Here is a 230,686-nt window from a genome sequence, read left to right as displayed (position 1 = left end):
CGATGGTCGAAGTAGGCCTGGCGGCGATCATAGAAGCCCTGAACGATCTCATGGAATCGGTCTTCTACTTCCTCTTTATATTCATCCTCAACGCTGCCGGTTTTTATCCAGCGCATTTTTAAGTCTTTATACTTCTCCCCTGCTTCTCTGAGGTCCTGGATCTCAGCATACTCTTTAGCCTCCTCAAGCAAGGCTCTCTTGATTTCAAGGTTTTTCTGGCGGTTTACATTAATGATCGCCCGGAGCTCCTCTTCTATTTTGTCCAGTTTTTCGAACAGCACAACAAAATCACCCAGCGCATCAAAATTGACCAGGTAATCGCGCATATGTATAAGCTTCATCAGGTATGAGCCTTTATTTTCAGCTTCCGTTACCTGCTTTTCTAGCTGCTCTACTTTTCCGCTGGCTATAGCATACCTGTCCTCAAAGTATTTGATGGTGGTCTCTTCGTCCTGTTTCACCTCACCTATCTGGCGGTCAGGAAATTCTAAAAAGCCTTTTCTGAATACTTTGCCGTCCTGTATGTACCCGAATTCGTGGTTAATAGCTGTCAAAGCTCCTCTGCATTTAAATGAAAACCAAGATTGTGAATGGCAAAATAATTAATTCGAAAGTAAGAATCACGACAGATTATAATTTTTACCATATTTGTAAGAGACAAAATGTAATCATGAGCAACGAAAAGATCATCTTTTCCATGTCGGGAGTGAGTAAAATATACCCTCCCAAGAAACAGGTTTTAAAAGACATTTACCTCTCATTTTTTTACGGTGCAAAGATCGGTGTCCTTGGCCTTAATGGCGCGGGTAAGTCCTCTTTGCTGCGCATAATAGCTGGTAAAGATAAAAATTACAACGGCGAAGTTGTATTCAGCCCCGGTTATTCCGTAGGTATGCTGGAGCAGGAGCCTGAACTGGATCCATCCAAGAGTGTGAAGGAAGTAGTGGAGGAAGGCGCCGGTGAGATTGTAGCTCTCCTTAAGGAGTTTGAGGAAATTAACGCTGCATTTGCCACCCCCGAGGTGATGGAGGATCCGGACAAAATGAACGACCTCATCGAAAAGCAGGCAAAGGTTCAGGATAAACTGGATGCATCTAATGCCTGGGAGCTGGAAACCCGGCTGGAGCGGGCCATGGACGCCCTGCGTACCCCTCCTGCGGATGCTAAGATTGAGAACCTCTCCGGAGGTGAAAAAAGACGAGTAGCACTTTGCCGCCTATTACTACAGGAGCCGGATGTACTGCTATTGGATGAGCCTACTAACCACCTTGACGCCGAGTCTGTACTATGGCTGGAGCAGCACCTGCAACAATATAAGGGTACGGTGATTGCCGTTACCCACGACCGTTATTTCCTTGATAATGTAGCTGGCTGGATACTTGAACTTGACCGTGGAGAGGGTATCCCATGGAAAGGCAACTACAGCAGCTGGCTGGAGCAAAAGCAGAAACGCCTGGCCCAGGAAGAAAAAACCGAAAGCAAGCGCCAGAAAACACTGGAGCGTGAGCTTGAGTGGATACGCATGAGCCCCAAAGCCCGTCAGGCTAAGTCAAAGGCCAGGATCAGTGCCTACGAGAAAATGGCCGGTGAGGAAGCTAAGGAGAAAGAATCAAAACTGGAGCTATACATCCCACCGGGACCTCGCCTCGGGTCAAAAGTTATCGAAGCCCAGGGTGTGTCCAAGTCCTTTGGTGAAAAGCTGCTTTTCGAAGACCTTACCTTTAGCCTGCCGCAAGGGGGCATAGTAGGTGTAATAGGACCTAATGGTGCTGGTAAGACTACGCTCTTCCGCCTTATCACCGGCCAGGCTGAGCCTGATGCCGGCACTTTTGACGTGGGTAGCACAGTAGAAATAGCTTATGTAGACCAGGAGCACCATCAACTTGACCCTGAAAAAACAGTATGGGAAAACATTTCCGAAGGGAACGAGCTGATGAGCCTTGGTGGCAAAGAAGTGAACAGCCGGGCATACGTAAGTAAGTTCAACTTCAGCGGGACAGACCAGAGCAAGAAAGTGGGCAACCTCTCCGGAGGAGAGCGTAACCGGGTGCATCTGGCAATGACCCTTAAGGAAAATGCCAACCTGCTGCTACTTGATGAACCTACCAATGACCTTGACGTGAATACGCTCCGTGCGCTGGAAGATGCTTTAGAAAACTTCGCTGGCTGTGCGGTAGTGATTTCTCACGACAGGTGGTTCCTTGACCGTATCGCCACGCACATTCTGGCATTTGAAGGCAACTCACAGGTATATTGGTTTGAAGGTAATTTCTCGGACTACGAAGAAAACCGCAAAGCCCGCCTGGGTGATTCCGAACCTACAAGGATTAAATACAAAAGCCTGGGATAACTGTTCACATACGAACACCATGCTGTGATATCCGAACAACTTAAATTAAGAAAAAGGCCCATACAGGGCCTTTTTTGGCTTATATTGTAAATGGAACACTATTTGCAACAGTGACTCCGTAACTATTAGAAATGAATTGAACCGAGATGAAACGTAAATTATTGCCCTACCTCCTTTCCCTGGTGGCCCTGTTTGGCTTCACAGGCTGCTTTGAACTGGAAGAAAAAGCGCACTTTAATCGCGATGGATCCGGAACCTACCAGTTTACTGTAGATCTAGGCCGCCTGAAATCCTTCATTGATATGATGGATGCCATGAGTGAAGAATCGGAAGATGCTAAAAGCAGCCCCAAAGAGGAGATTAAAGACGGATTTAACGAAACAAATGAGAAACTATCCAGGATCAGAGGCATCAGCAATATCAAGCCTATTGAAGATGAGGAAAACTTCCATTTCGGGTTGAGTTTTGACTTTAAAGACATTGATGCCTTGAATAAGGCAATGAATGCGACCTTTGATATCAAAAAAGATGGCGAACCTGTTGATCTGGACTTTTTCAGCTTTAAAAATGGCCGCCTGGAGAGGTTTGAATACCAGAACCTGGAAGAAGCCCTGAAGGACGCCAAGGATGGTGAGGAAATTGACCTTAGCGGAGGCTCATTTATGGATGACTTTACCTACACCACCATATACACGTTTGAAAAGCCTGTGCAAAATGTCAGTAATCAGACGGTCATGCTATCACCCGACAGAAAAACAGTCACCCACTCAATTCACCCCTTCAGGGAAGGCGATACCACCACCTTGCACAACATCATAGAATTCTAAAAAAATAAAGCCCGGTGAATAACCGGGCTTTATTTTAATGCTCATGTTCCCTACCAAAAATAACCGCCTCTAGCCAAGACTTTTTTCTCTCCTCTTCTTCATGCTTCTCCTTTTCCGAAAACTCGAAACCTGCTATTGCTCCCATATCAGGCTGGCCAGCATCCACCCAGCAAGTGTACCACATGTCAGCCACCAGCTTAATACTAGCCTGCATTTGTCTCTCTACCTGACCGGCCAGAGCCTCATGGTATCGTGTGCTAAAATTACGGTTGTAGGTTTTTACTATAGCACTACCTCTTTCCTCATAGCTATACTTTTCGTCACCATAAGTCATGGTTAGCTCCTTTTCGAATAAAAGAACTGAATCAAGCGCTTCATTGCCACTTATAACAGCCTGCCATGCGCTTTCCTGGGTATTCATCAGGTAATCTGCCTTACCCACAAAAAAATCATAATCCTCTGCAAAAAGCTCTGGCAGCCGGCTTTCCCAAAAGCCATGTATACCATGCTGTCCGGTTAGCTGCCCGTTGTAGTTACTAGTGGTGTGGAGAGGAACATGGGCATCTGCTATATAATGCCCGACGTCGGCAGAAAGCCTGAGGATGGCCCGGGCATCATTATTTTCAAAAGCTTCTTTCAATTGATAATACATCCTGTTGATATGCCAGGGGACAATTCCATGAGCATTGAGCGTATCCTCTCCATACAGCTCTGCGGCTTCTTTCCAGTACCGGGGCAACTTATGGGCCGCACTATCTCCATATTTGTCAAGATCAATGAAATGCCGGGGAGCCTCCCACTCCACTGCATACCTCCTTTGATCAGGGTTTACCGCATTCTCTGTTATGTAGCGGATGTGTCGTTTGTAAAACACAAATAATTCAGGAGGCAAGGAAAATACCGCCTGATGATTTATCTTGCGATGGGCCATAAACCCCCATCCCATGGCCGGGGCTGCCCCTATCATTACCAGAAGAATTGATAAGATTTTTTTCATTTTGCTGGTTTGAAATGGCGAATTAAAAGCGAAACCGCGTGATTGGCAAGCCATACCAGACAGTTAGGAGTAATTTTTTTTAGCCCGGGTTTGATAGGTTGAAATAAAATCCTAACTTTGCAGACCTAAAATTCTGAGATCAAGCGTACCTGAAAATATATAGAAATGGCAAATCATAAATCTGCTATTAAAAGGATCAGATCTAACAATGCGAAGCGTCTTAGGAACCGCTACCAGGCCAAGACAACTCGCACTTTTATTAAGCGTCTGAGAAACACAACCGACAAGTCTGAAGCACAAGACCTTTTCACTAAGGTTTCCAGAATGCTTGATAAGCTTGCTAAGAAGAACGTGATCCATCAGAATAAGGCTAACAACAACAAGTCGAAGCTGGCTAAGTATGTAAATAGCCTGTAATTCTTTTTGAATAAGACTTTAAGGAAAGCCTTACGGAAGTAGGGCTTTTTTTATGCTATGAAAGAAGAACAAAAAGGCCCTACCGGGATATATACCTGGGCAGAAGAAGACCGCCCGCGTGAAAAGCTATTACTGAAAGGCAAAGAGGCTCTTTCAGATGCTGAGCTGCTAACCATTCTTATAGGAAGCGGTTCAGCTGGAGTAAGCGCTCTGGATCTATCAAAAAACATTCTGAAAGGATCTGAAAACAGCCTTGACAAGCTTGGAAAGCTATCTGTCAGGGATCTGATGAAGTTCAAAGGTATTGGCGAAGCTAAGGCAATCTCTATCATTGCAGCTTTGGAACTGGGCAGACGACGAAGAGAAAACAGCCCTGAGAGTAAACCAAGAATCCGGTGCAGCCGTGATGCCTATGACATCATCTGGCCCCTGCTAGCCGATCAGTCCCAGGAACAGTTCTGGGTGATCATGATGAACCGGGCAGGCTTTGTAGTAAAAAAGTCTCTTATTAGTCAGGGGGGTGTCGATCAGACAAGCGTGGATCCGCGCGTTATTTTTAAAGAAGCTATAAGCGAGCTTTGCAGTACTATAATCTTAGTGCATAATCACCCCTCAGGAAACGTCAATCCGTCCAAGGAAGACATTGCTATAACCCGCAAGCTATCTCAGGCAGGTAACTTGTTGGATATTAAGGTAGCCGACCACATTATTTTTACCAATCACCGCTACTACAGTTTTCTGGACGAAGATATCATGCCGTGACCTGTCCCTTTTACTGCATCCTTGTATATTTGAAAAATAGTTTCGGAAAATATGAGGAACCGCAACGTACTACTGTTAACCCTACTGGGTGTCGCCGTACTGATCATTATCATTTACGGCTTCAATACCTCCCAGGACCCTCAGGCCTACGCTGAGACAATCAGTGAGGAGAGAAAAAAATCAGAACGGTTTTTACTATATAATGAGGACTCCCCACTGGATGAAGAGGATAAAAAAAACTTTAAGGGGCTGAACTACTATGAACCTGACCTTACCTATAAAGTACGGGCTAAGGTGACTCCTATCGGCGGAAATCAGGAAATTACCCTCCCTACCTCTGACGGCGCGGAGCAAACCTACCGTAAGTTTGGTTATGCGCGCTTTGAAATAGACGGCAAACCACAACAATTATTGCTGCTGGAAGTACAGGATGATCCTGATGAATTATTCCTGGCCTTTGCTGATGCCACCAGCGCCAGAGAAACTTACGGGGGAGGCCGGTACCTCGATCTGACAAGGCCGGCGGGCGAGTCAGTTACACTGGATTTTAATCTCGCGTATAATCCATACTGTGCCTACGTGGAAGGCTACAGTTGTCCTTTTCCTCCTCCTGAAAACACACTAAATATCCCTATCCGTGCCGGCGAAAAGGATTACTGATGAATAAAGTGTAATTTACCGGCTTAAACCGTACCATCTTCAAATTAGCATTCGACATACTCCATGAAAATATCACTTAATTGGCTCAAGGACCTCGTAGACATTCAAGAAACCAATGAAGAAATAGCCGACCAACTTACAGACACAGGTCTGGAGGTGGAAGGAGTGGAAGAAACTGACAGTGTGCCTGGAGGCCTCCGCGGAGTGGTCATAGGTGAAGTGCTTACCTGTAAGAGTCACCCCAATGCCGACCGACTGCGGGTGACAACGGTGGATGTAGGTGATTCTGAACCTAAACAGATTGTATGCGGAGCACCTAATGTAGCCGCTGGCCAGAAAGTAGCTGTGGCTACTGTAGGCGCAATGCTTTACCCTGCCGGAAGCGAGCCTTTTAAGATCAAGAAATCAAAGATCAGAGGTGAGGTATCCGAAGGTATGATATGTGCAGAAGATGAACTGAATCTCGGCACCGACCACGATGGCATTATGGTATTGGAAACAGATATGCCAAATGGTACACCTGCAGCAACATACTTCAATATTGAGAAGACCACGGTAATAGAAATAGGCCTTACACCAAACCGGGCAGACGCCGCATCTCACCTGGGTGTAGCCCGGGACATAAAGGCACTGCACCATCGTGACATTAAGCAACCTTCCGTAGAGGCTTTTAAGGTAGAAAACACAGACTACCCTATTGAGGTGGTGATAGACAATAAAGATGCCTGTCCTCGGTACACAGGCATTACTGTGTCTAATGTGGAGGTAAAAGAAAGCCCCGAATGGCTCCAGGAACGGCTTAGGTCAATCGGGCTTGCCCCGCTAAATAATATCGTCGATGTCACTAACTACATTCTCCACGAACTGGGCCAGCCTTTGCATGCGTTTGACGCTGATCAGATCAAGGGGAAAAAAATCGTAGTGAGAAACATGCCTGAAGGCACGAAGTTTACCACTCTTGATAGCGTGGAAAGAACGCTCAGCGGTGAAGACCTCATCATAAGCAATGCTGAGGAAGGAATGGCGATAGCGGGTGTTTTTGGCGGACTAGGCTCCGGGATAAAAAACACTACCCGTAACATTTTCATTGAGAGCGCCTACTTCTCTCCCGACCATATTCGAAGAACGGCCATGCGCCATGGGCTTAAAACGGACGCTAGCTTCCGCTATGAAAGAGGTACAGACCCTAATATTACAGTATATGCTTTAAAAAGAGCTGCCCTACTGGTAAAGGAGGTAGCTGGAGGCACGATCTCATCTGAAATTGTGGACGTGTACCCTGATCCGATCCAGGATTTTCGCGTACCGGTAACCTACAAGAATGTACACCGGTTGATCGGGCAGCAGCTACCCAATGAAAAAATCAAGTCTATCCTTGAGTGGCTCGATATTAAGGTGGAAGAAGAAACAGAAACTGGCTTTACTGCTATCGTGCCTCCTTATCGCGTGGATGTAACCCGGGAGGCTGACATTGTCGAAGAGATTATCAGAATATACGGCTTCAATAATATTGCTCTTCCCGAAACGGTGGGAAGCAACTTCCTAAGCGATTTTGAGACTTTTCCCAGTCATAAGGTCAAACAACAGATTCGCGAGATACTATCCGGCAGCGGCCTTAATGAGATTATAAACAACTCACTGACCAAGCCAGCCTATGCGGATAATAATCCTCAGCTTAACGGCGATGAGAGTGTGGCAATGCTTAATAAGCTGAGTGAAGACCTGGGAGTATTGCGTCAGAGCATGGTGTATGGCGGGCTCGAGTCCCTGGCCCGAAATATCAATCATCGCCAGCGCAATCTTGCTATGTTTGAGTTTGGTAAGGTTTATCGTAAAACCGAAGGAAAATACAAGGAAAAGGAGCAGTTGGCTATCTGGCTTACAGGTAAGAAGGCTCCGGAAAACTGGTTGTCCGGAAATGAAGAGGTTACCTTTCATGACCTTTCCGGTATAGTTAATAAGGTACTGGGCCGGTTTGGTATTCAGCCTGCTGACAGTGAGGCATTTCACGAAGGGCAGTTCGACTATGCCCTTAAGCACTCGCTAAATGGCAAAGAAATCGTTACATTAGGTAAGCTGAACAAGAAGACGACCAAGCAGGCTGAGGTATCTCAGACTGTGTTTTACGCCGAATTTGACTGGGGCTACCTGATGAAACAGACTGGTAAGCCACTGAAGTACAAAGAGGTAGCGCGATTCCCTGAAGTAAGACGCGACCTAAGCCTGGTGATAGACAAGTCTGTAAGCTTTGACCGGATTAGAAAGATTGCCGAGCAGTATGAGCGAAAGCTGCTTAGAAAGATCAGTGTTTTCGATGTATACGAAGGAGATAAAGTGGGGGAAAATAAGAAGGCTTATGCCCTGAGCTTTATCCTGCAGGACAATGAGAAAACACTGAATGACAAGGCGATAGATAAGACCATGAGCAAGCTGATGAAGGCATTCGAGAAAGAAATCGATGCACACATCAGAAAATAACGGAGCATGAAAGAAAAGTTAAATCAGGAGATTAACCTCCTGGAAAGAAAAATGGGACTGCTTATAAGCGAAATCAATAGCCTGAGGCAGGAAAACAAGCGTCTGAATGGAGAAAACAGCGATCTAAAAGAAAATTTAAGCCAAAAGGAGAAGCAGATTGCGCATTTTAAAAATCAAATGAAAATTAGTAAAATTGTGCAGCATGCGGCAGTGACAAATGATACAGCCGGGCTTAAAGATCAGATAGACGAATATATCAGGGAAATAGATAAATGCATCGCCCATATAAGCGATGAGGGAAGGTAATATAGTATGAGTGATCTTTCCATAAAGATAAAAATCTGCGACCGGGAATATCCTATGCGCGTGAGCGCAGAGAAGGAGGAAAAGGTACGACAGGCTGGAAAGGCACTTCACGAAAAAATCAAACATTATAGAGAACGTTTCGGAATAGACGATAAACAAGACCTTTTGGCCATGGTAGCATTTGATTGCTTAGTAGAAAAGCTTGAATGTGAAAGCGGCCAGACTGGCGATGTGGATTTCTTACTCAGAAAACTTAATCAACTGAATGGGTTGGCCTCTAAGGCTTTACCATGATTTTTTAATAACCCTCCACTACATCCCCTCTCGTTCGCCCTTCTGCCAGAGCCCGGTATGGCAACACACCTGTTAGTGCCGCCCATACATAATTACCGGTAAGATGAACGATATATCAATAGTACTTATCATAAGCCTGGCCACCCTGGCCATTGGGTTTGTGATCGGGCGATACCTGTTAAAGCAGGTTTACAAAAAAGAAGAGGAAGAAATAAAGGAAAAAGCCCGCCTCATTATCCAGGAGGCCGAAATGAAAGCCGAGTCTCTGAAAAAAGAAAAGGTGATCGAGGCCAAGGAAAAGTACCTTAAGCTCAAAAGTGAATTTGAAGAGGAAGTAACCAGAAAGAAAAACCAGATATTAAGCAACGAGCAAAAGCTTAAGCAGCGCGATAGCAACCTGTCCAAACAGATGGAACAGGTAAAACGAAAAGAAGCGGAAACCGAAAGTATGAAAGAGAATCTTTCTGCGCAGATTGAAATAATTAACAAGCGTAAGGAAGATCTTGAAAAAGTAAAATCCCAGCAGGTACGAGCCCTTGAAAAAGTAGCTAACCTGACAGCAGACGAAGCACGGGATCAACTTGTAGAAACCCTTAAAGAAGAAGCCGAAACGAAAGCCTCATCCTATATTAAGGAGATCATGGAGGAGGCTAAGCTTTCGGCTACCAAAATGGCTAAAAAGGTGGTATTGGACACCATCCAGCGGACAGCCACCGAGCATGCCATCGAAAACTGCGTCTCGGTATTCAATATTGAAAGTGACGACATTAAAGGGAAAATCATCGGCCGCGAAGGGCGAAACATCCGGGCGCTGGAGGCTGCCACAGGAGTTGAGATTATTGTAGATGATACCCCTGAGGCTATCATAATCTCTGGATTTGATCCCGTACGGAGAGAAATTGCCCGCCTGTCCCTGCATCGCCTGGTTCAGGATGGCCGGATACACCCTGCCCGTATAGAGGAGATTGTGGCTAAGACCCGCAAGAATATAGAAGAGGAGATCGTGGAGATAGGAGAACGTACAGTAATCGACCTTGGAATACACGGTTTACATCCGGAATTGATCAAAATGGTAGGCCGTATGCGATTCCGTTCCAGCTACGGACAAAACCTGCTACAACACTCGCGTGAAGTAGCCAGACTCGCCTCCACCATGGCTTCTGAATTGGGTCTTAACGCCAAGCTTGCAAAACGTGCTGGTCTGCTTCATGATATTGGTAAGGTATGGCCGGAGGAGCCGGAGAAGCCACATGCCATTCTCGGTATGGAACTGGCTAAAAAATACAAGGAACACCCTGAAGTATGTAATGCCATTGGTGCCCACCACGATGAGATAGAAATGACAACGCTTATTTCTCCCATCATACAGGCGTGCGATGCTGTCAGCGGATCACGCCCAGGGGCGCGCAGAGAAGTAATGGAAAGCTATATCAAGCGCCTTAAGGATCTGGAAGAGCTGGCTTTGGGCTTTGACGGGGTTAATAAATGTTATGCGATTCAGGCAGGCCGGGAGCTCCGCGTAATGGTGGATGCAGAATCGGTTTCAGACAACCGTGCAGGTCAACTTAGTTTCGATATCTCTAAAAAGATAGAGAATGACATGCAATATCCCGGGCAGATCAAGATTACAGTAATACGCGAAATGCGAGCTGTGAACTACGCCAGATAGGTTTAAAAATTTAAGATAGAAAAGGACTTCCGAAAGGCAGTCCTTTTATTTTAGGTGCTGTATTGAATAAGGGTTTGTATTTTGTGTTAAACATGAAGTATTGACCTGGTGTACGAGGCGTAAGGCAGCTAGATAAGCTATATGCTATATCGTAAAAAAGGACCGGCCCGTACACATTGTTTCTTTAGAGTCTGAACAGTACTTAATGCCGTGAAAAACGAGCAAGGATAAGACTAAAAGGATAGACGAAGAAGAATTAGTCAATACGATTAACCTCTTTTTCTATGACTATCATCAAACAATGTGTCGGTATCGACATCTCCCAGACAACCTTTGCAGTATGCATCTGCTTTTTAGAAGATACTCATGATCATCACTTCAGTGAGACAAGGCATTTCAAGAATGACAAAAGTGGCTTTAATCAACTGCTCCGCTGGGTGCGGAAGCAATGCAAAAGCTCAGTAGAAACAGTGTATTTGATGGAGGCTACAGGGGTTTATTACGAAAACCTTGCCTATCATTTGCATAAGCTAAAGCAGACAGTGCATGTAGTGCTTCCTAATACCTCTAAGCATTACTTTTCAAGCCTCAACATAAAGACTAAAACCGATGCTTTGGATGCAAAGATTCTTAGCCGTTTTGGTGTGGAAAGGAAACATAAGATCTGGGCTCCGCCTTCACCAGTATTGCTGGAACTAAGGAACCTGACTCGTTATTATGTACAGCTCCAGGAAACAAAGACAGCACTCAACAATATCAAACACAGTAAGGAGGCCGCTTATGAGGTACAGTCTATCATATTAAAGAGCAACCGTAGCCTGATCAAGACTATAGATAAGCAAATACAGGTGTGTAAAACGAGTATTGAAAAACTTATCGCCAATGAGCCTCAGCTTAACGAAAAAGTTAGAAAGGTTTTGACTATCAAAGGGGTAGGCCTCATCACAGTTGCAACCATTATTACCGAAACCCTGGGTTTTGAGCATTTTAAAAGCATCAGGCAAGTGGTAAGCTATGCAGGGTATGATGTGGTAGAAAGGCAGTCAGGGAGCTCTATCAAGGGTAAGACTAGAATATCTAAAAAGGGCAACCGCTATATCAGAAATGCGCTCTACTTCCCTGCTATGGTTAGCTGTAGATTCAACCCAAGCCTAAAATCTACTTACCTGAGAATCATTCAGAAAAAACCATCCAAAATGATTGGCCAGGTAGCCATACAAAGAAAGCTCTTGGCTTTGATCTACACACTTTGGAAGAATGACTCTGAATACATTGAAGGGTACAAAAAAGAAGTAGCTTCAGCCATAAAGACCGAAGCTACACTGGATAGTTCTAACTAGAGAACTTCCTTCAGACTTAAAAATACTTTTTTCCAATTAAACTTGGAATCTATAACAGTACCTTTTTTTATGTTCAGTGACACCCCGTATCGATAGTCAATTTCCACTTTATAAGCCCGAAACTTTCAGCTCTACCTGAAATAAGGTATATTATATAAGAACTAAACCTCAACCACCTATGAAAAAAACTTCAATTTTTGCCTCTCTAACATTGCTCTTTTCGCCGGATTGTTATTTCCCGGAGAAGAGGCCGTGGCCAACCGAAATAATACCTTACTTATCTCCGCCACATACAATGAGGCAGACGGAGACCCTGAATGTGCTGCTTCAGTAACTTTTTGTGCTGCAGCGCTTGCCAATCTGACTAGTTTCTACTGGCGTGTATCCGGCTCCGGATATATCAATGGTCAATCCAATATTAATTGTGTGAGTGTCACGTCTCAGCGTAGTTATTACTCAAGTTCATCCTATACGGTTAGCGTTACTGCGTACGATGGTCAGGGCCAGGCCTGGTACGGTAGCCGTAGCTGGGATGTTCAGGCAGAATATCTTTGTGATTAATCAGTTAACGAAAGGCAGTGTCGGCAAACACTGCCTTCTTTTTTTACCAATAAGGGAACATTTGAGAGAAAAAAAGTTATAGCATTATTCAGGTACAATTTTTTTATACCTGTCTTTTTATTAGGCTGTCCGCATTAAAGGCTATCAACCAGGGCAGGCGAAATAAAAAAAACAACCTAACCTTTAAGAAATGAACGCTTTCTTTAATTCAGAGTCTGTAGTCTTTCTGCAGGCTGTAATGCCGAACTATGAATACCTGATGTTCGGAATTATATACATACTTATTCCCCTGGTCGCGGTCATAGACATTTTTAAAAGCAGGTTCAAATGGGTATTGCAGAAGCCCGTTTGGCTCTTTGTAGTGATCACCATGCCTGTAGTGGGTGTAGTACTTTATGCAATGGCCGGGCGTAACTCCCGCAGTCTTCATACCAGCAGGACTGCTGCTGTAGGATAGAGTAGGTCAACCTTTTCGTTTTTCGTACGGACAAATATCTATATACTCATCTTTAAGGTGACGTTTACGTAGGTTTTCCCAATATAACGGGTCATACAGGTGGCTATGTGTCTCTTCAAAAACCTCCCTCTTGGCAGGATCAGGCACTAAAAAATTCCGGAATTGCTCGGGAAACACATCATTTTCCCCCACTGCAAACCACGGTTCGGCTGATTGGTAATTTCCCATTCCCCCCTCCTGCTGGGGAATAGACCTGAAGTTCATTTCTCCGAGAGGCATGATCTCATCATAATCATAAAAGATCACCCGTTCTTCAGGGGTAATTCCAAAGTTCTTCATAAAGAGGTCACCAGGGAAAATGTTCGCCATCGCCAGGTCTGATATTGCCTCCCCATATTCGAATAATGCCTTACGCAATTTATGACCTCGGGCAGTTTTAACGAACTCACTCAGTGGCATCATCCACCGCTCTGTGTAAACAAGCGAAAAAATAACACTTTCACCCTCTACTCTCACCGTCTCACTACATTCGCTGAGTAACTCCTCCAGAACAGGAAGGGCAAACCTATCCTTCGGAAGGATGAGATTACGAAACTCCTGGGTATCGGCTAGCCTGCCACCACGGTCATGCTCAGCCACATAACGGTATTTGGCCATCACTTCGTATCGTGTCACTTTTTTGGGAGGCTTGGCCTTATTTCTTATAACCTTAAACACCTGCGTATACCCCTGCAGCATAAACACCGCCATGACCATGCCTTTAATTCCCGGAGGGTAAGCAAAAACAGCCCCTGGCATATTGAGGCGATCCTTCAGGGATTGGTACAATAATGACTTGCCATGCTTATGAAAGCCCAGATTAATGAAAAGCTGGTCTCGTTGCTTATTAGGCATAAGTGTCATGAGGAAGTTCACAAGATGGGTAGGGTCATAGGCTATTACCTGGAAATAAGACCGGGTAAATGAAAATATGACGCGACAATCGATCTCTGAGGTAATGAGGGCATCAACTTTCAAACCCTTTTCACCATGCACAATGGGAATTAATATCGGGATAAAATGTCCTTTTTGCCTTAGCCTCCCAACCAGATAGGCTCTTACGTTTCTGTAAAACACATGAGGACACATTTCTAACCGGTCACCGGCACCGCTGGCGACTTCATTCATTAGAAATCTGATGTCCCTCTCCCTATCCTCAAAGCTCAAGGTAAATCCGGCTAAATCCAGAACACTGGAAAAAGTAGCCTCTTTATCCCGCATGTCATAGGAGTAAAAGGCTAGTTGATCATCACTCTCTTCTTCAAAAGTAAAAACCAACTCATGTTCGGCTATCTGGCCACCAAGTAGCCTTCGGATAAATGAATTATAAAATGTCCGGCAAATATCTGGACCACTGTCCGCAGTACATAATCCGGCAAATTTCTCTTTTACCATCTTCCAATGCAAAGGCCGTTCATCATAGCCCGCTACCACATCAATCCACCTTCGTTTAAGTTTCAATACATGATTTTCGTGTAGTTGCTGTCGCTTAGCCGTTGCATGCCTCTGCCCCTTCCAGTCCCGATTTTCAAAACGATCTTTAGCCAGAGAAGTCTCAACCATAAATTCACGATGAAACTCAACAAATGCATCAAGAATTACCCTTGCCTGCCTTTCACATTCTCTTTCGGAAATGTCCGCCTTACTTCGTTCCAGAGCTCTGTCCATTGACAAAAATTAACCATAATCTGAATACTGTAAAACCATACGGAGATATTTGGTTACCATTCGGAGCAATATTTTGACTAGTGGGTATGAATTAGTAGAATAAAAGCACTGGGAATAGGACCTTCACCTGAAATACCAAGGATATGGACACATTCTCATCAATTCTACTAACTCTGCACATTGCAGGCGGCACTATAGCGCTGGTAGCTGGCTGTGGCGCAATAATCACTACAAAAAATGTCAGGATACACAGGCGCTTCGGACGCTGGTACTTCTATGGAATGACCTTAGTATTCTTATCTGCTGTGGTTCTTGCTTTTCTAAGGGAGCTTTCTTTCCTGTTCATGATCGCCTTTTTCAGTTACTTCCTTGTGATAACAGGTTACAGATCGCTTAGACATAAGCGTATTCCTCACACTCACCCTGACAAATGGCTGGATGAGTTGATCGCCGTCATTGCACTAGTCTTTAATATCAGTCTTATCGGCTGGGGAGCTTATCAATACTACAATGGCGCCTCATTTGGTATCGTAGCAATAGTATTCGGATTAGTGGGTCTCAGCGTGCTGTATTCCTTTTCTAAAAAGCTCCGTCCGGGTACCTTGGATAAAAAGCATTGGCTATACAGTCACATTTCCGGAATGGGCGGAGGGTATATCAGTACCTGGACGGCCTTTCTGGTTGTAAATGTTGATTGGCTGCCTTCTATTGTAATCTGGTTGCTTCCCACAATCATAGGTACTCCCCTTATCTCTTACGCTATACGCCGGCAAAAGCTAAAGTCGGCCAGGCGACAAAAAAACACCGGATAATTGTCCGCAGCATTACATAACATGGCCAAACACGCTGTAAACCACATATTTCCCCTATGCATTCCGTTGAAAAGGTAAAACAAAACTACGGACTGTATGAAAAGATATTTTTTAATTACCGCACTGTCACTAGGCATGCTCGCCTGTGACGATGATGATGATTCTGGAATGATACCAGGCAATGCTGAGGAAACCGAATTCAGGGTAACGATTACCAACATCGGTACAGCCTTTCCTATTTTCCAGTCAGGCATATTTGATACGCCGGTGGGGGAATCAGCAGCCGGACCGGCAACACCGGGACAACTGTACTCATTTGAGTTTTACGCTACTCCAGGCATGTACCTCTCCTTCGCCACCATGCTGGTACAAACGAATGATATTTTTATCGCCCCTGAAAGTGATACAGGTATTCCGTTATTTGACAACGGCACACCCATAGAAGGTGATATAACAAGCCTGTTTACCTTTTGGGATGCAGGAACGGAAGTCAATGAAGAGCCGGGAAGCGGCCCCAATCAGGCCCCCAGGCAGAACGGCCCTGATACTGGCATCGATGAAAATGGAGTTGTCGCAGAGCTTTCTGCTGTAAACGATGGCTTCACCTACCCTTCTATTGAAGGTGTTGTTACCATATCACTTCAGGCAGTTGATGATGGCAGCAACATGTTTGTGCTCACTATTGAGAATATCTCGGGTAATAGTACGCTTCCGGGTCCGGTTTCTCCTGGGGCTTACGCTATTCACTCTCCGGCAGTTCAGCTATTCACCACAGGTGAACCTGCCAGTGAAGGATTAGAGGATATCGCGGAGGATGGCAATCCTGCCGCATTAGGTGATTTCACGAGGGCAAACACAGGCCTGGTGACGCCATTTTCTCCAGGCGTATACGTTGTATACAACAGCAGTGCCACGCCACTATTCGAGGAGGGCCAGACCGATCAGGGAAATGGCCTGGAAGCTATTGCGGAAGATGGAAACCCTGCAATGCTCGCCATGGCGCTTGGCACAAACAACGATGTATCATCCTACGGAGTTTTTAACACACCAGTCTCAGCTTCATCACCAGGACCAGTTTTCGCAGGACAGTCTTACTCATTCACAATTATGGCATCCCCAGGTGATCGTTTAAACCTCGCCACCATGCTCATTCAATCAAATGACCTTTTCATTGCCTATGGTGAAGGTGGATTACCATTATTTAATGGCAGCAGTCCCGCAGAAGGAGATGTCACACCCGGTTTCCGGATTTGGGATGCAGGAACGGAGGTAAATGAGTTTCCAGGCGCCGGACCTAATCAGGCTCCAAGGCAAAGTGGCCCTGATACTGGTACCATTGAGTCGGAGCCAATTGAAGAGGTAAATGATGGCTTTACGTATCCGGGTGCTTCTGACCTCATTACTATCACTGTAAGGGTTATATAGCTGTATCATCACAAGCAATAAAAAAAGCGCCCTGCTTTATGCAGAGCGCTTTTTGTACCTGTCTACAGGTGGTGTTAATTCATCATAGACACCAGCAGGTCATGCTGAGTAATAATATGCACCCGGTTCATTTCGTCTCTGACGAGCAAAGCCTTTCTTTCCTTATCAATAAGGCTGCTCAGCACATCAATGGTGTTATCCAGAGCCACAAAAGTCATGGGCTGATCCATAATCTCACCGACAGACTTATCACGTAATTCCGGATTTTCGATCAGTTGGTGAAGGAGCTTTTGGTCATTGATACTACCGATAAAATTATCTCCATCCACAACAGGCATCTGACTGATACCTTCCCGGTTGAGAATATTGATGGCTTCACCTACTTTCATATCCTTTGAGATAGTATAAAGCTGGCTCTTACCATTTTTACTTGTTATGATATCCTTTGCTGTATGAAAGGACTTACTATCTGTAAAGCCGTGATCTTTCATCCAGTCATCATTATAAATCTTATTCAGATAGCGGGTGCCATGATCTGGCAGGATCACTACCATGATATCATCTTCCTTCAGGTTCTCACGGGCATACTCAAGAGCTCCGTGCACAGCAGATCCGCAGGACCAACCTACAAAAAGGCCTTCTTCTTTAGCCAGACGACGGGTCATGATAGCGCCGTCTTTATCAGTAACCTTTACAAAGGTGTCGATCACGTCGAAATCAACATTTTTAGGAAGAATATCTTCTCCTATACCTTCAGTCAGATAAGGGTAGACTTCTGTTTCATCGAAAACTCCCGTTTCCTTATATTTTTTAAAAACAGAACCATAGGTATCGATGCCTACTGAAACAATGTCAGAATTCTGCTCCTTCAAATATTTACTTACTCCACACATGGAACCGCCAGTACCTACACCAGCTGCCCAGTGAGTGATCTTTCCTTCGGTCTGCTCCCATATCTCAGGGCCAGTGGTTTCATAATGTGCTTTTCCGTTACTCAGGTTATCGTACTGGTTAGGGTAAAAACTATTGGGTATATCGTTATTCAGCTTTTTGGCCACACTGTAGTATGAGCGCGGGTCCTCAGGAGACACGTTAGTAGGGCAAACTATGACCTCTGCTCCCATGGCACGCAGGATATTAATCTTTTCCTGAGATTGCTTATCAGCAAGCGTAAAAATACACTTGTAGCCTTTGGCAATAGCGCCCAGGGCCAGGCCCATGCCCGTATTACCCGATGTACCCTCAATGATAGTGCCTCCTGGCTTTAAAACACCTTCCTTCTCAGCATCTTCTATCATTTTCAGAGCCATACGGTCTTTCATAGAGTTGCCGGGGTTGAAATATTCCACCTTAGCGAGAACCGTACCTTTGATGCCTTGGGTTACGTTGTTGAGCTTAATAAGAGGAGTATCTCCGATTGTCTCAATAATAGAATTATACCACATGCTTATGGATTTAGCTGTTTTTTTGGTGCTGCAAAATTAGAAATAATGCTTTCTATATCCTATTTAAGAAACTGTGAAATCACGCATATCATTCCCGACCTCCATTTTTCAGCGAACATAAAACCGTATTGGCTGTTTTAAAGAAAAATAAGACTACATGGAAAACACACAGGATCTTAAAAACTTTCGGACGCCTCTTTCTGAAAAGATGGACACTCTTAAATCCGAGGGGTATGATAAAAATTTCGTATTCAAAAAGGACACCCTCTACCTTCAGGATACCGAAAACAGCTTTGCAGCCAGCGATCTGAAGCAAATCCGTGAATTCAGGTTTGAAGGTGAATCCAACCCGGGCGATATGTCTATACTATATGCAATAGAAACCTCTGACGGCACTAAGGGCACTATCAGCAATGCTTATGGTACATATGCTGATAACGGCCTGGAGAACTATCTAAAACAGGCAGAGGAAAAAGGCGCAAAGACTCAGTTCAACTAACTGCCTCTTTTACCGGCCAGAAGGTACAGGACGGCCATACGCACTGCTACGCCGTTTTGTACCTGTTCCAGTATAATGCTGTGATCAGAATCAGCAACATCGCTGGTTAATTCCACTCCCCTGTTTATAGGGCCGGGATGCATGATTGTGATTTCCTTATCCAGGCTATCAAGTAGTTGCTTATTTATGCCATAATAAAGCGAATACTCTCTAAGACTGGGAAAATACTTTATCTGCTGCCTCTCTAACTGGATACGTAATACGTTAGCTACATCACACCACTGCAGAGCCTTCCTAATGTTATACTCCACCCTCACGCCAAGTTCACTTATATGTCTTGGCAACAGAGTAGCAGGGCCGCATACCATCACTTCAGCACCGAGCTTCTGAAGAGCGAAAATATTAGAGAGCGCAACCCTACTATGCAAAATATCTCCAACAACAGCCACTTTCAAGCCGCCAACTTCTCCATACTTTTCCCTGATGCTGAAGGTATCAAGTAAGGCCTGAGTGGGATGTTCATGCGTGCCGTCTCCCGCATTAACAATATTGGCATCGATATGTCTGCTCAGAAAGTGGGGGGCACCGGGACTGCTATGTCTCATGACTACCATATCCACCTTCATGGCAAGAATATTATTAACAGTATCCAGGAGGGTCTCCCCCTTTTTGACTGAGCTATTGGAAGATGAAAAATTGATTACATCTGCAGAGAGGCGTTTCTCTGCAAGTTCGAAGCTCAGTCGCGTCCTGGTACTATTTTCAAAAAAAACGTTGGCGATGGTAATATCGCGGAGGGATGGCACTTTCTTAATAGGTCGATTTATCACCTCTTTAAAACTATCTGCCGTGTGGAAGATCAGTTGTATGTCGCCTTCGGTCAGCTCTTTAATGCCAAGTAAGTGGTCGACGGTGAGATGCTCCTGCATTAATTAGTTTCCTTATTGATGATCCAGATATTATCCTCGTCAAATCCCTGTTCCTTTAACTGTACAAGGACTTTTTGTTTTGGAGTTGTATTAATTGACCTTCCGGAGTAATCAGCTGAAATGGGTAATTCCCGGCTGTATTTTCTCTTTATCAACACCAAAAGCTCGATGCTTCTGGACCTCCCGAATGCCCCCATTGCATCAAAGGCAGCCCTTACGCTGCGGCCAGTATATAGCACATCGTCTATTACCACCACCCTTTTATCTTCAATAATAAAAGGCACTTTGGTAGCATTAGCCCTAAGCGGGCTGTCACGTCTCCTAAAGTCATCCCGATGAAATGTGGTGTCTAGGTAACCAAGAGGCACATCAATATCTGTCAACTCTTTCAACCGGGATTTAATGCGCTCTGCCAGGTATATACCTCTGGGCTGCAGACCTAAAAAAACAGTATCCGAAAAATCATCATGCCTTTCTATCAGTTGATGACAGAGTCTGCTGATGGTAATTCGTAAAAGTGAACTGTCAAAAAGCTGTCTTTTTTCCATATTAGGGCTAGCAAATATACGATATTCCCAAGAGTTACGATGCCTGCTACATTAATTCCTGCAATTCGCGAAAGTAAGCCGGGGCATATTGTAATCTACTTCCATACCACGAAAACATTTCCCCGTCCACACCCACAATTTTACTTCTGGGACTGACCTTAGAAAGTTCTTCTGCATGCTGTTGCTTGAACGGATAGGGTTCAGTAGATAAGAAGATAAAGTCAGGAGCCAATTGCCTGATCTTATTTTCCGGAAGTTCAGGATATCTCAACTCATGACTCATGACATTATCCATCCCCATACGGTTCAGCATATCATGAATAAATGTATCAGCCCCTACAGACATGTAAGGGTTTTTCCATATCAGATACAGAGCCTTTCTGCGGCGTTTTCCCACCAACATCAGTTTGGAAAACTCTTTTTCTATATCCTCAGAAAGTCTTTCCGCCTCTTCCTCACGAAAGGTGATTTTGCCCACCTCCCGGATCATTACTAGAGCCTCATCAAGATTATTGATATCACTAACCCACACAGGGCACACCTCCGCAAGGTGATCTATGTCCGACCGGGTATTCTCCTCCTTATTAGCAATAATAAAGTCAGGCTGAAGTTCTTTAATTTTATCAATCCATAGCCTTTTGGTGCCACCAACTTTCTCCTTTCGCTCAATGAGCGTTGCCGGATGGACACAAAACTTTGTAACCCCGACTATCTCTTCTTCCAAGCCAAGGTGGAAAAGCAACTCTGTCAGACTGGGTACTACAGAAACGATGCGCAAAGGCCTACCACTAAGGCTAACCCTGCGCCCGGTCATATCTGTATATTCTTTCAGGCTATTTGAGGTAGCCAAAGTCATGCGCTTCCGGTAGTTGAACCAGGAATTCGTATATCAAACCGATAACATTTTCCACGTCCTGTTTATGCACCATTTCTACGGTAGTGTGCATATACTTCAATGGCAGACTCACCAGGGCTGATGCGACTCCTTCATTGCTATAGGCAAAAGCATCCGTGTCTGTTCCGGTCGAACGGGAGGCAGCTGCACGCTGAAAAGGAATATTCTTATTCTCTGCGGTATCGATGATCATGTTCAGCACATTGTTATGTACTGCAGGACCATAAGTAAGTACTGGCCCCTGCCCGCATTTCTGATCCCCTTGCGAAGTTTTATCATACATGGGTGAGTGAGTATCATGGCATACATCCGTGACTATAGCCAAATTAGGCTTAATCCGCTGAGCAATCATCCGTGCCCCATTCAAACCCACTTCTTCCTGAACGCTATTTACGATATACAGGCCAAACGGAAGAGAGTCTTTATTCTCATGAATACGCCTAACCACCTCAGCAATCATATAACCCCCAATACGGTTATCGAGCGCCCTTGAGACAAAATACTTATCGTTCAACTCCATGTAGGTGGCCTCAAAAGTTATCACACAACCTACGTGAACTCCCAGCTCAAGCACTTCCTCTTTTGAGCTACATCCAAGATCTATAAAAATATTCTTAAGAGTTGGTTTGTCCTCTTTGTCCTTATCCCGGACGTGGATGGCAGGCCAGCCGAATACTCCTTTTACCATCCCATTATTCGTATGGACATTAACCCGCTTGCCGGGGGCTATTTGATGGTCTGATCCACCATTGCGCCGGACATAAACATAACCATCATCAGATATATAATTTACAAACCAGCTTATCTCATCAGCATGAGCCTCAATCACAACTTTGTAAGGATGATCCGGGTTGATTACACCTACAGCCGTACCGTACGTGTCTGCAAACCAATCATCTACGAAAGGCTTAAGGTAGTCCAGCCATAATTGCTGCCCAGACTTTTCAAACCCAGTAGGTGAAGGGTTATTAAGGTAAGATTCAAGAAATTTTATATTGTCAGTATCAGACATATGAGGTCAATAGTTTTTTGAGATCAAAAATTAAAGGGAGCGTGTGAGTCCTCCATCTACCCGGATATTTTGTCCGGTGATATAGCCAGCCGAATCAGATAATAAAAAAGCTACAGTGTCAGCAATCTCCGTCTTTTTGCCGGCACGGTGCAAAGGTATCAGATTCAGGCGTTCATCAGAAACATCGAATGTGTCGATAAAACCAGGTAGCACATTATTTATGCGGATACCCTTTTCTCCATACTTATCAGCATAGAGTTTAGAAAAAGCACCTAATGCTGCCCTTACCACACTTGAAACGGGAAAATCGAGACTAGGTTCCACAGCACCAAAAGCAGAAATCGACACAACAGCTCCCCGGGATTTCTCAAGATAAGGAGTTGCCACCTTTACAAGATGGATCAAATGAAAAAGTGCAATGTCAAATCCCTCTTGCCATTGATCAATAGTGAGCTGCAATAGCTCCCCTTTCGGAGGATGTCCGGTATTGCATACAATACCATCAATACGACCGTATTTTTCAATAGTGATGGAAACCAGGCCTTCTATATCTGACTTTTCGGTTGTGGAACCAAAGTATATCAGGGCTCCCGTTTCTTTTGCTACCACTTCGAGATCCTCACTTCGTGACATTAGAGCCAGCTTATAGCCTTCGGCGTGGAGCTTTCTGGCAATCTCAGCACCCATACCGCGACTGGCAGCAGTGACAATGATTACCCGGTCAGCCATTACAGTGGAATATTTCCATGCTTCTTCTTAGGCAATTTATCGGCCTTATTTTCCAGCATCGAAAAAGCCCTGATAAGTTTTTTACGTGTCTCGCGCGGCAAAATCACCTCATCTACATATCCGCGATGTGCTGCACGGTAAGGGTTTGCAAATTTCTGGGTGTAGTCATCTACCTTTTCCTGCAGCTTGGCCTCTTTATCCTCTGCTGCTGCTATTTCCTTCCGGAAAATAATTTCTGAAGCACCTTTGGCTCCCATAACAGCAATTTCTGCAGTAGGCCATGCAAAATTCAGATCTGCACCAATGTGTTTACTATTCATCACATCATAAGCACCTCCATACGCCTTACGGGTAATAACAGTCACCCGTGGCACGGTCGCCTCACTAAAAGCAAAAAGCAACTTAGCTCCGTTACTAATGATGCCCCGCCATTCCTGGTCAGTACCGGGCAAAAAGCCAGGTACATCCTCTAATACCAATAAGGGTATATTAAAGCAATCGCAGAACCTGACAAAGCGGGCTGCTTTCTTACTGGCATCAATATCAAGCACTCCTGCCAAAGAAGAGGGTTGATTACCTACTATTCCAATGCTCCTACCCCCGAGACGGGCAAAGCCTACGACTATATTATCTGCATAATTTTTATGCACTTCAAAAAAATCGCCCCGATCAACAATCCCCTGAATTACCTCCCGCATGTCGTATGGCTGGTTCGGATTGTCAGGCACCAGGCTATCCAACGCCTCCCTGATCTCATCCCCTTCCGGCTCGTAAGGAAGTTTTGAGGTCTCTTCCTCACAATTCTGGGGTATGTAGCTTAAGAGTTTTTTGATGTGCTCAATACAGTCTAATTCGTTAACACAACTGAAATGGGTCACTCCACTTTTCGTACTATGCGTACTGGCGCCTCCCAGCTCCTCAGAGGTTACGTTTTCCTGAGTTACGGTTTTTACCACATTAGGACCGGTCACAAACATATAGCTGGTATTCTCTACCATCATGATAAAATCAGTGATAGCAGGAGAGTACACCGCTCCACCTGCGCACGGCCCCATAATAGCAGATATCTGTGGCACTACACCCGATGCCAGTGTATTACGGTAAAAGATATCAGCATATCCTCCCAACGATACTACCCCTTCCTGAATACGGGCTCCTCCGGAGTCATTTAACCCTATGACAGGAGCTCCGTTTTTCATGGCCAGATCCATAATACGGACGATCTTTTCTGCGTGGGTCTCTGACAATGATCCTCCAAAAACTGTAAAATCCTGGCTATATACATAAATAAGGCGGCCATTGACTGTACCATAGCCGGTAATAACGCCATCACCAAGATAGTGCTCTTTATCCAGGCCAAAGTCTTTTGCCCTGTGCATCACAAATGCTCCCGTTTCCTCAAAGGAACCTTCGTCCAGGAGCAAATTTATACGCTCACGGGCTGTGAGCTTTCCTTTATTATGCTGTGCCTCGACTCGTTTAGGTCCACCACCTTGCAAAGCTTCCTCACGCTTTGTCTCCAGTAGCTTAAACTTTTCTTCATTAGTAGGCAGAGTGTATATTCGGGAGTTCTTTTCCTCTTTCGACATGGAGAAAACGGGTTAGTTGATGTCCGGTCAAATATAGAAACAGGGGCTGTAAAAATGAATTTTTAGAGCCTTGAATATTGTTTTAGTCAATTTCCGGCACTTTTTTTGCAAAATTCTTGTCTGACTTTCAATAGCTGAATGATTAAGGCAGAACCTAATTGATAATCAGAAGAATGCAAAAGCGCATAGCGGTAATAGATATGGGAACCAATACCTTCCACCTGCTGATCGTACTCACGCAGGAGAAAGGATTTGTGGTCGAACGCCGCGAACGCGTGGCCGTCAAAATAGGAAAAGGCGGCATTAATGAAGGGTTTATCACCAAATCCGCATGGAAAAGAGCCATAGATGCATTGCTGGGATTCAAAGGTATTATTGAAAACAGCAAAGTTGATGAGGTTTTTGCTACGGCAACCAGTGCCATCCGTAACGCCCGCAATGGAAAGGACCTTGCCTCAGAAATAAGCGAACGGACTGGTATACCAGTTCGGATTATCAGTGGTGAACAGGAAGCCGAATATATCTATTTTGGGGTCAAACAAGCACTGCCGCTGGGAAAGGAAAATAGCCTGATTATGGATATTGGAGGGGGTAGCGTAGAGTTTATTATTGGAAATGAAACTGAAGTGTATTGGAAAAAGAGCTATGAAATAGGCGCGCAACGATTATTAGATTTATTTCATGCTCACGACCCTATTCTAGAAAAAGATATTAAAAGACTGGAAGAGTATCTTCAGGAAAAACTCTTCGGCCTATCTGATGCCATAGTCGCCTATTCTCCAAAAACCCTCATAGGATCAAGTGGCACTTTTGATACTTTAAGCGACATCTATTTGATAAAAAATAATCTGGAAAAAGAACCAGGCGCAACCGAATATCCGCTCCCGGTATCAGAGTATAAATCCATTCATGCAGATCTACTGACCAAGGATCGTAGTCAAAGACTACTCATTCCCGGCATGGCTGATATGAGAGTTGACATGATCGTTGTGGCAAGCTGTCTTATCAATCACATATTGCATACCTATGGGTTTAGCCAAATGCGGGCTTCAGCTTTTGCGCTTAAAGAGGGGGTTTTACACCACATTATTCATTCAATCCGTAAGAACCTCAATAGCCATTCTGACGTCAAGGCTAATTTATAGAACTGTGCCTCCTACCGCAAGCTAATTTTTTTAAATTTGCCATCCGTTACATCAGGAGGCATATGCATACTTATACCTACGAGAGGCTTTACCAGTTTACCTATAAAGTCCTTATTTCTCTTGGACATTCTAAAGAAAACGCTCGTGAAGCTACAAGGGTCCTGCTTTCTGCAGACCTCCGCGGAGTAGACTCTCATGGTGTTGCCCGTCTAATCGGCTACGTCAGGCTATTTGAAGCCGATAGGGTTAACCCCAAACCCAATATCCAGATTACTCATGAAACCCCCTCTACGGCTGTAATTGATGGTGATGAGGGACTAGGGTTAGTTGTAGCGCCGGAAGCAATGCGAGTGGCTATAAAGAAAGCCCATGAGGTTGGCACCGGGTGGGTCTCTGTAAAAAACTCTAATCATTACGGTATAGCCGGGTATCATGCCATGATGGCTTTGGATGAGGATATGATCGGCATATCTATGACAAATGCCTCCCCTTTGGTAGCCCCTACGTTCAGTATCGAAAGGCTACTGGGTACTAACCCTATCGCAGTAGCTATTCCAGCCGGAAATCAGCCTCCGTTCGTAGCTGATATGGCAACTACTACCGCTGCAAATGGAAAACTCGAAATACTTCAAAGAAAAAATCAGGCGGCACCAGAAGGATGGATACAGGACAAAGAAGGTATAGTTTCTACTAATCCTTACCAGCTTAAAGAGGGTGGTGCATTACTGCCATTAGGAGGAGACAGGGAGCATGGAAGTCATAAAGGGTATTGCCTGGGGTCAGTGGTTGATATTTTCTCCGCTATCCTTTCGGGAGCTAATTATGGCCCGTGGGTTCCTCCCTTTGTTAGCTTTCTTCCATTGTCCCCTAACCCAGTCGGGGAGGGTATCGGACACTTCTTTGGAGCTATGCGAGTTGACGCTTTCCGTCCTAAAGCAGAGTTTTTCAGTCATATGGACAAGTGGATCGAAACATTTAGAAACTCTCAAACCATAGCAGGCCAGGATAGGGTGATGATACCAGGGGACCCGGAAAGAGAAATGGAAAAGGAAAGAACAGAAAATGGCATCCCCCTTCTGGAGCCTGTAATTAATGATCTGAAAAGCCTAGCAGATAAATTCGGAATTGAATTATAGATTTATGCCTGCCCTCACTACTACCGGGCTATTGTATGGTGACCTTCGGTCATCATGCAGAAAGTTATACAGAACATAAAAAGATATAGATGCCCGCCTGCCTAATGGTTGGGTTAATCCTCCTCCGGCAAAGGCACCCGGAACCCATTCTCTTCTTGAAAATGGCTCACTATTTTCATCAAAAGCCAGCACCTCCAGATTAATAGCTTCGTATTCTGTATGTATGAAGAAGTTTCGGTAGAAGTTATACCTGCCAAAAGTTCTTCCACCATATATTGATGTGGATAAGTCTACACCTTGCTGTTCCGTTTTCAGGTATTGGTAGGTGATACCAAGTCCTGCTGAAAACCTGTCTGTAACTCTGTACCCGACAATAGGTGAGACATCCACAAAAATTCCATTGAAGAAATTCACCGAGAAATTACCTCCGAAGAAAACCCGGTCAGAAAAGGATGAATCATCCTGGTTTTGCGCCTGTACAGAAAAAGCTCTAAAAAAACAGAATGCAAAGATTAAAACCCCTTTATACATATGACTATTCTTCCACAAGGATATAAACGTCCTCGCTTTCTTTTTTCATATAGTACTTTTCCCTGGCAAATTTTTCAAGAAGCTTCTTATCCGTCATTAGCTCCTTTTGATCCTTCTTCACTTCTTCAATCTTTTGAAGATAAAATGCCTTCTCCCTTTCCAGGTCATTAAGTCGTGAAGTCATTTGCCACTGTGTGATCAGATCATTAGTATCAAAAAACAGCATCCATGCCAGAAAAATACTGCCAACGATCAAGTAAAAGTTCTTCGCTATGGGAGGTATACGATTCAGCATAAAGGATTTAGTATTAAAATAGTAAAAGCAAATCTAATAAAAAAGCCCCTTTCGGGGCCTTATCTCTTTATTAGAATTTCCTGCCGGGGAAATAGGCTGTTTCTCCCAGTTCCTCTTCAATTCTAAGCAACTGGTTATACTTTGCCATCCGGTCAGAGCGTGAAGCCGATCCGGTTTTTATTTGTCCGGTATTTAAAGCAACTGCCAAATCAGCTATGGTGGTATCCTCAGTCTCGCCACTTCTATGGGACATTACTGATTTAAATCTGTTTTTATGAGCAAGGTTGACAGCATCAATCGTTTCTGTCAAAGACCCTATCTGATTTACTTTAATAAGTATAGAGTTAGCAATATTCTCATCGATTCCCCTCTGAAGTCTATTGACGTTTGTAACGAACAGGTCATCACCTACAAGCTGAATTTTATTACCCACTGATGTAGTCATGAGCTTCCATCCATTCCAGTCATCCTCAGCCATTCCATCTTCGATGCTTAGGATGGGGTATTTGTTAACCCATTGGCTCCAATACTCCACCATTTCCTCAGGACTTACCTTCTTCCCTGAAGACTTCTTAAAATGGTACATATTGGTGGCTTCATCATAGAACTCCGTGCTTGCTGCATCCAAGGCTATGAACACGTCTTCTCCAGGTCTGTATCCGGCCTTTTCTATAGCCATAAGCACAACCTCAATAGCCTCCTCATTACTTGAAATGTTAGGAGCAAAACCACCTTCGTCACCAACATTAGTAGACAGACCCTTATCTTTTAGTACCTTCTTTAGGTGGTGAAAGATTTCAGTCCCCATTCTCAAAGATTCTGAGAAGGTATCAGCCCCAACAGGCATTACCATGAATTCCTGAAAATCAATTGAGTTATCTGCGTGACTACCTCCATTAAGAATGTTCATCATTGGGACCGGTAGTGTATTTGCATTTACGCCCCCTATGTAACGGAACAAGCTTTGTCCAGCCTCCAATGCTGCAGCTTTCGCTACTGCTAGGGATACACCTAAAATGGCATTCGCTCCCAGTTTATTTTTGTTATCGGATCCATCCAGCTCGATCATTACCTTGTCAATAAGGTTTTGTTCAAACACTGAGAAGCCTATAACCTCTTCAGCAATATCACCATTAACATTATCCACTGCCTTTGTTACGCCTTTACCCAAAAACAATTTATCATTTTGGTCTCTGAGCTCTACTGCTTCATGCTGCCCGGTAGAAGCACCAGAAGGGACCGCCGCACGGCCGACTATTCCATTGCTGGTTACGACATCAACTTCTACAGTAGGGTTACCTCTTGAATCCAGGATTTGTCTGGCGTGTATACTTTCTATCAGACTCATGGTTAAAAATTTAGTGATTACTCGAAACTAGATACAAATTTATCAAAAAGATACCGGCTATCATGCGGACCAGGTGATGACTCAGGGTGGTACTGTACACTAAAGGCTTTACGTCCATTAACTTTCAGCCCCTCTACTGTATCATCATTAAGATTCACATGAGTGATTGTTACTTTATCAGAAGAATCAATTTCTTCTCTCCTAACACCAAAGCCATGGTTTTGAGACGTAACTTCACAAAGACCTGTCTCAAGATTCTTAACCGGATGGTTAAGCCCTCTATGACCGTGATGCATTTTATATGTAGGAATATCGTTGGCAAGAGCCAAAATTTGATGACCAAGGCAAATACCAAACAGAGGATTATTATCTTCCTGAATTCTCCGGGTGGTTTCTACAGCATAAGGCATAGCTGCTGGATCACCAGGTCCGTTAGAAATAAAGTACCCGTTAGCACCCCACTCTTTCATTTCTTCATAGGATGTATGTCCAGGAAATATTTTACAGTAACAGTCTCTATCTGTAAGGTTTTTTAGAATACTGGTTTTAATACCAAGATCAAGCACAGCAACCTTATATTTTGCATCAGCAGACCCGAGAGTGAAATTCTCTTTAGTGCTTACGTCTGAGGACAATTCAAGACCTGACATGTCAGGCACTTTATCTAATTTCTTTTTCAGTTCATCAACATCCAGAATCTCGGAACTGATAATAGCATTCATAGCGCCTTTGCTACGTATATGACGAACAAGCTTCCGGGTATCAACCTCAGCAATACCTATCACATTCCCTTTTTCAAGGTATTCCTGAAGACTACCATCTGCCAAATTTCTGCTGTAAAGCTCTGAAAAGCTATTAACAATAAGCCCATTAATTTTAGGGTAATCTGATTCTTGTTCAAGGTCGAAAACACCGTAGTTACCAATATGAGAAGTTGTATTAACAATTATCTGACCATAATAAGAAGGGTCAGTATAAATCTCCTGATAACCAGTCATACCGGTATTAAAACAGATCTCGCCTCCTTTGGTCCCTTGTTTTCCTATGGATTTACCTCTGATTACAGTGCCATCTGCAAGAAGTAAGAGCGCTTCTTTATTAGGGGTGTGTTTCATATTATTGATCTTATTCCGGGGTATCGCAAAAATAAAAAAGGGATAAGACTTTACGCCCTATCCCTTTTTTAAATTTTAAGGAATCACAAGTATTAGTCCTTGTTTTCCTCATTATTTTCTTCTGACTTATTAGATGAGTCATCAGAAGCTGATTCTTTTTTCTCAGAATTATCAGCTTTAGCAGAAGTATCAGAACTTCCACCAGAACCTCTTCTACTACGACGAGTACGCTTAGAAGATTTTTTTGTAGAAGTTTCTTCAAGCAGAAGCTCGTTATAGTCGACCAGCTCCATCATGCACATTTCTGCGCTGTCACCAGCACGAGTGCCAAGCTTAATAATCCTGGTATAACCACCAGGCCTTCCAGCAATCTTACCAGCTACTTCGGTAAAAAGGTGATCTACTGATTCTTTATTCTGAAGATAAGAAAACACAACTCTTCTAGAATGTGTCGTATTATCTTTTGCTTTAGTAAGCAAAGGCTCGACAAATTTTCTAAGGGCTTTGGCCTTAGCTAATGTAGTCGTAATTCTTTTATGCAAGATCAAAGAAGTGGCCATATTAGACATCATCGCCTTTCTATGAGGGGCCTTTCTTCCTAAGTGATTAAATTTCTTTCCGTGTCTCATTGCCTTTAGTCTTCGTCGAGTTTATACTTGCTAAGGTCCATTCCGAAGGTAAGGTTTTTCTCTGCAACCAATTGCTCCAGCTCAGCGAGTGATTTTTTTCCGAAATTCCGGAACTTCATCATGTCACTGATTTCCAGCCTGACGAGGTCCCCCAGGGTCTTCACATCGGCTGCTTTTAAACAGTTATAAGCTCTGACAGAGAGGTCAAGATCGCTCAAAGGCGTCTTAAGCAATTTACGCATGTGCAGCATTTCCTCATCCACTGCATCAGGCTCACCTTGCTCATTGGCCTCCAGTATCATAGTCTGATCGGAGAAGAGCATAAAGTGTTGAATGAGTATATTCGCAGCACCTTTCAGCGCAGCCTCAGGGTGAATGGAACCATCGGTCTCTATATCAAGGATAAGTTTCTCGTAGTCAGTTTTCTGCTCAACACGAGTGTTCTCCACACTGTACTTTACGTTCTTTATAGGGGTAAAGATCGCATCGATAGGAATATAGCCAAAGACTTGTTCGTTGGGCTTATTTTCTTCCGCAGGCACATAACCACGTCCCTTATCTACCATTAGTTCAACTTCCATCTCTACAGACTGATCGAGATGGCAGATCACATGGTCAGGATTTAGCACTTCAAAGCCTGTAGTGAAGTTATTGATATCACCGGCTTTAAAAACACTCTGATTCTTTATACTAACCGTAATCTTATTATCAACTACGTCAGTAACTTTTCTGAACCGAACCCCTTTAAAATTAAGGATAACCTCTGCAACGTCTTCCACCACTCCCTCTATAGTAGAGAACTCATGCAATACACCTGGTATTTTAATACCGATAATAGCATAACCCTCAAGAGAAGAGAGAAGTATTCTCCTTAATGCATTACCAATTGTAACCCCATATCCCTTTTCAAGCGGCTTAAAAGTAAAAAGGCCATGAAAGTCATCAGCCTTTTCCATCACCACTTTCTCGGGCATCTGAAAAGCAAGTATGGACATATTATATTGGGATTTTTAGATAAAAAGTCGATTGATTACTTAGAGTAAAGCTCGACAATCAATTGCTCTTGAATATTCTCAGGAATTTCATCCCTCTGAGGAGGGGTAACGTATTTACCTGTCATTTCACTACCATCCCACTCAAGCCAGGAGAATTTTTTACTGGCAGTAGCAGAAAGGCTATCAGTGATAGACTCAAGAGACTTAGATTTTTCACGAACACCAACCACATCACCGGGACGCAGGCTGTAAGAAGGGATATTAACGATATCACCATTTACAGTAATGTGTTTGTGTGAAACCAATTGTCTGGCGGCCCTTCTTGTGGGAGCAATGCCAAGACGGAATACTGTGTTATCTAATCTGGCTTCTAGAAGCTGAAGAAGAATTTCACCGGTAATCCCTTTTTTACTCTGGGCTCTATGGAAGAGATTAGCAAATTGCTTTTCCAATACACCATAGGTATACTTAGCTTTTTGCTTTTCCATGAGCTGAATAGCATATTCAGAAGGTTTTCTGCGGCGACCACGACCGTGCTGACCGGGAGGGTAACTTTTCTTCTGAAGCGCTTTACTAGGGCCGAAGATCGGATCATTAAATCTTCTGGCAATTTTTGACTTGGGACCTCTATATCTAGCCATTATATTTCGCGATTCTCAGATTAATAATTAAACTCTCCTTCTTTTAGGAGGACGGCATCCATTATGAGGCAAAGGAGTTTGATCACGGATGGACATAACTTCTATACCCGTATTCTGGATAGTACGAATTGCGGATTCTCTTCCTGATCCAGGTCCTTTAACGAAAACGTCAACTTTGCGAAGTCCTAAATCGTAGGCCGCTTGTGCAGCATTTTGTGCAGCTACCTGAGCAGCATAAGGAGTGTTTTTCTTGGACCCCTTGAAACCCATCTTTCCAGCAGACGCCCAGGAGACTACCTGGCCGGTGGAATTGGTCATCGAAATGATAATATTGTTGAAAGAGGCTTTAATGTGGGCCTGTCCTACAGGTTCAACATTTACTACCCTCTTTTTACCTTTATCTTTTCTCTTCTGAGCCATAATCAAATGCTATTATTTAGTAGCTTTCTTTTTGTTAGCCACAGTTTTTCTTTTACCCTTCCTGGTTCTGGAGTTGTTTTTAGTTCTTTGCCCCCTCACCGGAAGTCCTTTCCTATGGCGCAAACCACGATAACAACCAATATCCATAAGACGTTTGATGTTCATCTGAATTTCACTCTTCAGAACACCTTCAGTCTTGAATTCTTCATTAATGATTGAACGAATATCGTTAGATTCGTCATCAGTCCAATCTTTAACCTTCTTACTGACGTCAACCCCGGCTTTTTCAAGGATTCTTTTGGATGAACTACGTCCAATACCAAAAATATAGGTAAGGCTTATCTCACCTCGCTTATTATCCGGAATATCAACTCCTGCAATTCTAGCCATAATTAACCTTGTCTTTGTTTGAATCGGGGATTCTTCTTGTTGATCACGTACAATTTACCTTTCCTACGGATCACTTTACAGTCAGCACTACGCTTTTTAATAGATGCCTTAACTTTCATCGCAGTTATTTATATCTATAAACAATTCGACCCTTGGTAAGATCATAAGGCGACATTTCAAGTTTGACCCTATCCCCAGGAAGAATCTTAATGTAATTCATTCTCATCTTTCCAGATATATGGGCAATCACCTGATGACCATTTTCTAATTCCACCCGAAACATTGCATTTGATAATGCTTCAACGATTGTACCGTCTTGTTCGATGGATGCTTGCTTTGCCATAAATACTAATTACTCAGTACTTCTTCTATATACTTGTGGGTCGTCAGAACTTCTGTCTTATCTCTGAAGATCGCCACTGTATGTTCATAATGAGCTGAAGGTTGTCTATCTTTTGTTCTAATAGTCCATCCATCAGCTTCTTGAACAACCGCTCTAGTACCTAAATTAACCATAGGTTCTATAGCAATTACAATTCCTTCTTTCAATTTAGGGCCATTGCCTCTTCTTCCAAAATTTGGAACTTCAGGGGATTCATGAAGGTCTCTTCCCAATCCATGTCCCACTAGCTCGCGAACAACTGTGTAGCCTTTACTCTCAACAAAGTGCTGAATGGCGTACCCAATATCTCCGATTCTATTTCCGAAGCGAGCCTGTTCAATGCCTAAATAAAGTGACTCTTTAGTTGTCTCTAAAAGGTCTTTTACCTCATTAGACACATTACCTACAGCATAAGTGTAAGCTGAATCACTATGGAATTTATTAAAATAAACTCCGCAATCTATGCTAACAATATCTCCATCTTTAAGTTCATAGTTGCTAGGAAATCCATGAACAACAGCCTCATTAACTGAGATGCATAAGGAAAATGGGAACCCATTGTAACCTTTAAAAGACGGAGAACTATTATGATCTCTAATAAACTCCTCAGCTATCTTATCTAGTTGAAGAGTTTTTACTCCAGGCTTAACATTTTTGGCCACTTCTGCATGTGCGCGACCCAAAATATCAGCACTCTCTTTAATAATTTGAATTTCCTCCCCTGACTTATATTTAATCATTAGGCCACAGCGACATTAGATGATCTTCCCTTCATCCTTCCAGACTTCATCATTCCCTCGTAATGTCTCATCAAAAGGTAGCTATTAATCTGTTGGAGGGTATCCAAAATAACACCAACCATAATAAGCAGAGACGTCCCACCGTAAAACTGAGCAAATTCTCTACCTACTCCTGCCATAGCTGCAAAAGCAGGTAGAATGGCGACTAAAGCTAGGAAAAGAGAACCAGGTAAAGTAATCTTAGTGAGAACACTATCAATATATTCCGAAGTTTGCTTACCTGGTTTAACACCAGGAATAAAGCCACCATTTCTTTTTAAATCATCAGCTATCTGATTAGGATTAATCGTAATAGCCGTGTAGAAAAAAGTAAACAAAATTATAAGTAATGCTGAAACAAGGTTGTACTGCCAGGTGGTATAGTCAGAAAACCATTGAGTGACATATGATGCATATTCACTATCATCGAAGAATCCAGCAATAATTGGTGGAATAAACATTAATGACTGAGCGAAAATAATAGGCATAACCCCAGCAGAATTAACCTTCAGAGGAATATACTGCCTTTGACCACCATAAACCTGCTTTCCAGCAACCTGTTTAGCATATTGCACAGGAACTTTTCTAACTGCCTGGGTAAGTGCCACAACTCCCATTACGATGAAGAAGAGGACCACTACCTCGATAATAAGGAATATTGCTCCTTCCAGTTGCCGTGTAGCCACCTCCGCAAGAATGGCCCCAGGGAATCGGCTAATGATACCTATCATGATAAGCATGGAGATCCCATTACCAATACCTTTATCCGTTATTTTCTCCCCTAACCACATACAGAAGATTGTACCGGCAGTGAGAATAATCATGGAGGATAATAGGAATACAAATGAATTGGGCAACATAATTGCCTCAGGGTTTATCGTACCCTTTATATATGCAACAGATTGTCCAAGGCATATAATTACAGTCAGAACCCTGGTGATCTGATTTATTTTCTTTCTCCCAGACTCTCCATCCTTTTGCATTTTTTGAAAATACGGAACAGCTACCGTAAGCAACTGCAAAACAATAGAGGCTGAAATATATGGCATAATGCCAAGACCAAAAATGGAGGCATTACTAAAGGCCCCACCAAGGAAAGTGTCAAGTAGTCCAAAGAAACCAGTTGAATTATCCGATAACTTATCAGGATCAATTCCCGGGAGGACTACAAAAGAACCTAAACGAAAAATTATAAGGAAGAATAAGGTATATAGAATTCTCGACCTAAGTTCTTCAATAGAGAAAATATTCCGTATGGTGGAGAAAAACTTTTTCATAATTAAAGTTTCGTGGCCTTACCGCCGGCTTTTTCAATTGCTTCAATGGCCGAAGCAGAAAAAGCATGAGCTTCTACTTCAACTTTACCCTTTAGCTCTCCGCGACCGAGGATTTTAATGAGATCATTTTTTCCTGCATAGCCGTGATTTCTCAAAAATTCAAAATCAACCTTTTCAACATTCTCGGAATCAAGGATCTGCTGAAGAGTATCTAAGTTAATAGCTTTATATTCAACCCTATTAGGATTGTTAAACCCAAATTTAGGGATTCTTCTCTGAAGGGGCATCTGACCACCTTCAAATCCGAGTTTTTGAGAGTAACCAGATCTGGATTTAGCACCTTTATGCCCGCGTGTCGATGTACCTCCACGACCAGATCCCTGTCCTCTACCAATACGCTTTTTGTTCTTTACTGAACCCTTGGCAGGTTTTAGTGAATGCAATTTCATCTTAAAGCTCAGTTACGGTGATCAAATGATTGACTTTCCTGACCATTCCTGCTACCTGAGGTGTATTTTCCACCTCAACAGATTTATTAATTCTACCCAAACCTAATGCCTGAATAGTTTTTTTCTGATCTGAAGGACGCTTAATGGTACTTTTGACCTGGGTTATTCTTACTTTACTCGCCATGCTATGAAAGGATTACCCGTTGAAAACTTTATTTAAAGTGATACCGCGGTGTTGAGCTACAGTATAGGCATCACGCATTCTAGAAAGCGCATTAATTGTTGCCTTAACAACGTTGTGGGGATTTGAAGAACCTTTAGACTTAGCCAAAACATCCTTAACACCGGCACTTTCAAATACGGCACGCATGGCACCACCAGCTATCACACCGGTACCAGGAGCAGCTGGTTTAACGAGGACAAAGCCGCCACCATACTTTCCGATAGCATCATGAGGAACTGTTCCGTTAAGTACAGGAACCTTCATGAGGTTTTTCTTAGCATCGTCAATACCTTTTGTAATAGCATCTGTAACCTCATTAGCTTTACCTAAGCCATAGCCTACGACACCGTTACCATCACCAACTACTACTATTGCTGAGAAGCTAAAACGACGACCACCTTTAACAACTTTCGCAACACGGTTAATGGTTACGACACGTTCCTTAAGGTCAATCTCACTTGCTTTAACAGACTTTATATTGTTCTGGGACATAACAACTTAAAATTTGAGGCCTCCTTCTCTTGCACCATCAGCAAGAGCCTTAATTTTACCGTGGAACTGATAGCCACTACGATCAAAAACTACGTTCTCGATACCATTTGAAGAGGCTCTCTCAGCCAAGGACTTGCCAACATTCTTGCAAATATCCAAATTAGCAGAATTCTGCTCTCCAAACTCTTTAGAAGAAGCCTGAGCAATAGTATGACCTTTTATATCATCTATTAGCTGGGCATAAATAGCCTTATTGGATTTAAACACGGAGAGACGAGGTTTATCTGCAGTACCACTGATCTTCCTTCTGATACCTCTTCTAATCCGAAGCCTTCTAGCAATTTTATCTGTAGCCATCTTTTAACCTTATTTAGAAGCAGTTTTACCAGCTTTCCTTCTAACCTGCTCACCAACGAAACGAATACCTTTACCTTTGTAAGGTTCAACTTTCCTCAGTGACTTGAGCTTAGCTGCTACCTGCCCTATTAACTGCTTATCAATGCCTTCAAGGGTCACGATAGGGTTTTTACCTTTAGGTGTTTCCGCTGAAACCTTAACCTCCTCAGGCACAGCAAAGAAAATGCTGTGGGAATACCCCAGGTTTAGTTCTAAAGTATTGCCTTGAGCCGTAGCTTTATAACCTACGCCAACAAGCTCTAATTCTTTTTTATACCCTTCATTCACACCTACAACCATATTGTTGATGAGGGACCTGTAAAGTCCATGAAGTGACTTATGCCGCTTTTGCTCAGTAGGGCGACTAACAGTTAGTTCACCCTCTTCCTGATTAATCTCAAATGAAGCGTCTATTTTCTCATTAAGTGTACCTTTAGGTCCTTTAACGGTTACAAGACCGTTATTAGACTCAATTGTTACACCACTGGGTATTTCTATGGATTTCTTACCTATTCGTGACATTGCAGCTTTAGCTTAATACACGTAACACAAAACCTCACCACCAATATTCTGCTCCCTAGCTTCCTTATCAGTTAAAACACCTTTAGAAGTGGAAAGGATTGCAATACCAAGACCGTTAAGCACCCTTGGGAGAGTATCAGCTTTAGTATATTTCCGCAACCCTGGCTTACTCACCCTTTCAAGGTTAGTAATGGCAGAAGCTTTCGTGACTGGATCATACTTCAAAGCAATCTTAATATTACCTTGAACAGAACCATCCTCAAACTTATAGTGAAGAATATATCCTTTGTCGTGAAGCACCTTTGTTAGCTCCTTCTTCATATTAGAAGCAGGTACTTCAACTACTCTATGATTGGCACGGATAGCATTCCGTACTCTTGTCAAATAATCCGCTATAGGATCCGTTATCATCGCTCTTTCTTATATTACAGACCGCAAACAGGCCTGCAAAGATACAGAAAAATTCCTATAAAAAAAACGCAACTGGTATAATTACCAACTTGCTTTTGTAACACCAGGAATACGACCTTCTGAAGCCATTTTCCGGAATGTAACCCTTGATATACCAAACTTCCGCATATAGCCTTTGGGTCTACCTGTAAGCTTACATCTATTGTGAAGACGTACAGGAGAACTATTTTTAGGAAGTTTATCAAGACCAACCCAGTCGCCTTCAGCTTTAAGCTTCGCACGCTTATCTGCGTATTTGGCAACTAGACGTTCTCTTTTTCTCTCTCTAGCTTTTAATGATTCTTTAGCCATAACTTAATTAGCATTTTTGTTAGAGAATGGCATGCCGAAGGCTTTAAGCAATTCATAACATTCCTCATCAGTCTTCGCAGTAGTGACAAATGTGATGTCCATACCGGAGATCCTGTTTACTTTATCTATACTGATTTCAGGAAAAATGATTTGCTCTTCAATGCCAAGGGTATAATTACCTCTGCCGTCAAAGCCCTTGTCTGAAACACCTCGAAAATCACGTACTCTGGGAAGAGCTATATTAATGAGGCGATCAAAAAACTCATACATTTTCTCACCACGTAGTGTTACGCGTGCGCCGATAGGCATGCCATCTCTAAGTTTAAAATTAGAGATAGAGTTTTTAGCCTTTGTAGGAACAGCCTTCTGACCTGTAATAGTAGAAAGTTCTTCTACTCCAACATCAACTAATTTTTTATCAGCTACAGCTGCACCTATACCTTTATTGATGGCGATTTTTACAATCTTAGGTACTTCCATAGAGGACTTGTACTCAAACTTCTCATGCAGAGAAGATACAATGTCCTTAAGATATTTTTCTTTAAGTCTGGGATTAGCCATTTTAGATAAAGTCTCCAGTTTTCTTAGAATACCTTTGAAGCTTGCCCTTATCATCATGTTTACGACCTACACGGGTAGGCTCACCATTTGAAGGATCGATCAGCATCAGGTTACTGATATGGATAGAAGCTTCTTGTTTTTCGATACCACCGTTAGGGTTTGTTGCTGAAGGTTTGGTATGCTTCGTAACAACATTAGCGCCTTCGACTATAGCTCTGTTCTTAGCAGGAAGAACTTTAAGTACTTCCCCTTCCTTGCCTTTAGAATTACCAGCAATAACTCGAACTTTATCGCCTTTCTTTATTCTAAGTTTATTCTGCATAGTCTTATGAATTAAAGGACTTCAGGAGCCAGTGAAACAATTTTCATAAACTGGCGCTCTCTTAGTTCACGAGCAACAGGTCCGAAGATACGGGTGCCACGGGGTTCGTCATTATTGTTGAGCAACACAGCTGCGTTGTCTTCAAAACGAATATATGAACCATCCTTACGCCTAACTTCTTTCTTGGTCCGAACAATAACCGCTTTAGAAACAGTTCCTTTTTTAAGGTTACTAGATGAAAGAGCTGATTTCACAGTTACGACTACTTTATCGCCAATACCTGCATATCTCTTTTTAGTACCACCCAGTACCCGAATAACAAGAACTTCTTTCGCGCCGCTATTATCGGCAACAGACAGTCTAGATTCTTGCTGTATCATGATTACTTGGCCCTTTCAATAATTTCTACTAATCTCCACCGCTTATTTTTGCTAAGTGGACGTGTTTCACTGATGCGCACAGTATCTCCGATACCAGCATCATTATTCTCATCATGGGCAGTAAACTTGGTAGTTTTACCAATAAACTTCCCATAAATAGGGTGCTTTACTTTACGGTTTACAGCAATTGTGATGGTCTTATCCATCTTATTGCTGACTACCTGCCCTACTCTTTCCTTCCTAAGATTTCTTGTCGTTGACATAGTCCTGCTACTTAATTTCCAGATTTAGATCTTAAGGCCGTCTGAAGTTTAGCTATATTCCTACGCGACTCTTTGATCTTCATCGGGTTTTCTATAGGCGAAATAGCATGAGCAAATTTAAGCTTACGAAGGGCCTCTTGCTCAGAGGCTATTTTTTCATTGAGCTCCTCACTAGAAAGAGACTGAATCTCGGAATATTTCATGGCTATATTATTCTACGTAATCTCTACGTACCACAAATTTTGTCTTAATAGGCAGCTTTTGAGCAGCCAACCGAAGTGATTCCTGGGCAAGTGCCAAGTTAACGCCTCCGGATTCAAACAGGATAGTTCCAGGCTTAACAACAGCGACCCAATATTCAGGAGCACCTTTACCCTTACCCATCCTTACTTCAGCAGGTTTCTTGGTTACAGGCTTATCAGGGAAAATCCTGATCCAAACCTGTCCCTCTCTTTTCATAGCTCTTGTCATTGCGATACGGGCGGCCTCTATCTGACGACTAGTGATCCACCCCGGCTCAAGAGATTTAATAGCAAAAGTACCAAAGGCGATTTGATGCCCACGCTGAGCGATACCTTTAACCCGGCCTTTCTGCTTTTTTCTAAACTTTGTTCTTTTAGGCTGTAACATCTTATATGAATTGAGCGCTAAAAATTATTTCTTTCTACGGCGAGGGTTACCATCACCTCTTTTGCGACGTCCTCCACCTTGCTGCCCACCAAGGCCAACATTAGGGGATAGGTCACGCTTTCCAAAGACCTCACCTTTAAATATCCAGACCTTAATACCGATCTTTCCATATACTGTATTAGCCTCAGAGAAAGCATAGTCGATATCAGCACGAAGAGTATGAAGGGGAATTCTACCTTCTTTATACTGTTCCGTACGTGCCATCTCAGCACCACCAAGGCGCCCACTTACTTTAATCTTAATACCCTGAGCGCCTACACGCATAGAAGAAGCGATAGCTTGCTTCATTGCTCTACGGTATGATATACGAGCCTCTAACTGTTGGGCGATTGAATCCCCTACCAGCTTAGCATCAAGCTCAGGTCGTTTAATTTCAAAGATATTAATCTGAACATCCTTACCTGTAAGCTTTTTCAGCTCTTCTTTGATCTTGTCAACCTCTGAACCACCCTTACCAATAACTACACCGGGACGGGCTGTATGAATTGTAAGTGTGATACGCTTAAGTGTTCGCTCGATTATAACTTTCGAAACTCCACCCTTAGGAATTCGTACTTCGATGTACTTACGAATGTTATGATCTTCTACAAGTTTATCAGAGAAAGACTTTCCGCCATACCAGTTGGAGTCCCAACCTTTAACGATACCAAGTCTAAACCCGATAGGATTTACTTTCTGTCCCATTCCTTAAGCGTTATCAGTGTTTTCAGTTTCTTTCTCCTCATTAGTTGTAACAGCAGGTTCAAATGTGTCCACTACTATAGTTACATGATTGGATCTTTTGCGTATTCTATGCGCACGACCCTGAGGAGCTGGTCTGAGTCTTTTTAGAATTCGACCACTATCAACAAATATTTCTTTGATGTAGAGATCAGATTCTTCTAATCTGGCATCCTCATTCTTAGCCTGCCAGTTTGAAATCGCTGAAAGAAGCAGTTTTTCTAAGCGAGTAGCACTTTCTCTCGGGTGGTATTTCAAAATACCTAGTGCCTTATTAACTCTTTCTCCTCGAATGATATCGGCTACCAACCTCATCTTCCTTGGAGAGGTGGGTACATTTTTCAATTTGGCTACTGCTTCCATTATCTTCTGCCTTTATCTTTCTTAGCAATATGTCCTTTGAAAGTACGGGTAGGAGCAAATTCTCCAAATTTATGACCTACCATGTTTTCAGTCACATACACAGGTATGAATTTATTACCATTATGTACTGCAAAGGTAAATCCGACGAAATCAGGGCTGATCATTGATCTTCTCGACCAAGTCTTAATTACAGACTTCTTCCCTGATTCACTCATGGCCTGAACTTTGTTATCAAGCCTAAAATCTATATAAGGTCCTTTTTTTAACGAACGTGCCATTACTTCTTCCGTTTACCGATGATCAAACGATTAGAGTACTTTTTGGGAGTACGGGTCTTTTTACCTTTAGAATAAAGACCAGTTCTCGAGCGAGGGTGTCCACCTGATGAACGACCTTCACCACCACCCATAGGGTGATCAACAGGGTTCATAGCCACACCACGAACTCGAGGTCTGCGACCCAACCAACGTTTACGACCGGCCTTGCCCAAGGAAACATTCATATGCTCCTGGTTTGAAACAGAACCCACGGTAGCATAGCATTTGCCAAGTACGAGGCGCATTTCACCGGAAGGAAGTTTAATAGTGGCATATTTACCTTCTCTTGCAAGAAGCTGAGCATAAGACCCGGCTCCTCTTACTAAGGCACCACCTTTTCCAGGCTGGATTTCAATATTATGAACAATAGTACCTAAAGGTATTTTATTCAGCGGGAGTGAATTACCGACCTCAGGAGCGATATCTTCGCCACTAAGTACAGTTTGTCCTACTTGAATACCTTCGGGAGCAATGATATATCTTTTCTCGCCATCAGCGTATACTATTAAAGCAATACGCGCTGAACGATTAGGATCATATTCAACGGTTTTTACGATACCGGGAACACCATGCTTATCTCTTCTGAAATCAATAAGACGAAGTTTCCTTTTATGACCACCCCCCATATAGCGCATGGTCATCTTACCGCTATTATTTCTACCGCCTGATTTACTCAGGGAACGGGTCAAAGACTTCTCTGGAGTGGAGGAAGTGATCTCCGAAAAAGAAGGTGCGTTTCTGAATCGTTGCCCCGGAGTAACAGGTCTTAATTTTTTAACTGCCATTTTTCCTCAATTCAAATCTTAAATACCACTATAAAAGTCAATGACCTCTCCTTCGGCAACCTTAACAATTGCCTTTTTGAAAGAAGGCTTTCTACCTTTAACAATAGCAGACTTTGTATACCGGGTTTTCATTTTGCCGAGATATCTCATAGTTCTAACACCATCGACTTTGACTCCGTACATTTCTTCTACGGCACGCTTTATCTCAACCTTATTAGCAGTTTTATCGACTATGAAGCCATAGACACCCTGCTCGTTTTGAGCTGAAACTTTTTCCGTAACCAGTGGCTGTTGTAAAACGCTCATCTTAATTCAGAAGGTTTTCAATTTTCGAAACTGAACTCTCGCTCAAAAGCAGGTTGTCAGCGTGCAACACATCATATGTGCATAGCTGCTCTGCAGTGATAACTTTCGCCGATTTAACATTTCGACTTGAAAGTAAAAGGTTGTTATCCTTATCGGCCACAACCAAAAGTGTCTTCTTATCTGCAACAGAAAGATCCTGAAGCATCTTCAAATACTTCTTCGTCTTAATTTCATCAAAAGAGAAATCTTCGATGACTGTAATATTATTATCCTGGGCTTTATAAGTCAGGGCTGACTTTCTAGCCAACACTTTGAGCTTTTTATTAAGCTTAAAGCTGTAGTTACGAGGGCGAGGACCAAAAACACGTCCTCCACCACGGAAGATGGGAGACTTGATGCTACCCGCTCTTGCAGTACCGGTGCCTTTCTGTTTTTTGAGTTTTTTAGTAGACCCTACTATTTCGGCACGTTCTTTTGACTTATGAGTTCCCTGCCTTTGATTAGCAAGAAACTGCTTAATGTCGAGGTAAATGGCATGATCACTGGGTTCTACAGTGAAAACACCCTCTGGAAGCGTAATCTTTCTCCCAGTCTCCTCTCCGTTGTATTTATATACACTAATTTCCATGGGATTACTTCTCTAAGATTACGAGGGAATTTTTAGGTCCTGGAACTGATCCACTAACAAGCACCAGATTATTCTCAGGGTATATTTTCAGAATCCGAAGGTTAAGCACCTTAACTCGCTCACCACCGGTTCTACCAGCCATACGAAGGCCTTTAAAAACGCGACTAGGGAAAGAACAAGCACCAATTGAACCAGGAGCACGTAGTCTATTATGTTGACCATGTGTCTGCTGGCCTACACCTCCAAAGCCATGTCTCTTGACAACACCCTGAAAACCCTTACCTTTAGATTTACCTACAGCATCCACGAAGTCTCCCTCAATGAATACATCCTCAAGAGTAATAGTGTTACCAAGAACAACCTTATCCTCAAATTCCTCGCGGAAATCACGAAACTCAACCATTTTCCTTTTTGGAGTGGTTTTAGCTTTCGCAAAATGACCTTTAAGAGCAGAAGGGGTATTCTTCTCCTTACGCTCACCATAAGCCAGCTGAACAGCCCTATAGCCGTCAACTTCAGGATTCTTTACTTGTGTTACCACACAAGGACCAGCCTCTATCAATGTGCATGCGACGTTACGTCCATCGGCACTGTAGATGCTAGTCATTCCGATCTTTTTACCAATTATACCAGGCATCTCAGACTTTATTTACATCTATGTCCATCTGCAATTTTCGCAAAGGACTGCAAAGTTATAAAAATCAATTGATCTTGCAAAACAGAAGACTAAATTTTCCCTATTCAAGAACAATAAAAAAGAACCAACTCCATAAAGGAATTGGTTCTGAAAATAATTATGTCCGATTATCAGACTTTAATTTCTACATCTACACCACTTGGAAGTTCAAGCTTCATGAGAGCATCAACTGTTTTAGTGCTGTTACTATAGATATCTACAAGCCTTTTGTAAGTACACAGTTGAAACTGTTCGCGACTTTTCTTATTAACGTGGGGGGACCTAAGAACTGTAAAAATCTCTTTTTCAGTAGGAAGTGGAATAGGACCACTTACTACAGCACCAGTCGTTTTAACTGCTCTTACTATTTTCTCAGAAGACTTATCGACCAAATTATGGTCATATGACTTCAGTTTAATTCTGATTTTCTGGTTCATCACAAATTACTTAACTACTTCGCCCTTTGATTTAGCAATGACCTGCTCCGAAATACTGGATGGCACAGGATCATAGTGAGAGAACGTCAGTGAAGCGGTAGCGCGACCAGACGTAATCGTACGCAAATCGGTTACGTAACCGAATAGTTCACTCAAAGGAACATCTGCTTTGATAACCTGAGAAACTCCTTTAGAATCCATGCCTTTCATGATACCTCTTCTTCTATTAAGGTCACCCGTAACAGGGCCGGTATATTCATCAGGAGTTACAATCTCGACAGACATTACAGGCTCGAGGATAATAGGTTTCGCCTTCCTTGTAGCTTCCTTAAAGCCGATTCTGGCAGCCATCTCGAAAGAAAGAGCGTCTGAATCCACATCGTGAAATGATCCATGGAAAAGCCGAACCTTCATGGTCTCGATGGGATATCCAGCAAGGGGGCCATTTGACATGGCAGAAGCAAAACCTTTCTGGATGGCAGGTATAAATTCTTTTGGAATTACCCCACCTACGATATTATTAACGAACTGAAGTCCATCTTTGACCTCTTTTGGATCAGGCTCCTCATCAATTGGTCCTAATTCAAAAACGATGTCGGCAAACTTACCTTTACCACCCGTTTGCTTTTTATATACTTCTTTGTGCTCTACCGTTGAAGTAATAGCTTCTTTATACGCAACTTGGGGTGCACCCTGGTTGATTTCAACCTTAAACTCTCTCCTAAGACGGTCAATAATGATATCCAAGTGAAGTTCACCCATGCCGCGAAGGATGGTCTGACCTGTTTCTTCATCGGTATTGACCTGAAGCGTAGGATCTTCTTCAACCAGTTTGGCTATTGCCATACCCAGCTTATCAACATCTGCCTGTTTCTTAGGCTCAATTGCGTAACCGATAACAGGATCAGGAAAAACCATTGATTCAAAAACGATCTTGGCATCCTGATTACAAAGCGTATCACCGGTTTTGATGTCTTTAAAACCTACTACCGCACCAATATCACCAGCACCTAACCTATCAATTTGGTTTTGCTTATTGGAATGCATCTGGAATATACGAGATATTCTTTCTTTATTTCCAGACCTGGTATTGTAGATATATGAACCTGACTCAAGAACTCCTGAGTAAGCACGGATAAAGCAAAGACGACCAACATAGGGGTCAGTAGCAATCTTGAAGGCAAGAGCACTGAACGGATCATCAAAGCTAGGCTTACGTGAGGTCTTTTCCTCAGTGTCAGGATTTGTACCGACGACGTTATCCTTATCCAGAGGTGAAGGAAGCAACTCCATCACATAGTCAAGCATGGTTTGAACACCTTTGTTCTTAAAGGAGCTGCCACAAGTCATAGGCACAATAGCCATATCAATCACGGCTGCTCTTAGAGCGGCAAGTATTTCTGCCTCAGTAATCGAGCTGGAATCCTCGAAGTACTTCTCCATCAAGGTCTCGTCATACTCGGCGACTGCTTCCAGAAGTTTCTCGCGATATTCAGCAGCCTCTTCGACCATGTCATCAGGAATAGGCACTTCTGTGAAAGTCATGCCCATGTCCTCGTCGTTCCAGATAATACCCCGGTTATTGATAAGATCAACAACACCTCTGAAATTATCTTCTCTGCCTATTGGCAACTGCAATGGAACAGCGTTGCTACCAAGCATTTCCTTCACCTGGTTACACACATTCAGAAAATCTGCTCCCTGACGGTCCATTTTATTTACAAAGCCAATCCTTGCAACATTATAGTTGTTGGCAAGACGCCAGTTAGTTTCAGACTGAGGTTCTACTCCATCAACTGCACTAAAAAGGAATACCAGACCATCGAGTACGCGGAGGGAACGGTTCACCTCGACTGTAAAGTCTACGTGACCGGGAGTATCAATAATATTGATGTGGTAATCATCTCCACGGTAAGGCCAGGAAACAGTCGTTGCAGCAGAGGTAATAGTTATACCACGTTCCTGCTCTTGCTCCATCCAGTCCATGGTAGCAGCACCATCATGCACCTCACCAATCTTATGACTCACACCAGCGTAATATAAAATTCGCTCGGTAGTAGTTGTTTTACCGGCATCGATATGAGCAGCGATACCAATATTTCTAGTGTATTTTAAGTCGCGCTTCATTGCTTAGAATCTAAAATGTGAGAATGCTTTATTAGCTTCTGCCATTCTGTGCGTATCATCTTTCTTCTTAACAGCCGCACCTTCGCCCTTTGCAGCAGCGATGATCTCTGCAGCCAGACGCTCTTTCATTGTCTTTTCACCTCTCGCACGAGAATATTGGATAAGCCATTTAATGCCAAGAGAGACTTTTCTTTCGGGCCTAACTTCCATAGGCACCTGAAAAGTAGCACCACCCACTCTACGGCTTTTAACCTCTACAGCAGGCATAACATTATTAAGTGCTTTTTTCCAGGATTCAAGACCATTCTCGCCTGTCTTTTCCTCAACCATTGCTACGGCATCGTAGAAGATTGAATAGGCAATACTCTTCTTCCCGTCTTTCATTAGGTAGTTCACGAACTTGGTAACAAGTGTATCGCTGAACTTAGGATCAGGAAGAATATATCTCTTCTTAGGTTTCGCTTTTCTCATCTTTAGCTATGCTTATTTTTTGTCCTTAGGACGCTTGGCTCCATATTTAGACCTTCTCTGAAGTCTACCATTTACACCAGCAGTATCAAGGGATCCACGCACGATGTGATATCTCACACCAGGAAGGTCCTTAACTCTACCTCCACGGATAAGCACAATACTGTGCTCCTGAAGGTTGTGACCTTCACCGGGTATATAGGCGTTTACCTCTTTACCATTGGTCAGTCTAACCCTCGCTACTTTTCTCATAGCTGAGTTAGGCTTCTTAGGAGTCGTGGTATACACCCTTGTGCATACACCCCTCCTTTGCGGGCATGCATCTAGTGCAGGTGACTTTGACTTAGACGTCAATGTCTTTCTGCCCTTGCGAACTAATTGTTGAATAGTAGGCATTTAAGCGCTATTTTAAAATACTACCTTCCGAATTTAGGAATGCAAAGGTACGATTAATAAATAATTAAACAAACCGGCATAAATATTTTGTATCCGGGTATCAAGCTTCCCCGACAGTTCCACCAAAATTCAGAGGAAATTTCGGGCCTTCCTCATTGTTCTTGATAGGCCCGAACGTATCCTCGTATTTTTTGATATTATCCTGCAGGGCAGTAAGTAATCTTTTGGCATGCTCAGGGGTAATAACAATCCGGCTTTTAACTTTGGCCTTAGGCACACCAGGCATTAGCCTGATAAAATCGATTACAAACTCGCTATTAGAGTGTGCAATCATTGCCAGGTTGGCATAAATTCCTTCCGCAACCTCTTCAGAAAGCTCAATGCTAATTTGGTTATTACTCCCTTTCTTATCTTCTGCCATAATTAAACTTACTTAGCTTGAAGTTCTTTTCTTCTAGTATGATTCTCTTTGCTGGCAACCAACTTGTCGTATTCTTCCTGTGAACCAACAATTATTTGCTCATAATCTCTGAAGCCTGTACCGGCAGGGATTAGATGACCAACAATAACATTTTCCTTAAGCCCTTTGAGTAAATCAGCTTTTCCTCTGATAGAGGCTTCACTAAGTACTTTGGTGGTCTCTTGGAATGATGCTGCAGAAATGAAACTTTCTGTTCCAAGGGATGCCTGAGTAATACCCTGCAGGGTAGGCTTTGAAACAGCGGCTTCTGCATCTCTGACTTCTGCCAGTTTCATGTCCTTTCTACGAAGACTAGAGTTTTCATCTCTCAGTCTGCGACTAGTAACGATCTGACCAGGTTTAAGGGTAGAAGAATCTCCAGCTTCGGTTACAACCTTCTTGTCAAGAATACTATCGTTTTCTTCGAAGAAGACAAATTTATCTACCACCTGTCCCGGAAGGAAATTGGTGTCTCCCGGATCAAGAATCTCAACTTTCTGCATCATCTGACGAACAATCGTCTCAATATGTTTATCGTTGATCTTCACACCCTGAAGCCTATATACCTCCTGGATTTCATTTACAAGATACTCCTGAACAGCGGTAGGTCCTTTTATGGATAGAATATCAGCTGGCGTAATGGCTCCATCTGAAAGCGGTTGACCTGCTTTGACATAGTCATTATCCTGCACTAAAATGTGTTTGGATAGAGGAACGAGGTAGCGCTTCTTCACACCGTCTTTAGACTCAATGAAGATTTCACGATTACCACGCTTAATACCACCATATGTAACACCACCATCAATTTCACTAACCACAGCAGGATTAGACGGGTTTCTTGCTTCGAACAACTCAGTCACCCTAGGAAGACCACCAGTAATGTCACGTGATTTACTCATCATCCTTGGAATCTTCGCAAGGATTTTACCAGCCTTAATTTCCTCTCCGTTCTCTACAGCAAGGTGGGCGCCTACCGGAATATTGTAGCTTTTAGTATCATCGTTTTTGGCATTTACAATGATTGCAGGGTTCTTTGTTTTATCCCTGGTATCTACAATTACCTTTTCGCGGTGACCTGTTTGTTCATCACTTTCTTCTTTGAAGGTGACACCTTCTTCGATTGATTCGAACTCAATCGTACCATCAAACTCCGAAAGAATTACTGCATTATAAGGATCCCAGAAACATATCTGATCTCCTTTTTTCACTTTGTCACCCTCCTGGACTTTAATAAAAGCACCATAGGGAACGTGATTACTGATGAGAACTTTCTTGGTTTTAGGATCAACGATTTTAATTTCACCGCTACGTCCCATTGCCACTGTTACATCATCACCTTCTTCGTTTTTAGTGTGAATTCTTCTTAGCTCTTCAAACTCAATCTCACCATCGAACTTGGCGATAACCGAGGCTTCCACTGCAATATTGGAAGCCGTACCACCTACGTGGAAAGTTCGTAGTGTAAGCTGGGTACCAGGCTCACCAATAGATTGAGCTGCAATAACACCCACGGATTCACCCCGCTGGACCATTCTTCCGGAAGCCAGGTTTCTGCCGTAGCACTTGCCACAAACCCCTTGCCTTGACTCACATGTCAATACAGAGCGAATTTCTACTTCTTCAAGCGCAGTATTATCTATTTTTCTGGCAAGTTCTTCAGTAATCTCCTCACCAGCTTCAAGAATTAATTCATCGCTAATTGGGTCATAAATATCGTGTACGGATACACGTCCAAGTATCCTTTCAGATAATGGCTCAACAATGTCTTCATTGTCCTTAAGTGCAGTCACTGCAAGACCTCGAAGTGTACCACAATCCTCCTCATTAACCACTACATCCTGGGCAACATCCACCAGACGACGAGTCAGATAACCAGCATCTGCCGTTTTAAGGGCTGTATCAGCAAGACCTTTACGAGCACCGTGGGTTGAGATAAAGTACTCAATTACGTCAAGACCTTCTTTAAAGTTAGAAAGGATGGGGTTTTCAATAATCTCACCAACCGAACCCTGAAGGTTTTTCTGAGGCTTGGCCATCAGACCACGCATACCTCCAAGCTGACGAATCTGCTCACGGGAACCCCTCGCACCGGAGTGCATCATCATATAGATGGAGTTGAATCCCTGATCATCTTCCTCAAGTTGCTTCATGAGGGTACTAGTCAGCTGTGAGTTAATTCTTGTCCAAATATCAATTACCTGGTTATAACGCTCATTATCAGTGATCAGACCCATGAGGTAGTTATTCCAAACTACATCAACCTCCTCTTTAGCCTGTTCAATAAGGCTATCTTTCTGAGAAGGTATCATTACATCACTAAGCCCGATAGAAAGACCTCCCTTATAGGCCATCTGGAAGCCAAGGGTCTTAATATCATCAAGGAACTGGGCGGTACGGGCCATACCAGTTACCTTAAAGACCATGGCAATTATCTGCTGAAGCTTTTTCTTAGTCAACAGTTCATTAACATACCCAACTTCTGTCGGAATATGCTGATTAAAGAGCACCCTACCGGCAACAGTTTCAATGAGTTGCTCTGTCAACTCATTATTTTCATCACGAACAGTAACTTTAACCTTAATGTAGGTGTGCTTTGTGATTACCTTCTCATTAAGAGCCACAATTACCTCTTCGGGGTTGGCAAAGTGCATCCCTTCCCCGGGCATTTTATGATCATCTGTAGACCGACGGCCTTTTGTTACATAATAAAGTCCGAGTACCATGTCCTGAGATGGTACGGTAATCGGGGCACCATTAGCAGGGTTAAGAATGTTATGGCTAGATAACATCAACATAGATGCCTCCAGGATAGCCTCATGTCCTAACGGTACATGGACAGCCATCTGGTCACCATCAAAGTCAGCGTTAAATGCGGTACAAACAAGGGGGTGAAGCTGAATGGCTTTACCTTCAATTAGTTTAGGCTGGAATGCCTGAATACCAAGCCGGTGAAGTGTAGGAGCTCTGTTAAGTAGTACGGGATGTCCTTTCAGTACATTTTCCAGGATATCCCAAACCACGGGATCCTTACGGTCAACGATCTTCTTGGCGGACTTAACTGTCTTAACAATACCTCTTTCTATCAGCTTCCTGATAATGAAAGGTTTGAAAAGTTCGGCAGCCATATTCTTCGGCAGACCACACTCATGAAGCTTTAGTTCAGGTCCAACTACAATCACAGAACGACCGGAGTAGTCAACCCTTTTACCAAGAAGGTTCTGACGGAAGCGACCTTGCTTACCTTTAAGCATATCACTCAAAGATTTCAGGGCTCTATTACCATCTGAGCGCACTGCATTTACTTTTCGACTATTGTCAAAAAGTGAATCAACTGCTTCCTGAAGCATTCTCTTTTCATTTCGGAGAATTACTTCAGGGGCTTTAATATCTATAAGTCTTTTAAGACGATTATTACGGATGATTACTCTACGATATAGGTCATTAAGATCCGAGGTAGCAAACCTACCACCATCCAGTGGCACAAGAGGTCTGAGCTCTGGTGGTATTACTGGCACCATCTTAATGATCATCCACTCGGGACGATTTTCTATCCGAGTTCTGGCTTCCCTGAATGCCTCAACAACTTTTAGCCTCTTTAAGGCTTCTGCTTTACGCTGCTGAGAGGTATCAGTAGCGGCCTGATGGCGAAGACTGTAAGACTGCTCATCCAGGTCAATCCTGCTAAGTAAGGCCTCAAGTGCATCGGCTCCCATTTTAGCAATGAACTTATCTGGATCATTATCGTCGAGCTTTTGATTCTCAACTGGAAGCTTGTCAATTATGTCAAGGTATTCGTCCTCTGTAAGGAAGTCGAGGTAGTTAATTCCATCCTCACCTTTGAGGCCAGGCTGAATAACCACATATCTTTCGTAGTAGATTATCTGGTCTAGCTTTTTAGTAGGTAAGCCAAGCAGATAACCTATTTTATTGGGAAGTGATCTAAAATACCAAATGTGAGCTACGGGAACAACAAGCTCGATGTGTCCCATACGCTCACGACGTACTTTCTTTTCTGTAACCTCTACACCGCAGCGGTCACAGATAATTCCCTTATATCTGATTCTTTTATATTTTCCGCAGTGACATTCCCAGTCCTTTACAGGTCCAAAGATCCTTTCACAGAAAAGACCTCCCATTTCGGGCTTATAGGTTCTGTAATTAATCGTCTCGGGCTGGGTAACCTCACCATGAGAACTTTCCAATATGGATTCGGGCGAAGCAAGACTGATAGTGACTTTAGTAAAGTCGTTATTGAGTTTTTTATTTTTTCTAAATGCCATAATGAATAATAGTCCTGTTATGAAACTGCTCTTGTGAAAGAGCGATTAAATTGCGGGTTGTGAAGGATCAGCCCCTCACAACCATCGCAATTGGCATTTCTGCATTAGTCAAGAGTGATCTCAAGAGCCAGACCACGGAGTTCATGAACGAGTACGTTAAATGATTCCGGAATGTTCGGCTTATTCATATTCTCACCCTTTACAATTGCTTCGTATGCTTTGGCCCTACCTATTACATCATCGGATTTAATGGTAAGTATTTCCTGAAGCACATGTGATGCACCGAAGGCTTCGAGTGCCCACACTTCCATCTCTCCAAAACGCTGACCACCAAACTGTGCTTTACCACCGAGAGGCTGCTGGGTAATGAGAGAGTATGGTCCGATAGAACGAGCGTGCATTTTATCGTCAACCAAGTGCCCCAGTTTAAGCATATAAATTACTCCGACAGTAACGGCCTGATCAAAGCGCTCTCCTGTGAGGCCATCATGCAAGAAGGCTCTACCATACGGAGGAAGACCGGCGGCATCAAGCTCGTGGTTAACTTCATCCAGAGAAGCCCCATCAAAGATTGGCGTAGCGTATTTTTTACCCAGTTTCAGACCTGCCCAACCTAGTACGGTCTCATAAATCTGACCAAGGTTCATACGGGAGGGTACACCAAGTGGGTTAAGCACTATATCTACAGGGGTACCATCTTCAAGGAAGGGCATATCTTCTTCCCTTACGATTTTAGCAACCACACCTTTGTTACCGTGGCGTCCGGCCATTTTGTCACCTACCTTAAGCTTACGCTTTTTAGCTACATAAACTTTGGCTAGTTGCACGATACCAGCTGGAAGCTCATCCCCTACTTCTAGTGTGAAGCGCTCCCTCTTAAATTGCCCGCTGAGCTCGTTTCTTTTACGGTTGTAATTTTTAACTAAATCAACAACCAGTTTATTAACACGCTCATCCTCAGTCCAGTTCTCAAGAATAAGATCTGAAATAAGATTTACTTCCTCAGCGACATTGTAACTACTTTCGTCTCGATAAATATTTTTCTGAGGGAAGAGGTTTGCTTCGATATTTTTACGAGAAAATTTAACCCCCTTACTCATAATCTCATCGCCGAACTTATGTCGAACACCCTGAGAGATTTTTCCTTCGAGAATATCGACCAGCTTTTCTATCATCTGGTTACGAAGATTCAGGAGGTCTTTGCTGTATTTCTGGCTAAGCATTTCAACTTCCTTCTTGGCCTTCGCACGAAGATCTTTGTCTTTTTTAGGGCGTGAGAAAAGCTTAGTGTCGATTACAACCCCGCGAAGTGAAGGTGACGCTTTAAGAGACGCATCTTTCACATCACCGGCTTTGTCACCGAAAATGGCCCTAAGGAGTTTCTCTTCCGGAGTAGGGTCAGTTTCACCCTTAGGTGTAATTTTACCAATCAGGATATCGCCTTCTTTGATTTCTGCACCTACACGGATAATACCGTTTTCATCAAGGTTTTTAACGGCATCTTCACTTACATTAGGAATTTCAGAGGTCAACTCTTCTTCACCACGCTTGGTATCCCGAACTTCAAGCTCAAACTCTTCAATATGTATTGAGGTAAAGATGTCATCCCGTACTACCTTTTCAGAGATTACGATAGCATCCTCAAAGTTATATCCTTGCCAGGGCATGAAGGCAACCTGCAGGTTTCTACCCAGTGCCAACTCACCGTCTTCGGTAGCATAACCTTCACAAAGTACCTGTCCTTTCGTAATTCTGTCGCCGTGTTTTACAACAGGCTTCAGGTTGATACAAGTATCCTGGTTAGTTCTCCGGAACTTGATCAGATTATATGTCTTTAATTCACCATGAAAGTTCACTAAACGCTGATCGTCTGTCATGTCATACTTCATGACAATTTTTGTAGCATCAACGAAATGAACCACACCGTCACCTTCTGCAATAACAAGCGCACGACTATCAAGTGCCACTCGTTTCTCCAGGCCAGTACCTACAATAGGTGCCTGAGGGCGTAGAAGGGGAACTGCCTGCCGCTGCATGTTTGATCCCATTAGCGCACGGTTGGCATCATCATGCTCAAGAAAAGGAATAAGAGAAGCAGCAACAGAAACAATTTGGTTTGGAGCAATGTCCATGTAGGTGAGCTGGTCCGGCTCGACTACCGGGAAGTCACCTTCGTATCTTGCCTTAACGCGTTCATTAACGAAATCGCCCTTATCAGTTAAAGGAGCATTTGCCTGGGCGATGTTATGAGTATCTTCCTCCTCGGCTGTGAGGTAAACAACGTTTCCAGACATGTCCACCTGACCTTCTTTCACGAAACGGTAAGGTGTTTCAATGAATCCCATCTTGTTCACCTTGGCATGAACGCAAAGGGAAGAGATTAGACCAATATTAGGTCCTTCAGGGGTTTCGATGGTACAAAGACGTCCATAGTGTGTGTAGTGAACGTCACGAACTTCAAAACCAGCTCTTTCACGGGAAAGACCACCAGGCCCCAGTGCTGACATCCTTCTTTTATGAGTGATTTCAGCCAGAGGGTTAGTCTGGTCCATAAATTGAGAGAGCTGATTTGTACCAAAGAACGAATTGATCACAGAAGATAGCGTCCTGGCATTAATGAGGTCAACAGGCTTGAAATCCTCATTATCACGTACATTCATTCTCTCTTTAATCGTACGTGCCATACGCGCAAGCCCAACACCGAACTGGCTGTACAACTGCTCTCCGACAGTTCTCACACGACGGTTACTGAGGTGATCAATATCATCTACAATAGCCTTTGAGTTGATCAGGCCAATCAGGTATTTTACAATATAGATGATATCCTGCTTGGTGAGTACGCGTATATCCCGCTCAATCTCGAGGTTAAGTTTCTTATTAATCCTATATCGACCTACCTCACCAAGATCATACCTCTTATCGCTGAAGAAGAGGTTTTGAATAATATCACGAGCCGTCTGCTCATCGGGTGCTTCTGTATTTCTAAGCTGACGGTAGATTTGTTCTACAGCTTCCTTCTCAGAGTTTGAGTTATCTTTCTGTAGGGTATTATATATAATGGTATAATCAGCAATATTGATGTCTTCACGATGAAGAATAATGCTCTTGCTACCGGAATCAAGGATAGTCTCGAGATCGTCATCTGTAATTACAGAGTCTCTCTCGAGAAGCACTTCATTTCTATCAATAGAAACAACCTCTCCAGTATCTTCATCTACGAAGTCTTCAGTCCAGGTACGAAGAACTCTGGCAGCGAGCTTACGCCCAACTACTTTCTTAATCTCTTTCTCAGTAGCCTGCACTTCTTCTGAAAGACCAAACAGGTCCAGTATATCTTTATCACTACCCCAGCCAATGGCACGAAGCAAGGTAGTAACAGGGAATTTTTTCTTACGATCGATATATGCGTACATAACGTTATTCACGTCTGTAGCAAATTCAATCCAGGATCCTTTGAATGGTATGATCCTAGCGGAGTAAAGTTTTGTGCCGTTAGTATGTTTGCTTTGGGCAAAGAAAACACCAGGTGAACGGTGAAGCTGGCTTACAATAACCCTTTCGGCACCGTTGATTACGAAAGAGCCCTTAGGTGTCATGTAGGGAATATTACCCAGGAACACCTCCTGCTCGATGGTTTCGAAATCTTCGTTATCCTCATCGTTACAGGAAAGTCTAAGCTTAGCCTTAAGGGGAACTGAATATGTGAGTCCTCGGTCTATACACTCGTCCACATTGTATTTTGGGGGGTCGACCACATAGTCCTGAAACTCCAGCAGGAAATTTTCCCTTGAGTCGGTAATGGGGAAATTCTCTGCAAAAACTTTATACAATCCTTCTTCCTGACGGTTTTCCGGATAGGTATCCAACTGAAAAAAATCAGCGAAAGACTGTAACTGCACATCTAGAAAATCCGGATAGTCAATTACGGTTTTAATAGATGAGAAGTTAACCCGATCGGATTGATGATTATTAGCCAAGGCTGTGAGAGTTTAAATGATTTTACCTATTTAAAGCAGGTAGACGTAAAAATTACCCGATTAAAGCCAAAAAAGGCTATGTGAGGTACAAACAGGAAAAGACCTGACTGTAAGCCAGGCCTATAATTCCAAGGCACCATTTACAAAAGTAATGGTCAAGCTATTTTATTTCAATTCAACTTCTGCTCCAGCTTCTTCAAGTTGTTTCTTAAGAGCTTCTGCTTCGTCTTTAGCTACACCTTCTTTTACGGGCTTAGGAGCACCGTCAACTAATTCTTTAGCATCCTTAAGGCCAAGACCTGTAAGTTCTTTTACAAGCTTAACAACAGCAAGCTTAGAACCACCAGCCGACTTAAGAATTACGTCGAACTCGCTTTTTTCTTCCTCAGCAGCACCACCGTCAGCACCACCACCGGCAACCATAACAGGAGCAGCCGCCGCAGCAGGCTCAATGCCATACTCATCCTTAAGGATATCCGCCAGTTCGTTTACTTCTTTAACGGTAAGATTTACTAACTGCTCAGCGAAAGCTTTTAAATCTGCCATTTTCCTCTTTTTTTACTTTGAAATACGATAAACCAAAATTAACGATCGGACAGGGTCTGAAGAATACCTGAAATCTTGTGACCACCACTCTGCAAAGCGCCGACAACGTTTTTGGCAGGGGATTGTAACAACGCCACAACATCTGCAATAAGTTCCTGCTTAGATTTGAGTGAACTTAATGTCTCAAGGTTTTCATCGCCTATAAAGAGATCGGAATCGATGGAAGCACCCTTTAGAAGCGGTTTTTTTCTGTCCTTGCCTTTGCTCCGGTAATCTTTGATTACTTTCGCGGGCAAATTTGCAGCTTCACCTGCAAAAATAATTCCTGAAAAGCCTTTAAGAACTTCTTCCTTGAAAGGAGTATAGTCAGTTTCAAGACTCTCAAGTGCTTTAGCAATAAGGGTGTTTTTTACCACCTGGTATTCAAGACCCTTATCAAAGCAAAGTTTTCTGAATTCATTAATCTGAGCTACAGAGAGTCCACCGGTATCAGTAATGTAAAAATGAACATTACTCTGCAACTTTTTCTGTAGTTCTTCAATGACTACGGCTTTTTCTTCTCTAGTCATGATTATATACCAACTATAGAGTTCTTATCAATCTTAATACCAGGGCTCATAGTACTGGAAAGGTGGATACTCTGGAAGTATGTTCCTTTAGATGAAGAGGGCTTCAGCTTAGAAATCGTCTGAATCATCTCTTTCACATTATCCATGATCTTATCGGGGTCGAAGGATGATTTTCCAACGCTAGCGTGGATAATCCCAAACTTATCAACCTTGAAATCGATCTTACCAGTTTTAACCTCCTGAACTGCTTTAGCCACATCCATGGTAACAGTACCGGACTTAGGGTTAGGCATCAGACCACGAGGTCCAAGCACACGACCAAGTTTACCAACTTTAGCCATAACGGTGGGCATGGTGATGATGACATCAACATCAGTCCATCCACCTTCAATTTTCTGAATGTAGTCATCAAGACCTACATAATCAGCGCCGGCTTCTTTGGCTTCTTCTTCTTTATCAGGGGTGCAAAGTACGAGTACCTTAACATCTTTACCTGTACCATGGGGAAGGGCCACTACACCTCTTACCATTTGGTCTGCTTTTCTTGGATCAACACCCAAACGGACGTCAATATCAATTGAAGCATCAAATTTGCTAAGAGATATTTCCTTTACAAGGCTACTCGCATCCTGAAGGGAGTATTCCTGCTCAGGGTTATATTTTGAAAGGGCTTCCTTTTTCTTTTTTGTCAACTTCGCCATTACCTAACGATTTTATGCTTCCCAAGGAGCTGTTCCAGTAATTTTGATACCCATGCTACGCGCAGTACCTGCTACCATTTTCATGGCAGACTCTACTTTGAAAGCGTTAAGGTCGGGCATTTTAGTTTCAGCAATCTCTTTTACCTGATCCCAAGTAACAGACCCAACTTTGCTACGGTTAGGCTCGGAAGAGGCCTTTTTAAGCTTAGCTGCTTCCATAAGGAGGACCGGTGCAGGAGGCGTTTTTACTACAAAGTCAAAAGACTTATCGGAGTATATAGTCACCAGCACTGGAAGCATCTGTCCTTGCTTCTCCTGAGTTCTGGCATTGAATTGCTTGCAAAACTCCATGATATTAAGACCCTTACTACCAAGAGCGGGACCTACGGGAGGCGAGGGATTAGCTTGTCCCCCACGAATTTGCAATTTTAAGTAACCGCTTATTTCCTTAGCCATCTTGCTAATCTTGTTTTTCTACCTGCATATAATTCAATTCTACAGGTGTATTTCTGCCAAAGATTTTCACCATTACGTTGAGTTTCTTCCTTTCTTCGAAGACCTCTTCGACAGTACCTGTAAATCCACTGAAAGGTCCGTCCATTACTTTGACGGTCTCCCCAACTATATAAGGAGTATCCAGTTTCTCTTCCATCTCGTCTACCTCATCAACCTTACCGAGAATTCTATTAATCTCAGACTGACGAAGCGGAACAGGTGTTTTGGACGTATTGCTACCGTTACCCAGGAAACCTATAACTCCGGGGATACTTGTAACTGTATGATGAGCTTCACCGTGACTAAGGTCAGCGGAAACAAGCACATAGCCGGGGAAAAAGTTTCTCTCACGAACCCGCTTCTTACCGTTGCGCATTTCGTAAACTTTTTCCGAGGGAATCAGTACTTGCGGAATATACTCATCAAGATTTTGCCTGGTTATTTCATTCTCCAGATACGACTTGACTTTCTTTTCCTGCCCACTAACTACCCGGACGACATACCATTTGTGCTGTTCGCTCATCAAAAAGTCTTTAACGTCTTAGCTGGCGTTGTAAATAAAAGTCATTATCTTTTCGAATCCGACATCGATCAGACCAATGACTAAGGCAAATATCAACGATGCTACCAACACCAGAATAGAGCTATTCTGCAATTCATTATAAGAAGGCCATGTCACCTTGTGCCTCAGCTCATTTATAGAATCTTTAATATACGATTGCAGCTTTGCCATTACCTAAACACATTATTAGCACGGGTGGAGAGACTCGAACTCCCAGCCAATGGTTTTGGAGACCACTACTCTACCAATTGAGCTACACCCGTATTGCACGCCCCTCAAAAAAGGGTTTGCAAAGATATGGAATATTATTTAATTAAACAAACGCGTCCCTGTGAGAAACGCGTTTGTCAATTTATCTATATCAGATAATTAGTCCAGAATTTCAGTTACCTGACCGGCACCTACTGTTCTACCACCTTCACGGATAGCAAAACGAAGACCTTTCTCGAGAGCGACCTTGTTGATCAGGTTAACTTCGATGGTAACGTTGTCACCAGGCATAACCATTTCAACATTCTCAGGAAGCATAATCTCACCAGTAACGTCTGTGGTTCTCAGGTAGAACTGAGGACGGTACTTGTTAAAGAAAGGAGTGTGACGTCCACCTTCTTCCTTAGACAGTACGTAAACCTCTGCCTTGAAGTGAGCGTGAGGGGTTACTGAACCAGGCTTACAGATGATCATACCACGCTTGATCTGAGACTTCTCAATACCACGGAGAAGAAGACCAACGTTATCACCAGCTTCACCTCTGTCAAGAATCTTGCGGAACATCTCAACACCCGTAACGGTAGACTTAAGGCCTTCAGCACCCATACCGATAATATCAACCGGGTCACCTGAGTTAATTACACCTCTCTCAATACGACCAGTAGCAACAGTACCACGACCAGTAATTGAGAATACGTCCTCTACAGGCATCAGGAAGTCTTTGTCTGTAAGACGCTCAGGAAGAGGAATGTAATCGTCAACAGCCTGCATAAGCTCGTCAACTTTCTCTACCCACTTACCTTCGCCATTAAGAGCGCCGAGAGCAGAACCCTGAATAACAGGAATGTCATCACCGGGAAACTCATAGAATGAAAGAAGCTCACGGATCTCCATCTCTACCAGCTCGAGTAGTTCAGGGTCATCCACAAGGTCAACTTTGTTCATGAATACCACGATTGCAGGTACACCAACCTGACGGGCGAGCAGGATGTGCTCACGGGTCTGTGGCATGGGACCGTCAGTAGCCGCTACAACAAGGATAGCACCATCCATCTGGGCAGCACCTGTAACCATGTTTTTCACGTAGTCAGCGTGACCAGGACAGTCAACGTGCGCATAGTGACGGTTATCAGTCTGGTACTCTACGTGAGAAGTATTAATAGTAATACCTCTTTCTTTCTCTTCAGGAGCGTTGTCGATAGAAGAGAAGTCACGGTTTTCAGCGTATCCTTTGTCGGCTAACACTTTTGTGATGGCCGCAGTAAGAGTAGTCTTACCGTGGTCAACGTGACCGATAGTACCAATGTTTACGTGCGGTTTTGAACGGTCAAAGGTTTCTTTAGCCATGTTTGAAAATCCTCAGTTTAGTTTGAAAAGAAAGTAGTTCACTAAAGATTATGAGAGCCAACGAGGGGATTTGAACCCCCGACCTCTTCCTTACCAAGGAAGCGCTCTACCCCTGAGCTACATCGGCTTTCAAAATATAGAGCGGGCGACGAGGCTCGAACCCGCGACCTACAGCTTGGAAGGCTGTCGCTCTACCAACTGAGCTACGCCCGCTTGAATTCCCGATCGGGAGAGTGGGGGGAGCAGGATTCGAACCTGCGAAGTCATAAGACAACGGATTTACAGTCCGTCCCAGTTGGCCGCTTTGGTATCCCCCCAAAGACTTTCACAATCTTACACGCGGGCCTTTTCGCCCTGTTTAGCCTCCGTTTGCTCGAAGGAAGTGCAAAATTAAATGCTTTTTACTCTTTATCAAATTTTCCGACTAAAAAAGGAAAGAATTTTTTTGTCCTTTCCTTTCCAAACGGACTGCAAAGATAGGAAAATATTCCTGATAACCTGAAAGGGTTGGCGAATAAAAATTCAGGAATTATTTTTTTCTGTATCCTCTGCCACACTTCCATGGGGTGTATGGTAAAACTCTGTGGTTTTTATCCAGCGCTTTCCATTGCTTAACACCCCAAAGACGGCTCCCGGCATACTGGCGAAAGCCTTGAGGGCTTTACTCCCACGTAGTTCAGATGGCAAACAAAAGAACATACTGGTGAAAATCCCAAGCATCACCCCTATCCATAGAATGATGTTTAACGGATTAAGGGTAATAAGAGCCAGGACAAAAGTTAGAAAGGCCAGTGCCATCAGAATACTACGCGGCACCATGGTAAGCTGTATGAATTTCATGAAGAAATCGAAATTACCCTTCAACAGTTGTCCGGGAGCTTTTTTTCCATACAACTTTAGGGCCTCCAAGTGTCCGGCAATCCATCTGCTCCGCTGGTTCTTCATAGAACTGACCTCAGTTACCTTTTCATCCAGCACCCGTGCATCATCTTCATAATGGGTTATTATCTTTCTTTCGAGTAAATGCATCTCCAGGTAACGATCTTCTACGGTACTTTCAACGCCTGACATTATCTCAGTGAAAAGGTCGAAATGAAAAGCCATTCCACTACCAGATAACGCGGAAGATAGTCCGGCGAAGCGATACCCTTTTCTGAAGATATGGTTATTGATCTCTTCGGTCATACCATCTAATGTAGCTGTACCGGTGGTAAGATTTTTAGGCACTCTGTGTCCCTGAACAGCCTGGTAGTAATGCAGTGCTCTATTAAACAGGGTGAGGCAACCCGGGGTAATCAGGTTATCGGCGTCAAGAATCACTACTGACTGAAACGCCTGGCCTTTAGCCTGGTTAAGAGCTACATTAAGGGATTTACTCTTAAGGCTTTTTTCAAATTTCACCTCAACTACCCTGACAGGTACTTCTCTTAACTTTTGAATGGTTTCCTGTTTCAGGCTGTCAGCGATGACCCATACTTCAAACTTATCTGAAGGATAATCCTGTTCGATTGCTTGGCGTGCAGTCTGAAGGATTACGACATCTTCTTTATAAGCCGGTACAAGTACAAGGGTCTTCCTTGCCTGTAGGTTTTCATTGCCAGCGGCAGGAACTCCTTTGTAGAATAATCCGCTAATCGTAAAAAATAATAAATGAGCGAAATAGTAGGCCAGGTAAAAAAAGCAGCAAAGAAATAGTATCTGCACAATAAGCATAGGGCTTTTATTAGTCCAAGTACAAAATTAAAAAAAATCTTGCTTAAATCCTGTTAATGAATCTTTATCTATTCACTATCCATATTTTGGTAGGACTCAAGCAGGGCTTGGTCTTTCTCATGACTTCTGATACGGCTTTTTATTTCATCGATGTTTTCAATGGACAAAAAGTCAAGCATACGATAGGCCATTAGGCGAACATAGTCATAGGTGTTATTCAAGGCGATACGTTCGAATGTGGCAGCACCCTGAATTTGTTGCTCTTCACTACCATTGAACAGTACTTGTCCATATAGATTAAGAAAAACCCACAGGTCCTGTCCATGCATGTAATTTATCTTATCTTCAAACCAGGGAATGAATGAGGTATCCTGATTCTGGGCCGCATAATCACCAATTGGTATGGTTACGCTTGAGGATCTGGCTTTCATAAATTTTTCAATGTGGGCCATTTTCTCTTCGCGACTGGCAGACGACTGGGAGATTCCAAACAGGGCGGACCCATTGACTGCGTATGAAGTGTCATTAAGAGACTGAATGAAGGTATCGAGGTACTTATCTGTACCAAAAGTTGTAAGACCATACAGGGCTTCGGATCTGACCAGGGAGCTACTATCGGTAGTGGCAAGTTGATATACTTTTTCTTCAAAATTCTGAGGCTGGGGTGGCAGGCTATCTAACAAACCTTGTAGTGCCAGTGCTCTGATAATATAAAAGGGGTCATCCAGCGCCTTCTGCAAAAGCTCATGGCTAGCGGCTTCTGCTGCTTGATTTACGGCTTGCCACCTTGGTACAAAGGATGCAGAACTTTCATAAAGAGCTGTCCACTCTTCAGGACTTCTATCTATGTTGATCTCACCCAGCAATTGTTGATCTCCATCAATAATCACTGCCTCTGGCTCAGCAGGGAGAGGAAAAATAAATTCCTCTAGTGATTGCTCAATAACTATGGGGTAGCGAAGAATTTGGTCTGAGACAACCAGATCGACATAAAGGGGGAGGCGATAAACAGGAAATCGGGTGGTGTCCTGCATCTGGGCTATTATTATAGAGAGCTTTCCATCCTGGTACTGCTTTTCAACATTAAGCACAGGATGTCCGGGTTTGAGGAACCACTGATCAAAAAACCAATTCAGATCTTCACCGGTAACATCTTCAAATGCCAATCTGAGATCATGTACTTCGACAGTATTAAAGGCATTCCTGTCTAAATACACCCGAAGGGCTTCGAAAAAGGCTTCATCTCCTACATAATTTCGCAACATATGAAGCACCCGGCTACCTTTATTATAGGAGTGGCTGTCGAATACGTCTTCTCTTTTTTCATAATGCCATCTTATAAGTGGGTGTGCATCGCTTTGGTAGAATTCCAGCAGGTATCCTTCCAGCTCCTCGAGCCCTTTGTACTCGGCTTCGTCTTCTCCGTATTTATATTCGTTCCAGAGGTACTCTGAATAACTGGCAAAGGCTTCATTTAATGTGATGTTGGCCCAGCTTTCTGTAGTGACATAATCACCAAACCATTGGTGAAACAGTTCATGGGCTATGATGTAGTCCCAGTTTTCATCTACCAGATCCTTAGGGTGCTGCTGCACTCTTTCCATAAAGGTACTGGCGGTGGTGTTTTCCATAGCTCCGCTTACAAAGTCCCTGACGACTACCTGACTGTACTTTGGCCAGGGGTATTCTGTACCTAACAGCCCTGAAAAAAAGGTGATCATTTCGGGCGTGTTACCGAAAATGTCTTTTGCGTAGGGCTCATAATATGGCTCTACGTAGTAACTGATGGGCAGGTCACCATTATCGTCATTCACGACTGCATAATCACCTATGGCTAACATGAATAAGTAAGGCGCATGTGGGAGGTTCATTTGCCAGTAATCGGTACGGGTACCGTCATCATTTTTCTGACTTGAAACAAGGAGGCCATTAGAGAGGGTCTTAAACTGATCATTTACAGTCACATAAGTTTCCTGGGTGGTGCGCTCGTTTGGTTTATCAATGGTAGGAAACCACTTACTATTTGATTCGGTCTCACCTTGGGTCCATACCTGCACGGGCTTTCCTTCTATTTCTCCATTGGGGTTAATAAAGTAAAGGCCTTTGTCTGAGCTGATTGCTTCACTCCCCCCCTCTTCGATAAGGTGTGGAATGGCTGTGTAGTCTATATAAACCCATATCGTATCATTACGAGTGGCTTCAAATGGCAGGTCAATGACCAGTTTCATTGAGTCTGAATAATCATAGGGTAAAGGTTCATATTCTCCATTAGAAAATAAGCTTACCTCATTGAGCTTGAAGCCTTTGGCATCAAGTTCCAGTTGGGACTGGGGGTAGAAGTATGGTGTAAGAGCGAGCCAGGCTTTCCCTATAACTTCCTGACGAGTGTAATCGAATGAGATATCAAGCCGTGTATGGAGCAGGTCAAAGTCGCGTGTTTCGGAGGCCCGGTAAGGCGGAAGTGTTTTTACCGGATCAATTTCTTGAACTTCGGGCACCAGGGTAATATCCTGTGTCTCATTTTCGGGTAGATTGTTGATTTGTGCCGGAGTGGCACAGGCACTTAAAGCAAGTATGGAGGAAAAAAGCAGGGGTTTAAGAAGGTATTGACTGAAAAAATCTCGCATAATACTGGGAATGGTCTTGTTGCCGCCTAAAATTCTTTAAATTTAGCCATCACAATTAAATTGTTCATGCTGAAAGTCAAAATCGGAGAAAAAGTTTTAGAGGTTGATGATCGCCGCGGGGACATAGAGGTCAACGGTAAGGCTGTGGAACTGGATCTTTTAGAAAACGGTCCGGGTAACTATCACATTGTATATGGCACCAAGTCATATAATGCTGAAATAGTATCTACAGACTGGCAGGAAAAAAAGATCATACTGAAAATCAATGGTCAGAAACTGGAAGCGGATCTTAAGGACGATACGGATCTGTTGCTGGAAAGGTTGGGTATGGATATGTCGGTAGCCAATTTGATCAATGACCTGAAGGCGCCCATGCCTGGTCTGATATTAGATATATTGGTAGAGCCAGGGCAGGAGATCAAGAAGGATGACCCTCTTATTGTATTGGAAGCCATGAAAATGGAAAATGTGATAAAGAGCCCCGGTGAGGCAGTAGTGTCTGCTATAAAAGTAAAAAAGGGGGAGAGCGTAGAGAAGAACCAGCTTCTCATCCAATTCTGATTTTTAAGAAATAGTTAAAAACTTACTTTTTATATTTGCCGGGATAAAAGGACGTTAGGTTATGAAATATAAACGCATTCTCCTGAAGCTAAGTGGCGAGGCGCTCATGGGAAATCAGCAGTACGGGATAGACCCTGAAAGGCTGGACCAATACTCGCAGGAGATCAAGAAGGTAAAGGACCTTGGAGTCGAGGTAGCGATAGTAATAGGGGGAGGCAATATTTACAGAGGCGTACAGGCAGAGCAATCGGGAATTGATCGGGTTCAAGGGGATTATATGGGCATGCTGGCCACGGTTATTAACGCGATGGCGCTGCAAAGCACGCTGGAAAAGACGGGTATGTTTACCCGACTTATGAGTGGCATTAAAATGGAGCAGGTTTGTGAGCCATTTATTCGCCGCCGTGCTGTGAGGCACCTTGAAAAGGGCCGCGTGATTATCTTCGGGGCTGGTATAGGTAATCCATATTTTACTACGGACTCGACAGCAAGTCTACGAGCCATAGAAATCGAAGCCGATGTGGTTTTGAAAGGTACTCGTGTAGATGGGGTATATACGGCTGACCCGGAAAAGGATCCGAATGCGACGCGCTACTCCAACATATCTTTTCAGGAAGTATACAGTCGTGGCTTGAATGTAATGGATATGACAGCCTTCACACTTTGCAAGGAAAACAATTTACCGATCATAGTTTTTGATATGAACAAACCCGGCAACCTGCTGAGTCTGGTTAAGGGCGAAGAGGTTGGCACGCTTATTACCTAAGCAAAAAATTTTCAGACAATGGAAGAGACACAACTATACCTGGACGAAGCCAAGAGTCTTATGGTAAAAGCCGTAGAGCATACGGCCTCTGAATTGACAAAAATTCGTGCAGGAAAGGCCATGCCTAATATGGTGGATGGCATAATGGTAGAGTATTACGGCAACTCTACCCCACTCCAGCAGGTAGCCTCTGTTAACACACCAGATGCCCGCACGCTGTTGATCAAACCCTGGGAGAAAAAAGTACTGAATGATATTGAGCGTGCTATTATTAATAGCGACCTTGGGTTAAACCCACAGAATGATGGTGAGACTATCAGGATTACTGTACCTCCCCTGACTGAGGAGCGCAGGGCTTCTCTGGTAAAGCAGGTCAAAGCAGAAGTGGAGAATGGCAAGGTGAGTATTCGTAATATCAGGAAGGACACGAACAACAGTCTGAAAAAACTGGACAAAGAGGGTGTCTCTGAGGATGAGATCAAAAGGGCTGAGGATAAGGTGCAGAAACTAACGGATAGTTATACTGCAGAACTTGACAAGCTTTCTGAAAAGAAGGAAAAGGACATCATGACTGTCTAAGTCTAAGGAATACACCTGGACTTAAAATTTAAAGCCTGCTCTAATCCGAGCAGGCTTTTTTATTGATAGTATTTTCTTGCCTGGATAAGTTCTATAACGGGGTCGGGCACGAGGTAACGGATACTTTTATTGCCTGCAATACTACTTCGAATAAAGGTGGCGGATATGTCAAGTAATGGTGCCTCGATTACGCTTACTGTGGGAAGTTCTGTAAGGCCGGACGGGCTTGCACCAGGTCTTGGATAGACAATAAGGCCATGTTGGTTTAAAATAACCTCATGATTTTTCCACCGGCTAAAGTTCTTCAGGTTATCCTGGCCAACTATTACTTTAAATTTATGGGTGGGATGTTTATCTGTAAGATAGGCGAGGGTGTCAGCGGTATAGCTGGGTTTGGGCATTCTGAACTCTACATCGCTGGCACGGAGGTCAAAATTATCTTCGATGGCTGCCTCTACCATTCTTAACCGGTCAATCTCATTCAGCAGATTACCTGATTTTTTGAATGGATTTTGGGGAGATATAATAAACCATACCTGATCGATATCATCGCACTGCACTACCGTATTGGCGATAATCAAGTGCCCGGTGTGAATGGGATTAAAGCTTCCAAAAAATAAGCCGATGTTCATCGGTTCGGTATAAGTTAATAAGCAGCGCCCACAGGCCTGGCAATAAAATCATCGATAAGGGCCTGGGCTTCCCTAAAAGACGTTTCAAGATACTGGTTTACCAGTGTAAGGTCAAAATGGTTCTCAAACTGCATTTCAAACTTAGCCTTGAAAAGGCGCTGGCTGATACTCTGGGGGGAATCTGTACCGCGGTCATTAAGACGAGAGGCCAAGGCATCCATAGAGGGAACCTTTACAAATACCGAAAGACCATTATTACCAAAATACTCTTTCAGGTTTATCCCTCCCTTGACATCCACATCAAAAATCACATGCTTTCCGGAATCCCATATACGCTGGATTTCGGATTTCAGCGTGCCATAAAAGTTTCCGGGGTAAACTTCTTCCCATTCGATAAACTCATCGGCATCAATTTTTTGCTTGAACTCGTCAGGTGTGAGGAAGTAATAATCTTTTCCGTTCTCTTCGGTCCTTCCTCTTTTATCTCTGGTGCAGGCAGAAATAGAAAACCCCAGGCGGGGGTCATTTTTAATCAGGTGTTGAACAATAGTTGTCTTACCGGATCCGGAGGGAGCCGAAAAAATGAACGCTTTACCTTGCTGCATTCTGTAAAATCAGGCCAGTTTTTTTACTTTGAATATGATATCTTCTGCGAGGCTCGAAGGTACGGATTTTTTGTCGATTTTACTGACGATTACGTCTTTCATGCTTTTTTCATACTGATACTGCTTAAAACAACTCATGCAGTTTTCAATTTTTCTCCCGAAGATTTCCTCCTCCCGGGAGCTTGCCTGACCGTCTATAACTCTGTAAAGCATCTCTTTACAAAGATCCTGATCAGTACAATCGCTTAGTTCGGTAGTGCGGTGAGTGGTTTTGTTAGTAGAAACTGCCATTCTTTAAAATTATCCTCTAGTTATAACCCATTGAACTTGCGTATTTAAAAAGCTTCTCTTTAAGAAGGTTTCTGGCTCTGTGTAATCTTGACCTTACGGTTCCTATGGGAATATCTAATATTTTCGCCATTTCTTCGTAGGTGAAGCCTTCCAGATCACAAAGAATAATAACGGTCCTGAAGTCAATAGCCAAACTGTTAAGCGCATTTGATACTTCGTCACCGATCATATCCTGCACGGTTTCTATGCGCAGGTCTGTTGTGATATTTTCATCAATGTCATCCGAGTTGTAAAAAGTTTCAACCTCCTGATAATCAACTTTTGAAGGTTCTTTACTTTTCTTACGGAAGTCATTTATGAAGCTGTTTTTCAGTATTCGGAACAGCCATGCCTTTGCGTTAGTTCCTTCCTGGAAGCTTTCTATAAAGCGAAATGCCTTTAAATATGTTTCCTGTACAAGGTCCTTTGCATCATCTTCATCGAATGTGAGGCGATAGGCAAAGTTGTACATTGAGTCTATGTGGGGCATAAACTCGCCTTCGAACACTTTTACCTTTTTTGCCTCAGAGTACCTTGGCTTTGTATCCTCCCTGCTTTCTACTTCTTTCGTTTTATTATCTTCAGCCATAATTTCGGATTTTGCCACTTATCTAATTCCCGGATTATCGTGGATTGGGTGAGGAACACACGCCCGGATGAAAGGCAACGTGATTTCTCTAGAATATTAACTTGTATATACCTCAAAAGTTATAAACCATCCATGTAAGAAAATATTGTGAATTGAAGTATTTACGTATTTTCTTTACATTCCGGATTGCATTTTTTAGGTGTAACTGTCTCATTTTCTGATTTTACCGGATCCAGATATCAATTTTGAAGCTGACGGCACGCTAATTTTATGAATATTCTTTTTCTCACATACCAGGGTGGTATTGCAGGCTCGACACAATCGATCTATTTTCTAGCAAATGGACTGGCTGAAAGAGGTCACACTATTCTGGTTGGCTGCCCGGAGTCGAGCATGCTGTATCGCCTGCTGGAGAATAGTGCTGCAAGACGGGTGCCTATGACCTTTAAGGGAAAACTGGATGGTGCCAATATGAGGCAGATTGCAGACCTGACCAAGAGGTACCGGATTGAGCTTATCAACGCGCAAAGCAGCCGAGACAGGTATACGAGCATGTTTGCAAAGTGGCGATACAAGCTGCCGGTCAGGGTGGTGCATACCAGGCGCCAGATTCCGAAAAGCGCGGGAGGCTACCTTCAGAATGTACTATATCATAAGGGCACTGATGCAGTGGTGGCCGTTAGCAATGGGGTGAAGAAGGCTCTGGCGGGTCCTGGTATGCCTGCGGACCATATAAAGGTGATCTACAATGGGACGCCCCGGGAAAAATACTCTCATTATGATACAGGCCTGACTCAGGAGCTGGCGGATACTTACGGGATTACAGCTGATACGCCTGTAATAGGCTGCGTAAGTAGAAAGAAACATCAGGATCAGCTATTGCGGGCTATAGGTATGTTGGAGAAGAAGGTGACGGCATTTTTTATTGGAGTGGATATAACTCCGGAATACCGTGAGATAATGAATCACTATAAGGTGCCACATACCATTCATTTTTGTGGCCGGGTGCCTGCGGATAAGGTATTGAGTTACTATCCACTTTTTAGGTTGAATGTATTGCCGAGTACGATTGAGGGACTCTCACAGTCTTTATTAGAGTCAATGGCTATGGGGGTGCCGGTAATTGCTACACGGGCAGCGGGTAACCCTGATCTGATTCGTCACGAAGAGAATGGACTGATGTTTGGCCATGGAAATATCAGGGAACTGTCGGAACAAATTAAGCAGGTACTGGAGGATGAAGGGCTTCGATCGAAGCTGATCGAAAATGGTTACAGGACTGCCCTGGAGGAATTTTCCATTGAAAACACTATCTCAAACTATGAGAACTTCTTCAAAACTCTGATAGAAGGAGGCTCAGTTTAAATTTTACTACTTTTGCCGGTCTACAGGCTTAGTATAGATAGTGATATGCAGAAGATTACGGCAATCATACCCACGTTTAATGAAGCGGTGCACATTGAGGAGGCTATTAAGTCGGTAAGATGGGCCGATGAAGTGATCGTTGTGGACAGTTTTTCTACAGATGGCACAGTAGACCTGGCCCGTCCCCTGGCAGACAGGGTGTTGGAGCACGAGTATGTGAACTCAGCGACGCAAAAGAACTGGACAATCCCTCAGGCGAAGCATGAATGGATCTTTTTACTGGATGCAGATGAGCGGGTACCGGAAAAGCTTCAGAAAGAGGTGCAGGGTATACTTGAAAGGGGTACTGATAAAAGTGCTTTCTGGATTGGTCGCCAAAACCATTTTATGGGTCGCCGGGTAAACTACAGTGGGTGGCAAAATGATGCGGTGATCAGGCTATTTCGCAGGGACAACTGCCGCTATCAGGATCTGCATGTGCATGCGGAGGTGGAAACTGAGGGAAAGGTAGGAAGGCTGAAAAATAAGCTGGATCATTTTACGTACACGACGCTGGAGCAGTACCTTTTCAAGTTTCATCGCTATACTTCCTGGTCTGCATATGATTATGTAAATCGTTCAGAAAAGATCACAGGGTATCATCTGTTTCTGAAGCCATTCTGGAGGTTCTTTAAGCACTATATTATGAAAAGGGGCTTTCTGGATGGAAAGGTAGGCTTTATCTTGTCGGTAATGGCTAGCTATACGGTTTTTGAACGGTATATGAAGGCCTGGAGGATCAAGGAGGGTGAGGAGCTGAGTCAGAAACCTAAGGGGAAGAGATAAGAATTTTTAAATTGAGCTATTAGAAAAAGCTGCCAGATGGCAGCTTTTATTTTTCCTGTAAGCGTTTCCGCTTACTGATAAACCTAGCACCAGTAAGTGGGTTCATCGCAAGCAGCGCATACTGAAATGTAATGGCAGTATGATTCTTTGGTTCCGCCTTTAACTGACTCTGCTTTGAGATCAGAAGTGGTAAAGCTTGTTAATTTAATGGCCTCTAAGTTTAGTCTCTTGTCTTTCATTATCTCTTGAAATTTTTTATAAAAATGAGTTTATAACTTAAAAATTAAACTAAGAAAATCAATTGATGATAGATAAATGATTTGATTACCCCTTTTACTTTCTGTTTGTCTACTTTGTTTTAGAAGCTATTCCAGGGCCCCATTGGCTAATTCTGAATGCATTTAAAGAATCTACTGAAGGTATAGCTCTTAAATGAAAAAAGCTGTCCGAGGACAGCTTTTGCATATCAAACTTTTAAATATCTGAGAGGATTAGCACCAGTAAGTGCGCTCATTACAAGCCTGACAGGTAGAGTTTTTGTAGCAAAAAGATCTTACGCTAGGGTCGATACCAGCTTTCACGCTATGAGCATCTTCTCTGCTAGTTTTAAAGCTTTTCACATTTAGTTCTTCCAGACTTAGTTTAGCCTTTTTCATAGTACAATTAATTATAAGTTAGTAATAGGTCTCTTCATATAGCTGAAAATTTACATGCGTAAAAACATAATCAAAACAGCTATTTGATAGACTCATATTGACACCAAGTATACTATTAATTGATGTAAATCACCTAATTAAATCCGTGCTTTTCTGGATGATCTAACCAAATTTACTATCAAAAGCCTGGTGATTTTTTAGCTACCCATTATTAGAAAAGCTCAAAAACTCCTATATGCCAAATATTCTTCCAGTAAGGTTCATACTAGCCTGAAAAGCAGCAATACTTTAAGATATTCTTATTTTTGCGGCTGCATGAAGAATGAAAGAAAATTTCTGTGGTTATTCCTGAGCCTGGTGCTTCTACTGTTTGCCGTAAGCTTATTTGAGCGTACACCTGATAACGATGAGGCTATATTGGCAGAACATAGCTATTGGTTAGTAAAGGAGGGTACTCCTAAGGGAGTTATGTATTCGGGAATGGGGGTAGGCTGGGAGGACAGGCTGTATGTATATCACAGACTTTTCGTTTTGACAGGGGCTGCACTTATCCACAGCGCGGGATTATCTCTGGGTCTGTTGAGGGCTTTTATGCTGGGTATCACGATAGCCTTTTGCCTGGTCTTACGGCAATACTGGCACAGGGAGCAAAATCAGAAATCACCTGAAGGGCTTATGTTGTCCCTGATTATTTTTTTTAGCTATTCATTATTCATCACTTTTAATTTTATGTGGCGCCCGGAGGTGATGGTTATGACTTTCGGCTTTCTGGGGTTTTACTTTATAAAGGCTCACCTCACCAACTCTTCAGTGTGGCACGTATTATCAGGTGGCTTTTTTGCTGGCCTGGGGGCCTTGACTCACCTCAACGGAGTCATTTTTATTGGAGCGGGAGGGCTCTTGCTTCTTGCACATAGACGGTGGGGGCATGCGTTATTATTTGGTCTTGCCGGTGGATTAGTCACGCTACTATACTTCTGGGATATACAGAGTACGGCGGATTGGGAGGGCTTGAGGTGGCAGTTTGGAAACGATCCGGTGCTTGAAAAAAAGGATTTCGTATGGTATGCGCCTTTGGTAAAGATTCTGAATGACCATAGACGCTATTTCCACTCGCCCAGGGAGGCTTCTTTTAGCCTGTTATTTATAGTTGCGCTGATAGCAGGAGGCAAATCAATCTTAAAAAAGCACCGTGACCTGATACTGTATGGAGGCTCGGCAGGGCTGGCACTAGCCGCTATCAGCCACGGACATACGAGCAAGTATGGGCTGTTGATCCTGCCCTATATGGTGCTGTTGCTGGTGCATATTTACCTGGAGACAGATAAAAGATGGGGGGTAAGGATAATGCAGGGAGCTTTTGTGGTGTTTGGTGTGATACAGCTATACTACATCACGGACATGATAAGGCAGCATGTGGATCTGTCGGCCCGAAACAGCCGTATAGCTGAAAGCATACCTGAAGGGTCTACGGTTTACGGCCCGGCTACGTTCTTTTTTAATGAGGTAGAGAATCACCGTCTATATACCACGCAGGCATATAACCTGCGGGTAAACAGGTATTATAATCTGACGTGGTCAAAGGAGGATTACTTCAGCTTTGCCCGTGAAATGGATGCGGACTACATAGTGATTGATTTTCAATTGCAAAATGATCTTATCTACAAGACTTTTACTGAAGATGAGGTGCAGGAGGGTAAAGAATGGTTTGGGTACAGGGTAATAAAAAGAGGCGGGGACTATGCGGTGTTGAAACGCTCATAGTCCCCGCCTGGTATTAGTTAGAATCAGTATCAGGCATATTTGAAGCCGGCGGCTTTAAGGGCCTGAATAATCACTACAGGGGCTAAGGCGGCACCCACAATGAGCAACCAGTGCCTTGCGTCAATATCTACAAAGTTAAGCACTTCTCTTAAGCCAGGAATAAAGTAGGCTGCGAGTAAGGCTGCCACGCAGAACACGAGGGCCATCCATATGAATTTATTCTTTACAACCTGATTATTGAAGATATGCTCTGACCTTTCGCGCATGTTGAATACATGAAGTAACTGAGAGAAGGCGAGGCTAAAGAAAGCCACATTATTAGCCACTTCTTCGCTATCACCCCATCCTTTGAGAGAGTATAGGTAGGCTCCTATTATAAATATTGCGAGCACGAGTCCGTGAAAAGCGATCATGAGCCAGTGACTTTTGGTAACGATAGGCTCCTGAGGGTCTTTTGGCGGATGCTTCATCACATCGGGGCTCCCCTCTCCTATTCCGAGTGCCAGCGCAGGGAATACATCTGAAAGCAGGTTCAGAAATAGTAACTGGAGGGGCTTAATAGGAAGGTTGAACAGTGTGAAACTTATGGATGCAATGAGAATGATCTCTGCAAAGTGATAACTTAACTGATAGAGAATAAACTTACGGATGTTACCAAAGATGATACGACCGTACCGAATGGCATTTACTATTGAGCTAAACCGATCATCCTTAAGCACCATATCGGCGACTTCTTTGGCTACCTGGGTTCCTTTATCTCCCATTGCGATACCAATATTGGCTTTTTTAAGGGCCGGTGCATCGTTTACGCCATCACCTGTCATGCCGACAATTTCTCCTTTGTCCTGAAACAGGGACACCATGTCCAGCTTTTGCCTGGGATCTACGCGGCTAAATACACGGGTGTTATACACGCTTTCCCGGCGGTCGTCACTGAGATTGGATTCAAGCTCGGAGCCATGCTCTACCTTGCTATCCTCTATCTCGTCGAGTAGCTTCACTCGTTTGGCGATATTACTGGCTGTACCCGGATGGTCACCAGTCACCATGACTACTGTGATACCTGCATCACGGCAGGTTTGTATAGCCTCGGCTGCATCTTCACGTGGTGGATCAAGGAAGCCGATATATCCGGCAAAAGTAAGCCCGTCCACAAATTTCTTGACGCCATCTGCTGACTCTGTGGAAGGGGCTTCGGGCTGCTCACGATAACCGAAGGCAAGGACACGCAGGCCATCGCCGGCGAGTTCGTCGTGATGTGTTGCCCACTTCTCACGCAATTCCTCGGTCATCTCCTTTTCTTCTCCGTTTTCCAGGAGTTTATCACAGCGATCAAGTACCGCCTCTACCGCGCCTTTGGCGGCTATGAAGTAGCCATCTCCCAGCTTATCCACGGTGCCCATGATCTTGGAATCAGAATCAAAGGGCTCCTCGTCTACTCTTTCTGAGGATAACAGGGTTTCGTAAATCTCTTTATCGGCCATACGGGCAAACCTGAGCAGGGCGAGCTCGAGGGGGTCTCCTCCTTGCTCTTCTTCATTTTCTATGAGTTCAGCATTATTACAGGCTACGCTGATCTGGGTGAGGCGACGAATATTCTCATTCTCCTCTGTGCTTACGTCCACAGTATCATTATGGTCGAGTTCTAGATGTACATCTGCTCCTGGTACGGCAAGGGTGTGAACTGAAAGTTTGTTTTCGGTAAGGGTACCGGTTTTATCCGTAAATATGACAGTAGTTTCTCCCAGGGTTTCTACCGCAGCAAGTTTTTTGACGATAACATTTTGCTTAGCTAACCGGAGCATACCCCGTGCAAGGGCTATACTGGCGACAATGGGCAGGCCTTCGGGAATGGCGGCAATAGCCCAGGCTATTGAGGTCTGTACAAGCTGATAGGTGTCTTCGCCTGAGAGTTTACCTATGAGGAAAAAAGCTGCGGACATACCCAGGGTGACATAAATCAGCTTATGGGTAAGTTTATTAAGTTTTGAATTCAGGGGGACTTCTTCATCGCCGGCATCTTCTACCATCTGGGAGATATTTCCTATCTCGGTTTCCATACCGGTGGCAACGACCACACCGAGGGCATGGCCGCTGGTAGCCGCAGTACCCTTATAGACCATATTGAGCCGGTCGGCGGTCTGGGTATTTTCTTCGAGTTTTTCGATGTTCTTTTCTACGGGTAAGGATTCGCCGGTGAGTGCGGCCTCATCCACAGCGAGTTCAGACTCTTCGATAAGGCGTGCATCTGCAGGAATAAGGGTTTCACCATCTATCACGAGGATATCACCTGGCACTATACGCTCAGCATCAATCTCCTGATCTTTACCATCGCGACGGACCCTACCTGTGATCTTATCCATTTCTTTCAGTGCCTGGACGGACTTTTGGGCCTGAAACTCCATCCAAAAACCTATGACTGCATTAACGACGATGACGACGACTATGGCTATGGCTTCGGCTGTATCTCCGAATATGAAGGCGATGGTAGTGGCTGCAACGAGGAGATAGACTACAGGATTATTGACCTGGTCAAGGAGAATTTTCCAGATGCTTTTGGTCTTACTCTCTTTGAGCTTATTGGGTCCGTACTTTTTAAGGCGCGATTCTGCCTCACTTTCGGAGAGGCCTTTTTCCTTATTTGCTTCAAGTTTTTGCAGAACTTCCTCGGCCTCAAGGGCATGCGTATCCTGCAGGGGAGAAGTGGTATTCATATATGCTAAAAAAATAAAACGGTATAACCTCTCAGGAGAGCGGCTATACCGTCTGTTCCTTCTCAGCAATTAACTGAAGCAGGATATACTTGTTTTGGATGAAGTATTAATATCGCCAAAGTGGGCGGGCTACTTCCATCCAGGGCCAGGGTATACGGGAAAGAATAAGTAGGAGCGCTATAAAGAAGAAAATAACGATGTACTTGTGTTTTTTGGCATCCTCGGCGGCTTTTTTGGCTTTTACTCTGCCTATGGTAACGAGTACAATAGCGATGAGCATGGTAAGGAAGTGCTCTACAAGCCAGAACCTTAAGGTGGCATCTTTCATAACGGCTCCCATACCTGCACTTTTCATGACCTCGAGTGCAGATTGAACGACGGGGCTAAGAAAATACAGCACGAGGCCTATCACTAGTTGGAGGTGGGCGCCTACAAGGCTATAAATACTAAGCTTGTTATCTACTACGCTCCACCGTTGTTTACCGGCCATGCCTATAAGGCTCTTAAGGAAGGCGGCAACAATGAAAAGAAGGGCCAGCCAGCGTAAGAGGCTGTGAAATTTTAGTAAAATCTCATACATATCAGGGCGATTTTCTGTTGAATCGGGGCAAATATAATCAGAAAGGATTACATAGCACCTTTACTCCTCAATCCACTGCATTTTCGGCCTCTTCCTCTTCTTTGACGCTTTTTGGCTTGTTGTATTCAAGAATTTGCCTGTCCACTTCATCCCAATAGTGGAGGGATATTTCGTCCACGGGGGTAATGGCCCGACCACTGGCTACCATGGCTACAGTCATGATCACGCTGGTAATGAGGATGACATAGAGCAGTACTGAATTATTGAAGACGGCGACCTCAAACTGGGCAGGTATGCTAAAAAAGAGCAGGATGGTAATAAGGCCGCGCGGGGCGATCCAAAGCTCAGGGGTGATATCCTTTCGCATGACTACCTTGAGTATAAATACTCTTACTAAAAAAATGATGGCCACTATGACGAGGCTTGTGTAAGCGGCATTGAGATCACCAAGTGAAGCTATCTCGATGGTAACGCCAAAAATCACAAAGAAAAAGGTGCGTACTACAAAGGCTGACTCAATCGTAATGAGGTGAAAGTTTTTCAGAATTTCTTTCAGGCTGGATTTCCGCAGGTACTTCTTAAGCCATCCTCTGAAAAAGAGTTTGTTATTATTGATGACCAGACCGAATATAAGAATGATCAGCAGGCTGCTAAGGTGGAATATTTTACCCAAAGAATAGAGCAAAAGAAGTACGGCAATAAGGAGAAAAAGCTTTACGGGTGTATTGAGGTTTTGAAAAAGGAGAACGAGCGCATAGCTAACTACGACGGACAATACTACTGTGAGGACAATATTGCTTACGATATCGAAAACGACCATCTGGGTGCTGCTCTCTGAGTTACCTATAAGGAAGTAGAAGAACATAATGCCGAGGATGTCGGAGAATGTGGCCTCGTATACCATAAACTCCTTTTTTTCGGTAATGAGGGCTCCTACGCTGGGAATGACTATCGCACTGCTCATAATAGAAAGGGGCACCGCATAGATGAGGGCGGTAAACATGTCTATTCCGAGTATGGTGTGAAAGAGATAGCCGCAGCCAAGGGATGTAAGAATAAGGGATACAAGGGCTACCACAAATGATTTCCAGATAATAGGCCATCGTTCGCGATGCAGCTCAAGGTCCAGGGCTGCCTCCAGTACGATCATGGTAAGCCCAACGATGCCTAGGAGCTCCAGTATATTGAAGATGAATTCACTGATACCGACACCATAATTTTCGAGCAAAACCCGTATGCCCATACCCAGCATAACAAGCAGTATTACGCTGGGAATATTGGTTTTCCGGCTAACAATATTGAATAGGTAGGAAAATATGATTGTAGCCGAGATGGCTATAATTATGATATACGGGTTGTTTGCTTCCATAAAATACGTTCTGAAATGATGCCAACGAATGATCTGGCATGTATGTTTTAATTCTCTCTGACCTGCCTTATTTCCTGGCCCTCTGGTTAAATAGGGAGTCTGGCTTCCGGTTTATGTTGTTTTCAGGGCGAAACCGGAGGGCGCTCCAGGTATGGTCAATGGCTACCTGTGATACGGGGCCGTACCCTGCTGCATGAACTGGCTCCCAGCCGGTATCACGATTTATATCTGATGCCAGTGGAGAGGACTTTTTCGGATATGCTATCCAAAAAACGGCCTCATCATCTAATGCGGTGGCTACCTGAGGGAAGAGTTTGTTGAGTTCGGCTTTGTTATGCACAAATAAAAGGACGAAGGGAAACTTACTCTTACCAGGTAGAGTATGCGCTTCTGAAAGTAGCTTCTGTATCTCTGCGGGGCCATTTACGATCAGGGCCCCGGAAAGGTGCTTAAGTCTAAGTTTTTTAAAAAGTGCGTCTCGCTCCATTTTATCAAAAATTCAAATCCATCTGGTAGGTTCCGGAGTGCCTGGCTTCCAGGTCGAGCAGGAACTTCTTCATTTTTATACCTCCTGCATACCCTGTGAGGCTACCGTCTGCCCCTATTACGCGGTGGCAGGGCACTATTATCCATAAGGGATTTTTACCATTTGCCCTGCCTACTGCTCTTATGGCCTTAACATCTCCCAGGCGCTGGGAGAGCTCCAGATAAGAACAGGTTTTACCGTAGGGTATCCGGGCCAGTTCTTTCCATACTTTTTGCTGGAAGGGAGTACCGGCGGGGGCAACTGCCAGGTCGAAGCATGTCCTCTTTGCCGCAAAATAATCAACTAACTGATTTTTTAAGGCAGTGACCCATTGAGGCAGCGTTTTTTCTTCATCAACTGCGGCATCATGTTCCACGCTACGAATTGCTGTGAGGGCTTCTTCATTGCCGGTGACACTAAGTGCACCTACAGGAGAGGCTATGAGATAGGTTTGGATATCAGTGGACTGTAGGGTTACAAATTTTATGTTTTTACACATTATCTTTACCTTTCGAAGCAGCGGAACGATTTACCCTATCGGGGCGTTTCAAATTAGCTGTTTTAGGTGATATGAAAAACACAGTAGAAGAAGTCAACGGAATTTTCTCTTCTTTTCTAGAAAGAAAGAACCTGCGGAAAACACCGGAGCGTTTTGCCATTCTGGAAGAAATATACGAAAACAGCGGACATTTTGATGTGGAGTCTCTCTACATCAATATGAAGAATAAAAACTACCGGGTAAGCCGTGCTACTGTTTATAATACGCTGGATCTGCTACTTGACTGCAATCTGGTAACGAAACATCAGTTTGGTAAAAACCTGGCTTTATATGAAAAGTCGCACGGATACCGGCAGCATGATCACCTTATCTGCCGTCACTGCAAGAAGATCCTGGAGTTTTGTGACCCACGCATACAGGATATACAGCAACTGGTGGAAAGTGTGTACAATTTTCATATTGATGAGCACAGCCTCAACTTCTATGGGACGTGCAACAATCCTGATTGCCAGACAGCAGCAGAAAAAGCACGCTAAGTCTTTTCACCTTCCCTCGTACTCAGCAAAGGTTTGACTGCTTTCATATAAGGTAACTTTCATATGGATGTGCTCTGCAATATGGGGCCTTAGTAGATTAAATATTTTGCAGGCCATCATCTCGGGCGTAGGCACTGTGTCCCGAAAGTCATCCACGTCTTCATACAGGTTTTTGTGATCGTATCGCTCTTCTACTTCTCTCTTGATAAGGTAGGCTAGCTTATCGGGATGAAACACCCGGCCGGTATTTTCATTAACCTCTCCTTCAAGCCTTACTACCAGTTCGTAATTATGCCCATGGAACTGGGCACCTCCGGACTGGGTCTTACCAAATACGGCGGTATTCTTTTCTACATTCCAGTGGGGATTGTTATTGGTGTAGGCTGCGTTAAAATGAGCCTTTCTGCAAAGTGATGCGATCATATAGGATTATCTGTCTTTGAGTTTTTACGAATAAAGGGCCATTCTGTTGCTTACTCGATTTCAATAAAGGTTCACATTGGTGAACCATGGGTGGGCTTAATATATAATAATGAGAGGAAAATATCCGGATCGGGAAAGAATGATCTGATAGTTGGTGGTTGGTAGCAAGGGGTATAATACGCCCCTAAAGTAATGGGACCCGTCAGCCTGGGGCCGTAAAATCAGGTGTTTTGACCTTAGAAAAATTGTGGGTTGCCAGTGGGGGATATGATGATTTTGCTCAGCCTGTAATCTTTAGATAATACAAATAATTGTTCCTTCAAGGATTGCTAATACGGACTATAAGGCAGGGACCTACTCATGGTATACTCATAGCGAAGGAGAAGCGAAGCAGAAGCGCAGGAAGAGCGAAGCAGAAACGAGGGAGGTAATACGCAGATGAGAGGAAGCAGAAGACAAACGAAGATGACTGACATTGTAAATGTACAAAAATGGATGGCATTCACATATGATTTTCGATCGATTGCCCTATAATAAACAGGCGGCCCTCGCAGGCAGCCTGTTCAACTTGTAATAAATTACACTTTATCAGGGACAAGATGATTTTGTAGCGGAGTCAATTTGGTAGAGAACGCAAGGAAAACCACTGTAGTAAAGCGATCTGTAAATGCGGTATGTCTGTCCGACTACAAGTACCATATCAGAAGGGACAGGGCCTACAGTAAATGTGTTACCAGTCTGACAATTTGTAAAATTCCTGCCGCAGGTGAATGAGCCATTATAGGTTACGTACTCAGGGGCGTAGTAACTTGCTTCTTCGATACACACTTCGTCTGCCTCATCTATTGCTTTCTCAGTGAAAGAGAACTGAACAGATGCCATTATCATGGTTACGAATAGAAATACGGTTTTCTTCATAGTTTTTTCTTAGTAAAAAATGGATAAATAAAATTGATGCAATTCAGCGGAAAAGCTGAAAGGTTCTTATGGGTACGGGAGGCCTTATAAAGGCTTTAGTAGTAATAGCCAGCAGTTGATCAGGAGGTTATCTCATAAGTAACACATGAACCGAATGTCATGAAGTACTGGCGGATGATGTAGTACTGACGTCCGGCAATGGGATTAAAATCCTGGGGAGATTTGGTCACATAGAACTGGTTCCAGGTATCAACAGGCCTGAAGAGTCTGCCGCATCCACTGTGGCCATCATAAACCACCCATTCTGCATTAGAGTAGCTGGCGTTTTTATTAAGGTATATTTCTTCATTCTTATTTTCATGAATGAATGAAAAACCTAAGACTGCCAACAGGATGGTCAGAAATACTAATAGGGTCTTTTTCATAGGGTTTACGTTGATCTAAAAAAAATTACACACTACGATTCCCGAGAAACGTAAAAGCTTTGGGTGATAAGCCAATATTTAAATTATGCAAAAATAAGGGGCTGACAAAATCTGCTAACCTACGGTGGAGGCTGCCTCACACTCACACTCTTAGGAGTAAAAAAACAGCAACCAGACCTTTTTAAACCGCTTTGAAGACTAAAAATGCAAGTGAATGCCATAGGGGTGGATACATGCACCATTGCTTAATGATACATCGTCCCCTGTTTTTTCTCACAAACAGGAAGCGAAAAATAATCCTAAAACAGGATGTGACTGGCGTAATAAGTCGATCTTAAAATTACCCTACCCAGCTATCGCGGTCCAGGCTACGATACTGGATGGCTTCTGCCAGATGCTCTATCTGAATGGCCTCCTCGCCTGCCAGGTCGGCAATGGTACGGCTCACTTTGAGAATACGATCATAGGCACGGGCAGATAGCCCAAGTTTTTCCATAGCGGCCTTGAGCAGGGTTTTACCGGCCTGATTAATCCGGCATATGTCCTTAACTTTCTGGCTTGGCATCATGGCATTGCAATAGACCTGTGGCATCTCTTCATAGCGGGCAAGCTGGATTTCCCTTGCGCGGATAACGCGTGCACGAATCTCTGCGCTGCTTTCGGTCTTTTGCTCGGAGGTCATCTGGTCAAAACTGACGGGGGTAACTTCCACATGCAGGTCGATACGGTCCAGGAGGGGTCCGCTGACTCGGCTCAGGTAACGCTTAACGGCCATCTCTGAATCGGGGTGACTGCCATCGGCTTTATAAAACTCACCGCTTGGGCTGGGGTTCATGCTGGCAATGAGCATGAAGTTGGCGGGAAAATCTACTGATATGCGTGCCCTGGAAATGGTGACTGTGCGCTCTTCCAGGGGCTGGCGCATTACTTCGAGTACTGACCGCTTAAACTCGGGGAGCTCATCAAGGAAAAGTACGCCATTATGGGCCAGTGATATTTCTCCGGGCTGGGGTATTCCGCCGCCTCCTACCAAAGCGACGTCGCTAACGGTGTGGTGCGGGGAGCGGAAGGGTCTGCGTGCTATGAGGGATGCATCTGTACCAAGCTTACCAGCCACGGAGTGTATCTTGGTGGTCTCTAATGCTTCATGCAGGGTAAGAGGGGGTAGTATACTGGGCAGGCGCTTGGCCAGCATGGTCTTGCCTGCACCGGGAGGGCCTATTAGGATGACGTTGTGCCCACCCGCCGCGGCTATTTCGAGGGAGCGCTTGATGTTCTCCTGGCCCTGTACATCGGCAAAATCGGCATCATAATCATTCTGCTCATGCTGAAAGATATCGCGGGTATCCGTAACAAGGGGGGCAATAGGCTTATCTCCAGAGAGGAATTCTACTGCTTCCTGCAGGGTTTGCACACCGATCACATCCAGGTTATTGACTATGGAGGCTTCTGAAGCATTTTCTTTGGGCAGGATAAAGCCTTTGAATTTTCTTTTCCTGGCCTCTATGGCTATAGGGAGTACTCCTTTGACAGGGCGAAGCACACCGTCAAGGGAAAGCTCTCCCATGATGACATATTCTTCAAGGGAACGGAGGTCACGCTGGCCACTGGCGTGTATTACGCTAAGGGCCATGGGCAGGTCATAGGCTGCTCCCTCCTTTTTAGTGTCGGCAGGCGCAAGGTTTACTACTACCTTTTGCCTGGGAAAGTGAAACTTACTGTGCTTAAATGCTGACTCTATCCGGTGTATACTCTCACGGACAGCATTATCCGGCAGTCCGACTATAAAGAATTTGGTGCCACTAACTATGGATGCTTCTATAGTGACAATACTTGCATCTACGCCATAAACGGCGCTAGCGTATGTTTTAGCCAGCATGAAATATCAGATATTTTCTTCTATTAAAAGAATGAGTATGTGGATGACCTTGATGTGTATCTCCTGGATACGATCGGCGTAACCACTATGGGGAACTCTGATCTCCACATCGCACAGGGGGGCGAGTTTACCTCCATCCTTGCCGGTAAGGCCTACTACCTTCACCCCTTGCTTGCTTGCTGTTTCAGCAGCACGCAGCACATTGGGGGAGTTTCCGCTGGTGCTAATGGCAAGCAGCACATCACCGGAACGTCCATGGGCCTCTACAAAACGGCTGAATATATACTCGAAGCCATAATCATTTCCTACACAGGAGATATGGGAGGGGTCGGAAGCACACAGGGCAGGCAGGGCAGGGCGCTCATTACGGTATCTACCGGTAAGCTCCTCGGCAAAGTGCATGGCATCGCAATGGCTGCCTCCGTTTCCGCAGGATATCATTTTTCCACCGTTGCTGATAGCCTCAGCCATCAGATGAGCGGCGGTTTCGATGCTTTTAATGTGTTCAGGATCACTCAGGAAGCGATCCAGCACGGAGGCTGCTTCCTTTAATTCTTTTTGGATGGTGTGTATGCTATCTGCCATGCTAGTCATTTAGGGGCGCTAAAATACAAAAGGGCGGAGTATTATCCGCCCTTTGACTATTCTTTAGGATTTGGCTTAGGCTTTCTCCTCTCCGGCGGTACTGTCACCGGAACCCAATTGCTTCTTCTTTTTTTCCTCGGCAGACATGGTGCGGCCAAAAGCCTCCAGATCCCGGTCTATTTCTTCTTCTTTCTTCTCGCGGTCATAGACGCGGGATTTGACCTCAAGTATCTCTTTCTCAAGCTTGCCGAGGCGCTTTTTATAACGGGAGACGAGGGTAATGACCATGCCAAGGTTTATCAGAAAGAGCAACATACCCAGTAAGGCACCGGGTACCATGTTATTCATTACAAACTGAAAGGAGTTATCTATTGTGAGTACCAGTATCACGAGCGCCAGGTGATAAAGGAAATAGATTGCTAGGAATATGAATTTAAAATTTTTCATGGGGCCGGTTAATGTCCTGACCAAAAATCAGAAAAACAACGGGTAAAAACAACGGAGTGTTTAGGGATGTGATTTTTTAAGGAAAAATATCAACTCTCAGGGTGGGCCATTTGCATCTGATTGAGCTTGCGATACATCCCCTGGTTTTCCATGAGTTGATCATGTGTACCTCTCTCTACTATTTCTCCATTCTGGATCACAATGATCTCATCAGCATGCTTAATGGTGCTGAGCCTATGGGCGATCACGATAGAGGTACGATTCTGCATAAGGCTTGTAAGGGCTTGCTGCACGAGCTTTTCGCTCTCTGTGTCCAGTGCGGATGTAGCCTCGTCGAGGATGAGGATGGGAGGGTTTTTAAGTACGGCTCTGGCAATACTGAGGCGCTGACGCTGTCCTCCGCTAAGCTTACTTCCCCTCTCTCCTATTACGGTCTGGTAGCCTTGTTCGGTAGCTGTAATAAAATCATGGGCATTGGCAATTTTGGCTGCATGTACCACTTCTTCTTCCGATGCTTCGGGTTTGCCGAAGGCGATATTACTGAAAATGGTGTCGTTAAACAGGATAGATTCCTGTGTGACGACTCCCATTTGGCGTCTGATGCTTTCCAGGGTAAGGTGACGCAGGTCATGCCCATCCAGGTAGACGCCTCCCTGCTTTGGATCATAAAAGCGAGGCACAAGATCGGCGAGGGTAGATTTACCCCCACCGGAAGGTCCTACAAGGGCTATCATTTTACCTTTGGAAACGGTGAGGTTAATGTTTTTGAGGACTGGCGTATCGCCATAGGCAAAGCTGACATTCCTGAACTCGATCTGCTGACTGAAATCATCGAGCTCTTTTGCCGAATTACTATCCTGTATGGCGGGTACGGTGTCCAGGGTCTGAAAAATACGATCACCGGCAGCAAGGCCGCGCTGTATATTACTGAGTGAGCGCGAAATAGCTTTGGAGGGATTAAGGACCTGGATAAAGATGGCGATGTAACCGATAAAGGCTGAGCCACTCAGGGTGGAGTCTCCGGTAAAGATGAGCTGGCCGCCGTAAAGAATGATACCGACTGCCACGCCTACACCAAGTAACTGGGAAATGGGGCTGGCGGCTTCGTTCTTTTGAGCCATGCTCACATTGAGGCGTGCATACCGACCTACTTCTTTGCCAAATTTACGGATAATGTGAGGCCGGGCATTAAAGGCTTTTACCACGCGCATGCCGCTGATTGTTTCGTCTATCATCTCTACTATTCTGCCAAGGCTCTCCTGGCTCTGCCTGGCTTTTTTCTTGAGCCTGCGTACTACTTCAGAGATGATAAGGCCGGTAACGGGCAGAAAAATAATGGTGAACAGGGTAAGTTTAACGGATATGTAAAAGAGGGCAATAAAGAATACGATGATCTGCACGGGATCGCGCAATACGGTCTTAAGGCTGTCCACTACGGTCTTTTCCACTTCCTGAATATCGTTCGTAACGCGTGACATAACGTCACCTTTTCGTTCATCTGAAAAGTAACCGAGGTGCAACATACTTACCTTATTAAAAAGGTCCATCCTGAGGTTTGTAATCACATTGGCCCGCACCTGGGAGAGGGTGACATTAGAGAGGTAGGTGAATATACCTCCAAGCAGGGTAATGACGATCACAATACCGCAGACGTACTGCAAGGCGCCCATATTGCCGTATTTATCGAGCTGCTGTACAAAATAGTAGTTAAACAGATCGATAAAATACTGGGGGTCGGCCCCGGTAAACTCAGGGGCTTGTCTCATGCGCTCCATTTCCTCCGGGGAGGGCTGCTTTACAAACAGGATGTTCAGCAAAGGAATGATCATGGTAAGCTGCACGGTGCCGAGTATGATGGCTATCAGGGTGGTTATGGCATACTTAGGTCCAAGCCAGCCCATGGGGCGCGCATATGATAAAATACGTAGGTAGGTCTTCATTTGTGGGGCAATTTACCCAATTTTAACCGTAAAAAGGCACGGCTAAGCCGCGGGGACTTTGCAGGTTTAATAATCGTATTGACGGGCCGGAAGGTTCCAGCGCACACCGGCCTGCACAAAATGCGTATCCTGTGGAGAGGCGATCAGGTCGCTCTCATGCCTGCGGAGTGTGTAGGAAGCTTCCAGAAAGAGGTTGTGCTTCCACATATAGCGCGCATCCAGCATGGCCTGAGTAACTGTATTACTTATGCCCTGCCCAATCTGATTGCCATATTCCTGCTCTCGGGTATTGTAATTTTTAAAGACATCCCCTCCGTAGTTGACTCCGGTGGTGTCTGTGCCATAGGTGGCACGAAGCAACCTGCCTGTGAGCCAGATACGTTCGTGGGGCTGATAACGGGCTATACCCACAAACTCTTTGAAGTTGGCTCCGAGCGGGTGAGCCAGGGGCTGCCGGTAGTGGGCATAGTTTGTAAAATCTGTAATGTGGGTGTAGGTGTAGGGCCTTACCAGGTTTGCTTCTGCCTGCAGATCGAGGTGAGGTATACCGAAGGCATCTATGTATTTGAGTCCGGCCTGTACACCAAATTTATTGCCCCACCAGCCTTCGCCTGAGCGTAGCTCGTCAAGCACTACTTCGTCTATGACGAGTTGTCCATACAGGCTGTAGCGCTTACGTATATCCCATCGTGCATCCAGACCAAGTATGGCATTGTCTACGCTGCCGTTCTGCTGCTCTATGGCACGGTAAAAGATAATGGGGTTGAGGTAGCTTAGCTCTATCCCGTTGTCATCTTCCTGACCGTACATAACTGCTTCAAAAATGCCTACCTGGAGGTTCTCCAGCAGCCTTACGCCCAGGTGGTGGAAGGCGAGGTATTTTTTAGGGTACCGCTCATTAGGCTTTGCGCCATTGAAAGTGGCCGGCACTCTGGCGACCATTTCGGCAAATAGGTTGGTGTAGTTTATGCGCCACACATTGGTCTGCACCTTGAGAAAAAGGTAGTCTTTAGGGAAATCACTGAGGATAAGGCTGCGGTAGCCATCTCCGAAGAAGAACCTGTCCTGACCAAACTGCAGATTAACGTGGTCACTTACGCGCAGGCTGAGATAGCCCCTGGCAGTAATAAAATCGAAAGCGGTGGTATCGTCCTTGTATACTTTCCAGAACCCTTCACCGGGCACTACATTCTGGCGACGGATATAGTGGCGGGTGAAGTCAGGAAAACGAATCTGGTTTTCCCCGATAAAGGTATACACTCCTATACGTTCGTCGATGGTGGCTCGCAATTGCAGCCCCCTGGTATTAATAAACCGCAGGTCTTCTGCGCCTGTCTCCCGGCCGGCAAACAGTCCTAATACAGGATTGAGGTGCAAATCAAAGTCTTTAGTACGGACTGAGTAAAGATCGGACTTACTGCGGAAAAAGGTATTCCACAAGGGCTTTTCACTTTGCCAGTGTATGGTGTCGGTATACTCCCAGTTATCCTGAAGCAGGTATGCCCGGTTGAACCGGCTCCGGTTATCATAATGCAGGGAAGAATCGGGGTAGGAGGCTGCAAAACCTGCAATATGCTGGCGCTGATAGGCTTTTACGGAGGTGTAAAAGGGCACATTTAGGGTACCTCCTTTAATCACGTTACGGTCTATTATGTGGTAGTAATCCGGATTAAGGGGTGCATTGGTACTTTGGGCCTGTACAAAGGGGGCCGACTGCAACAGGAGTACAAAAAGGAGAAGGTACCTGATCATCGATTGCGAACAGTTTTATATAAAACGCTGCAATTTAGGCTTTTTAGTGTCTTTGGAAGCCAAAATGTAATTTTAAGGCAGAGAAGGGAGTATTTTTCAAATCCAAGACTGATCACGCACGGTTTTTTGGTGATCCACCTCACCGGTGTGCTTGGTATCTTTTGGCTCAAAAAGGAGCACCCACACCTCTTCACCATTCTCAGTCCTGGGAAAGTGCTCCACACCACGGGGTACGATGATCATCTCGCCCTCCTCTATCCTTTCAGTACGGTCACGAAACTCCATGATCAGGGTGCCTTTCATGATCATGAACAGCTCATCCTCGTGCTTATGGCTGTGCCACACAAACTCATCTTTCAGGCGTGCGAGTTTTACATATTGACCATTCAGTTCTCCAATGATTTTTGGTGACCATTGGTCAGTGAATAGGGAAAACTTCTGCAGGATATTTACTGGATTTTTCATGTCACTCATAAAATGAATTTAGGGAGTACCCCCGGCCACATCATCACCAGCGGTCCGGGTTTTATTAAACAGGCCTGAGAGGGCGCGGAGAATCACGGTGATGGTAGCTGCTGATGCTCCTACGAATGCGGCAATCTCTTCTACGGTATCTTGCTGAGTAGCCAGCAAAAAGAGTACGATGGTGGTGACCATTATGATGGCCGGAATTTTGAATGTATTCCAGGTAGCATGGCCTTTCATCTTATCCTTAAGGTTTTTTTCTTCTTTTTCTGAAAGCTGGGTGAGGACAAAGTTCCGGAAGCTGTTATTCATCATTTCCAATATCTTGCGGTCTTCATCATACCGGAATATACCCTTATTGATCAGGATATTAATGATGGGTATATTTTTATCATTGACCAGTCCGTCACGGGCCATATCTATTACTACTACCTTTTCTTCCGTAGTGAGAAATTGCCAAAGGCTCTTATAGTAAAGGTGAGCCAGGCTTTGGATCTTGAGAAGCACTTCTTCTTCCAGGTGAGCCCCTCTTCCGGTGGTCAAAAGTCCCCGGAAATAGTTCATAAGGGGATCCCGCAGACCCTTCATGTAATACCCGAGTGCGGTTTCGTGCTTAATGGTATAGCATATCCGCTTCCAGTATTTGTGATTCTCAGCAATTTCTATGCAAGGGCATCCCTCTTTGGTATCCTTAAGGGGGTAGAAAAGCTTCACAAACCGGTTTAGCAATAACATAAAGCGATGCAGCTCAGGGGAATCTTCTACGTCAAAGAGACCCAAATGCCGGGGCACTAATGCTGAAGATATTATGATGTGCTGGTCATCCTGTTTATTAGAGATAATCCGGCATATGAACTTCATTTTAGCATCATTGAACTCTTTTTCATTCCAGTCATGCTCCAGGTGATCTAGAATAATCACCTTTTTACCATTTATTAACTCTACCGCATCTGTTTCGGTATCGGACCAGGTACGGAAATCCACGTAGAGACATTGGTGTTTGGAGTCTTTACGGAATTGGTTGATCATATGGGAGCGGCCTGAACGAGGCAATCCAACCAGAAAAATATCGTGTTGCTCAAGCAGGTGAATAAGTCGGTCCGTGGTGCAAAACAGGGCAGGACTCTGGAGCCGCTGATAGAGAAATATTTTTTGTATGCAAAAGCGAATAATGCTGTAGAGGAGGATAAAGCCAATAATCGAAGGCAGAAAAAACATCAGAAAAAACCGGGCGAGCCCATTTCTGTATAGTGCAAAGCTCTCATTATTTCCACTGCTGCTTGCGAGGTTAAAGGGTTTGATCCCGGAGCCTAACAGAAAGGCATAATCGGAGGGCCTATGTCCTTTGTATACTACTATAAGTGTATCCTTAAATTCATCACTCTGCTTGCCCATTTTGTCTGCGAGTTGTCTGAGGGATCTGAAACTGGCATCATTTCTTTTCTCCAGTTTGTCTATATCACTGGTGAAGAATTTATACCAGGAACTGTCTGCGGAAGCCCTCCAGATCATTTCATTATTCGCCCGGGCAAGGGTATTGAAAAATGGTCTGATGTGAGTGATTACCTCGTATATATCCTCATTTTCATTCAGATCTGGTGAGGTGACATCTATTTTAGCAGGCGGTATCTTACGATAGTTCACTCCTTTGAAATCTCCATAGGTACTAAGGGTAAGGAATCCATTCTCATAGGCTCTCAGCCCAGGCCTTTGTTCTGTCATGCTTTCAAATTCAGCCAGGTGCCTGTCCAGATGGCGCCCCATCTGGACAAGGTCGTAAGACTTGGAGATCAGTAGCTCCCTGTCATAGGTTACCTCATAGATTGATAAAACAGGGGCGATGGAAACGATGGTAATAAGGCTCAATAGAAACGCGTAATACCGGTTTCTACTTTTAATCTTAAAGAAGCGGTTTACCCAGACAGAAAGCCTCCCGATAGGTCTGTGTCTGTTAGCCTGGGAAGGTAGGGCAAGATAATACAACAGTGAAGCAGGCAGTATGTACAATAGAAGCAAAAATGCCCGGAGGTTCATGATGGCGATACTGAGAAGAAACACAAGCAGGATTGTACTGAGTACTGCGACATTCATCCCTTTTACCTCCCTGGCTGTACTCCGCCCGGTAAACACACCTAACTGCCTGAAGCTAAAAAATACGGCGATCGCAGGAGCTATCAGAAAGAGGGGTAAGACAACCTGGCCGTGACCACTCCTGATGTATAGAAAATGTACGATAGTAAGTAACACCAGATGCAGGACATGGGCGACGGTGAGCATTCCGTATTCTCTAACTAATTGTTCATTAGGTCGCAGCCAGCCAAACTGTGTGGTCTGGTACTCCATCATTGACTTGCGGTATGAGATCACTCTTTTTACCACAAACTGATAGCCATATAAAGAAAAAAGCAGAAGGGCCATCAAGCCTACTGATGTTAAAATCAGGGTATTGCTGGTCCGGAAATAATCTGAATCAGCCATCGTCACCAGGGAAAGAGGTGTGCCTTCTACGGGGTGTATATAAGCCCGGTGGAGTCTCCCCATGTAGGTCATGGTAAAGGTATTGTCGTGGCGGGCCTGAAGAGCTGATACGAGGTGGTCGTTATTTTGAGATTCGGTGATAAGGTTTTCATGATAGCTCTTTTCACTATCGGAATGGTATAGCACTTTTCCTTCGCTATCTATTATGGCAAATGAATACCCCGGGGCCACCACCGGATCCGACACGGAGACCATCTGCGTGGTAATTGCTGATGAGTAGGCCCCAATGCTACTTTTGCTCTTAATTCCCATCACGGTGAGGTACTCTCCTGTATTCCAGGAAATAATCTGTTCCAGCACAAACCCCTCTCCTTCCATACCAGGAAGTTTCCAGTACTTTTCGGGATCTTTGAGGTATCGGAAATAGCCCCTGTCTGAAACATCGATTTTAGGTGTTATTGTCCGGCTGGTAGAGTACTTGGGCATGCCTTTTTGGTTGCCTTCGGCATTCATCCATATCACCTGAAAGAAATAGGGGTATATCACATCGGTTGCTGTTACCCCTAACCATCCGGGCATATTCCATTCTCCATCTCTCCCCTTGTTTTTATCTATCGCCTGCAACTGACGATACATGCTATCCAGTTCTGCTGTAAAGTTGGTCCTGACCTTCTCATTCAGGTTTTTGAGATTGTTTTCGGTTTTAGCGCGTTCAGGAAAGCTGTAACTGTGAAAATCCAGGCTCAGAAGGGTTAGCAGCATGCTGCCGAGTATGAGTCCTGCTGTTACAAAGAGTATATCTCTTGTATCCAGTTGTTCCTTTCGGCTAAGCAGGGCGAGTTTGATGAAAGGCATGCCCATCGTAAATACCAGGAAAAGAATAGCCAGAACGGCAAGGAGGAAAGGGGATACGCGAAATTTCTCAGTGTTGAAGGCACTTTTGTCTCTAAGTCCTGTCAATGTCCATTCAGCATTGTCGCCCATCCGGAGAGGTTGCTCGTAATGGAGATAATTAAATCCGCCTATGGCTATTTCTGATACGCCATGAGCCACTGTATCATGTAAAAAGGTGGAATTATAGGCAGAAGGGAGGGTTGAGTATATGGCCTTTTCATTTCTGAACAGGACGTACTCGTCAAACTTTTGCCTGAGAAGCCCCTGCAGGAGGGTCTCAATGGGAAGGCGCACGAGCATGGAATCCTTCAAGCTCTCAGAGTAAAACAGGAGGCCTGGCCTGCCTTGGGTGTAGTGGACGAATAAACTGTCTTTGGATTTCTCTACGAGGAAAGTAGCACAGTCGGAATTGCCGCATGGCTCCAGTTCAGTTTTATCTATGAGTTCGAATACAGCAGAAAGGTTATCTTTACCCTGCCGGCTTGCGGACTTTTTGAGGCTGATGAATTTTTGCTCCAGATTGGAAGATATCTGTGAGAGTATCCGGTAGTTTTGACGATGGAGGAAAACCTCGCGATTTTGGGCGTATACAAAGAAATAGTATAGCAGGCCTGCGACCAGCGAAAGTGAAGTGATCAGCGATATCTTAGTCTGGCGAGTCATAGTGGCTTTATATTTCCCGGCTTAAGCTACAAAATATGAGGTCGATTACTGAAAAATACCTTAGTTTTGCCGTTATAACTCTTAATTTACTGGTTACTAAGCAGGTAACCCTATCCAAAAAATTAACAAGGCACGCTTGTAAATAAGGAAAGCGCACGTTATCTTTGTGCCTCTTTTAGAAAAGCTAGTGCGAAGAAAAATACGGCAACGATGAAAAAGGGCATCCATCCTGAATATAGAGAAGTAGTATTTCACGACACGACGAGCGATACAAAGTTCATCACTCGTTCTACTGTTGATACCAAAGATACCATCGACATGGACGGCACGACTTACCCCCTTGTTAAAGTCGAGGTAAGCTCTGAATCACATCCTTTCTACACTGGTAAGAAGGTATTCGTGGATACAGCCGGTCGCGTGGAGAAATTCAACAGACGCTACAAGAAGAAGTAATCTTCTCCCGCCCCAAGCCGATAAAAAATATTGCGATAAAGTCTTACGGTCTAGTGTGTCCGTAAGACTTTTTTATTTTTGCGGGTATGAATATCGTATTGTTCGATCAATCCCCGGCGAGGGAGCAATTGCTTCCCTTTACTTTTACCCGTCCTGTGGCATCTATACGCACAGGTATACTCACCATTGGTGAAAAATGGGAGAGGTGGCTTGCGCCGCATATCCAGGGTGCTATTTTCAGCCACAGTACTGCCCGCCACCTATCTGTCAGGTATCCGCTACTGCTACAGGATGACAACCTGCTTATCAGCGGGCACCTTTGCCCCGACGAAAAACTGGTGGAAACGATCCGAAACCTGAAGCCTGGCAGCCTATTACAGCAAGCGGGAAATGTGCTTGCCCTGCGCACCAGCCGATCTCAGGCTGAGACTTTCACTTCTGAAGGCCAGACAAACGACCTTGAAGCAGTTGAGTATGAAGGCTCATTCTCCCGGATTGACTATCCCTGGGATATTTTCAGCAAAAATGCCGAACAGATCCGGCTGGATTTCACGCTAATCACACGTGAAAGAGCGTCGGCCCCTCTGCGTGATGAATTTACCAAGGTGTATGGCATGGGCAACCTGTTTATCGAAGAGGGGGCCGAAATACGGGCCGCAATCATTGATGCGGAAAGCGGTCCTGTATACATAGGGAAGGACGCTCACGTACACGAAGGTGCCATCATTAAAGGCCCCTTTGCTTTGTGTGAAGGCTCTCATATTAATATGGGTGCTAAAATGCGCGGGGACTCAACTGTAGGCCCATTCTCTAAAGTAGGTGGTGAGGTGAGCAACAGCGTAATTTTTGGCTATAGCAATAAGGGGCACGAAGGGTTTCTAGGAAACTCGGTCATTGGTGAATGGTGCAACCTGGGAGCAGATACGAATACGAGTAACCTGAAAAATAACTATGCGCCGGTAAAGTTATGGAGCTATGCAAAGGGAGGTTTTGCCAACAGCGGCCTTCAGTTTTGCGGGCTCATGATGGGTGATCATAGCAAGTGCGGAATTAACACCATGTTTAACACTGGCACTGTGGTGGGGGTATCTGCTAATATATTCGGCTCGGGCTTTCCGCGAAACTTCATCCCTTCCTTTGCCTGGGGCGGGGCCAATGGCTTTACCACTTTCCAGCTTAAAAAGTCCTATGAGGTAGCCGAACTGGTGATGCAGAGGCGAGGTGTGGACCTGAGTGAGGCAGACAAGTCCATACTGGATTATGTATTTAATGAAACTGCCCAATATCGTAACTGGGAAAAAGCCTGAGCTTATGCGATTTGCGGACATACCCGGCTTGCCGGAGACAAAAAAATACCTGGTGAGCGCAGTGGACAAGGACCACCTGGCTCATGCCCTGCTGTTTAGCAGCCGGGAAGGAGGCGCCGGCCTGGCTACCGCACTGGCTTTTGCCACTTACCTAAACTGTACGGATAAGCAGGAACACGATAGCTGCGGACAGTGTGCGAGCTGTGTGAAAAATGATAAGTTTATTCATCCGGACCTGCACTTTGCATTTCCTGTAAGTTCTACAAAGAAGGTTTCCGGTAAGGATGTGGTAAGCGCGAGCTTTATGGCCGATTGGCGAAGTTTTTTACTGGACCGGCCCTACGGCACTGTCACTGACTGGAGCAGGCACTTTGGTGGTGAGGATAAGCAGCTAAACATTTCTAAAGAAGAAAGCCGGCAGATTATCCGCAGCCTGAGTCTGAAGAGTTTTGAGGGCAACTATAAGATTATGCTTATATGGCTTCCGGAGTTCATGCACCCCTCGGCAGCCAATGGCATACTGAAGATATTAGAAGAGCCTCCTGAGAACACGATCTTTATTCTGGTGAGCCAGGATCCGGAAAAGCTGCTTACTACTATCCTAAGCCGAACCCAGCAGTTTCGTATTCCTCCTTTTTCAGACGAAGACCTGGCGCGCTTGCTGGAAGAGCGGCACGGGGCTGAAGAGAGCAAGGCCAGGCAGATAGCCCACATGGCGGAAGGTAGCCTGGCTAAAGCGGTGGAGCTGCTAAAGGAAGTGGAGGATGACAGCCATGAGTTATTCAGGGTGTGGATGCGCCACTGCTATACGGTAGACCTCTCAGAAATGGTAGCCTGGAGCGACCACTTCCAGCGCATGAAAAAAATGGGGCAGAAAAACCTATTACAGTACGGGCTGGCTATGATGCGGGAAACACTTTTGCAGTGCACGCATGCGGAAACCTTATCAAGATTACACGGTGAGGAACAGCAATTTATCAAAAATTTTGTTAAGGTTATGGATGCAGATAAGGTATCTGCCGTAAGTAGCGAGCTAAATACAGCTTTTTATCACCTGGAGAGGAATGCTAATCCTAAGATACTGTTTCTGGATCTTTCCCTGCAGGTAGCCAGGATATTACGTGCGAAATGACTATCCCTAAGAAAAAAATGACCATAGGCAGGAAAGACACTATCGACTTTCCTGACTTCCAGATACATGACCTGGACGCAAAGGTAGACACCGGCGCCTATACCAGTTCACTCCATTGTTCACGCATTAAAAAGGAGCGGGAGGGCGCAAAGGAAGTTCTTACCTTTTATCTTTCGGGTCATTCTTTACATGAAAAGAAGGCACGAAAGTTTAGCACCACTGACTTTATCCAGAAAAACATTAAAAGCTCTAATGGTCAAATAGAAAACCGGTATGTAATCCGAACTCACGTAACACTGTTTGGCCGTACATTCAAAGCCGAATTCAGTCTTGCAGACCGAAGCTCTATGAAAAACCCTGTTTTGCTAGGGCGTAAATTACTGGCAGGCCGTTATATAGTTGATGTAACCAAAAAAGATCTTTCCAAAAAACTTAAAAACCAAACCTCATGAACATTGCTGTCCTTTCCCGAAACGCTAACCTTTACTCTACAACGCGGCTCCTGAAGGCAATTGAAGAAAGGGGCCACAAGGCTATCCTCATTGATCACCTTAAGTGTGACATTGTGATACATGAGAATAAGCCTGCTATTTTCTACAAAGGACAGCCTGTGGAAAATATCGATGCGGTCATACCTCGTATTGGTGCCTCTGTCACTTTCTATGGAACGGCTGTAGTGCGTCAGTTTGAAATGATGAAGGTATTTACGGCCGTGGACTCTCAGGCCATTGTGCGCTCACGCGATAAGCTGCGGAGCCTGCAGGTAATGGCCCGCGCTGGTGTGGGATTACCGAATACTGCTTTTACTAACTACTCAAAGGAAGAAAAAAATCTGATAAGCCAGGTAGGCGGGGCGCCGCTGATCATCAAACTGCTGGAAGGTACGCAGGGGCTTGGCGTGGTGCTGGCTGAAACACAGAAGGCGGCCCAGTCGGTAATAGAGGCTTTCCATGGCCTCAAAGCCCGTGTGATTGTGCAGGAGTTTATCAAAGAGGCAGGTGGCGCAGACCTACGTGCATTTGTCATTGATGGGGAAGTAGTGGGCGCCATTCGCCGTCAGGGTAAAGAGGGGGAATTCCGGAGTAACCTGCACAGGGGTGGTAGTGCTACCGTGGTTAAGCTAAAGCGATCTGAAAAAGCGGCGGCACTGAAGGCTGCTAAGGCGCTGAATCTTCCCGTAGCAGGTGTGGACATGCTGCAGTCTTCCAGAGGACCTTTGATACTTGAGGTGAACTCCTCTCCAGGGCTGGAAGGAATAGAAAAAGCTACGGAATTGGATATTGCGGGTAAGATCGTGGAATACTGTGAAAAGAACTATCAAAAGCCAAGAAGACGCAATACACCTACACAACTGAAGGAGTAATACATGAAAATTCGAATAGGAACACGAGGCAGTAAACTGGCTTTGTGGCAGGCCTACTATGTGCAGGATAGACTTGAGTCCGGCGGAGTGGACACAGAAATTGTGACTATTGAAACTAAGGGTGACAAGCAACTGAACGTGGCCATCAATAAGATTGGCAGTAAAGGGGTTTTCACTGAGGAGATTGAGGATCAGCTTCGTGCGGGCAGGATAGATATAGCCGTGCACAGTGCTAAAGACATGCAATCAGAACTGCCGAAAGGCTTTGAGCTTATAGCCTTTACCGAAAGGGAAGATGTGCACGATGTAGTGGTGAGTCACAATAAGGAGTTATCCTTTTCTGATAGTGACAGCCTCACGATAGGTACTTCCAGCACCCGGCGTATTGCTCTGCTTAAGCACTTTTACCCTAAGGTTAAAACAGTAGATATACGCGGAAACCTCCAAACGCGTATCCGTAAAATGGAGGAAGGACTCTGTGATGCTATTCTTCTGGCCTTTGCAGGTGTGCACCGGATGGAATATGATCATATGATACGGCATAAGCTCCCACTGAGCGAGTTTATTCCTGCTGTGGGGCAGGGGTCGGTAGCTATAGAGGTAAGTACAGCCCTGGACGTAAATAAGAAGGCTGTGCTGCGCAAATACCTGAACGATGAGCCTACTGAAAGAAGGCTTTTAGCAGAAAGAGCCTATCTTCGCAAGCTACAGGGGGGCTGTAGCATTCCTGTTTTCGGACTGGCGGACTATACTGCAGAAAACCTCCTGGCCCTGGAGGGAGGCATTGTCTCGCTTTCCGGTGAGGAACTGATCAGGCTTAAAGTAGAGGGACCTGCCGATGACCCGGAGGCACTGGGCAACGCACTGGGTGATAAGGTTATCGCTCAGGGTGGAGGCCGCATCCTTCAGGAGATCAAGCAGCAAATCTGAACATCCGTTATACTACAATAATTTTTGCAACCAACGATGAAAATGAGACTACGCAACATATGCCTCGCAGCCCTTATGGTACTGGCCGTAAGCTGTGGTGAGGAAAAGGAGAAACTTGTGCTTATTCACACTCCTTACGGAGACATGAAGGTGCTTTTATATGAAGAAACACCTCTGCATAAAGAAAACTTCCTTAACCTGGTACAGGAGGGTAAATATGACAGCACGACCTTTCACAGGGTGATAGAAAACTTCATGATCCAGGCAGGGGACATTACTGCCAAGGAGGGTATTACCCCTGAAGAAAAGAGGGCTGAGACTAACCGTACCATTCCTGCGGAATTTGTAGATAAGTTCGTACACGTAAAAGGTGCTCTGGCAGCAGCGCGCCAGGGTGATAATGTAAACCCTGAGAAGCGGTCTTCCGGCTCGCAGTTTTATATTGTGCAGGGGGATGAACTGGCTGATATAGAAAAGCAGCGTAACGATGGAATGCGTATCAGCATGCTTCAGCAAATACTGAGCATGCCGAAATATGCTTCGCTGAGAGACAGCCTCTTTACGTTACAGCGGGAAGGGGAAACCGCGGTGGTAGAGCGTTTTTTTAATAACGGAGATACGCTGATAGAAAAAGAAATGGGTGGCTATGAGAAGTTTGTGATGGCAGACAGCGTAAAAGAGCGCTATGGCAGCACACCGGGGGCCCCTCACCTTGACGGTACTTATACAGTTTTTGGCAAAGTAGTAGAAGGGTTGCCTGTTATTGACTCGGTAGCCCAGGTACAGACGGGGCCTTATGACAAACCTGAGGAGCCTATTTACATCACTATGGAAATAGTGGAGGAATCACGGAAAGAAGTAACTGAAAAATACGGTTACACCTACCCGGAAGAAAAGGAATAATGAACATACTGGTTACCGGTGCAAATGGCCTTTTGGGTCAGAAGCTGGTTTATTTGCTCTCAGGAACAGATGGCGTCACACTCCATGCGACCTCCCGGGGCCCAGCCCGCATGGGGACTGTGCCACCATCCTGTACGTATCATGCGCTGGACCTGACTGATGAAGGGGGGGTGAGCCAACTCATACAAAACCTGAAGCCGGACTGTGTGATCCATACGGCAAGCCTGACACTTGTAGATGAGTGTGAGCTGGACCGCGACAAATGCTATTTGCACAACGTGAAGGCTGTAGCGTATCTGCTGAAAGCCTGCAAGCCTCTGAATTGCCACTTTATCTATCTCTCCACTGACTTTATTTTTAGTGGAGAGGAGGAGCATTATAAAGAAACGGATGCTCCGGCACCGGTAAATTATTATGGTGAGTGCAAACTGCAGGCAGAAAACCTGGTGCAGGCCTCAGGTCTCAGGTGGGCCATATTACGCACGGTACTTGTATATGGTTATACCCAGGGCATGTCCCGCAGTAATATTGTTCTATGGGTAAAGAAGAGCTTGGAGGAGGGTATTAACATTAAGGTGGTCACTGACCAACTACGTACCCCGACGCTTGCAGAGGACCTGGCGGAAGGCTGTAAGCTGGCCGCATTAAAACGGGCACAGGGGGTCTACCACATAAGTGGTAGTGAACCTATGACTCCCTACGAGATTGCCGTGGCTACCGCAGACTACTTCGGACTGGACCGGGGACTCATTACGAAAGCTGACAGCAGCAATTTCACCCAGCCGGCAAAACGTCCCCCACGCACCGGGCTGGACATCTCAAAAGCCCGCAGTGAGCTCGGATACGAACCTAGACCATTCATGGAAGGGCTCTCCCTATTAAAGAAGCAATTAGACGCCTAATTGCTTCTTTTTTTGAATGCCACCCCAATTTGCTGTATATTCAGCATTTCGTAAAATCAAATTGTTGGATCAAGGCTATAAAATGAAACGATTTATTCTTGCTTTTTCATTCTTGTTACTTGCTTGTACGGGTGCCATGGCACAGGAAGAAAAAGGGATAGACCAATTAATTAATGAGAAAGTGGCCCCGGCCACTGAGGTTATTTCAAACATTGTATTTGTAAGTTTTGAAGTAGCTGAAGGAATTTCCATTCCCTTCATACTCGTGTGGCTCCTGTTCGGTGCGCTTTTCTTTACGCTTTATCTGAAGTTTATTAATATTCGCGGTTTTGGCAGGGCACTTCAGATCGTGAAAGGAAAATATTCATCTGAAGATGACCCGGGAGAGGTAACTCACTTTCAGGCACTTACTGCAGCCCTTTCGGGTACTGTAGGCCTGGGTAATATAGCGGGTGTAGCTATTGCCGTATCGCTGGGAGGCCCTGGTGCCACCTTCTGGATGATCATCGCCGGCCTACTGGGCATGAGCTCTAAATTTACGGAGTGTACGCTGGCGGTAAAGTTCCGTGATGTGCATGCAGACGGTTCTGTTTCCGGTGGTCCTATGCATTATCTGCGCAAGGGCTTCGCTAATAAAGGGTTTGGAGGAATAGGTATGTTCCTTGCCGGTTTCTTTGCTATCATGTGTATCGGGGGTTCCTTCGGTGGAGGTAACATGTTTCAGGTAAACCAGGCGGCTCAGCAGTTTGTAGCTGTTACGGGTGGTCCTGATACGTATATCGGTCAGAATACGTGGGTATTTGGTGTGATCATGGCTGTACTTGTGGCGATTGTGATCATAGGGGGTATCCAGAGTATTGCCAAGGTTACTGAGAAGATCGTACCTATCATGTGTGCCGTATATGTATTGGGTGCGCTGATTGTACTTGGTGCTAACTTCACGGCGATTCCTGCAGCTTTCGGAGCCATTATCGACGGGGCGTTTAACGGAAGCGCTGTTGCGGGTGGTATTGTGGGTACACTCATCCAGGGTATTCGTCGGGCCGCTTTCTCGAATGAGGCAGGTGTAGGGTCTGCTGCCATTGCACACTCAGCCGTAAAAACCAGAAAGCCGGTAACGGAAGGCTTTGTTGCCTCTCTGGAACCATTTGTAGATACGGTAGTAGTTTGTACCATTACGGCCCTGGTTATCATTATCAGCGGCACCTATACTATGGAAACCAGCGACGGTATCGCTATTACTTCAGCGGCCTTTGCTTCAGTTATTGAGTGGTTTCCTCTGGTACTGGCTGTAGCTGTAATGCTCTTCGCTTTCTCTACGATGATCTCATGGTCATATTATGGCCTCAAGTCATGGACTTTCCTCTTTGGTAAGAGTCACCTATCTGAACTGAGCTACAAATTTATCTTTTGCTGCTTTGTGGTGCTTGGGGCTGCCACCAACCTTCAGGCGATTGTAGACTTCTCGGATGCAATGATATTTGCCATGTCCTTTCCTAACCTTATAGGACTGTATGTACTGGCACCGCTGGTGAAAAAGGAACTGAACGAATTCGTAGCGGACATCAATAACAAGGAGACCAAAGAAAAAGTCAGTGCCTAACAGAAACGGGACACTAGAATACAAAAGAGGCTGCCTGCATTGATGCTGGCAGCCTCTTTTTATTAGTATGAAAATGGATCTTAGGTAACTGACCCGTAATTAAACTAATACGGGTTCTTCTATCTCAGCATAGCGTTCAGCCAGCCAGTTTTTCGCCTCGGCTTCAGTTTCACAGATTTTCATGTCTCTTCCTGAGAAACTAATTACCACTTTTACCAGTATCTTGGTGAAGCCTTCCAGGCCTACCACTGCTGTGGTCCTTACATAGGGACGATTGGTCTTAGTGGTATTCTTCACTATCTGGATCACATCCGAATTGAATCTCATGCCTGTGCAGTTGGCCAGGACGTGAGCAGAACCCTCGCCGAATTGTTTCATGATCTCAATGCTCCTTTCGCAGCAACTGATCACTTCTTCGGGCGAGGCATAAGACATATCGTTTATGACAAGCTTGGCACCATTGTGGTTAATTACATCTACGGAAGGCATAAGCAATAACTGATCTTTTTCAACACTGAATAAATACACTATGCTACCCTGATGGGGTATCAGTCGGTATTAATGATTCAATTTAGGAATTGTAACCTTCAATTTTTTCCTAAAAAATTTTAATTAGTACACACAGAAAAATAATCGGAGCAGCAACGAAAAATGACGTTAAAGCCTGAAATAAAGTGATTTGGGTATCCCCCCCCTCAGTCACCAGTCAAAAAGCGACAAAAAGCTCTCTCAACCACTCAGAAGCTTACATTACCTCTGAAAATTAGTCACAATAAATCAGCTCAAGCTCTTCGAGGGGATAGGTTTCCCTGATAAGGATTTTACCGGCTTCATCATACCAGACTACTACAGACACGCCTGCTTCTCTCACCTCTTTCTCTGCAAAGTAAACGGGGTGGGCCTCCGTTCCTACATTTACAATCTCATCAAACCCAGGCTGTAGTATCTCTCCCCGGTCGGTGCTAAGCACTCCATACTCCTTATCAACCATAACCAGGTATCTTTTATCGCTCTCTGTTTCGCCAAAGGGCCTTATCAAACTCATTTCGCGGTACCTTGGCTGTCCTCCTTCGGGAGTGTACAGGTTCCAGGTATTGCCATCCCTGGCGAGAAAAAGGCTATCGTTCCAATGCCGGATCTCATCAAATTCAAAGGAGGAAAGTTCTCCTCTGAGGGGGTCTACCAATCCGGTCTTTCCTTTCTTCCGGCCGAGCCAGAGGTAACCATCGTAGGGCTTGAGGAGGCGTTCATACTTTGCATCGATGGTCTGCCTCACACCGGGAAGGTAAATGCCAAAGCGATTGCCACGAAGGGTGGCTATGCCGGGGTAGGTCAGGGAAAAGCCATCATACCGAACGGGGAGTAACTCCTCTCCCGTGAATGAGATAAGACCGTATCGCCGACCGCGCCTGATGCTGATAACGGAATCTGTCAGAGCTTCCACATGGCTTAGGAGGCCCTCTGCAATACGCTTACCTGTGTTATTGTAAATCTGGCTGTAATCCCTGCTATTAATGAGCTGAATGAAAAAGCTTCCTTTATTTGTGATGCCCCGGGTAACTGTCTGAGGTATGAGCAAGCGTGCCTGCTGGCCTTCTTCTACCTCGATGCTATCGTTCTGAGTAATAAACAGGGCGGCCTTTTCCCCCTGGTAGGCAAGCACAGCCTCATCCCCCACCAGGGCTACACTATCGTAAGAACCTGTCAGGGCATTTTCTCCCAATTCGGATGGTGGCAGGTACAGGGTACTCCAGGAGCTATCGCTTTTCACAGCCAGCCATTTACCATTACTCAAAACCTCTTCTGCGGTTCCCCTAAGCCACAGAGACCCATCTGCCCGAACGAGGCGATAGGATTGGCTGTCAGTAGCCAGCCAGGCATCGCCTGCCTGTTTCAGGGCTTGACCGGAGGGGGCCAATACCTCATTGCCTATGCTATCGTACACAGCCTCATTCCCACCAGGTATTCTAACCCATAACTGATGATTGGTACCGGTTTTGGATGCCGTGATCACGGGTCTGCGAGGCAGGCGATTCTCTGCCAAAGCCAGAAGGTCACTTTTGAAGTAAAGGGTGGTCTTTCCATCAACCGTTGCAAAAATGTAATGATCATCGGCTTGTATGAGGTCGTACTCTTCGCCCAGTATTTTACGCCCCATCAAGCTATACAGTCCTTTTCTTCCGCGATTGTTGGTAATGAGGAGGGTGCCGGCCTGACGGATGTCATCATATATAGCAGGCAGTACTGCTCCACTGCGGGGGTGAACCACCCCGTAGTACTCTCCTTTCCTAATGATCATCGAGCCGCCCGCAAGCGGCTCGGTTTCACTTACGCCGACGGTGATCTTCTCTCCCAATCTACTATAGAGTACCGCTGCATTTCCCTCGTAGCCATTAAACGCGAAGCCTTTTATCGCTCCGCAAAGATAGTCTGCGGGGATAGAGTCCAATTGCACACCTTTCACATTACTGCCATCAGAAAAGTAAAAGGAAAAGGCTCCGCTCTGCCTCACGGGGAAGATGGGCAGGCTGTCCAGTCGGAGGAGGTATACCAATGAGTCATTTAGCGGGGAAGCTATATTTTGAGGTGTTTTTCCGGTAAGAAAAGTATAGTAGGTTGCTGCCAGGGGTGACCACTTGCTTTGTGGGTATTCATTCAAAAAGGTTTGAAAACTGTCGGGCTCACCGTTGAGTGTCTGCAGCATAAGTACATTCTGACGGGCATCTTCAAGGTATGGTGAGGATGGGTACTCCCGGATAAACTGCCGGTACTGGGTCAGGGTATTATCCGAGGTGGCATCTTCATACAGCCTGATCTCATATAGCTTTCCTGCTTCCTTTACCTGAGGTGCCTCAGGGTATTTTTCCATAAAATGACTGAAGCTCTCATAGGTATTAAGTCTGGATGCTTCATCAAAGGCGATCTCATTTCGCCTGCGTTCTGCTTCAGGCCTTTGGGCGGCATCTGCATGAGTGAGGTAATAATCCTGGTAGCTCTGCTCAGTATGCCGTGCAGCAGCCCGATAGAAGGCAGCGCTATCTACCTGGTCTTTTAAATAGGCGATATGTTGCGGTCCGGCAGGAATTTTCACCAGCTTGGCAATGTCCCTGTCATCCAGGTAGGTCAGCTGAGCTTCTGCTTTCAGAACATGGGAATAGGCACTGTCAATATTGACGTGGGTGTAGGCTGAGTCAAAGTAAAGGGTAGCATAGGCATAGTGTACTGCCGGGGCGAGGGTATCCTTTTCCAGGCCTTTATTAAGAACCTTTTCAGCTTTTTCAAACTTGTGTTTTTGAATCAGCCTAAGGGCTCTTTTGCCAGGACCTGCTAATACCAGGCCGGCGAGACATATGAAGGTCAGGACAAGAAGGTGTTTTCTCATGCTTTTGCTTCCTATAAAGGATGCTAAACTACGCTCCTTATGAGCTATAAATCAACTTTGAAGGGAGGATATAGTTCGAATAACACTAGAAACGCCCGCTTACCCCTAGTTTTACCAGCCCTTCGTATCCTACACCGAACTCGGCAAAAGCACCTATCCTGTTACCAAAACGCAGCCCGAGCAGATCTGCCTGAAAGGCGACGAGGGTGGTATTCGCGGATAAGGGGGTGCCTTCAACTATGGCTTTTTGCCTGCGGATGGTACCACCGAGGGAGAGGCCGGAATACATCTGAAAGTTAGGGTTATTGATATAATAAAAGTCTAATGCACCCATGAGTGTATAGTAGGTGGCCTTGCTGTCACCTGCGAGGCTACCTCCAAGTAGTACATCATGACGGGCCCGCTCATATCCGCCTGAAACTTCCCAGGTGATACGCTCATGCATATGATGTCTGTAGGCAATAAACACGCCCCCGGAGTATCTGCTATTATCCGAAACATAATTACCGCCGCTGAGCTCCTCTCCTATAAAATCCAGCGATACTTCTGCCAGGTAGGGCAGGGTAAGCCAGCCGTAGCTTACTCTTACTTCGTGCGGATTGGGCAGGGCTGCGTAGGGGTTGTTGGAATCGTAGTTGCGGGACTGCTGATGATACTGTGCCCTGGCAGCGGGGGCAACTGAGCCTAGCAGTATGCAAAGGAGAAAAACGGAAAGCAGGGGTCTTAAAGCCATATCTTAACTATTTTCCCAAAGTACGGCAAACCTTGTACCAAAAGCTATATCAACGTTTTACCTCGTTGGGCAGATCGCTTTTTTCATCGGCAAAATCCTGTAAGTTTTGGAGGGTGGTGTGAGCAATTTCTGTCAGTGCCTCCGCAGTGAAGAATGCCTGATGGGCGGTAACGAGGACATTAGGAAAGCTCATCAGCCGTGCAATCATATCATCAGGTATAATGGTTTCGGAAAGGTCTTTGAAGAAAAGTTGCTCTTCCTGTTCATACACATCAATACCCAAATAGCCAATGTGCCCGTCTTTAAGGCCCTTTATAACTGCCTTGGTATCAATAAGGGCTCCCCGGCTGGTATTAATGATCATGACGCCCTTTTTCATCAGAGATACCGCATGACTGTTGATGATGTGATGGGTCTTATCATTGAGAGGTGTGTGCAATGAAATAATATCTACTTCTCCAAAGAGCTCATCCAATTCCAGGTATTTTACTCCTTGCTTTTCAAGTTCATCATCCGGGTAGGGATCAAATGCCACCACCTCGCAGCCCAGGCCCTGCATATTCCGGGCGAAGATAGCGCCGATCTTACCGGTGCCTATTACGCCGACTTTCTTTCCGTACAGATCAAACCCGGTGAGACGCTCAAGGGAAAAGTTGTTCTCCCTGACACGGTTATAGGCCTTGTGGGTTTTCCGGTTCAGGGTCATTATAAGTGCTAATGCATGCTCGGCCACAGCATGAGGAGAGTAGGCAGGTACGCGTAGCAAGGTAACTTTATGCTTTTCTGCGGCTTCTATATCTATATGATTGAAGCCTGCACTTCTGAGCAGGATGACCTTGGTGCCCCCTTCAGCGAGCTTTTCGATAACTTCAGCATCTACTGTGTCATTCACAAAAACGCAAACTGCTTCATGCTCCCGGGCGAGGGTGGCTGTATCGGCATTAAGTGAGGTCTCGAAATAATTGATAGGAATATCAAACGCCTCATTGGCCTTATCGAAGTAGGCCTGGTCGTAGGACTTGGTATTGAAAAAAGCAATCTTCACGATAGTTGTAGTTATATTTTCTTACTTAACTATCTTACGGGCATTTCGCTTTTCATAAGATTGGATGTACCGCGGGCCACTAATCTTTCGTCTTCGTTATAAACGTTGACAAAGGCATTAATGAGTCTCCTGCCATCTCTGACCACCTCTCCTTTTACTCTGAGCACATCACCTGCCCGGGCCGGCAGAAAATAATCTACATTGAGGTTTACTGTTACCTGCACGTTTGGTTGATTGAGGGAATACACGGTCATACCGAGAACATCATCCATCATAGCGGCCGTTACCCCTCCATGCAGGGTCCCCAGGGGGTTCAGCATGTCGCTTCTCACGATAAACTCGCGCACTACCTCCCCTGCTTCAGCGGATATGATGGTGCCACCAAGCCAGTTTCCGAATGGTGAGGGACTCTTGGTAATTTCAGTCCCGATATGGGAGGTAAGAAAATCCAGTGCTTTATTCATAATTTTTTCAGTTCTCAAATGCTTTGAATAGGGCAATGGCATTATGTCCGCCAAAACCAAAGGTATTGCTCATAGCGACTTTTACAGGTTTCTGCACGCTTTTACCAAGGGTCAGATCAAGGCCCGCCGGAATTTCATCATCTGGCTGACTGGTATTGGCTGTAGGAGGAACGGCCCCATGGCGAATGGCCTGTATGCAGGTAATGGCCTCTATAGCTCCTGCGGCCCCAAGCAGGTGGCCGGTCATGCTTTTGGTGGCACTCACATTCAGCTTTTCATTGCCGGAGAATACGGACTGGATGGCTTTAAGTTCTCCAATATCTCCAAGTGGCGTAGAGGTGGCGTGGGCGTTGAGGTAATCGACATCAGATGCCTTCAGGCCTGCATCCTGCAGGGCAAGCTGCATGCCTCTTTTTGCGCCTTCGCCTTCGGGGTGGACGGCGGTCATGTGATAGGCATCTGATGTTTGAGCGCAGCCGACAACTTCTGCTATAATGTGAGCCCCGCGGGCACGGGCATGCTCCAGCTCCTCCAGCACCAAGGCGCCTCCCCCCTCTCCCATTACAAAACCATCGCGTGTGACATCGAAGGGTCTTGAGGCGGTTTGGGCCTCTTCATTCCGGGTGGACAGGGCTTTGAGGGCATTGAAGCCACCAATGGAGGCTTTGGTAATAGGGGCTTCAGAGCCACCGGCAAGCATAATATCTGCCTGACCCCACCGGATGTAATTAAAGGCATCCATAATGGCGGAGGTGCCGGTAGCACAGGCGGACACGGTGGTATAATTGATCCCTTTGAGCCCGAATTTGATGGAGATCATGCCTGACGCCATGTTCACCAGTATCTTAGGGATGAAAAATGGATTGAAGCGGGGTACGCCGGTACCTGTGGCAAACTCGCTTACCTGCTCTTCGAAAGTATGGATACCGCCATTTCCGCTACCCCAGATTACACCGGTGCGGTAGCGGTCTGTCTTGTCCAGATCAAGGCCTGCATTGGCTATGGCTTGTCCTGCCACAATGAGACCATACTGCACAAAGGGATCGTTTTTGCGTACCTCATTGCGGTCAAGGTAATCCTGTGCATCAAATTGCTTGAGCTCACAGGCAAACTTTGTTTTAAAGTGCTCGGGATCAAACCTGGTGATAGGGGCGGCTCCGCTTTTACCTTCCAGCAGGCTGGCCCAAAAATCTTCTACAGTTAACCCAATGGGGGTAATGGCTCCCATTCCTGTAATTACCACACGGCGTTGCATATACTTTATTGATTTGAATGTGTCAGATCGCTAATAATTTCACTGGCAATGGTATGGAAAAAGGCTTCTCCCTGTACCTGGGCGAGTTGTAGCCCCCCCGCCAGTGAGGCAGTGATAAGGGAAGCTCTGGCTCCGGTACTTCCTGAAAATTGGAACTCCCCGGTTTCCCGGCCTTCATCGAGTAGGGCTTTAAGATAGGACAGCAGCGCAGTGGCCAACTCTCTGGCCTTTTCTCTGAGGCGGGCGGGCAGTATAGAAAAAACCGTGGCGGAAGCTCCTACCAGGCAGGCAGCGCTACGATTGTTCAGGTGGTGTCTGTAGATACCAATAAACCCCTCCAGCCTTCCGGCGCAACTTACTTTGTGGTCTATCGCATCTTTCCATTTACGGAACCGCGATATCTCCCGTTCAATAACTGCCAGCTCTAAATCTTCTTTACCAGGAAAATAATAGTGGATGGCTGCATTCCGGATATTCAACTGGGTAGCAATATCACGATAGCTAAAGCCAAAATAGCCCTTGGTCTTGATAAGGGTTTCGGCCAGATCGAGTATCTGAATTTTGGTATCACGCTTATCTTCCATACTTACTTACTAGTAGGTAAGTACGGCGGATTATCCTTTAATGTTCTGAATGATAAGGGAAAAGATCAAAAAAAGCCATCCGCTGCATAGCGGACGGCCTTGAAACTGAGGATATTTCTTCCTTAATTATTTTCCGAGGGCTTTGACCATGGTCTCGCCAATATTGGCAGGAGAATCCACTACATGAAGTCCGCACTCGCGCATGATCTTCATTTTGGCTTCTGCCGTATCATCTGCACCACCAATGATGGCTCCGGCATGTCCCATACGGCGACCAGGAGGGGCTGTTTGCCCGGCGATGAATCCTACCACAGGTTTGGTACCATTTTCCTGGATCCAGCGGGCGGCTTCAGACTCCATGCTACCACCGATCTCACCAATCATGATGATCCCTTCCGTTTCCGGGTCGTTCATGAGTAGTTCAACGGCTTCTTTGGTAGTGGTACCGATAACAGGGTCACCGCCTATACCAATACATGTGCTCTGGCCAAGACCGGCTTTGGTGATCTGATCTACTGCTTCGTAAGTAAGCGTACCTGAGCGGCTAACGATGCCTATGGTGCCTTTCTTATGAATAAAGCCTGGCATAATACCTACTTTGGCTTCGCCTGGGGTGATTACGCCGGGGCAGTTAGGTCCAATGAGGGTTGCACCGCGTTTCTTCACGTACTGCTTGGCAGATACCATGTCCTGTACGGGAATACCTTCGGTAATGGCAATGATGACTTTAATACCGGCATCGGCGGCTTCCATTATAGCGTCCGCAGCAAAAGCAGGGGGAACAAAAATAACCGAAACGTCGGCGCCTGCCTTCTCAACAGCCTCTTTTACGGTATTGAATACCGGGCGGTCGAGGTGCGTCTGACCTCCTTTTCCGGGAGTTACCCCTCCGACTACGTTGGTACCATACTCGATCATCTGCTCCGAGTGGAAGGAACCTTCGGAACCGGTGAAGCCCTGGACGATTACTTTGGAATCTTTATTGACTAAAACACTCATTGTTTCCGGGTTAAAAATTTTGCCACAAAAATATAAAGTTTACCGGCTTACGCAAAGAAGAAAGCCGGACGTTAGTGCATCCGGCTTGCGATTTTCAGGTTTGCTGACTTGGCAATTTCTTATTCGAGCCCTTTTTCGGGCCTGTCTTCCAGTTCACTGGGGAAGTCTTCTTCGCGGTTTAACTTCTCGCTAACGGTATTAACCATCTCCCGGATACGGGGGAGGTCATTTTTAATAATGTTCCAAAGGGTATGATGGTCCCGCTCTACATAATAATTGTAGTCGGCATTGGTGAGTAACTCCATCACACGGACATCCATATCGGCCAGCCTGTTTTTGAGATCATCAGACAGAAGTTTTGTTGCACCGCCTATTTGCATAAGGTTGCGGGATACAACAGCCTTGGTTTCTTCCTCGCGGGTAAATTGGTTAAAGTCCTCGTACTGCGTGTAGCTTTCGATCTCCAAAATGGCATTGGATATATTTTGCAGGTGTACCTGATCTTCTTCTGTAATCATATGCGCTATTCAAGATTTCTTAGGTAACACCCCTATCACTAATATGTTTGCCGTTCACTATCGTCCGGCCGGTGTACGTTTTTGATACACATATTTCTACTCCGGATCACAAAAAGGTCATTTAAACCCTCAAATAGGTATTTTTGCTTTTCTGGCACAGCGGTTGCCAACTAATAATCAAGGTCATTTACTCAAATTTTTTTATACCAAAAACTCACTGACATTATGAAAACGCTCGACAAAAAAATAAGTAGTTTCCTTTTCATGTCCGCCCTGGTATTAGGCCTGAATACGGCCTATGCCTCCGGACATGATCGCACAGAAGAGAGCAGTAATGAAGTATATGAATTACTTGGAGACTATCTGAAAGCTCAGGGAGAGACTTCTGCTTTCACAACCTATACATTCTACAACACCAGCGCTGAAAAGGTGGCTGAGTACATTATTGAAAATAACGCCCTGAACCCTGAACTGAATAGCTTACTAAACGATAGTGATCTGCTGCTGGATGGCTCAGAAACAAAGTTATACCTGGTGGACTAAACCGCTTTCACCTAACACAATCATACCTACCACCATACATTTGCTGTACATCTGGTTTTTGGTTAAACAGAGAGAGGAGCGCTCGATTGGCGCTCCTTTTATTTTTTTGCTGATATGGAAAAAAGAAAGCCGGTCCCACAATCATAGGTCCGGCTTTCTATTATCTGTTTTTAAGAATCAGCAATTATCCCAGGTCTGCACACAGTAGGGAGAATCGGGAGTGACGCCCCAGACATCATTAATACCTGCTCTCAACTTTTCAGGATCGGCGATAAATGATTTCACCTTAAGCTCCCGGAGCTTTATTTTATTGTTTTTCATGAAAAATTGTGATTTGGTATTTAATATTCTTTACACCCCTCTGTCTCCATGCACAGGGGGGAGTTGTCAAACCTGTCACGAGCCAGGCCGGCTTTCAGTTTGGCAGTATCAGCCACAAATGAGCTGACTTTTAGTTCTGATAGTTTTAGTCTGTTCTTTTTCATAATCTAAATAAAGTATTTAGTCAATACTAAGGGTTACGATAAATGAATGAACTCACCCTGTTTTACTGTAAAGTGGCCGGGTGAGATCATATTAAGATTTACTGTACCTTCTCACATCCGTCCCATTCGGTAAGGGCACAGCGCGGAGAACAGGGCTCCGTATCTGCAAGTGCCCGACCACCAGCTTTAAGCCTTATAGGGTGAGATACAAATGAGCTGATCTTAAGATCTGATAACTGCAATCTTTTCTTTTTCATTGTTTTAAAATAGTTGAACTATTGATTAAAAGAGGCCGGTCAGCTATAACCTATACCGCCCATAACCACCATACATAAGCTTTTAGTGGGTTTGCTCGCACCCTTCCCAGTACGTGGGGCCGCATAAAGGTGAGTCATTCGCAATGTCGCGTTCAATTCCGCCCCGCAGGTTAGCGGGAACAGATATGAATGAGGATACTTTCAGTTCTGATAGTCTAAGACGATTTTTTTTCATAAATAATAATGATTTCAATGACATCGGGAGGTGCCGGTCATATAGTTAATAATACAAGAGGAAACAGGATATTTATCCCTCCTCACATCCTTCCCAGTAGGTAGGTGCACAAAGGCATGTATCGCCAGTGGCACGGTCGGGAGGGGTCATGATTGGTTCGTAGGCCTTGGCCCCGCCACGCAGTTTACTAGTGTCGGGGATAAATGAACTGACCCTGAGGTAAGAGAGGGTTAGTTTGGTCTTTTTCATAGTAGACGGTCTTTTTAGTTTAGTCCTCTTAAGTTACTAAAAAAACACGATTCCTTAAAGGATTTCTGGCTTGGCAGTTTATTGATCCATCCAATCCTTAAAAGGGCCGCTTTTTTCGCTACTTATTACGATTTCCTCTTCAGGGTCCGGCCTCAGGTATACCACCAGCCTGCCTTTAAAGTAGGGCTGCACTTCCGATACGGCGTCAATATGAGCTATATATTTCCTGTTGAGCCGGTAAAAGACATGAGGATCCACGCTGCGTGATACTTCGTCCAGGCTATTGTCCAGCGGAAACTTTCTGCCATCGTGGGTAACGAGGTAGGTCATCTTATCCTGGGTAAAGAAGTAGGCTATTTTTTCTACCGAGACTGCCTTGATGTGCTGACCTACCTTTACAAGGAACCGGCTCTTGTAATCTGCGGCCTTATCCATGAGGGCGCGCATGACTTTTTCATAATCCATCTCAGGTCTTTCCTCGGGCCGTTGTTCAGCAAAGGCTTTTTTCACCTGTCGGTATTTGTCCAGGGCCTTTTCCAGAACTTCTTTTTCCACCGGTTTAAGTAAATAGGCAATGCTGTTTACTTCAAAGGCACGGATGGCATATTGATCGTAGGCCGTGAGAAAGATTACGGGGCAGGTAACGGGACACTCGGTAAATATGGAAAAGCTTATGCCGTCCAGCAGTTGAATATCACTGATGATGAGGTCAGGCTCTGCATGAGTGGATAACCATGCAACGGTGTTTTTTACTGACCGGCAGGTGTGAAGAACATTTATGGAGGGATCTATTTCACTCAACAAACTTATGGTACGGTCGGCGGCGAGGGCTTCATCTTCTACCAGGAGGATATTCATATTTCTTCAACTTCAATTAAGGGTATGTCCACGATGTATTGCCCTTCATGGGTTTGGATATTGACGTTCCTATCGGTGAAATAGCTGTAGCGGTTACGGATATTTTCCAGTCCGGTACCTGTGCCGGGCAATTTGTGCTCTCTAGGTCTGAGGTTGTTACTTACACTGATATATCCGTCTTTCCTGGATATGATATTGATGTGGAGTGGGCTATCCTCATCGATCATATTGTGCTTCAGGCAGTTTTCGATAAGAATCTGGAGTGCCAGCGGCGGAAGGGACATATCCCTGTGTGCCTTGCAGACGTGCATGTGCACCTGTACATTATCATTAAACCGGGTCTGGATGAGGAACAGGTAGGCTTGGAGAAAATCAAGCTCTTCGGTAAGGGTAATGAGTTCGGCGTCCTTTTTTTTCAGCAGAAAGCGGTACACTTCTGAAAAGCGGGTAAGGAAATGCCGTGCGGCCTTGGGGTCCTTCTCAATCAGTGCGTCAAGAATATTGAGATTATTGAAAAGGAAATGAGGGTCGAGGTGGGTGCGGAGTGCCTGCAGTTCACTCTTTATGGTTTCTTTTTGCAGCCGCTCACCCTCGAGGGTGGACCTGCGCCAGGCTTTTAGGATGTATATGGAAAAATAGATGAGTATGACGGCCAGCACGAGCATAAGGCCAAAGCCATTCATTACGGTGATCTGGTAAGGCGTGGGGGGGTCTTCCGTAAAGGCTACTTTGAAGGTGTAGTAACTGATATTCAGGCACAGGAGGCTATACACCAGGCTTAACAGGACGTGAATGGCAAACCTGAGGCTGGTATATTTTTTCCAGGGAAGGACTTTGTCCAGAAAGCGGGAAATATACCTGTTGCCCGCCACCAGGAGCAGGATAAGAAGCACTATCCATCCTACAGCGATGTAGGTATTGGTGGATAAGTCTAGCCAGGCGCCGTAGGCAATCAGCCCTGAAATAATAGCCATTACTACAAGAGCCGTTACAGCATGCTTCTGAAAAGGCTTCATCGTTTTGTGGTTTGGGAGTAAAGATAAAGGGCCGGTGCTATAAAAACGACCCTTTACCGGCAGTTGTTGTTGGGGAGTCTACTTAGTCTATGAGTATTTCGTCTATATCGTCCCACACGACATATTTAGGGCTGCTGTCTCGAGAGGTGAACACGAGTACTCCATCGTGCTTATCGGTGACATCCTGTGAATCACCAAGCAAGAGCTTCTGACCATTTTTAAGTATGATCTCGGTGTACGCGTAGTTTTTAGGTTTAATGCGCTTTATGTTTCTGAAAGGTATGCTGTACTCGGTATCTTCATCTGAGCCATCAAGCATTTCGAGGTCCCAGGTTTCGTCCAGGTCATAGATAAGCTCTCCTCTGAGGGTCTGACCATTGGTAGTCCTGACTGTCCCGCTGATCTTCTCAGGTTTGGGGAAATCTTTGTAGCCCATCATATCTGAATTTCTACCCCAGATAAGCTCGAGGCTTACAAAGTCATCCCAGCCTACTTTTACTTTACCGAGGTCAGGCAGGTTTATCACCACGCCTCTATTCCCACTGTTTACATCGTTACTACCATAGAGGTACATGGTTCTGCCTGAACGCAGGGTAACTTCAGAACCTCGACCGTCTTTTTTGATGGCGGCAATGTTATTAAACTTGATTGACACATCGCCGTCGCGTGTATCGCCATCCAGTTTATCCTCGCCCACGCATTCGTCGTGGTCCCACTGTATGCGACCAGTGTATTCTCCTCTTTCGGTTTTTACTGTGCCTATGAGGGCTTCTCCAAAATGGGCTCTGAGATTATCGGGGGTTTCGGAAAAACTGATCACCTCGATGCGGTTCCAGGGGATACTGATCTCTCCTATCTCGCGGTCCCGGACCTGTATGTCGGCTCCTATATCGTTAGAGCCTCCTTCGAGTTCTATCTCTTCACCATTTTTGAGCACAAGGTTTATTTCCTCACGTCCCTTGAGTTCAATACGGGCAATGTCGCCAAAACGGCAGGCAAAGGAATGGGTGGTGGCATGGTATTCATCGTCCCAGATGAAACTGATGGAGTAGTTGTTCCACTTCCAGCCTTCTTCTTTTTCACCTTTCATTTTCTCATAGTCTGATTTTGAAAGGTATTTGACATTGGTATTACGAGTCTTTTGGGAGTTGAACATATCACTCCAGAAGGCTTCTTCTTTTCCCCAGCGAAGGGCTCCGGTGTAGCTGTTGCCATCGATGGTCTCTATGGTACCGTATATGGCCCCAGGGCTCTGACCATGGCAGAGGGTTTGAAATGAGATCATGAGGGCCATGATCAGGCCCAGCGCGAGCAGGAATGGTTTGGAAAAGTTATTTTTCATATCGATTTAGTGTTTTTGACCTGAAACAAAGGAACAAAATCACCTTAAGGATAGAAACGTGATGCTGACGAACCGGGAGATAAGCCTGCCGAACCGGGACATGGCGCTACTGAACCGGACGTACTATCTTGTAGAAACAGCCCTTCGGCCTACTCTCTCATGCTCTGAAGGGGTATATCGTGCTCCTTTTTGCCGGATGAGCATCAGGCCCAGAAAGGTATAAAGCCCGTTGACCACGAGCACAAAGAAGCCCAGATTTACACCAAACCACTTAAGCATGTACACACTGGTCTCATAGGCCAGCAGGGGAGAAATAAGGCACACGGCTATGACGTACTTATCCCGAATGATATAGCGGGTAAAGAGGCCAAATGCATATAACCCGAGAAGGGGGCCATAGGTGTATCCGGCGGCGGTGAATACCATCTTAATGACACTATCTTCATTTACTATTTTGAAAATAATGACTACCAGAAAAATGAGAAAGGAGAAGGTTATGTGGACGAGCAGCCTGGTGGTACGGCGCTTCTTTTCTGACAATGCCTCGCCTTTTTCCTCAAACCCCAGGAAGTCTACACAGAATGAGGTGGTGAGGGCAGTAAGGGCGGAATCGGCACTGCTGTAGGCGGCTGCAATGATTCCAAGGAGAAAGAGCACGCCTGCGGAGAGGGTAAAATGATTGAGTGCCAGCGTGGGGTATAGCAGGTCGGTACGATCGGGTATGGGAATGCCTTTTGCCTCGGCGTAGATAAACAGGAGAGCCCCCAGTGAAAGGAACATGAGGTTGACAAAAACGAGCACTACGCTAAACCAGAACATATTCTTTTGGGCATCGCCAAGGCTGCGGCAGGTAAGGTTTTTCTGCATCATATCCTGGTCAAGGCCTGTCATGACTATGGCTATGAAGGCACCGGAAATAAACTGCAGGGGGAAAAACTGGCCCTTACCTTCTGTTTCCCAGAAGAAAACCTTTGAATACCGGCTTTCTGAGATGGTATCGAATAACTCGCCGGGACTGAGCTCCAGCTCCTGCCCTATGATTACAATACTAAACCCCACGGCCAGTAGCATAAAGAGGGTTTGGAGGCTGTCTGTCCACACAATGGTTTTAATGCCTCCCCGGAATGTGTAAAGCCAGATAAGCAGAATGGTGATGGCTACTGTAAGTGCAAAAGTGAGCTCTTCGTTACCAGGACTGGCAAAATATTTAAACAGGGCTTCGTAAAGTACGATGGCTACCAGAAAAAGCCGGAAGGATGCACCTACCAGTCTGCTGAGAATGAAATAAAACGCTCCGGTTTTATAGGACCAGAATCCGAAGCGGGTTTGCAGGTAGGTATAAATACTGACGAGGTTGAGGCGGTAGTAGAGTGGCATAAGCACTGTGCCTATGACGAGGTAGCCTACAAGGTAGCCGAGCACTACCTGAAAATAGCCGAATGAATCTGTCCCCACCACACCTGGTACGGAGATAAAGGTAACACCGGAGAGGGAGGCGCCGATCATACCGAATGCTACGAGATACCAGGGACTCTGCCGGTTAGCGGTAAAAAACGTTTTGGTATCTGCCCCTCGGGAGGTAAACAGAGAAATAAGGATAAGAAATAAGAAGTAGCCGGCTATAACGCCGATAACCAAACCTGAATTCATACGTTACCTAAAATGAACCCTAAAGCTGATCATTTTTTATTATTTTTACCAAAAAATTACCAGAAGCCATGTCTCGCCATATTTTTGAAGAGGAGTTCGAGGAGTTAGCCATACTGGAGGAGGAAGTGGATACCGATGATCAGCGGGATCTGATGGTGTTCAATGACGACTTCAACACTTTCGAGCATGTAATTAATACGCTGGTCAAGGTGTGCAAACACTCCCTGATCCAGGCAGAACAATGTACTCATATTATCCACTATCGTGGCAAATGCTCGGTAAAGAAGGGTAGCCTTCCGGAGCTCAAACCATTGAAAGAGGGCATATGCGAAGCAGGTATAAACGCTGAAATAGTCTGAAATACCTGAATAGGCGTACTTATTGTTAAATTATTTAGATTATAGCCTGTTGCCATCAGTAGCAGGTTTTTTTCTGCAAAAAAAACGACATGGAGTTCCCTTCCAAGCTCATAGAAGACGCTGTAAACCAGATAGCTAAACTGCCGGGTATAGGCAAAAAGACGGCGCTACGACTGGCTCTTTTCCTGCTCAAGGAGGATGAGGTGGTGACTGAGGGGCTCACACAGGCACTAACTGACCTGCGTACGAAAATCAAATACTGCAGGCAGTGTCATGTAATAGCTGACGATGACCTGTGCCAGATTTGCCGGAGTCCGCGGCGGGATAAGGCGACAGTATGTGTGGTGCAGGACTCCCGTGATGTAATGGCTATAGAAAATACTGGTCAGTACCAGGGGCTTTATCATGTGCTGGGGGGCATTATCTCCCCTCTGGAGGGCATAGGCCCGGGGGATATCCGCATAGACTCTCTCATGGAAAGAATCTGTGAAGAGGGCAGTGAGGTAAAAGAGATAATTCTGGCCCTGAGTGCAACTATGGAAGGTGATACGACTGCTTTTTACCTGAGCAAAAAATTAAAGGATCAGGAGGTTAATATCTCTACTATTGCCCGAGGCATACCTGTTGGGGGTGAGCTGGAGTATGCTGATGAGGTTACGCTGGGCCGCAGTATCATCACGCGTACGCACTATGAGCGTTCATAGTCATTATTGGATGAGTAGTCCGGAATCTTTTAAAAAGGTCACTTTAACCCCCAGGCTATCGGCCAGATCACTCAGACGTTTTTTATCCTTTTCGTTCACATAGTTAGTCAGAATAATTTCCCGGAACCTGAACCGGCTGTTTAGCTCTGCCCACCCATCGGAATCACGGCCTTTGTATAATTTATCAATGGCGAGTACATCAAGGGGCAAGGCCTGCACGGGGTTGAACTTTCTGTAATCGCCGCGCAACAGCAGGTATTTTTGTCCCTGCCACTTCCATGCTGTTGCGAATGTACCCTTAGCCAGGGAAGTATCTGAAGCAGATGTAGTGAAATAACGGTGCATTGGCTCAACCTGAAAGGCAAGCAAATCGGAATCTGCGGTACCTGTAACTTTTTGGCTACCGTACCCTTTGACGGCTTCTACAAACACTCCCTCTTTAGCAGGGTACCACACGAGGACCTCTCTGCCGGCATGCTGATAATACCTGAATGTGATGGAAAGAATGAAGGCACTTATAAGTAGCGAACTCTGCCATATATATCGAAAGTGTCTGGTACGTAAGAGGGCTGTAAGCGTGAAAAACACCAGGAACATGAGGACAACGTCTCCTACGCTGAGATAAGGCAGGGACAGCTGGGCAGCCGGAAGGCTTTGAAATAGAGCAGTGAGATCATTCAGGGATTTTATCAGACCTTCAGAAAGGGGCTTAAGCAATTGGCTGGCAAGGGGTATATCCGAGAGTATCAGGGATAGTAATCCGGAAATGAGACTAAGGGTGGCTAGGGGTATGAGCAGGAGATTGCTGAAAAGAAAATAAATGGGAAACTGACCAAAGTAGTACCATGTGAGGGGCAGGGTGGCCACCTGGGCAGCCAGGGTGACAGCGCAAAGAGACCATATTTTATCAATAATACGTGTACTAGGTTCCCATAGGCGGTATATGCGGGGATGGAGGTAAACTATGCCGGTGACAGCGAGGTAGCTGAGTTGAAAGCCGGGAGCAAACAGCCAGTGGGGATCAATCATAAGGCTGATAAATGCAGCTACCGCCAGGCTATTATAGACGTAGGCTCTGCGGTGGAGTGTTTGGCCCACCGCGAGTAGCGCGAACATAATGACGGCGCGGGTAACTGAGGGGCTTAACCCGGTAAGGAGGGCGTAGGACACGAGAAACAGGAGTATAAGTGCCAGGCGAATGTACCGGCCATAGGGGAACCTGAGTAAAAAGGACATGCCGGCTAATAGCACGCCATATAAAATACCTACGTGCAGGCCTGAAACTGCAAGCACGTGCATGGCTCCGGCGGCGGCATAGGCATCACGGGTGTGGCGGTCCAGTTCATTTCGATGCCCAAGCACAAGGGCGGCAAGCACACCGCGAACTTCCGCGGATTCAATGCGGCTAACAAGGCGGTTTACCATCCTGGCCCTGAGTTGTGCCATCTGTATCTGGACTGAAAAATCTGTAGAATGGGTAATAAGGTAGTTTTCCTGCCTGACAAAGAAACGATACCTTATCTGTTGGTGGCGCAGATAATCAGCATAATCAAAGTATGCGGGGTGAACGGCCGGAGGTATGGTTCCTGGTGCCCCGTGTACAATTACTGTGGTGCCCGCCTCATGTATTGTTGAGTCTTCTGCTATGGCCCTGTAGAGCAATACTTTCTCACTGAGGCTTTTCCAGCCTCCCTTGCTTCCTGCGCTGACTATATGGGCCTCACTGCGAAAATACCTTCCCTTTACTACCTCTCTTTCGGCTGTGACTAACAGGTAATGATCTGAAGATCTGATGTGCTCTGCCGCTAGGTGCTCCCTTCGTATATCTGAGGACTGATAACGGACGTACCCGAAGGCTATCAGGCTAAAAAGAAGTAAAGCGGAAGCCACGACTCGCAGCCGGTCAATAGCAAAAAAGAAAATGGATAAGGCGGCAAATATTCCAGCCATCCAGATGGCTGTATCGAACCTGAACACGGAATAGTACTCAGCCAGGAGAATGCCGAGGGCAAAAAACAGGCTTATCCTCAGAAAAGGGAATCGGGACCATGCATTCATTTATGTAGCCAGTTGAGAGCCTGAAAATACTACCTGACACGCTTCCTGGCAAAGCAGAATTTGACCTTTTAAAGGTCAATAGAGACTATATTTTTGATTATCAATAGATTAATCAGTAAAAATATATCAAACCTTTCTTTACCCCCGGGGTTATTAAACAATTCTAAAATTGACGATATTCTATGATAGACGAGGTGCTTACGGCAGGGTTGATTCCTGTAATAAGACAAAACGGCCAAGGTGAAGCAGAGCAGTTTACCTTTAACCTAAGTAGAGGATATGATCTGATTCTGGAAAAACTGGAGGGATGGGCAGAGGGGCTTGTTTCTATGCTACCGAACTTCATTCTGGCTGCCTTAATCCTGGTAGTCTTTTGGGTGATTGCGCGGCTTGTCAAAAAGGGCCTTCATAGCCTTCTGATAAAACTCACCCACAATCATGTAATCACCAATCTGTTCTCCACTATCGGCTATATTGGTGTTCTGTTGGTTGGGGTATTTGTGGCGCTGGGGGTGCTGGACCTGCAAAAAACTGTCACCAGCTTACTTGCCGGCGCAGGTATCATAGGCCTGGCCCTGGGTTTTGCGTTTCAGGATATTGCGGCAAATTTTATTTCCGGTATTATTCTAAGTTTTAAGCAACCTTTTGGTGAAGGCGACGTCGTACTGTTAGACGGGCATATGGGTATCGTGAAGAATGTATCTTTAAGGACTACGCAAATGGATACGTTTCAGGGCCAGCGTGTACTGGTTCCAAATAAGATCGTGTTTCAGAATACTATTATAAACTACTCCCGAACGGGGCGTAGACGGATAGATTTACCCATAGGGGTTAGCTATGGTGATGACCTGAGCAAGGTGGAGGATGTAGCATTAAATGCTATAAGAAATTCGGAACTTATCGAACAAGATAGCGATGTTCAGGTTAGTTTTAAGGAATTCGGTTCCAGCAGTATAAACTTTGATCTGCTGGTTTGGATTGACTACAGACGACAGCCTGATTTTCTGAAGGCAAGAAGTGAAGTAGTCAAGTTAATTAAGAAAGCATTTGACGACAATAATATTACGATTCCATGGCCTATCCGTACTCTTGACTTTAATATCAAGGGTGGTGAAAAGCTTTCGGACATGGCGATAAATTTAAAGAATGCCACGAACGGAACAGGGGAATCAAAGATTTCAGACACAGAAAGCTGAAAATTTTTTGCACCAAATTAGAAACAAATGAAAACGACCAATTTTTTTAAGACTTCGATAAAAGGTGTGGCTGCCATGGCTATTTGTGGTGGTTTACTATTCACAGCGTGCGATGGTCAGCAAACAGAGCGGGCCGAAGAAAACCTGGAACAAGCAGGTGAAAACATCGAGCAGGCCTTTAAGCAAGAGCGCGATGAAATGAAAAACGAGTTGAATGCCAGTCTGAATGAGATTGACATGAGACTTGAGAACATCGAGCAAAAAATGGAGCAGGAAGGCGAAGAAGCAAGCGCCGAAATGCGTGAAGAGTGGAATGAAATGAAAACGAACCTCGAGGAGGAGCGTCAGGAACTGCAAGCTAATATGCAGCGTCTTGAAAATGCTACCGAAGAGGAGTGGGACGAGATTTCTGCTGACGTACAGAATGCGATAAACAACGCTACCCGTGAGCTTGAAGAAGAAACAGCAGAAATGAACGACGGCGAGGATATGTAATCCGACCCTTAGGTCAAGCAATAAATAACTGAAAAGCGGCAGATCACTCTGCCGCTTTTTTCTTTTAACAATTAGCCGGCTTGCCGGCTTTATATATCAGTAACCAAAGACGAAACCATGCACATACCACATTTCATCAGAAGAGGCTTAATCGTACTATTCCTGGGCTTAGGTATTATGGCCTGTGATAATAAAACGGACGGGGATGACGACGATGACGTGGAGCACATAGAGGAGGAAAACTTTGAAGCTGCGCGTGAAATCACTCTGGACAAACTGGACACTTACCTTGATAGCCTGATAGCAAGACAGCAAATACTTGAAGACAGGGTAGCGGACATCAAATTAGAAACTGAAGACAGCTCAGCATATGAACCTTATAATGAGGCAATCAGCAAACTAGAACGTACTCGTGTGAGTATCCGTGAGCAGTATGGCGTGATGCAAAATATAAAAGGTGAGGAGTGGGAGAAAATTGCGGACAGGGTTCGTAAAACGCTGGAAGAAACTGATGGCATGATCAATGGCTCTGCCATGGAGGCCCCTGATGAGGAGATGTAATGACTGAAAAGAATAAAAAAAGCCCGGTTTGCAGTTTAGCAAACCGGGCTTTTTTTATTAAGTCTGGCCTTAAGGCTTATACATAATTGTTAAGCATAACAGGCATTACCAGCATAAGGATATCTTCGTTATCGGTGGCTTCACCAGGCACTATAAGTCCGGCGCGATTAGGGGCAGACAGCTTCATGGTGACTCTGCCTCCGTCCAGGTTATTCAGCATCTCTATAAGGAAGCGGGCGTTGAAGCCGATCTCAATATCTTCGCCTTCGTGCTGACAGCTGAGGCGCTCGTTGGCTTCGTTAGAGAAGTCGAGGTCTTCAGCAGAGATTTGTAATTCACTGCCGGTGATTTTTAATCTTACCTGGTGAGTGGTTTTATTGGCGTAGATGGCAATACGACGCAGGGAGCTCAAAAGCTCCAGGCGATCAATGGTCATATTGTTCTCATTGTCTGCGGGAATGACGTTCTCATAATCAGGGAAACGCTCATCTATAAGACGGCAGATCATCTGTATATTATTGAAACGGAAGAAGGCGTTGCTGGCATTGAACTCCATAGCTACATGGGCGTTTTCGCTTGGCAGTGTGCTTTTCAGCAGGTTCAGCGCCTTGCGGGGAATGATGATGCTATTCTCTCCCTCACTGGCAACATCTACGCGGCGGTAACGAATAAGGCGGTGACCATCTGTGGCGACAAATGTGGTATTTGTATCGCTCAGGTTAATGTACACACCGGTCATGGCGGGGCGCAGCTCATCATTACTTGTCGCAAAAATGGTATTATTGATTGCGCTGCTGAGTACCTCGGAATTGAGGTCTACTGTGTAACCGTCAGAGATGGTAGGCACCTTGGGGAAGTCTGTTGCATTCTCCCCTGCCAGTTTGTACCGTCCGTTGTCTGAGCTGATCTCTATGCTATATGTCTCTTCGTCAATGCTAAAGGTAACCGGCTGCTCAGGCAGGTTCTTAAGGGTATCTATCAGGATACGGGCGGGAACGGCAATACTGCCACTTTCTTTGGCCTCCACTTCCAGCTCGGTGATCATGGAAGTCTGCAAATCGGAAGCAGTGATTTTCAACTTACCATCCTCTATCTCAAAAAGGAAATTCTCAAGTATGGGAACTACCGGATTAGTGGTGATTACCCCATTGATACTGGAGATCTGCTTTAATAAGGCGGACGAAGAAACTATAAATTTCATGCTAGCGACAATACAATGTTAGAGGCATTTAATAGCCTTTCTCTGGATATTTTTGAACTGGGTAAAGTTATAAATAAAAATCTAAAATATGCATGATGCAAGGCTTCGCGCATTAAATCTCCTCCACAGGGTCTTTTCGCTTGGTTTTTATTGTATCTGAAAGGGTAAACTGATCAGCGAAAGCCTCTGACCGGGTCTCTCTTACGCGCAGCACCATGCGGCATTCCATACCGAAATCCTGGCTCACTACTTCTGCATCGAAATCTTTCACTGCCCGCATCACCTCGTTCATATCCGGGTAGGTAAAGGATACTTGGTATGTATGCATGACGGTTACGGGGACTACCCTGGCGGCGGAGAGTGCTTCGGCGGCGGCTGTCTTATAGGCGGAGATCAGCCCTCCTACGCCGAGCTTAGTACCCCCGAAGTATCTTACTACTATTACGAGCACATCGGAGAGGTTAAAGCTCCTGATCTGCCCGAGTATGGGGTCACCGGCGGAATGGTTAGGTTCTCCGTCATCATTGGCGCGGTAGTGGGTGCCATCGCGGCCAAGTGCCCAGGCGTAGCAATGATGGCGGGCATCGTAATGCTTTTTTCGCAGGACTTCCTGGGCTTCTTTTATCTCTTCTTCAGAGGTTACAGGAAAGGCGTAGGCTAAAAACTTACTGCCTTTTTCCTTGTAAAACCCTTCGGACTGCCCTTCAATACTTAGATATGTGTCCTGTTCCAGTTCCAAAATACCTGATGTTTCGGGCTAAATAGCTAAAAAATCATAAGGCAGCCAAAATTTCCTGGTGGCTGAGGAGGATTATTGCGAGTACGGCAAGGGCTATACCGAGCTTATTGAGTGGCTTGAGGCGTTCGTCGAACAGGACAACAGCCAGTAAGGATGAGATAATGATAATGCCGATGTTAAGCATAGGGTAGAGGATGGCGCCGTTATTATCAAATGCGGAAAGGGCCTTAATGAGGAAGTATATGGAGAAGTAATTAGGCACTCCAAGGGTGATGCCTCCCACTATGCTCCTGAGTTGGATGGGCCGTCTGGTAAAAAATACGCCAACCATGCCTACGACGCCTGCTACTACGAAGATAACAATGGGAAAGACGGCCTCGCCGGGACCATCCAGGAAGTGAAGGTTTGTGTAATTAATGGTTGTATCAATAAGGCCGCTAAGTAAAAAGACGGACACGGGCATGATCATATTGCGGTAATTGAAGGCCTCACGGGGGGCGCCTCTCTCTCTTTTGATACTGGTCAGAAAAATGGCGGCCAGTGCCAGTATGATGCCTGTGTAGTTGAGGACATCCATTTCTTTCTTTTCTATTTGCATAAAGAAAAGACTGAAGACTACCGGTATGGTAAGGGACATTTTGCTGGCTACGGAGGCAACTGAGACGCCTACCTTCTGGGTGGTCCGGGCCATGAGATAAAAGGTGCCTATAAAGACGAGCCCTAGTATGCCTCCAATCCAGGTCCAGGTGCCTCCGTTGAGGAAGGTTTGTAAAGGATCCTGACCTGAAAGAAATAATAGACCGGTAATGACACAGGCAATGTAGTTAACGACTATGGCCTGGAGTGTATCTACTCCGAATCGGCTATAGGCTCTGAAGTTCAGGAAAATAAATACATTGACCAGTATGGTAAGCAATAGATAAATCATGCAGCAGAAAATTTCAGCCTGCAAAACTAAGATTTATAAAATAATTTCACCGGGTGTGAACGTCACCTTTGTTATAATTGTGTATGGCAGGGCTAATCCGACCACTATCTGGCTTCGAAACATTCACCTTAAGGCTGTATGAGGATGCTGAGAATGCCCCTGAGTCTCCGGGAGGGGTATTATTTCAGAGCATGGCCTTTATAAGTCATAAGGGCTATGATGAGGTGCGTATTTTTGACCTGACGGATGAATCGGGCATGATCCGTCTACGCCTTAGCTTTGCTATGGCGCACGGCAAATGGATAAGCCTGCCGGGGGCTCCTTTCAGCGGACCTTCCTGGGAGGAGCCTCTGCCTGTTGAGGGGGTGTTGGTGGCGTTCCTGCAGGCATGCCTCGCGGAGCTATCCGATGGGGTAGGAACGTTGATACACCTGATGCCCGAAGGGTATTATCTGCCAGGCTATGAACGCTTTCGCGGTGCCTGCCTGGCGGCTGGGTTTGAAGAAGAAACGGATAGCCTGAACCATCATCTGGCATTAGATAAGCGCTGCCGTGAAGATATGCACAGCATGCAGCGACGGAGGTTACGCCGGGCTACACAGGCAGGTCTGCAATTTGAAAAAAGGAACCGGGAATTTTTAGAAGAGGCCTTAACTCTGATTGCGGACTGGAGGGCAAAAAAGAGGCACAGTATGTCTATGACTCACCGGGAGCTGGCATCTGCATTTCATGATTTCCCAGACCATTACCATCTGTTCACTGTGCAAAAAGAGGAGAGGGTTCTGTCGATACTTATTGCTGTTACTGTCTCCAAAGACATCCTGTACTACTTCCTGCCTGCAAATAACCCTGAGGCAGGCACGCTGAGCCCATCGGTGTTTCTGATAGAGGAACTAAGCAGGTGGGCGTGTGGGCAGGGCTATTGGGTGCTTGACCTGGGTACAAGCATGTTGCCCGACGACACGGTAAATGAGCCACTTGCCGTATTTAAAAAAAGAATGGGGGGTATTCCATCAGTCCGCAAAACTTTCCACACGTAAGGTGGTAGTAATCTCAATGATGGGCTTTTTAAGACGTGCGGCATGGTCGGTGGTATCTGTATTTTCGAGGGCGGTAAGCTTCCTGCTCGTCAATAAGATGTTTGCTCTGTACCTGGGGCCGGCGGGCATTACGCTGCTGGCTCACTTTCAGAACCTTATCAGTCTGGTGACTCAAGTGCCTAATGACGGGATAAATCGGGGTGTGATACGCTACCTGGCGGGTGGTGATGTAATAAGCCCTGGCATGCCTGCGGAAAAATACCAGGCTAAAATACTGTGGACCGCACTAGGGATGAATGTGCTGGTGTTGCTTATCTCCTGCCTTGCCTTTTACTCCTTCTCCGGTTTCTTTCTGGATGAGTTTACGGTGTCTTTCAGCAGCAGGCGGTTTGTACTATGGTTACTGATATTTCTGGTATTACTTCTCTCTAACCTCCTTTTGCAGGCAATATTACTTAGCCAGCAAAGGCTACGCGGTTATGCAATTCTGAATTCGATGGTATCGCTGGCAACGGTAATAGCTGTGGCGATCGGTGTGCAGATGGCTAATCAGGAGACGGCGCTTCTGGCTTTTGCAGCGGGCCAGGCTTCGGGGGTGGTGTTTACGCTTTCTTACCTGATATGGAAAGGGCTACTACCTATCCGCAGGCCATCCTTTTCATCTAAAAAGTTTAGAAAGCTGAGCGACTTTCTGCTCATGGCTTTGGTAGCAATGGTGTTTGGGCGCTTACTGGACTTTTTTGTGAGGGAATACAGTATTGAGCGGTTTGGCTTAGGCACTACAGGTCTATGGCAGTCGGTTGTGAAATTATCTGATACGTATCTGGTGTTTTTTTCGGCGGTAATCAGTTCGGTGTACTACCCGTATATCAGCAGCATGGTATTTCATGTAGAAGTGCTTAAGAAGTTTGTCCGGCAGATACTGATAAGCCTGGCGATTATTACTCCGGTGCTCCTGATTATCATTTACTACTACCGTGAGTTCTGGCTCAGTCTGCTGTTTACATCAGGCTTTGCGGATGCGGCGTTTATGGTAGACTTTCAATTGTTGGGGGATTATTTTTACATGCTTTCTTTTCCGCTGACGTATTTGCTAATAGCTCAGACGCGGACCCGCACGTTTATATTCCTGGAGGTATTTGCAGCAGCAGCTTACCTGGGTTGTATCTGGTGGCTGGTACCAAGCTTCGGTATAGAAGCTCTGCCCGCTGCACACTTATATAAGAGCATGGCTGTATTTGCGCTGGCGCTTCTGCTAAATCGGCGCATTATTTTCTAAAGGACTGGACGATCCATTTTCTGGCCTTTTGAATGGTCTTTAAGATTTGCGGCAGGTTGTTTTGGTGAATAACGTGGTAGGTTTCCTTCCGGCCACCAAAGCGGCGGTAGTAGTCGAGTACACTCTGGGACGCTGGTGCCTCAAAATCAAACCACAAAGGCACATTGCTGCCTGCATGCTCCGCTACTACACGGTCTATTAGTAGGCTGAGGGCATCGAGCCGCTTGCCTTCCGGGGTACTGGCATTAAAAATATAGATAAGGCGGTTGTGCCACCTGAGTATGGCGGCACCTGCTAACCACTGGTCTTGAAGCACTGACTCATACACGGTAACAGCTTTCATCTGTTGCCATTTTTTAAATAGCGCGTGGAACATAGGGTACTCGGTGCCATCTATACCGTAAATGCCGGGCTCGATATATTTACGAAATACTTCCACCATCTTTTCAGGACCGTTGGTTTTCTGTACGACAATTCCGGCCTGGGCCGCGGCGCTTATTTCTCTACGGCGATTACCTGCATAGGCATTCAGGATTTGATTATAGGACTGGCGAAGGTCTATGAGATAATTATGCCTTATGAGGGTAGTGCCGGATAGTTCATATCGGCCTGTACCATGCAGGGCGAGTCCATCGATATATGGGAACGTGTGGCAAATAAGGTCTATCGCCCGGACCAGGCTTTCTTTATCGGGCTTTGCTTTGCCTTGTGCGAAGAGGCCCAGCTGGTGGCCGAAGACTGGCTGGCGCAAAAGTTGCTTTCCGAACTTACGGCGTACGGGGAGGGGAAATACGGCTGAGTAGCCTTCTGAGCTATATTGGACGAGGCCGCACCAGCCGGGGCTGACAATATCAAGCCACCAGGTGTATGGGTATGGCAGCCTGTATGTGCACTGATCAAGGCAACTGTCCCAATAATTATCGTCTATCTGATGACGTTGCAGTAGGGTATATCGTCCGTCTTTGTACATTTGCCTAATGGATCCTCGCGTCTCGGTCATATGCCTGTGTTATAACCACGCCAATTTTGTGGAAGAGGCATTGCTGTCGGTGATCTCACAAACATATGAAAATATAGAGATCATTGTAGTGGACGATGCCAGCACGGATGGCAGCAGAGAGGTGATAAAGAATGTGGCGCGCCGTCATCCCTGGCTTCAGCTACATTTGCTTGAAAGCAACAAGGGCAACTGTGGTGCGTTCAATACGGGCTTCAGGGCTTCGACTGGTGATTATATCATTGACTTTGCAACAGATGACCGTATGCTCCCGGGGCATGTGGACAGGCTGGTAGGCCATTTTAAAAAGCTCCCCCGAAATATGGGGGTGCTGTATACGGATGCCTGCTACATAAACAGGGAAGGGCAAATTACGCGGGCCTTTTACCGCCGGGACAAAGAGGGAAATATTACCCATCCGGTTATTGCTGAGGGGAATGTTTTTAAAGAGGTGGTCCGCCGGTATTTTATCTGCACACCGACGATGATGATTCGCAGGGAAGTACTGGAAAGGCTTGGGGGGTATGATGAATCGCTCGCCTTTGAGGATTTTGACTTTTGGGTGAGGTCTGCCCGCGACTGGGGGTACCGCTTTCTAGACTACCGGGGGATACATGTCCGCCGTACGTCAGGCAGCATGAGCCGGCAGCAATACAGACCGGGGGACCGGCAATTGGCTACTACCTGTAAGGTGCTTGATAAGGCCTGGGGGCTTTCAGAAAATGAGGAAGAGCGGGAGGCGGTAAGGAGTCGTATACGGTATGAATACATGCTGGCAGTAATGACTGACAATACGTATGAGGCTGCCCAACTGATGGAACTGCTTGAGACGACGGACGGACTGGGACTGAGGCAAAGGCTTTTGCGGCTGGTATCTCTGGTACCGGTACAAAAGGCCTGGATACGCCGTTCTTACCAAAAGGTATCACACACAATCAGAATGCTGAAGTAATATGAAAAATATAGCGTGGCTGGCGCTGATCCCACAGTTTTGTATTTTCCTGCTCCTTGCCTTTGCCTTTAACCTGGCAGGGGTAAATGACCCGGGTATATATGCCTTTTTCACTTTCCTGGCTTTATCTATTTTACTGAGACTGATCCCGGGAGAGCACCGCAAGGCGGTATCGGCTTATCATAAAGGGGCTTACCGGGAGGCGATAGCGCATTTTGAAAAGAGCTACGCTTTCTTTAGTCGCCACGCCTGGCTGGATCGCACGCGGTATATAAGCTTGCTGAGTGCTTCAAAAATGGCGTATCGTGAAATGGCGCTACTTAATATCGCCTACTCTCATGGCCAACTGGGTAACCTGTCTGAAATGCGCAAATACGTAGAGCGTACGGTAAAGGAGTTTCCTAAGAGCAAGCCTGCGCGGGGGGCCCTGGCGCTTATGGATGAGCATGAGAACGAGGAGGGGTATTAATCAGCGGTGGGAGTCTTCACCCTGCAGCATACTCAGGTAGCTATGGTAGCGACTTAGCGGAATCTCTGCAGCCTTAACGGCTTCTACAACAGCACAGCCGGGTTCATGGGTATGGGTGCAGTTATGATACTTGCATTCGCCGAGAAGGTCCCGCATTTCGGGAAAGTAGTGGCTGAGCTCTTCGGGCTCTACCTCCATGAGCCCAAGCTCTTTAATACCGGGGGTGTCTATAACGAAGCTGTCAGGCATGATCTCGAACATCTCGGCAAAGGTGGTGGTATGCTTTCCCTTATTGGCAAAGCCTGATATGGTATCTGTCTTTTGGTCAACTTCCGGCGAAATGCGATTTACGAGGGTAGACTTCCCTACGCCTGAGTGGCCGCTCAGCAGGCTCACTTTGTTGCGGAGCAGTTCTTTTACCTGCTCTACATCCTGGTCTTCTATGGCGGAGAGGCTGTAGCAGGGGTAGCCGAGGGCCTCATACATGTCCATTACTTCCTGTTGGGCGGCAATAGCTTCCTGATCCAGCAGGTCCTTTTTATTAAAAAGAAGGATGGCAGGGATACGGAAGGTTTCTGTAGTCACCAGAAAACGATCGATGAAGCCCATGGAGGTCCGGGGCATGACGATGGTGGCGATGAGTATGGCCTGGTCAATATTCGCCGCTATGATATGTCCATAGTTTGCCCGGCGGGTACTCTTCCTTATTATGTAGTTATCGCGAGGTAAGATATCGGTAATGACGGCGGTGCCTTCTTCCACATCTTCCAGCTCGACGACTACCCTGTCCCCTACCGCTATGGGGTTATTTACCTTGAGTCCCTTGTTCTTGAATTTACCCCGAAGCCTGCTGTTAAGCCGCTCCCCCTCGTCTGTACGTACTGAGTACCAGGAACCGGTACTCTTTATCACCATTCCTTCTATGCGGTCAGCCATGGTTCCAGGTAGTTCATGATGGTATGTGTGGCGCCTGTATTTTCTTCTACAAACTGGCGGGCTTTATCGGAAAGCCTCTCCAGTCTAAGATCATCATCCCATAGCTGCTCTGCCCGCTCTTTCAATTCGGTGCCGTCTGCTACGGGGAAGGCGATACAAGCTTCGGCCATTCTTATGGCCTCGTCAAATTTGCGGTAATTTTTATTACCAAAAAACACGGGCATGCCATAAGTGACGGGCTCAAGGGTATTATGTAGTCCTTTGCCGTAGGCGCCTCCTACATATGCGAGGCTACCGTAGCGATAAAGGGCACTTAGCATGCCAATATTATCAATAAGCAGCACTTTATGTTTTTGCAGGTCTGTGTTTTCGGCCTGGCTATATCTTACCAGGGGTACTGTGAGCTCTGCTTCCACGCCTGACAGGTGCTCTTCGTCTACCTCGTGAGTGGCCAGAATAAATGCTTTATCTGCCGAGCTGTTGTTAATAAGGTCTTTGAGTACGGCGACATCTTCCGGCCAGATACTGCCGGCCACCATAACCCGTCTGCCTTTTGCAAAGGCTTCAGCGACTGGTATTTCTCTGCTTTCAGCGAGTAAAGCAGCCACCCTGTCAAACCGTGTATCGCCTGCTACTGTGGCATTGGCGACACCGGACTTTCTGAGCAGGGCCATGGAGCGGTCGGTCTGTACAAATATGTGCTGAAAATGATGCAGTAACTTAAGGTAGGGTTTACCATATTTTTTGAAGAACAACTGGTCTTTCCTGAATATGGCCGATACTAATAGGGTGGGTACGTGCCTTTTGCTCAGTGCTCTGAGGTAAAAATACCAGAATTCGTATTTGACAAATAGTGCTAAGCGGGGCTTAACTATATCGAGGAAGGTCTCTGCATTAGAGGGACTATCGAAGGGAAGGTAAGATACATGGTCTGCTCCATCGTAATCTTTTCGGATCTGGTAGCCGGAGGGAGAAAAAAAGGTAAGGAGAATGAAGGTATGGGGGTACTGCTTTCTGACTTGCTCTATCAATGGCCTGCCTTGCTCAAACTCGCCCAGGCTGGCACAATGGACCCATACTATGTGGTCACCTGCTGCAGCTACGGCCTCCCTGAGGGAGGAGGTCCAGTTCTTGCGCCCTTCTACCATCTGACGGGCCTTCCCTACAAAGGGAGCTGCCGCTCTGACTGCCATCTGGTATGCACCGGATCCTATTCTGTAGACCAATCCCTTCATATTCTGCGTAAAAATAGGAAAAAGACCTTTGGAGGAAAGGGATTGCCTCCAAAATGCCTGGCTGGCAGCGATAGGCGAAAGTTTCATTTGCGGTGAGTAGGTTTGAGATATGAAGGAAACTCGCAGGGAATGAATTGGTTTTCGATGAATAAACTACGAATCCGGAGGCCTGGTAAGGGGCTATGACATAAAAAGGACCGGGTGGTGAGGAGGGGTCATTGAAGCTGCGCGGCGGAGGGTAATTATTGATGAAATCCAGGTAAAATGCAAAACAGAAAAGAAAGCGGGGTAACTATGCTATAGGTATTGAAAGGATAGACTCAAGGTATACTCATAGCGAAGGAGTAGCGAAGCAGAACCGAGGGATGAGCGAAGCAGAGGGAGTTGGATGGGGCTGAAGTTTCAGAAAAAGGCTTGTTGGTGGAGGTGGATTGGTATAGCAATAGTACAAAAAAAAACAGCCCGCGTATTACCGCGGGCTGTTTTTTTTTGTGAGGGTATCAGGGGAAGTAGCAAATATCGCTGGTGAGGGAGAGGACCTGGCCTCCGCAGCTGGTGGTTCCACCAACCTTCACCCGATAAAACTGATTAAGGGTAACTGAATAGCCTCTTTTATCAAGAAGCAGGATATTTCCGGTATTGCATACTTTGAGGCCGAAGGTGCAAGAGCCGATGGCGGTGACTTGGCCGGTGTAATAGGCGGAAATCTGCTTTTCAGCTTTTATACACTCTTCTTTAGCCACCTCCTTATTAGCAGCAGGGCGGGGGGCCACTGCAGAGGTGGCTATAAACAGGGTACATACGGCAAATAATGTGATTAGTTTTTTCATAATGATTGGGTTTGGTTGTTAATAAAATGGGCCCAACTCTATGGGCCTCGTTAGGTGTAATTATTTTTGGTCAGGATTTTGGCATAGCCCTCCTGAGCCCTTGTAGGTAACTGTGTATCCACAGGAGGGTGAAAGGCTACTGACGCGAATGGTATGGTAATTTCCCACGACCCAGTGATACCCGCTTTTATTTAGCAATAAAATATTGTTAGTACTACAGTCTACAAAGCTGAAGCCGCAATCTCCCACTGTGTTTACATGACCTACGTACTCGCCTGATAAAGAGGACGAAATAGCTAGCTGCTCAGCCTCTTCTTTGAGGGTGGTAGATGGCATATCGGTTTTAGTAGTGGCCGATACCGCAAAATGCGATAAGACATACGCTGAGGGTAATAAGGTTTTTCATAATTATGGGTTTGGTTATTGATAAAAGACTTGGTTGCAGATTAGACGTAACCTATTGAACCGGAGCGGTTCCGGATTCTGATTGGGTCATCGTATAGAGGGGCCTCGCACATTCAGCAAGACTTCTCTTATTGTGAGTTTGTAGGTGGCACCAAAAGCAGGATAGAATCCGCTTCTATCTAGCAGCAGATACTGATCCATATTACAGACATTAAAAGCTATGGTAGAAGGTCCCTGGGAATGGAGTTTGGCATAGTAGGTTTTACTAAACTTTTCCGTATCAGAAATCTCAGAAGTGGAATAAACGGGCAGGGACAGGCATAAAAGGGCAAAGGCAGCCAACGCTGTCATCATTTTCAGCTTTTTCATACGTCTTTCTTTATAGCTATACTTAATATAAGGAAAAAATCCACTCAATAGCCTGTGATATTGGAATCATCGCAATACATATCCATAATACTACAAATCTGAACGAGGGTGCTGTGACCCTAATAAGGATTATGGAAATGGCCTATCTACCTGATACACTTTAGCCTATATCAAAAAAAGCTACCCACCCAATAGTGAATAGCCCTGCAGTCCGGCAAAGATGCATCGTATCTAATTACCTGCAGAATGACCCAATACCTGTAACAGATAAAACAACTCTACCGCACCCATCAGTAGCCCCTAATTCCAATTCATAATAATCACCCTCAATCAAGCCCGCCTGCTCACCGGAGATATAATAAACAAACGGATTACCACACTCATCTAAACCCCAGCCACAGCCATCATAGTCAATTGCCTGACCTCTGACTATGGTAGTCGTCGTTTGCTTTTCTTCCAACGCTGATTCGGAGCTTGCTTCAGTATCAGTAGCCATTATGCTTCCGGTAAAACCTATTGAAAAGAACATCAATAAAAATGGGGTGAACTTCATATACTTTTTCATAGTAAAAAATTTAGTTATCCATATATAGTCCCCAATTAAAATGGCAATTCCAAATTGTGTCTTTTTTTTAAACACAAAAGACAGACACATAAAAAAGGCCGCCCCGAAGCGGGGGTAGCCCTTTATGTTAGCCACTGTGTCATAAAAAAAGCTACCCATCCGCTAGTAGCAGACAGGTAGCTAATTATTTACTATCCGGCGAGGTGCCGGAGGTTATGGTTCTTAGTGCTTGCTCAGGTAGTCAGCCACACCGTCACGGGTTGCCTGCATGGCGTCTTTACCCTCGTCCCAGTTAGCAGGGCATACTTCGCCGTGCTTCTCAGTGTGCTGAAGTGCTTTTACGAGACGAAGCGTCTCGTCTACATTACGGCCAAGGGGAAGGTCGTTTACAGTTGCCTGACGTACCACACCTTCTTTGTCGATAAGGAATGTGCCACGGTAAGAAACAGGTGCTCCTGCAAATTCGAGTTCTCCTTCTTCGTTGTAGTCCCACTCACCGGCAAGTACGCCGAAGTTAGATGCTACGGTTTTAGCAGCATCAGCCACTAAAGGATAGTTTACGCCCTGGATGCCACCCTGATCTTTGGGTACGTTCAGCCAGGCCAGGTGAGTCTCTTCGGTGTCGCATGAGCAACCTACTACAGCTACGTCAAGCTTTTCGAACTCAGCAAGTTTCTCCTGGAAAGCGTGAATCTCAGTAGGGCAAACGAATGTGAAATCTTTAGGGTAGAAAAAGAATACTACGTATTTATTACCAAGATACTGGTCTAGAGAAAAATTCTCCTGTATCTCTTCACCGTTAATTACGGCTGGTGCATTAACCAAGGGTGCCTTCTTACCTACTAATGACATAAAATGTTTGATATTTGGATGTATAAAAATTACCTAATTATTCGTGATCTATTCCTTTGTGAGGATTCTGCTTCCGGCCTGTAATCTGTAGCCGGATGTCCTGTACTTCAAAGTTTCTTATTTTCTTGCTCTCCAGGTGCTGACGTATCATCTCCATAAGTTCCTCATCATGAAGATCAATGATCTCGCCGGAGTCGGTAAGGTAGAGGTGCAGGTGCTGAACGGGGTTGGCATCGTATCGTAGCAGCCCCTCATCAGTAGCGACCCTGGAAAGTAAGCCCTTGGTGACAAGGGTATCGAGTGTTTTATATACTGTACCGAGGCTGATAGTGGGAAGGGCGGTTGCAATGGCCTCGTGAACTTTATCAGCAGTAGGATGGTCCTTTCTATCGTACACTGTACGGTATATGGCCATTCGCTGAGGTGTCACCTTAAGGCCAGCTTCACTTAAAAGCCTCTTAACCTCCTCGTTATCAATATTTTGAACCTCTTCCTTCAAATAAGAATAATTCTCCGTTAGGAATATTTCACGCAAAACTAAAGTCTATGAACTGTATAGTCAAGTGAAGTAAAAGAAGTTCCCTGATTTTTGACAATTTGGTAATACGAGTCCGCCACAATGCCAAAACTTGTTTTTTCTGGAGTCAAAACAGTGTTTTTTGCCGTGTTTACATGCATGTACATGAACTGCCAGGCATTCTTATTACGTATGTGTATCAATCTCACGAACTTTACCTCCCTTAGAAATTGATGTCATTTTATAAATTCAAGAACCTATCACATTTGATGAATAAGCTATTGATTGTATGCGCCCTGATGATACTGGGTGTGAGCGGAACGGCCTATGCACAATTGGATATTGACCGAATACTTGTTTCGGGTCGGCAGGACGCAGAAAAAATCACTGAGATGTATGTATCACCACTTGCAAAGGGCTTTGCGAGCGGGCTGAATAACGGATGGTATATTACGGCAAAGCCTCATGAATCTTTAGGCTTTAACCTGTCGATATCTGTATCTGCCTCGCTGGTACCTGATGAAGATGAGTATTTCCTGTTCAGAAACGAAGACTTCACTAATATCAGGCTAACTGACTCTAATCTTACACAAGCCGAAAGCCCGACGGTGATGGGCGCTGCGCAGCCTGGCCCTAACGTGACGGTTTATAATGACGCTTTTGGTGCCAATGTACCGGTTGATAATTTTGATCTGGCAGAGGGCATAGGGCTAGAAGATGAAATTGGCTTTAACGCGGTGCCGGCTCCTATGGTGACGCTGGGGGTGGGTATCATCAAAAACACGGACTTAGTACTTCGCTTTGTGCCTGAGTTGAAAAATGATGACGGCTCTTTTTATATGTATGGCCTGGGCCTGAAGCATGATATTAAGCAATGGATTCCGGGGGTTAGTGCGTTACCGTTTGACTTGTCGGTATTTAGTGGCTACACTAAACTGAATGGCGAACTTAACCTTGAGGGGACTTTTGACGGGGATAACCAAAGGGGTGTACTGGACATAGAAGCAAAAACGATACAGGTGCTGGCTGGTAAGAAGGTGGGGATACTGAATGTATATGCCGGACTTGGGTATGACTTCACACGTACGACTACTCAAATACTGGGTGAGTATGTCATTGCTTACAGCAATATCTCAAACGTAAGGGTTACTCTGCAGGACCCAGTGGACTTTGCGATTAACACGAATACATTGCGGGCTACGGCTGGGTTTGGCCTCAAGCTGGGCCCTATTGCTCTTAACGGGGACTACTCCATAGCTGAGTACCATACGGCTACGGTAGGTCTGAGTGTATCGGTAAACTGATAATTTCAGGGGTAAAAAATAAAGAGGCTGTCTGTTTGTGCAGGCAGCCTCTTGCTATTGACGGGCGGTGGCTAGTTTTTATTTTCCTTTGAATTCGGGTTTGCGTTTTTCTACAAAGGCCTGCATACCTTCCTTCTGATCTTCTGAGGCAAAGAGCATGTAGAAGTTTTTCCGCTCAAAATGAAGGCCTTCATCCAGATGGGTCTCAAAAGCCCTGTTTACTGATTCTTTAGCAAGGCGCGCGGCAACTGGTGACATGGCGGCTATTTCCCTGGCAAGGTCTTTAGCGGCTTCCATATACATCTCTACGGGGGCTATGCGATTTATGAGGCCTGCGGCCAGGGCCTCTTCAGCACTGATAAACTTACCGGTGAGTACCATCTCCATGGCTCTTGCTTTACCTACTGCGCGGGTCAGGCGCTGAGTGCCTCCAGCGCCGGGCATTACACCAATTTTGATTTCCGGCTGACCAAACCTGGCTGATTCAGAGGCGACGATCATGTCACAGGTCATGGCCAGCTCACACCCACCACCCAATGCGAAGCCTGATACGGCTGCAATCAGTGGCTTTTTGGTTTTTTTGATCTGGTCCCAGGTAGAGAATTGGTCGGTAATCAGCATATCAATAGCGGTCTTACCAGCCATCTGCTTAATATCAGCTCCGGCAGCAAAAGCCTTTTCGTTTCCGGTAAGGATGACCACCCTGACCTCATCATCAGCATCCAACTCCGCGAGTGCATCACGCAATTCACCCATAAGCTGCAGGTTAAGTGCATTGAGCTCTTTAGGGCGGTTGAGTCTGATTAAGGCTATGTGTTTTTCGAATTGGTTATCTACGGTAATGAATTCCATATACCAGGCTTTGGGTTTGTGTAAGAAGAATGGCCGAAATTACACCTTTTTCATAAGGGCAAAAAAAAACCTCCCCATTGTATGGGAAGGTTTTTTATCGAATGTTAAACAGGTGTATGAATAAAATTTGTGTGTTATGTATTGGTATATACCGGTTCTTAAGTAAAAGTAACCTGTGCTCATAAAAAAAAATCATAGTTCCACTTAACACATTGATAATCTCCGCATTACACTGATCAATTAGTAAGAAAAAAGAGGAGGTTGAACTCATTTACCCTGGTAAAGTCAGATTTTTTATTCTATCTGACGGACATACTTAGCAATCAAACCTTATTCTACCGTAACCGGAAAGGCTTGTTCGGGTTAGAACATGTAAATGACAATTCATGATTAACGTATTATTTGTCTGCCTGGGCAACATTTGCCGTTCCCCGCTGGCAGAGGGGGTATTTAAAAAATTAGTAGAGGACGAAGGCTTGGCCGACAGGTTTACTATAGACTCTGCAGGGACGAGCGGCTACCATGACGGGGATCCCGCAGACCCCCGTAGCATTGCATGCGGACGGGAGTATGACATTATTGTAGACAGTATCTCAAGGCAACTGGAACCTAAGGATTTTACAGAATTTGACTACCTAGTGGCCATGGATGAAAGTAACCGCCAGAATATCCTGAAAGCAGCCGGCAATACTATTAAGGGGTTCAAGCTGGTTATGATGAGAGACTTTGACGATGAGATACCGGCGGGAGGATCAAAAGATGTGCCTGACCCCTACTGGAGCGGACAGGACGGCTTTACGAAAGTATATGAAATGATATTACGCTCCGGGCGGAACTTTCTGGAGCACCTGAAAAAAGAACATAACCTGACATGATGGATGGAGCTTCCAAGACGCAGTTTTTTGAAAGCGCACTGTTTGAGAGCCTGGGCGAGGAGCTGCAGGTGAAGGATATCGAATTTAAAAGTGGGGGATGTATCAATAATGCAGTCCGGCTGATCACGGATAAGGGAAGTTTCTTTATCAAATGGAATGATCACGGGGAGCCTGATATGTTCGAGAAAGAATTCCGGGGGCTGGAGCTACTGAGAAAAGCGGGCAGCGGACATGTACCGCAGCCTTTTAATCACGGGCAGGTGGGCGAAAGCCGGTACTTGCTGACGGAGTACCTGGACAGCTACCGGAAAGACAATCGGTACTGGGAAAATCTGGGGCATAACCTGGCTCTGCTTCACCGACAGACAAGTGACCAGCCAGGACTGAACTTTAATAACTACATAGGCCGCCTTCCTCAGAATAATGAACCTCTGCCCGACTGGGTTGATTTTTTTATTGAGAGGCGCTTAAAGGTGCAGGCGGGGCTTGCGAGATATAATGGCCTTGTAGACGATGCCTTCATGAATCGTTTCAAAAAAATATATCCCAAACTTAGCGAAATTCTTACTGATGAGTCTCATTCGTTACTGCATGGAGACCTGTGGAGTGGCAACGTTATGACCGGACCGGACGGGGAGGGATGGTTGATTGATCCGGCGGTTTACTATGGAAACCGCGAGGTTGATTTAGGTTTTACCCGGCTATTCGGAGGCTTCGATCAAATTTTTTACGATGCCTATGAAGAATCCTATCCGACAATTACAGGCTTATCGGAACGAATTGATATTTATAATTTATATCCCTTATTAGTTCATGTTAATCTGTTTGGCCTTTCCTACCTAAGTGGCGTAGAACGAATAATCACTAAATACATCGAGTAAAAACCAAATCTTATCGAAATATAATTACACCTTGAAAAAATCGTTTTCCATTTTTACTAATTTTTTCCAAATTGATCCGTGTAAAATTAGGTCAGGTTAAACTCCCACTATGAACAATTATTTCGCGAAGAACCTACGGTATCTTAGAAAGAAGACCAGCCAGACTATGGAAGAAGTGGCTACCGTATTGGGAAAAAAGAAGAGTATAATAGGAAGTTATGAAAACGGGCAGGCTGAGCCCAGCTTGCAAACTGTTATTAAACTAGCCGACCATTTCAACATCTCATTGTGGAAATTTGTCGAGACTAACCTGGAAACTCTTCCTTCTGTAATCCCTGAACGAGGCCGGAATATCCAAACTTTCAGAAAAAAGCTGCGCGAAATCCGTAAGCTAAATGATGAAATCAGGAAAGGAGCACCTAGCCAGGACAAAAACGCCCTGCGTAAAAGTATGGACACTCTATCTGACGCCATGACGGAATTTGGCGACGAAATGGAGATCGCACTTTACAGGCAGGAGCGCCTCGAGAGAGCATACCTGGATATGTACCGTGAAAACGGTTAAATCGACTTATAATCTACTTATTCACAAGATTAGCCGACCTCCGGGCCGGCTATTTCTTTTTTCTGCTGACATTTTGCTAAGCGGGTGGTTCCGCTGATTCTATCATTCTCCCTACTGACTTCAGTATCCTTACGCATTAACAATTTTTCCACTCTTAGCGGGAAAGGTTATTGTTGTGTCTTTACGGCCGACCTAGTAATTATTCAATTTTTGGATTCCCTCAAAAGCCTAATTATCTGACACTTGAGGTTTAAATAGATTATTCCTTTTTTGAACTTGCCGCCTAATGGTGGTGCACTATAGGGTAGATGGAGAATAGTTAATGATATGTCGCTCATTAATCGAAGGGCACTTTAAGACGGTCAAACTGGTTTTATCCTCTATATTTGTTGTCCTTATATTAGAAGCCTTCTTTTTTGGGGGGAAAACATAAAGAAAATTATGATTCTGGTAGAGCATACGGTAATTTCTGATGATATCCGAGACGAGCTTTTTGTATGTAACCTTTCGAAGTGTAAAGGGGCATGCTGTGTAGAAGGAGACCTGGGTGCTCCGCTGGAGATGGAGGAGCTACCGGTCATTGAAAAAATAGCCGGTGCAGTGCGGCCTTACTTATCGGAGGCAGGACAGAAGGAACTGGATAAACAGGGCGCCTACGTGCTTGACTCAGACGGGGACTACTCTACTCCTACTATCGGGGGCAAAGAATGCATCTATGCGATCTACGATGATAAGGGCATTCTAAAGTGCGGTATCGAGCAGGCTTACCTGGACGGTGAGATAGATTGGAAAAAGCCGGTTTCCTGCCACCTGTATCCTATACGTATTACAAAATACGATGAATTTGAAGCACTGAATTATGACCGCTGGCACATTTGCGCCCCTGCCTGTGACCTGGGAAAGGAGCTGGGAGTGCCTGTCTATAAGTTCTTAAAAGATGCTCTCATCCGTAAGTATGGGGAGAAATGGTATAGCAGCCTGTGCCGGGAAATAGAGGAACGGGAGGAGGAAGAAAAAGAGGCTTAACCTGCAAATAAGTGGCCGGGCGGATAGGGATTCGGGAAAAAAAATTATCTTGGTCCACTGAACCCGTGATAAAATAACCATGCGTATACTAAAACGTGTCTTTTTAGTCCTTTTACTGTTAATCATCGCCCTTTTTTGCCTGGTGGCTTTTGCTAATTACAGCGACGGCGTGAGGGTGGGTGTGCCTATTAAAGTAAGTAAAAGAGGTGTACTGATAAAGACCTGGGAAGGCCAGCTTAATACTGGCGGATTCGGATCAGGCACTGACGGGGTGGGCCCTACGGTATGGGAGTTTAGTGTAGCTCCGGGGGATGCGGATGAGGTACTTGAAGAACTCAATACCGCTATTGAAAACGGACATCGTGTTAAGCTATTTTATAAAGAGAAATATATCAAACTTTTCTGGCTCGGTGACACGGAATACTTCGTGTACGACGTGCAGGAACTAAACAATTAGATCCCTATATGCCCGCCAAACCACCCTTATTATTATTACATGGCGCCTTGGGTAGCAAAGACCAGTTTGCTACCCTTGGGCAAAAGCTTTCGGAGACCTTCGAAATACATTCGCTTAACTTTTCCGGTCATGGTGGCCGAAGCGTTCAACCGGAGCCTTTTACCATACACTCCTTTGGCAGGGATGTACTGGTATATCTGGATGAACATAAGCTAGAAAAACCGAATACATTTGGTTTCAGTATGGGTGGCTACGTGGCTCTATGGCTTGCCCGCTTCCATCCTACCCGCATAGGCCGGATCATGACTCTGGGCACCAAATTTAACTGGACTCCACAGGCAGCAGTAAAGGAAAAGGCTATGCTGGATCCGGATACGATTTTGGAAAAGGTACCTAAGTTTGCCACTATGCTGAAAGAGAGGCATGCTCCCAGCAACTGGCGTACGGTGCTGCATAAAACAGCCGAAATGATGGAGGGCCTGGGTAATGGCGAATGCCTGAAGGATAAAGACTTTGAAGCTATAGATCACCTGACCAGGATATGTGTAGGATCGGAGGATACGATGGTCACTACTATCGAAAGTCAGCATGTAGCAGGACTAATCCCAGGCGGCACCTTTTTCCTCTTCAATAACTTTACTCACCCTATCGAACGTGCGGATACGGGCCTGCTATCAGAAGAGATTACTGAGTTTATGACAAAAGCATAGCTTCATTATTGGGTGAAATTGAGGCTAATGTAAAGCCCACTCGCTTTTATAGAAAAAAATAAGAGGCTGTCTCAAAAGTAGAGAGGCCTTATTTCATGCCAAACAATATTTGGATAATTACTATTTGCATTCTGCATGGCGAAGTCTGTCGTGACCCGGTCAGACGTGACCCGGTCAGGCGTGACCCGGTCAGGCGTGACCCGGTACCACCTCGCGGTAGTTACGAAGGATGAAAAATTATATTTTGAACAAAAAGAAAGAGGCTGCCTTTTGAGACAGCCTCTTTTATTTTGACAGGAGATTAGGCCATTACATATTCCGCCTGTACTGACCACCTACCTCAAACATGGCATTGGTGATCTGCCCAAGGCTGCAGTATTTGGTAGCCTCCATCAGTGCTTCAAACATATTCTTATTGTCTATTGCCTGGCGCTGTACCATCTTGAGTATATCGGGCCCGGTTTGATCATACATAGCCTTCAGTTTATTCAGGGTCTGTATCTGGGCTTCCTTCTCTTCTTTGGTAGCACGGATTACCTCGCTGGGAATAACGGTAGGTGAACCTTTGGAAGAAAGATAGGTATTTACGCCTATGATTGGATACTCACCGGTATGCTTGAGTGTCTCATAGTGCAGGCTCTCCTCCTGGATTTTACTGCGCTGGTACATGGTTTCCATGGCTCCCAGTACGCCGCCACGCTCGGTAATACGGTCAAACTCGGTCATCACGGCCTCTTCTACCAGGTCTGTGAGCTCTTCTATAATGAAGGCTCCCTGGATAGGATTCTCATTCTTAGCCAAGCCTAGCTCTTTGTTTATAATAAGCTGTATGGCTACCGCACGGCGTACTGACTCCTCGGTAGGGGTGGTAATAGCCTCGTCATAGGCATTGGTGTGCAGTGAGTTACAGTTATCATAAATTGCATACAAGGCCTGCAGGGTGGTCCGGATATCATTGAAGTCTATCTCCTGTGCATGAAGGGACCTGCCACTTGTCTGAATATGATACTTCAGCTTTTGGCTGCGGTCATTGGCATTGTACTTCTGCTTCATGGCCTTAGCCCATATACGACGGGCAACCCGGCCAATTACGGAGTATTCAGCATCCACTCCGTTAGAGAAGAAGAAGGATAAGTTAGGGGCAAACTTGTTGATGTCCATTCCGCGGCTGGCATAATATTCCACATAGGTGAAGCCATTGGCCAGGGTAAAGGCGAGCTGGGTAATTGGGTTAGCGCCGGCCTCGGCTATATGGTAGCCGGAGATGGATACGCTATAGAAGTTGCGCACATTATTCTCGATAAAATACTGCTGCATATCTCCCATAAGCCTCAGGCTGAATTCTGTACTGAAGATACAGGTATTCTGGGCCTGGTCCTCTTTCAGGATATCTGCCTGTACGGTGCCCCGTACTTTAGAGATTGTATCGGCTTTAATCTTTTCATAGACGTCGGCAGGCAGCACCTTATCGCCGGTAATACCTAAAAGCAAAAGCCCGAGACCGTTATTACCTTCAGGAAGGTCGCCCTTATAGGTGGGTTGCTCTGTACCTCTATCAGCAAACCATGTTTTGATCTTTTGCTTTACCTCATCTTCAAGGTCGTTTTCGCGAATGTATTTTTCGCATTGCTGATCAATGGCCGCATTCATGAAGAACCCGGTAATGATAGCAGCGGGCCCATTAATAGTCATGGAAACGGAGGTGGTGGGGTCAGCCAGGTCAAAGCCGCTGTAAAGTTTTTTGGCATCGTCCAGGCAGCAAACAGATACGCCTGAGTTACCGATCTTACCATAGATATCGGGACGATGGTCCGGATCATGGCCATAGAGTGTGACGGAATCAAATGCCGTACTCAGACGCTTGGCGGGCATATCCTGGCTGAGATAATGAAAGCGGCGGTTGGTCCGCTCGGGGCCGCCCTCCCCGGCAAACATACGGGTAGGGTCCTCTCCCTCCCGCTTGAAAGGGAAAACACCTGCTGTATAGGGAAACTCTCCGGGTACGTTCTCCTGAAGGTTCCAGTATAGGACATCACCCCAGGCCTCATACCGCGGGGTTACTACTTTAGGGATCTGTGTGTGTGATAAGGTCTCACGATGGGTCTTTACTCTAATCTCCTTGTCACGTACTTTATATACGTACTCGTCCTGCTTGTACTTATCTACTTTTTCATCCCAGCCCTCGAGTATCTTCATATTGTGCGGGTCCATATCCAGGTGCACTTTCTCGTAGGTTTCCTGCAGGGTTTTAAGCACTTCTTCAGAGCTCATGCCTGTTTCTTTGATGGTGTCGATACTCTTCTGCAGGCTATATAGTCTCTGGGCGACTTCTTTTTGTTCAACTGCCCATTTATTATAGTGACGGACCGTCTCGGAAATCTCTGAGAGGTAACGGGTGCGGGCAGGGGGGATAATGAATATCTTTTCGGACATCTCACCGCTGGCCTCAAAACTTGTCTGCAAATCAGTACCTGTTTTGTCAGCCAGCATGGTCATGATAGCCCGGTAGAGTGAGTTCATACCGGGATCATTGAACTGGGAAGCAATGGTACCATATACGGGGAGGTCTTCTTCTTTGGCTTCCCAGAGGTTATGGTTACGCTTATACTGTTTACGTACATCCCTCAGGGCATCCTGGGCGCCACGTTTATCAAACTTGTTCAATGCGATGATATCGGCAAAGTCAAGCATGTCGATTTTTTCCAGCTGGGTGGCTGCACCGTATTCAGGCGTCATCACGTAGAGTGACATGTCTGAGTGCTCAATGATCTCGGTATCGGACTGCCCTATTCCGGAAGTCTCCAGAATGATCAGATCGAAACTTGCCGCTTTTACTATATTAATAGCCTCCTGCACATATTTGCTTAGTGCGAGGTTACTTTGCCGGGTGGCCAGAGAGCGCATATACACACGCTCGTTATTGATGGCGTTCATCCGGATACGGTCACCGAGCAAAGCACCTCCGGTCTTTCGCTTACTGGGGTCTACGGAGATGATCGCAATCTTTTTATCATCAAAGTCAACCAGGAAACGGCGCACCAGTTCATCTACCAGGGAGGACTTGCCCGCTCCGCCGGTACCGGTAATACCGAGGACGGGCACCTTTATGTCTTTTGCTTTGGTCCGGATATCACTCAGCAGGCTGCTATGATCATCAGGAAAGTTCTCAGCCGCAGAGATAAGCCGTGCCAGTGAGGTTTTATCCTGCTCGCTCAGCTTATTTATTTCACCGTTTACCTGCTTGCCCACCGGAAAGTCAGCTGTCTTTACCAGGTGATTGATCATACCCTGCAAGCCCATTTCACGTCCGTCGTCCGGGCTGTAAATTCGGGTGATACCATACTCATGAAGTTCCTTAATCTCTTCGGGAAGGATAGTACCGCCCCCTCCTCCAAAGATCTTAATATGCCCTGCTCCTTTTTCCTTCAGCAGGTCGTACATATATTTAAAGTACTCCACGTGTCCACCCTGATAGCTGGTCATTGCGATAGCCTGGGCGTCTTCCTGGATAGCGGTATCCACTACTTCCTGTACGGAACGGTCATGCCCCAGGTGGATCACTTCCACACCGGTAGACTGAATAATACGACGCATGATATTGATAGCCGCATCGTGCCCGTCGAAAAGCGAGGCAGCGGTAACAATACGAATATTATTCTTGGGTTTGTAGGGTTGTTCAGTCACAGACATACGTATTATTTATGCTCGATTGGGCTGCAAAATTAAGGATAAAAAAACGATTTTTCGGTCACGGCTTCTATTTCAACCGAAACCGGAATCAGATTCTGCCTTTCCGGAGAATTTCCGGACAAACCACCTGTTTTTCCTCTTATCATCTAAAAGTTAACTTGTTACCCTTTTTCTTTACATCCATCTACTGGAAAGAGGACAACTATTTTACGGAGGGCAATGGAAGCTAATCAAAATAATGCAAACACCTGTATTACAATACATTGGGCTCTTTTTTAACAAATAAAATGCATGTTTTGATTTCAACTATTGGGTAATGAATAGCGAAAGCTGAAGGCATGGAAGAAGTCAATTTTATCCGAAATATCTTAAAAATCACTTCAGTAACATATCTATACACCTTCCTATAAATAGCGTCTGTCACTGGATTAATTTAGCAACTGATAAAAATTATAAGTTCCCCCGATTTGACAGGGGTAAAACCTAACCAATAAAACTCCTGAAAGACAGTCAGTTATGAAAAAAGTCTTCAACCAGTTAGGCTTTGCCAGTAGTATATTACTATTACTGGTCGCTATAGCACTTATTGCTATTTACGTAACCACAAGCCTCAGCGGATCCCGCATTGCGACACTACAATCAGAAATGGGCATGCTGCATGCGATGCAGCAACACTTGCAGAAAGCTGATCATACGGTGCGCCGTTCACTTACAAGTGACCAGAACACACCCTCCTTCCAGGCTTACCTTACGGAAGGCTCTCAATTAAAAAAGCTGATTATACACGGTGGCATCAATGATAATGATGAGACCCTAAAAGGTGCCCGAAAAGAGGTAAGGCCTCTGGCGAATGAGCTGGACTCTGGCTGGATGAAAATGTCCCGCACCCTTCAGGCTATGGCAGACATGCGTTTGCTGACTGAAAATAAGGCGCAGGTAATGCAAATGGCAGGAGACAGCTCCCTGGTAAGCTTTGAAAAAACAGAAAGAAGCCTGAACGGGGAGGTAATGAAGAAATGGGACAAGCTTGAGGAAAGTCAGGTGCGCCTATCTGCTCTTACCGGTAAGTGGCTGGAAACAGACCGTGCGGCTATTCAGAGCACCATCACTAATCGTAACCGTATCATAGGCGGTATTATTCTACTGGCATTTGTGTTTCTGGCGGGTAATGTCTATCTCTTCCGCTCACGAATTGTCAAGCCTATAAAAGAGTTGACCCAGATGCTGGAAAAAATGACTCTGGGAATACTGAACTACGATAAGATCAACCTGCCTGATAATGAGATTGGCCAGCTGGCTGATAATATGGGAAAGGTACGGAACCGGATGAAGGAGTTTACGGAGTTTGCCTTCCAGATAGGTGAAGGCACCTTTACTTCATCCTTCAGCGCCTCAAGTGAGCATGATGAACTGGGCCAGTCGCTTATAAATATGCGTGATAGCCTGGTAAAGGTTGCTGCTGAGGATAAAAAGCGTAACTGGGCTACTGAAGGATTTGCTGAATTCGGCGAAATACTTCGTAAGTACACGGATGACCTTACTACTCTTGCGGATGTGGTAGTGGGTAACCTGGTGAAATACCTGGGTGCTAACCAAGGTAGTATCTTTGTAATGGAAGAGCATGACGGACAGGAGGTAATGAGCATGAAAGGATGCTATGCCTATGGCCGCAAAAAATATATGGACATGAAGGTGGCAGTAGGCGAGGGTCTGCTGGGACAAGCTGCCCTGGAGAAAGACGTGATCTTTATCACTGAAGTGCCCCAGGACTATGTTCGCATCACAAGCGGACTGGGTGAGTCTACACCTTCATGTGTGCTTATTTCCCCTCTAATTATCAATGATGAGGTGTTCGGTGCACTGGAAATCGCCAGTTTCAGGGTATTTGATCAGCACGAAATAGAGTTTGTACGTAAGCTCAGCGAAAGTATCGCTTCTTCTATATCCAGCGTAAGAATCAGCGAAAATACGAAGCGCCTGCTTGAAGAGAGCCAGGAGCTTACCGAGCAGATGCAGGCAAATGAGGAAGAGATGCGCCAGAATATGGAAGAGCTTCAGGCTACCCATGAAGAAATGTCACGCATCCAGCGCAGCCTGCAGAATGAGAAGCAGGAGCAGGAGAAATTCGTTACCCTCATCGAGAACAGTAATGACTTTATCGGCATAGCTGACCTGGAAGGCAGAACTCAATATATTAACTCTACCGGCATGAAGGTGGTAGGTGTTTCTACAGAGGAGGAGGCACGTGCGCTGAGCATGGCCGACATGGTAACGGAAGAGGAAGCGGTTCGTCTTCGGAATGAAATCATTCCTAAAGTAATGGCTGAAGGCTACTGCAGCTATGAGAGTATGCTTGTAAACCGGAAGGCCAACAAAACAGTGCCGGTAGAAGCTACTGTAATCCTGCTGAAGAATAAAGAAACGGGTGAACCATTCGGTATCGCAACTGTACAGCGAGACATCAGTGAGAAAAAGCGTTTTGAGGAAGATATGCGTGCCGCTGAGGAGGAGATGATCCAAAACATGCGGGAGATGCGCTCTGTACAGGAAGAGATGCAAATCTTCCAGGAAGAACTTCAGTCTCAGAAGCTGGAGCAGGATAAATTCGTGACCCTTATTGAAAACAGCCAGGACTTCATTGCAATCGCAAATCCTGAAGCCAGGTGCCTGTTTATAAATAAGGCAGGACGCGAAATGGTAGGCGCTACCTCTGCAGAAGAAGTAAAAGACGCAGGGCTGGCCTCCTTCTTCCACATGGATGAGATACCTGCCTTTAATGACATACACCTGAAAAAAGTACTGGAAGGTGAGTCTGTACAGTTTGAATCCATCCTTCATAATAAAGCCAATAACACACACATACCTGTAGAGACGGCTCTGTTCCCTCTGAAAAAAGAAAGCGGAGACATCTATGCCATAGCGGCCGTGCAGCGCGACATGAGCCAGCATAAGGCGCAGGAAGAGCAGTTGAAGGAGCACCTGGAAGAAATGGCTGCCCAGGAAGAAGAACTCCGCCAGAACATGGAGGAGATGCAGGCCACGCAGGAGGAAATGGAGAAGGTATACCGGGAACTGCAGCATCAGAAAGGCGAGCAGGACAAGTTTGTGAGCCTGGTGGAAAACAGCCGTGATTTTGTGGGCATTGCTACTATGGAAGGGGACATGGTATTCCTGAACAAGGCAGGCCATGAGCTAATCGGCATGAAGGAAGGCACGAATATTAATGAAGTACATATGTCTGCATTCTTCTCCAAAGAGGAATTTGACCTGGTCATGTCAGACATTATGCCTACGGTGATAAAGGATGGATTCATGCGCTACGAAAGCACCCTCACGCACCAGGAAACAGGCGAAAAAATTGATGTAGAGGCTACTGTATTTGTACTGAGGGATCCTGATAGCCAGGAACCTGTAGCTATCGCATCACTACAGCGTGATATACGTGAGCAAAAGCGCTACCAGGAGGAAATGGACCTGCATATGGACCAGCTCCAGGCACAGGAAAAAATGATGGTGGACACTGTCAAAAACATGACCCAGGCACAGGAAGAGATGAGAGCGATCCAACAGTCGCTGGAATCTCAGAAAGCCGAACAGGATAAGTTTGTAGACCTGGTAGAAAACAGCACTGACTTTATTGCGCTCATGGATATGGACGGTAAGATCGACTTCATAAATGCTGCAGCAAAGAAACTGATGGGTAAGAAAGAAGTAGGAGAATTCAGCGCATTCTTTGCCAAGCAGGACAGTGAGCTGGTACGTACAACGCATATTAAAGAGGCACTTGATAAAGGTTCTGTTACCTTTGAAGCCATGCTTAACACCGGTGGTGCAGGGAGCCTGGTGAGTGTGCTTCTGTTCGTGCTGAAAGATAGAAAGACCAATGAGCCCGTATCGCTGGCCACTATTCAGCGAGTGATCACAACGGAATCTGTAAAATAACATCACAAAAGAGAAGTAGAACGTAAAGCCTGCCCTTCTGGGGCGGGCTTTTCTTATTATATCAAAGCAGTAAACGGGTAGCCATTACTCTGTCAGCAACTAATAATGGCATACTAATTCGGGAATGATCTGGTGAAACAATCCTGGCACAAACCGGCTTATCTATGCCTGTCCTGAACTATTATAGCTCAGGATTAACAAGTATGAGAAGGACAAGGGGGAGAGTATAGCCTGTGATCAGGAAAGGTATTGGTAAAGCATCACTTCTGACTTCTAACCACAGGATTAACGGAGCGATCCGTACTTAGCCGCCTGACAAGCTCTTGCAAGGTACGCTGATTTCCTTTTTTCCTGATATTCTGAAGGATATTCTCCTTCTCTTTACCAGTCAGCCTCCAGCTAAGTGAGGCCCGCTCCATAGGTACGTCCAGCAGGCCTGTTTGCGCTTTACTAAGTTCAGGGTGCTGATCCAGATAGAATGAAAGGGGGGAATACTCCAGTGTGAGCATCTGTACAGGTACGTCCATCCAACTCCCGGCATACTCAATATTCGTGTCATTATTGAGATCCTGGATATTGTCAAAGTTCTTGTACAGGTTGGCCAGAGGCGTGAAGATCTTATCAAACATATCCACTTCCTCTCCGCGGCTCACAGGGCCTTTTTTAGGAGTATCTCTAACTGACAGGATAATAACTCCCGATGTGTTCTCACTAAGCCAGTGCCTGAAGGTGTAGATAAAACGCACGGCGTCTGTGATGCCAAAGTTGTCTGTAACCCCGGCGTCCATCACTTCCAGCCGGGGCTCAGATGGAAGGCTTGCGTTGGGTGATACATAAGGGAAGGTAGCGGAAAGCCTCAGGGCTGTAAGAAAACTCATGTCCCCTGCCTGCTGGGCTTCGAATAGTCTTCTGAAATCCACTCCTTTCGGCTCTGCGGACTCCAATACGTACTCTGGCGTGGTAGCGCCCATGTAGCTCACCTTCTGGGAGGATATATAAAGTTTACGTCCATCATTGATTATAGTGGGCGTCATCAGCAGCATAGGGATCAGCGCATCGTATTCTGCCTGCCGGTAATCCTCCAGTGATTTATCCATTAGGCCACGGGTGTTCCGGTTTAACTTTCGCTCAAAACTGTAGCCTCTGTCCTTGGGGTATTCCCGGCCCTGGTATTCAAAACTTTGCCAGCGTACCAGCGGCTCATTTATCAGTAAGCTAAAAATGACAGGGTTGAGCATGTCTGAACTGATGGCTGTAGTATACTCGCGACTGTTTGTAGTGGGTATTTGTCCCTGTATTTTCCTAAGGGCCAGTTCACGATAGTAGGCTCCTCCTACGAGGCCACCTGAGGCTCCTGTCATAAGTATTGTGTGCCTTAACAGGCTGCCCTCAGTGGCACTGTCTGCCACCTGCAGGGCTCTTAAGGTCCATAATGCGGCGCGCTGTCCTCCCCCACTGCTACATATGAATATAGCAGGAGGTGGTGAGTCAAATTTTTTGCGCCAGTTATCGAGCATCTCAAGGGTATGCAAGCGATCTTCTTCCACGATGGGGCTGCCCTGCCTGGTTGCGTCCAAAGCGGCCAGGTAGTCTGCTCTTTCGGTATCATAGTCCAGGCCAAAGGCCTGGTGGATCCATTGCTCATGCCTGAGGGCGGAAATCATATTGAGCCCTATGAGGAGAACAAAGAAAATAGTGAGCGCCCAGCCCCTTACCCAAAAACTAATAGCACCTACAAACATGATGATAAGGGTGGCAAAGAGTATGGTGCTTGCTGCAGCGGGAATCTGCATGTATTGTGAGTCGGCAAAGAAGCTAAGGCCCATAATAACCCCGAAAATGAGCATCTCAATAATGATTGAGTTAAGGTGATGCTGGCTGAATATGTTAAGGATGTCTTCCCTGCTTACTGCTACCTCCGGATCAGGCACGGGCTGTAACCTCATATCCAGGCGGAGGAAGTATCGTACTTTTATTCTTTTTTTATTGATGCTCCGCCACCTTCTCATTATGGCAGCCCGGCTGATCTTCGATTTTCTAAGTTTTTTATCTACCTGTCTGGCCATCTTATTGGTGCTGATCACGTCTTTATTGGTAAGCCAGAAGTAAACGAAGAGGATGGAAACCATAAGAAAATAGCCTGCGAGCATGCCGCTGACCTTCAGCAGAATGTCCCAGAAGGTATTAAACTCATAGTCTAGTTGGTATACAAAAATCTGGATGATGTATATCACCAGAAATATAAAGGGAATGGTACTGTTATTGATGGTGAAGTGCATGAATGGCCGCTTAAGCAGGCCAAGAAAGGGGTATTTGGCACCGTCCAGTATATAGCAGGTGATGTGGTAGGCCATTGTGAAGCCTCCCAGGGTAAAGCCAACAATAAAAAAACTGGTAAAATCAACTGAATCGAGGTATTCGGGATCCAGAAACAGGTAGGGAATGCCTAGTGTCTTGCCAAAGTGACCAGCTATCACATAGGTAATAAGCACCCAGGTAAGTACCAGAAGTACATTCTTCTTAAGGTTGTTTACTAACAACTGAACCGGAAAGCTGTATCTTAACCTATCCACCATATCCTCACCATATACCTGTAATAAGATAAGGTTATAACGATAACAAACAGGTTTCAGGTAAGCTTTTCGTACCTATATTTTAATTATTCGTCGAGATAGCCCCAGTCCTGCAGCCGGTTATAGATCTGAAGACACACCCAGGCATCGGTAGCTGCGTAGCGTAACTGCTTCTCTGTAAGTTCATCACGTTCCCAGTTGCTAGTTTGCTGGCTCTTGGATATTCTGAATTCAAGAAAAATGGCACTAAGGTTTCTTACGCCTGCATTTTTCACCCCCAGGTGTTTCACCTCATCATTGAGGTCGAGGATGTTCTGAGGCTCAAAGTGCCCCAGCCTCTGCATTTCCAGTAAATCATCACGTATGCCTATGCCAACCTTTGTGATGCGGGGGTCCTCAAAAATCTCTCGCAACTCAGGGGCCATGCCGAGGTAATTTAGCCGAAAGAGATAAACCATGCCGGGTACGGCTATCTGCAGCAGTGATACATGATGATATTGCCCTTTGCGGAAAGTGGGCTTGGTTTCAGTGTCAAAGCCTACGGCCTTTTCACTGCGTATACGCTGTACAGCATCAGCAAGCTTGTCTGACCGGCTTATAACGGCCAGTTTACCCTCATAACGTTCTAATGGAAGGCGGTTTACCTGATCTTTGGTGATATGCTTTGGAAAGAGGGACATCAGACGAGTTCCTTCTTCCTTTCTGCCTCACCATCCTTGTACCGGGCTATTTTGATATTGGCATAACCGAATAGAACGGTCATGAAGGGACTTATAATGTTAAAGAAGCAATAGGGGGCGTAGGTACCGGTGGCCACACCGAGTATGCCTGCCTGTGTGGCTCCGCAGGTATTCCATGGTACTAGCACAGAGGTAACTGTACCGCTATCTTCCAGTGTACGCGAAAGTACTTTAGGCTTAAGCCCGCGCTCACGATAGGGGCCGGCAAACATACGGCCGGGCACTACAATAGCCAAGTACTGATCAGAGGCAGTTACGTTGAAGAATATACAGCTTACTGTGGTAGAGAGAATGAGGGAGCCGCTTGAGCGGGCCATTTGGATAATCGGATCAGTAATGCGCTGCAGCAGGCCGGCTTTTTCCATTACCCCTCCAAAGATCATGGCACAGATAATAAGCCATATGGTCCAAAGCATACCGGCCATACCCCCGGTGCTAAGTAGTCCGTCTACTTCAGCATTGCCGGTAGCTACGGTCACATCTCCGTACATGGCCATCATAACGGCTTTGAAGGAATTGAAGAAATACTCCCATCCGGAACCCGCCTCAAAGACTATCTCGCGGTTGAATGTACTGCCACCAAGCCCGGTAATGATCTGGGGCTGAAAGATAATGGCGCAAAGGCCTCCGAGCAGCGTTCCGATCAGGAGGGCCGGAAAGGCCGGCACCTTTTTTACTATCAGGAAGATTACTAATGCTGGAACAATGAATAGCCAGCCATTAATGTTAAACGCCTGCCCTATGGCCGCCTGTACTGCCTCGGTATCGGCTATCTGGCCATCACCGCCCTGATATATTCCTATACCAAGAAAGATGAGCAGGGTAATGACGATACTGGGCACTGTGGTGTAGGCCATGTATTTTATATGGGTAAAGAGATCGGTACCAGCCATGGCTGGTGCCAGGTTGGTGGTATCGCTAAGGGGGCTCATTTTATCACCAAAGTAGGCGCCGCTAATAATGGCACCTGCTACCACTGCCTTGCTCAGGCCAAGCGCATCGCCAATGCCCAGCAGCGCAATACCGATGGTGGCTATTGTAGACCAGCTACTGCCTGTAGCCACAGACACAATGGCGCTGACTATACAGGCGGCAAAGAGAAAGATAGTGGGATTAAGAATATCGAGCCCATAATAGATCATGGCCGGGACTATACCGCTTATGAGCCATGTACCCGCCAGGGCACCGATCATAAGCAGAATAAAAATGCTGGGCATGGCAGCACTGATACTTTTTACCATACCGTCTTGCAGGTCGTCCCAGGACATGCCGGTACGAAGCCCGATGATTACTGCCACAAAGGCAGCCAGAAGGAGTACGATTTGATTACTTCCGTCCAGCGCCGCATCACCAAAAATGTAAAATACATTAAAGAAGAGGGCAACAATAAGGAAGATAACAGGAATAAGTGCCTCCCAAATTGCAGGCCTTCGTTGGACTTTATCCATATACAGTAGTCGAAAATTTCTTTAAAACAGCGAGTAATTTAAGGAAAAAATCAAACTTTAGGCTTAATCATCATTTTCATGAGGCGTTCGCCAATCCGGCTGCCGATAGCAACCCCCATGCCTCCCAGACGAATACCAGCAAAAATACGGTCGGAAACTTTTTGGATCACAGGCTTCTTAGTGCTTCCAAACCCCATAATGCCAACCCAGGAATGTTCAATATGTATTTCATGGCCTGGCATGATCATTACTTCTAACTGACGCTTGAGTAAATCAAAAATACGCTGATTTACCTCAAACTCAGTACTGGCCTCAGTATCTGGGTCGAGGTTTCTGCCACCTCCGAAAATGACACGGTCTTTATAGTCACGGAAATAGTAGTATCCTTCATCATAGTGAAAAACACCCTTGAACTTGAGGTTTTTAAAAGGCTTGGTCACCAGCACCAAGCCCCGGCCCGGTGCTACTTCTATATCGGGCAGAAACTTTTTGGAGAAGGCATTTGTGCACAAAGCCACCTTATCTGCCTTGATCCGCACGTCATCCTTAGTAGGTGTGTTTTTCACTATGACCTCCACATGCCCGGCGTGCTCCTCGAGACTTTGCACCTCGGCACCTGTTAACAGCAACACACCAAGCTCACAGGCATACCCTATAAGCCGGCGCATCATTTTGCCAGTATCTATCTGGCCTTCAAAGCTATTTTCCACCACGGTAAGCACGTGGTCTTTGCTGAAGCCAAAATTCTTCCGAAGTTTGGGTTTGTCCGTAAATACCTCCTGGTAAAACAAGGGCATGAGCAGATCATTAACCTCATCAATTTTTCCCAGGGCATACTCTTCTGCCTCACGAATAAGTTCATACCCATTCTGTGCCTTGTAGCCGATCTCTTTTTCCCCAAGCCGGTTTCTTAGCTTTTTCAGTCCTTCCCACCGTTCAGTTACCAGCTCTTTTGTTTCCTCCGGACCCAGTGTATTCAGGTCGTTTAGCAATTCGGTTATAGATCCAAAGCAAGCAAAACCCGCGTTCTTGGTACTGGCACCGCTCGGGAAAATACCTCTTTCCAGTACTACCACCCTTGCTTTGGGGGCGTTTTCTTTAATAGATATAGCAGTAGAAAGGCCGGTAATTCCGCCCCCTATTATCACATAGTCGTACTCTACAAAAGATTGTTTTTCCCAAAAACTCAGCATTATGCAGACTTTTTTTGATGGTGTAGCCTTACCTGATGGTCAGGTAGAAAGCACAAACTACATAATACATGTATATTAGGCGCAAAATTTTACCTGAAAAAAAATTATGATGAACCCTGAGAAGCTTATGGAAAAAGCCGAATCCAGCGGATTCTGGCTTCGGATCATGAATCTGGCCCTGGACCGGATGATTCCTTTTAATAAACCTCATGGTTTCAAAATACGGGAGATCGGAAGTAACCATGTGGTGTCTTTTATCCCATACCGTAAGCGTAATTTAAACCATATCAGGGGGTTGCATGCCTGTGCCCTGGCCACACTCACAGAGTTTACCACAGGAATACTTATGATAAGGCATCTGCCAGCCAGCCGGTACCGCCTCATCATGAAAACACTGGAGATGGATTATCATTACCAAGGAAAAACTGATGCGGTTGCCCGGTTTGAGCTATCAGACGACTGGATACAGGAAAAGATAGTGGAGCCACTGAAAGGGCACGATGCGGTAGTGGTGACCTGTGAGGTGCATATTCATGATAAAACCGGCAACCAGCTTACTACAGGTAAAGTACACTGGCAGGTGAAAGAATGGAGTAAAGTACGCACAAAGGTGAAATCTGCATAAACGGTCGGATTCATACATATGCATTCAGGGTGCATTTTTGACTGTTTTATGCTATATTATGATAGTAAAATTGGTGTTTGAAAGCTATATATTGAATAAGTAGACCTAATAACCATGAGAAAAATAGATCAACTTCTTTCCGAATACGGGGAGAGCCATCGCAATGAAACCAACAAGCTGATCCATTGGATATGTGTACCGCTGATATTTTTCAGTATCGTAGGGTTGGTTTGGTCTATTCCCTCTACACTTCTTTCAGAAGCCTTTCCATGGGCGGGGGCATTTGCCAACTGGGCCACTGTGATACTTCTGCTGGTACTGGTTTACTACCTTACTTTATCTCCTCCTCTCTTTTTTGGTATGGTAGTATGGTCTGCTATCTGCCTGTACGGAGTATTTCTACTGGACCAAGTGGCCCTGGCTCCTCTATGGGCTATTTGCCTCACTATCTTTTTCCTGGCTTGGGTAGGTCAGTTTTACGGACATAAGGTGGAGGGTAAAAAGCCATCCTTCCTTAAAGACCTGCAGTTTCTACTCATAGGCCCCGCCTGGCTTATGCATTTCATTTTCAAAAAACTCAGCCTTCCCTACTAATTTCCGGAAAGCACATAAAATGTATGCCGCTCATACATTTTTATAATGGAAAGGACCAGCCATATCATTAGTTTTGGCGGTTCAACTGAAGCAAATTTTCAATGATCAAGAATATTCTGGCTTTCGCGGCTATCGTTTGCGTAACCGGTACAGCCATAGCACAAAATTCAGGCTACGATGTATACACTGACCTGAGGGAGACGATAAATGATAAGCTGACTGTCACCATGATGGTGCCTCCCATCGACCGCGACAGCATTGAGTTTCGCATGCCGAAAATTGTCCCCGGCACGTATGAAATTAATGACTTCGGCAGATTTATCAGTGAATTTAACGCCATAGCTGAGAACGGTGACACGCTGCCAATAACACGAATTACGGAAAACCGCATACTGATAGGTGAAGCTAACCGGCTTCACAAGGTGACTTACCAGGCGGATGACACGTGGGACTCACGCAAGGGCAAAACGGTATTTGAGCCGGCAGGGACTAACTTTGAGCCCTCTCAGAATTTTGTGCTGAACACATTTACTTTTCTGGGGTACCTGGAAGGCATGAAAGAAGTACCCTACCGCCTTCACATAGCCCATCAGCCTGAGTTTTTCGGTGCCACAAGCCTTAAAGAAACCAGCCGGACTGATACCCTGGATGTATTCTACGCAGAAAACTATGTGAACCTTGCGGATGCGCCTCTGATGTATGCTAAACCGGATACAGCATCTATCAATCTGAACGGCACGGAAGTACTCGTATCTGTATACTCTCCGGACGGGGAACAGCGGGCGGACTTCGTGCTGGACCGGGTAAAGGAAATGCTACAGGCACAGGTTTCTTTTCTGGGTGGTAAATTACCGGTAGACCGGTATGCATTTTTGATCTACCTGTTCAGCATGCCAAGCTACTCGGGCTCATATGGTGCGCTGGAGCATAGTTATTCCTCTCTATACTTCCTGCCGCTCATTAATAATACGGAAGCCCTTGCCTCTACCATTACGGATATCTCTGCTCATGAATTTTTTCATATTGTTACGCCGCTGAATATCCACTCGGAAGAGATACAGTATTTTGATTTCATTAACCCTGAAATGTCTAAGCACCTGTGGCTATATGAAGGAGTTACAGAATACAGCGCAGGACTTGTTCAGGCTAAATATGGCCTGATGGACAGGTCCGACTGGCTAAACTGGATCGCGGGTAAGATGAGAAGGTCGCAGCAATACAATGACTCGCTGCCCTTTACTGTAATGAGCAAGAATGTACTGGACAAGTACGAAAGGCAGTACGGTAACGTATACGAGAAGGGTGCCCTCATTGGCCTGGCATTGGATCTGAAACTTCTTAGCTTATCTGAAGGCACATACGACCTGCAGAGGCTGATCCGGGACCTGGCAAAACACTACGGAAAAGAAAAGCCATTTAAAGACGATGAGCTCTTCAGCGTGATTGCAGAGATGACCTACCCTGAGATCAACGACTTCCTGGAACGTCATGTAGCAGGCACTGAGCCACTTCCTCTGGATGAGTTATTGGCAGAAGCGGGCGTTGAATTTGAAAGAGGGGCAGTAAGGCAGGAACTGACACTGGGTAACCTGGACCTTATGCCAAACGGTGACACTACGCGCCTGGCAATTGCCAGCACGTCTGACATGAATGAATTTGGTAAGGACATGGGCTTTGAAGAAGGTGACGTGATCATGAACTTTAATGGCGTGGACCTGACCATTAACAATGTTATAGAAGCGATAGATAAATTCAAGTCTGAAGTAGAGCCTGGAGATAAGGTAAAAGTGACTGTGCTGAGGGAGCAAAACGGAAAGACTAAAAAGAAGAGGCTGAAGGCTAAAGCCCGTACGATTGCGGTGGAAAGTGATTACCTTATTCAATATATGGAGGATCTGACTCCGGAACAGCAAAACATACAGAATGCCTGGCTAAACGAGGCTACTAACTAGTGGTCTTAGAGGTCAAAAAAAGCGGATAACCCTGAAAAGTTATCCGCTTTTTATGCCTTATTACGGGGTCCGTGTTAGAGTAATATAGGATTAGCAGGCTCGTAAGAGGGGCCCATAACTCTTACGGGAAAAGCGCCACGGAACTCAAGGTTATGGTGAGTTCTGGCACTAATGGTGCTATAATTGAATTGCTTGTCACTCCAGACTCTTATACTACTGATATTAGGAATATCTTTTTTCACCTCGCTGAGCACATATTTCAAGTCATTATTAAGGGATACCATTTCCGTATCATCCACACAGTAGCCCGGGGCGTACTGAGTGGCCCCTGAAACTCCGCTTACAGAGGCCCCTCCTAAAAACTTATCATCAAAGCTGGTTTTAGAAACATTGTAGGCATGATACCAGCCGAGTCTCCCAAACGGATCATAGGCATGGTAATACAAACGGTAATCGAATATATCGCGGTAATAAGGTGAGGACACTTTATTGTTTCTGATGTAGTACTTTTTCACATTGTAGTACCAGGGGTAAGCCATAAAATCCACCAGTGAGCGGTGAGCCTTTGTCAGGCGATCAGCCGCATTTATGTTGCCCGTTCCATCGCATTTAGTTTTCACGTAGGCCTTATAGTCATCATCGGGACCCAGTGCTACCGGACCGAAAGGATTGAACCACTTCCGGCTTAAGAAGAGCGTCACCTCCATAGTACCCCCTTCCAAGCTTACTATTTCCAGGTCTGAGTTAGGGGCTATTTCAAAACCTCCTTCGACTGCCATAGCAGATAGCTCCTGGTAGGCTACAGCAAGCTGATAACCGTTGACATAAAATTTTTCTCCTTCGTTTATTACAGGAAGGTTGACTGAGACAGAAAGTGCGTCTGGCTCGGAATAGTACTCCTCTTGCGTTTGGTGTGCATGTGCTTTGTTAAAGGTAGCTTCCAGAACCCATTCTGCATAGGCAGGATTTACGGATAGCACGTCTTCTTCATTAAGTTCACCGCTAGAGTACGCCTCCAGTACCTGCTCAAAGGAGGCTACGGAGCCGGCAGCTTCCGATTCGCTTTCGGGAATGCTGTACTCAACGAACTGCCCCCCGACAGGGTCGGAAGTTGCCGATATTTCATGATTAGTAATCTCGCCGGCAGGATGGCCGATTTCTTCTTTGTGGCATGACCATAGCATGGTCGTGGTGCATATAAGCACCAGTAGATTCTTTTTCATAGCTTTTGTTTTAGTCGCTACCAATTGTGTATCAGCAAGCAACATGGTTTTACGAAAATTACAGACTCATAATTTACCTAAAAAACATAACTTAAATGACAGAATATTGAACTTTATTATGCCAAGTGCTAATGCTGTTGTAAAAGAAAAGGCTCCCCGCATATGAGCAGAGAGCCTTTTATTGGGTTCGGTTTTTTAAGCATTTCATCTTAACATATAGTACTTAACGTTTCCGGATTCAAACATCAGGTCGCTTTTTTGAAGCACCTTTCTTACCTCCGGATCTGCGGGTATATCTGCCAATTGGTGGCTGCCTTCATATATCAACTCTGACTTTGAATTATAGACTTTTACTCTAAAGTTGGGCAGGATGGTCTTACTTTCTTCAAGACCAAATTCAGCCACTACTTCTTCAAGTAGTTCGTAGACCTCAGTCTCTTCTGCAGTCAACACCCGCTCCTCAGCTTCAGAACCGGTCATATCATTTCCGGTATCTTTTGCGTGCAGCGCGGTGCCTGACAGCACGATAAATAAACATAGGCTGGCTGCGAAGATGTGTTTGATTACAGTTTTCATAATACTAGTGAGTTTGAGTTTTTGACCTGGTTACTTCTATAATGCCAACTCACGTGCCAAAACTAAAAAAGCGCCTCAGAATACTCTGAATGGCATATTTAGCTGTTTAACGCTTCTAAATATGTTCGGAAGCGTACAGTAATGAACGCTAGTGAACGACATTAAAAAGCTGATTTTCAATTATTTGAAACCAAGCGTGAATTAATAGCCCACTTAGTATCCGCAGGCATAAAAAGTAACCTTATTTCAAAAGGGAATTCAGAACAGCACAATCAAAATGGAGGAGAGCCTTAATTTTTGCTATATTCTTTCCTCAATTGAAAAAAACAAATACCTATGAAAGTAGAAAGACTTGACTTCTTGCCAGACCAAAATACATTCTTCGAAAAATATATCCAGCCTGGTAAACCTGTTATAATTAAAGGACAATTGAGTAAAAAGGAGCTGGAAAATTGGACTCCGGCAGGGCTAAAATCCATTATTGGGGACATGGAAATCGTTGCTAATTCTGCCGATAGCGGAAAATACATTATTGATCCGGAAACAGGCATAGTGATGGCTGAGCATGAGCACATTGCTTTTTCAGAGTATATGGACCGTGTAGAGGTGGGTAAGGAGTACCTTAACCTGCAGCACTGGCCTCTCCTGAATATACTTGAAGAACTAAAAGAGAATTGCTGGAACCCTGATTTTCTTCATGAAGAAATAATAGATAATGAGAGGCTATGGATAGGAGCTAAAAATACTATTACCTCGCTACACTATGATACCTTCAATAATTTCATAATCCAGTACTACGGGAAAAAAAAGATTACATTGTTTCATGCTGAGCAAATAGGGAACCTGTATTGTCATCCGCTGGGCACTAAAAGTCCGCACTTAAGCAGAGTTAATATCAATGCCCCTGATCTGGATAAACATCCTGATTTTGCTAAAGCAGAAAGCGCTGAAGTCGTCATTAATTCAGGGGACATCCTGTTTATCCCTTCCTGTTGTTTTCATCAGGTTGAAAACCTGGACCTAAGTATTTCTGTCGCAATTTGGTGGGATAATTATGTAGAACAGTTAATGCTCCCCGGGATTACCCGCTATGCGCATGCTTTTTATAATGATATTCCTATCCAATACTCACAGCTAATTGGCGTAGACAGATTCGAGGAGATATTTGACTACTGTGAGTATGCAAAAAAAGGAGGAAATTATAAGCTGGCCTCAATTCTCGCTTGCGCAGGTATGGAAGAGCAAATCCGTAGGACTTACATTTTAAAATGTGAAGACATAGAAGAAATAAGTGATGTAAACCTAGCTATTGAAGAAGCTATCCTCTTGGTCAAGGAGCTCCAAAAGGGGGGCGTAATCAACGAGGGTCTCGCCTGCAAAACCCTTGATATGCTTGAAATAGGGAAAGGATTTGAAACAGATGATGATGGGTACTTCACCAAAGATATGGCGGAGTCTTATATAGACTTAGGAAAGATATACAGTCAGGAAAATAAAGCCGCAATTTCAATATAAAAAAAATGGCCCGCCAGATGGCGGGCCGCTTTTCAACCAAATAAACAGTGTCACGACTGCGTTAAATGCCAGATGTTAGTCGATTAGGTAGTATGATGTTCCCTGGCTGCTGAAAAGCTTATCACTGTTCAGCAGCAGCCTCTGCAACTCTTTTTGCTCCAGTGCCTCCCTTTCGGCTACTATCATTTCGCTTTGGACGTTGCCTTCAGCGTCTACAAACCGGTAGGTGTGTTTACTTTCTGCCTCAGGGCCAGACAGGCCGTCGATAAACTCACCGGTAAGCGCGTATACTTCAGAAGAAGCTTTGAGTTCTGTTCCACCCTTTTTAGAATGAGCGAATGAACTGAGGCTTACGACAAGTAAGATTATTACGCTAAGCAAATTGACTTTAGAAGAGAAGAAGAGTTTCAGGGTATTCATAATCGTAATGTTTTGAGTTCTTGACCTTGGGTATGTATCTATAGCCAAGCAACGTGCCAAAAGGCAAAAAAGGCCTTGGACGTGATTAAAGAGGGGTTATAGCAAAAATAGTGTACCAAAATCGTACACCTCCCTTGACATTATCGGACGAAATTGATTTCAACATTGCCTGGAATTTGCGAGTTTTGGAGTGATGGCCGAAAAATCTATACACCAATCCCTTAGCTCACTCAGCCAGGAGCTGGAGGGCGACTTCTATTTTGACGATACCATGCGGATACTGTATGCCACCGATGCCTCGGCATACCGCGAACTGCCACTGGCCGTGGCCATTCCAAAATCGGAAGAAGATCTCAATAAACTGATACGTTTTGCCCGAAAGCACAAGGTTTCACTCATACCCCGCGCGGCAGGCACATCACTGGCCGGGCAGGTAGTAGGGTCAGGGATAGTGGTGGACATCTCTAAGCACTTTACCCGTATCCTGGAAATAAACAAAGAAGAAGGTTGGGTGAGGCTGCAGCCTGGAGTGATCCGTAATGAGCTGAACATGGCTCTGAAAGAGCATGGCCTGTTCTTCGGGCCGGAGACTTCCACGGCTAACCGTGCCATGATAGGTGGCATGCTGGGGAATAACAGCTGTGGGGCTAACTCGGTGGTGTATGGCAGTGTGCGTGACCACCTGCTGGAGGTGAAAGCACTCCTTAGTGATGGGTCGGAAGTGACCTTTGGGCCTCTCACCAACAGGGAGTTTGAGGCTAAGTGTAATGGCCCTGAGGAGGCCCTTGAAACGAAATTGTATCTATCGGCCAGGGATATGTTCAGTGATGAAGGTAACCGGAACCGAATCATTGAGGCCTTTCCTAAACCATCCATACCGAGGAGAAATACGGGCTACGCACTGGATTTGCTTATGGAGGCTTCTCCCTTTGTTGATACTGATGAGCCCTTTAACTTCTGTAAGCTACTGGCTGGCTCGGAAGGAACGCTGGCATTGGTGACGGAAATAAAGGTACATGCAGACCCTCTGCCTCCGGCTACACAAGGGCTTTGCTGCGTACACTTCAATAATGTGGATGAGGCATTGCGGGCCAACCTCATTGCCCTGAAGTATAACCCGTCTGCCAGCGAGCTGATGGACGCATATATACTGGAATGCACTAAGGCAAACATTGAGCAGCGGCAAAACCGGTTTTTTGTAGAAGGTGAACCGGGGGCAATACTGATGGTGGAAATCAGTAAGGAGACAGAAGAGGAGGTGAGACAGGTGGTGGCAGAAATGGAAGGGGACATGCGTGAGGCAGGCCTTGGCTACCACTTCCCGCTCTTATTTGGGGAAAAAACAGCGCGCGCCTGGAATCTTCGTAAAGCAGGGCTGGGGCTGCTCAGTAATATTAAGGGGGATGCCAAGCCTGCGCCGGTAATCGAGGATACGGCTGTAGATGTGAATGATCTGCCGGCCTACATTGCAGATTTCAACATAATTCTTGAAAAGCACGGCCTTTACTGTGTGCACTACGCGCATGCAGGGTCCGGAGAGCTGCACCTTCGCCCTATTCTGGATCTAAAAACACATGAGGGAAACAGGCTTTTTCATAAAATCCTGGAGGAGATTGCCACCCTGGTAAAAAAGTATCGCGGATCTCTGAGTGGCGAACATGGCGATGGCCGCCTGAGGGGGGAATTTCTCCGGTTTATGATCGGTGATGAAAATTACGCTCTTGTGGAAGAAGTGAAGAATGTCTGGGATCCGGAGCATATCTTTAACCCGAACAAGATCGTGGATACTCCGCCTATGAATGAGAGCCTGCGCTACTGGCCGGGACAGAAGACTCCACATTTTGAAACGGTGTTTGACTTTAGCGAGGCGGATGGCATACAACGTGCCGCAGAGCTCTGCAATGGCAGCGGTGATTGCCGGAAAACGCACCTGACGGGGGGCACCATGTGCCCAAGCTACATGGCTACGCATAATGAGAAGGATACTACCCGTGCCAGGGCTAATATATTGAGAGAAGTTCTTACCCAGGCGGAGGGAAATCCATTTGCAGATAAGAAGATCGGTGAAGTGATGGACCTGTGCCTTTCCTGCAAAGGCTGCAAGGCTGAGTGCCCCAGCAATGTGGATGTAGGTAAGATGAAGGCTGAATACCTGCAGCAGCATTATGATGTGCATGGGGTGCCATTTCGTAGTAGGCTGGTAGCTAACTACACAAAGGGCAATGACCTGGCGAGTATCTTCCCGGGCGCCTATAATTTCCTGGTTGGCAATAAATTCACTGGCGGGATATTTCGGAAGCTTGCCGGATTTCACCCTAGCCGGTCGCTCCCTCCGCTTCATCAAACCACTCTGCGAAAGTGGTTTAACGATCATGCACCTGCACAGCCTGCCAGACCTGTTAAGGAAGTTGCCATTTTCTGTGATGAATTTACCAACTTTAACGACGTACCCGTGGGGCAAACGGCCCTCAGGCTACTAACCCGGCTTGGTTACAAAGTGCTGATGCCTGAGCATGAAGAAAGCGGCAGGACATGGATAAGTAAGGGGTTGCTTCGCGATGCAAAGGAAATAGCCATTAAAAATGTGAATGCCCTTGCTGGCCTGGCAGAACAAGGCATCCCTGTAATAGGTATAGAACCCTCTGCCCTGCTTACGCTGAGGGATGAATATCTCTCACTTGTGCCGGAAGATATGCGTGCTAAGGCGACTGCCCTGGCCGAGGTGTCATTACTGTTTGAAGAATTCATCGCCGCTGAGCGTGAGGCAGGGAATATTACCCCGGAACAGTTTATAACGGAGAAGCGACTGGTTCGCCTGCATGGTCACTGTCATCAAAAGGCACTGAGTAGCCTGGTCTTTAGCAAAAAGGCCTTAACTCTTCCTGCCGGATATGAAGTACGCCTGATACCAAGCGGCTGCTGCGGCATGGCCGGTAGCTTCGGCTATGAGAAGGAGCATTATGACCTGAGTATGAGTATCGGTGAGCTGGTACTCTTTCCGGCTGTGAGGGACACCCCTGCAGAAGCTATCGTATGCGCGCCGGGTACGAGCTGCCGCCATCAGATCAAGGACGGTACGGACCGGGTGGCACTGCACCCGGTGGAAGTACTGTGGCAGGCACTGGCACAATAAAAAAACCTGCTCCGCAGAGCAGGTTTTCGTATGTCCATAACAATAAGGTTCAAATCTTATTCACATCCGCCTGAGTCGATCAGCCTCCCAGTGACTGGTTTTCAATAGTGGCCAGCTCGACAACTTTCTCATACTCTTCAGCATTCAGGTCACCGAAGAAGTAGTGCATAGGGTTAATCTTCTTCCCTTGCTTCATTACTTCGTAGTGAAGGTGAGGGGCGGTGCTGGTACCTGTACTACCTACGTAGCCTATGCATTCGCCACGTTTAACAGTCTGCCCTCTTTTCACATTGAAATCATTCATGTGGGCATACTTGGTCTTAAAGCCATACCCATGATCGATTTCGATTTCCTTACCATAGCCGGTTTTAGCGTTTCTAAGCTTTACTACCTTACCATCTGCCGTTGCATAGATTGGCGTGCCGGTAGGAGCCGAAAAATCAATGCCGGTATGAAGTTTCTTTACTTTATAAATAGGATGTATTCTATAACCAAAGCCGCTACTAAGTCGGGTAAGCTCTTTATTACTGATAGGCTGTATGGCAGGTATGGAAGCCCACATCTTGTCCTTGTTCATTGCAAGTTTCATGATATCGTCATATGACTTGTGCTGGACTGTGGCCTTACGCTTTAACTCGTCTACTGACTTACTAAGACTCAGGATCATTTCTTTATCAGACAAACGGCTAGCCTTGAGTGCTTTGTATCGATCCACACCACCAACACCCATCTGCCGGGTTTCACCGGGCAAAGGATCTACCCCGAAAATAGTACGGTAAACATTGTCATCACGCTGCTGCAGGTCTACCATTTTTTTATCCATAGAGGAGACCTCTTTTTCGAGCTTCTGGTAGTAAAAGGCCATCTCCTGGAGTTCTTCCTTCAGCCTGGCTTCTTTCGGGGAATCAAAAAAGCGCATGTAAACAGCAAAACTGATGAATCCGAAAAAACCACACAGAATCAGTATCCCCAGCACATTGAAAATGATGTCGGAGGTTCTGGTTTGAACGCGTTCGTAACGGCACGTCTCAGTATTGTAGTAGTATTTTATTCGAGCCATTAGGTCAAGTTTTTAGGCTCCCGGTAAATTCAACCGGGCCGGAAATACAAAAAGACACAAATCGGGATAAAATACCCAACCAAATGAGGCATAGGCTTGTATCGTGTAGCATTTCCGCAAAAGTGCCGCACTTTTTCACAGCATAAAAAAGAAGCGCAGCGCTAAAACAATATCACAATATCAAGTTGCAAAATAAGCGATCTGGAAACCGGGAATCAAATACCAGATAGCGAATATTAGAATAGTAAAACAGGATACTACTATTTTGAAATTACCCTGAAGTATGAGGCACACAACAACCGCCTTTACACTTCTGATAGCCAATTCTTTAAAATAACAGTGTTAATTAATAAGATTAATCCATGAAACTTTTCTTCACCATACCCATTTCAGAAAAATCGGGAAGGTGTTTTGAACGAAACCATGAAGAGAAAATAAAAGCCCGGTAGCAGGCTAATTGCTTCCCGGGCTTTTTTACATGTCAAATTATGTAATAAGCTGAAGTATAAATTAACTTTTTCCCACTTATTACTTACTGTTCAGTACATTAAGGACATAATTTTCTGTCATGTAAACCCAGCATTTCACTTCCCGACTCAGTCAAGTGTAAATGTAGTACCGCCCCCTTTTTCATCCTTTAATTGTATGCCAAGGTTCTTAAGTTCATCACGGATATGATCGCTCACATCGTAGTTCTTCTCTTCCTTAGCCTTCTTGCGAAGTTCAATGAGCAGCTCTACGGTACCTTCTAATCGCTTCTCCCCTCCACCGTCTTCAGGCAACAGTCCCATCACGTCCGTTATCATACCATCGAAAGTAGCTCTGGCTTTCTCGAACAGGTCTTTACCAAGCACAGCAGGTTGCAGCTTACCGGCATGTACTTCATTAAAAAAGGAGGTAAGCTCATATAATGACGCCAGTGCTCTGGCTGTATTGAAGTCATCACTCATATGAGTGTAGCAGTCCTGTATGCTCTTGGAAATCTTTTCCTGCCATGCCTTGTCAGGCTCTCCCTTACCGGCATATTCCATAGCCCTTACATTTTTAAGGGAGTTCATCAGCCGTTTGTAGCCTTTTTCAGCCGCCTTGAGGGCCTCGTTACTAAAATCTATGGTGCTGCGATAATGGGCCTGCAACAGAAAAAACCGTACAGTCATAGGTGTATAGGCCTGCTCCAGCTTCTCGTGATCACCGGTAAAGAACTCCTCAAGGTTGATGAAGTTTCCCAGAGACTTAGCCATCTTTTGCTGGTCTATTGTCACCATATTATTATGCATCCAATAGTTTACCGGGCTTTCACCGGTAGCACATACATTCTGTGCAATCTCTGCCTCGTGGTGTGGAAACTGCAGATCCATACCGCCGCCGTGGATGTCAAAGGGGTTACCCAGATATTTGGTACTCATAGCCGTACACTCAAGGTGCCAGCCTGGAAACCCTACGCTCCAGGGGCTCTTCCATCGCATGATATGCTCAGGTTTAGCTTTTTTCCAGAGAGCAAAATCAAAGGGGCTGCGTTTTTCATCAAGCCCTTCCGTTTCGCGGGTACCCACAACCAGGTCGTCAAGCACCTTACCACTAAGCTTTCCGTATTCGTGTGAATCAGTATATTTTTTCAGATCGAAATACACGGATCCATTCACTTCATAGGCATAGCCATTTTGCAGTATCTTTTCGATGATATCGATCTGCTCCTGTATATGCCCGGTGGCAGTTGGTTCAATGCTTGGGGGCAGGTTATTAAGCTTATCCATAGACGCGCGATAGCTGAGCGTATAGGAGTGGGCTATTTCCATAGGCTCCAGCTTTTCAAGCTTGGCTTTTTTACTGATGCGGTCTTCACCTGACCCGCTAAGCTCATCTTCGAGGTGCCCTACATCAGTCACATTACGCACATGGCGTACCCTGTAGCCTAAAAAAGCGAGGTACCGGCGAACAATATCAAAGGTAATCGCACTACGCGCGTGCCCCAGGTGAGGATCACCATAAACAGTAGGGCCGCAAACGTATAGTCCCACAAGCCCTTCATTTATAGGTTCAAACTTCTCCTTGCTCCTGGTCAGGGAGTTATATATAAAAACATCTCTGATCGTATCGTTGCGCATAATGCCTTTCTTTGTTTACCAAAATGGCTGCCCGGAGACAGCGCTAATTGGGTGTGGCGACAAAATAAATGATTTTTTGGCAAGGAAAGGAAGAAAAATTGCTTTTCAGGCCTCTGAAAAGGATGTGTCCCTTTATAGTGACTTTAATTTGAACTAATTCTAAATAGTAGTAGGTTTGTAGGTGAATATGCGCAGCGTTTTACCCCGCGTGCCGGGGCGCTTCTGTACCGTACACGTATTATGAAGGAAACAATAGCGGAGAAAGGCGAAAGGAAGTTAAAGGTAGCTCTTATCGGGAATCCCAACTCCGGTAAATCCAGCTTATTCAATCACCTTACCGGGCTAAATCAGAAGGTAGGCAACTTCCCGGGTGTTACGGTAGACAAAAAGACCGGCTCTCTCCGCCTTGATGCGCAAACCAAAGCAGAAATAATCGATCTCCCCGGCACTTACAGCATTTACCCCCGTTCGGCCGATGAGCGTGTGGTATTTGAGGTATTGAGCGGTAGCGATGCCACTGTGAAACCGGATATTGCTGTGGTGGTAGCGGACGTGACGAACCTGCGCAGAAATATGCTGCTGTTCTCACAAATATATGACCTGGGGGTACCGGTGGTGCTGGTCCTAAACATGGTGGACATTGCTGAAGACCTGGGTATCTTCGTCAATGAAGCCTACCTGGGCAAAATGCTGGGTATCCCTGTGCTGAAAATGAACGCGCGCAAAGGAACAGGCATCGATAAGCTAAAGCACTTACTGACTACAGAGATACCAAGTCCCAGCCGTCTTTTCTGGGTGCCCAACGGCACATCTTCTCCCGTACTGGAAAAAATAAATGAAGCCTGTGGCCTGGAAAACCCTTACCAGGGATACCAGATGGCGATGCAGGCTGAACAGAATACTTGGATCGATCCTGACCTTAGGAGCCGTATCCTGGGCTGGAATGACCTTTATGGCTTTAACAAGAAGGAGGCTCAGGCGCAGGAAACCACCCAGCGCTACGCCAAGATCAATAATATGTTGAAAGAGGCCGTACGCTGGCCTGAGGAGAAAGAGGAAAAGCCTTCCTTCTCGGACAAGCTGGATAAGGTGCTTACGCATAAAATCTTCGGCTACCTTATTTTTACCGTTGTTCTCTTCCTGATCTTCCAGGCTATATTCGCATGGGCCACCATACCCATGGATTTTATCGACCTGATATTCTCGGAGGGCAGTGGACTGGTAAAACAGTACTTCCCGGCAGGCCCGCTTACGGATCTACTTGCAGAAGGTATTATTCCCGGCATAGGGGGTATCGTAATATTTATCCCTCAGATAGCTCTTCTTTTTGCCTTCATCGCCTTACTGGAGGAGTCCGGCTATATGGCGCGTGTGGTATTCCTGATGGATAAAATCATGCGCAAGTTTGGCCTTAATGGACGGAGTGTGGTACCCATGCTATCCGGTGTGGCCTGCGCTGTACCAGCTATAATGGCGGCCCGCACAATCGAAAGCACCCGCGACAGACTGATAACCATCTTTGTCACACCCTTTATGACCTGCAGTGCCAGGTTGCCCGTATATGCTATACTTATAGCACTGGTGGTACCCGACACCACCTATTTTGGAGTACTTAATCTACAGGGTATAGTACTGCTGGGCCTCTACATGCTTGGTGTAGTCGGGGCATTGATTACGGCTGTACTGATGAAGTGGGTCATGAAGCATGAGGCTACGGGATTTCTGATAATGGAATTACCCTCTTACCGGAGCCCAAGGTGGAAAAACGTCGGGTTTACTATTCTAAACCGGGTAAAAACCTTCGTATTTGAAGCAGGTAAAATAATCTTTGCTATATCCATCGTGCTATGGGTACTGGCCTCGTATGGCCCTGCTGAAGAAATGGCAAGGGCAGAAGAGGTAGTACGCAGCGAGGCACCTGCAGGTCTGAGTGAAAATGAGATAGACGTACGAATAGCGAGCTATAAGCTGGAACACAGCTTTGCGGGCAAGTTTGGTCATTTTATCGAGCCAGTAATCAGGCCACTTGGTTATGACTGGAAGATCGGTATCGCACTAGTAACCTCATTTGCCGCCAGGGAGGTGTTCGTAGGCACTATGGCAACTATTTATAGCATAGGTGAGGACTTTGAGGATGCTACCACCATACAGGACAGGTTACGCTCTGAGATCAACCCCCGTACCGGAGGCCCTATGTATACCCCGGCGGTGGCCTTTTCCCTGCTGGTATTTTATGCGTTTGCCATGCAGTGCATGAGTACCTTTGCCATTGTAAAAAGAGAAACGAAGAGCTGGAAATGGCCAATTATCCAAACAGGATATATGACACTGATGGCATATGTGGGCGCGTTAATTACCTACCAGCTGATGAGCTGAAATGCCCCTGTTTTATAAATAGCCTGATATTCAGGCAATACAACTTACTTTTTCCGGGTTTTTGTAATCAATGGGGCAGATAATTTTGTTATAAAATTACCCTTTTTCGGGTATCATAACTTTTTTATCTAATGCACCATTTTTTTACTTTCATTCTTTCTTTCTCTTTATTCTGTCTGCCTGGCCTATCTATGGCCCAAAATGAAGAGCAGACTTTACTCGCTTCAAATGCTTCCCTAGAGACTACCGAATCAGTAGCCAACGAGGAAAGCAGAAAGGTCTTGTCTTACCGCACCCAAGGCTCAGGCCCGGTTATTTACCTCTTTGCAGACGGACCGGGCATGAACAGCCACTACCTGGATGAGGTAGGCAAAGCGCTTGCTGACCACGGCTACACCGCAGTAGTGCCTGAATCAAAGCATGCCAATTTTTCCGGTGATATGGAGGCAGAGCCTATTTCTTTGAAGGGCTATGTCGAAGATATCGAATACTTGAGAAAGTCCAGGGGAGATGACAAGATCATCTTATTCGGGCATAAATGGGGCGGAATTCTGGCGATGGCTTATATGGCCGAATATGGCTCTCACGTGAACAAAGTGGTATTGAGTGGCTCGGCAGGCACACATATGGGGTACTTTCAGGATTATGGCTCGCGTATGGTGCAGAAAGTGTCTCCTTATGAAAGGAATCTGATAGGTCAAATTAAAGACAGTCTCAGCAATGGTGGTGATCCCTTACTGCTGGGTCAGGAATTACTCCGCATTTCTGCTCTTGCTCAATTGCATAACAAAGAGAAGTATGCGTCTGAATTAGAGGATAGAGTAATTGACATCACGCTGTTCAATGAAAAAGTCTATAGTCATATGATCAGGCAAATGAGAACTGACGGATATGATCTACGCGATGATCTTATGCGATTTTATAGCCCGGTATTAGTGGTTCAGGGAGAATTTGACATCAATGGAAAACAACATGCCATGAATCTGGCAGACTCATTTCCAGACGCTTCTCTACAATTTATAGAAGAAAGTGCTTCTTACCCCTGGATAGAAAACCCAGAGGCTTACTATGAGGCGATAGCTGGATTTATGAAGTAATCTGCAGCCACCCTATACTTTTATTATAATCTCCGTTATCCATCGTTTTGGTTTGCGGGAATTTATACCTTTGGTCATAAGGTCAATCAAAGGACTGGCATGAATGGTAAACAACGTCCTGTTTTGGAAGAGGGTAAGGATTACTACGTAGAAAACGGTTTCATGGTCTTTACAGAAAGATACCACCGGAAACGTGGGCACTGCTGCCAAAGTGGCTGCCGCCATTGCCCTTATGGTTTTCGCCGAGAAAAATAACCAGGCACCCCCGGATTTATATAGAATAAAGTTCCTCTTTTTTTATATTTTAAGTATTTCGCTAACTGATTGCCGTTTCCTAAGTTGGTAAGAAAAGATAAAAACTGATAAATGGCTTTAAAGGATATTCTTAGGACAGTAGCTGATAATGTAGAGGACGTAGCCCGCTCGGCCAAAGACGGTACGTTTAAGTTCATACTCGGAAAAGTATTAAATAAGTATCTCGACGAAATGCTAGATTTTAAGATCCGCCCTGACGAAGGCACTATTTTTTTACGCCTCACACTTAAGGGTGAAGATGAGCCAACGGTCATTCATGTACGTAAGTACGAGATCGTAAAGGAGTTTGAGGACGGCGAAGAAAAGGACTTTATGATCATCCGTGAGATATTTATCAGTAAAGAATGGATGCATATCATTGCCCAGGAGCAGGTGGTGGATAAGCCCATCGATGTGACCAAGGCGAAAATGGCCCTGAAGCTTCATATCCTTTAATTAATTCAGGGGTACACCACCCCTTCATTTCCTTCTATACTGCCTTCAATCGAATTAATGCCTGCTGCGGTAAACCAGCCTACTGCTGCCGGTCCGTCCGGATTCGTATTTACCACATTGGTCCGGATATTAGCCGGAGGATCGGAAAACAGGCCCCCATTATTGGTTTGCTCCTGTAGTTCCAGCAGGTAAAAGTAATGGCTCTCGGTAATGGACAACAGATCCAGGCTGAACTCATCTTGCTCCTCAAAAGGGTCAGAATTTATCTGTAAGTCAAAAAGGTAATTACCATTTACAAGGCGGTCAGGGAAAAATATCAAATCATCCGGATCTGTTAGTTGCTCCCCGTTCCGGTACACCTTAAGCCGGTAGTGGTCACCCTGTCCGGGTAGCTCAGGTCCATAGTAGTAAAGAAAATAGCCCGCATCCTGGAAGGCCTGCTCTTCTTCAAATGTATAGTACACAGAGTCTATTTGCGGGGCCGCCCTCAGTAGGCTTACAGCGGTATAGGTCTCCCCAGCGTAGTCCACCGTTAATGTATACGTGCGACCCGGCACCCCCTGTAGTGAATCAGTTACATACACCCCGGGGTCCGTTTCGGTAAGCCGGTCACTGGTTCCTTCATTATCAGTGATGGTTACCTTGGCCCCCTCGGCTGCAGGCAGCGGAGCATTTGCAAAGTATGGCGCAGTCAGGTTAAGCCTGACTGTATAAGGCCCCTCATTGTCATACACATTACCATCTACCACCAGCAGTGTCTCCCCCTGGTCCAGGTCTATATCCACCACATCTTCACAGCCCCATGTTATGAGAGCGGGAATAAACAGAATCAGATAAGTCGATAGTCTGAGAGATAATCGTCTCCGCATCAGAATTTAAAGTTAAAGGTGACAGAAGGTAGGATGGTACCGAATATGGACAGCCTTACCGCTTCGGTATTCTGAGGCATGTCTTCATTTTGCTGGAAGTAAATGGTGAACGGATTTCTGCGTCCGTATACATTGTATACTGAAAATACCCATTCGTGGCTAAATCGTCCTCTGCTGCGCCCTTTCAGTGTAGCAGACAGATCCAGACGATGGTAAGGCGGAATGCGGTAATTATTCCGCTTTTGCTCAGTATTATGAGGTGCTGTGATGCCATCCCACACAAACCGCGCATTAGGAAAGGTGGTAGCGACCCCGGTGGCATAGGCAAAGTTGGCACTTAGATTCCACCGGTCGTTCAGGTCATAAAGGCCCACCACATTCAGCACATGCGTCCTGTCATACTTTACTGCATACCATTCATCATTATTTATACCATCCACCTGGCGTTCGCTTCTGGATAGCGTGTAACTAACCCAGCCGTTCAGGCGTCCCTCTTTTTTGCGGGCATACAGCTCCAGGCCATACGCTCTTCCCCGGCCGTACAGCAAGTCACCTTCCAGGAATTCATTCAGTAACAGATCCGCCCCATCCACATAGTCCACCTGGTTTTCCAGTGTTTTGTAAAACACCTCTGCAGAAGTCTCGATAGTATTCTCCTGAAGGTTCCTGAAGTACCCTGCAGCCACCTGGTGGGCAATACCGGGCTTTATATTGCGGGTACTGGGCGACCATATATCCAGCGGTGATGCTGCCGTACTGCTGCTTATAAGGTGAATGTACTGCGCCATCCTGTTATAGCTCAGTTTCAGACTACTCACTCCATTTAGTTCATACCGCATGGAAAAACGCGGCTCCAGGTAAGAGTAATCCTCAATAGTCTCTCCGGAAGTAAACGTTTCAGCATCTACCGGCTCCTTTCTTTCTCCGGTCTCCCCCTCATACGCATACACCGTCTGCGGACCCAGGTAGCGGAAGTGCGATAGGCGCAGGCCATACCGTAAACTGATGCGGTCGTTTACCTCCCACTCATGATCTGCGTATACAGCCCCTTCTACAGCATACTGGCTATCCAGTTCAAGCCGGTTAAATATAGAATTCCCGCTACCGGGTTGAATCAGCCCCGGTTTGAATTCATAATGAATAGCATTGAAGCCGAAATTGAAGGTATTACCAGGCTTGATAAAATAGTTAAAGTCAGCTTTGGCATTGTAATTTATGATGCCGGCATCCCAGTCGAAAGCCTGTGCCCCCTCGGGTATGCCCAGTGAGTACTTGTAATCACTATAGGCAAAAGTGAAGTTAGCAAACCAACGCTCATTAAATAGGTGGTTCCAGCGCACCGTACCGGTGGCATTGCCCCAGTCAAAGGCAAACTCATCTGAGAACTTAGATACATCGCGCCCGAAATAGCCTGAGAGGAATACGGTATTTTTATCGTTGATCCGGTAGTTACCCTTAGCACTCAGATCATAAAAGTAGAGCGTATTGTCACTCAGGTCCTCATCTCCGGTAAGCTTCAGCAGCAGATCAGCATAGGAGCGCCTCCCGGCCACTATAAAGGAGGCTTTATCTTTAATGATAGGTCCTTCTAGGGTAAGGCGGGAAGATACCGTACCTATGCCGCCATTGCCGGTAAAGCGCTGGGTATTTCCTTCCTTCATGCGCACATCCAGTATTGAGGAAAGCCTGCCACCATACACGGCAGGGATACCCCCTTTTATCAGCTCTACATCTTTTACCGCATCAGGGTTAAACACTGAAAACAGACCAAAAAGGTGAGAACTGTTGTACACAGGAGCTTCATCCAGCAGCACCAGATTCTGGTCCACACCCCCTCCGCGTACATTAAATCCGGAGGCTCCCTCTCCTACCGAGCTCACTCCGGGCAACAGTTGTATGGATCGTACCACATCCACCTCACCCAGCAGAGCAGGCATCCGGCTTATGGTCTTCATGTCCACCTTATTCACCCCCATGTCCGTACTCTGTACATTTTCGTCTATGGGCGTGTCTGAGATTACCACCTCGGCCAGTTCTGTAGTCTGCTCCGCAAGCGCCACATTAAGCGTCCTGCTTTCCGTGAGGTCAAGGGATATAGTTTTTTCCTCAAAACCGATATAGCTATATACCAGGGTATACTCTCCCGCCGGGAGGGTAATGGAGTAGTATCCGTAAGGATTCGTAGTGGCACCTTTCTCAAGTTCTTTTACCACTACCGTCACACCAATAAGGCCTTCTCCTGTAGATGCATCCGTTATATAGCCATTCACAGAGTAGCTAGCCTGAGCATTGACTAATGTTGATATAAGCAGTAAGCAGAGGGTTAACAGCCTGCCGGTAAGGAGTATTTTTCTATTCATCGATTTAGTTCATCATGCCACACAGGAGTCTGACAACTTCTCCTCAAAGGAACTTAGTATGCCAAACGAAAAAGATTCCCCTTGGTATTCAAATTTTTTCAAGCGGAAATATTACATGCCAGGCGGCATCCTGAGCACATAACCCTGAGCATGCGTTTAAACAGTTAAAAAAACTTTCAGAAACCAGGTTACAAATATACGTGCCGGACTATTAAGTGTGATCATGAACACCTGAACATCCCTTTTTTTCGTTCAAAAAGCCCGGCCTGACATCCGGGCTTTCTTTTTGTCTTTTTCTCAAAAAACCCCACTGGCTTACTTACTGACAATCAACCAACTGCATCCTTTCAATTGATTTAATTCAAAAAAATCATCTCTGGGTGGGTTACAAATACCTCCATTGTCGATTAAAGTCCGAAATCGCTTCAAGCCACATCGCTGGTGCGAAGTGAAAGCTAAACCTACCATTCGAATAAACATGGAAAAATTCCCGCAGGGTTAACCGCCTGCGGGGAACACACTAGTAAGATTGATTTGGATCAAGAAATAGGGCGCCAGAAGGCACCCTTTTTTCTTTTATTACCCTTATATACCCGTCATCAGTTTTATCAAAAAACAATCCCTCAGATAAGCCCTCACGCATCTACCAACGACTTATTGGCTTATAGCCGCATCTGATTTATACCTTGATTTACGCGGCGGAACCCCAAGAGCATGAATACACCCGGACTAATCATAGTAGATTGAGCAGGCACACTTATCCTTATATGAAGATGACTAATATATTTCCATCACAATAGAGCCCCACCATATTTATCCCCAATATTCTCCGAAACTATATTTTTTGTATATTTTGTGAGGAAACAAAGATGGATAGGGGAATGAAAAAGTTTACGATCATCTTTTCTCTTCTGTTACTATGGGGCTGCAATGCGGTCAAAAAAGAGACGCAGGAGGTGAAAGTACCAGCTGTGGCGCTTCATGATGCCATGCAGGCCGTAACAGATGTGATTGTACATGATATTTTTTCACCACCGGTAGCCAGCCGGATCTATGCCTACTCATCCGTAGGAGCTTACGAAGTGCTTGCCAGTCAGGACTCAGCATTTATCCCTCTTTCCGGTCAGTTACATGGCCTGGCTCCCATTCCCCAACCGGAAAATCCCGTGCACGCCGAAGTGGCGGCCGTGGATGCCTTTTTGAGAATAGGCGAGGCACTTATCTTTTCTGAAGACCGCATTATCTCATACCGTCAGCAGTGGTATGACAGCCTGAAGAACCAGGGCATGAGCGAAGAGCTCCTTGATAATACCCTTGCCTATAGCCAGCAGGTAAAAGACCACATTATGGAGTGGGCTTCGCATGACATGTACAAGCAAACCCGCACTTACCAGAAACACCACATAGGCACCAAAGATGGAGAGTGGCAGCCTACCCCCCCGGCCTATATGGAAGCTATTGAGCCCCACTGGAATAAAATCCGCACCTTTGTACTCGACTCCGCCAGTCAGTTCCGGCCCGCTCCCCCCACTCAGTTCAGTATTGAAGAAGGGTCAGCCTTTTACAAGGAAGTCATGCAAGTGTATGAAACAGGTAAGGGCCTTACCGAAGAGCAGAAAGAAATAGCAAGCTTCTGGGATTGTAATCCTTACGTGATGAATGTGAGAGGTCACGTGATGTTTGCTACCAAGAAGATAACACCAGGTGGACACTGGATGGGCATAACCAAAATAGCCTGTATGGGTAAAGATGCCAGCCTTATCAGAAGTGCTGAAGCCTATGCCCTTACCGCCGTGACCCTGGCCGATGCATTCATTAGTTGCTGGGATGAAAAATACCGCAGTAACCTGATCCGGCCGGAGACTGTGATAAACCGCCACGTGGATGAGGAGTGGATGCCCTTGCTGCAGACTCCGCCCTTTCCCGAATACCCCAGCGGCCATAGTGTCATTAGCACAGCTGCCGCCGAAATGCTCACTTCGCTTTTTGGTGATGCTTATGAATTTGCCGATAGCACCGAAGCATCATACGGGCTGCCCGTGCGCGAATTTGATTCGTTTCGCCATGCCAGCCAGGAGGCCGCCATGAGCAGGCTGTATGGAGGCATACATTACATGCCTGCCATAGAGAACGGAGTAACGGAAGGCAGAGGAGTAGGCCGGTTCATGATAGAGAACATTAATACACGGAAGCCGGTAGTGGCCTCCAATCAAGAATAAACCCAAACACCGCGCATTTGGCCGCGGCACCAGACCTGTATGCTGAAAACAACATTCAAAGCTACCTGTAGCTTATGGGCCCTACTGTGCTTTATTACCCCCGCCTGCACCACCGAAACAGCCGAGCAGACCACTATAGAGGTAACTGAGACTGACTTTTACGCTTCGCAGCTCTTCCATGATGTACAAATGGCCCGCGTCTTTGAAGACTCCAAAACCTTTGTAGACTGCACTCCTAAGTCCAACGCCGGAGAAATTGCCACCCTCTACCTGCAGCAAAAAGAAACCGAGGGGTTTGAGCTCGCTGCTTTTGTGCAGGAGCACTTCACCATGCCTGAAACCCACGGCACGGATTTTACTTCAGACACCAGCCGCAGCATGCAGGAACATATCAGGGAACTCTGGCCCGTACTTACTCGTGAGCCGGATGCCTACAACCCACGGTCAAGCCTCCTCCCCCTGCCCAATGCCTACATAGTACCTGGTGGTCGCTTCAGGGAAATTTACTACTGGGACAGCTACTTTACCATGGAAGGCCTCATGATCAGCGATCAGGAAGACATGGCGCTGAATATGGTACGCAACTTTGCCTACCTGATAGACAGCCTGGGCTTTATCCCTAACGGCAACCGGGACTACTACCTCGGCCGGTCACAGCCTCCCTTTTTCAGCCTGATGGCCGGCCTGGTAACTGAAGATGACCGCGACCTGATGGAGGAGTTGCTTCCTGCCATGCAAAAAGAGTATGACTTCTGGATGGCAGGTGCCGATGGCATACTCGAAGGAGAAGCCTACCGCCGGGTGGTGAAGATGACCGATGGAAGCGTCCTCAACAGGTATTTTGACGATAAGCCCGGCCCCAGGCCCGAAAGCTACCGTGAAGACTACGAGCTGGTGCACTCCCTGGATAATCCTGATACGGCAGCTATGTATACCCATCTGCGGGCAGGGGCTGAGTCCGGCTGGGACTACAGCAGCCGCTGGCTGGCCGATAAGCAGAACCTTAATACCATCCACACTACCGACATCATTCCGGTAGACCTGAACGCCCTCCTCTATCATATGGAGAAGCGGCTGGCCCAGGGCTATGACTGGGGCGGTGATGTAGAACGATCTAAGAACTACCTGCAAAAGGCCGAACGAAGACGGAAAGCTATAATGACCTATCTATGGGATGAAGAAGAAGGCTTTTTCGTAGATTTCGATTTCAAAAAAAATGAGCCGACAGGCGTATTATCCATGGCCGGTGCTTACCCGCTGTTTTTTAACATACCTGACAAGAAAGAAGGAAAAAAAGCTGCGGCCAGGCTGGTTGCTGACTTCCTCAAAGACGGAGGCTTTATTACAACTCTCAATGAAACAGGCCAGCAGTGGGACGCACCCAACGGATGGGCACCGCTGCAGTGGCTAGGCGTGAACGGACTCTATAATTATGGCATGGATGAAGAGGCCGTGTCAGCTGCCGAAAGATGGCTTGAGCGCAATCGTGAAGTGTACAAGGCCACCGGCAAGATGATGGAAAAATACAATGTGGTGAATATCGGACTTCTCGCCGGAGGTGGTGAATATGGCCTGCAGGACGGCTTCGGCTGGACCAACGGCACCGCATTGGCCCTTATGCGCATACTGCAAGACAAGAAGGAGATGGAAAACATGATCTCAGACCAAGATTAACGAATCGATACATGGAGGAAATTAAACTCGAAACCCTGGATATCATCATCATAGTGGTGTATCTGGTGGGTATCATCATCTACGGGATATCCAAGGGCAAACAACAGTCATCGGAAGATTACTTCCTCGCAGGACGAAACATGATCTGGCCGGTAGTAGGTATCTCTCTGTTTGCCGCCAACATAAGCAGCAGTACCTTATTAGGCCTTGCCTCTGATGGCTTTAACCGTAACATGGCCGTTTATAATTACGAATGGATGGCTGCGGTAGTACTCGTTTTCTTCGCTATTTTCTTCCTTCCTTTTTACCTCAAATCCAAAGTATATACCATGCCCGAGTTTCTGGAAAGGCGCTATGACAGCCGCTCCAGGTACTACTTTTCATTCATCACCCTGGTGGGCAACGTGGTGATCGATACCGCCGCCGGTCTCTATGCCGGTAACCTGATCCTGAAACTGATCTTTCCGGAAGCCGATTCCCTTGTCATCATATTGATACTCGCCTTTGCCGCAGCCGCCTATACCATACCCGGCGGACTTAGCTCCGTGGTACATACCGAGGTGATACAGGCCATGCTACTCTTCTTTGGCTCCATTGTACTAACCGTCCTCTGCTTTCAGGAAGTAGGTGGCTGGAATGGCCTGATGACGGGGCTGGATAGCCTGAACGCCAGCGGGGCTATAGACAAAACTCCTGATGAAGTATTTAGCCTGGTGCAACCGCTGGACAGTGACTACATGCCCTGGACCGGACTGCTCTTTGGCGTGCCCCTGCTCGGCTTCTACTTCTGGGCCAATAACCAGTTCATGGTACAGCGCGTGCTAAGTGCCCGGGATCTCAACCATGGACGCTGGGGTGCCCTTTTTGCAGGATTACTCAAGCTTCCTGTACTATACACAATGGTTTTTCCCGGCATTGTCGCCATTGTCATATTTGCTGACCTTGACATTACCGGCATCAACTACATGATAGCTGATGAAAACGGCAATGTATCACCCTGCAGTAACCTGAAGGACTGCCCCAACCTCACCTATCCGGTGCTGTTATATACACTGATCCCAACAGGTCTGCTCGGTCTTTTGATCGCCTCACTACTCGCTGCTATGTCATCGAGTATTTCGGCCACACTCAACTCAGCGTCTACCCTTATCACTATGGACTTTGTAAATACCCTGAAGCCAGGCCTCACCAGCAAACAACTGGTACGTATCGGGCAGATTGCTACCGTAGTATTAGTGCTGCTCGCCGCCCTCTGGGCACCGCAGATCGAGAAGTTCCGCTCCCTCTTTGAGTACCTGCAGATCGTGCTAGGCCTCATAGCCCCGCCGGTAGTAGCGGTATTCCTGCTCGGTCTTTTTTGGAAAAGAGCAAACGGTAACGGTGCATTCGCCGCCCTTATGGCCGGCTTCCTTATGTCGGTAGTGGTGATCTACTCTGAAGCCACTGGCGCCATCCCTGCCCTTAATGAGATACACTTCCTGCACAAAGCCCCTCTGCTTATGCTGGTATGCATGATCGTGCATATCATATTCAGCCTCGGCTCAGCCCCTCCCGCCGAGGCTAAGACTGAAGGCCTGGTATGGAATAAAGCCATGTTTAAGGCAGAAACAGCAGAGCTACGCGGGCTGCCCTGGTATAAAAACTTCCGTATCCTCTCCGTCCTCCTGCTAATTGCCACCGCCATCATTGTGATCTGGTACTGGTAAAAAGCTGGTAACAAAAGAAGAAAAGGCCATCTGCTCTTATGCAGATGGCCTTTTCTTCTTTTTAAGGGTAATGGTAATTTATACCCAGATCGGACACTCACCATTCGTATCCCATTCCGACCAATCCGAATACCACCCCCCTTTTACTTCCTTTGCATTCACATCGGTTTTGAAGCTTTTAACGGCAAGCTGATCAAGCTTCATCTTCTTTTTAATAGCTATTTAAATTAATGTCAAAAAAAGTATTCCCGGAATAAAGCTATTATGAGAATAGCTAACCAACTCATCTTCTGAAAACAATCGCCCATTTTACGCAGTCCTGTATGGGATTACAGCCCATATCTGCTATCTTAATTTCACACAAACCAAACCCATTAACCCATTTCTACATGAAAAAAACCTGGTGGAAAGAAGGCGTGGTCTATCAGATATACCCACGCAGCTTTAAAGACGCAAACGGAGATGGCATGGGTGATCTCCGTGGAATCATCCAAAAACTGGATTATATAAAATCCCTCGGTGTGGACATTGTCTGGCTCTGTCCTGTCTATAAATCACCTAATGACGATAATGGCTATGACATTAGTGATTATCGGAATATCATGGATGAGTTCGGAACCATGGAGGATTTTGATGAGCTGCTGGCAGGCTTCAAAGAGCGGAACATAAAGTTGGTGATGGACCTGGTGGCTAACCACAGTTCTGATGAGCATCGCTGGTTTCAGGAATCACGTAAAAGCAAAGGCAACCCCTACCGCGATTACTACTACTGGAAGCCTGGCAAGCCGGAAGGCGGACCGCCTAATAACTGGCAAAGCTTCTTTAACGGACCCGCATGGGAATACGATGAAGCCACGAATGAGTATTACCTCCATCTTTTCACGAAAAAACAACCAGACCTTAACTGGGAGAACCCGAAGGTAAGGCAAGAAATCTATGATGTTATACGCTATTGGTTTGATAAAGGTGTTGACGGTTTCCGGATGGACGTGATATCAGTCATCAGTAAGCAACTAGCCTTTCCCGATTCTCCAACAGAGGACTTCACCACGCTGGTAGAAAGATATTATGCAAACGGACCGCGTATTCACGAGTTCTTAAGGGAAATGAATGAAAATGTACTGCGGCACTACGACATCATGACAGTAGGCGAGGGCCCGGGTATAGACCTGGAAAACGGCCCGCTGTACGTAGGCGACGGCAGGCAGGAGCTGGACATGATCTTTCACTTTGGCCACATGTTTATAGATAATGGCCCCGGTGGTAAATATGATCCTGTGCCTTACAGCTTTCTACAGTTCAAAAAAGTATTTGCCGAGTGGGACAAGCGACTTAGTGAAGCCGGTGGCTGGGGCAGTATTTTCCTTGGCAACCATGACTTCAGCCGTATGGTCTCACGCTTCGGAGATGATGACACCTACTGGAAAGAGTCTGCCAAAATGCTCAGTACTCTTCTTTTTACACTAAGAGGCACCGTATACGTGTACCAGGGGGATGAAATAGGCATGACCAACGTCGCATTTTCCGACATTAGTCATTATCAGGATGTGGAAACGCTGAATGCGTGGAAGGCCGCCGAAGCAGCCGGCAAGCCGATGGACAGGCAACTGGAACTGGTGCACATGCAGAGCCGTGACAATGCCCGCACCCCTCTGCAGTGGGACAGCTCAGAAAATGCCGGCTTCACCACAGGAAAGCCATGGCTCGGCCTCAACCCAAATCATACCTCCATCAACGTAGCTGCGCAGGAAGATGACCCTGACTCCATCCTGAACTACTACCGTAAAATGGTACGCTTCCGAAAGCAACACAAGGACCTGGTCTACGGAGATTACTTAGACCTGCTTCCTGATGATGAGGCACTGTTTGCCTATGAAAGAAAAGGTGGCAAACACTACCTCATAATACTGAACTTCTCAGCCAGCCAGCACAAGGTACCCTTGCAGAACTTTGAAAACCGCGAGTTACTTATATCCAATTATTCATCCACAGACAATAGCCTGTCCCTCCAACCCTGGGAAGCTAAAGTATTCCTGATCAACTAACCCTACCCCATGAGTAAAAACAACTTGCTGTTCGGAATAGACCTTGGCGGCACCAAAATAGAAGGCGTAGCCCTAAGCGCCACCGACCCCTCAGATGTTGTATGCCGCATGCGGATAGACACTGAAGCTCATGAGGGTTATGAACATATCCTGGACCGTATAAAATTACTGGTGAGTAAGATGGAGAACGAAACCGGCCATAAAGTGACCGCCCTGGGGATAGGCACCCCCGGCTCCATTGACCCCCACTCCGGTCTGCTGAAGAACAGTAATACCACCGTACTCAATCATAAGCCATTTAAGTATGATCTTGAGAAAAAGCTTGGATTTGACACCCTCATTGCCAACGATGCAAACTGCTTTGCCCTGGCCGAGGCCCGGTTGGGTGCGGTACCCCAAAAGGTTCCCGGTGCAAAAATAGTATTCGGCGTGATTATGGGTACTGGCGTTGGCGGAGGTATTGTAATCAATGGCCTGGTACTGAATGGCAATATGGGCATTGCCGGTGAATGGGGTCATAATCACTTGGACGACAGCGGTGGCCCCTGCTATTGCGGTAAAGTGGGATGCGTGGAAAAGGTATTGTCAGGCCCCTCACTAGAGCGGTATTATGAAAGCGAGTCTGGCGAAAAGCGGAAGCTCAAGGAGATAGTAAACCGCACCAATAATGATGAGGCGGCTCGTAAAACCATACACCGACTGCAACATTTTTTTGGCAAAGGTATTTCCGTAGTGATTAACATCCTCGATCCGGACGTGATCGTATTAGGTGGGGGCGTCACCAATATTGATTCGCTCTATTCCGAAGGAGTCAAATCAGCCGAAGAGTTTGTTTTCAACACCCGTTTCGATACGCCCATTATCCGCCCCAAATTAGGCGACAGTGCAGGCGTATTCGGAGCTGCTCTGCTAATCGCAGATTAATTCATCTTAGCTATTCCGGGCCATACCCGAAGGGACATGTTACATTTACTGTCTCCCGGCCAATAAATACCTACTCACCCAATAATATAGCCATGAGCAATGAGGTATTTATGAACTATTGGATAGGTCAGGAACCCACCGGGCCCGGTAAGTCACCCCAGCTTAACCAGATACCCTCTTATGTGGACATCGTTCCATTGGCCTTTGTCACTATCGATGATCAGTACCAGTTAAGCTTTGACTTTCTAACTCAGCAAAACTCTGCTGATACCATCAAAGGCTGGATCAAAGAAGTAAAAGCGAATGGCACCAAAGTGCTTCTGTCTATCAATTCCGACAAATTCGTCTCTCTCCCGGACGTAGACACCTTCGCCACGCAGGTAGCCCAGGCAGTAACAGACTGGGGTGTGGACGGCATCGATATTGACTTTGAGCCACCCAGCGCTAACAACCAACTGGTGACGGTAACCCGTGCCATCCGGCAAAAACTCGTAGCCAATGCCATCATGTCTTCACCTATTTATTTCCCCTGGGAGTATTATCCCCAAAGCTTCATCAGAGACTTTGCAGCCAGCCTGGACTACATTAGCACCATGGACTACACACCCTATCCGGGGTATGATAACACCATCCAACTAGTAGAAGCCTACGCCAAGCAACTAGGTTCTTATGAAAAACTACTGATCGGTATGAGCTGTATGCAGCCCTCTAACAATAACGCCACGCCCCTCGATGATGTCAAAAAGCTTAGCGCCTGGGAACCTACTTCCGGTCAAAAAGCCGGGGCAATGCTTTACACCTTTTCATACGACATAGAAGCGAGACCCAAAGGAGGCACAGGTTATCCCGACGGCACCTACACTAAAACTATACATGATAATTTACCCTGAATGAAGAGGTACATGGTGGATCTGGAATCCAGTCCTTATTTTGGAAAGATCCTTATTGGATAAGCAAAATACGTGCAAAGTGGAGAAGATTGAATAAAAGACGGCTTGTACACCACCTGTCAACTCAGACATTGGTAGCTACTTCCTTGCTATCAGGATAAGGTAAATTAGACTTTTTTTGCATCTGACATTTATAAGAAAGGCGAAACAGGTCTATGGGAACAACTGTACCATTTTTTAAGACAAACCCAGTAAGCCTCTTCAGCTTTTCAACCTCATAAATAAGCCACTTCATCAACCAAGTACCCTCCTTACACCAATTTCCGTTTTAAGGAGCAGGGCCTCTCCACGGCGCTTTACCACGTAGTTGCTTTAATCCATCAGGTTAAAACGAAGAGCTATGGCCAGGATAAAGAGGACCAATATTAATCCCGGAGAAAATGCCACATTCAAGCAGCCAATATCCCCGTAATAGCTCCTCCCAGCAGGAGAGGCATAAGTAAAAAGTAACTGTTCCTGTCCTGGATAGTAAAAGCCTATGCTGAAGTAGGGTAATTTTCTGTATTTTCTCTATCAGCATTAAATAATGCCTCCAGCAAGTCCATATCCCTGTATCGTAAAAAACTGGTTTTCAATTGAGGCATCCCATCTACGTACAGCGCATGAGAATTACTCATGTTTCCCTTTTTAAACCTTTCAACCTCTCTCAGAGGCACAGTAGTAGTGACGCCACCTTCATATCTGGAAATAAAATATCCATCAGAGGTAAATATGTACGGGTTTTTTAACAGGTGCCTTAATCTAATAACAGAGAGCCCTATAAAAAAAGTAAAAGCCAGCGCCAGTATGAAAATAAGCTCCTGCGCCAAATCCTTCGTTTGTACCATTATCACTGGTATAAAGAATGGAGCAATCACCATTAAAACCTTGAGGAGCCTATCCCACCAAGGCATCGTCATGTTAAATGGCTCAGTTACCCTGGTTGCTGTGGTACCCCCTGATACTTTATCGATCATGGAGCGAATATATTTTTCCAGCGACTTCCCGTTAGCTTCAGAAAGGGCGTACAGGACTACCTCACACTTATTTTGAAAGATGAAGTGTAATCCCCTACCCCGGTAAAATACATCCTCAATATCCTGAAAGGTTACAGTATAAGAGTGCCATCCATTAAGTATAGACCGCTGAATAAGGTGTAGAAATGTACCATCGGAATAAACCACTGTCCTGTTCGTAAAACCTCTTATGATACCATATACCAAAAAGAGAGCAAAGAACAAATAGGCCCCGTCACTTTCGGAATCATCGAAATTATACACGTAATAAACGGCCAGAGCTATTAACCCAATCCATAATGGAATAAGCTTAGTCAAGGTATACCGGAGAGTTTCGGACAGTTTAAATTCGGATACTTCTTCTTTCATGTTCAGGTAGCCAATTACCGTAAATCACTCAGTTCACTCCTCTCAACTTCCTACAAAAATAAGGGTTATTTAGGAAATAATATTAATGTACTTGCTTTTGCATAGCCAATATAAATTGTATTTTTACAATACATGACTTAGCAACCCACCCCTCCCTTTCACGAAGAATATTACCCTTAACCGGGCCGGTACTGAACCGTTTCTCAACCGTCTTTACACCATGCTAAGAAGGGTTAACCTTTAGCCTAAGTATACCCTTTCTCTGCCTCTTCAAACCCCTTCATCAATTGCATATTTCGTTGATTAACACTGATTTCATGATCAGAATACACCTGCTAATCAGGCTCTAGACGGAAGTTCAGCAATATGCATAAAAAAAGACCACCTGCCTGTGCAGATGGTCTTAAGAAAGAGTCATAGCTATTGCCCTTTCTTTATCTTACTGTCCTTTCAGTCTTTTGCGATCTGCAACACTACCCTGAAACGTGCTTCATTATTGATCATGCGATCATACGCTTCAGCCGCCTTCTCAAGCGGGTAAGTTTCAATCATTGGCAACACATGGGTCTGAGCACTGAAGTTGAGTGTGTCTTCAGAGTCGCGCGCCGTACCACTGGCCCAGCCCCCTATTGATTTGCTGCCCGGAATAAGCTGCAGAGAAGAGACCTCTATATTATCATTGGCAGCAGCTATCACCATAAGCTGGCCCTTTACTCCCAGCCCGTTAATCACACTACTGATCGCCTTACCACTGGGGGCGGTGGCCAGTATCACCTTAGCCCCTCCAAGCTTCTGCAGCTCTTCTGCAGCATCTTTTTCCTTCGCATTTATGAAGTAATCAGCCCCAAGGTCATCTGCCAGATCCTTTTTATCGTTACTGGTAGAAATCGCCGCCACACGATACCCCATCTTTTTAGCATACTGTACCCCCAGGTGTCCCAGTCCGCCAAGACCCTGCACGCCCACCAGATCTCCCGGCCGTACATCAGTATTTCTTAAGGCATTGAATACGGTAATCCCTGCACATAACAGAGGAGCCGCTTCCTCTGACTTCATATCATCAGGAATAGCTGCTACAGCCTCATGAGGCGCAACCATATATTCGGCATAGCCCCCGTCATAGCTAATACCAGTTATCTGAGCATTCTCGCAGTCTATAAAATCGCCACGACGGCAAGGTACACACGTAAAACAATGCCCGCCATGCCAGCCTACCCCTACGCGCTGGCCCTCTTTCCAGGCAGTAACTTTGTCACCCACCTTTTCGACCATGCCAACAATCTCGTGCCCGGGGATGCGCGGATATTCAATGCCCGGCCAGGCCCCTTCTTTCACGAACATATCACTGTGACAGATACCACAAGCCTCTACTTTAATGAGGACTTCATTTTCTTTAGGTTGAGGAATATCGCGATCAACTATTTCAAAGTCGCCGCCCGCTTTGGCTATTTGTATTGCTTTCATTTCTGATAGAATGTAAATGAATAAATTCGGTACCAGATAAAGCAATTGGCCATGCAAATGTTTGCCCTTAAGACCAGGGTATACCCCTGTTAATCAAGGGACTGTAGTATTTCTTCTGCCTGAGTAGAATAGGGTATTGCCTCGGCATCCTTAGCCAGGCGCTCGAGCCAGAATCGTGCCTCGCGGTTATTCTCCTCCTTCAGGTAAGTCAGCGCCAGATACCATGCGGCCCGGTCACTAAGCGGGCTGTCCTGCCCCACTACCTCCTGCAGGTGAGCCTTCGCATTATCCGGCTTATCAGCCTCCAGGTAAGATACCGCTGCCATAAAACGCACATAGGCATTATCTGTATGGCTGCGCAAGTAATCCTCAAAGCGGTAAGCTGCCTCCCCATAGCGGCCCTCATTATACAGGTTGCCTGCTTCTGCCAGCTCAGCATCCATACTACCCCGTGCTCCGCTGTAAGCAGGTCTCTCGTAGTATTGAGCATACAAGTCATCAGGTCCGCCACGTAAGGCTCCGCTCATCCACAAAGTAAAGGCCATTATGATAGCCAGAGATGCAGCGGCTGCCAGCCACCAGCGGGTATTGCTTTTTCCTGCCGGTTGGATCGCCTTTTCTTCTGGCCGGGGAGCACTGATCACCTCCTGATGTATGTCCCTTAGCCTGGATCGCAGAGAGTCGTTCTTCTGTTTTTTTATGCCGTCCCGTAATGCCGTCCGCAGGTTTACTTCGCTTCGCATGTCTGAATCTGCGTGCATTTCCTGCTCAAAGGCCTTTCTTTCTGCACCGGTCATTTTATTTTGCACATAGCGGTCGACTCGTACGTCTTTCTCTGATGGTTGATTAGTCTTCATAAAAAAATATTATCAGTACGTGTCTACTTGATTGTATAGCCGCTAAAAATATAACAACTGCTTAAGCGATTCATTTTCACCGATCATATCACGAAATTTCTTCAGGCAGGCATGCTTCTTATTTCTGGCGACTGCCTCACTTGCCATTTCAAGCGTCCCCGCTATCTCTTTCATGCTTTTTTTATGATAATAAAACAGCGTAAGTACGGACCTGCACTTATCTCCCAGCTCTTTAAGCAGGGAAGCCACGATTTCCGAACGCTCATTTTCCAGTAACACATTCATATCACTCTCCTGCACCTTTTCAAACTCATGATCATCAAGCAGTCTGGCTCTGTTGGAATTCTGACGTAGTTTATCCATCCATAAATTACGGCTGACTGAATAAAGATAGGTCTTTACTGAGCAGGAGAGTTCAAAACCTCCATCATTTGCCTTGTGATATAGCACGATCAGACTATCCTGAAATACGTCGCATGCATCATCCTTCGTGCCGCTGTTTTTCATCACAAAAGATTCTATAAGCCCATAGTACTCATTGTATAGGTAGGTCATAAACCGATTCTCGCTCTTCTCGTCACCAGATGCGAGCCCGCTCATTATTTCTTCTCTTGAATAGTTTACTCTCATTCAGGTCGATGCCATGACTTACGGGGCCCGGCCTGTGATTCCGGCGGTTCCCAGTTGACTTTAAGTTATTCGAAAATGTGAAGATTTCCGGATAAAGGTAGTAAATTAAGCCCTTCCACACAGGCGAAATCTATCCAAACAAATAATTACCAAGTATGCTAAATGATAAGGAAAATGTAGGTGTGCCACCATTAGAAGAAGGCGACCCGTATGTAATTGTTGTTTCGTCAGGAGGACCTCCTTCAGATGATGACCTCGAAAATACACCTGGCGGTATCATCAAGGTTAAATTCCCATTTGAACTGGCCTCTCTTTCTGGTAATGCAGGTAAGGTAACCATAATCGCCGATTTTATTAATTCGGCCGAAGAACTGTTATTCACCGAAACCTTTGGTCCCCTCACTCTTTCTCCTTCTGGCACCCCCATTTACATTACGGTTGACTACAATGATATTCCCGATGACGCCCTGACGCTCATCCGGCTAAAATGGAGCATGGAGGGGAGCAGCCATCAAAACCTTCTGCTTACTGTTCCTTTCAGTTACCCTGCTTCTCAAAAGGAGTATCTGAAAAAGGTAAAGCTGAAATACCAAAAAAAACCTAACTAAATCGCATAGATACAAAAAGAGGGCCTTTGCTCTCTTTTTTTCATTCTGTTAATCCATCTTTATAAATTCACCTTCTCTACCTTAATTGCCTTCTGCTACAGGTTTATGAGATACATTTCAGTCATCCGGATACTGTTCTTTACATATTGCATAGTCTGTCATGTTCATTTTTCCTACGCAAGAATAGTCTGGGAGCTAAAGAGCTCAACTGTGACCGATTCCGTGCTCTTCAATGCGATGATCATCATGGAAGATGAATCAGCGCAAAAAGCTTTTAATTTCCTTACAGAGAAACTCCCCCTTTCCAGTAAAAATGAGGGAATAAAACAGGCACTTACCATAGCAAGAGCCGGCACGCTTAGCGACTCTCCTGAGCAGGTCATTACCCTGCTTGGCCCCACATTATCTGACACAGAAACCCACATCTGGTGGAGAGCCAAAGGGCACTTACTCCTGGCAGAAGCATATCTCCGCCTGGGGCGCGCAGAAGAGGCCAAACCCCAGTTTTCAAAGGCTAAAAAGCTATCCGAAACCGCCAGTGCCCCCGCTATCACAGCCTATGCTTATGTAGGCCTTGCGGTATGTGCATACTATCAACAAGACATACCTGCCATGGAACGCGCTTTGGTTACCGCTCGAAGCCTGGCTACAGACAACCTTCCACCTCCGCACGAGATCTTCACCACATGCGATCAGCTCCTGGGCGTATTATACCAGGTTACCGGTGATTATGATAAGGCACTGGATGTAAGCTTGCGGGTATTGAAACGCGCAGAAGCAGCAGAGCAAGATGAACTCCTCCCCTACTATGTAAATACCGGTGCCATCTATCTTGAAAAAGGAGAGTATGCCTATGCGGTTTCTTACTTTAGGCAAGGCCTTGCGAGAGACACTGTCGCCGGCCTGTCAGTTACGGCCACTGCATATAATAACATGGGGCTGGCCCTAAGAAGATTGGGCAAGGTTCAGGAGGCTGTGAGTTCACTTAAAAAAAGTATCCGCCATTATTCAAAGGCTAATAAACAAACTGACAAGAGAAAGCTGGCCGACGCCTACAATAACCTGACAGCCTGCTACCTGCAACTTGAGCACTTTGATAGTGCCGCTCAGGTAATTACTGAAGCGCGTACCCACCTGCCCGGTATTTGGGAAGACGACCCACTGTCCTGGCACACACAAGGCGTGATTCAACTAAAAAACAGGCAGTATACTGACTCAAAAGGCAGCCTGCTGCAGAGCCTGGCACTGCATAAGCAGAAGTTCGGAAAAGGTCACCCCTACCAGGCAACCATTTATACAGACCTGGCCCGGCTTTTCAATAGATGTGGCGATCCCGAAAAGGCTCTTTCATTGGCCGACAGCGCCATAATGATCGCCTTACCTGCTATAAACAAGGAGGCTGTATCGCCGGGCCGTCAGGGCCTGAGCCAGGTTGCCGGCTGGCATGCCCTCAGGCAGAAAGCACAGATATTGATGGCATTGGCAGAAAGTGATGATCAGTATACTCACCAAGCCTTGCAGATATGCAACCAGGCAATAGCCCTTTTGGACCAGATCAGACAGAACCTCGCCACCGATGAGTCAGGTGTGGCCTGGAGCCAGGCAGCGCACCCCGTTCTCGAGACAGGCATACAAACAGCCAGGCGAAAGTATGAACAGACAGGAGATGATAACTTTATAAAAAATGCCCTCGCTTTTGCAGAAAAAAACAAGTCAGTCAAGCTACTGGAAACTACTCTGGAGGCCATTGCCGCGCTGGATAATGACTATTTAGACACCCTTTTATTCTATGAGGAAAAGGTAAATAGCCAAATGGCCCTCTTCCGGAGAAAGCTGGCCAGGGAAACTGCCCGCGATAAACAGAATGTATGGCAGGAAAAAATATTCCGGCTTCAACAAGCCCGTGATTCACTGATGCCTCTTCTCAGAGAGGCCACTCCAGTATATTACAGGCAACGATACACCACCGAAGTACTGGATACAGACAGTATTCGAAAACACCTGCTGGGGCCGGAGGACCTCTTCGTGGAGTATTTTATAGGGATAGACCAGACCTGGGGCATTTGGCTTAGTGCCACTGAGGAAGGCATCTTTTCTGTGGGACATCCGGACACACTTCAATCCGCAATTTCACAATATCTGCAGATAATCTCCCGGCCTCCGGCCATGCGGAGAGAGGAAGCTGCGGCGCAGTCAGCAGCATATATCAGTCATAGCCACCGACTTTTTCTTAAGCTTATGGGGCCTCTAGTTGAAAAGCTCAAGGCCAGCAGCGGCCGGCTTGTCATCGTCCCTGACGGAAGCCTGAACTTCCTCCCCTTTGAAAGTCTGATCACATCCCTTCCGACCACTGATAAAGAAAGCCTGTACCGGAACCTTCCCTACCTGCTCCGGTCTCATACTGTCAGCTATGCCTACTCCGCCAGCCTGCTCCTTACCCCTGCCGCCGACGGTGCAAATTACGCTCAGAAAGGAATCGGTATCTATGCCCCCTTCGTGCGAAATAGCACTCAAAGGGGCGGAAATACCACTCTGGATTGTAACCAGGGCAGGCTTTATGCACTGGCCTGCTCTGACACAGAGTCCGATAAAATCCTGCAAATGGCTTCAGGCGACCTCTTCCAGGGTCTGGAAGCTACCAGAACTACTTTCCAGGAACTAGCCCCCTATTACAGCATTCTTCACCTTGCTACACATGCCTGTCTGGATCCTCACGACCCGGCCTTGAACCGCATCTATCTGGCGGATGATTACATCACCACATCAGAGCTGTATGGAACCCGGTTAAATGCCCAACTGGCTGTACTAAGCGCCTGCAATACAGGTAGCGGAGAGTTTATTGCCGGAGAAGGTGTCATGAGCCTCGGCAGAGGTCTCGCCTATGCCGGTGTACCCAGTCTCGTTACCAGCTTATGGCCTGTAGACGACTGTGCTACTTCTGATCTTATGGTCAAATTTTATGAAGAACTAATGGGGCAAAACACCCTACCAAAGGATAAGGCATTGCAAGCGGCCAAACTACGGCAAATTCAAATGGGCGAAGATATCATGGCCCACCCCTACTACTGGGCAGCCTTCACCCATACCGGCAAATGGGCCCCACTGGATACCAGCCTCACCCATACCGGAACCGGTTTATGGCTATACGTTATGTGGATAGGACTCATTACAGCAGTTGGGGGCCTGTTATTCTTTATCATCAAAAGAAAATTTACCTGAGGTTAATCATCTTCCTCATCCTTTAGCCCTTCCTGAATCGTTTGCTCAGCCTCCCTATCAGTGCTGTCGTCTTTTTCTACCGACTCCTGTTCGTATTGCTCTATAGGTTCATAGCTAAATTCCGCATAAATGGGAAAGTGGTCAGACCCTATGCCTTCAAGCACTTCCATGCGGATAAGCTTGAAGTCTTTAGAATGGAAAATATGATCCAGGGGCCAGCGAAACAATACATTTTTAGCATGAAAGGTATTATAAAAACCCCGCCCGATCCTGGGATCAAGCAGGCCGCTTACTTCCTGAAACAGCCTGGTAGTAGCAGACCAGGCCACGTCATTAAAGTCTCCGGCCACGATCACCGCACGACTTTCCTCACTGGCCTTTTTACCGATCATTACTATCTCCGCATCACGCTCCCTGCTATCATCCGACTCGCCGGGTGCAGGCGGCCTGGGGTGAACCCCGTAAAAGGTAAACCAGCTATTGTTTCGTAATTGTACCTGGGCATGGATAGAGGGTATATCATGCTCCACCAGAAAGCGAACCTCACCATCTTTCACAGGCAGTTGCGAGTACATCAACATGCCATAGGTATTATCAAGAGGCATCTTTATTGTGTAGGGAAAATTATCCTCAAGCGCTAAAAGCCCTTTTTCCCACCCTGCATCTGCTTCCAGTACCAGCACCACATCCGGACTTTTCATCTCCACCTGTTCTAATAGGCGGTCATAGTCTGTATTAGTTTGCAGTACATTGCTCACCAGTACGCCAAAAGAAACCGTATCCATGCGGTCATTTTCAGTATACAGTGTCTGGAATGGCGATAGCTTGGTATAAGGGTAAATTTTATAGCCATGGTAGCAGAAGGCCACGAGTAGTAAGAGCAGCCATACTTTTGCCCTTTTTTTGTGATGGTACTCCAGCGAGTACATTAACCCTATCGTAATAACCGTGAGGCCGGCAAACTGAAGCCTTGGAAAATCAAAAGCCCTTATAAACCACTCTTCAGAGGTAAGTAAGGGGACCAGGGTGGCTAACAAAATAAATAAAGCCAGCACGCGAAATACAACCCTGAGTATTGCCTCAGTTTTCATGTTTTTTATTTAATAAGGACGAAGCGATTTTACGGCATAATGTTCAGACCAATTTAATAATACAGGTTTTTTGCCTTATCACCCTCAGGATTGAGAATTACTTTCAAATCAGACTCAAGGTAACCGGCCGCTTTGACCGAACCATTCAGCAAATGCCTCAGCCAATTCTTGTAAATCAGCCGGTTGGTCAAATGGCATATTCATCCACCTGCAAAAGTCCTTCAGAAGACTTCCGGAAGACAACCCCTCTTCACGCATCGCTTTTAATGATAGTGACCCTTCAGATTTGGAAAGTTTCCGGTTATCTGCCTCCATCAGCAGGCTATGGTGGATAAAGCTGGCCTTCTGCAACCCCTCCTCAGCCAAGTGACCAGATAGCCATAGCTGAGCAGCACTGGACAGGAGCAGGTCCTCACCTCTTACCAGCAAATTTGTACCCATACGTATATCATCGCAAACACTGGCCACCTGATAGGCCGCTACATTATCTTTACGCCATAGCACAAAATCGCCCATTTCCCGCCTCAGGTTAACCAAAACGAGACTACTCTCTTCATAAGAAGGAACCTCTACCCGGCTAGCCTCTTCCCCCAGGGCACATCTGATAGCATGGGGTACAGAAAATGCTTTGTCAGAAGTCAAGCGGCAGGTACCAGGATATATTCCGTTCCTGGAAAGCCTCTTAATTTGTTTGCGGGAGCATTTACAGGCATAAGCCAGGCCCCTGGACAGCAGGCTTTCCACAGCCTGCCGGTATTCTCCCATATGTAGTTGCTGGCTATATTTTGTGGTGAACTCTTTCGGCCCTGAGGGGCCAAAATCCGGCTGCATCTCTAACCAGTCCAGCGTATCATATATATCTTCAATAAACTCCGGCCGGGAACGGGCATCATCAATATCATCTATTCTAAGCCAAAGTTTGCCGTTATGATATCTTACCAGCAGGTAGGTGAGCAAAAAGTTAAAGGCATTGCCTTTGTGCAAAAAGCCACTGGGCGTTGGTGCTATTCTTGAAACTACCTGGATTTCTGGCATATCAACTTTGTAAGGCATAATTATTGCCCCGACTAATATACATATCGGGCCAGCTATCCCAAATTGCTTTTTTATTATTACCCGAATACTACATATTCGGGGCATCGGATACATGACGCATGAGTGAGAAAGAACGAGAAAAGCGAAAGAGAAAAGCCACCGTCATCAGAAGGTTTCGAAAGGTGCACCGTTATAGCGGGGTAGCCCTTTTTGTGTTTCTTTTCATTATTGGTATTACCTCGGTCCTCCTGGGCTGGAAGAAGAACAGCGGAGATTTACTAATGCCCGAAACGCGCCGGGGCACAGCGGGGTCCCTTGCACAGTGGCTACCCCTGGATTCCCTCCAGCTTACAGCATATGCCGCTTTACCTGATGGCACCTATTCACTGGATAGAATTGATGTACGGCCGGAAAAGGGCATGGCCAAATTCAGGTTTAAGGAGGGTAACATGGAAGTGCAGGTAGATGGAATCACTGGCCATATTTTGCACAAAGGCCCGCGGGTAGCGGACCTTGTGGAAAGCATTCATGACGGAAGTTATATTGATGACCTGCTAGGGACGGGGGGTGTTTTCAAGGTGTTTTATAGTACGGTCACCGGCCTGGCATTAACTATGTTCGTCATTTCGGGTTTTTGGCTTTGGTATGGCCCGAAGCGAATGCGCAGATAATTCTATAAAATCTTATTTGCTGGACTCGAGCATGCTCTCGGTTCGTGAGCGAAACCACTGCATAAAATCGTTGGTCCTTTTAACAAAACGGTAGGAGAACACCGCAGCTCCGATAACCAGTATAAGGAATAGACCTAGAGAAGCATACACCGTATTACGGGTTTTAAGCTCCATCATTGCCAGCTCCATACGGGCCATTTGCTCACGACGCCTCTTTTCAGCTAAGTCAGTCTCTAATTGCTTTTGCAGTCTCATGATCTCAACCGGACGCTTGTCATCAGCCACCGCTATTCTAAGGTCGTAGAGTTTCTCCTGCAAGCCAGCTACCAACTCATAGTCCCCGGCAGCTTTGTAAGCATCGATTGCATGAGAAAGCAAGGCCTGCCGATCCTCATTATTGTTAATTTCTAGCGCCAGACCTTCATTGGCATAAGCAAGTGCTTCGCTGTAGTTCTTTTGCTGAAGATTAAGGTAAGACAGGTTTCTGTATACTGACATTACCTTATCCAGCCGGCCAGCAGTAAAGAATATTTCTCTGGCCACTTGATATTGCTCTTCCGCCAGCTCAAACTGATATTGCTTTTCGGCAAGGAAGCCCATGTTGAGAGCCGCATTGCCCTGGTATAGTGAGTTGCCTTCTTTCAAAGCAAGTTGCATCGCCTGATCCAGGTAAAAATCGGCCGCCTGAAAGTCGTCGATGGATAGCTTCACAAGGCCTAATTGGTTAGCAGACACCAATTCTCCCTTAGCATAATTGATTTTACGACTTTGCTTGAGAGCCTCATCAAATACCTTACCCGCTCCATAGTAATCATGATTATCGTAGCGGGAAAGTCCTATGGCATTAAGGATATCCACACGGATACTGCCGGGAGAAGCTTGTGGGAGCAGATCGAGGGCTTTGGTGTAGTATTCAATAGCACGGTCATTAAGCCCCAGGCGTCTGTTAATAAGCCCGAGAGAATAATTGCAGAAAGCCGCTTTCTCATCCAGACCAGTTTCTTCAAAATAAGCCATGGCCTTATGCAGGTAGCTGCTAGCCATTTCGTAGTTACCGGCCTTGTAGTGACCCAGTCCTTTATTATAATTAAAGTCAGCATGATCGGACAGATCGTCCATCTGGCTGATCAGCATCTCATATGCATTGAGATGCTCCTGTGATTTTTGGTGGTCGTTAAGTTTTAGCGCATACAGGCTGGCAAGCAGGTTATGTGCCTGCACCTTACCACGGATGTAGTTGAAGGATTCGGCCTGGCCCAAGGCTTCTACAGCCTGGCGGGCAGCTAGCTCAGGGGAGGTGTGTCGGTTTTCTTTGGCCTCTTCCAGGATAAGGTCTACCTGTTGTTGGGAAAAAGAGGACGTCTCAATATCAACGTCCTCCTTTTCTGAACAGGCAAAAATTATGAGAAGAAAAATAGCTGGAAGTACAGATCTCATATTTTCACTATTCTAAATAAAATACTACAGGTCAACAATTAACCACTGTAATCAATAGGGTTGTATGCACCCTGTGTTCCGCTATTAGGATAAATCCATGGCGGATCCTCCTCTTCGCTACTGCTCCCGGTTGATCCTCCGGAAGTTGTGTCCCCACCCAGCAGAACGGATTGGGCAGGACGGGAAATAATCTCCACCTCACTGTAAAGTTTAACCATTTTCATACGTGTGTTTTTAAATAAAATGATGAATGAGTACTAAGTCTGAGGTGTTAGGTAGGTAGAGAACTCGATTCGATTAAGCAGAAATAGGTTTTGTTTAGTTTTACGATATCTAAATTACGCAGCTTTTGTTTCTATAGCAATTAGCCATTAGAAAATATTGAGGTCTTTAGATAAATCAGTAGAATCACCGGATGTAACTGGGCAAATCTCCTGACGAATCTTAAAAACATCCTATCCAAAATCAGCAAAACCATGTTTTTAGGTGATTATCAGGCAATTGCATCTTCAAGATGCACGATCTCAAGACGCGGTTTTTGAGTAATTGCCACAATATCAAAGCGAATCAAATGAGCCCAGGCGTGTTTGTGAATGAAATATTCAGCCACTTCCATAATGCGTTCTGCCTGCACATCGCTCACAAACTCTTCAGGGTTTCCAAACACCTTATTTTTTCGAGTCTTCACCTCAACAAATGCAATTAGATTATCCTTTTGAACGATCAGGTCAATTTCACCGCGCTTGTACCGGAAGTTACGATCTAATACACGGTAACCCTTCTTTTTAAGGAAAGATTCAGCCAAATGCTCCCCATCCGCTCCTATATCAAGGGTACCAGCTTTTTTCCTTTGCATGAGTAAACTTTTTTTTATTATCGGGGTAAAAATACCAAGTGACTATGTAGTAATGAAACCCGGCAGCCCTGATTCTGTCCTTTTGCACCTCACTGGATTAAGCGAGCCAGACAAGCCAAAGGGCCATCCCCGGGAATTTTCTTTAAAATTGCGCTTAACAAACGTACTTTGGCCTTATGCTGATCAATATCGACCCCACCACTACCACCTCCTGGCAAAAACTGAAAAAGCACCAGGAATTCATGCAGGATATCCACATGAAAGACCTGTTTGCCTCTGATGAAGACCGGTTTGGCAAATTTTCAATACGACTGGATGACATTCTGGTGGATTACTCTAAGAACCGGATTGTAGGTGAAACCATGGACCTGCTCCTTCAACTGGCCGAGGAAGCCAAGTTGGCCGATGCCATCGAAAGGATGTACAGAGGGGAAAAAATCAATAAGCGAGAGCATAGAGCCGTGTTGCATGTAGCCCTGAGGCGACGCAGCGAAGACCCCATTTTTGTAGATGGCAAAAACGTAATGCCCGAAGTACATGCCGTGCTGGATCAGATGAAACGCTTCAGTGACAGCCTGCTAAATGGCGAATGGAAAGGATACAGTGGTAAGGCTATTACAGATATTGTCAATATCGGAATAGGGGGTTCTGACCTCGGTCCCGTTATGGTTACCGAAGCATTACGCCCCTATAAAAAGAATAATATACAAGCTCACTTTGTGAGTAATGTGGATGGCACCCATATAGCCGAAACACTTAAAAAGCTTGATCCTGAAACTACCCTATTCATGATCGCCTCAAAGACCTTTACCACCCAGGAGACCATGACCAATGCAGAAACTGCCAGGGAATGGTTCCTTAAATCCGCGGGGGATAAAGAACATATTAAAAAGCACTTTGTAGCCATTTCCACCAACCGTGAAGGCGTGGAGGACTTTGGTATAGACCCCGAAAACATGTTCCGCTTCTGGGACTGGGTAGGCGGTCGATACTCCCTCTGGTCTGCCATCGGCCTTTCTATTGCCTGCACGATAGGCTTCGAAAACTATCGTGAGTTGCTGGACGGCGCCCACGAAATGGATGAGCACTTCCGCCATACCCACTTTCGCAATAACATCCCCGTAATACTCGGCCTGCTGGGTATTTGGTATAACAATTTTTTTAATGCTCAATCCCACGCTTTGTTGCCTTACGATCAGTATATGCATCGCTTCCCTGCATATTTTCAGCAGGGAGATATGGAAAGCAACGGCAAATATGTGGATAGAGACGGAAATCCGGTGACTTATGAGACCGGCCCGGTCATATGGGGTGAGCCAGGCACCAATGGGCAGCATGCATTCTATCAATTAATTCACCAGGGCACTAAAATGATTCCCTGTGACTTTCTGGCCCCCGCACAAACCCATAACCCCATCGGTGACCATCATGTAAAGCTGCTCTCTAACTTTTTCGCCCAGACAGAAGCCCTTATGAATGGGCGCGAACTGGAGGAGGTAAAAACCGAGCTAAGGGAAAAGGGTATGGACAGAAGAGAAATAGACCAGCTCTCTCCTTATAAGGTATTTAAAGGAAATAACCCAACCAACTCTATCCTCTTCACCAAACTGACACCGAAGGTTTTGGGCATGCTGATCGCTATGTATGAACATAAAATCTTTGTTCAGGGTGTTATCTGGAATATATTCAGTTTTGATCAGTGGGGAGTGGAACTAGGCAAGCAACTGGCCAAAAAGGTGCTACCTGAACTGGAAAATGATGAGCATGTGACCTCACACGACAGCTCCACTAATGGGTTGATCAATGCCTTCAAAAGCATGAAGAAAACGAGTAAATAATGACAAAGCTATATCCCCTTACATTTACCCCGATATATAAAGACAAGATATGGGGAGGACAAAAGATAAAAACTGTACTTGAAAAAGATTTCGGCGCACTCCCTAATTGTGGGGAGTCGTGGGAAATAAGCGGCGTTACAGGTGACGTATCAGTAGTAAACAGCGGCCCCCTTGAGGGAAAAAACCTTCAGGAATTAATACGAACCTATCAGGGCGACCTGGTGGGCCATAAAGTTTATGAAAAACACGGAGAGGAGTTTCCACTGCTCGTAAAATTCCTGGATGCCAATAAAGACCTGTCGATCCAGGTACACCCGGATGATAAGCTGGCGGCTGAAAGACATGATAGCAAGGGTAAAACCGAGATGTGGTACATCATTCAGGCTGATGAAGATGCCCTGATCACCACCGGCTTTAATCAGCCACTTGATCAAGAGACATACCTGGAGCACTTCAATAACGGCAGAATAGAAGAACTTTTAAACCGTGAAGAAGCCCGTGCAGGAGATACATTTTTCATTCCTGCAGGGCGGGTCCATACTATAGGCAAAGGCATATTATTGGCGGAGATACAGCAAACCAGTGATATTACTTATCGCATTTATGACTTTGACCGTACAGACGACCAGGGTAACAAACGGGAGCTACATACCGAACAGGCGCTGGATGCCATAGACTTTAAGCAATATGATACCTATCGTAACCCTTACCGTAAAGAAAAAAATAAACCGGTAAAGCTCGCGGAATGTCCCTATTTTTGCACCAATGTGCTTGAGTTGGAGAAGAGCCTTACCAGGTCATACGAAAAACTGGACAGTTTTGTCATTCTCGTATGTACTGAGGGCACGGCCACCATCAAAGCAGATGAGTATGAAGTATTGCTAAGTAAAGGGCATAGTATGCTAATCCCCGCTGTGTTTAAAAGCATTACCCTTACCACGGAAAAGGAAGCCAGATTGCTGGAATCATATATCCCCTGAAATTCTGGAATCATATATCCCCTGAAATTAAGGTGTGAATCGTATTATCAATAAAGACGTCTGCTTTCAACATCTTGGTCTGATGGATTACCAGGAGGCCTGGGATTATCAGACGGGTATTTTCCAATCTGTGATCAATCAAAAAATTGAAAACAGGAAAAACCCGGGTAATGAACAGGCCACTGATAATTACCTGCTTTTTTGTCAGCACCCCCATGTCTATACCCTCGGTAAAAGCGGTAAGGAAGACCACCTGCTGTTGGACAGTGCCGGTCTGGACAGAGTGCATGCTACTTACTACAAGATTAACCGCGGCGGCGATATTACCTATCATGGACCGGGGCAGATAGTAGGGTATCCTATTCTCGATCTCGAAAACTTCTTTACCGATATCCATAAATACCTCCGGTTTCTTGAAGAAGCTGTCATACTTACCCTTAAGGAGTATGGTATAAGCGCCGGACGGATTGAGGGACTGACAGGTGTCTGGCTGGACCATGTAGAGCAAACTAATCCGAGAAAAATCTGCGCCATGGGCGTAAAGAGCAGCCGCTGGGTGACCATGCATGGGTTTGCTTTTAACGTTAATACTGACCTGGAGTACTTTAAAAATATAGTACCGTGTGGTATTGATGACAAAGCCGTAACAAGCCTTAAGGCTGAGATGGGTAAGACCATTGACATGAAGGAGACCGAGGATATCCTGAAAAACCATATCCGTGACCTGTTCGGAATGGTGTATGTACAGAGACAAACTGACCTGACGTCAAAACCCTAGCGCATTTTTACATGAAAAAGGATATATCATTCAAGCCTGTAGAAAACGTAATTCTTGCCGTAGCACGTGAACAGAACGAAGGAGGTCAACTGGAGTGGCGTTCCTACATTATCAATAAGAACAGTGAACCGCTGGAGACTGTACTCATAATAACAAAAGGTTACGGGGAAAAAGACGGACAGCCACAGAAAACCAGTACCCTCAGGCATATGATCGATCGCCTTGAAGGCGGAAGTTATGCCATGATAGAGCCAGTAGATGAAGCTGTTTTTCATCTTTCCAATGAGTTCTGGGTGAGCTATTATGTAAACGGCCAGATATATGACAAAAAGTTCATTTTTGTGCCCGGAAGTTTTGACGAAGAAAACGTGGGGCCAATACCAGAGCTGGATCTGGAAGGCATCACACACTCCTGACCCCAACCTAATAGCTACTGCCTGCCATGTTTCCAGTCTCTCAACTTAAAGACATCTTTTTCATCGACATAGAAACAGTATCCTGTGTAGAGGAGTACGGGCTTATGCCCCCCCGGCTACAAAAGCTGTGGGATAAAAAGGCTTCAATCATCAAAAATGAGGAAGAGCTCTCCCAGTCAGAGTTTTTCTTCCGGAAAGCAGGCATTTTTTCCGAGTTTGGCAAAGTAGTAGCTATTGCCATCGGGTACATAACGCAGGAGGAAGGTTCCGGACCTTTCGGGCTGAGGGTTAAAGGCCTGGCAGACGATGATGAAGCCGCCCTCCTACTGGCTTTTAAAGGATTACTTGAAAAATCAGCCCGTAAAAACCTGCTTTTGTGTGGTCATAATGGTAAAGAGTTTGATTTTCCTTACCTAAGTCGCCGGATGCTTGTCAATGGCATCCCTCTCCCTCATATTCTTGATGTAGCGGGTAAAAAGCCCTGGGAAGTTGCCTTTTTGGATACTATGGAAATGTGGAAGTTTGGTGACAGGAAAAACTTCACGAGTCTGGATCTTCTGGCCGCTATTTTTGATGTGGAAAGCAGTAAATCCGCCCTGGATGGCAGTCAGGTAAATGAAGCATATTATCGGCGAAAGGAACTGGCTGCCATAAAAAAGTATTGTATGGAAGATGTGGCCGTTACCGCCAGAGTATTTTTGAAGATGAATTGCCTCCCTGATATTCAACCGGACAAAATCGTTTTTGTAGATTAAACTACGTTAATTTCCTGACAGGCTTCTTTCTTAAATTACATCCGCAGTAGCATAGCCATTTTATAGCTTGGATTTGTTTTTCTATTTTTGAATGTACAGGTCTCAAAATCCTTGATTGCAAGGCGGTTCTGGTAACTGCGAGGCCTTACCCTGGTTGTGCGATAACCGGACCGGCTGCCAGATAAACTTTTTCCGGATAAATTAATTAAGCCGAATGACTTCGACAGGAAGTAACGTTAAAGAGATTCTCAGAGTAAACGACCTTCAGACAGCCTTTTATACTGACAGGGGTATAGTGAAGGCTGTTGACGGTATCAGCTTCAGCGTTAACCGTGGCGAGACCGTAGGAATAGTAGGAGAATCCGGCTCAGGCAAGTCTGTTACCTCCTTATCTCTCATGAGGCTTATACCTAACCCTCCCGGACGAATAACCGGGGGCGAGATGACCTTTCAGTCACCATCACTCGGGGAGATAGACCTGGCCACCGCCAGTCCTGCAAACATGAGAAAGATACGTGGTAATGATATTTCCATGATCTTCCAGGAGCCCATGAGCTCCCTCAACCCCGTATTTACCTGCGGAGACCAGGTGATGGAAGCAATTTTGCTTCATCAGAACGTAAGTAAAAGAGAGGCAAAAGCCCTCACCATAGACCTTTTCAGTCAGGTACAGCTTCCCAGGCCTGAGAAAATATTTAAAAGTTACCCTCATGAGCTTAGTGGCGGACAAAAGCAGCGGGTAATGATTGCCATGGCTATGTCATGTAATCCCAGCATCCTCATAGCTGACGAGCCTACTACAGCCCTGGACGTAACCGTACAGGCAAATATCCTGAATCTCATGCGCAAACTGCGCGATGATAAAGGGACTTCCATTATTTTCATTACCCATGATCTTGGCGTGATTGCTGAAATTGCCGACCGGGTATTGGTTATGTATCATGGTAAAATAGTAGAGCAGGGAACCGTTTGGGATATTTTCGCAAACCCTCAGCACCCTTATACCAAAGGCTTGCTTGCATGTCGTCCACGACTGGACCTGCGGCTCAAGGTTCTGCCCACTGTATCAGATTTCATGGATACAGATACGGAAGGGAACATGACCGAAAAGAAATACAACTCCGTGGGTGAGGCCATTCTGCTGAATGTGGAAACTGAAGAGAGCCTCTCGGAGCGTAATAAAAAACTGAAAGAACAGGACCCCATTCTGGAGGTTCGCAACCTAAAAACCTATTTCCCCTTGGATAAACCCTTCTTTGGCAAACCAAAGGAGTTTGTAAAAGCAGTAGACGACGTAAGCTTCAAAGTTTACCCTGGCGAGACCCTGGGGCTGGTGGGTGAGTCAGGTTGTGGTAAGACCACCCTGGGGCGCAGTATCCTCAGGTTAATCGAGGCTACAGAAGGTGAAGTACTGTTCGAGGGGCGTAATATTAATAAGCTGGGTCGTGAGGAAATGCGCCGTCTTCGCAAGGAGATGCAAATAGTCTTTCAGGATCCCTATAGTTCTCTCAACCCCAGAATCACTGTTGGAGAGGCTATCATGGAGCCCATGCGCGTCCACGGCGTATTAGAAAACAATAGGCAGCGTAAGGACCGCGTGATAGAATTACTCGAAACCGTAGGCCTCAAAGGCGATTATTTTACCCGTTACCCCCACGAATTTTCAGGCGGACAGCGCCAAAGAATTTGCATTGCACGAACATTGGCCCTCAACCCTAAGTTTATCATCTGTGACGAATCTGTATCGGCGCTGGATGTGTCTGTACAGGCTCAGGTGCTGAACCTTTTAAATAAACTGAAAGAAACTTATAACTTTACATACATATTTATATCTCATGACCTGTCTGTTGTTAAATTCATCAGCGACAGGATACTGGTTATGAATAAGGGTAAGATCGTAGAAAGCGGCTACCCTGATGAACTTTATCGCGATCCGAAAGAGGAGTATACTCGTAAACTAATTAACGCCATTCCCAAGGGTGATCTTGAAGATATCCGTAAAACACAGATCAGGAGAAAAATGGCGAAAGCCGACTAGGGCTTTTTCTATTTTCGAATATAGCAGGCTGTCAAAGGACAGCCGACATTTCATTTCTATACAAAGCAGCCTTTATCAGGACGACCCGAAACTCAAAGGGTTCACCTTTCTCCCAAAGCGCTGCCGGAGCATACCTTACACATCAATTGCTCCCTAATTTTTTATCATTGACATGAGTAAGAAGAAAAAAAACAACAAAGGAGGACAAAAACAGTCCTTCGGACAGATAAGAACCAGCATACAACAACTACTAGACGCCAATACGGGGGCTGCATTCAGCCTGAAACAAATATTCCGCAAGCTACAGTACCGAGATAAGCGCAGTAAAGATGCGGCCCAGTCTGCACTGGAGCAACTGGAAAGCGCTGGCAAAGTGCAGCGTGTAGGCCGGGGAGGCTGGCGCACATCACGTGAACCTGAGCTGGTAGTAGGCACCGTGGACTATGTAAATTCCCGCTTCGCCTATATCATGGTGGAAGGCCTGGAAGAGGACATATACGTCAAAACAGAGGATATGCTTTTTGCATTTGACGGCGACATAGTAAAAGTACAGGTGTTCCCTCAGAAAAAAGGCCGGCATGACGAGGGCCGGGTTGTAGAAATTGTCGAGCGCAAAAAGGATGAATTTGTAGGTAAGATCGAGCTTAGCCCCCGCTATGCATTTGTCGTACCTGACAGCCGCAAGGTGCACCACGATATTTTTGTGAGTGCCAGCAAGACTATGAAAGCCAAGCACGACGATAAAGTGCTGGTAAAAATCACGCAGTGGCCGGAAAAAGGAAAAAACCCCGAAGGTGAGGTCACCAGGATTCTAGGTAAATCCGGTGATAATGAAGCGGAGATACACAGCATAATGGCTGAATTCGATCTACCCTTCGAGTTTCCTAAAAATGTACTGACCCAGTCCAAGCGTATAAAAACGGGAATTACAAAAGAAGAAATCGGCAACCGCCGTGATTTTCGCAAAATCACCACATTTACAGTAGACCCGGAAGACGCCAAGGACTTTGACGATGCCCTTTCTATCCAAAAGCTTAAAAATGGCAACTACGAAATAGGTGTACACATTGCAGACGTCACCCATTACGTACGCCCTGATACCGTGCTGGATAATGAAGCCTACGAACGGGCTACATCCGTCTACCTGGTAGACCGCACCATTCCGATGCTTCCAGAGAGACTTAGTAACGAGCTTTGCTCCCTTAGGCCTAACGAAGATAAGCTTACCTTTTCTGCCGTATTTGAACTGGACGGTGAAGGGCACATTAAGAAAGAGTGGTTCGGTCGCACTGTTATCCACTCAGACAGGAGGTTTAGCTACGAAGAAGCCCAAGAACGTATCGAGTCGCTGGAGGGTGACTATGCAAAAGAGCTGACCATCATGAACGAGCTGGCCCTGAAACTAAGGGTGGAGCGATTCAGAAGAGGAGCCATCGCCTTTGAAACCACTGAAGTAAAATTCGTGCTTGATGAGAATGGTAAACCCCTGAAGGTAGTACCAAAGGTACGTAAGGACGCCCATAAAATGATCGAGGACTTTATGCTCTTGGCAAATAAATGTGTGGCTGAGTTCATTTTCAAGAAAAAGGATGGTAAGAAAAAGCTACCCTTTGTGTACCGGGTACATAACTTTCCTGATACTGAAAAACTGAATACCTTCTCCGTGTTCGCAAGGAAATTTGGCTACAAAATGACTCTCGACGAGGCAGGTATAGCCAAGTCTCTAAACCAACTCATAGGTGAGGTAGAAGGGAAACCTGAGCAGAACGTGCTGCAGCAACTTGCTATCCGAACCATGGCAAAGGCCAAATATTCCACAGCGGAAGAAGGTCACTTCGGACTGGCATTTCCCCATTATACCCACTTCACCTCCCCCATTCGCCGTTACCCTGACATGATGGTCCACCGTTTACTTCAGCATTACCTGGATAATGGCGGACCGGTCAATAAGGATAAATACGAAGATCGGTGCGAGCACTCCAGCGACCGTGAAAAACGAGCAGCAGATGCGGAAAGGGCTTCCGTTAAATATAAGCAGGTGGAATTCATGGAGATGGCAGGTGATCATCCTTATGAAGGTATAGTCTCTGGTGTTACTGAGTGGGGGGTATACGTTGAAATTACCGAAACAAAATGTGAAGGTATGATACGTATTTCCGATCTTCGCGACGATTACTACGAATACGATGAGGCGAATTTCCGGATCATCGGCAAAAACAATAAGAAGATCATCGCCTTGGGTGATGATGTGGTGGTGCGTGTAACAGGCACAGACATAAACAGGCGCACCATCGACCTGGAGCTTATCGAACAATGACCAAAGACTTAGTCGACTTAATAGACCGCATTAACAGAGAGCTGGCCACTCAGACTTACGGAGAAAAGCCATACGAATTATACGAGCCTATCAGGTATATCATGGGATTGGGCGGAAAGCGCCTTAGACCAGTGCTTGCGCTGATCTCATCCAGCATGTATAGCGGAAACGTGGAAACAACCCTCAGGCCTGCCATGGCTATTGAGGTTTTTCACAATTTTACCCTTATGCATGATGACATCATGGACCAGGCTCCCTTACGGAGGGGAGAGGCTACCGTTCATGAAAAATTCGGTTCCAATATAGCCATACTCAGCGGTGACGTCATGATGGTAAAGGCCTATGAAATGATTATGGCATTGCCGGACGCAGTGCTTCGTACTGGCTTGGCGGCATTTAACCGGTGTGCAGTAGAGGTATGCGAGGGACAGCAAATGGACATGAACTTCGAATCCCGTGAAGATGTGACCATCGGCCAGTACCTGCACATGATCCGTCTCAAAACAGCCGTACTATTGGGCTTCAGCCTTGAGTTGGGGGCACTTGTGGGGAATGCTCCTGAACAGGACCGCCTACTGTTGCGCGAATTCGGGCAGCAGATCGGCGTAGGCTTTCAGCTTAAAGATGACCTGCTGGATGTCTTTGGCGAACAGGAAAAAGTAGGCAAACAAGAGGGAGGGGACATCGTCTCTAATAAAAAAACCTTCTTACTAATCACTGCCCTCCAGGATGCAGATGAAGAAACTGCAAAGGAACTGAAGCACTGGCTTACTATGCAGGATTTTGATAAAGCTGAAAAGGTGGAAGCCGTAAAAAAGATATACAATCAGCTTAATATCAAAGAAAAAACGGAAGCGAAAATGGATGAGTGTTTCGAAGGAGCCTTCTCACTTCTGGACAAGCTGAGCATCTCCGTGGAAAAGCAGCAAAATTTACGATATTTGGCCAATTATTTGATCGAACGAGATAAATGACGCCTGTACTAACATACGCCATCATCGGAGTTACAGTAGTAGTAAGTCTGCTAGCCTTCCAAAACAGGGAACTGCAATACAAATGGATGTTCAACCCTTACACGGTTAATCAGCGTAATGAGTACATCCGCTTTATTTCCAGCGGCTTTATTCATAATGACTGGGGGCACCTACTGTTTAACATGATTACCCTTTACTTTTTCGGAAGTAATGTGGAATTCATACTACAGGGCATGATGCCTGGCGTAACTGGATCTTTGCTCTATATAGGTCTATACCTGGCAGGTATAGTTATTTCGAGCATTCCCACCTACGTTAAACACCGTCATAACCCCGGCTACAACAGTCTGGGAGCGTCCGGAGGCGTGAGTTCCGTGCTTTTTGCCAGCATCATGCTTATGCCTACGGCAAAACTAGCCCTCATACTCCTACCCATCCCTATTCCAGGCTGGATTTTCGGTATTATCTACATGATTTACAGCTACTATGCCGGACGTCGCGGAGGGGATAATATAAATCACGATGCTCACCTTTGGGGAGCAATCTTCGGAGTGGTATTTATCATTATTCTGGAACCGGCCGTGCTGCCTGCTTTCATCGAAGAAATAAGAAGCACCCCTATCTTTTAAAACCCTCTCCCGGATATGAAGCAACTGTTAGCCCTTCTCATTTTATTAATAGGACTTCCTGTGGCCGGATCTGCACAAAGCATATCTATAGGTACACGGCAAGGGGTGGGGTTAAATCAGCTTTTTGCAACAGGTAACGGATTTGCCCGTGACTTTGCAATTAACCAGGAGTTTAACCCCGGTTATATGGGCGGGATAGTTGTCAGGCATATGAGCAACCAGACGGTAGGGTTTCAGGGTGGTTTACTTTACGCGGGCAAAGGGTGGACACAATTATTGGATAATGGACAGTCCTTCAGCACCAATCTTAATTATGTTGAGGTTGAGGGGCTGACACACCTCCAATTTGGCAAGGGTAATTTTAAGTTCTTTCTCCAGGGTGGCATATTCGGTGGGTATGCGTTAAGTGCTTCTGATAATTTAAGCGACATCGAGGACCATGAATTAATCCGTTATCAATATGACATTGATGTTGATAACAGACTGAACTTCGGATTAAAAGGTGGAGGTGGTTTTTCACTCGACTCCCAAATCGGTCTGTTTCAGGTTAATTTCCTATTCGGCCAGGCCTTAGGCAGCCTTATTGATACCAGTACTACGACCCGGGCACTTTTTACTCAAGTGCAAACTGTTGAAGTGGGTGTCACTTATCTTATTCCTATTATCTCCGAACGCTGATCTGCTTGCTCACCAAACTAAATAGAGCAATAGAACTTCCTTAGCTTTAGTGATTTTAACCATAGTATACCTGTAGCTTCATGACTGGTAATGAAGACCCTATCACTCCTCTTTGTTAATTATTATGTAGGCTATGCTATCTTATTACCGGAAGACAAAAGTCTGCTAACTAAATTAACTATACCTAACACGAAAAGGCACAGCCTGTGAAGACTGTGCCTGGGGTATATTTTATGCTATCGCTTATGCTTCGGCCTCTACAGGCAGAACGCTTACAAAGCTACGGTTCTTGCGACCTCTTTTGAAGGTTACAATGCCATCTATTCTTGCATGCAGGGTGTGATCTTTGCCAAGATAAACGTTGTCACCAGGGTGGTGTACAGTACCTCTCTGGCGAACGAGGATGTTACCAGCTTTGGCATACTGTCCTCCAAACACTTTCACACCGAGTCGTTTACTTTCCGAATCCCGTCCGTTACGGGTACTACCGGCTCCTTTCTTGTGTGCCATGGGTTAATCTTATTTTGAAATGTTTTCGATCAGAAGCTTAGTGAACTCCTGTCTGTGACCGTTCTTTTTCTTATAGCCTTTTCTTCTCTTCTTCTTAAAGACAACAACTTTGTCGCCTTTCACGTGTCCGAGAATCTTGGCTGAAACTTTAGCTCCTTTAATGAGGGGAGCACCTACTTCTACTGTGCCGTCACCATCTACCAACAGCACATCGGTTAGCTCTACGGAAGCGCCTTCTTCGCCAGCCATTTTAGGGGCATAAACGAATTGGTCTTGTGTTACTTTGAACTGCTTTCCGGCTATGTTAACTATCGCGTACATTATAATAATGCTTTAGGATACCTTTTCCAAAAACGGAATGCAAAGATAACACTTTGCCAGCTAATTACAAATGGGTAACTTTATTTGTTCTGGTATAATGAATCAGACCGGCAGAAAGGAAACTGATTGATCACCGGAATACCAAAAACATACTCAGGTAAGCTTCTTAACAGGACGTAAAACTTTTAATAATAAAAAATTAACAGTTCAGATACAAGCGTGGCACCATCAACAGAAAATGAAAATTGTATTTTTTAAATACTGCCAAAACCTGACCCTTTCAATGGGCTTTTTAGGACATGATTCCCATATGGGCCGTAACCCCTTTCAGGACAGATAAGAGCCATCATTGCAATTGTGGATAAGTTTTTTTTACTCTGATTTTCAGTCCTTTACATCATTTTACTTAAAGCAAATGGCCTGTAATAGCGCCATTTATGGACTTTTTCGCGGCCTGTTTTTTTCACGTTGATAATAAATGAGTCTTTCGCTTTATTTGTATTTAACTATTACCAAGAACTCCAGCCAGCTTACCGGCAAAGTTTGTGAAACAATCTACCCGGGTATTCATTCAGTAGGTAAGAAAATAACAGGCAATATGACCGATCGGAGCAGAAATCAGGACGAGCCCTTGTTGAGGGAGAACAAAAACCGTTTTGTTCTTTTCCCTATTCAGCACGATGACATTTGGCAGTTCTATAAAAAGGCAGAGGCCAGCTTCTGGACTGCAGAAGAAATAGATCTAAGCCATGACATGAAAGACTGGGAAGCGTTGAATGACGGAGAGAGACATTTTATCTCTCACGTACTGGCATTCTTTGCCGCCAGCGATGGTATTGTCAATGAGAACCTGGCGGAGAATTTCATCAATGAAGTACAGTACACGGAAGCCAAGTTTTTTTACGGCTTCCAGATCGCTATGGAAAACATACATAGCGAAACCTACTCCCTCCTGATAGATACGTATATAAAAGATCCTAAAACAAAGGACCAGCTTTTTAATGCGATTGACAGGCTTGATTGTGTAAAGAAGAAAGCCGATTGGGCCCTGCGCTGGATTGAAAACGGATCATTTGCTGAGCGCATAGTGGCTTTTGCCGCTGTAGAGGGTATTTTCTTCTCTGGCAGTTTCTGCTCAATCTTTTGGCTGAAAAAGCGTGGCCTTATGCCTGGGCTGAGCTTCAGTAATGAGCTTATATCCAGGGATGAAGGTCTCCACTGCGATTTCGCCTGTCTTTTGTATAACAACCACCTGATAAATAAACTACCTGAAGAAACGGTACGTGAGATCATAACCAATGCCGTTGAAATCGAAAAAGAGTTTGTAACTGACGCCCTACCTGTAAACCTGATAGGTATGAATGCCGACCTGATGTGTCAATACATCGAGTTTGTTGCTGATCGCCTGTTGAGTGAACTGAATTGTGACAAAGTCTTTAACAGCAAAAATCCTTTCGACTTCATGGAAATGATCTCGTTGCAAGGCAAAACGAACTTCTTCGAAAAACGTGTAGGCGAATATCAAAAAGCCGGCGTTATGAAGGATAAGGAAAATGATGTTCCGAAATTTTCGCTAGACGAAGATTTTTGATACATTCATTAACAAAAACACCGAATATCCCCTCAATTCCTCAAGCATGTTAGTAGTCAAAAGAGACGGAAGACGCGAAAGTGTCAAATTTGATAAAATAACGGCCCGCATAGAAAAACTATGCTACGGTCTGGATCGCCAATATATTGATCCTGTAGATATTGCCCGCAAAGTTATCGCTGGTCTTTATGACGGTGTGTCTACAGTAGAACTGGACAATCTGGCAGCAGAGATATGTGCATCGATGACAACGCGCCATCCTGACTTTGCCATACTTGCCGCGCGTATAGCTATCAGTAACCTGCATAAGGTAACCAGTCAGTCTTTTTCTAATACGATGAAAAGACTTTACACTTTCATAGATCCGAAGACAGGGGAAAATGCTTCTCTTATCTCGAAAGATGTGTATGGTGTAATTAAAAAACATGCTGCCCGCCTGGATGCGGCCATAGATTATAGCCGTGACTTCAACTACGACTTCTTTGGCTTTAAGACGCTGGAACGCAGCTACCTTATAAAACTTGACGGAAAAATCGTGGAGCGTCCTCAGCATATGCTTATGCGTGTGGCGGTGGGCATACATCAGAATGATATAGATAAGGCACTGGAAACGTACAATTTGCTTTCAGAGAAGTGGTTTACACATGCAACCCCTACCCTCTTTAATGCAGGTACGCCTAAGCCTCAGCTATCAAGCTGTTTCCTGCTCAGCATGCAGGATGATAGTATTGATGGTATTTACGATACGCTAAAGCAATGCGCTAAGATCAGCCAGTCTGCAGGAGGAATCGGACTGAGCATACACAACGTACGTGCTACCGGCTCTTATATTCGTGGCACCAACGGCACTTCTAATGGTATCGTACCTATGCTTCGGAACTTCGATATGACTGCACGCTACGTAGACCAGGGGGGTGGAAAGCGTAAAGGTAGTTTTGCGGTATACCTGGAGCCCTGGCATGCGGATGTCTTCCAGTTCCTTGACCTTAAGAAAAACCACGGAAAGGAAGAGCTTCGGGCACGCGACCTCTTCTACGCACTATGGATTCCTGATCTCTTCATGAAGCGTGTGGAAGAAAACCTCGAGTGGTCACTCTTCTGTCCTAATGAAGCTCCTGACCTGTATGATAAATACGGAGAGGACTTTGAGCGCCTGTATGAAAAGTATGAGCGTGAAGGAAAAGCTCGTAAGACGATAAAAGCACAGGACCTGTGGTTTGAGATACTAGAAAGTCAGATTGAAACCGGCGTGCCTTATATGCTCTATAAAGATGCCGCTAACAAGAAGTCTAACCAGAAGAACCTTGGTACAATACGCAGCAGTAACCTGTGTACGGAAATAATGGAGTATACCTCCAAAGATGAAGTTGCTGTATGTAACCTTGCGTCTATCGCCCTGCCGAAGTATGTGAAGGACGGCAAGTTCGATCATCAGAAGCTCTATGAAATAACCAAGGTAGCCACACGTAACCTGAATAAGGTAATCGATGTGAACTACTACCCTGTAAAAGAAGCGCGTAACAGTAATATGCGCCACCGTCCTATCGGACTGGGTGTGCAGGGGCTTGCAGATACGTTCATGCAGCTTCGGATGCCTTTTGATTCGGAAGAGGCTCGTGGCCTGAACAGGGATATATTCGAGACCATATATTATGCCGCTATGGAAACTTCTATGGAGCTGGCAATGGAAGAGGGGCCGTATGAGACTTTCAAAGGCTCTCCCGTAAGCAAGGGTATATTCCAGTTCGATATGTGGGGCGTTACGCCTGACAGCGGCCGCTGGGACTGGGACAGCCTTAAGCGTGAGGTAAAGAAACACGGTGTACGCAATTCACTTCTAGTGGCACCAATGCCGACGGCTTCCACTTCACAGATACTCGGTAATAATGAATGCTTTGAGCCTTACACCTCAAACATCTATACACGCCGTACGCTGTCCGGTGAATTTATCGTGGTGAACAAGCACCTGATGAAAGACCTGATCGAGTTGGGCATGTGGAATGAGGAAATGAAAAACCGCCTGATTGAGGCTAATGGGTCTATCCAGAATATTGCCGGCATCCCTCAGAATATCAAGGACCTTTACCGCACAGTTTGGGAGATCAGCCAGCGGGCTATCCTGGATATGGCGGCCGACCGTGGTGCCTACATATGCCAGAGCCAAAGCCTTAACGTGCACATACAAGACCCTAACTTTGGCAAGCTGACTTCTATGCATTTTTACGCATGGAAGAAGGGACTGAAAACGGGTATGTATTATCTGCGTACGAAGGCAGCGGCAGACGCCATCAAGTTCACCGTAGAGAAACAACGTCAGGCAGAGCCTACGGCAGAAGAGCTACAGGCGCAAAAAGCCAGTGACATGGCCTGCAGCCTGGACAATCCGGACGATTGTATCGCCTGTGGTAGCTAAGCAAAAACGAAATACGATAACCAAAAAGAAGGCCTTCCCGCGGGAAGGCCTTCTTTTTTATACTATAGAAAAATGGAGCACTTACCACTGCCAGCATCCATATGCATTGCAATTGGTACAATCAGTTACATTAACAGTCTTAATTCCGCCTTTTACTTTCTTCTGTTCATTTTCAGAAGTAAGGAAGCTGGTAATTTGCAGGTCCTGAAGTTTAATAGTCTTTTTCATAACAGATAAATTTTCTAATAAGGGTATTTGTGAATTTCGGGATAGAAAAAATCCATTTCTAACCCATTAATTTCAACTATTGCCTAAGGGTTTAAACTGTAATAGGGCAAGAGCAGGCTGTATGGCAAAAGGTAAAATCCCAGGTTCTTGCCCCACCTTTTAATTGAGTGGATACTGAGGTCTTGAAGCTTTCAATTTTCAGATCCTTTAGTTCAATGGTCTTTTTCATAAGAAAAAATTTATGGTTAATAAAACAACGGGATTCCAACTGGAACCCCAAAATACCTTTTATTGATCAGGTGAAATCGCAATCACAACTACAAAAAGTACCCAGTGGATTAAGAGCTGATCTTTCCCCGCCTCTGACTTTTATTTCAGACACTGTTTCAGTCTTAAAGCTCGTAATCTTAAGGTTCGCCAGCTTAATTTTTTGTTTTTTCATCATATGCCTACCCTATTAGTGGTGGTCACAATAACAAAAGCTACAATTAGAGAAATCAATAGCTGATCCTGTACCACCTTTAGCTTTAAGGTCCGTAATCATGTCTGTTTTAAAGCTTCTGATCTTCAAATTTTCGAGTTTGACTTTTTGCTTTTTCGTATATGTATAATTTAAAAAGTTACAAGCTAAACCGACGTATTCCTCAACTGCTTAGTGATTGAATTGGCCACATACATTCATGAAACCCGGCACAATAACGTAACCTGGTACACCTCTTTTTTTGGTAGAATAATCATCTGACAACTCATTTTTACCTGAACTCCTCAAATCACCTGGTGATGAATACAGGGAAGAAGAAAAACTGCCAATACCTTAACAATCCAGCCTTCTTTATGGCTTAAAGCACTTGTCCACAGGGATTAAAGCCCGGAGTCGCTTTTCCACAATAAGGCTAAATGGATACATAATATAGTTTAAATCAATTTGACTGAAAATGAGGGTTAACCCTCATTAATCGGACCTGACAAAACTTCCCCTCACTGCAGATAACGCGTGATTCGTTTTCTGACATGAATAAAACGCACTGTCCCAAATACCAGGAGGAGTATGGCCGTGGCTATGAACAAATAAGCAAGTATGGTGAGATTATCGAGCACCTCAATCTTAAGTATGGCAAACCCTGAGCTAAAAAAGACAATGAATGTTCTTAAATAAGCGAGGAAGGTCCTTTCATTAGCGAGTTTAGTACGCTCCAGGGCCATGATATTAGCAGGGCTTGCTTTTTTATTTTCCATTTGCCGAAACTTTAGGATCAGAATGCAGAATAGTATCTCAGTTCTATTAACGGGTTTAATTAACAAGTATCCTTAGTCTATCTGGCTGAATGCAGGATGTGTGTTTATAAGAAGTACGGAGAGATGGGAGATAAAAAGAAGGATTGTAAAAAATGAGGTACAGTCTCTTTATACATTATAAGCTCTGCAGCAAGGGACTGTATCCTCTGACTGTAAAATTAATTATACCTGGCACCGTTCTATACACGTACAGCCACTATAGCAGTTGGTACGATCCATGGTGCGAAAGCCCCCTTTTATCATCTTAGTTGGCTCTGAGGTCTTAAAACTCATTACCGAAAGGGCAGGAAGTTTAGTGATATTCTTTTTCATCTCGGTTATTAATTTAAATGTCTAATCTACTATCACAAAACCTTACATCAAATAGGGGTTTTCACCTATCTCCATTTACCGGCAGCCAGGCAGCTTAATCAGATGCAGGTCTCCTGCTTTAAAGAGAGTGGCAACCGGATATTTACCGGAATTAACCAGGATACCTCTTATCAAGTTGTTGTTTCAACTCACAAAGTATGACTAATTTTATATAATTTATTACACTTCATTGCAAGCTGGCTGAGGTTATCCGTATTTTTATATTCTAAAATCGGATCTTTATGCGTGTAATACTGCTGTTTTTATTTTTCTCATCGCTGACCGGCTTTTCTTTTGCACAAAATATCACTTCGTATGTCATGTCTTCGGGCAATAACGGATCTATGGCCGGTATGGGTGGGAGCTCTCAGCTAATTGGACCAAACCAGTCTGATGTGAGCTCGCCGGTAACTGATATAGGTTTTGATGTTGTTTACATGGGAAAGGTATACAACTCTTTTTCAGTAAATACGAATGGCGTGCTACGCCTTGGTGCGGAGCAGGTACTGGCTGGCGCCAATACTTACGGCATACCTGGTAATGCACGAATAGTCCCTTTGACTAGTGTCTCAGTGCAGCGGATTACCGGTACTACATGCTTCTTTGGTTTCTGCTGGGACAATTATGAAACAGTAGACGATGGCTGGGGCACCAATAATAATGGTAAGGTACACTACCGTGTGGTGGGTGCTGCCCCTAACAGGCAACTCTTGGTTGAGTGGCGAAATATGGAAATGCCAGTGGGTACAGGCGATTCAAACGGAAGCTTTCGTGTAAGACTCTACGAATCCGCTCCCGGTTCTACTGATCCAGGGAGGATAGACTTTATATACGGGAATATTTCACTATCTAACGGATACCGGAATGCTTACTACCGTATGGGTTTCGGCATTGGTCCTGAATCGGGAAATTACTACTCGATTAACCCCGTGACAAATTTACTGTCTTCAACATTGAATTATACTGTGGGGCCGGTAGATAACTTCGACGTCTTCGATGTAAATGGTGGAAGGAAGTACTTCACATTTGTTTCGAATAATAAGCCTGCAGGTATTGTAAGTAACATCAATTCCACTTGTCCTTCTCCAAATGTATTCAATGTTCAGTTTGACGAGAATGGTATTACAGAGGCAGGTATTGTAGTGATGAGAAAGCCAGCCAATGCTTCAGATGAAGCATTTCAGGTAATCAAGAGACTGCCACCGGATGCCCGGGCATTTTCAGACGGAACGTTTACACCAGGTACAAGCTACGTGTATCGCTTTTACCTGATAGGGGAAGGTATATTTTCTGATTCTTATGTGGATTATACCCAAACACCCGGAACACAGGGTAGCGGCCTGCAGCCGGTAGAGTCTGGCAAATGGAGTCAGCCTGTGGTATGGGGAGCAGCCACCTCACTGCCCACCGTAGCAGATGATGTAACGATTGGATGCGTTAGTCCGGTTTTTGTGGATATTGATACAGATGCTCAAACGCATGACCTTACTATTGAATCAGGAAGTTTTCTGACAGTAAAGGATGGTACCACTCTTGAAATTGCCGGTGATTTCATAAATAACGGAGTGTTCACGGTGGAAGGCTCCGGAAAGGTTTTGTTTTCCGGCAGTGCAGATCAAAACATAGTTAATAATGGATTTGGCGTTACTAACGACAGTACTCTCTCTGTAAGTCCGGGTAGTACCTGGGCGGCAACAGGTCTGGGGCTGGTATCAGAAACGACTATATCTGTGCCGAACTCAGGGTTTTCAGGTCTGAAAAGTGTGACGGTAGACCTGGACTATGATAAGATGCGTAATATCACGCTTTACCTCGTAGCTCCTGATGGCAAACAGATCAAACTTATTGAGGGCCGCGGACAAAATGGAGAAGACCTGGATAATGTCACTTTCCGCGACACAGGACAACCCCTCCCCCCTAGTATTCAGAATGTTAACCTGTCCGGCGTATACCGCCCGGAGGAAACTCTCTCAACTTATAACGGTACTTATGCCGGTAACTGGAAGCTGAGAGTATTTACGACATTTGCCGAACTGGCGGGAAGACTTAACCGCTTTGACCTTACCCTGAGTAAAGGAGGTAGTAACGATATTGTCTTTAATGATATGGAGGTGGATAAGGTACCCGGATCTTTCCTTTATCTCCAGTCAGGATTAAGAGTAACAGGAGAAATGAGACTTCGGCGTGGAGTCTTTATCTCATCGGATGCCCACCCAGTAACTTTTACCGAAGGAGCTACGACTAACTCAGGCAATGCAAACAGTTACATTGATGGTCCGGCTGTAAAGGAGGGTGATGACTTCTCGTTTGTATTCCCTCTTGGTAAAGACGGCAAATGGGCGCCCTTACGTATATGGAACCCCCGGGGAGCGGACAGCAACCTGAAAATGCGTGCGGAATACTTCAATAATAAGCCCGGTGATGTAGACAATCTCAAAGCTGGTCTGGAGCGCGTAAGTAAATTGGAATACTGGGATATTCACCATGATGAAGGATCACTGGGGAGCATCGACATGACATTTTACTGGAAGAATGCGGATGAAAGTGATATTACTGACCTGACGATGGGGGACCTGGTGATTGCTCATTATACAGGAGGTCAATGGCAAAGTGAAGGGGGTAGCTTTATCTCCGGAAGTGCTACCGGAGGTAGTGCAGAAGGCGGCCTAGAAGTAACCGGCATATCAAGCTTCAGTCCGTTTACATTTGGTTCATCCACAGGGCTGAATCCTTTACCTGTCGAGCTTCTTTACTTTGAAGGAGAGGGCACACTATCGGGGAATATGCTCGAATGGGCTACTACGATTGAAAAGCAAAATGATCGCTTCGAACTGTACCGCAGCCGTAATGCGAGAGATTGGAGCCTGCTAACTACTGTAAAGGGAGCCGGTGATAGTGAGGAGAAAACAACGTACAGTTACCTGGATGCAAGTGTGCAGGGGGGTGATTACTACTATATGCTTAAGCAGTATGATGTAGATGGCACCAGTGAGCAGTTAGATATCGTCCGTGTAAGCAGCATAATGCAAGGGGTTTCTCTTTCTGCCTACCCTAACCCTGTTTCTTCTGAAAGCAGGCTGCTTACGGTTAGCGGATCACAAGTTAACGGAGAAGCCAGCATCGAACTGATGGCTGTCGATGGCCGGATAGTGAGACAAATGCAAATCAGTGGTAACGGTGAACCTATCGAGGTCAACTGCGAAGGCGTACCTGCAGGGGTTTATTTGCTCAGGTTATCAGACGGGCATACGCTGGAAACAGTACAGGTTATGTTCAGGTAAGAGCAGCCGCCCTGTAAATCAGAAAAGCACCTGCCTTGCGGCAGGTGCTTTTTTTATTGTCGTTTACTCAGGAAGCTAGGCGCTTGCCATCTTACTGTCGCAGGCTAGTTGTTCCAGAAGTTTTTCGTTGATTCACATTTCCCTTTTTACAAAAAATGCCAGTATGAGCATGATCAATATACCGGTCAAAACTACTTTTACATTGCCTATCATTAGGCTTAAAATGATCGCCACACTTGCCAACGCACATCCCAACGTGGAAAACGGGGTGAGCTGGTGATTCATTTTAAGGTATAGCTGTTGATGCTTTTCCTCTAGGGTCCAGCGTGTATAAATTTCGGGCATAAACCTGAAGAAGGTGTAGCGGTAGCGGCTTACAGTTACACTATCATCTTTGTTGATCTTACCGGCAAAGGGGCGCCCCGGGTGAACTTGAAAACACTCCAAAGACGGGTTTTACGGCTTATCTGACGTTTGAATATTAGATTCAGCCTCTTTCAGAGGCATTGAGGGCAATTGGGTGATTAACTCTCCTATTGGTAGCATAAATGTTCTTTTGGTTCACTATAAATATAAGGCTATTCTGCAACACACTGTCCTATCTGCGCACAATTTGCTAAGGGGAGGGTTATATTCGTCGTGCCATGAGGCTACCTCCAAGGCTTGCGTTCTGTTTTTATTTGAACTTTAGTATCTGTTCCTGAGTCACTTAGCCTGACAATTGTTTTTAGTTGGGGTAAGGTGGAAGTGACAATTAATTCACCTATCTGAAAAGGTTGACTGTTCGTCTATAGGATTAAATTAGGCAATCAATGAATTACCTGTTAAATCAATATGAAAAGGGGGCGGTCTCAAAAGCAGCAAGGCTACTTTTAATACCAAACAATATTTGGATAATCGCTTCAAACACTCTACATAGCGAATCGGACGCACTCCGGTACCAACTTCGCGGAAATGGCCACCACGGAACCGAAGGCGGCCCGGTACAACCCCGCGGTAGTTTAACAAATACAAAATTATGTTTTGAATAAAAAGGCTGCCTTTCGAGACAGCCTCATTTTACTTAAATAGCCTTAGTTTCGACAACCATTTTTAGCACAAGTAATTCTCTGATTAGAATTTACCCAGTGTTCCGGATGTTCAGTTGTATCAAATCCGCATCCGGTCTTTCCTCCTTTTTGCCCTTTGTGTACTTCACTTGTTGGGGTATGCTTAACAGGCATAGAATTATAATTTATGATTAAACAAAAGGCTAAAACAGCATACGCAAAAGGATTTTAGGAATTAGATTTCCAAACCTAACTAATCTATTTCCCAAACTTGATTTATTTTTTTCCAACCCTTTATTCAGCCCAGGAGGTCACCCAGGGTTTTGATGCCGCGCTTATGGGCCAGGCGCAGGAGCTTTTGAAATAGCTGGGCGGTGATGAAGCTGTCTCCGGGGGCGGTGTGGCGGTCGTGAGCACGAATGTTGTAGCGCTTACAAAGGGCGTCGAGGGTGTACTCTTCCCGCCGGACAGACTCGGGTGGATGGCCGAATTTCTCAAGGCGGATGGCCAGGGTGGCGGTGTCAAGAATCTTATTAAGCAGCTTAGCGTGATAGTGCTTTTTGATGGTGTTGTTTATTACAGCCCGATCAAACGCGGCATGATGGGCAACTAACACACTTCCTTTTATGTAGTTTATAAAGGTATGGATAGCCTCCTTTTCGGGAATGCCAGCCAGCACTCTGCCGGGGGTAAGGCCATGTACGGATATACTCTCCCGGCTTACTTGGGCCTGGTGAACCACGCACTCAAAGCTGTCCTGCACGTGAATGGCTCCGCCTTTGACACCAATAGCACCGATGCTGAGAACGGAATCAGAGGAGGGGTCGAGGCCGGTGGTCTCAGTATCATATACTACAAAACGAACCTGCTCCAGGGGCAAGTGACTGGCACAGCATTGCCGGAGGGACTTTTTATAACCTTCCCAGTAGGCTGGCCGGTATTTATCCGAATGAAATATACTTCGCCATAACTTCATCGGCGTAACATATCCAATTGAAAACGTACCCGGAGTACTTCCTGAACATCGGCTATAGGGCGAAAGCCGTGGCGTAGGGTCTGCCGGGCAATTTTGCTGAGTTCATGTATTGGTATATAGCGCCCGGAATTGCTGTGATTGAGTCCGGTACGGGCACGCAGCCTCATCATGATCTCATAGGCAATGGCTGCTTCACGAAAAAGGTCGGCATTTTTAGGCTCCAGTTCAGCGAGCTTTTCATATCGCCTGAAGGTGTTGTTGATGCCATTGACTTCATGGCTAAGTATAAGGACGCGGGCGGCATCCACAAGGGGCATCATTGCACGGAGTTTGATATCGAAGCTGTCTTTATGCTCACCGCTTCGCTCTACGAGCAGGTTCCGGAAAAAGCCCAGGGGTGGCGGATTCTGCATGGCATTTGCGGCCAGGTAGTTAAGAAATAGTTTATCACGTCTGATCTGGTGATAGATAAAATCAGTAAGGGAATCGGCCAGCCGGTAGTCTCCGTATACCGGACGGAAATCGAAAAAGATGGTGGCGAGCATGAGGGACTTCTCGTCGGGGGTACGTATCCAGTCGCCAAAGTAGTCCTTCCACTGCCTAAGCGGCTGGCACCAGCGCTGATTTCGGGCCATCATATCAGAAGGGCACTCAGCAAATCCGCAGTCTATGAGCACATTATTGGTTTCAGAGGCTAGCTGAAGGAAATAGGCTGAGGCAATTTCCTCTTTTCCGGCAGGAGGATCTTCGTATACGAGGGCATTGTCCTGATCGGTACGTAGTAACTGTTCCTCTCTGCCTTCACTACCTAAAGACAACCAGCAGTAGCGCAGGCCGGGCGAGGGAATGTTGGCTTTTTCAAGCACGCCTTCGGCATGCTGCAGGGCCTTGCGGATGATGGCATCGTTTATTTCGGAAATGACGCCCGCGACGAACGCGATGTTTACTTCCTGCTGAAGGTAATAACTAAGCAGCTCTTCGGCGCGGTTTCGCAAAGCGGGCAGGGCCTCTACCCCACTGCTCTTTTCTATTTCTCTGAGAATAACTGCCGGGTTACTGCCTTGCCTGAGCAGCAGGTCATGCTCGGAAATAATACCGGTGGCCTGGGTATCGGGGGTACCATCAACCGTAACACACAGGTGGTGGACGTGCTCGCGCATCATGCGTATAAGTACTTCGGCTACTGATAGCGAAGGGGATACGGTAACCACAGGGCTATTCATAATATCCTGTACAGGCCGGGTGATGGGCACTATGCCGGTTACTACTTTTTTTCTGAAATCGGTATCGGTTACTATACCGAGTGGACGCTTATTCTTATCGATGATAATGATGGACCCTACTCCCTCATGACTCATTCGGGCAGCCACGGCCTGAATGGTCTCATCCGGACGGCAGGAGACGAGGCTACGGCCAGCCTGGGTGCTGAATATCTCGGCTAGACGAAATATACTAAAATGAGGTCTGGCCTGCTCTCCGAGGGTTTGCTGTCCTCTGCTGGTGTCAAAAAGATTACTGCGAACGACGGGCTGACCAGCGGCAAAACCGGCTGCGAAAAAGAGTGCGACCCGTGAGTTATCGGTAAGGAGGGGTTTGAAGACTTCGGTGGGTATGCCATATAGCAGAACTTCCTCTGCAGCGAGGGCATTGGATATGTAGGGTAGCTGGGAGATCATGGCGCGCACACCGAACACATCTCCCTCATCGCATACGTCTATAAGTGCTCCTTTTCCGTCTTCAGCAGTCCCTGACACGGCGCTGGCTGCCATATTTATACCGGACTCCTGTCCGGGTGCAGGAGTTGGCGACTGCCTTAGCTCTACGGAGCCCTGCTTTACTATAAAAAATTCGGGATGTGGGTCATCACCCTGCCGGAAGACATACTCACCCTGCTCAAGGTACCTGACGCTGACATTGGCTGAAATAGCTCTCAAATGGCTGCTTTCGAGCAGACTGAAGGGGGGGAAGTCTTTCAGGAAGTCGAATACACGCTCAAGGATAATATTGGATGCCATAGTATAATCTGTAAAGTAAGGCAGGTGAGGGAGAAATGAAAGAATATTTGAATAACAGAATTGATGAGTAACAGAGTCATTGAGTGGGGAGTCTTTAGTTATGAGTGTTTAGTTTTTAGTTTGGAATGGTAGATGGATGGAGATGGGGGTTGATAGGGTGGTTAATGAGTGAGTTTTGAATGAATGATTGAGTGAATTTTGAAGGAGCGATTGAGTGAATGATAGAAATGATAGAATTGATGAGTAACAGAGTAATTGAAAGTGATGTGCTGGTAGTGTTGGGTCTTTAGTTATGAGTTTTAAGTGTTTGGTTTTGAGTTGGGAGTGGTAGATGGATGGATTTGAGAATGATAGAATGATTGAGTTACAGAGTAATTGAGTAGTGGGGAGTTATGCGTGTTGAGCTGGTGTGGGGTGGATTGCGGATTTTTTGCGTGTAGTGACGGTGTGAAAAGCAGGTTTTGGATGCTCTTTTAACACATAGTATAAGTTGATTAATTTACTGAAGTAGGCAATAGGACGATAATAGTCACTGTTAATACACTATAACTAAACTAATCATTATTATGTCTAGGAGAAAACTTAACCTATCAGACCTTTCACTAAGTAGCTTTTCTACTTCTAAAGCGAACATTATCAAAGGAGGGGATACGAGGGATTGTGGCTCTTTTCCATGTGATATGGATGGGGATGCAAGCTATGGTGATAATCAGCATGGCTGTGTGTCGTACCCTCCGTGCTACTGATAGATTAAAGTGCTGAATGTATCTACCGGCCTGCCTACTATCTGACAAAAGGGTGGGGTAAGGCGGTCTGGTCGTAAGGTCAGGAGCTACCTGCCTATCATTGTAAAAAAAACAGGCCCAATTCTCACCGGGCCTGTTGTTATAAGCACAAAAATTAAAAGGAAATTGGTTTATAGCGCTCCGGCCTTGATTTCGTCGACTACATCGGGATCAAGGAGTGTGGTGGTATCTCCAAGATTGGAAGTGTCGCCTTCGGCTACCTTTCTGAGAATGCGGCGCATGATCTTGCCTGAGCGGGTTTTTGGCAGTCCGCTTACGAACTGGATCTTTTCGGGTTTGGCAATCTTGCCGATCATCTGAACAACTTTCTCGATAATCTCTCCCCTAACGGTCTCTGCATCTTTCACTTCTTCGGCAGTAATGACATAGGCATAGATTCCCTGGCCCTTTATTTCATGGGGATACCCTACTACGGCTGACTCGACCACTTTTGGATGCTCATTGATGGCACTCTCGATCTCTGCAGTACCGAAGCGGTGTCCGCTCACATTGATCACATCATCTACGCGGCCAATGATGCGGTACATACCATCTTTATCACGCTTAGCGCCATCACCGGTGAAGTACTTGCCTTTATAGGTGCTGAAGTAGGTCTGGCGGCAGCGCTCATGATCACCATAGGTGGTGCGTATCATTCCTGGCCAGGGGAATTTTATGCAGAGGTGGCCCTCAACGTCATTGCCTTCTATCTCGTTACCCTCGGCATCGACAAGTACGGGCTGTACGCCGGGTAGCGGGTAGGTGGCATGGGCGGGCTTGAGCTCTGTGATGCCTGCGAGGGGGCTGATCATGATGCCGCCTGTCTCTGTTTGCCACCATGTATCGACAATGGGGCATTTTTCTTTACCTACATGGAGGTGATACCACTGCCAGGCTTCTTCGTTTATTGGCTCACCAACTGACCCGAGGGTCTTGAGTGAGTCGAGGCTGTAGCTGAGGACGTCGTCTACATCGCCGGCCATGAGGGCGCGTATGGCGGTGGGTGCTGTGTAGAACTGGTTGACGCCGTGCTTATCGCAGATCTGCCAGAAGCGGCCGTTGTCCGGATATGTGGGTACGCCTTCGAACATCATGGTGGTAGCGCCGGCGAGCAGGGGCCCGTAGATGATGTATGAGTGACCAGTGATCCAGCCGATGTCGGCGGTGCACCAGTACACGTCGCTTTCATCATATTGGAAAACATTGCGGAAGGTGTAGTCGGCGTAGACCATGTATCCGCCACAGGAGTGCACGACGCCTTTGGGCTTACCGGTACTGCCGGAGGTGTAAAGAATAAAGAGCATGTCTTCGGCGTCCATCTCCTCCGCCTGGCAGTTTTTTTCGCTCACCTGCTTTAGTTCATCATGGTACCATACGTCACGGCCTTCTACCATGTTTACGGCCCAGCCGAGGCGTTCTACGACGATGATCTTCTCTACGGTTTTGCACTGTTCCATGGCTTCGTCTACGACGCGCTTAACGGGGATTTGCTTGGCGCCACGGTTGAGGCCATCGGAGGTGATGACCATGGAGCAGGAGGCGTCGTTTACCCGTCCGGCGATGGCCTGGGCGGAGAAGCCTGCAAACACGACACTGTGGACGGCTCCTATGCGTGCACAGGCGAGTACGGCAATGGCAAGCTCCGGAATCATAGGCATGTAGATGCAGATGCGGTCGCCTTTTTTAGCGCCATTGCGCTTGAGGACATTGGCAAACTTGCATACTTCCTCATGCAGTTCTTTATAGGTGAGGCGCACGAACTTTTCTTTGGGGTCGTTTGGCTCCCAAATGAGGGCGAGCTTATTGCCGCGGGTTTTGAGGTGCCTGTCGAGGCAGTTTTCGGTTATGTTGAGCTTTCCATTGAGAAACCATTTTACATCGGGCTTCTCAAAGTCCCACTCGAGTACTTTGTCCCACTTCTGGCGCCACTGAAAGTTTTCGGCTATATCGCTCCAGAATGCCTCCGGGTCTTCCACACTTTTTTTATAGGCTTCCTTATACTCTTCAAAGGAATTAATACGGTAACTCATACGGGTTTGAAGGTTTAATGGGGTTACGTTTTCTGTTTGGTTATCACCCTTAGCAATCCTGTACTGCTTAAACTGTTCGGTTATTTCCTGCAGTACGGCAGGGTCTTCTATGGTAGAGGGCATCTGATAGGTTTCCCCGTTGGCGATGGCCCTCATGGTTCTTCTTAATGTTTTTCCTGAGCGTGTCTTGGGCAGACGCTGCAGGGGCACTACTTTTTTAAAGCAGGCTATGGCACCAATCTGGTTGCGCACGATCCGGACGAGGTCTTCCTGGAGTTGTGCGGGTGAGCGGGTGGCCTCTCCTCTCATGACGACGAGGCCTATGGGTACCTGGCCACGTAGGGGGTCATGGATACCAATAACGGCGCACTCGGCGACATCGGGGTGGGCGGCGACTATTTCTTCCATCTCGGCGGTGGATAGGCGGTGGCCTGAAACGTTGATGATGTCGTCTACACGGCCTGTGATGTATATGTATCCATCCTGGTCTTTGTAGCCGCCATCACCGCTAAAGTAGTAGCCGGGGAAGCGTTGCATGTAGCCTTTGTGAAAGCGCTGATCGTCGTGCCATAGTGTGGGCAGGGTGCCGGGAGGAAGGGGTAGCTTTACGGCTACGTATCCTTCCTCACCCTGGGCTGCCTCCACACCCTGCTCAGTGAGAATATCTATTTGGTACCCGCATACGGGCTTTGTGGCACTGCCTGGCTTTACATCGAGCAGTTCCACTCCCCGCATGTTTGCGACCATGGGCCAGCCTGTCTCGGTCTGCCACCAGTGGTCTATAACGGGTACGTTAAGTTTTTCTTTGGCCCAGTTCATGGTGGCGGCATCGCAGCGCTCCCCAGCCAGGAAAAGGGCTTTGAGGCCTGAGGTATCGTAGTGGCTGAGGCAGGTTGCTTCGGGGTCTTCTTTGCGTATGGCGCGTATGGCGGTGGGTGCGGTAAAGAGGACGTCGACCTTGTGATCTTGCAGGATACGCCAGAAGGTGCCTGCATCGGGTGTTTTTATGGGCTTGCCTTCGAAGAGGATGGCGGTGCATCCATGGATGAGGGGGCCGTATACGATGTAGCTGTGCCCTACGACCCAGCCTATGTCTGAGGCGGCAAAGAAGGTATCGCCGGGCTGGAGCCCATATACGTATCTCATACTGAAGCGCATGGCTACGGCATGGCCGCCGTGGTCGCGCACAATGCCTTTGGGGGTGCCTGTGGTGCCGGAGGTGTACAGTACGTAGAGGGGATCGGTGGCTTCTACTTCTACAAAGCCGGCGGGGCTGGCACTGAGCAGGTGGTTAAAGTCTGTGAAGCCGTGCAGGGGGACGGGGTGCTCGGGACGCTGGAACACGATTACCTCGGGGACGGGGTAGGTGGCCATGTCGAGGGCCTTATTTACAAGGGGAAGGTAGGGGAGTACTTTATCTACTTCTATGCCGCAACTGGCGGTGATGAGGGCGGCGGGCTTGGCATCGTCTATGCGGATGGCAAGCTCACGGGGGGCAAAGCCTCCGAATACGACGGAGTGAATGGCGCCAATGCGTGCGCATGCGAGCATGGCAATAACGGCTTCGGGGACCATGGGCATGTAGATGACGACGGTATCGCCCTTTTTGACTCCGCGGGCCTGGAGGCCACCTGCAAAGCGGGCTACCTGCTGCTGTAGCTGCCTGTAAGTGAAGCGGCGAATGTTGCTGGTAACGGGGGAGTCATATATGAGGGCGGTCTGGTCACCTCTGCCGTTTTCGATGTGGTAATCGAGTGCGAGGTAGGAGGTGTTTAGCTTACCTCCGCTAAACCAGCGGTAGAATCCGTTCTGATCCTGGCTGAGTACCTGTGAGGGCTCTTTGAACCACTTTATTTCTCTGGCGTGTTGTTTCCAGAAGGCGGCGGGATGTTCAATGCTTTTATTGTAAAAAGCTTCGTATTGGTGTCCGGTGGCTTGGCTGACGGCTTGCATATCATGTTTTTTTGATCGGGGTCAATTCTTTTACTTTACTCATGAGTTCCCGGGTGGAGAAGGGTTTGGTCATGTAGAGGTCTGCGCCTGCGTCATAGCCTTTGCTGATGTCACTCTCTTTGCTTTTAGCACTGAGAAAGATGACTTTACTGTCTTTCATGAGGGGGTTTGCTTTTACTTGCTGGCAGACTTCGTAGCCATCTACTTCGGGCATCATAATATCCAGGAGTATGACCTCGGGTGTCTGCTGGCTGAGGATGTCGAGTGCCTCGCTGCCGTCCCGGGCAATGAACACCTCGTACCCGTTTTTCTTCATGAGAAATTCGAGTGACAAAAGGATGTTCGGTTCATCGTCTACTATCAGTATTTTCGGTTTCATCTGGCCTTATTCGATCGCTATCTTATTTCTTTCCCTAACCACAGGAAGGGCAAATGTAAAGACGGAGCCTTTACCGATTTCACTACGGGCCCATATTTGGCCTTCGTGATGCTCTATGATCTTCCTGCTTATGGCCAAACCGAGCCCACTGCCTTTCGGTTTTTTGGTGGTCTGGTTCTTTGCCTGAAAAAACTTATCAAAAAGGAGCGGCAGGCTTTCCGGG

General features: G+C 45.8%; 225 protein-coding genes, 4 tRNA genes and 1 pseudogene (2 of these 230 only partly in view). 82 read left to right on the top strand and 148 right to left on the bottom strand.

Translation table 11 applies throughout. From position 1 onward, the window contains the following. A protein-coding gene (locus AB9P05_RS12635) for a DUF349 domain-containing protein (protein ID WP_371909188.1) crosses the window boundary here: on the bottom strand, positions 1 to 554 show its 5' portion. Its footprint begins 748 nt before the window's first position; 554 of the gene's 1,302 nt are visible here — the first part of the coding sequence; the start codon lies at positions 552 to 554; its stop codon lies off the left edge, out of view. Positions 555 to 670: 116 nt separating this feature from the next. Here AB9P05_RS12635 and ettA point away from each other — a divergent pair, with 116 nt between their 5' ends. Both ettA and AB9P05_RS12625 read left to right on the top strand, forming a co-directional pair. Further along, positions 671 to 2,350: an energy-dependent translational throttle protein EttA gene (gene ettA, locus AB9P05_RS12630; protein ID WP_371909187.1), complete on the top strand. Its 1,680-nt coding sequence runs from the start codon at positions 671 to 673 to the stop codon at positions 2,348 to 2,350. Between the two features lie 146 nt (positions 2,351 to 2,496). Further along, entirely contained in the window at positions 2,497 to 3,177 is a 681-nt protein-coding gene (locus tag AB9P05_RS12625) for a hypothetical protein (RefSeq protein WP_371909186.1), read from the top strand. Positions 3,178 to 3,211: 34 nt separating this feature from the next. Here the strand turns inward: AB9P05_RS12625 and AB9P05_RS12620 are convergent, their stop codons facing one another. Beyond that, complete coding sequence (locus AB9P05_RS12620; RefSeq protein ID WP_371909185.1) at positions 3,212 to 4,174, bottom strand: zinc dependent phospholipase C family protein; 963 nt, start codon at positions 4,172 to 4,174, stop codon at positions 3,212 to 3,214. A gap of 165 nt (positions 4,175 to 4,339) precedes the next feature. On the opposite strand from AB9P05_RS12620, the gene rpsT reads away from it, so the two are divergent. The 10 genes from rpsT to AB9P05_RS12570 all read left to right on the top strand — a co-directional run bounded on the left by rpsT (position 4,340) and on the right by AB9P05_RS12570 (position 13,118). After that, positions 4,340 to 4,591 (top strand): 30S ribosomal protein S20, encoded by a 252-nt coding sequence (rpsT, locus tag AB9P05_RS12615; RefSeq protein WP_371909184.1) that lies wholly within the window; start codon positions 4,340 to 4,342, stop codon positions 4,589 to 4,591. Positions 4,592 to 4,648: 57 nt separating this feature from the next. After that, positions 4,649 to 5,353 carry a DNA repair protein RadC gene (gene radC, locus AB9P05_RS12610; RefSeq protein ID WP_371909183.1) on the top strand — a complete coding sequence of 235 codons (705 nt, stop codon included), beginning with the start codon at positions 4,649 to 4,651 and terminating at the stop codon, positions 5,351 to 5,353. Between the two features lie 51 nt (positions 5,354 to 5,404). Then, positions 5,405 to 6,013: a DUF1684 domain-containing protein gene (locus AB9P05_RS12605; protein WP_371909182.1), complete on the top strand. Its 609-nt coding sequence runs from the start codon at positions 5,405 to 5,407 to the stop codon at positions 6,011 to 6,013. A gap of 63 nt (positions 6,014 to 6,076) precedes the next feature. Further along, positions 6,077 to 8,491 carry a phenylalanine--tRNA ligase subunit beta gene (gene pheT / locus AB9P05_RS12600; protein ID WP_371909181.1) on the top strand — a complete coding sequence of 805 codons (2,415 nt, stop codon included), beginning with the start codon at positions 6,077 to 6,079 and terminating at the stop codon, positions 8,489 to 8,491. Between the two features lie 6 nt (positions 8,492 to 8,497). Then, a complete protein-coding gene (locus tag AB9P05_RS12595) occupies positions 8,498 to 8,797 on the top strand; it encodes a hypothetical protein (protein WP_371909180.1) in 300 nt (99 codons plus the stop codon). A 6-nt stretch (positions 8,798 to 8,803) separates the two neighbouring features. Beyond that, a complete protein-coding gene (locus AB9P05_RS12590) occupies positions 8,804 to 9,091 on the top strand; it encodes a cell division protein ZapA (RefSeq protein WP_371909179.1) in 288 nt (95 codons plus the stop codon). Positions 9,092 to 9,194: 103 nt separating this feature from the next. Next, a complete protein-coding gene (rny, locus tag AB9P05_RS12585; protein ID WP_371909178.1) occupies positions 9,195 to 10,760 on the top strand; it encodes a ribonuclease Y in 1,566 nt (521 codons plus the stop codon). Positions 10,761 to 11,044: 284 nt separating this feature from the next. Then, complete coding sequence (locus AB9P05_RS12580; protein ID WP_371909177.1) at positions 11,045 to 12,100, top strand: IS110 family transposase; 1,056 nt, start codon at positions 11,045 to 11,047, stop codon at positions 12,098 to 12,100. Between the two features lie 228 nt (positions 12,101 to 12,328). Next, entirely contained in the window at positions 12,329 to 12,661 is a 333-nt protein-coding gene (locus tag AB9P05_RS12575; protein WP_371909176.1) for a hypothetical protein, read from the top strand. A gap of 190 nt (positions 12,662 to 12,851) precedes the next feature. Then, positions 12,852 to 13,118, top strand: coding sequence for a PLDc N-terminal domain-containing protein (locus AB9P05_RS12570; protein WP_371909175.1), 267 nt, complete (start codon positions 12,852 to 12,854; stop codon positions 13,116 to 13,118). A 6-nt stretch (positions 13,119 to 13,124) separates the two neighbouring features. Here the strand turns inward: AB9P05_RS12570 and aceK are convergent, their stop codons facing one another. Further along, positions 13,125 to 14,825 (bottom strand): bifunctional isocitrate dehydrogenase kinase/phosphatase, encoded by a 1,701-nt coding sequence (gene aceK, locus AB9P05_RS12565; protein WP_371909174.1) that lies wholly within the window; start codon positions 14,823 to 14,825, stop codon positions 13,125 to 13,127. Positions 14,826 to 14,968: 143 nt separating this feature from the next. On the opposite strand from aceK, the gene AB9P05_RS12560 reads away from it, so the two are divergent. Continuing rightward, positions 14,969 to 15,637: a hypothetical protein gene (locus AB9P05_RS12560; RefSeq protein WP_371909173.1), complete on the top strand. Its 669-nt coding sequence runs from the start codon at positions 14,969 to 14,971 to the stop codon at positions 15,635 to 15,637. Between the two features lie 96 nt (positions 15,638 to 15,733). After that, positions 15,734 to 17,062 (top strand): spondin domain-containing protein, encoded by a 1,329-nt coding sequence (locus AB9P05_RS12555; protein ID WP_371909172.1) that lies wholly within the window; start codon positions 15,734 to 15,736, stop codon positions 17,060 to 17,062. Between the two features lie 74 nt (positions 17,063 to 17,136). Here AB9P05_RS12555 and AB9P05_RS12550 read toward each other — a convergent pair whose 3' ends face one another. After that, positions 17,137 to 18,507, bottom strand: coding sequence for a cystathionine beta-synthase (locus AB9P05_RS12550; RefSeq protein ID WP_371909171.1), 1,371 nt, complete (start codon positions 18,505 to 18,507; stop codon positions 17,137 to 17,139). A 157-nt stretch (positions 18,508 to 18,664) separates the two neighbouring features. On the opposite strand from AB9P05_RS12550, the gene AB9P05_RS12545 reads away from it, so the two are divergent. Continuing rightward, entirely contained in the window at positions 18,665 to 19,006 is a 342-nt protein-coding gene (locus AB9P05_RS12545; protein WP_371909170.1) for a hypothetical protein, read from the top strand. On the opposite strand, the gene AB9P05_RS12540 is transcribed toward AB9P05_RS12545, so the two are convergent. From AB9P05_RS12540 to AB9P05_RS12515, 6 genes are read right to left on the bottom strand one after another with little or no spacing between them, the layout of a single operon-like run. Beyond that, positions 19,003 to 19,935, bottom strand: a complete 933-nt coding sequence (locus tag AB9P05_RS12540; protein ID WP_371909169.1) for an aspartate carbamoyltransferase catalytic subunit — start codon at positions 19,933 to 19,935, stop codon at positions 19,003 to 19,005. The two genes, AB9P05_RS12545 and AB9P05_RS12540, sit on opposite strands and share 4 nt — an antisense overlap. Continuing rightward, positions 19,935 to 20,483 (bottom strand): bifunctional pyr operon transcriptional regulator/uracil phosphoribosyltransferase PyrR, encoded by a 549-nt coding sequence (gene pyrR, locus AB9P05_RS12535; protein WP_371909168.1) that lies wholly within the window; start codon positions 20,481 to 20,483, stop codon positions 19,935 to 19,937. Before pyrR ends, AB9P05_RS12540 begins: the two co-directional genes overlap by 1 nt. Positions 20,484 to 20,529: 46 nt before the next feature. Next, positions 20,530 to 21,339 carry an ABC transporter substrate-binding protein gene (locus AB9P05_RS12530; RefSeq protein WP_371909167.1) on the bottom strand — a complete coding sequence of 270 codons (810 nt, stop codon included), beginning with the start codon at positions 21,337 to 21,339 and terminating at the stop codon, positions 20,530 to 20,532. Next, a complete protein-coding gene (locus tag AB9P05_RS12525) occupies positions 21,317 to 22,390 on the bottom strand; it encodes a M42 family metallopeptidase (protein ID WP_371909166.1) in 1,074 nt (357 codons plus the stop codon). Before AB9P05_RS12525 ends, AB9P05_RS12530 begins: the two co-directional genes overlap by 23 nt. Before the next feature lie 30 nt (positions 22,391 to 22,420). Continuing rightward, the gene (locus AB9P05_RS12520) at positions 22,421 to 23,119 is read right to left on the bottom strand and encodes an SDR family oxidoreductase (protein ID WP_371909165.1); all 699 of its coding nucleotides are present in this window, start codon (positions 23,117 to 23,119) and stop codon (positions 22,421 to 22,423) included. Beyond that, positions 23,119 to 24,708, bottom strand: coding sequence for an acyl-CoA carboxylase subunit beta (locus AB9P05_RS12515; RefSeq protein WP_371909164.1), 1,590 nt, complete (start codon positions 24,706 to 24,708; stop codon positions 23,119 to 23,121). Before AB9P05_RS12515 ends, AB9P05_RS12520 begins: the two co-directional genes overlap by 1 nt. Before the next feature lie 200 nt (positions 24,709 to 24,908). Between AB9P05_RS12515 and AB9P05_RS12510 the strand changes: the two genes are divergently transcribed. Continuing rightward, complete coding sequence (locus AB9P05_RS12510) at positions 24,909 to 25,853, top strand: exopolyphosphatase (protein WP_371909163.1); 945 nt, start codon at positions 24,909 to 24,911, stop codon at positions 25,851 to 25,853. A gap of 62 nt (positions 25,854 to 25,915) precedes the next feature. Beyond that, positions 25,916 to 26,989: an Ldh family oxidoreductase gene (locus AB9P05_RS12505; RefSeq protein WP_371909162.1), complete on the top strand. Its 1,074-nt coding sequence runs from the start codon at positions 25,916 to 25,918 to the stop codon at positions 26,987 to 26,989. Here AB9P05_RS12505 and AB9P05_RS12500 read toward each other — a convergent pair. From AB9P05_RS12500 to AB9P05_RS12240, 53 genes are all read right to left on the bottom strand, one after another. Further along, on the bottom strand, positions 26,984 to 27,520 hold the full coding sequence (locus AB9P05_RS12500) for a hypothetical protein (RefSeq protein ID WP_371909161.1): 537 nt from the start codon (positions 27,518 to 27,520) through the stop codon (positions 26,984 to 26,986). The two genes, AB9P05_RS12505 and AB9P05_RS12500, sit on opposite strands and share 6 nt — an antisense overlap. 4 nt (positions 27,521 to 27,524) lie before the next feature. After that, entirely contained in the window at positions 27,525 to 27,815 is a 291-nt protein-coding gene (locus AB9P05_RS12495) for a septum formation initiator family protein (protein ID WP_371909160.1), read from the bottom strand. A 70-nt stretch (positions 27,816 to 27,885) separates the two neighbouring features. Then, positions 27,886 to 29,163 (bottom strand): phosphopyruvate hydratase, encoded by a 1,278-nt coding sequence (eno, locus tag AB9P05_RS12490; protein ID WP_371909159.1) that lies wholly within the window; start codon positions 29,161 to 29,163, stop codon positions 27,886 to 27,888. A gap of 17 nt (positions 29,164 to 29,180) precedes the next feature. Beyond that, positions 29,181 to 30,278 (bottom strand): glutamine-hydrolyzing carbamoyl-phosphate synthase small subunit, encoded by a 1,098-nt coding sequence (gene carA / locus AB9P05_RS12485; RefSeq protein ID WP_371909158.1) that lies wholly within the window; start codon positions 30,276 to 30,278, stop codon positions 29,181 to 29,183. Between the two features lie 92 nt (positions 30,279 to 30,370). Beyond that, positions 30,371 to 30,907, bottom strand: a complete 537-nt coding sequence (rplQ, locus tag AB9P05_RS12480; protein ID WP_371909157.1) for a 50S ribosomal protein L17 — start codon at positions 30,905 to 30,907, stop codon at positions 30,371 to 30,373. A gap of 5 nt (positions 30,908 to 30,912) precedes the next feature. Then, positions 30,913 to 31,902 (bottom strand): DNA-directed RNA polymerase subunit alpha, encoded by a 990-nt coding sequence (locus AB9P05_RS12475; RefSeq protein ID WP_371909156.1) that lies wholly within the window; start codon positions 31,900 to 31,902, stop codon positions 30,913 to 30,915. A gap of 35 nt (positions 31,903 to 31,937) precedes the next feature. Further along, positions 31,938 to 32,543: a 30S ribosomal protein S4 gene (rpsD, locus tag AB9P05_RS12470; RefSeq protein WP_371909155.1), complete on the bottom strand. Its 606-nt coding sequence runs from the start codon at positions 32,541 to 32,543 to the stop codon at positions 31,938 to 31,940. 27 nt (positions 32,544 to 32,570) lie between these two features. Continuing rightward, positions 32,571 to 32,963 (bottom strand): 30S ribosomal protein S11, encoded by a 393-nt coding sequence (rpsK, locus tag AB9P05_RS12465; protein ID WP_371909154.1) that lies wholly within the window; start codon positions 32,961 to 32,963, stop codon positions 32,571 to 32,573. Between the two features lie 12 nt (positions 32,964 to 32,975). After that, positions 32,976 to 33,353, bottom strand: coding sequence for a 30S ribosomal protein S13 (gene rpsM, locus AB9P05_RS12460; RefSeq protein ID WP_371909153.1), 378 nt, complete (start codon positions 33,351 to 33,353; stop codon positions 32,976 to 32,978). Between the two features lie 2 nt (positions 33,354 to 33,355). Continuing rightward, positions 33,356 to 33,472, bottom strand: coding sequence for a type B 50S ribosomal protein L36 (gene ykgO, locus AB9P05_RS12455; RefSeq protein ID WP_028981563.1), 117 nt, complete (start codon positions 33,470 to 33,472; stop codon positions 33,356 to 33,358). A 5-nt stretch (positions 33,473 to 33,477) separates the two neighbouring features. Continuing rightward, the gene (infA, locus tag AB9P05_RS12450; RefSeq protein WP_371909152.1) at positions 33,478 to 33,696 is read right to left on the bottom strand and encodes a translation initiation factor IF-1; all 219 of its coding nucleotides are present in this window, start codon (positions 33,694 to 33,696) and stop codon (positions 33,478 to 33,480) included. A gap of 5 nt (positions 33,697 to 33,701) precedes the next feature. Further along, the gene (map, locus tag AB9P05_RS12445) at positions 33,702 to 34,475 is read right to left on the bottom strand and encodes a type I methionyl aminopeptidase (protein WP_371909151.1); all 774 of its coding nucleotides are present in this window, start codon (positions 34,473 to 34,475) and stop codon (positions 33,702 to 33,704) included. After that, entirely contained in the window at positions 34,475 to 35,791 is a 1,317-nt protein-coding gene (gene secY / locus AB9P05_RS12440) for a preprotein translocase subunit SecY (protein ID WP_371909150.1), read from the bottom strand. The genes map and secY overlap by 1 nt, the downstream gene beginning before the upstream one ends. Positions 35,792 to 35,793: 2 nt before the next feature. After that, positions 35,794 to 36,240 (bottom strand): 50S ribosomal protein L15, encoded by a 447-nt coding sequence (rplO, locus tag AB9P05_RS12435; protein WP_371909149.1) that lies wholly within the window; start codon positions 36,238 to 36,240, stop codon positions 35,794 to 35,796. A gap of 1 nt (position 36,241) precedes the next feature. Further along, on the bottom strand, positions 36,242 to 36,424 hold the full coding sequence (gene rpmD / locus AB9P05_RS12430; RefSeq protein WP_371909148.1) for a 50S ribosomal protein L30: 183 nt from the start codon (positions 36,422 to 36,424) through the stop codon (positions 36,242 to 36,244). 12 nt (positions 36,425 to 36,436) lie between these two features. Continuing rightward, a complete protein-coding gene (gene rpsE, locus AB9P05_RS12425) occupies positions 36,437 to 36,955 on the bottom strand; it encodes a 30S ribosomal protein S5 (RefSeq protein WP_371909147.1) in 519 nt (172 codons plus the stop codon). Between the two features lie 6 nt (positions 36,956 to 36,961). Beyond that, positions 36,962 to 37,312, bottom strand: a complete 351-nt coding sequence (gene rplR / locus AB9P05_RS12420; protein WP_371909146.1) for a 50S ribosomal protein L18 — start codon at positions 37,310 to 37,312, stop codon at positions 36,962 to 36,964. A gap of 9 nt (positions 37,313 to 37,321) precedes the next feature. Continuing rightward, positions 37,322 to 37,873 (bottom strand): 50S ribosomal protein L6, encoded by a 552-nt coding sequence (rplF, locus tag AB9P05_RS12415; RefSeq protein WP_371909145.1) that lies wholly within the window; start codon positions 37,871 to 37,873, stop codon positions 37,322 to 37,324. Positions 37,874 to 37,885: 12 nt separating this feature from the next. After that, a complete protein-coding gene (rpsH, locus tag AB9P05_RS12410) occupies positions 37,886 to 38,284 on the bottom strand; it encodes a 30S ribosomal protein S8 (RefSeq protein ID WP_371909144.1) in 399 nt (132 codons plus the stop codon). Between the two features lie 81 nt (positions 38,285 to 38,365). After that, entirely contained in the window at positions 38,366 to 38,635 is a 270-nt protein-coding gene (gene rpsN, locus AB9P05_RS12405) for a 30S ribosomal protein S14 (RefSeq protein WP_371909143.1), read from the bottom strand. A gap of 3 nt (positions 38,636 to 38,638) precedes the next feature. Further along, on the bottom strand, positions 38,639 to 39,196 hold the full coding sequence (gene rplE / locus AB9P05_RS12400; protein WP_371909142.1) for a 50S ribosomal protein L5: 558 nt from the start codon (positions 39,194 to 39,196) through the stop codon (positions 38,639 to 38,641). A 1-nt stretch (position 39,197) separates the two neighbouring features. Further along, positions 39,198 to 39,518, bottom strand: coding sequence for a 50S ribosomal protein L24 (gene rplX, locus AB9P05_RS12395; protein WP_371909141.1), 321 nt, complete (start codon positions 39,516 to 39,518; stop codon positions 39,198 to 39,200). 11 nt (positions 39,519 to 39,529) lie between these two features. Next, positions 39,530 to 39,898: a 50S ribosomal protein L14 gene (gene rplN / locus AB9P05_RS12390; protein ID WP_371909140.1), complete on the bottom strand. Its 369-nt coding sequence runs from the start codon at positions 39,896 to 39,898 to the stop codon at positions 39,530 to 39,532. A 2-nt stretch (positions 39,899 to 39,900) separates the two neighbouring features. Next, positions 39,901 to 40,161: a 30S ribosomal protein S17 gene (gene rpsQ / locus AB9P05_RS12385; RefSeq protein ID WP_371909139.1), complete on the bottom strand. Its 261-nt coding sequence runs from the start codon at positions 40,159 to 40,161 to the stop codon at positions 39,901 to 39,903. An 11-nt stretch (positions 40,162 to 40,172) separates the two neighbouring features. Further along, positions 40,173 to 40,364, bottom strand: coding sequence for a 50S ribosomal protein L29 (gene rpmC, locus AB9P05_RS12380; RefSeq protein ID WP_371909138.1), 192 nt, complete (start codon positions 40,362 to 40,364; stop codon positions 40,173 to 40,175). 7 nt (positions 40,365 to 40,371) lie between these two features. Further along, positions 40,372 to 40,791 carry a 50S ribosomal protein L16 gene (rplP, locus tag AB9P05_RS12375; protein ID WP_371909137.1) on the bottom strand — a complete coding sequence of 140 codons (420 nt, stop codon included), beginning with the start codon at positions 40,789 to 40,791 and terminating at the stop codon, positions 40,372 to 40,374. 24 nt (positions 40,792 to 40,815) lie between these two features. Beyond that, positions 40,816 to 41,535, bottom strand: a complete 720-nt coding sequence (rpsC, locus tag AB9P05_RS12370) for a 30S ribosomal protein S3 (RefSeq protein ID WP_371909136.1) — start codon at positions 41,533 to 41,535, stop codon at positions 40,816 to 40,818. A gap of 3 nt (positions 41,536 to 41,538) precedes the next feature. After that, entirely contained in the window at positions 41,539 to 41,934 is a 396-nt protein-coding gene (gene rplV / locus AB9P05_RS12365; RefSeq protein ID WP_371909135.1) for a 50S ribosomal protein L22, read from the bottom strand. Continuing rightward, positions 41,934 to 42,212 (bottom strand): 30S ribosomal protein S19, encoded by a 279-nt coding sequence (rpsS, locus tag AB9P05_RS12360; protein WP_371909134.1) that lies wholly within the window; start codon positions 42,210 to 42,212, stop codon positions 41,934 to 41,936. Before rpsS ends, rplV begins: the two co-directional genes overlap by 1 nt. Then, positions 42,212 to 43,036 (bottom strand): 50S ribosomal protein L2, encoded by an 825-nt coding sequence (gene rplB / locus AB9P05_RS12355; RefSeq protein WP_371909133.1) that lies wholly within the window; start codon positions 43,034 to 43,036, stop codon positions 42,212 to 42,214. The genes rpsS and rplB overlap by 1 nt, the downstream gene beginning before the upstream one ends. Positions 43,037 to 43,054: 18 nt before the next feature. Continuing rightward, positions 43,055 to 43,342 (bottom strand): 50S ribosomal protein L23, encoded by a 288-nt coding sequence (rplW, locus tag AB9P05_RS12350; RefSeq protein ID WP_371909132.1) that lies wholly within the window; start codon positions 43,340 to 43,342, stop codon positions 43,055 to 43,057. Position 43,343: 1 nt separating this feature from the next. Then, positions 43,344 to 43,970, bottom strand: a complete 627-nt coding sequence (gene rplD / locus AB9P05_RS12345) for a 50S ribosomal protein L4 (protein ID WP_371909131.1) — start codon at positions 43,968 to 43,970, stop codon at positions 43,344 to 43,346. A gap of 4 nt (positions 43,971 to 43,974) precedes the next feature. Next, a complete protein-coding gene (gene rplC, locus AB9P05_RS12340; protein WP_371909130.1) occupies positions 43,975 to 44,607 on the bottom strand; it encodes a 50S ribosomal protein L3 in 633 nt (210 codons plus the stop codon). A gap of 170 nt (positions 44,608 to 44,777) precedes the next feature. Continuing rightward, complete coding sequence (rpsJ, locus tag AB9P05_RS12335; RefSeq protein ID WP_371909129.1) at positions 44,778 to 45,083, bottom strand: 30S ribosomal protein S10; 306 nt, start codon at positions 45,081 to 45,083, stop codon at positions 44,778 to 44,780. 6 nt (positions 45,084 to 45,089) lie between these two features. Then, complete coding sequence (fusA, locus tag AB9P05_RS12330; protein ID WP_371909128.1) at positions 45,090 to 47,210, bottom strand: elongation factor G; 2,121 nt, start codon at positions 47,208 to 47,210, stop codon at positions 45,090 to 45,092. A 3-nt stretch (positions 47,211 to 47,213) separates the two neighbouring features. After that, entirely contained in the window at positions 47,214 to 47,681 is a 468-nt protein-coding gene (gene rpsG, locus AB9P05_RS12325; RefSeq protein WP_371909127.1) for a 30S ribosomal protein S7, read from the bottom strand. A 12-nt stretch (positions 47,682 to 47,693) separates the two neighbouring features. After that, on the bottom strand, positions 47,694 to 48,074 hold the full coding sequence (rpsL, locus tag AB9P05_RS12320) for a 30S ribosomal protein S12 (RefSeq protein WP_371909126.1): 381 nt from the start codon (positions 48,072 to 48,074) through the stop codon (positions 47,694 to 47,696). A gap of 100 nt (positions 48,075 to 48,174) precedes the next feature. After that, positions 48,175 to 48,495 carry a DUF3467 domain-containing protein gene (locus AB9P05_RS12315; protein WP_371909125.1) on the bottom strand — a complete coding sequence of 107 codons (321 nt, stop codon included), beginning with the start codon at positions 48,493 to 48,495 and terminating at the stop codon, positions 48,175 to 48,177. An 8-nt stretch (positions 48,496 to 48,503) separates the two neighbouring features. Then, on the bottom strand, positions 48,504 to 52,814 hold the full coding sequence (rpoC, locus tag AB9P05_RS12310) for a DNA-directed RNA polymerase subunit beta' (RefSeq protein ID WP_371909124.1): 4,311 nt from the start codon (positions 52,812 to 52,814) through the stop codon (positions 48,504 to 48,506). Positions 52,815 to 52,918: 104 nt separating this feature from the next. Beyond that, a complete protein-coding gene (gene rpoB / locus AB9P05_RS12305; protein ID WP_371909123.1) occupies positions 52,919 to 56,791 on the bottom strand; it encodes a DNA-directed RNA polymerase subunit beta in 3,873 nt (1,290 codons plus the stop codon). A gap of 165 nt (positions 56,792 to 56,956) precedes the next feature. Continuing rightward, a complete protein-coding gene (rplL, locus tag AB9P05_RS12300) occupies positions 56,957 to 57,337 on the bottom strand; it encodes a 50S ribosomal protein L7/L12 (RefSeq protein WP_371909122.1) in 381 nt (126 codons plus the stop codon). A 38-nt stretch (positions 57,338 to 57,375) separates the two neighbouring features. After that, positions 57,376 to 57,906 (bottom strand): 50S ribosomal protein L10, encoded by a 531-nt coding sequence (gene rplJ, locus AB9P05_RS12295; protein ID WP_371909121.1) that lies wholly within the window; start codon positions 57,904 to 57,906, stop codon positions 57,376 to 57,378. Positions 57,907 to 57,908: 2 nt separating this feature from the next. Then, on the bottom strand, positions 57,909 to 58,607 hold the full coding sequence (gene rplA / locus AB9P05_RS12290; RefSeq protein ID WP_371909120.1) for a 50S ribosomal protein L1: 699 nt from the start codon (positions 58,605 to 58,607) through the stop codon (positions 57,909 to 57,911). 12 nt (positions 58,608 to 58,619) lie between these two features. Continuing rightward, positions 58,620 to 59,063: a 50S ribosomal protein L11 gene (gene rplK, locus AB9P05_RS12285; protein ID WP_371909119.1), complete on the bottom strand. Its 444-nt coding sequence runs from the start codon at positions 59,061 to 59,063 to the stop codon at positions 58,620 to 58,622. 4 nt (positions 59,064 to 59,067) lie between these two features. Continuing rightward, entirely contained in the window at positions 59,068 to 59,625 is a 558-nt protein-coding gene (nusG, locus tag AB9P05_RS12280; protein ID WP_371909118.1) for a transcription termination/antitermination protein NusG, read from the bottom strand. A gap of 18 nt (positions 59,626 to 59,643) precedes the next feature. Next, positions 59,644 to 59,835 (bottom strand): preprotein translocase subunit SecE, encoded by a 192-nt coding sequence (gene secE, locus AB9P05_RS12275; RefSeq protein ID WP_371909117.1) that lies wholly within the window; start codon positions 59,833 to 59,835, stop codon positions 59,644 to 59,646. Positions 59,836 to 59,854: 19 nt separating this feature from the next. Then, positions 59,855 to 59,927: transfer RNA gene (locus AB9P05_RS12270), tRNA-Trp, on the bottom strand. Positions 59,928 to 60,033: 106 nt separating this feature from the next. Next, a complete protein-coding gene (gene tuf / locus AB9P05_RS12265; protein ID WP_371909116.1) occupies positions 60,034 to 61,221 on the bottom strand; it encodes an elongation factor Tu in 1,188 nt (395 codons plus the stop codon). A gap of 55 nt (positions 61,222 to 61,276) precedes the next feature. Then, positions 61,277 to 61,348: transfer RNA gene (locus tag AB9P05_RS12260), tRNA-Thr, on the bottom strand. Positions 61,349 to 61,361: 13 nt separating this feature from the next. Further along, positions 61,362 to 61,434: transfer RNA gene (locus AB9P05_RS12255), tRNA-Gly, on the bottom strand. 21 nt (positions 61,435 to 61,455) lie between these two features. Continuing rightward, a tRNA-Tyr gene (locus AB9P05_RS12250) sits at positions 61,456 to 61,538 on the bottom strand. Between the two features lie 205 nt (positions 61,539 to 61,743). Beyond that, entirely contained in the window at positions 61,744 to 62,934 is a 1,191-nt protein-coding gene (locus AB9P05_RS12245) for a glycosyltransferase family 2 protein (protein WP_371909115.1), read from the bottom strand. A gap of 68 nt (positions 62,935 to 63,002) precedes the next feature. Next, positions 63,003 to 65,561, bottom strand: coding sequence for a M1 family aminopeptidase (locus tag AB9P05_RS12240; protein ID WP_371909114.1), 2,559 nt, complete (start codon positions 65,559 to 65,561; stop codon positions 63,003 to 63,005). Between the two features lie 66 nt (positions 65,562 to 65,627). Here AB9P05_RS12240 and AB9P05_RS12235 point away from each other — a divergent pair, with 66 nt between their 5' ends. The 3 genes from AB9P05_RS12235 (at position 65,628) to frr (ending at position 67,467) form a co-directional block, all read left to right on the top strand. Beyond that, entirely contained in the window at positions 65,628 to 66,122 is a 495-nt protein-coding gene (locus AB9P05_RS12235) for a biotin/lipoyl-containing protein (protein ID WP_371909113.1), read from the top strand. 61 nt (positions 66,123 to 66,183) lie between these two features. Then, on the top strand, positions 66,184 to 66,888 hold the full coding sequence (gene pyrH / locus AB9P05_RS12230; protein WP_371909112.1) for a UMP kinase: 705 nt from the start codon (positions 66,184 to 66,186) through the stop codon (positions 66,886 to 66,888). Between the two features lie 18 nt (positions 66,889 to 66,906). Next, entirely contained in the window at positions 66,907 to 67,467 is a 561-nt protein-coding gene (gene frr / locus AB9P05_RS12225) for a ribosome recycling factor (RefSeq protein WP_371909111.1), read from the top strand. Positions 67,468 to 67,526: 59 nt separating this feature from the next. Here the strand turns inward: frr and nadD are convergent, their stop codons facing one another. From nadD to AB9P05_RS12205, 4 genes are read right to left on the bottom strand one after another with little or no spacing between them, the layout of a single operon-like run. After that, positions 67,527 to 68,099 carry a nicotinate (nicotinamide) nucleotide adenylyltransferase gene (gene nadD, locus AB9P05_RS12220; RefSeq protein WP_371909110.1) on the bottom strand — a complete coding sequence of 191 codons (573 nt, stop codon included), beginning with the start codon at positions 68,097 to 68,099 and terminating at the stop codon, positions 67,527 to 67,529. Positions 68,100 to 68,113: 14 nt separating this feature from the next. Continuing rightward, complete coding sequence (gmk, locus tag AB9P05_RS12215) at positions 68,114 to 68,704, bottom strand: guanylate kinase (protein ID WP_371909109.1); 591 nt, start codon at positions 68,702 to 68,704, stop codon at positions 68,114 to 68,116. Between the two features lie 9 nt (positions 68,705 to 68,713). Next, entirely contained in the window at positions 68,714 to 68,995 is a 282-nt protein-coding gene (locus AB9P05_RS12210; RefSeq protein ID WP_371909108.1) for a hypothetical protein, read from the bottom strand. A gap of 16 nt (positions 68,996 to 69,011) precedes the next feature. Next, complete coding sequence (locus AB9P05_RS12205) at positions 69,012 to 69,623, bottom strand: sigma-70 family RNA polymerase sigma factor (protein WP_371909107.1); 612 nt, start codon at positions 69,621 to 69,623, stop codon at positions 69,012 to 69,014. 270 nt (positions 69,624 to 69,893) lie between these two features. Here AB9P05_RS12205 and AB9P05_RS12200 point away from each other — a divergent pair, with 270 nt between their 5' ends. The 3 genes from AB9P05_RS12200 (at position 69,894) to AB9P05_RS12190 (ending at position 74,233) form a co-directional block, all read left to right on the top strand. Then, a complete protein-coding gene (locus AB9P05_RS12200; RefSeq protein ID WP_371909106.1) occupies positions 69,894 to 70,988 on the top strand; it encodes a glycosyltransferase family 4 protein in 1,095 nt (364 codons plus the stop codon). A 45-nt stretch (positions 70,989 to 71,033) separates the two neighbouring features. Beyond that, positions 71,034 to 71,813 carry a glycosyltransferase family 2 protein gene (locus AB9P05_RS12195; RefSeq protein WP_371909105.1) on the top strand — a complete coding sequence of 260 codons (780 nt, stop codon included), beginning with the start codon at positions 71,034 to 71,036 and terminating at the stop codon, positions 71,811 to 71,813. A 971-nt stretch (positions 71,814 to 72,784) separates the two neighbouring features. After that, a complete protein-coding gene (locus AB9P05_RS12190; protein ID WP_371909104.1) occupies positions 72,785 to 74,233 on the top strand; it encodes a hypothetical protein in 1,449 nt (482 codons plus the stop codon). A gap of 29 nt (positions 74,234 to 74,262) precedes the next feature. Here the strand turns inward: AB9P05_RS12190 and AB9P05_RS12185 are convergent, their stop codons facing one another. The 5 genes from AB9P05_RS12185 to AB9P05_RS12165 all read right to left on the bottom strand — a co-directional run bounded on the left by AB9P05_RS12185 (position 74,263) and on the right by AB9P05_RS12165 (position 79,921). Next, positions 74,263 to 76,947, bottom strand: a complete 2,685-nt coding sequence (locus AB9P05_RS12185) for a cation-translocating P-type ATPase (RefSeq protein ID WP_371909103.1) — start codon at positions 76,945 to 76,947, stop codon at positions 74,263 to 74,265. A 106-nt stretch (positions 76,948 to 77,053) separates the two neighbouring features. Beyond that, on the bottom strand, positions 77,054 to 77,527 hold the full coding sequence (locus AB9P05_RS12180; RefSeq protein WP_371909102.1) for a hypothetical protein: 474 nt from the start codon (positions 77,525 to 77,527) through the stop codon (positions 77,054 to 77,056). A 67-nt stretch (positions 77,528 to 77,594) separates the two neighbouring features. After that, complete coding sequence (locus AB9P05_RS12175; protein WP_371909101.1) at positions 77,595 to 78,896, bottom strand: cation:proton antiporter; 1,302 nt, start codon at positions 78,894 to 78,896, stop codon at positions 77,595 to 77,597. Positions 78,897 to 78,963: 67 nt separating this feature from the next. Then, the gene (locus AB9P05_RS12170; RefSeq protein WP_371909100.1) at positions 78,964 to 79,383 is read right to left on the bottom strand and encodes a hypothetical protein; all 420 of its coding nucleotides are present in this window, start codon (positions 79,381 to 79,383) and stop codon (positions 78,964 to 78,966) included. Positions 79,384 to 79,387: 4 nt separating this feature from the next. Continuing rightward, positions 79,388 to 79,921 (bottom strand): methylated-DNA--[protein]-cysteine S-methyltransferase, encoded by a 534-nt coding sequence (locus tag AB9P05_RS12165; protein WP_371909099.1) that lies wholly within the window; start codon positions 79,919 to 79,921, stop codon positions 79,388 to 79,390. A 71-nt stretch (positions 79,922 to 79,992) separates the two neighbouring features. Between AB9P05_RS12165 and AB9P05_RS12160 the strand changes: the two genes are divergently transcribed. After that, positions 79,993 to 80,457, top strand: coding sequence for a Fur family transcriptional regulator (locus AB9P05_RS12160; protein ID WP_371909098.1), 465 nt, complete (start codon positions 79,993 to 79,995; stop codon positions 80,455 to 80,457). Positions 80,458 to 80,463: 6 nt separating this feature from the next. Here AB9P05_RS12160 and AB9P05_RS12155 read toward each other — a convergent pair whose 3' ends face one another. The 10 genes from AB9P05_RS12155 to AB9P05_RS12110 all read right to left on the bottom strand — a co-directional run bounded on the left by AB9P05_RS12155 (position 80,464) and on the right by AB9P05_RS12110 (position 93,326). Beyond that, the gene (locus AB9P05_RS12155; protein WP_371909097.1) at positions 80,464 to 80,880 is read right to left on the bottom strand and encodes a 6-pyruvoyl tetrahydropterin synthase family protein; all 417 of its coding nucleotides are present in this window, start codon (positions 80,878 to 80,880) and stop codon (positions 80,464 to 80,466) included. 588 nt (positions 80,881 to 81,468) lie between these two features. Continuing rightward, positions 81,469 to 81,798, bottom strand: a complete 330-nt coding sequence (locus tag AB9P05_RS12150) for a hypothetical protein (protein ID WP_371909096.1) — start codon at positions 81,796 to 81,798, stop codon at positions 81,469 to 81,471. Between the two features lie 119 nt (positions 81,799 to 81,917). Beyond that, a complete protein-coding gene (locus AB9P05_RS12145; RefSeq protein WP_371909095.1) occupies positions 81,918 to 82,223 on the bottom strand; it encodes a hypothetical protein in 306 nt (101 codons plus the stop codon). A 340-nt stretch (positions 82,224 to 82,563) separates the two neighbouring features. After that, positions 82,564 to 84,102 carry a YifB family Mg chelatase-like AAA ATPase gene (locus AB9P05_RS12140; protein WP_371909094.1) on the bottom strand — a complete coding sequence of 513 codons (1,539 nt, stop codon included), beginning with the start codon at positions 84,100 to 84,102 and terminating at the stop codon, positions 82,564 to 82,566. 6 nt (positions 84,103 to 84,108) lie between these two features. Next, a complete protein-coding gene (gene lpcA / locus AB9P05_RS12135) occupies positions 84,109 to 84,696 on the bottom strand; it encodes a D-sedoheptulose 7-phosphate isomerase (protein WP_371909093.1) in 588 nt (195 codons plus the stop codon). 66 nt (positions 84,697 to 84,762) lie between these two features. Beyond that, positions 84,763 to 85,134, bottom strand: a complete 372-nt coding sequence (locus tag AB9P05_RS12130; protein ID WP_371909092.1) for a hypothetical protein — start codon at positions 85,132 to 85,134, stop codon at positions 84,763 to 84,765. 89 nt (positions 85,135 to 85,223) lie between these two features. Then, positions 85,224 to 87,074, bottom strand: a complete 1,851-nt coding sequence (locus AB9P05_RS12125; protein WP_371909091.1) for an ABC transporter ATP-binding protein — start codon at positions 87,072 to 87,074, stop codon at positions 85,224 to 85,226. Positions 87,075 to 87,140: 66 nt separating this feature from the next. After that, on the bottom strand, positions 87,141 to 88,826 hold the full coding sequence (locus AB9P05_RS12120; RefSeq protein WP_371909090.1) for a capsule assembly Wzi family protein: 1,686 nt from the start codon (positions 88,824 to 88,826) through the stop codon (positions 87,141 to 87,143). A 96-nt stretch (positions 88,827 to 88,922) separates the two neighbouring features. After that, positions 88,923 to 89,291, bottom strand: a complete 369-nt coding sequence (locus AB9P05_RS12115) for a cupin domain-containing protein (protein WP_371909089.1) — start codon at positions 89,289 to 89,291, stop codon at positions 88,923 to 88,925. 18 nt (positions 89,292 to 89,309) lie between these two features. Then, a complete protein-coding gene (locus tag AB9P05_RS12110) occupies positions 89,310 to 93,326 on the bottom strand; it encodes a hypothetical protein (protein ID WP_371909088.1) in 4,017 nt (1,338 codons plus the stop codon). A gap of 210 nt (positions 93,327 to 93,536) precedes the next feature. On the opposite strand from AB9P05_RS12110, the gene AB9P05_RS12105 reads away from it, so the two are divergent. From AB9P05_RS12105 to AB9P05_RS12065, 9 genes are all read left to right on the top strand, one after another. Next, on the top strand, positions 93,537 to 93,779 hold the full coding sequence (locus AB9P05_RS12105) for a type B 50S ribosomal protein L31 (protein WP_371909087.1): 243 nt from the start codon (positions 93,537 to 93,539) through the stop codon (positions 93,777 to 93,779). Positions 93,780 to 93,865: 86 nt separating this feature from the next. After that, positions 93,866 to 95,086, top strand: coding sequence for a GlmU family protein (locus tag AB9P05_RS12100; RefSeq protein ID WP_371909086.1), 1,221 nt, complete (start codon positions 93,866 to 93,868; stop codon positions 95,084 to 95,086). Continuing rightward, a complete protein-coding gene (locus AB9P05_RS12095; RefSeq protein ID WP_371909085.1) occupies positions 95,049 to 96,218 on the top strand; it encodes an ATP-binding protein in 1,170 nt (389 codons plus the stop codon). The genes AB9P05_RS12100 and AB9P05_RS12095 overlap by 38 nt, the downstream gene beginning before the upstream one ends. A gap of 17 nt (positions 96,219 to 96,235) precedes the next feature. Next, positions 96,236 to 96,670: an ATP-dependent zinc protease gene (locus AB9P05_RS12090; protein WP_371909084.1), complete on the top strand. Its 435-nt coding sequence runs from the start codon at positions 96,236 to 96,238 to the stop codon at positions 96,668 to 96,670. Beyond that, positions 96,667 to 97,581 carry a 30S ribosomal protein S6--L-glutamate ligase gene (rimK, locus tag AB9P05_RS12085; RefSeq protein ID WP_371909083.1) on the top strand — a complete coding sequence of 305 codons (915 nt, stop codon included), beginning with the start codon at positions 96,667 to 96,669 and terminating at the stop codon, positions 97,579 to 97,581. The genes AB9P05_RS12090 and rimK overlap by 4 nt, the downstream gene beginning before the upstream one ends. Positions 97,582 to 97,584: 3 nt before the next feature. Beyond that, the gene (hemC, locus tag AB9P05_RS12080) at positions 97,585 to 98,511 is read left to right on the top strand and encodes a hydroxymethylbilane synthase (RefSeq protein ID WP_371909082.1); all 927 of its coding nucleotides are present in this window, start codon (positions 97,585 to 97,587) and stop codon (positions 98,509 to 98,511) included. 42 nt (positions 98,512 to 98,553) lie between these two features. Beyond that, complete coding sequence (locus AB9P05_RS12075; RefSeq protein ID WP_371909081.1) at positions 98,554 to 99,414, top strand: peptidylprolyl isomerase; 861 nt, start codon at positions 98,554 to 98,556, stop codon at positions 99,412 to 99,414. Next, on the top strand, positions 99,414 to 100,316 hold the full coding sequence (locus tag AB9P05_RS12070) for an NAD(P)-dependent oxidoreductase (protein WP_371909080.1): 903 nt from the start codon (positions 99,414 to 99,416) through the stop codon (positions 100,314 to 100,316). Before AB9P05_RS12075 ends, AB9P05_RS12070 begins: the two co-directional genes overlap by 1 nt. 82 nt (positions 100,317 to 100,398) lie before the next feature. Beyond that, positions 100,399 to 101,919 (top strand): alanine/glycine:cation symporter family protein, encoded by a 1,521-nt coding sequence (locus AB9P05_RS12065; RefSeq protein ID WP_371909079.1) that lies wholly within the window; start codon positions 100,399 to 100,401, stop codon positions 101,917 to 101,919. Between the two features lie 99 nt (positions 101,920 to 102,018). Here the strand turns inward: AB9P05_RS12065 and AB9P05_RS12060 are convergent, their stop codons facing one another. From AB9P05_RS12060 to AB9P05_RS12020, 9 genes are all read right to left on the bottom strand, one after another. Next, complete coding sequence (locus AB9P05_RS12060) at positions 102,019 to 102,447, bottom strand: hypothetical protein (RefSeq protein ID WP_371909078.1); 429 nt, start codon at positions 102,445 to 102,447, stop codon at positions 102,019 to 102,021. 235 nt (positions 102,448 to 102,682) lie between these two features. After that, complete coding sequence (locus AB9P05_RS12055) at positions 102,683 to 105,301, bottom strand: WG repeat-containing protein (protein ID WP_371909077.1); 2,619 nt, start codon at positions 105,299 to 105,301, stop codon at positions 102,683 to 102,685. Positions 105,302 to 105,386: 85 nt separating this feature from the next. Further along, positions 105,387 to 106,034, bottom strand: a complete 648-nt coding sequence (locus AB9P05_RS12050) for a hypothetical protein (protein ID WP_371909076.1) — start codon at positions 106,032 to 106,034, stop codon at positions 105,387 to 105,389. 49 nt (positions 106,035 to 106,083) lie between these two features. Further along, positions 106,084 to 107,079, bottom strand: a complete 996-nt coding sequence (locus tag AB9P05_RS12045) for a 2-hydroxyacid dehydrogenase (protein WP_371909075.1) — start codon at positions 107,077 to 107,079, stop codon at positions 106,084 to 106,086. Between the two features lie 29 nt (positions 107,080 to 107,108). Next, positions 107,109 to 107,543, bottom strand: a complete 435-nt coding sequence (locus AB9P05_RS12040) for a PaaI family thioesterase (RefSeq protein ID WP_371909074.1) — start codon at positions 107,541 to 107,543, stop codon at positions 107,109 to 107,111. Between the two features lie 7 nt (positions 107,544 to 107,550). Continuing rightward, complete coding sequence (gene fabF / locus AB9P05_RS12035; protein WP_371909073.1) at positions 107,551 to 108,798, bottom strand: beta-ketoacyl-ACP synthase II; 1,248 nt, start codon at positions 108,796 to 108,798, stop codon at positions 107,551 to 107,553. 5 nt (positions 108,799 to 108,803) lie between these two features. Then, entirely contained in the window at positions 108,804 to 109,382 is a 579-nt protein-coding gene (locus tag AB9P05_RS12030; RefSeq protein ID WP_371909072.1) for a TetR/AcrR family transcriptional regulator, read from the bottom strand. Positions 109,383 to 109,508: 126 nt separating this feature from the next. Continuing rightward, entirely contained in the window at positions 109,509 to 110,381 is an 873-nt protein-coding gene (sucD, locus tag AB9P05_RS12025) for a succinate--CoA ligase subunit alpha (RefSeq protein WP_371909071.1), read from the bottom strand. Positions 110,382 to 110,500: 119 nt separating this feature from the next. Continuing rightward, positions 110,501 to 110,899, bottom strand: coding sequence for a DUF86 domain-containing protein (locus AB9P05_RS12020; protein ID WP_371909070.1), 399 nt, complete (start codon positions 110,897 to 110,899; stop codon positions 110,501 to 110,503). A gap of 225 nt (positions 110,900 to 111,124) precedes the next feature. Between AB9P05_RS12020 and AB9P05_RS12015 the strand changes: the two genes are divergently transcribed. Further along, positions 111,125 to 111,442 (top strand): hypothetical protein, encoded by a 318-nt coding sequence (locus AB9P05_RS12015; RefSeq protein WP_371909069.1) that lies wholly within the window; start codon positions 111,125 to 111,127, stop codon positions 111,440 to 111,442. A 177-nt stretch (positions 111,443 to 111,619) separates the two neighbouring features. Here the strand turns inward: AB9P05_RS12015 and AB9P05_RS12010 are convergent, their stop codons facing one another. From AB9P05_RS12010 to AB9P05_RS11970, 9 genes are all read right to left on the bottom strand, one after another. Further along, positions 111,620 to 111,763, bottom strand: coding sequence for a hypothetical protein (locus AB9P05_RS12010; protein WP_371909068.1), 144 nt, complete (start codon positions 111,761 to 111,763; stop codon positions 111,620 to 111,622). Between the two features lie 20 nt (positions 111,764 to 111,783). Next, positions 111,784 to 111,927 carry a hypothetical protein gene (locus tag AB9P05_RS12005; protein WP_371909067.1) on the bottom strand — a complete coding sequence of 48 codons (144 nt, stop codon included), beginning with the start codon at positions 111,925 to 111,927 and terminating at the stop codon, positions 111,784 to 111,786. A gap of 98 nt (positions 111,928 to 112,025) precedes the next feature. Beyond that, entirely contained in the window at positions 112,026 to 112,184 is a 159-nt protein-coding gene (locus tag AB9P05_RS12000; protein WP_371909066.1) for a hypothetical protein, read from the bottom strand. An 82-nt stretch (positions 112,185 to 112,266) separates the two neighbouring features. Continuing rightward, on the bottom strand, positions 112,267 to 112,419 hold the full coding sequence (locus AB9P05_RS11995) for a hypothetical protein (RefSeq protein ID WP_371909065.1): 153 nt from the start codon (positions 112,417 to 112,419) through the stop codon (positions 112,267 to 112,269). A 72-nt stretch (positions 112,420 to 112,491) separates the two neighbouring features. Continuing rightward, positions 112,492 to 112,668 carry a hypothetical protein gene (locus AB9P05_RS11990; protein WP_371909064.1) on the bottom strand — a complete coding sequence of 59 codons (177 nt, stop codon included), beginning with the start codon at positions 112,666 to 112,668 and terminating at the stop codon, positions 112,492 to 112,494. Between the two features lie 78 nt (positions 112,669 to 112,746). Then, a complete protein-coding gene (locus tag AB9P05_RS11985) occupies positions 112,747 to 113,526 on the bottom strand; it encodes a LytR/AlgR family response regulator transcription factor (RefSeq protein WP_371909063.1) in 780 nt (259 codons plus the stop codon). Further along, entirely contained in the window at positions 113,523 to 114,542 is a 1,020-nt protein-coding gene (locus AB9P05_RS11980; protein WP_371909062.1) for a sensor histidine kinase, read from the bottom strand. Before AB9P05_RS11980 ends, AB9P05_RS11985 begins: the two co-directional genes overlap by 4 nt. Positions 114,543 to 114,624: 82 nt before the next feature. Next, entirely contained in the window at positions 114,625 to 115,884 is a 1,260-nt protein-coding gene (locus AB9P05_RS11975; protein WP_371909061.1) for a hypothetical protein, read from the bottom strand. 123 nt (positions 115,885 to 116,007) lie between these two features. After that, positions 116,008 to 117,534: a sodium:solute symporter gene (locus AB9P05_RS11970; protein ID WP_371909060.1), complete on the bottom strand. Its 1,527-nt coding sequence runs from the start codon at positions 117,532 to 117,534 to the stop codon at positions 116,008 to 116,010. A 68-nt stretch (positions 117,535 to 117,602) separates the two neighbouring features. On the opposite strand from AB9P05_RS11970, the gene AB9P05_RS11965 reads away from it, so the two are divergent. Together AB9P05_RS11965 and recR are read left to right on the top strand one after the other, a co-directional pair. Further along, positions 117,603 to 117,893, top strand: coding sequence for an ATP-dependent Clp protease adaptor ClpS (locus tag AB9P05_RS11965; RefSeq protein ID WP_371909059.1), 291 nt, complete (start codon positions 117,603 to 117,605; stop codon positions 117,891 to 117,893). An 89-nt stretch (positions 117,894 to 117,982) separates the two neighbouring features. Then, on the top strand, positions 117,983 to 118,597 hold the full coding sequence (recR, locus tag AB9P05_RS11960) for a recombination mediator RecR (RefSeq protein ID WP_371909058.1): 615 nt from the start codon (positions 117,983 to 117,985) through the stop codon (positions 118,595 to 118,597). Positions 118,598 to 118,600: 3 nt separating this feature from the next. On the opposite strand, the gene AB9P05_RS11955 is transcribed toward recR, so the two are convergent. Next, the gene (locus AB9P05_RS11955) at positions 118,601 to 120,655 is read right to left on the bottom strand and encodes a ComEC/Rec2 family competence protein (RefSeq protein WP_371909057.1); all 2,055 of its coding nucleotides are present in this window, start codon (positions 120,653 to 120,655) and stop codon (positions 118,601 to 118,603) included. 182 nt (positions 120,656 to 120,837) lie between these two features. Here AB9P05_RS11955 and AB9P05_RS11950 point away from each other — a divergent pair, with 182 nt between their 5' ends. The 3 genes from AB9P05_RS11950 to AB9P05_RS11940 all read left to right on the top strand — a co-directional run bounded on the left by AB9P05_RS11950 (position 120,838) and on the right by AB9P05_RS11940 (position 122,907). Beyond that, positions 120,838 to 121,851, top strand: a complete 1,014-nt coding sequence (locus tag AB9P05_RS11950) for a mechanosensitive ion channel family protein (RefSeq protein ID WP_371909056.1) — start codon at positions 120,838 to 120,840, stop codon at positions 121,849 to 121,851. Positions 121,852 to 121,878: 27 nt separating this feature from the next. Further along, on the top strand, positions 121,879 to 122,346 hold the full coding sequence (locus AB9P05_RS11945; RefSeq protein ID WP_371909055.1) for a hypothetical protein: 468 nt from the start codon (positions 121,879 to 121,881) through the stop codon (positions 122,344 to 122,346). Positions 122,347 to 122,463: 117 nt separating this feature from the next. After that, complete coding sequence (locus AB9P05_RS11940; RefSeq protein ID WP_371909054.1) at positions 122,464 to 122,907, top strand: hypothetical protein; 444 nt, start codon at positions 122,464 to 122,466, stop codon at positions 122,905 to 122,907. Positions 122,908 to 122,983: 76 nt separating this feature from the next. On the opposite strand, the gene dnaN is transcribed toward AB9P05_RS11940, so the two are convergent. The 3 genes from dnaN to AB9P05_RS11925 form a co-directional block, all read right to left on the bottom strand. Continuing rightward, positions 122,984 to 124,108, bottom strand: a complete 1,125-nt coding sequence (dnaN, locus tag AB9P05_RS11935; RefSeq protein ID WP_371909053.1) for a DNA polymerase III subunit beta — start codon at positions 124,106 to 124,108, stop codon at positions 122,984 to 122,986. 112 nt (positions 124,109 to 124,220) lie between these two features. Next, positions 124,221 to 124,847 carry a YigZ family protein gene (locus tag AB9P05_RS11930; protein WP_371909052.1) on the bottom strand — a complete coding sequence of 209 codons (627 nt, stop codon included), beginning with the start codon at positions 124,845 to 124,847 and terminating at the stop codon, positions 124,221 to 124,223. Positions 124,848 to 124,881: 34 nt separating this feature from the next. Beyond that, positions 124,882 to 125,775 (bottom strand): hypothetical protein, encoded by an 894-nt coding sequence (locus AB9P05_RS11925; RefSeq protein ID WP_371909051.1) that lies wholly within the window; start codon positions 125,773 to 125,775, stop codon positions 124,882 to 124,884. 83 nt (positions 125,776 to 125,858) lie between these two features. Between AB9P05_RS11925 and AB9P05_RS11920 the strand changes: the two genes are divergently transcribed. Together AB9P05_RS11920 and AB9P05_RS11915 are read left to right on the top strand one after the other, a co-directional pair. Continuing rightward, positions 125,859 to 126,815 carry a GNAT family N-acetyltransferase gene (locus AB9P05_RS11920; protein WP_371909050.1) on the top strand — a complete coding sequence of 319 codons (957 nt, stop codon included), beginning with the start codon at positions 125,859 to 125,861 and terminating at the stop codon, positions 126,813 to 126,815. A 1-nt stretch (position 126,816) separates the two neighbouring features. Beyond that, positions 126,817 to 128,094 carry a hypothetical protein gene (locus tag AB9P05_RS11915; RefSeq protein ID WP_371909049.1) on the top strand — a complete coding sequence of 426 codons (1,278 nt, stop codon included), beginning with the start codon at positions 126,817 to 126,819 and terminating at the stop codon, positions 128,092 to 128,094. On the opposite strand, the gene AB9P05_RS11910 is transcribed toward AB9P05_RS11915, so the two are convergent. Further along, on the bottom strand, positions 128,084 to 129,094 hold the full coding sequence (locus AB9P05_RS11910) for a GNAT family N-acetyltransferase (RefSeq protein ID WP_371909048.1): 1,011 nt from the start codon (positions 129,092 to 129,094) through the stop codon (positions 128,084 to 128,086). The genes AB9P05_RS11915 and AB9P05_RS11910 overlap by 11 nt on opposite strands. Here AB9P05_RS11910 and AB9P05_RS11905 point away from each other — a divergent pair. Both AB9P05_RS11905 and AB9P05_RS11900 read left to right on the top strand, forming a co-directional pair. Next, positions 129,072 to 130,043: a glycosyltransferase gene (locus AB9P05_RS11905; protein ID WP_371909047.1), complete on the top strand. Its 972-nt coding sequence runs from the start codon at positions 129,072 to 129,074 to the stop codon at positions 130,041 to 130,043. The two genes, AB9P05_RS11910 and AB9P05_RS11905, sit on opposite strands and share 23 nt — an antisense overlap. 1 nt (position 130,044) lies before the next feature. After that, positions 130,045 to 130,512 carry a tol-pal system YbgF family protein gene (locus tag AB9P05_RS11900; protein ID WP_371909046.1) on the top strand — a complete coding sequence of 156 codons (468 nt, stop codon included), beginning with the start codon at positions 130,045 to 130,047 and terminating at the stop codon, positions 130,510 to 130,512. On the opposite strand, the gene rsgA is transcribed toward AB9P05_RS11900, so the two are convergent. The 8 genes from rsgA to AB9P05_RS11860 form a co-directional block, all read right to left on the bottom strand. Continuing rightward, positions 130,513 to 131,448 (bottom strand): ribosome small subunit-dependent GTPase A, encoded by a 936-nt coding sequence (gene rsgA, locus AB9P05_RS11895; RefSeq protein WP_371909045.1) that lies wholly within the window; start codon positions 131,446 to 131,448, stop codon positions 130,513 to 130,515. Then, positions 131,433 to 132,770, bottom strand: a complete 1,338-nt coding sequence (locus AB9P05_RS11890; RefSeq protein ID WP_371909044.1) for a 3-deoxy-D-manno-octulosonic acid transferase — start codon at positions 132,768 to 132,770, stop codon at positions 131,433 to 131,435. Before AB9P05_RS11890 ends, rsgA begins: the two co-directional genes overlap by 16 nt. 413 nt (positions 132,771 to 133,183) lie before the next feature. After that, positions 133,184 to 133,513 (bottom strand): hypothetical protein, encoded by a 330-nt coding sequence (locus AB9P05_RS11885; protein ID WP_371909043.1) that lies wholly within the window; start codon positions 133,511 to 133,513, stop codon positions 133,184 to 133,186. A gap of 60 nt (positions 133,514 to 133,573) precedes the next feature. After that, complete coding sequence (locus AB9P05_RS11880) at positions 133,574 to 133,849, bottom strand: hypothetical protein (RefSeq protein ID WP_371909042.1); 276 nt, start codon at positions 133,847 to 133,849, stop codon at positions 133,574 to 133,576. Positions 133,850 to 134,005: 156 nt separating this feature from the next. Continuing rightward, positions 134,006 to 134,287 carry a hypothetical protein gene (locus tag AB9P05_RS11875; RefSeq protein WP_371909041.1) on the bottom strand — a complete coding sequence of 94 codons (282 nt, stop codon included), beginning with the start codon at positions 134,285 to 134,287 and terminating at the stop codon, positions 134,006 to 134,008. Positions 134,288 to 134,522: 235 nt separating this feature from the next. Then, positions 134,523 to 134,852 (bottom strand): hypothetical protein, encoded by a 330-nt coding sequence (locus tag AB9P05_RS11870; protein ID WP_371909040.1) that lies wholly within the window; start codon positions 134,850 to 134,852, stop codon positions 134,523 to 134,525. A 222-nt stretch (positions 134,853 to 135,074) separates the two neighbouring features. After that, a complete protein-coding gene (locus tag AB9P05_RS11865; protein ID WP_371909039.1) occupies positions 135,075 to 135,704 on the bottom strand; it encodes a peroxiredoxin in 630 nt (209 codons plus the stop codon). A gap of 37 nt (positions 135,705 to 135,741) precedes the next feature. Continuing rightward, positions 135,742 to 136,203: a Fur family transcriptional regulator gene (locus AB9P05_RS11860; protein WP_371909038.1), complete on the bottom strand. Its 462-nt coding sequence runs from the start codon at positions 136,201 to 136,203 to the stop codon at positions 135,742 to 135,744. A 287-nt stretch (positions 136,204 to 136,490) separates the two neighbouring features. Here AB9P05_RS11860 and AB9P05_RS11855 point away from each other — a divergent pair, with 287 nt between their 5' ends. Continuing rightward, positions 136,491 to 137,525 carry a DUF6588 family protein gene (locus AB9P05_RS11855; RefSeq protein ID WP_371909037.1) on the top strand — a complete coding sequence of 345 codons (1,035 nt, stop codon included), beginning with the start codon at positions 136,491 to 136,493 and terminating at the stop codon, positions 137,523 to 137,525. Positions 137,526 to 137,603: 78 nt separating this feature from the next. On the opposite strand, the gene AB9P05_RS11850 is transcribed toward AB9P05_RS11855, so the two are convergent. Further along, positions 137,604 to 138,377 (bottom strand): enoyl-CoA hydratase-related protein, encoded by a 774-nt coding sequence (locus tag AB9P05_RS11850; RefSeq protein WP_371909036.1) that lies wholly within the window; start codon positions 138,375 to 138,377, stop codon positions 137,604 to 137,606. A gap of 386 nt (positions 138,378 to 138,763) precedes the next feature. Between AB9P05_RS11850 and AB9P05_RS11845 the strand changes: the two genes are divergently transcribed. From AB9P05_RS11845 to AB9P05_RS11820, 6 genes are all read left to right on the top strand, one after another. Continuing rightward, positions 138,764 to 139,252 carry a low molecular weight protein-tyrosine-phosphatase gene (locus AB9P05_RS11845; RefSeq protein ID WP_371909035.1) on the top strand — a complete coding sequence of 163 codons (489 nt, stop codon included), beginning with the start codon at positions 138,764 to 138,766 and terminating at the stop codon, positions 139,250 to 139,252. After that, the gene (locus AB9P05_RS11840) at positions 139,249 to 140,133 is read left to right on the top strand and encodes a fructosamine kinase family protein (RefSeq protein ID WP_371909034.1); all 885 of its coding nucleotides are present in this window, start codon (positions 139,249 to 139,251) and stop codon (positions 140,131 to 140,133) included. Before AB9P05_RS11845 ends, AB9P05_RS11840 begins: the two co-directional genes overlap by 4 nt. A 109-nt stretch (positions 140,134 to 140,242) precedes the next feature. Continuing rightward, positions 140,243 to 140,698, top strand: coding sequence for a helix-turn-helix domain-containing protein (locus AB9P05_RS11835; protein ID WP_371909033.1), 456 nt, complete (start codon positions 140,243 to 140,245; stop codon positions 140,696 to 140,698). 441 nt (positions 140,699 to 141,139) lie between these two features. Further along, positions 141,140 to 141,724 (top strand): DUF3109 family protein, encoded by a 585-nt coding sequence (locus AB9P05_RS11830; protein ID WP_371909032.1) that lies wholly within the window; start codon positions 141,140 to 141,142, stop codon positions 141,722 to 141,724. A 79-nt stretch (positions 141,725 to 141,803) separates the two neighbouring features. Beyond that, positions 141,804 to 142,181, top strand: coding sequence for a hypothetical protein (locus AB9P05_RS11825; RefSeq protein WP_371909031.1), 378 nt, complete (start codon positions 141,804 to 141,806; stop codon positions 142,179 to 142,181). Between the two features lie 8 nt (positions 142,182 to 142,189). Beyond that, complete coding sequence (locus AB9P05_RS11820; protein ID WP_371909030.1) at positions 142,190 to 142,891, top strand: alpha/beta fold hydrolase; 702 nt, start codon at positions 142,190 to 142,192, stop codon at positions 142,889 to 142,891. Positions 142,892 to 143,200: 309 nt separating this feature from the next. Here AB9P05_RS11820 and AB9P05_RS11815 read toward each other — a convergent pair whose 3' ends face one another. Beyond that, a complete protein-coding gene (locus AB9P05_RS11815) occupies positions 143,201 to 146,581 on the bottom strand; it encodes a methylmalonyl-CoA mutase family protein (protein ID WP_371909029.1) in 3,381 nt (1,126 codons plus the stop codon). Between the two features lie 516 nt (positions 146,582 to 147,097). On the opposite strand from AB9P05_RS11815, the gene AB9P05_RS11810 reads away from it, so the two are divergent. Continuing rightward, positions 147,098 to 150,523, top strand: a complete 3,426-nt coding sequence (locus AB9P05_RS11810; RefSeq protein WP_371909028.1) for a PAS domain S-box protein — start codon at positions 147,098 to 147,100, stop codon at positions 150,521 to 150,523. A 260-nt stretch (positions 150,524 to 150,783) separates the two neighbouring features. Here the strand turns inward: AB9P05_RS11810 and AB9P05_RS11805 are convergent, their stop codons facing one another. From AB9P05_RS11805 to AB9P05_RS11790, 4 genes are all read right to left on the bottom strand, one after another. Further along, positions 150,784 to 153,099 carry a patatin-like phospholipase family protein gene (locus tag AB9P05_RS11805; RefSeq protein WP_371909027.1) on the bottom strand — a complete coding sequence of 772 codons (2,316 nt, stop codon included), beginning with the start codon at positions 153,097 to 153,099 and terminating at the stop codon, positions 150,784 to 150,786. 83 nt (positions 153,100 to 153,182) lie between these two features. Next, positions 153,183 to 153,776 (bottom strand): 3'-5' exonuclease, encoded by a 594-nt coding sequence (locus AB9P05_RS11800; protein ID WP_371909026.1) that lies wholly within the window; start codon positions 153,774 to 153,776, stop codon positions 153,183 to 153,185. Beyond that, a complete protein-coding gene (nhaC, locus tag AB9P05_RS11795; protein WP_371909025.1) occupies positions 153,776 to 155,284 on the bottom strand; it encodes a Na+/H+ antiporter NhaC in 1,509 nt (502 codons plus the stop codon). The genes AB9P05_RS11800 and nhaC overlap by 1 nt, the downstream gene beginning before the upstream one ends. Before the next feature lie 50 nt (positions 155,285 to 155,334). Further along, entirely contained in the window at positions 155,335 to 156,477 is a 1,143-nt protein-coding gene (locus tag AB9P05_RS11790; RefSeq protein WP_371909024.1) for an NAD(P)/FAD-dependent oxidoreductase, read from the bottom strand. Positions 156,478 to 156,583: 106 nt separating this feature from the next. On the opposite strand from AB9P05_RS11790, the gene AB9P05_RS11785 reads away from it, so the two are divergent. The 3 genes from AB9P05_RS11785 (at position 156,584) to AB9P05_RS11775 (ending at position 159,648) form a co-directional block, all read left to right on the top strand. Beyond that, positions 156,584 to 157,102 carry a DUF4442 domain-containing protein gene (locus AB9P05_RS11785; RefSeq protein WP_371909023.1) on the top strand — a complete coding sequence of 173 codons (519 nt, stop codon included), beginning with the start codon at positions 156,584 to 156,586 and terminating at the stop codon, positions 157,100 to 157,102. Positions 157,103 to 157,216: 114 nt separating this feature from the next. Then, entirely contained in the window at positions 157,217 to 157,696 is a 480-nt protein-coding gene (locus tag AB9P05_RS11780) for a DUF962 domain-containing protein (protein WP_371909022.1), read from the top strand. A gap of 101 nt (positions 157,697 to 157,797) precedes the next feature. Beyond that, positions 157,798 to 159,648 carry a peptidase M61 gene (locus AB9P05_RS11775; protein ID WP_371909021.1) on the top strand — a complete coding sequence of 617 codons (1,851 nt, stop codon included), beginning with the start codon at positions 157,798 to 157,800 and terminating at the stop codon, positions 159,646 to 159,648. Between the two features lie 74 nt (positions 159,649 to 159,722). Here AB9P05_RS11775 and AB9P05_RS11770 read toward each other — a convergent pair whose 3' ends face one another. Together AB9P05_RS11770 and AB9P05_RS11765 are read right to left on the bottom strand one after the other, a co-directional pair. After that, positions 159,723 to 160,871 carry a hypothetical protein gene (locus AB9P05_RS11770; RefSeq protein WP_371909020.1) on the bottom strand — a complete coding sequence of 383 codons (1,149 nt, stop codon included), beginning with the start codon at positions 160,869 to 160,871 and terminating at the stop codon, positions 159,723 to 159,725. A gap of 204 nt (positions 160,872 to 161,075) precedes the next feature. After that, positions 161,076 to 161,447 carry a hypothetical protein gene (locus AB9P05_RS11765; protein ID WP_371909019.1) on the bottom strand — a complete coding sequence of 124 codons (372 nt, stop codon included), beginning with the start codon at positions 161,445 to 161,447 and terminating at the stop codon, positions 161,076 to 161,078. A 336-nt stretch (positions 161,448 to 161,783) separates the two neighbouring features. Between AB9P05_RS11765 and AB9P05_RS11760 the strand changes: the two genes are divergently transcribed. Then, positions 161,784 to 162,962, top strand: coding sequence for a cupin-like domain-containing protein (locus tag AB9P05_RS11760; RefSeq protein ID WP_371909018.1), 1,179 nt, complete (start codon positions 161,784 to 161,786; stop codon positions 162,960 to 162,962). 75 nt (positions 162,963 to 163,037) lie between these two features. Here AB9P05_RS11760 and AB9P05_RS11755 read toward each other — a convergent pair whose 3' ends face one another. Next, positions 163,038 to 163,382 (bottom strand): hypothetical protein, encoded by a 345-nt coding sequence (locus AB9P05_RS11755; protein WP_371909017.1) that lies wholly within the window; start codon positions 163,380 to 163,382, stop codon positions 163,038 to 163,040. A 193-nt stretch (positions 163,383 to 163,575) separates the two neighbouring features. On the opposite strand from AB9P05_RS11755, the gene AB9P05_RS11750 reads away from it, so the two are divergent. After that, complete coding sequence (locus AB9P05_RS11750) at positions 163,576 to 166,515, top strand: FAD-binding and (Fe-S)-binding domain-containing protein (RefSeq protein ID WP_371909016.1); 2,940 nt, start codon at positions 163,576 to 163,578, stop codon at positions 166,513 to 166,515. Positions 166,516 to 166,594: 79 nt separating this feature from the next. Here the strand turns inward: AB9P05_RS11750 and AB9P05_RS11745 are convergent, their stop codons facing one another. Both AB9P05_RS11745 and cysS read right to left on the bottom strand, forming a co-directional pair. After that, complete coding sequence (locus AB9P05_RS11745; RefSeq protein WP_371909015.1) at positions 166,595 to 167,575, bottom strand: M23 family metallopeptidase; 981 nt, start codon at positions 167,573 to 167,575, stop codon at positions 166,595 to 166,597. 596 nt (positions 167,576 to 168,171) lie between these two features. Next, positions 168,172 to 169,680: a cysteine--tRNA ligase gene (gene cysS, locus AB9P05_RS11740; RefSeq protein WP_371909014.1), complete on the bottom strand. Its 1,509-nt coding sequence runs from the start codon at positions 169,678 to 169,680 to the stop codon at positions 168,172 to 168,174. A 240-nt stretch (positions 169,681 to 169,920) separates the two neighbouring features. Between cysS and feoB the strand changes: the two genes are divergently transcribed. The 4 genes from feoB (at position 169,921) to AB9P05_RS11720 (ending at position 173,903) form a co-directional block, all read left to right on the top strand. Further along, entirely contained in the window at positions 169,921 to 172,056 is a 2,136-nt protein-coding gene (feoB, locus tag AB9P05_RS11735) for a ferrous iron transport protein B (protein ID WP_371909013.1), read from the top strand. Positions 172,057 to 172,187: 131 nt separating this feature from the next. Continuing rightward, positions 172,188 to 173,153, top strand: a complete 966-nt coding sequence (locus AB9P05_RS11730; RefSeq protein ID WP_371909012.1) for an alpha/beta fold hydrolase — start codon at positions 172,188 to 172,190, stop codon at positions 173,151 to 173,153. Between the two features lie 99 nt (positions 173,154 to 173,252). Further along, positions 173,253 to 173,408 carry a DUF5522 domain-containing protein gene (locus AB9P05_RS11725; protein WP_371909011.1) on the top strand — a complete coding sequence of 52 codons (156 nt, stop codon included), beginning with the start codon at positions 173,253 to 173,255 and terminating at the stop codon, positions 173,406 to 173,408. A gap of 111 nt (positions 173,409 to 173,519) precedes the next feature. Next, positions 173,520 to 173,903: a hypothetical protein gene (locus AB9P05_RS11720; RefSeq protein WP_371909010.1), complete on the top strand. Its 384-nt coding sequence runs from the start codon at positions 173,520 to 173,522 to the stop codon at positions 173,901 to 173,903. 5 nt (positions 173,904 to 173,908) lie between these two features. Here the strand turns inward: AB9P05_RS11720 and AB9P05_RS11715 are convergent, their stop codons facing one another. Continuing rightward, complete coding sequence (locus tag AB9P05_RS11715) at positions 173,909 to 174,772, bottom strand: DUF4249 domain-containing protein (protein WP_371909009.1); 864 nt, start codon at positions 174,770 to 174,772, stop codon at positions 173,909 to 173,911. Then, positions 174,772 to 177,132: a carboxypeptidase-like regulatory domain-containing protein gene (locus AB9P05_RS11710; protein WP_371909008.1), complete on the bottom strand. Its 2,361-nt coding sequence runs from the start codon at positions 177,130 to 177,132 to the stop codon at positions 174,772 to 174,774. The genes AB9P05_RS11715 and AB9P05_RS11710 overlap by 1 nt, the downstream gene beginning before the upstream one ends. Before the next feature lie 881 nt (positions 177,133 to 178,013). On the opposite strand from AB9P05_RS11710, the gene AB9P05_RS11705 reads away from it, so the two are divergent. The 3 genes from AB9P05_RS11705 to AB9P05_RS11695 are packed head-to-tail and all read left to right on the top strand — an operon-like array spanning position 178,014 to position 182,731. Next, positions 178,014 to 179,351, top strand: coding sequence for a vanadium-dependent haloperoxidase (locus AB9P05_RS11705; protein ID WP_371909007.1), 1,338 nt, complete (start codon positions 178,014 to 178,016; stop codon positions 179,349 to 179,351). Positions 179,352 to 179,390: 39 nt separating this feature from the next. Beyond that, complete coding sequence (gene treF, locus AB9P05_RS11700; protein ID WP_371909006.1) at positions 179,391 to 181,025, top strand: alpha,alpha-trehalase TreF; 1,635 nt, start codon at positions 179,391 to 179,393, stop codon at positions 181,023 to 181,025. Between the two features lie 11 nt (positions 181,026 to 181,036). Continuing rightward, entirely contained in the window at positions 181,037 to 182,731 is a 1,695-nt protein-coding gene (locus AB9P05_RS11695; protein WP_371909005.1) for a sodium:solute symporter, read from the top strand. A gap of 78 nt (positions 182,732 to 182,809) precedes the next feature. Here the strand turns inward: AB9P05_RS11695 and AB9P05_RS11690 are convergent, their stop codons facing one another. Beyond that, positions 182,810 to 182,935: a pinensin family lanthipeptide gene (locus AB9P05_RS11690; protein WP_371909004.1), complete on the bottom strand. Its 126-nt coding sequence runs from the start codon at positions 182,933 to 182,935 to the stop codon at positions 182,810 to 182,812. 185 nt (positions 182,936 to 183,120) lie between these two features. Here AB9P05_RS11690 and AB9P05_RS11685 point away from each other — a divergent pair, with 185 nt between their 5' ends. The 3 genes from AB9P05_RS11685 to AB9P05_RS11675 all read left to right on the top strand — a co-directional run bounded on the left by AB9P05_RS11685 (position 183,121) and on the right by AB9P05_RS11675 (position 186,590). After that, positions 183,121 to 184,776 (top strand): alpha-glucosidase, encoded by a 1,656-nt coding sequence (locus AB9P05_RS11685; protein WP_371909003.1) that lies wholly within the window; start codon positions 183,121 to 183,123, stop codon positions 184,774 to 184,776. 9 nt (positions 184,777 to 184,785) lie between these two features. After that, positions 184,786 to 185,700 (top strand): ROK family protein, encoded by a 915-nt coding sequence (locus AB9P05_RS11680; RefSeq protein ID WP_371909002.1) that lies wholly within the window; start codon positions 184,786 to 184,788, stop codon positions 185,698 to 185,700. Positions 185,701 to 185,792: 92 nt separating this feature from the next. After that, positions 185,793 to 186,590 carry a glycosyl hydrolase family 18 protein gene (locus AB9P05_RS11675; RefSeq protein ID WP_371909001.1) on the top strand — a complete coding sequence of 266 codons (798 nt, stop codon included), beginning with the start codon at positions 185,793 to 185,795 and terminating at the stop codon, positions 186,588 to 186,590. 536 nt (positions 186,591 to 187,126) lie between these two features. Here AB9P05_RS11675 and AB9P05_RS11670 read toward each other — a convergent pair. The 4 genes from AB9P05_RS11670 to AB9P05_RS11655 form a co-directional block, all read right to left on the bottom strand. Continuing rightward, positions 187,127 to 188,014, bottom strand: coding sequence for a hypothetical protein (locus AB9P05_RS11670; RefSeq protein WP_371909000.1), 888 nt, complete (start codon positions 188,012 to 188,014; stop codon positions 187,127 to 187,129). A 450-nt stretch (positions 188,015 to 188,464) separates the two neighbouring features. Further along, positions 188,465 to 189,478 carry an alcohol dehydrogenase gene (locus AB9P05_RS11665; protein ID WP_371908999.1) on the bottom strand — a complete coding sequence of 338 codons (1,014 nt, stop codon included), beginning with the start codon at positions 189,476 to 189,478 and terminating at the stop codon, positions 188,465 to 188,467. Between the two features lie 89 nt (positions 189,479 to 189,567). After that, a complete protein-coding gene (locus AB9P05_RS11660; RefSeq protein WP_371908998.1) occupies positions 189,568 to 190,335 on the bottom strand; it encodes a tol-pal system YbgF family protein in 768 nt (255 codons plus the stop codon). Between the two features lie 42 nt (positions 190,336 to 190,377). Then, the gene (locus AB9P05_RS11655; protein ID WP_371908997.1) at positions 190,378 to 190,965 is read right to left on the bottom strand and encodes an RNA polymerase sigma factor; all 588 of its coding nucleotides are present in this window, start codon (positions 190,963 to 190,965) and stop codon (positions 190,378 to 190,380) included. Between the two features lie 155 nt (positions 190,966 to 191,120). Between AB9P05_RS11655 and AB9P05_RS11650 the strand changes: the two genes are divergently transcribed. Further along, complete coding sequence (locus AB9P05_RS11650) at positions 191,121 to 191,573, top strand: hypothetical protein (protein WP_371908996.1); 453 nt, start codon at positions 191,121 to 191,123, stop codon at positions 191,571 to 191,573. Between the two features lie 210 nt (positions 191,574 to 191,783). After that, positions 191,784 to 194,792 carry a CHAT domain-containing protein gene (locus AB9P05_RS11645; RefSeq protein WP_371908995.1) on the top strand — a complete coding sequence of 1,003 codons (3,009 nt, stop codon included), beginning with the start codon at positions 191,784 to 191,786 and terminating at the stop codon, positions 194,790 to 194,792. Positions 194,793 to 194,794: 2 nt separating this feature from the next. Here AB9P05_RS11645 and AB9P05_RS11640 read toward each other — a convergent pair whose 3' ends face one another. Continuing rightward, positions 194,795 to 195,883, bottom strand: coding sequence for an endonuclease/exonuclease/phosphatase family protein (locus AB9P05_RS11640; RefSeq protein WP_371908994.1), 1,089 nt, complete (start codon positions 195,881 to 195,883; stop codon positions 194,795 to 194,797). Between the two features lie 114 nt (positions 195,884 to 195,997). Further along, on the bottom strand, positions 195,998 to 196,918 hold the full coding sequence (locus AB9P05_RS11635) for a glutamate--tRNA ligase family protein (protein WP_371908993.1): 921 nt from the start codon (positions 196,916 to 196,918) through the stop codon (positions 195,998 to 196,000). A gap of 119 nt (positions 196,919 to 197,037) precedes the next feature. Here AB9P05_RS11635 and AB9P05_RS11630 point away from each other — a divergent pair, with 119 nt between their 5' ends. Continuing rightward, positions 197,038 to 197,589, top strand: coding sequence for a PepSY domain-containing protein (locus AB9P05_RS11630; protein ID WP_371908992.1), 552 nt, complete (start codon positions 197,038 to 197,040; stop codon positions 197,587 to 197,589). A 12-nt stretch (positions 197,590 to 197,601) separates the two neighbouring features. On the opposite strand, the gene AB9P05_RS11625 is transcribed toward AB9P05_RS11630, so the two are convergent. From AB9P05_RS11625 to AB9P05_RS11615, 3 genes are all read right to left on the bottom strand, one after another. Further along, positions 197,602 to 199,026, bottom strand: coding sequence for a tetratricopeptide repeat protein (locus AB9P05_RS11625; protein ID WP_371908991.1), 1,425 nt, complete (start codon positions 199,024 to 199,026; stop codon positions 197,602 to 197,604). A gap of 38 nt (positions 199,027 to 199,064) precedes the next feature. After that, on the bottom strand, positions 199,065 to 199,250 hold the full coding sequence (locus AB9P05_RS11620; RefSeq protein WP_371908990.1) for a hypothetical protein: 186 nt from the start codon (positions 199,248 to 199,250) through the stop codon (positions 199,065 to 199,067). 269 nt (positions 199,251 to 199,519) lie between these two features. Then, positions 199,520 to 199,882, bottom strand: a complete 363-nt coding sequence (locus AB9P05_RS11615; RefSeq protein WP_371908989.1) for a YraN family protein — start codon at positions 199,880 to 199,882, stop codon at positions 199,520 to 199,522. Positions 199,883 to 200,058: 176 nt separating this feature from the next. Between AB9P05_RS11615 and pgi the strand changes: the two genes are divergently transcribed. The 10 genes from pgi to AB9P05_RS11565 all read left to right on the top strand — a co-directional run bounded on the left by pgi (position 200,059) and on the right by AB9P05_RS11565 (position 211,285). Continuing rightward, positions 200,059 to 201,720, top strand: coding sequence for a glucose-6-phosphate isomerase (pgi, locus tag AB9P05_RS11610; RefSeq protein WP_371908988.1), 1,662 nt, complete (start codon positions 200,059 to 200,061; stop codon positions 201,718 to 201,720). Beyond that, complete coding sequence (locus AB9P05_RS11605) at positions 201,720 to 202,700, top strand: type I phosphomannose isomerase catalytic subunit (RefSeq protein ID WP_371908987.1); 981 nt, start codon at positions 201,720 to 201,722, stop codon at positions 202,698 to 202,700. The genes pgi and AB9P05_RS11605 overlap by 1 nt, the downstream gene beginning before the upstream one ends. Before the next feature lie 34 nt (positions 202,701 to 202,734). Next, a complete protein-coding gene (lipB, locus tag AB9P05_RS11600; protein ID WP_371908986.1) occupies positions 202,735 to 203,478 on the top strand; it encodes a lipoyl(octanoyl) transferase LipB in 744 nt (247 codons plus the stop codon). A gap of 11 nt (positions 203,479 to 203,489) precedes the next feature. Beyond that, positions 203,490 to 203,894 (top strand): hypothetical protein, encoded by a 405-nt coding sequence (locus AB9P05_RS11595; protein WP_371908985.1) that lies wholly within the window; start codon positions 203,490 to 203,492, stop codon positions 203,892 to 203,894. Positions 203,895 to 203,920: 26 nt separating this feature from the next. After that, on the top strand, positions 203,921 to 204,649 hold the full coding sequence (locus AB9P05_RS11590) for a 3'-5' exonuclease (protein ID WP_371908984.1): 729 nt from the start codon (positions 203,921 to 203,923) through the stop codon (positions 204,647 to 204,649). 214 nt (positions 204,650 to 204,863) lie between these two features. Continuing rightward, positions 204,864 to 206,687 carry an ABC transporter ATP-binding protein gene (locus AB9P05_RS11585; protein WP_371908983.1) on the top strand — a complete coding sequence of 608 codons (1,824 nt, stop codon included), beginning with the start codon at positions 204,864 to 204,866 and terminating at the stop codon, positions 206,685 to 206,687. A 172-nt stretch (positions 206,688 to 206,859) separates the two neighbouring features. Then, on the top strand, positions 206,860 to 209,004 hold the full coding sequence (gene rnr, locus AB9P05_RS11580) for a ribonuclease R (RefSeq protein WP_371908982.1): 2,145 nt from the start codon (positions 206,860 to 206,862) through the stop codon (positions 209,002 to 209,004). Beyond that, complete coding sequence (locus AB9P05_RS11575; RefSeq protein ID WP_371908981.1) at positions 209,001 to 209,978, top strand: polyprenyl synthetase family protein; 978 nt, start codon at positions 209,001 to 209,003, stop codon at positions 209,976 to 209,978. The genes rnr and AB9P05_RS11575 overlap by 4 nt, the downstream gene beginning before the upstream one ends. Next, the gene (locus AB9P05_RS11570) at positions 209,975 to 210,607 is read left to right on the top strand and encodes a rhomboid family intramembrane serine protease (RefSeq protein WP_371908980.1); all 633 of its coding nucleotides are present in this window, start codon (positions 209,975 to 209,977) and stop codon (positions 210,605 to 210,607) included. The genes AB9P05_RS11575 and AB9P05_RS11570 overlap by 4 nt, the downstream gene beginning before the upstream one ends. 15 nt (positions 210,608 to 210,622) lie before the next feature. Further along, a complete protein-coding gene (locus tag AB9P05_RS11565; RefSeq protein ID WP_371908979.1) occupies positions 210,623 to 211,285 on the top strand; it encodes a porin family protein in 663 nt (220 codons plus the stop codon). Between the two features lie 243 nt (positions 211,286 to 211,528). Here AB9P05_RS11565 and rpmA read toward each other — a convergent pair whose 3' ends face one another. Next, positions 211,529 to 211,795 carry a 50S ribosomal protein L27 gene (gene rpmA, locus AB9P05_RS11560; protein WP_371908978.1) on the bottom strand — a complete coding sequence of 89 codons (267 nt, stop codon included), beginning with the start codon at positions 211,793 to 211,795 and terminating at the stop codon, positions 211,529 to 211,531. Positions 211,796 to 211,804: 9 nt separating this feature from the next. After that, a complete protein-coding gene (gene rplU / locus AB9P05_RS11555) occupies positions 211,805 to 212,116 on the bottom strand; it encodes a 50S ribosomal protein L21 (protein ID WP_371908977.1) in 312 nt (103 codons plus the stop codon). Between the two features lie 598 nt (positions 212,117 to 212,714). Here rplU and AB9P05_RS11550 point away from each other — a divergent pair. Further along, a complete protein-coding gene (locus AB9P05_RS11550) occupies positions 212,715 to 213,707 on the top strand; it encodes a ribonucleoside-diphosphate reductase small subunit (RefSeq protein WP_371908976.1) in 993 nt (330 codons plus the stop codon). Positions 213,708 to 213,753: 46 nt separating this feature from the next. Next, positions 213,754 to 216,120 carry a ribonucleoside-diphosphate reductase subunit alpha gene (locus AB9P05_RS11545; RefSeq protein WP_371908975.1) on the top strand — a complete coding sequence of 789 codons (2,367 nt, stop codon included), beginning with the start codon at positions 213,754 to 213,756 and terminating at the stop codon, positions 216,118 to 216,120. A gap of 81 nt (positions 216,121 to 216,201) precedes the next feature. On the opposite strand, the gene AB9P05_RS11540 is transcribed toward AB9P05_RS11545, so the two are convergent. The 3 genes from AB9P05_RS11540 to AB9P05_RS11530 all read right to left on the bottom strand — a co-directional run bounded on the left by AB9P05_RS11540 (position 216,202) and on the right by AB9P05_RS11530 (position 217,956). After that, positions 216,202 to 216,348, bottom strand: coding sequence for a pinensin family lanthipeptide (locus AB9P05_RS11540; RefSeq protein ID WP_371908974.1), 147 nt, complete (start codon positions 216,346 to 216,348; stop codon positions 216,202 to 216,204). 978 nt (positions 216,349 to 217,326) lie between these two features. Continuing rightward, positions 217,327 to 217,584 carry a DUF202 domain-containing protein gene (locus AB9P05_RS11535; protein ID WP_371908973.1) on the bottom strand — a complete coding sequence of 86 codons (258 nt, stop codon included), beginning with the start codon at positions 217,582 to 217,584 and terminating at the stop codon, positions 217,327 to 217,329. Between the two features lie 222 nt (positions 217,585 to 217,806). Beyond that, the gene (locus AB9P05_RS11530; protein ID WP_371908972.1) at positions 217,807 to 217,956 is read right to left on the bottom strand and encodes a hypothetical protein; all 150 of its coding nucleotides are present in this window, start codon (positions 217,954 to 217,956) and stop codon (positions 217,807 to 217,809) included. 281 nt (positions 217,957 to 218,237) lie between these two features. Between AB9P05_RS11530 and AB9P05_RS11525 the strand changes: the two genes are divergently transcribed. Further along, positions 218,238 to 221,276, top strand: a complete 3,039-nt coding sequence (locus tag AB9P05_RS11525; RefSeq protein WP_371908971.1) for a T9SS type A sorting domain-containing protein — start codon at positions 218,238 to 218,240, stop codon at positions 221,274 to 221,276. 132 nt (positions 221,277 to 221,408) lie between these two features. Here AB9P05_RS11525 and AB9P05_RS11520 read toward each other — a convergent pair whose 3' ends face one another. From AB9P05_RS11520 to AB9P05_RS11490, 7 genes and pseudogenes are all read right to left on the bottom strand, one after another. Further along, a complete protein-coding gene (locus tag AB9P05_RS11520) occupies positions 221,409 to 221,723 on the bottom strand; it encodes a hypothetical protein (RefSeq protein ID WP_371908970.1) in 315 nt (104 codons plus the stop codon). A 900-nt stretch (positions 221,724 to 222,623) separates the two neighbouring features. Further along, entirely contained in the window at positions 222,624 to 223,301 is a 678-nt protein-coding gene (locus AB9P05_RS11515) for a PolC-type DNA polymerase III (RefSeq protein WP_371908969.1), read from the bottom strand. Next, the gene (locus AB9P05_RS11510; protein ID WP_371908968.1) at positions 223,298 to 225,316 is read right to left on the bottom strand and encodes a DUF294 nucleotidyltransferase-like domain-containing protein; all 2,019 of its coding nucleotides are present in this window, start codon (positions 225,314 to 225,316) and stop codon (positions 223,298 to 223,300) included. Before AB9P05_RS11510 ends, AB9P05_RS11515 begins: the two co-directional genes overlap by 4 nt. A gap of 916 nt (positions 225,317 to 226,232) precedes the next feature. Continuing rightward, positions 226,233 to 228,188, bottom strand: coding sequence for an acetate--CoA ligase (acs, locus tag AB9P05_RS11505; RefSeq protein ID WP_371911349.1), 1,956 nt, complete (start codon positions 228,186 to 228,188; stop codon positions 226,233 to 226,235). An 18-nt stretch (positions 228,189 to 228,206) separates the two neighbouring features. Further along, a pseudogene (locus AB9P05_RS11500) lies at positions 228,207 to 230,084 on the bottom strand (acetate--CoA ligase); the annotation flags it as partial. A 1-nt stretch (position 230,085) separates the two neighbouring features. Further along, the gene (locus AB9P05_RS11495) at positions 230,086 to 230,463 is read right to left on the bottom strand and encodes a response regulator transcription factor (RefSeq protein ID WP_371908967.1); all 378 of its coding nucleotides are present in this window, start codon (positions 230,461 to 230,463) and stop codon (positions 230,086 to 230,088) included. Positions 230,464 to 230,469: 6 nt separating this feature from the next. Continuing rightward, a protein-coding gene (locus AB9P05_RS11490) for an ATP-binding protein (protein WP_371908966.1) crosses the window boundary here: on the bottom strand, positions 230,470 to 230,686 show its 3' portion. Its footprint extends 2,522 nt past the window's final position; the window shows 217 of its 2,739 coding nt (coding positions 2,523–2,739); the start codon falls outside the window, past its right edge — the gene reads right to left on this strand; it ends in the stop codon at positions 230,470 to 230,472.

Source organism: Roseivirga sp. BDSF3-8 (assembly GCF_041449215.1).
Lineage (GTDB): Bacteria > Bacteroidota > Bacteroidia > Cytophagales > Cyclobacteriaceae > JBGNFV01.
The sequence above is the reverse complement of the archived record's forward strand: the minus strand, read 5'-3'. Positions and strand labels throughout refer to the sequence as shown.

Coding starts and splice junctions, on each gene's coding strand:
- AB9P05_RS11765 (WP_371909019.1), bottom strand. CDS start 161,447: ATGAAAACTGTAATCAAACACATCTTCGCAGCCAGCCTATGTTTATTT.
- AB9P05_RS11840 (WP_371909034.1), top strand. CDS start 139,249: ATGATGGATGGAGCTTCCAAGACGCAGTTTTTTGAAAGCGCACTGTTT.
- AB9P05_RS12530 (WP_371909167.1), bottom strand. CDS start 21,339: ATGACTTTGGCTACCTCAAATAGCCTGAAAGAATATACAGATATGACC.
- AB9P05_RS11665 (WP_371908999.1), bottom strand. CDS start 189,478: ATGAAAGCAATACAAATAGCCAAAGCGGGCGGCGACTTTGAAATAGTT.
- ettA (WP_371909187.1), top strand. CDS start 671: ATGAGCAACGAAAAGATCATCTTTTCCATGTCGGGAGTGAGTAAAATA.
- AB9P05_RS12110 (WP_371909088.1), bottom strand. CDS start 93,326: ATGACTCGCCAGACTAAGATATCGCTGATCACTTCACTTTCGCTGGTC.
- AB9P05_RS11815 (WP_371909029.1), bottom strand. CDS start 146,581: ATGTCTGTGACTGAACAACCCTACAAACCCAAGAATAATATTCGTATT.
- secY (WP_371909150.1), bottom strand. CDS start 35,791: ATGAAAAAGTTTTTCTCCACCATACGGAATATTTTCTCTATTGAAGAA.
- AB9P05_RS12555 (WP_371909172.1), top strand. CDS start 15,734: ATGAAAAGATATTTTTTAATTACCGCACTGTCACTAGGCATGCTCGCC.
- AB9P05_RS12590 (WP_371909179.1), top strand. CDS start 8,804: ATGAGTGATCTTTCCATAAAGATAAAAATCTGCGACCGGGAATATCCT.
- AB9P05_RS11655 (WP_371908997.1), bottom strand. CDS start 190,965: ATGAGAGTAAACTATTCAAGAGAAGAAATAATGAGCGGGCTCGCATCT.
- AB9P05_RS12515 (WP_371909164.1), bottom strand. CDS start 24,708: ATGTCGAAAGAGGAAAAGAACTCCCGAATATACACTCTGCCTACTAAT.
- AB9P05_RS11675 (WP_371909001.1), top strand. CDS start 185,793: ATGAGCAATGAGGTATTTATGAACTATTGGATAGGTCAGGAACCCACC.
- AB9P05_RS12180 (WP_371909102.1), bottom strand. CDS start 77,527: ATGTATGAGATTTTACTAAAATTTCACAGCCTCTTACGCTGGCTGGCC.
- carA (WP_371909158.1), bottom strand. CDS start 30,278: ATGAAACACACCCCTAATAAAGAAGCGCTCTTACTTCTTGCAGATGGC.
- AB9P05_RS11545 (WP_371908975.1), top strand. CDS start 213,754: ATGTTAGTAGTCAAAAGAGACGGAAGACGCGAAAGTGTCAAATTTGAT.
- AB9P05_RS11550 (WP_371908976.1), top strand. CDS start 212,715: ATGACCGATCGGAGCAGAAATCAGGACGAGCCCTTGTTGAGGGAGAAC.
- rplA (WP_371909120.1), bottom strand. CDS start 58,607: ATGGCGAAGTTGACAAAAAAGAAAAAGGAAGCCCTTTCAAAATATAAC.
- AB9P05_RS12185 (WP_371909103.1), bottom strand. CDS start 76,947: ATGAATACCACTTCTCCCCTGCAGGATACGCATGCCCTTGAGGCCGAG.
- AB9P05_RS11810 (WP_371909028.1), top strand. CDS start 147,098: ATGAAAAAAGTCTTCAACCAGTTAGGCTTTGCCAGTAGTATATTACTA.
- hemC (WP_371909082.1), top strand. CDS start 97,585: ATGAAAATTCGAATAGGAACACGAGGCAGTAAACTGGCTTTGTGGCAG.
- recR (WP_371909058.1), top strand. CDS start 117,983: ATGGAGTTCCCTTCCAAGCTCATAGAAGACGCTGTAAACCAGATAGCT.
- nadD (WP_371909110.1), bottom strand. CDS start 68,099: ATGAACATCGGCTTATTTTTTGGAAGCTTTAATCCCATTCACACCGGG.
- AB9P05_RS12500 (WP_371909161.1), bottom strand. CDS start 27,520: ATGTATAAAGGGGTTTTAATCTTTGCATTCTGTTTTTTTAGAGCTTTT.
- AB9P05_RS12510 (WP_371909163.1), top strand. CDS start 24,909: ATGGGAACCAATACCTTCCACCTGCTGATCGTACTCACGCAGGAGAAA.
- rsgA (WP_371909045.1), bottom strand. CDS start 131,448: ATGGCTGACCGCATAGAAGGAATGGTGATAAAGAGTACCGGTTCCTGG.
- rplO (WP_371909149.1), bottom strand. CDS start 36,240: ATGAAATTGCATTCACTAAAACCTGCCAAGGGTTCAGTAAAGAACAAA.
- AB9P05_RS11830 (WP_371909032.1), top strand. CDS start 141,140: ATGATTCTGGTAGAGCATACGGTAATTTCTGATGATATCCGAGACGAG.
- rpsN (WP_371909143.1), bottom strand. CDS start 38,635: ATGGCTAAAGAATCATTAAAAGCTAGAGAGAGAAAAAGAGAACGTCTA.
- rplF (WP_371909145.1), bottom strand. CDS start 37,873: ATGTCACGAATAGGTAAGAAATCCATAGAAATACCCAGTGGTGTAACA.
- AB9P05_RS12105 (WP_371909087.1), top strand. CDS start 93,537: ATGAAAAAGGGCATCCATCCTGAATATAGAGAAGTAGTATTTCACGAC.
- AB9P05_RS11945 (WP_371909055.1), top strand. CDS start 121,879: ATGAAAACGACCAATTTTTTTAAGACTTCGATAAAAGGTGTGGCTGCC.
- rplP (WP_371909137.1), bottom strand. CDS start 40,791: ATGTTACAGCCTAAAAGAACAAAGTTTAGAAAAAAGCAGAAAGGCCGG.
- rplW (WP_371909132.1), bottom strand. CDS start 43,342: ATGAGCGTTTTACAACAGCCACTGGTTACGGAAAAAGTTTCAGCTCAA.
- AB9P05_RS12090 (WP_371909084.1), top strand. CDS start 96,236: ATGACCATAGGCAGGAAAGACACTATCGACTTTCCTGACTTCCAGATA.
- AB9P05_RS11985 (WP_371909063.1), bottom strand. CDS start 113,526: ATGAATATCCTCCTGGTAGAAGATGAAGCCCTCGCCGCCGACCGTACC.
- AB9P05_RS12190 (WP_371909104.1), top strand. CDS start 72,785: ATGAAGAATGAAAGAAAATTTCTGTGGTTATTCCTGAGCCTGGTGCTT.
- rpmA (WP_371908978.1), bottom strand. CDS start 211,795: ATGGCACACAAGAAAGGAGCCGGTAGTACCCGTAACGGACGGGATTCG.
- rpoC (WP_371909124.1), bottom strand. CDS start 52,814: ATGGCATTTAGAAAAAATAAAAAACTCAATAACGACTTTACTAAAGTC.
- AB9P05_RS12495 (WP_371909160.1), bottom strand. CDS start 27,815: ATGCTGAATCGTATACCTCCCATAGCGAAGAACTTTTACTTGATCGTT.
- AB9P05_RS12040 (WP_371909074.1), bottom strand. CDS start 107,543: ATGAATAAAGCACTGGATTTTCTTACCTCCCATATCGGGACTGAAATT.
- AB9P05_RS11865 (WP_371909039.1), bottom strand. CDS start 135,704: ATGTCATTAGTAGGTAAGAAGGCACCCTTGGTTAATGCACCAGCCGTA.
- ykgO (WP_028981563.1), bottom strand. CDS start 33,472: ATGAAAGTTAAGGCATCTATTAAAAAGCGTAGTGCTGACTGTAAAGTG.
- AB9P05_RS12155 (WP_371909097.1), bottom strand. CDS start 80,880: ATGATCGCATCACTTTGCAGAAAGGCTCATTTTAACGCAGCCTACACC.
- AB9P05_RS11625 (WP_371908991.1), bottom strand. CDS start 199,026: ATGAGATCTGTACTTCCAGCTATTTTTCTTCTCATAATTTTTGCCTGT.
- rplE (WP_371909142.1), bottom strand. CDS start 39,196: ATGGCTAATCCCAGACTTAAAGAAAAATATCTTAAGGACATTGTATCT.
- map (WP_371909151.1), bottom strand. CDS start 34,475: ATGATTAAATATAAGTCAGGGGAGGAAATTCAAATTATTAAAGAGAGT.
- AB9P05_RS12115 (WP_371909089.1), bottom strand. CDS start 89,291: ATGAAAAATCCAGTAAATATCCTGCAGAAGTTTTCCCTATTCACTGAC.
- AB9P05_RS12525 (WP_371909166.1), bottom strand. CDS start 22,390: ATGTCTGATACTGACAATATAAAATTTCTTGAATCTTACCTTAATAAC.
- rpsJ (WP_371909129.1), bottom strand. CDS start 45,083: ATGAACCAGAAAATCAGAATTAAACTGAAGTCATATGACCATAATTTG.
- eno (WP_371909159.1), bottom strand. CDS start 29,163: ATGAGTCTGATAGAAAGTATACACGCCAGACAAATCCTGGATTCAAGA.
- AB9P05_RS12580 (WP_371909177.1), top strand. CDS start 11,045: ATGACTATCATCAAACAATGTGTCGGTATCGACATCTCCCAGACAACC.
- pyrR (WP_371909168.1), bottom strand. CDS start 20,483: ATGGAAAAAAGACAGCTTTTTGACAGTTCACTTTTACGAATTACCATC.
- AB9P05_RS11495 (WP_371908967.1), bottom strand. CDS start 230,463: ATGAAACCGAAAATACTGATAGTAGACGATGAACCGAACATCCTTTTG.
- AB9P05_RS12545 (WP_371909170.1), top strand. CDS start 18,665: ATGGAAAACACACAGGATCTTAAAAACTTTCGGACGCCTCTTTCTGAA.
- rplC (WP_371909130.1), bottom strand. CDS start 44,607: ATGCCTGGTATAATTGGTAAAAAGATCGGAATGACTAGCATCTACAGT.
- AB9P05_RS11760 (WP_371909018.1), top strand. CDS start 161,784: ATGAAAGTAGAAAGACTTGACTTCTTGCCAGACCAAAATACATTCTTC.
- AB9P05_RS11595 (WP_371908985.1), top strand. CDS start 203,490: ATGAAAAAGGATATATCATTCAAGCCTGTAGAAAACGTAATTCTTGCC.
- AB9P05_RS11605 (WP_371908987.1), top strand. CDS start 201,720: ATGACAAAGCTATATCCCCTTACATTTACCCCGATATATAAAGACAAG.
- AB9P05_RS11575 (WP_371908981.1), top strand. CDS start 209,001: ATGACCAAAGACTTAGTCGACTTAATAGACCGCATTAACAGAGAGCTG.
- fabF (WP_371909073.1), bottom strand. CDS start 108,798: ATGCAACGCCGTGTGGTAATTACAGGAATGGGAGCCATTACCCCCATT.
- rny (WP_371909178.1), top strand. CDS start 9,195: ATGAACGATATATCAATAGTACTTATCATAAGCCTGGCCACCCTGGCC.
- AB9P05_RS12570 (WP_371909175.1), top strand. CDS start 12,852: ATGAACGCTTTCTTTAATTCAGAGTCTGTAGTCTTTCTGCAGGCTGTA.
- AB9P05_RS11535 (WP_371908973.1), bottom strand. CDS start 217,584: ATGGAAAATAAAAAAGCAAGCCCTGCTAATATCATGGCCCTGGAGCGT.
- AB9P05_RS11850 (WP_371909036.1), bottom strand. CDS start 138,377: ATGGAATTCATTACCGTAGATAACCAATTCGAAAAACACATAGCCTTA.
- AB9P05_RS11970 (WP_371909060.1), bottom strand. CDS start 117,534: ATGAATTCAGGTTTGGTTATCGGCGTTATAGCCGGCTACTTCTTATTT.
- AB9P05_RS11705 (WP_371909007.1), top strand. CDS start 178,014: ATGAAAAAGTTTACGATCATCTTTTCTCTTCTGTTACTATGGGGCTGC.
- AB9P05_RS12150 (WP_371909096.1), bottom strand. CDS start 81,798: ATGAAGAAAACCGTATTTCTATTCGTAACCATGATAATGGCATCTGTT.
- AB9P05_RS12200 (WP_371909106.1), top strand. CDS start 69,894: ATGAATATTCTTTTTCTCACATACCAGGGTGGTATTGCAGGCTCGACA.
- AB9P05_RS11910 (WP_371909048.1), bottom strand. CDS start 129,094: ATGACCGAGACGCGAGGATCCATTAGGCAAATGTACAAAGACGGACGA.
- gmk (WP_371909109.1), bottom strand. CDS start 68,704: ATGCAGCAAGGTAAAGCGTTCATTTTTTCGGCTCCCTCCGGATCCGGT.
- AB9P05_RS11635 (WP_371908993.1), bottom strand. CDS start 196,918: ATGCCAGAAATCCAGGTAGTTTCAAGAATAGCACCAACGCCCAGTGGC.
- AB9P05_RS11565 (WP_371908979.1), top strand. CDS start 210,623: ATGAAGCAACTGTTAGCCCTTCTCATTTTATTAATAGGACTTCCTGTG.
- rpmD (WP_371909148.1), bottom strand. CDS start 36,424: ATGGCGAGTAAAGTAAGAATAACCCAGGTCAAAAGTACCATTAAGCGT.
- AB9P05_RS11770 (WP_371909020.1), bottom strand. CDS start 160,871: ATGAAAAAGAATCTACTGGTGCTTATATGCACCACGACCATGCTATGG.
- AB9P05_RS11660 (WP_371908998.1), bottom strand. CDS start 190,335: ATGAAGACTAATCAACCATCAGAGAAAGACGTACGAGTCGACCGCTAT.
- rplQ (WP_371909157.1), bottom strand. CDS start 30,907: ATGAGACACGGAAAGAAATTTAATCACTTAGGAAGAAAGGCCCCTCAT.
- AB9P05_RS12195 (WP_371909105.1), top strand. CDS start 71,034: ATGCAGAAGATTACGGCAATCATACCCACGTTTAATGAAGCGGTGCAC.
- rplK (WP_371909119.1), bottom strand. CDS start 59,063: ATGGCTAAGGAAATAAGCGGTTACTTAAAATTGCAAATTCGTGGGGGA.
- AB9P05_RS12130 (WP_371909092.1), bottom strand. CDS start 85,134: ATGAAAAATTTTAAATTCATATTCCTAGCAATCTATTTCCTTTATCAC.
- AB9P05_RS11920 (WP_371909050.1), top strand. CDS start 125,859: ATGGCAGGGCTAATCCGACCACTATCTGGCTTCGAAACATTCACCTTA.
- AB9P05_RS11510 (WP_371908968.1), bottom strand. CDS start 225,316: ATGGCATCCAATATTATCCTTGAGCGTGTATTCGACTTCCTGAAAGAC.
- AB9P05_RS11785 (WP_371909023.1), top strand. CDS start 156,584: ATGATGAACCCTGAGAAGCTTATGGAAAAAGCCGAATCCAGCGGATTC.
- AB9P05_RS11730 (WP_371909012.1), top strand. CDS start 172,188: ATGCACCATTTTTTTACTTTCATTCTTTCTTTCTCTTTATTCTGTCTG.
- AB9P05_RS12100 (WP_371909086.1), top strand. CDS start 93,866: ATGAATATCGTATTGTTCGATCAATCCCCGGCGAGGGAGCAATTGCTT.
- AB9P05_RS11720 (WP_371909010.1), top strand. CDS start 173,520: ATGGCTTTAAAGGATATTCTTAGGACAGTAGCTGATAATGTAGAGGAC.
- rpsT (WP_371909184.1), top strand. CDS start 4,340: ATGGCAAATCATAAATCTGCTATTAAAAGGATCAGATCTAACAATGCG.
- AB9P05_RS11710 (WP_371909008.1), bottom strand. CDS start 177,132: ATGAATAGAAAAATACTCCTTACCGGCAGGCTGTTAACCCTCTGCTTA.
- rpmC (WP_371909138.1), bottom strand. CDS start 40,364: ATGAAATATTCCGAGATTCAGTCTCTTTCTAGTGAGGAGCTCAATGAA.
- fusA (WP_371909128.1), bottom strand. CDS start 47,210: ATGAAGCGCGACTTAAAATACACTAGAAATATTGGTATCGCTGCTCAT.
- rpsE (WP_371909147.1), bottom strand. CDS start 36,955: ATGTCCCAGAACAATATAAAGTCTGTTAAAGCAAGTGAGATTGACCTT.
- AB9P05_RS11780 (WP_371909022.1), top strand. CDS start 157,217: ATGAGAAAAATAGATCAACTTCTTTCCGAATACGGGGAGAGCCATCGC.
- AB9P05_RS11995 (WP_371909065.1), bottom strand. CDS start 112,419: ATGAAAAAAAATCGTCTTAGACTATCAGAACTGAAAGTATCCTCATTC.
- rplX (WP_371909141.1), bottom strand. CDS start 39,518: ATGCAGAATAAACTTAGAATAAAGAAAGGCGATAAAGTTCGAGTTATT.
- AB9P05_RS12010 (WP_371909068.1), bottom strand. CDS start 111,763: ATGAAAAACAATAAAATAAAGCTCCGGGAGCTTAAGGTGAAATCATTT.
- AB9P05_RS11540 (WP_371908974.1), bottom strand. CDS start 216,348: ATGAAAAAGACTATTAAACTTCAGGACCTGCAAATTACCAGCTTCCTT.
- AB9P05_RS12605 (WP_371909182.1), top strand. CDS start 5,405: ATGAGGAACCGCAACGTACTACTGTTAACCCTACTGGGTGTCGCCGTA.
- rpsL (WP_371909126.1), bottom strand. CDS start 48,074: ATGCCTACTATTCAACAATTAGTTCGCAAGGGCAGAAAGACATTGACG.
- AB9P05_RS11570 (WP_371908980.1), top strand. CDS start 209,975: ATGACGCCTGTACTAACATACGCCATCATCGGAGTTACAGTAGTAGTA.
- AB9P05_RS11855 (WP_371909037.1), top strand. CDS start 136,491: ATGAATAAGCTATTGATTGTATGCGCCCTGATGATACTGGGTGTGAGC.
- AB9P05_RS11615 (WP_371908989.1), bottom strand. CDS start 199,882: ATGCAAAGGAAAAAAGCTGGTACCCTTGATATAGGAGCGGATGGGGAG.
- AB9P05_RS12560 (WP_371909173.1), top strand. CDS start 14,969: ATGGACACATTCTCATCAATTCTACTAACTCTGCACATTGCAGGCGGC.
- AB9P05_RS12160 (WP_371909098.1), top strand. CDS start 79,993: ATGAAAAACACAGTAGAAGAAGTCAACGGAATTTTCTCTTCTTTTCTA.
- AB9P05_RS11775 (WP_371909021.1), top strand. CDS start 157,798: ATGATCAAGAATATTCTGGCTTTCGCGGCTATCGTTTGCGTAACCGGT.
- AB9P05_RS12315 (WP_371909125.1), bottom strand. CDS start 48,495: ATGGCAGAAGATAAGAAAGGGAGTAATAACCAAATTAGCATTGAGCTT.
- AB9P05_RS11805 (WP_371909027.1), bottom strand. CDS start 153,099: ATGGTGGATAGGTTAAGATACAGCTTTCCGGTTCAGTTGTTAGTAAAC.
- aceK (WP_371909174.1), bottom strand. CDS start 14,825: ATGGACAGAGCTCTGGAACGAAGTAAGGCGGACATTTCCGAAAGAGAA.
- AB9P05_RS11650 (WP_371908996.1), top strand. CDS start 191,121: ATGCTAAATGATAAGGAAAATGTAGGTGTGCCACCATTAGAAGAAGGC.
- pyrH (WP_371909112.1), top strand. CDS start 66,184: ATGAAATATAAACGCATTCTCCTGAAGCTAAGTGGCGAGGCGCTCATG.
- AB9P05_RS12125 (WP_371909091.1), bottom strand. CDS start 87,074: ATGAAGACCTACCTACGTATTTTATCATATGCGCGCCCCATGGGCTGG.
- AB9P05_RS11885 (WP_371909043.1), bottom strand. CDS start 133,513: ATGAAAAAACTAATCACATTATTTGCCGTATGTACCCTGTTTATAGCC.
- dnaN (WP_371909053.1), bottom strand. CDS start 124,108: ATGAAATTTATAGTTTCTTCGTCCGCCTTATTAAAGCAGATCTCCAGT.
- rpsH (WP_371909144.1), bottom strand. CDS start 38,284: ATGATAACGGATCCTATAGCGGATTATTTGACAAGAGTACGGAATGCT.
- AB9P05_RS12070 (WP_371909080.1), top strand. CDS start 99,414: ATGAACATACTGGTTACCGGTGCAAATGGCCTTTTGGGTCAGAAGCTG.
- rplB (WP_371909133.1), bottom strand. CDS start 43,036: ATGGCAGTTAAAAAATTAAGACCTGTTACTCCGGGGCAACGATTCAGA.
- pgi (WP_371908988.1), top strand. CDS start 200,059: ATGCTGATCAATATCGACCCCACCACTACCACCTCCTGGCAAAAACTG.
- AB9P05_RS11875 (WP_371909041.1), bottom strand. CDS start 134,287: ATGAAAAAGCTGAAAATGATGACAGCGTTGGCTGCCTTTGCCCTTTTA.
- rplJ (WP_371909121.1), bottom strand. CDS start 57,906: ATGACTAGAGAAGAAAAAGCCGTAGTCATTGAAGAACTACAGAAAAAG.
- AB9P05_RS11750 (WP_371909016.1), top strand. CDS start 163,576: ATGGCCGAAAAATCTATACACCAATCCCTTAGCTCACTCAGCCAGGAG.
- AB9P05_RS12205 (WP_371909107.1), bottom strand. CDS start 69,623: ATGGCTGAAGATAATAAAACGAAAGAAGTAGAAAGCAGGGAGGATACA.
- AB9P05_RS12020 (WP_371909070.1), bottom strand. CDS start 110,899: ATGATTACAGAAGAAGATCAGGTACACCTGCAAAATATATCCAATGCC.
- AB9P05_RS11890 (WP_371909044.1), bottom strand. CDS start 132,770: ATGAAACTTTCGCCTATCGCTGCCAGCCAGGCATTTTGGAGGCAATCC.
- AB9P05_RS12595 (WP_371909180.1), top strand. CDS start 8,498: ATGAAAGAAAAGTTAAATCAGGAGATTAACCTCCTGGAAAGAAAAATG.
- rpsG (WP_371909127.1), bottom strand. CDS start 47,681: ATGAGAAAAGCGAAACCTAAGAAGAGATATATTCTTCCTGATCCTAAG.
- AB9P05_RS11900 (WP_371909046.1), top strand. CDS start 130,045: ATGAAAAATATAGCGTGGCTGGCGCTGATCCCACAGTTTTGTATTTTC.
- AB9P05_RS12000 (WP_371909066.1), bottom strand. CDS start 112,184: ATGAAAAAGAAAAGATTGCAGTTATCAGATCTTAAGATCAGCTCATTT.
- AB9P05_RS11680 (WP_371909002.1), top strand. CDS start 184,786: ATGAGTAAAAACAACTTGCTGTTCGGAATAGACCTTGGCGGCACCAAA.
- AB9P05_RS11980 (WP_371909062.1), bottom strand. CDS start 114,542: ATGAAGCCTTTTCAGAAGCATGCTGTAACGGCTCTTGTAGTAATGGCT.
- rpsM (WP_371909153.1), bottom strand. CDS start 33,353: ATGGCTAGAATTGCAGGAGTTGATATTCCGGATAATAAGCGAGGTGAG.
- AB9P05_RS12140 (WP_371909094.1), bottom strand. CDS start 84,102: ATGCTGGCTAAAACATACGCTAGCGCCGTTTATGGCGTAGATGCAAGT.
- cysS (WP_371909014.1), bottom strand. CDS start 169,680: ATGCGCAACGATACGATCAGAGATGTTTTTATATATAACTCCCTGACC.
- AB9P05_RS12550 (WP_371909171.1), bottom strand. CDS start 18,507: ATGTGGTATAATTCTATTATTGAGACAATCGGAGATACTCCTCTTATT.
- rpsD (WP_371909155.1), bottom strand. CDS start 32,543: ATGGCTAGATATAGAGGTCCCAAGTCAAAAATTGCCAGAAGATTTAAT.
- AB9P05_RS12245 (WP_371909115.1), bottom strand. CDS start 62,934: ATGCTTATTGTGCAGATACTATTTCTTTGCTGCTTTTTTTACCTGGCC.
- AB9P05_RS12475 (WP_371909156.1), bottom strand. CDS start 31,902: ATGTCCATACTTGCTTTTCAGATGCCCGAGAAAGTGGTGATGGAAAAG.
- sucD (WP_371909071.1), bottom strand. CDS start 110,381: ATGAGTGTTTTAGTCAATAAAGATTCCAAAGTAATCGTCCAGGGCTTC.
- AB9P05_RS11825 (WP_371909031.1), top strand. CDS start 141,804: ATGCGTATACTAAAACGTGTCTTTTTAGTCCTTTTACTGTTAATCATC.
- AB9P05_RS11990 (WP_371909064.1), bottom strand. CDS start 112,668: ATGAAAAAGACCAAACTAACCCTCTCTTACCTCAGGGTCAGTTCATTT.
- AB9P05_RS12050 (WP_371909076.1), bottom strand. CDS start 106,034: ATGGCTTTAAGACCCCTGCTTTCCGTTTTTCTCCTTTGCATACTGCTA.
- AB9P05_RS12075 (WP_371909081.1), top strand. CDS start 98,554: ATGAGACTACGCAACATATGCCTCGCAGCCCTTATGGTACTGGCCGTA.
- rplD (WP_371909131.1), bottom strand. CDS start 43,970: ATGGAAATTAGTGTATATAAATACAACGGAGAGGAGACTGGGAGAAAG.
- rpsQ (WP_371909139.1), bottom strand. CDS start 40,161: ATGTCAACGACAAGAAATCTTAGGAAGGAAAGAGTAGGGCAGGTAGTC.
- AB9P05_RS11820 (WP_371909030.1), top strand. CDS start 142,190: ATGCCCGCCAAACCACCCTTATTATTATTACATGGCGCCTTGGGTAGC.
- AB9P05_RS11695 (WP_371909005.1), top strand. CDS start 181,037: ATGGAGGAAATTAAACTCGAAACCCTGGATATCATCATCATAGTGGTG.
- AB9P05_RS12620 (WP_371909185.1), bottom strand. CDS start 4,174: ATGAAAAAAATCTTATCAATTCTTCTGGTAATGATAGGGGCAGCCCCG.
- AB9P05_RS12065 (WP_371909079.1), top strand. CDS start 100,399: ATGAAACGATTTATTCTTGCTTTTTCATTCTTGTTACTTGCTTGTACG.
- nhaC (WP_371909025.1), bottom strand. CDS start 155,284: ATGGATAAAGTCCAACGAAGGCCTGCAATTTGGGAGGCACTTATTCCT.
- AB9P05_RS11715 (WP_371909009.1), bottom strand. CDS start 174,772: ATGCGGAGACGATTATCTCTCAGACTATCGACTTATCTGATTCTGTTT.
- AB9P05_RS11845 (WP_371909035.1), top strand. CDS start 138,764: ATGATTAACGTATTATTTGTCTGCCTGGGCAACATTTGCCGTTCCCCG.
- AB9P05_RS12240 (WP_371909114.1), bottom strand. CDS start 65,561: ATGCGAGATTTTTTCAGTCAATACCTTCTTAAACCCCTGCTTTTTTCC.
- AB9P05_RS11950 (WP_371909056.1), top strand. CDS start 120,838: ATGATAGACGAGGTGCTTACGGCAGGGTTGATTCCTGTAATAAGACAA.
- AB9P05_RS11755 (WP_371909017.1), bottom strand. CDS start 163,382: ATGAATACCCTGAAACTCTTCTTCTCTTCTAAAGTCAATTTGCTTAGC.
- AB9P05_RS12520 (WP_371909165.1), bottom strand. CDS start 23,119: ATGGCTGACCGGGTAATCATTGTCACTGCTGCCAGTCGCGGTATGGGT.
- nusG (WP_371909118.1), bottom strand. CDS start 59,625: ATGAGCGAACAGCACAAATGGTATGTCGTCCGGGTAGTTAGTGGGCAG.
- rpsS (WP_371909134.1), bottom strand. CDS start 42,212: ATGGCACGTTCGTTAAAAAAAGGACCTTATATAGATTTTAGGCTTGAT.
- rimK (WP_371909083.1), top strand. CDS start 96,667: ATGAACATTGCTGTCCTTTCCCGAAACGCTAACCTTTACTCTACAACG.
- frr (WP_371909111.1), top strand. CDS start 66,907: ATGGAAGAGACACAACTATACCTGGACGAAGCCAAGAGTCTTATGGTA.
- rnr (WP_371908982.1), top strand. CDS start 206,860: ATGAGTAAGAAGAAAAAAAACAACAAAGGAGGACAAAAACAGTCCTTC.
- feoB (WP_371909013.1), top strand. CDS start 169,921: ATGAAGGAAACAATAGCGGAGAAAGGCGAAAGGAAGTTAAAGGTAGCT.
- rplN (WP_371909140.1), bottom strand. CDS start 39,898: ATGATACAGCAAGAATCTAGACTGTCTGTTGCCGATAATAGCGGCGCG.
- AB9P05_RS11880 (WP_371909042.1), bottom strand. CDS start 133,849: ATGCCATCTACCACCCTCAAAGAAGAGGCTGAGCAGCTAGCTATTTCG.
- AB9P05_RS11790 (WP_371909024.1), bottom strand. CDS start 156,477: ATGCTGAGTTTTTGGGAAAAACAATCTTTTGTAGAGTACGACTATGTG.
- AB9P05_RS12095 (WP_371909085.1), top strand. CDS start 95,049: ATGAAACTGCCCAATATCGTAACTGGGAAAAAGCCTGAGCTTATGCGA.
- AB9P05_RS12030 (WP_371909072.1), bottom strand. CDS start 109,382: ATGGAAGATAAGCGTGATACCAAAATTCAGATACTCGATCTGGCCGAA.
- AB9P05_RS11525 (WP_371908971.1), top strand. CDS start 218,238: ATGCGTGTAATACTGCTGTTTTTATTTTTCTCATCGCTGACCGGCTTT.
- AB9P05_RS12165 (WP_371909099.1), bottom strand. CDS start 79,921: ATGTGTAAAAACATAAAATTTGTAACCCTACAGTCCACTGATATCCAA.
- AB9P05_RS11905 (WP_371909047.1), top strand. CDS start 129,072: ATGGATCCTCGCGTCTCGGTCATATGCCTGTGTTATAACCACGCCAAT.
- pheT (WP_371909181.1), top strand. CDS start 6,077: ATGAAAATATCACTTAATTGGCTCAAGGACCTCGTAGACATTCAAGAA.
- AB9P05_RS11690 (WP_371909004.1), bottom strand. CDS start 182,935: ATGAAGCTTGATCAGCTTGCCGTTAAAAGCTTCAAAACCGATGTGAAT.
- rpsK (WP_371909154.1), bottom strand. CDS start 32,963: ATGGCTCAGAAGAGAAAAGATAAAGGTAAAAAGAGGGTAGTAAATGTT.
- AB9P05_RS12145 (WP_371909095.1), bottom strand. CDS start 82,223: ATGAAAAAGACCCTATTAGTATTTCTGACCATCCTGTTGGCAGTCTTA.
- AB9P05_RS12540 (WP_371909169.1), bottom strand. CDS start 19,935: ATGCAGGAGCATCTCACCGTCGACCACTTACTTGGCATTAAAGAGCTG.
- AB9P05_RS11925 (WP_371909051.1), bottom strand. CDS start 125,775: ATGATTTATCTATTGCTTACCATACTGGTCAATGTATTTATTTTCCTG.
- infA (WP_371909152.1), bottom strand. CDS start 33,696: ATGGCAAAGCAAGCATCCATCGAACAAGACGGTACAATCGTTGAAGCA.
- AB9P05_RS11685 (WP_371909003.1), top strand. CDS start 183,121: ATGAAAAAAACCTGGTGGAAAGAAGGCGTGGTCTATCAGATATACCCA.
- AB9P05_RS12505 (WP_371909162.1), top strand. CDS start 25,916: ATGCATACTTATACCTACGAGAGGCTTTACCAGTTTACCTATAAAGTC.
- AB9P05_RS11965 (WP_371909059.1), top strand. CDS start 117,603: ATGTCTCGCCATATTTTTGAAGAGGAGTTCGAGGAGTTAGCCATACTG.
- AB9P05_RS11800 (WP_371909026.1), bottom strand. CDS start 153,776: ATGTCCCTCTTTCCAAAGCATATCACCAAAGATCAGGTAAACCGCCTT.
- AB9P05_RS11940 (WP_371909054.1), top strand. CDS start 122,464: ATGCACATACCACATTTCATCAGAAGAGGCTTAATCGTACTATTCCTG.
- AB9P05_RS12015 (WP_371909069.1), top strand. CDS start 111,125: ATGAAAACGCTCGACAAAAAAATAAGTAGTTTCCTTTTCATGTCCGCC.
- AB9P05_RS11870 (WP_371909040.1), bottom strand. CDS start 134,852: ATGAAAAAGTATATGAAGTTCACCCCATTTTTATTGATGTTCTTTTCA.
- AB9P05_RS11955 (WP_371909057.1), bottom strand. CDS start 120,655: ATGAATGCATGGTCCCGATTCCCTTTTCTGAGGATAAGCCTGTTTTTT.
- AB9P05_RS11745 (WP_371909015.1), bottom strand. CDS start 167,575: ATGGCTCGAATAAAATACTACTACAATACTGAGACGTGCCGTTACGAA.
- rplU (WP_371908977.1), bottom strand. CDS start 212,116: ATGTACGCGATAGTTAACATAGCCGGAAAGCAGTTCAAAGTAACACAA.
- AB9P05_RS11585 (WP_371908983.1), top strand. CDS start 204,864: ATGACTTCGACAGGAAGTAACGTTAAAGAGATTCTCAGAGTAAACGAC.
- AB9P05_RS11640 (WP_371908994.1), bottom strand. CDS start 195,883: ATGAAAACTGAGGCAATACTCAGGGTTGTATTTCGCGTGCTGGCTTTA.
- AB9P05_RS12210 (WP_371909108.1), bottom strand. CDS start 68,995: ATGGCAGTTTCTACTAACAAAACCACTCACCGCACTACCGAACTAAGC.
- rpsC (WP_371909136.1), bottom strand. CDS start 41,535: ATGGGACAGAAAGTAAATCCTATCGGGTTTAGACTTGGTATCGTTAAA.
- AB9P05_RS12235 (WP_371909113.1), top strand. CDS start 65,628: ATGCTGAAAGTCAAAATCGGAGAAAAAGTTTTAGAGGTTGATGATCGC.
- AB9P05_RS11670 (WP_371909000.1), bottom strand. CDS start 188,014: ATGAAAGAAGAAGTATCCGAATTTAAACTGTCCGAAACTCTCCGGTAT.
- AB9P05_RS11835 (WP_371909033.1), top strand. CDS start 140,243: ATGAACAATTATTTCGCGAAGAACCTACGGTATCTTAGAAAGAAGACC.
- radC (WP_371909183.1), top strand. CDS start 4,649: ATGAAAGAAGAACAAAAAGGCCCTACCGGGATATATACCTGGGCAGAA.
- tuf (WP_371909116.1), bottom strand. CDS start 61,221: ATGGCTAAAGAAACCTTTGACCGTTCAAAACCGCACGTAAACATTGGT.
- AB9P05_RS12625 (WP_371909186.1), top strand. CDS start 2,497: ATGAAACGTAAATTATTGCCCTACCTCCTTTCCCTGGTGGCCCTGTTT.
- AB9P05_RS12005 (WP_371909067.1), bottom strand. CDS start 111,927: ATGAAAAAGAACAGACTAAAACTATCAGAACTAAAAGTCAGCTCATTT.
- rplL (WP_371909122.1), bottom strand. CDS start 57,337: ATGGCAGATTTAAAAGCTTTCGCTGAGCAGTTAGTAAATCTTACCGTT.
- AB9P05_RS11725 (WP_371909011.1), top strand. CDS start 173,253: ATGAATGGTAAACAACGTCCTGTTTTGGAAGAGGGTAAGGATTACTAC.
- AB9P05_RS12170 (WP_371909100.1), bottom strand. CDS start 79,383: ATGGAGCGAGACGCACTTTTTAAAAAACTTAGACTTAAGCACCTTTCC.
- rplV (WP_371909135.1), bottom strand. CDS start 41,934: ATGGAAGCAGTAGCCAAATTGAAAAATGTACCCACCTCTCCAAGGAAG.
- AB9P05_RS11530 (WP_371908972.1), bottom strand. CDS start 217,956: ATGAAAAAGAATATCACTAAACTTCCTGCCCTTTCGGTAATGAGTTTT.
- AB9P05_RS12120 (WP_371909090.1), bottom strand. CDS start 88,826: ATGATCAGGTACCTTCTCCTTTTTGTACTCCTGTTGCAGTCGGCCCCC.
- treF (WP_371909006.1), top strand. CDS start 179,391: ATGCTGAAAACAACATTCAAAGCTACCTGTAGCTTATGGGCCCTACTG.
- AB9P05_RS11975 (WP_371909061.1), bottom strand. CDS start 115,884: ATGAAAAATAACTTTTCCAAACCATTCCTGCTCGCGCTGGGCCTGATC.
- AB9P05_RS11515 (WP_371908969.1), bottom strand. CDS start 223,301: ATGAAGTTATGGCGAAGTATATTTCATTCGGATAAATACCGGCCAGCC.
- AB9P05_RS12175 (WP_371909101.1), bottom strand. CDS start 78,896: ATGGAAGCAAACAACCCGTATATCATAATTATAGCCATCTCGGCTACA.
- AB9P05_RS11590 (WP_371908984.1), top strand. CDS start 203,921: ATGTTTCCAGTCTCTCAACTTAAAGACATCTTTTTCATCGACATAGAA.
- AB9P05_RS11630 (WP_371908992.1), top strand. CDS start 197,038: ATGAGTGAGAAAGAACGAGAAAAGCGAAAGAGAAAAGCCACCGTCATC.
- secE (WP_371909117.1), bottom strand. CDS start 59,835: ATGGCAAAGCTGCAATCGTATATTAAAGATTCTATAAATGAGCTGAGG.
- AB9P05_RS12055 (WP_371909077.1), bottom strand. CDS start 105,301: ATGAGAAAACACCTTCTTGTCCTGACCTTCATATGTCTCGCCGGCCTG.
- rplR (WP_371909146.1), bottom strand. CDS start 37,312: ATGGCTACAGATAAAATTGCTAGAAGGCTTCGGATTAGAAGAGGTATC.
- lpcA (WP_371909093.1), bottom strand. CDS start 84,696: ATGACTAGCATGGCAGATAGCATACACACCATCCAAAAAGAATTAAAG.
- AB9P05_RS11620 (WP_371908990.1), bottom strand. CDS start 199,250: ATGAAAATGGTTAAACTTTACAGTGAGGTGGAGATTATTTCCCGTCCT.